General features: G+C 60.3%; 216 protein-coding genes, 2 tRNA genes, 1 other RNA gene and 1 riboswitch (2 of these 220 running past the window's edge). Of the genes, 112 read left to right on the forward strand and 107 right to left on the reverse strand.

Annotation, left to right across the window (positions count from 1 at the left end):
- Together dinF and ACJ8IJ_RS11905 are read left to right on the forward strand one after the other, a co-directional pair.
- On the forward strand, positions 1-557 hold the final stretch of the coding sequence (dinF, locus tag ACJ8IJ_RS11900) for an MATE family efflux transporter DinF (protein ID WP_442518733.1). The gene continues 781 nt to the left of window position 1, outside the view; the window shows 557 of its 1,338 coding nt (coding positions 782-1,338); the start codon falls outside the window, past its left edge; the stop codon is at positions 555-557.
- A 315-nt stretch (positions 558-872) separates the two neighbouring features.
- Positions 873-1,082: a CsbD family protein gene (locus ACJ8IJ_RS11905; RefSeq protein ID WP_004936743.1), complete on the forward strand. Its 210-nt coding sequence runs from the start codon at positions 873-875 to the stop codon at positions 1,080-1,082.
- Positions 1,083-1,184: 102 nt separating this feature from the next.
- Here the strand turns inward: ACJ8IJ_RS11905 and zur are convergent, their stop codons facing one another.
- On the reverse strand, positions 1,185-1,697 hold the full coding sequence (gene zur / locus ACJ8IJ_RS11910; protein WP_015379223.1) for a zinc uptake transcriptional repressor Zur: 513 nt from the start codon (positions 1,695-1,697) through the stop codon (positions 1,185-1,187).
- A 245-nt stretch (positions 1,698-1,942) separates the two neighbouring features.
- Here zur and ACJ8IJ_RS11915 point away from each other — a divergent pair, with 245 nt between their 5' ends.
- Positions 1,943-2,515, forward strand: a complete 573-nt coding sequence (locus ACJ8IJ_RS11915) for a sugar O-acetyltransferase (protein WP_004936750.1) — start codon at positions 1,943-1,945, stop codon at positions 2,513-2,515.
- Between the two features lie 30 nt (positions 2,516-2,545).
- Here ACJ8IJ_RS11915 and ACJ8IJ_RS11920 read toward each other — a convergent pair whose 3' ends face one another.
- Together ACJ8IJ_RS11920 and ACJ8IJ_RS11925 are read right to left on the reverse strand one after the other, a co-directional pair.
- Positions 2,546-3,091, reverse strand: coding sequence for an RNA polymerase sigma factor (locus ACJ8IJ_RS11920; protein WP_021505140.1), 546 nt, complete (start codon positions 3,089-3,091; stop codon positions 2,546-2,548).
- Between the two features lie 18 nt (positions 3,092-3,109).
- Positions 3,110-3,643: a tetratricopeptide repeat protein gene (locus ACJ8IJ_RS11925; protein ID WP_049189122.1), complete on the reverse strand. Its 534-nt coding sequence runs from the start codon at positions 3,641-3,643 to the stop codon at positions 3,110-3,112.
- A 202-nt stretch (positions 3,644-3,845) separates the two neighbouring features.
- Here ACJ8IJ_RS11925 and dusA point away from each other — a divergent pair, with 202 nt between their 5' ends.
- Both dusA and pspG read left to right on the forward strand, forming a co-directional pair.
- The gene (gene dusA, locus ACJ8IJ_RS11930; RefSeq protein WP_019453217.1) at positions 3,846-4,856 is read left to right on the forward strand and encodes a tRNA dihydrouridine(20/20a) synthase DusA; all 1,011 of its coding nucleotides are present in this window, start codon (positions 3,846-3,848) and stop codon (positions 4,854-4,856) included.
- Positions 4,857-5,011: 155 nt separating this feature from the next.
- Positions 5,012-5,230, forward strand: coding sequence for an envelope stress response protein PspG (pspG, locus tag ACJ8IJ_RS11935; protein ID WP_004936761.1), 219 nt, complete (start codon positions 5,012-5,014; stop codon positions 5,228-5,230).
- Between the two features lie 299 nt (positions 5,231-5,529).
- On the opposite strand, the gene ACJ8IJ_RS11940 is transcribed toward pspG, so the two are convergent.
- Positions 5,530-6,513 (reverse strand): quinone oxidoreductase, encoded by a 984-nt coding sequence (locus tag ACJ8IJ_RS11940; RefSeq protein ID WP_015379219.1) that lies wholly within the window; start codon positions 6,511-6,513, stop codon positions 5,530-5,532.
- Positions 6,514-6,680: 167 nt separating this feature from the next.
- Here ACJ8IJ_RS11940 and dnaB point away from each other — a divergent pair, with 167 nt between their 5' ends.
- Together dnaB and alr are read left to right on the forward strand one after the other, a co-directional pair.
- Positions 6,681-8,105: a replicative DNA helicase gene (gene dnaB, locus ACJ8IJ_RS11945; RefSeq protein ID WP_025160134.1), complete on the forward strand. Its 1,425-nt coding sequence runs from the start codon at positions 6,681-6,683 to the stop codon at positions 8,103-8,105.
- A 17-nt stretch (positions 8,106-8,122) separates the two neighbouring features.
- Positions 8,123-9,202 (forward strand): alanine racemase, encoded by a 1,080-nt coding sequence (alr, locus tag ACJ8IJ_RS11950; RefSeq protein WP_442518732.1) that lies wholly within the window; start codon positions 8,123-8,125, stop codon positions 9,200-9,202.
- Between the two features lie 44 nt (positions 9,203-9,246).
- Here the strand turns inward: alr and ACJ8IJ_RS11955 are convergent, their stop codons facing one another.
- Positions 9,247-10,014 carry a transporter substrate-binding domain-containing protein gene (locus tag ACJ8IJ_RS11955; protein WP_442518731.1) on the reverse strand — a complete coding sequence of 256 codons (768 nt, stop codon included), beginning with the start codon at positions 10,012-10,014 and terminating at the stop codon, positions 9,247-9,249.
- 215 nt (positions 10,015-10,229) lie between these two features.
- Between ACJ8IJ_RS11955 and ACJ8IJ_RS11960 the strand changes: the two genes are divergently transcribed.
- The 5 genes from ACJ8IJ_RS11960 to maa all read left to right on the forward strand — a co-directional run bounded on the left by ACJ8IJ_RS11960 (position 10,230) and on the right by maa (position 13,580).
- Entirely contained in the window at positions 10,230-10,697 is a 468-nt protein-coding gene (locus ACJ8IJ_RS11960; protein WP_004936775.1) for an Lrp/AsnC family transcriptional regulator, read from the forward strand.
- Between the two features lie 83 nt (positions 10,698-10,780).
- Entirely contained in the window at positions 10,781-11,974 is a 1,194-nt protein-coding gene (locus ACJ8IJ_RS11965) for an amino acid aminotransferase (RefSeq protein ID WP_041922290.1), read from the forward strand.
- A 125-nt stretch (positions 11,975-12,099) separates the two neighbouring features.
- Positions 12,100-12,516 (forward strand): secondary thiamine-phosphate synthase enzyme YjbQ, encoded by a 417-nt coding sequence (locus ACJ8IJ_RS11970; protein WP_004936779.1) that lies wholly within the window; start codon positions 12,100-12,102, stop codon positions 12,514-12,516.
- 4 nt (positions 12,517-12,520) lie between these two features.
- Positions 12,521-12,874, forward strand: a complete 354-nt coding sequence (locus ACJ8IJ_RS11975) for an MmcQ/YjbR family DNA-binding protein (RefSeq protein ID WP_004936783.1) — start codon at positions 12,521-12,523, stop codon at positions 12,872-12,874.
- 148 nt (positions 12,875-13,022) lie between these two features.
- Entirely contained in the window at positions 13,023-13,580 is a 558-nt protein-coding gene (maa, locus tag ACJ8IJ_RS11980; RefSeq protein WP_131165453.1) for a maltose O-acetyltransferase, read from the forward strand.
- A 31-nt stretch (positions 13,581-13,611) separates the two neighbouring features.
- Here the strand turns inward: maa and ACJ8IJ_RS11985 are convergent, their stop codons facing one another.
- Together ACJ8IJ_RS11985 and uvrA are read right to left on the reverse strand one after the other, a co-directional pair.
- Positions 13,612-14,664: an NAD(P)-dependent alcohol dehydrogenase gene (locus ACJ8IJ_RS11985; RefSeq protein ID WP_004936787.1), complete on the reverse strand. Its 1,053-nt coding sequence runs from the start codon at positions 14,662-14,664 to the stop codon at positions 13,612-13,614.
- Positions 14,665-14,893: 229 nt separating this feature from the next.
- Positions 14,894-17,722 (reverse strand): excinuclease ABC subunit UvrA, encoded by a 2,829-nt coding sequence (uvrA, locus tag ACJ8IJ_RS11990; RefSeq protein ID WP_015379213.1) that lies wholly within the window; start codon positions 17,720-17,722, stop codon positions 14,894-14,896.
- A gap of 279 nt (positions 17,723-18,001) precedes the next feature.
- Between uvrA and ssb1 the strand changes: the two genes are divergently transcribed.
- Positions 18,002-18,532 (forward strand): single-stranded DNA-binding protein SSB1, encoded by a 531-nt coding sequence (ssb1, locus tag ACJ8IJ_RS11995; RefSeq protein WP_004936793.1) that lies wholly within the window; start codon positions 18,002-18,004, stop codon positions 18,530-18,532.
- 85 nt (positions 18,533-18,617) lie between these two features.
- Here ssb1 and ACJ8IJ_RS12000 read toward each other — a convergent pair whose 3' ends face one another.
- The 3 genes from ACJ8IJ_RS12000 to ACJ8IJ_RS12010 all read right to left on the reverse strand — a co-directional run bounded on the left by ACJ8IJ_RS12000 (position 18,618) and on the right by ACJ8IJ_RS12010 (position 20,969).
- On the reverse strand, positions 18,618-19,547 hold the full coding sequence (locus tag ACJ8IJ_RS12000) for a cyclase family protein (protein WP_442518730.1): 930 nt from the start codon (positions 19,545-19,547) through the stop codon (positions 18,618-18,620).
- 226 nt (positions 19,548-19,773) lie between these two features.
- Positions 19,774-19,986, reverse strand: a complete 213-nt coding sequence (locus tag ACJ8IJ_RS12005; RefSeq protein WP_004936800.1) for a DUF1471 domain-containing protein — start codon at positions 19,984-19,986, stop codon at positions 19,774-19,776.
- 233 nt (positions 19,987-20,219) lie between these two features.
- Positions 20,220-20,969: a 3-oxoacyl-ACP reductase family protein gene (locus ACJ8IJ_RS12010; protein WP_442518729.1), complete on the reverse strand. Its 750-nt coding sequence runs from the start codon at positions 20,967-20,969 to the stop codon at positions 20,220-20,222.
- 127 nt (positions 20,970-21,096) lie between these two features.
- Here ACJ8IJ_RS12010 and ACJ8IJ_RS12015 point away from each other — a divergent pair, with 127 nt between their 5' ends.
- Positions 21,097-22,014, forward strand: coding sequence for a LysR family transcriptional regulator (locus ACJ8IJ_RS12015; protein WP_442518728.1), 918 nt, complete (start codon positions 21,097-21,099; stop codon positions 22,012-22,014).
- 55 nt (positions 22,015-22,069) lie between these two features.
- Here ACJ8IJ_RS12015 and bhsA read toward each other — a convergent pair whose 3' ends face one another.
- A complete protein-coding gene (bhsA, locus tag ACJ8IJ_RS12020; RefSeq protein WP_004936809.1) occupies positions 22,070-22,330 on the reverse strand; it encodes a multiple stress resistance protein BhsA in 261 nt (86 codons plus the stop codon).
- Positions 22,331-22,525: 195 nt separating this feature from the next.
- Between bhsA and ACJ8IJ_RS12025 the strand changes: the two genes are divergently transcribed.
- From ACJ8IJ_RS12025 to ACJ8IJ_RS12045, 5 genes are all read left to right on the forward strand, one after another.
- Entirely contained in the window at positions 22,526-22,969 is a 444-nt protein-coding gene (locus ACJ8IJ_RS12025; protein ID WP_015379208.1) for a lipocalin-like domain-containing protein, read from the forward strand.
- On the forward strand, positions 22,966-23,634 hold the full coding sequence (locus ACJ8IJ_RS12030; protein WP_004936814.1) for a glutathione S-transferase family protein: 669 nt from the start codon (positions 22,966-22,968) through the stop codon (positions 23,632-23,634). Before ACJ8IJ_RS12025 ends, ACJ8IJ_RS12030 begins: the two co-directional genes overlap by 4 nt.
- Positions 23,635-23,681: 47 nt before the next feature.
- Positions 23,682-24,089 carry a VOC family protein gene (locus ACJ8IJ_RS12035; protein ID WP_004936816.1) on the forward strand — a complete coding sequence of 136 codons (408 nt, stop codon included), beginning with the start codon at positions 23,682-23,684 and terminating at the stop codon, positions 24,087-24,089.
- Between the two features lie 333 nt (positions 24,090-24,422).
- Entirely contained in the window at positions 24,423-25,784 is a 1,362-nt protein-coding gene (locus ACJ8IJ_RS12040) for an NCS2 family permease (protein ID WP_004936819.1), read from the forward strand.
- A gap of 197 nt (positions 25,785-25,981) precedes the next feature.
- Entirely contained in the window at positions 25,982-27,631 is a 1,650-nt protein-coding gene (locus ACJ8IJ_RS12045) for a Na+/H+ antiporter (RefSeq protein WP_004936822.1), read from the forward strand.
- A gap of 73 nt (positions 27,632-27,704) precedes the next feature.
- On the opposite strand, the gene ACJ8IJ_RS12050 is transcribed toward ACJ8IJ_RS12045, so the two are convergent.
- Entirely contained in the window at positions 27,705-28,592 is an 888-nt protein-coding gene (locus ACJ8IJ_RS12050) for a LysR family transcriptional regulator (RefSeq protein WP_004936826.1), read from the reverse strand.
- Positions 28,593-28,731: 139 nt separating this feature from the next.
- Between ACJ8IJ_RS12050 and ACJ8IJ_RS12055 the strand changes: the two genes are divergently transcribed.
- Together ACJ8IJ_RS12055 and ACJ8IJ_RS12060 are read left to right on the forward strand one after the other, a co-directional pair.
- The gene (locus ACJ8IJ_RS12055; protein ID WP_004936830.1) at positions 28,732-29,154 is read left to right on the forward strand and encodes a CidA/LrgA family protein; all 423 of its coding nucleotides are present in this window, start codon (positions 28,732-28,734) and stop codon (positions 29,152-29,154) included.
- Positions 29,147-29,836, forward strand: a complete 690-nt coding sequence (locus tag ACJ8IJ_RS12060; protein ID WP_004936833.1) for an LrgB family protein — start codon at positions 29,147-29,149, stop codon at positions 29,834-29,836. Before ACJ8IJ_RS12055 ends, ACJ8IJ_RS12060 begins: the two co-directional genes overlap by 8 nt.
- Before the next feature lie 41 nt (positions 29,837-29,877).
- On the opposite strand, the gene ACJ8IJ_RS12065 is transcribed toward ACJ8IJ_RS12060, so the two are convergent.
- From ACJ8IJ_RS12065 to lpxO, 4 genes are all read right to left on the reverse strand, one after another.
- On the reverse strand, positions 29,878-33,816 hold the full coding sequence (locus ACJ8IJ_RS12065; protein WP_442518727.1) for a non-ribosomal peptide synthetase: 3,939 nt from the start codon (positions 33,814-33,816) through the stop codon (positions 29,878-29,880).
- A 701-nt stretch (positions 33,817-34,517) separates the two neighbouring features.
- A complete protein-coding gene (locus ACJ8IJ_RS12070) occupies positions 34,518-35,213 on the reverse strand; it encodes a CTP synthase C-terminal region-related (seleno)protein (protein WP_021505130.1) in 696 nt (231 codons plus the stop codon).
- A 115-nt stretch (positions 35,214-35,328) separates the two neighbouring features.
- Positions 35,329-36,249 (reverse strand): kdo(2)-lipid IV(A) palmitoleoyltransferase, encoded by a 921-nt coding sequence (lpxP, locus tag ACJ8IJ_RS12075; protein ID WP_442518726.1) that lies wholly within the window; start codon positions 36,247-36,249, stop codon positions 35,329-35,331.
- A gap of 299 nt (positions 36,250-36,548) precedes the next feature.
- The gene (gene lpxO / locus ACJ8IJ_RS12080) at positions 36,549-37,454 is read right to left on the reverse strand and encodes a lipid A hydroxylase LpxO (RefSeq protein WP_004936848.1); all 906 of its coding nucleotides are present in this window, start codon (positions 37,452-37,454) and stop codon (positions 36,549-36,551) included.
- Positions 37,455-37,702: 248 nt separating this feature from the next.
- Between lpxO and ACJ8IJ_RS12085 the strand changes: the two genes are divergently transcribed.
- Both ACJ8IJ_RS12085 and ACJ8IJ_RS12090 read left to right on the forward strand, forming a co-directional pair.
- Positions 37,703-38,044 (forward strand): hypothetical protein, encoded by a 342-nt coding sequence (locus ACJ8IJ_RS12085; RefSeq protein WP_004936850.1) that lies wholly within the window; start codon positions 37,703-37,705, stop codon positions 38,042-38,044.
- Between the two features lie 145 nt (positions 38,045-38,189).
- The gene (locus tag ACJ8IJ_RS12090) at positions 38,190-38,420 is read left to right on the forward strand and encodes a hypothetical protein (protein WP_131165448.1); all 231 of its coding nucleotides are present in this window, start codon (positions 38,190-38,192) and stop codon (positions 38,418-38,420) included.
- A 74-nt stretch (positions 38,421-38,494) separates the two neighbouring features.
- On the opposite strand, the gene fis is transcribed toward ACJ8IJ_RS12090, so the two are convergent.
- From fis to ACJ8IJ_RS12140, 10 genes are all read right to left on the reverse strand, one after another.
- Positions 38,495-38,791, reverse strand: a complete 297-nt coding sequence (gene fis, locus ACJ8IJ_RS12095; RefSeq protein ID WP_000462905.1) for a DNA-binding transcriptional regulator Fis — start codon at positions 38,789-38,791, stop codon at positions 38,495-38,497.
- Positions 38,773-39,777, reverse strand: coding sequence for a tRNA dihydrouridine synthase DusB (dusB, locus tag ACJ8IJ_RS12100; RefSeq protein WP_004936856.1), 1,005 nt, complete (start codon positions 39,775-39,777; stop codon positions 38,773-38,775). The genes fis and dusB overlap by 19 nt, the downstream gene beginning before the upstream one ends.
- Positions 39,778-40,170: 393 nt before the next feature.
- Complete coding sequence (gene prmA, locus ACJ8IJ_RS12105; RefSeq protein WP_004936861.1) at positions 40,171-41,052, reverse strand: 50S ribosomal protein L11 methyltransferase; 882 nt, start codon at positions 41,050-41,052, stop codon at positions 40,171-40,173.
- 11 nt (positions 41,053-41,063) lie between these two features.
- Complete coding sequence (panF, locus tag ACJ8IJ_RS12110; RefSeq protein ID WP_004936863.1) at positions 41,064-42,509, reverse strand: sodium/pantothenate symporter; 1,446 nt, start codon at positions 42,507-42,509, stop codon at positions 41,064-41,066.
- Complete coding sequence (locus ACJ8IJ_RS12115; protein ID WP_004936865.1) at positions 42,499-42,741, reverse strand: YhdT family protein; 243 nt, start codon at positions 42,739-42,741, stop codon at positions 42,499-42,501. The genes panF and ACJ8IJ_RS12115 overlap by 11 nt, the downstream gene beginning before the upstream one ends.
- A 220-nt stretch (positions 42,742-42,961) precedes the next feature.
- Positions 42,962-43,038 (reverse strand) — tRNA-OTHER (locus ACJ8IJ_RS12120).
- Between the two features lie 196 nt (positions 43,039-43,234).
- Entirely contained in the window at positions 43,235-44,440 is a 1,206-nt protein-coding gene (locus ACJ8IJ_RS12125) for an MDR family MFS transporter (protein ID WP_004936868.1), read from the reverse strand.
- Between the two features lie 47 nt (positions 44,441-44,487).
- Positions 44,488-46,719, reverse strand: a complete 2,232-nt coding sequence (locus tag ACJ8IJ_RS12130; protein WP_442518725.1) for a hypothetical protein — start codon at positions 46,717-46,719, stop codon at positions 44,488-44,490.
- Positions 46,719-47,672, reverse strand: a complete 954-nt coding sequence (locus tag ACJ8IJ_RS12135) for a lactate/malate family dehydrogenase (protein ID WP_015379200.1) — start codon at positions 47,670-47,672, stop codon at positions 46,719-46,721. The genes ACJ8IJ_RS12130 and ACJ8IJ_RS12135 overlap by 1 nt, the downstream gene beginning before the upstream one ends.
- 25 nt (positions 47,673-47,697) lie before the next feature.
- On the reverse strand, positions 47,698-48,765 hold the full coding sequence (locus tag ACJ8IJ_RS12140) for a cupin domain-containing protein (RefSeq protein ID WP_004936880.1): 1,068 nt from the start codon (positions 48,763-48,765) through the stop codon (positions 47,698-47,700).
- A gap of 168 nt (positions 48,766-48,933) precedes the next feature.
- Between ACJ8IJ_RS12140 and ACJ8IJ_RS12145 the strand changes: the two genes are divergently transcribed.
- A complete protein-coding gene (locus ACJ8IJ_RS12145) occupies positions 48,934-49,146 on the forward strand; it encodes a hypothetical protein (RefSeq protein WP_265261106.1) in 213 nt (70 codons plus the stop codon).
- Positions 49,147-49,184: 38 nt separating this feature from the next.
- Here the strand turns inward: ACJ8IJ_RS12145 and accC are convergent, their stop codons facing one another.
- The 6 genes from accC to acuI all read right to left on the reverse strand — a co-directional run bounded on the left by accC (position 49,185) and on the right by acuI (position 54,522).
- A complete protein-coding gene (gene accC / locus ACJ8IJ_RS12150; RefSeq protein ID WP_004936886.1) occupies positions 49,185-50,534 on the reverse strand; it encodes an acetyl-CoA carboxylase biotin carboxylase subunit in 1,350 nt (449 codons plus the stop codon).
- 12 nt (positions 50,535-50,546) lie between these two features.
- Positions 50,547-51,014, reverse strand: a complete 468-nt coding sequence (accB, locus tag ACJ8IJ_RS12155) for an acetyl-CoA carboxylase biotin carboxyl carrier protein (protein WP_004936889.1) — start codon at positions 51,012-51,014, stop codon at positions 50,547-50,549.
- Between the two features lie 32 nt (positions 51,015-51,046).
- Positions 51,047-51,499: a type II 3-dehydroquinate dehydratase gene (gene aroQ / locus ACJ8IJ_RS12160; protein WP_004936891.1), complete on the reverse strand. Its 453-nt coding sequence runs from the start codon at positions 51,497-51,499 to the stop codon at positions 51,047-51,049.
- A gap of 287 nt (positions 51,500-51,786) precedes the next feature.
- Positions 51,787-52,386: a protein-methionine-sulfoxide reductase heme-binding subunit MsrQ gene (gene msrQ, locus ACJ8IJ_RS12165; RefSeq protein ID WP_004936895.1), complete on the reverse strand. Its 600-nt coding sequence runs from the start codon at positions 52,384-52,386 to the stop codon at positions 51,787-51,789.
- On the reverse strand, positions 52,387-53,388 hold the full coding sequence (gene msrP, locus ACJ8IJ_RS12170) for a protein-methionine-sulfoxide reductase catalytic subunit MsrP (RefSeq protein WP_442518724.1): 1,002 nt from the start codon (positions 53,386-53,388) through the stop codon (positions 52,387-52,389).
- 156 nt (positions 53,389-53,544) lie between these two features.
- On the reverse strand, positions 53,545-54,522 hold the full coding sequence (gene acuI / locus ACJ8IJ_RS12175; protein ID WP_442518723.1) for an acrylyl-CoA reductase (NADPH): 978 nt from the start codon (positions 54,520-54,522) through the stop codon (positions 53,545-53,547).
- A 203-nt stretch (positions 54,523-54,725) separates the two neighbouring features.
- On the opposite strand from acuI, the gene csrD reads away from it, so the two are divergent.
- The 10 genes from csrD (at position 54,726) to ACJ8IJ_RS12225 (ending at position 68,942) form a co-directional block, all read left to right on the forward strand.
- A complete protein-coding gene (csrD, locus tag ACJ8IJ_RS12180; protein WP_442518722.1) occupies positions 54,726-56,660 on the forward strand; it encodes an RNase E specificity factor CsrD in 1,935 nt (644 codons plus the stop codon).
- Positions 56,661-57,072: 412 nt separating this feature from the next.
- On the forward strand, positions 57,073-58,116 hold the full coding sequence (mreB, locus tag ACJ8IJ_RS12185) for a rod shape-determining protein MreB (protein WP_003855260.1): 1,044 nt from the start codon (positions 57,073-57,075) through the stop codon (positions 58,114-58,116).
- Positions 58,117-58,210: 94 nt separating this feature from the next.
- A complete protein-coding gene (gene mreC / locus ACJ8IJ_RS12190) occupies positions 58,211-59,236 on the forward strand; it encodes a rod shape-determining protein MreC (RefSeq protein ID WP_028127540.1) in 1,026 nt (341 codons plus the stop codon).
- Entirely contained in the window at positions 59,233-59,721 is a 489-nt protein-coding gene (gene mreD, locus ACJ8IJ_RS12195) for a rod shape-determining protein MreD (protein WP_004936918.1), read from the forward strand. The genes mreC and mreD overlap by 4 nt, the downstream gene beginning before the upstream one ends.
- 10 nt (positions 59,722-59,731) lie before the next feature.
- Entirely contained in the window at positions 59,732-60,316 is a 585-nt protein-coding gene (locus ACJ8IJ_RS12200; RefSeq protein WP_004936921.1) for a Maf family protein, read from the forward strand.
- Between the two features lie 38 nt (positions 60,317-60,354).
- The gene (rng, locus tag ACJ8IJ_RS12205) at positions 60,355-61,824 is read left to right on the forward strand and encodes a ribonuclease G (RefSeq protein WP_004936922.1); all 1,470 of its coding nucleotides are present in this window, start codon (positions 60,355-60,357) and stop codon (positions 61,822-61,824) included.
- Positions 61,825-61,912: 88 nt separating this feature from the next.
- Positions 61,913-65,716: an AsmA2 domain-containing protein YhdP gene (yhdP, locus tag ACJ8IJ_RS12210; RefSeq protein WP_442518721.1), complete on the forward strand. Its 3,804-nt coding sequence runs from the start codon at positions 61,913-61,915 to the stop codon at positions 65,714-65,716.
- Positions 65,713-66,573: a deaminated glutathione amidase gene (gene nit1, locus ACJ8IJ_RS12215; protein ID WP_075684898.1), complete on the forward strand. Its 861-nt coding sequence runs from the start codon at positions 65,713-65,715 to the stop codon at positions 66,571-66,573. Before yhdP ends, nit1 begins: the two co-directional genes overlap by 4 nt.
- A 7-nt stretch (positions 66,574-66,580) precedes the next feature.
- Positions 66,581-68,026, forward strand: a complete 1,446-nt coding sequence (gene tldD / locus ACJ8IJ_RS12220) for a metalloprotease TldD (RefSeq protein ID WP_016930234.1) — start codon at positions 66,581-66,583, stop codon at positions 68,024-68,026.
- A gap of 151 nt (positions 68,027-68,177) precedes the next feature.
- On the forward strand, positions 68,178-68,942 hold the full coding sequence (locus tag ACJ8IJ_RS12225) for a CDP-diacylglycerol diphosphatase (RefSeq protein WP_131165471.1): 765 nt from the start codon (positions 68,178-68,180) through the stop codon (positions 68,940-68,942).
- Between the two features lie 59 nt (positions 68,943-69,001).
- On the opposite strand, the gene ACJ8IJ_RS12230 is transcribed toward ACJ8IJ_RS12225, so the two are convergent.
- Entirely contained in the window at positions 69,002-70,681 is a 1,680-nt protein-coding gene (locus ACJ8IJ_RS12230) for a PglL family O-oligosaccharyltransferase (RefSeq protein WP_004936938.1), read from the reverse strand.
- Between the two features lie 692 nt (positions 70,682-71,373).
- Complete coding sequence (uriH, locus tag ACJ8IJ_RS12235; RefSeq protein WP_154871685.1) at positions 71,374-72,315, reverse strand: uridine-preferring nucleoside hydrolase UriH; 942 nt, start codon at positions 72,313-72,315, stop codon at positions 71,374-71,376.
- A 207-nt stretch (positions 72,316-72,522) separates the two neighbouring features.
- On the opposite strand from uriH, the gene ACJ8IJ_RS12240 reads away from it, so the two are divergent.
- Together ACJ8IJ_RS12240 and ACJ8IJ_RS12245 are read left to right on the forward strand one after the other, a co-directional pair.
- The gene (locus ACJ8IJ_RS12240) at positions 72,523-72,798 is read left to right on the forward strand and encodes a double zinc ribbon domain-containing protein (protein WP_004936944.1); all 276 of its coding nucleotides are present in this window, start codon (positions 72,523-72,525) and stop codon (positions 72,796-72,798) included.
- On the forward strand, positions 72,795-73,139 hold the full coding sequence (locus ACJ8IJ_RS12245) for a hypothetical protein (protein ID WP_442518720.1): 345 nt from the start codon (positions 72,795-72,797) through the stop codon (positions 73,137-73,139). The genes ACJ8IJ_RS12240 and ACJ8IJ_RS12245 overlap by 4 nt, the downstream gene beginning before the upstream one ends.
- On the opposite strand, the gene aaeR is transcribed toward ACJ8IJ_RS12245, so the two are convergent.
- Positions 73,130-74,041 (reverse strand): HTH-type transcriptional activator AaeR, encoded by a 912-nt coding sequence (gene aaeR, locus ACJ8IJ_RS12250; protein WP_015379188.1) that lies wholly within the window; start codon positions 74,039-74,041, stop codon positions 73,130-73,132. The genes ACJ8IJ_RS12245 and aaeR overlap by 10 nt on opposite strands.
- A gap of 314 nt (positions 74,042-74,355) precedes the next feature.
- Here aaeR and aaeX point away from each other — a divergent pair, with 314 nt between their 5' ends.
- The 5 genes from aaeX (at position 74,356) to ACJ8IJ_RS12275 (ending at position 78,522) form a co-directional block, all read left to right on the forward strand.
- Complete coding sequence (aaeX, locus tag ACJ8IJ_RS12255; RefSeq protein ID WP_004936952.1) at positions 74,356-74,559, forward strand: p-hydroxybenzoic acid efflux pump operon protein AaeX; 204 nt, start codon at positions 74,356-74,358, stop codon at positions 74,557-74,559.
- Between the two features lie 7 nt (positions 74,560-74,566).
- Positions 74,567-75,502 carry a p-hydroxybenzoic acid efflux pump subunit AaeA gene (gene aaeA, locus ACJ8IJ_RS12260; RefSeq protein ID WP_004936954.1) on the forward strand — a complete coding sequence of 312 codons (936 nt, stop codon included), beginning with the start codon at positions 74,567-74,569 and terminating at the stop codon, positions 75,500-75,502.
- Positions 75,502-77,469, forward strand: a complete 1,968-nt coding sequence (aaeB, locus tag ACJ8IJ_RS12265) for a p-hydroxybenzoic acid efflux pump subunit AaeB (RefSeq protein ID WP_033632003.1) — start codon at positions 75,502-75,504, stop codon at positions 77,467-77,469. Before aaeA ends, aaeB begins: the two co-directional genes overlap by 1 nt.
- Positions 77,470-77,749: 280 nt before the next feature.
- Positions 77,750-78,217 (forward strand): ribonuclease, encoded by a 468-nt coding sequence (locus ACJ8IJ_RS12270; RefSeq protein ID WP_004936959.1) that lies wholly within the window; start codon positions 77,750-77,752, stop codon positions 78,215-78,217.
- Positions 78,218-78,222: 5 nt separating this feature from the next.
- Positions 78,223-78,522, forward strand: coding sequence for a barstar family protein (locus ACJ8IJ_RS12275; RefSeq protein ID WP_004936963.1), 300 nt, complete (start codon positions 78,223-78,225; stop codon positions 78,520-78,522).
- A 30-nt stretch (positions 78,523-78,552) separates the two neighbouring features.
- Here the strand turns inward: ACJ8IJ_RS12275 and yjgA are convergent, their stop codons facing one another.
- A complete protein-coding gene (gene yjgA / locus ACJ8IJ_RS12280; protein WP_004936968.1) occupies positions 78,553-79,101 on the reverse strand; it encodes a ribosome biogenesis factor YjgA in 549 nt (182 codons plus the stop codon).
- A 179-nt stretch (positions 79,102-79,280) separates the two neighbouring features.
- Here yjgA and pmbA point away from each other — a divergent pair, with 179 nt between their 5' ends.
- Both pmbA and cybC read left to right on the forward strand, forming a co-directional pair.
- Positions 79,281-80,621 carry a metalloprotease PmbA gene (gene pmbA, locus ACJ8IJ_RS12285; RefSeq protein WP_286093616.1) on the forward strand — a complete coding sequence of 447 codons (1,341 nt, stop codon included), beginning with the start codon at positions 79,281-79,283 and terminating at the stop codon, positions 80,619-80,621.
- A 138-nt stretch (positions 80,622-80,759) separates the two neighbouring features.
- Positions 80,760-81,146 (forward strand): cytochrome b562, encoded by a 387-nt coding sequence (gene cybC, locus ACJ8IJ_RS12290; RefSeq protein WP_015379185.1) that lies wholly within the window; start codon positions 80,760-80,762, stop codon positions 81,144-81,146.
- 4 nt (positions 81,147-81,150) lie between these two features.
- On the opposite strand, the gene ACJ8IJ_RS12295 is transcribed toward cybC, so the two are convergent.
- Complete coding sequence (locus ACJ8IJ_RS12295; RefSeq protein WP_131165439.1) at positions 81,151-81,933, reverse strand: AraC family transcriptional regulator; 783 nt, start codon at positions 81,931-81,933, stop codon at positions 81,151-81,153.
- Between the two features lie 283 nt (positions 81,934-82,216).
- Here ACJ8IJ_RS12295 and ACJ8IJ_RS12300 point away from each other — a divergent pair, with 283 nt between their 5' ends.
- The 3 genes from ACJ8IJ_RS12300 to ACJ8IJ_RS12310 are packed head-to-tail and all read left to right on the forward strand — an operon-like array spanning position 82,217 to position 85,330.
- Positions 82,217-83,671 (forward strand): FAD/NAD(P)-binding protein, encoded by a 1,455-nt coding sequence (locus ACJ8IJ_RS12300; RefSeq protein ID WP_049189106.1) that lies wholly within the window; start codon positions 82,217-82,219, stop codon positions 83,669-83,671.
- Entirely contained in the window at positions 83,668-84,549 is an 882-nt protein-coding gene (locus ACJ8IJ_RS12305; RefSeq protein ID WP_442518719.1) for a formyltransferase family protein, read from the forward strand. The genes ACJ8IJ_RS12300 and ACJ8IJ_RS12305 overlap by 4 nt, the downstream gene beginning before the upstream one ends.
- Positions 84,542-85,330 carry a sulfite exporter TauE/SafE family protein gene (locus ACJ8IJ_RS12310; RefSeq protein WP_049241458.1) on the forward strand — a complete coding sequence of 263 codons (789 nt, stop codon included), beginning with the start codon at positions 84,542-84,544 and terminating at the stop codon, positions 85,328-85,330. Before ACJ8IJ_RS12305 ends, ACJ8IJ_RS12310 begins: the two co-directional genes overlap by 8 nt.
- 37 nt (positions 85,331-85,367) lie before the next feature.
- Here ACJ8IJ_RS12310 and rnk read toward each other — a convergent pair whose 3' ends face one another.
- Positions 85,368-85,778, reverse strand: coding sequence for a nucleoside diphosphate kinase regulator (rnk, locus tag ACJ8IJ_RS12315; protein WP_004936993.1), 411 nt, complete (start codon positions 85,776-85,778; stop codon positions 85,368-85,370).
- A gap of 453 nt (positions 85,779-86,231) precedes the next feature.
- On the opposite strand from rnk, the gene ACJ8IJ_RS12320 reads away from it, so the two are divergent.
- The 10 genes from ACJ8IJ_RS12320 to ACJ8IJ_RS12365 all read left to right on the forward strand — a co-directional run bounded on the left by ACJ8IJ_RS12320 (position 86,232) and on the right by ACJ8IJ_RS12365 (position 95,028).
- Positions 86,232-86,549: a glycine dehydrogenase gene (locus tag ACJ8IJ_RS12320; protein ID WP_086016691.1), complete on the forward strand. Its 318-nt coding sequence runs from the start codon at positions 86,232-86,234 to the stop codon at positions 86,547-86,549.
- A gap of 36 nt (positions 86,550-86,585) precedes the next feature.
- A complete protein-coding gene (locus tag ACJ8IJ_RS12325; protein ID WP_004937000.1) occupies positions 86,586-86,951 on the forward strand; it encodes a glycine-rich SFCGS family protein in 366 nt (121 codons plus the stop codon).
- Positions 86,951-87,247, forward strand: a complete 297-nt coding sequence (locus ACJ8IJ_RS12330) for a DUF4312 family protein (RefSeq protein ID WP_004937003.1) — start codon at positions 86,951-86,953, stop codon at positions 87,245-87,247. Before ACJ8IJ_RS12325 ends, ACJ8IJ_RS12330 begins: the two co-directional genes overlap by 1 nt.
- 30 nt (positions 87,248-87,277) lie before the next feature.
- Complete coding sequence (locus ACJ8IJ_RS12335) at positions 87,278-88,054, forward strand: DUF4311 domain-containing protein (protein ID WP_004937006.1); 777 nt, start codon at positions 87,278-87,280, stop codon at positions 88,052-88,054.
- Positions 88,055-88,065: 11 nt separating this feature from the next.
- Positions 88,066-88,716, forward strand: coding sequence for a DUF4310 family protein (locus ACJ8IJ_RS12340; RefSeq protein WP_004937013.1), 651 nt, complete (start codon positions 88,066-88,068; stop codon positions 88,714-88,716).
- A gap of 63 nt (positions 88,717-88,779) precedes the next feature.
- Positions 88,780-89,919, forward strand: coding sequence for an amidohydrolase/deacetylase family metallohydrolase (locus ACJ8IJ_RS12345; RefSeq protein ID WP_286093612.1), 1,140 nt, complete (start codon positions 88,780-88,782; stop codon positions 89,917-89,919).
- Positions 89,903-91,021: a DgaE family pyridoxal phosphate-dependent ammonia lyase gene (locus ACJ8IJ_RS12350; protein WP_004937017.1), complete on the forward strand. Its 1,119-nt coding sequence runs from the start codon at positions 89,903-89,905 to the stop codon at positions 91,019-91,021. The genes ACJ8IJ_RS12345 and ACJ8IJ_RS12350 overlap by 17 nt, the downstream gene beginning before the upstream one ends.
- Positions 91,018-91,758 (forward strand): 2-dehydro-3-deoxy-phosphogluconate aldolase, encoded by a 741-nt coding sequence (gene dagF / locus ACJ8IJ_RS12355; RefSeq protein WP_265261099.1) that lies wholly within the window; start codon positions 91,018-91,020, stop codon positions 91,756-91,758. Before ACJ8IJ_RS12350 ends, dagF begins: the two co-directional genes overlap by 4 nt.
- An 87-nt stretch (positions 91,759-91,845) precedes the next feature.
- Positions 91,846-93,060, forward strand: coding sequence for a lactonase family protein (locus ACJ8IJ_RS12360; RefSeq protein WP_085337186.1), 1,215 nt, complete (start codon positions 91,846-91,848; stop codon positions 93,058-93,060).
- A gap of 51 nt (positions 93,061-93,111) precedes the next feature.
- Entirely contained in the window at positions 93,112-95,028 is a 1,917-nt protein-coding gene (locus ACJ8IJ_RS12365; RefSeq protein WP_033645768.1) for a BglG family transcription antiterminator, read from the forward strand.
- A 4-nt stretch (positions 95,029-95,032) separates the two neighbouring features.
- On the opposite strand, the gene ACJ8IJ_RS12370 is transcribed toward ACJ8IJ_RS12365, so the two are convergent.
- The 13 genes from ACJ8IJ_RS12370 to ACJ8IJ_RS12430 all read right to left on the reverse strand — a co-directional run bounded on the left by ACJ8IJ_RS12370 (position 95,033) and on the right by ACJ8IJ_RS12430 (position 104,090).
- Positions 95,033-95,455, reverse strand: a complete 423-nt coding sequence (locus tag ACJ8IJ_RS12370) for a helix-turn-helix domain-containing protein (RefSeq protein ID WP_442518718.1) — start codon at positions 95,453-95,455, stop codon at positions 95,033-95,035.
- Positions 95,452-95,763: a type II toxin-antitoxin system HigB family toxin gene (locus ACJ8IJ_RS12375; protein ID WP_004937033.1), complete on the reverse strand. Its 312-nt coding sequence runs from the start codon at positions 95,761-95,763 to the stop codon at positions 95,452-95,454. The genes ACJ8IJ_RS12370 and ACJ8IJ_RS12375 overlap by 4 nt, the downstream gene beginning before the upstream one ends.
- A 294-nt stretch (positions 95,764-96,057) precedes the next feature.
- Entirely contained in the window at positions 96,058-96,330 is a 273-nt protein-coding gene (npr, locus tag ACJ8IJ_RS12380; protein ID WP_004937034.1) for a PTS phosphocarrier protein NPr, read from the reverse strand.
- Positions 96,327-97,181, reverse strand: coding sequence for an RNase adapter RapZ (gene rapZ / locus ACJ8IJ_RS12385; protein ID WP_015379177.1), 855 nt, complete (start codon positions 97,179-97,181; stop codon positions 96,327-96,329). The genes npr and rapZ overlap by 4 nt, the downstream gene beginning before the upstream one ends.
- Positions 97,182-97,308: 127 nt before the next feature.
- The gene (gene ptsN, locus ACJ8IJ_RS12390; protein ID WP_016930212.1) at positions 97,309-97,770 is read right to left on the reverse strand and encodes a PTS IIA-like nitrogen regulatory protein PtsN; all 462 of its coding nucleotides are present in this window, start codon (positions 97,768-97,770) and stop codon (positions 97,309-97,311) included.
- Positions 97,771-97,925: 155 nt separating this feature from the next.
- On the reverse strand, positions 97,926-98,213 hold the full coding sequence (gene hpf, locus ACJ8IJ_RS12395; RefSeq protein WP_004937038.1) for a ribosome hibernation promoting factor: 288 nt from the start codon (positions 98,211-98,213) through the stop codon (positions 97,926-97,928).
- 23 nt (positions 98,214-98,236) lie between these two features.
- Complete coding sequence (gene rpoN, locus ACJ8IJ_RS12400; RefSeq protein WP_021505109.1) at positions 98,237-99,670, reverse strand: RNA polymerase factor sigma-54; 1,434 nt, start codon at positions 99,668-99,670, stop codon at positions 98,237-98,239.
- Between the two features lie 52 nt (positions 99,671-99,722).
- A complete protein-coding gene (gene lptB, locus ACJ8IJ_RS12405; RefSeq protein WP_004937040.1) occupies positions 99,723-100,448 on the reverse strand; it encodes an LPS export ABC transporter ATP-binding protein in 726 nt (241 codons plus the stop codon).
- 6 nt (positions 100,449-100,454) lie between these two features.
- Positions 100,455-100,994, reverse strand: coding sequence for a lipopolysaccharide ABC transporter substrate-binding protein LptA (gene lptA, locus ACJ8IJ_RS12410; protein WP_004937045.1), 540 nt, complete (start codon positions 100,992-100,994; stop codon positions 100,455-100,457).
- Positions 100,963-101,541, reverse strand: a complete 579-nt coding sequence (gene lptC, locus ACJ8IJ_RS12415) for an LPS export ABC transporter periplasmic protein LptC (protein ID WP_004937047.1) — start codon at positions 101,539-101,541, stop codon at positions 100,963-100,965. Before lptC ends, lptA begins: the two co-directional genes overlap by 32 nt.
- The gene (gene kdsC, locus ACJ8IJ_RS12420) at positions 101,538-102,092 is read right to left on the reverse strand and encodes a 3-deoxy-manno-octulosonate-8-phosphatase KdsC (RefSeq protein ID WP_004937049.1); all 555 of its coding nucleotides are present in this window, start codon (positions 102,090-102,092) and stop codon (positions 101,538-101,540) included. The genes lptC and kdsC overlap by 4 nt, the downstream gene beginning before the upstream one ends.
- 17 nt (positions 102,093-102,109) lie before the next feature.
- The gene (gene kdsD, locus ACJ8IJ_RS12425) at positions 102,110-103,096 is read right to left on the reverse strand and encodes an arabinose-5-phosphate isomerase KdsD (RefSeq protein WP_004937051.1); all 987 of its coding nucleotides are present in this window, start codon (positions 103,094-103,096) and stop codon (positions 102,110-102,112) included.
- Between the two features lie 16 nt (positions 103,097-103,112).
- Positions 103,113-104,090, reverse strand: a complete 978-nt coding sequence (locus tag ACJ8IJ_RS12430) for a calcium/sodium antiporter (protein WP_004937053.1) — start codon at positions 104,088-104,090, stop codon at positions 103,113-103,115.
- 303 nt (positions 104,091-104,393) lie between these two features.
- On the opposite strand from ACJ8IJ_RS12430, the gene mlaF reads away from it, so the two are divergent.
- From mlaF to murA, 7 genes are all read left to right on the forward strand, one after another.
- Entirely contained in the window at positions 104,394-105,209 is an 816-nt protein-coding gene (gene mlaF / locus ACJ8IJ_RS12435; protein ID WP_004937055.1) for a phospholipid ABC transporter ATP-binding protein MlaF, read from the forward strand.
- 4 nt (positions 105,210-105,213) lie between these two features.
- Complete coding sequence (gene mlaE / locus ACJ8IJ_RS12440; RefSeq protein WP_004937059.1) at positions 105,214-105,996, forward strand: lipid asymmetry maintenance ABC transporter permease subunit MlaE; 783 nt, start codon at positions 105,214-105,216, stop codon at positions 105,994-105,996.
- 4 nt (positions 105,997-106,000) lie between these two features.
- The gene (gene mlaD, locus ACJ8IJ_RS12445; protein WP_004937061.1) at positions 106,001-106,549 is read left to right on the forward strand and encodes an outer membrane lipid asymmetry maintenance protein MlaD; all 549 of its coding nucleotides are present in this window, start codon (positions 106,001-106,003) and stop codon (positions 106,547-106,549) included.
- 14 nt (positions 106,550-106,563) lie between these two features.
- The gene (gene mlaC, locus ACJ8IJ_RS12450) at positions 106,564-107,193 is read left to right on the forward strand and encodes a phospholipid-binding protein MlaC (RefSeq protein WP_004937063.1); all 630 of its coding nucleotides are present in this window, start codon (positions 106,564-106,566) and stop codon (positions 107,191-107,193) included.
- Positions 107,193-107,495 (forward strand): lipid asymmetry maintenance protein MlaB, encoded by a 303-nt coding sequence (gene mlaB / locus ACJ8IJ_RS12455; RefSeq protein ID WP_004937064.1) that lies wholly within the window; start codon positions 107,193-107,195, stop codon positions 107,493-107,495. Before mlaC ends, mlaB begins: the two co-directional genes overlap by 1 nt.
- Before the next feature lie 140 nt (positions 107,496-107,635).
- A complete protein-coding gene (ibaG, locus tag ACJ8IJ_RS12460) occupies positions 107,636-107,890 on the forward strand; it encodes a BolA family iron metabolism protein IbaG (protein ID WP_004937066.1) in 255 nt (84 codons plus the stop codon).
- Between the two features lie 55 nt (positions 107,891-107,945).
- Positions 107,946-109,205 carry a UDP-N-acetylglucosamine 1-carboxyvinyltransferase gene (gene murA / locus ACJ8IJ_RS12465; protein ID WP_004937068.1) on the forward strand — a complete coding sequence of 420 codons (1,260 nt, stop codon included), beginning with the start codon at positions 107,946-107,948 and terminating at the stop codon, positions 109,203-109,205.
- A 71-nt stretch (positions 109,206-109,276) separates the two neighbouring features.
- On the opposite strand, the gene degS is transcribed toward murA, so the two are convergent.
- The 3 genes from degS to zapG all read right to left on the reverse strand — a co-directional run bounded on the left by degS (position 109,277) and on the right by zapG (position 112,376).
- Positions 109,277-110,335 carry an outer membrane-stress sensor serine endopeptidase DegS gene (degS, locus tag ACJ8IJ_RS12470; RefSeq protein WP_004937070.1) on the reverse strand — a complete coding sequence of 353 codons (1,059 nt, stop codon included), beginning with the start codon at positions 110,333-110,335 and terminating at the stop codon, positions 109,277-109,279.
- A gap of 88 nt (positions 110,336-110,423) precedes the next feature.
- Positions 110,424-111,794, reverse strand: a complete 1,371-nt coding sequence (gene degQ / locus ACJ8IJ_RS12475; RefSeq protein WP_004937072.1) for a serine endoprotease DegQ — start codon at positions 111,792-111,794, stop codon at positions 110,424-110,426.
- Positions 111,795-111,974: 180 nt separating this feature from the next.
- Positions 111,975-112,376: a Z-ring associated protein ZapG gene (gene zapG, locus ACJ8IJ_RS12480; protein WP_004937074.1), complete on the reverse strand. Its 402-nt coding sequence runs from the start codon at positions 112,374-112,376 to the stop codon at positions 111,975-111,977.
- A 231-nt stretch (positions 112,377-112,607) separates the two neighbouring features.
- Between zapG and zapE the strand changes: the two genes are divergently transcribed.
- The 5 genes from zapE to sspB all read left to right on the forward strand — a co-directional run bounded on the left by zapE (position 112,608) and on the right by sspB (position 116,309).
- Entirely contained in the window at positions 112,608-113,735 is a 1,128-nt protein-coding gene (gene zapE, locus ACJ8IJ_RS12485; RefSeq protein ID WP_004937077.1) for a cell division protein ZapE, read from the forward strand.
- Positions 113,736-113,999: 264 nt separating this feature from the next.
- Positions 114,000-114,428 (forward strand): 50S ribosomal protein L13, encoded by a 429-nt coding sequence (gene rplM / locus ACJ8IJ_RS12490; RefSeq protein WP_004937079.1) that lies wholly within the window; start codon positions 114,000-114,002, stop codon positions 114,426-114,428.
- Positions 114,429-114,443: 15 nt separating this feature from the next.
- On the forward strand, positions 114,444-114,836 hold the full coding sequence (rpsI, locus tag ACJ8IJ_RS12495) for a 30S ribosomal protein S9 (protein WP_004937080.1): 393 nt from the start codon (positions 114,444-114,446) through the stop codon (positions 114,834-114,836).
- 325 nt (positions 114,837-115,161) lie between these two features.
- On the forward strand, positions 115,162-115,803 hold the full coding sequence (sspA, locus tag ACJ8IJ_RS12500; RefSeq protein WP_004937082.1) for a stringent starvation protein SspA: 642 nt from the start codon (positions 115,162-115,164) through the stop codon (positions 115,801-115,803).
- A 5-nt stretch (positions 115,804-115,808) separates the two neighbouring features.
- Entirely contained in the window at positions 115,809-116,309 is a 501-nt protein-coding gene (sspB, locus tag ACJ8IJ_RS12505; protein WP_004937084.1) for a ClpXP protease specificity-enhancing factor, read from the forward strand.
- A 64-nt stretch (positions 116,310-116,373) separates the two neighbouring features.
- Here the strand turns inward: sspB and ACJ8IJ_RS12510 are convergent, their stop codons facing one another.
- From ACJ8IJ_RS12510 to gltB, 3 genes are all read right to left on the reverse strand, one after another.
- Positions 116,374-116,853 (reverse strand): hypothetical protein, encoded by a 480-nt coding sequence (locus ACJ8IJ_RS12510; RefSeq protein ID WP_004937086.1) that lies wholly within the window; start codon positions 116,851-116,853, stop codon positions 116,374-116,376.
- A gap of 165 nt (positions 116,854-117,018) precedes the next feature.
- The gene (locus tag ACJ8IJ_RS12515; RefSeq protein ID WP_015379170.1) at positions 117,019-118,437 is read right to left on the reverse strand and encodes a glutamate synthase small subunit; all 1,419 of its coding nucleotides are present in this window, start codon (positions 118,435-118,437) and stop codon (positions 117,019-117,021) included.
- 14 nt (positions 118,438-118,451) lie between these two features.
- Positions 118,452-122,912, reverse strand: a complete 4,461-nt coding sequence (gene gltB / locus ACJ8IJ_RS12520) for a glutamate synthase large subunit (protein WP_015379169.1) — start codon at positions 122,910-122,912, stop codon at positions 118,452-118,454.
- A gap of 691 nt (positions 122,913-123,603) precedes the next feature.
- Between gltB and ACJ8IJ_RS12525 the strand changes: the two genes are divergently transcribed.
- Positions 123,604-124,536: a TIGR01212 family radical SAM protein gene (locus ACJ8IJ_RS12525; protein WP_004937093.1), complete on the forward strand. Its 933-nt coding sequence runs from the start codon at positions 123,604-123,606 to the stop codon at positions 124,534-124,536.
- Here ACJ8IJ_RS12525 and ACJ8IJ_RS12530 read toward each other — a convergent pair.
- Positions 124,531-125,238, reverse strand: coding sequence for an acid phosphatase (locus ACJ8IJ_RS12530; protein WP_049189095.1), 708 nt, complete (start codon positions 125,236-125,238; stop codon positions 124,531-124,533). The two genes, ACJ8IJ_RS12525 and ACJ8IJ_RS12530, sit on opposite strands and share 6 nt — an antisense overlap.
- Before the next feature lie 411 nt (positions 125,239-125,649).
- Here ACJ8IJ_RS12530 and arcB point away from each other — a divergent pair, with 411 nt between their 5' ends.
- From arcB to mtgA, 3 genes are all read left to right on the forward strand, one after another.
- Entirely contained in the window at positions 125,650-127,989 is a 2,340-nt protein-coding gene (gene arcB, locus ACJ8IJ_RS12535) for an aerobic respiration two-component sensor histidine kinase ArcB (RefSeq protein ID WP_049189094.1), read from the forward strand.
- A gap of 237 nt (positions 127,990-128,226) precedes the next feature.
- On the forward strand, positions 128,227-128,880 hold the full coding sequence (gene elbB / locus ACJ8IJ_RS12540) for an isoprenoid biosynthesis glyoxalase ElbB (RefSeq protein ID WP_131165433.1): 654 nt from the start codon (positions 128,227-128,229) through the stop codon (positions 128,878-128,880).
- Positions 128,877-129,608, forward strand: coding sequence for a monofunctional biosynthetic peptidoglycan transglycosylase (gene mtgA, locus ACJ8IJ_RS12545; protein ID WP_004937100.1), 732 nt, complete (start codon positions 128,877-128,879; stop codon positions 129,606-129,608). The genes elbB and mtgA overlap by 4 nt, the downstream gene beginning before the upstream one ends.
- Positions 129,609-129,647: 39 nt before the next feature.
- On the opposite strand, the gene dolP is transcribed toward mtgA, so the two are convergent.
- Genes dolP through ACJ8IJ_RS12565 form a run of 4 tightly spaced genes read right to left on the reverse strand, consistent with a single transcriptional unit; the run spans position 129,648 to position 133,264 of the window.
- Positions 129,648-130,223, reverse strand: coding sequence for a division/outer membrane stress-associated lipid-binding lipoprotein (gene dolP, locus ACJ8IJ_RS12550; protein WP_004937101.1), 576 nt, complete (start codon positions 130,221-130,223; stop codon positions 129,648-129,650).
- Between the two features lie 9 nt (positions 130,224-130,232).
- Positions 130,233-130,823: a DnaA initiator-associating protein DiaA gene (gene diaA, locus ACJ8IJ_RS12555; protein ID WP_004937103.1), complete on the reverse strand. Its 591-nt coding sequence runs from the start codon at positions 130,821-130,823 to the stop codon at positions 130,233-130,235.
- Positions 130,824-130,874: 51 nt separating this feature from the next.
- Positions 130,875-131,228 carry a YraN family protein gene (locus ACJ8IJ_RS12560; RefSeq protein WP_004937105.1) on the reverse strand — a complete coding sequence of 118 codons (354 nt, stop codon included), beginning with the start codon at positions 131,226-131,228 and terminating at the stop codon, positions 130,875-130,877.
- Complete coding sequence (locus tag ACJ8IJ_RS12565) at positions 131,225-133,264, reverse strand: penicillin-binding protein activator (RefSeq protein WP_015379163.1); 2,040 nt, start codon at positions 133,262-133,264, stop codon at positions 131,225-131,227. The genes ACJ8IJ_RS12560 and ACJ8IJ_RS12565 overlap by 4 nt, the downstream gene beginning before the upstream one ends.
- Before the next feature lie 62 nt (positions 133,265-133,326).
- On the opposite strand from ACJ8IJ_RS12565, the gene rsmI reads away from it, so the two are divergent.
- Both rsmI and rnpB read left to right on the forward strand, forming a co-directional pair.
- Positions 133,327-134,190: a 16S rRNA (cytidine(1402)-2'-O)-methyltransferase gene (gene rsmI / locus ACJ8IJ_RS12570; protein WP_004937108.1), complete on the forward strand. Its 864-nt coding sequence runs from the start codon at positions 133,327-133,329 to the stop codon at positions 134,188-134,190.
- A 41-nt stretch (positions 134,191-134,231) separates the two neighbouring features.
- Positions 134,232-134,609, forward strand: an RNA gene (gene rnpB / locus ACJ8IJ_RS12575) — RNase P RNA component class A.
- A 57-nt stretch (positions 134,610-134,666) separates the two neighbouring features.
- On the opposite strand, the gene ACJ8IJ_RS12580 is transcribed toward rnpB, so the two are convergent.
- Complete coding sequence (locus tag ACJ8IJ_RS12580) at positions 134,667-135,368, reverse strand: pirin family protein (RefSeq protein WP_004937111.1); 702 nt, start codon at positions 135,366-135,368, stop codon at positions 134,667-134,669.
- A gap of 107 nt (positions 135,369-135,475) precedes the next feature.
- On the opposite strand from ACJ8IJ_RS12580, the gene ACJ8IJ_RS12585 reads away from it, so the two are divergent.
- Positions 135,476-136,372 carry a LysR family transcriptional regulator gene (locus ACJ8IJ_RS12585; RefSeq protein ID WP_004937113.1) on the forward strand — a complete coding sequence of 299 codons (897 nt, stop codon included), beginning with the start codon at positions 135,476-135,478 and terminating at the stop codon, positions 136,370-136,372.
- 51 nt (positions 136,373-136,423) lie between these two features.
- Here ACJ8IJ_RS12585 and ACJ8IJ_RS12590 read toward each other — a convergent pair whose 3' ends face one another.
- The 11 genes from ACJ8IJ_RS12590 to ACJ8IJ_RS12640 all read right to left on the reverse strand — a co-directional run bounded on the left by ACJ8IJ_RS12590 (position 136,424) and on the right by ACJ8IJ_RS12640 (position 143,959).
- Entirely contained in the window at positions 136,424-137,410 is a 987-nt protein-coding gene (locus ACJ8IJ_RS12590) for a glutathione S-transferase family protein (RefSeq protein ID WP_004937116.1), read from the reverse strand.
- Positions 137,411-137,480: 70 nt separating this feature from the next.
- A complete protein-coding gene (locus tag ACJ8IJ_RS12595) occupies positions 137,481-137,876 on the reverse strand; it encodes a DoxX family protein (RefSeq protein WP_004937119.1) in 396 nt (131 codons plus the stop codon).
- A 294-nt stretch (positions 137,877-138,170) separates the two neighbouring features.
- A complete protein-coding gene (locus ACJ8IJ_RS12600) occupies positions 138,171-138,458 on the reverse strand; it encodes a YqjK-like family protein (RefSeq protein ID WP_004937121.1) in 288 nt (95 codons plus the stop codon).
- Positions 138,455-138,856, reverse strand: coding sequence for a phage holin family protein (locus ACJ8IJ_RS12605; protein ID WP_033636106.1), 402 nt, complete (start codon positions 138,854-138,856; stop codon positions 138,455-138,457). The genes ACJ8IJ_RS12600 and ACJ8IJ_RS12605 overlap by 4 nt, the downstream gene beginning before the upstream one ends.
- A gap of 2 nt (positions 138,857-138,858) precedes the next feature.
- Positions 138,859-139,164 (reverse strand): DUF883 family protein, encoded by a 306-nt coding sequence (locus tag ACJ8IJ_RS12610; protein WP_004937125.1) that lies wholly within the window; start codon positions 139,162-139,164, stop codon positions 138,859-138,861.
- Between the two features lie 164 nt (positions 139,165-139,328).
- Positions 139,329-139,700: a DUF1090 domain-containing protein gene (locus ACJ8IJ_RS12615; protein WP_004937128.1), complete on the reverse strand. Its 372-nt coding sequence runs from the start codon at positions 139,698-139,700 to the stop codon at positions 139,329-139,331.
- Between the two features lie 243 nt (positions 139,701-139,943).
- Positions 139,944-140,318, reverse strand: coding sequence for an EnvZ/OmpR regulon moderator MzrA (mzrA, locus tag ACJ8IJ_RS12620; protein WP_004937130.1), 375 nt, complete (start codon positions 140,316-140,318; stop codon positions 139,944-139,946).
- Entirely contained in the window at positions 140,315-140,995 is a 681-nt protein-coding gene (locus ACJ8IJ_RS12625) for a DedA family protein (protein WP_004937132.1), read from the reverse strand. The genes mzrA and ACJ8IJ_RS12625 overlap by 4 nt, the downstream gene beginning before the upstream one ends.
- A 136-nt stretch (positions 140,996-141,131) precedes the next feature.
- Positions 141,132-141,578 carry a hypothetical protein gene (locus ACJ8IJ_RS12630; protein WP_004937135.1) on the reverse strand — a complete coding sequence of 149 codons (447 nt, stop codon included), beginning with the start codon at positions 141,576-141,578 and terminating at the stop codon, positions 141,132-141,134.
- Between the two features lie 186 nt (positions 141,579-141,764).
- A complete protein-coding gene (exuR, locus tag ACJ8IJ_RS12635) occupies positions 141,765-142,541 on the reverse strand; it encodes a transcriptional regulator ExuR (RefSeq protein WP_004937137.1) in 777 nt (258 codons plus the stop codon).
- 119 nt (positions 142,542-142,660) lie between these two features.
- The gene (locus tag ACJ8IJ_RS12640; protein ID WP_015379157.1) at positions 142,661-143,959 is read right to left on the reverse strand and encodes an MFS transporter; all 1,299 of its coding nucleotides are present in this window, start codon (positions 143,957-143,959) and stop codon (positions 142,661-142,663) included.
- Positions 143,960-144,254: 295 nt separating this feature from the next.
- Here ACJ8IJ_RS12640 and uxaC point away from each other — a divergent pair, with 295 nt between their 5' ends.
- Positions 144,255-145,667 (forward strand): glucuronate isomerase, encoded by a 1,413-nt coding sequence (gene uxaC / locus ACJ8IJ_RS12645; protein WP_021505095.1) that lies wholly within the window; start codon positions 144,255-144,257, stop codon positions 145,665-145,667.
- Positions 145,668-145,687: 20 nt separating this feature from the next.
- A complete protein-coding gene (locus ACJ8IJ_RS12650) occupies positions 145,688-147,175 on the forward strand; it encodes a UxaA family hydrolase (RefSeq protein ID WP_442518717.1) in 1,488 nt (495 codons plus the stop codon).
- 53 nt (positions 147,176-147,228) lie between these two features.
- On the opposite strand, the gene sstT is transcribed toward ACJ8IJ_RS12650, so the two are convergent.
- From sstT to ACJ8IJ_RS12675, 5 genes are all read right to left on the reverse strand, one after another.
- Positions 147,229-148,464: a serine/threonine transporter SstT gene (gene sstT / locus ACJ8IJ_RS12655; RefSeq protein WP_442518716.1), complete on the reverse strand. Its 1,236-nt coding sequence runs from the start codon at positions 148,462-148,464 to the stop codon at positions 147,229-147,231.
- Between the two features lie 262 nt (positions 148,465-148,726).
- Complete coding sequence (locus tag ACJ8IJ_RS12660) at positions 148,727-149,695, reverse strand: TerC family protein (protein WP_286093609.1); 969 nt, start codon at positions 149,693-149,695, stop codon at positions 148,727-148,729.
- Positions 149,696-149,947: 252 nt separating this feature from the next.
- Positions 149,948-150,679, reverse strand: coding sequence for a glutamine amidotransferase (locus tag ACJ8IJ_RS12665; RefSeq protein ID WP_004937150.1), 732 nt, complete (start codon positions 150,677-150,679; stop codon positions 149,948-149,950).
- Position 150,680: 1 nt separating this feature from the next.
- On the reverse strand, positions 150,681-151,661 hold the full coding sequence (locus ACJ8IJ_RS12670; RefSeq protein ID WP_442518715.1) for a Gfo/Idh/MocA family protein: 981 nt from the start codon (positions 151,659-151,661) through the stop codon (positions 150,681-150,683).
- Between the two features lie 49 nt (positions 151,662-151,710).
- A complete protein-coding gene (locus ACJ8IJ_RS12675) occupies positions 151,711-152,217 on the reverse strand; it encodes a M48 metallopeptidase family protein (RefSeq protein WP_033632026.1) in 507 nt (168 codons plus the stop codon).
- 149 nt (positions 152,218-152,366) lie between these two features.
- On the opposite strand from ACJ8IJ_RS12675, the gene rlmG reads away from it, so the two are divergent.
- Positions 152,367-153,506 (forward strand): 23S rRNA (guanine(1835)-N(2))-methyltransferase RlmG, encoded by a 1,140-nt coding sequence (rlmG, locus tag ACJ8IJ_RS12680; RefSeq protein WP_442518714.1) that lies wholly within the window; start codon positions 152,367-152,369, stop codon positions 153,504-153,506.
- Between the two features lie 34 nt (positions 153,507-153,540).
- On the opposite strand, the gene ACJ8IJ_RS12685 is transcribed toward rlmG, so the two are convergent.
- Positions 153,541-155,562, reverse strand: coding sequence for an oxidoreductase (locus ACJ8IJ_RS12685; RefSeq protein ID WP_442518713.1), 2,022 nt, complete (start codon positions 155,560-155,562; stop codon positions 153,541-153,543).
- 307 nt (positions 155,563-155,869) lie between these two features.
- Here ACJ8IJ_RS12685 and ACJ8IJ_RS12690 point away from each other — a divergent pair, with 307 nt between their 5' ends.
- Entirely contained in the window at positions 155,870-157,489 is a 1,620-nt protein-coding gene (locus ACJ8IJ_RS12690) for an ABC-F family ATP-binding cassette domain-containing protein (RefSeq protein ID WP_442518712.1), read from the forward strand.
- Between the two features lie 22 nt (positions 157,490-157,511).
- Here the strand turns inward: ACJ8IJ_RS12690 and pdxR are convergent, their stop codons facing one another.
- Complete coding sequence (pdxR, locus tag ACJ8IJ_RS12695) at positions 157,512-158,984, reverse strand: MocR-like pyridoxine biosynthesis transcription factor PdxR (protein WP_442518711.1); 1,473 nt, start codon at positions 158,982-158,984, stop codon at positions 157,512-157,514.
- Positions 158,985-159,105: 121 nt separating this feature from the next.
- Between pdxR and ACJ8IJ_RS12700 the strand changes: the two genes are divergently transcribed.
- The 3 genes from ACJ8IJ_RS12700 to ACJ8IJ_RS12710 are packed head-to-tail and all read left to right on the forward strand — an operon-like array spanning position 159,106 to position 163,138.
- Positions 159,106-160,371: a 4-aminobutyrate--2-oxoglutarate transaminase gene (locus ACJ8IJ_RS12700; RefSeq protein WP_442518710.1), complete on the forward strand. Its 1,266-nt coding sequence runs from the start codon at positions 159,106-159,108 to the stop codon at positions 160,369-160,371.
- 12 nt (positions 160,372-160,383) lie between these two features.
- Positions 160,384-161,838, forward strand: a complete 1,455-nt coding sequence (locus tag ACJ8IJ_RS12705) for an NAD-dependent succinate-semialdehyde dehydrogenase (protein ID WP_021505087.1) — start codon at positions 160,384-160,386, stop codon at positions 161,836-161,838.
- A gap of 58 nt (positions 161,839-161,896) precedes the next feature.
- Entirely contained in the window at positions 161,897-163,138 is a 1,242-nt protein-coding gene (locus ACJ8IJ_RS12710; protein WP_004937169.1) for an aromatic amino acid transport family protein, read from the forward strand.
- A gap of 73 nt (positions 163,139-163,211) precedes the next feature.
- Here ACJ8IJ_RS12710 and yfcF read toward each other — a convergent pair whose 3' ends face one another.
- The gene (gene yfcF / locus ACJ8IJ_RS12715; protein ID WP_049189082.1) at positions 163,212-163,847 is read right to left on the reverse strand and encodes a glutathione transferase; all 636 of its coding nucleotides are present in this window, start codon (positions 163,845-163,847) and stop codon (positions 163,212-163,214) included.
- 171 nt (positions 163,848-164,018) lie between these two features.
- On the opposite strand from yfcF, the gene ACJ8IJ_RS12720 reads away from it, so the two are divergent.
- Positions 164,019-164,735 carry an HPP family protein gene (locus ACJ8IJ_RS12720; RefSeq protein ID WP_049189081.1) on the forward strand — a complete coding sequence of 239 codons (717 nt, stop codon included), beginning with the start codon at positions 164,019-164,021 and terminating at the stop codon, positions 164,733-164,735.
- Here the strand turns inward: ACJ8IJ_RS12720 and aac(6') are convergent, their stop codons facing one another.
- From aac(6') to ACJ8IJ_RS12735, 3 genes are all read right to left on the reverse strand, one after another.
- Complete coding sequence (gene aac(6'), locus ACJ8IJ_RS12725; protein ID WP_049189080.1) at positions 164,736-165,176, reverse strand: aminoglycoside 6'-N-acetyltransferase; 441 nt, start codon at positions 165,174-165,176, stop codon at positions 164,736-164,738.
- A gap of 138 nt (positions 165,177-165,314) precedes the next feature.
- A complete protein-coding gene (locus ACJ8IJ_RS12730; RefSeq protein WP_442518709.1) occupies positions 165,315-166,217 on the reverse strand; it encodes a pirin family protein in 903 nt (300 codons plus the stop codon).
- Positions 166,218-166,365: 148 nt separating this feature from the next.
- On the reverse strand, positions 166,366-166,974 hold the full coding sequence (locus tag ACJ8IJ_RS12735) for an FMN-dependent NADH-azoreductase (protein ID WP_442518708.1): 609 nt from the start codon (positions 166,972-166,974) through the stop codon (positions 166,366-166,368).
- 96 nt (positions 166,975-167,070) lie between these two features.
- Here ACJ8IJ_RS12735 and ACJ8IJ_RS12740 point away from each other — a divergent pair, with 96 nt between their 5' ends.
- Complete coding sequence (locus tag ACJ8IJ_RS12740; protein WP_021505083.1) at positions 167,071-167,475, forward strand: winged helix-turn-helix transcriptional regulator; 405 nt, start codon at positions 167,071-167,073, stop codon at positions 167,473-167,475.
- A gap of 112 nt (positions 167,476-167,587) precedes the next feature.
- Here the strand turns inward: ACJ8IJ_RS12740 and ACJ8IJ_RS12745 are convergent.
- Positions 167,588-167,663: transfer RNA gene (locus tag ACJ8IJ_RS12745), tRNA-Ile, on the reverse strand.
- A gap of 146 nt (positions 167,664-167,809) precedes the next feature.
- Here ACJ8IJ_RS12745 and mug point away from each other — a divergent pair.
- Positions 167,810-168,298 (forward strand): G/U mismatch-specific DNA glycosylase, encoded by a 489-nt coding sequence (gene mug / locus ACJ8IJ_RS12750; RefSeq protein ID WP_004937188.1) that lies wholly within the window; start codon positions 167,810-167,812, stop codon positions 168,296-168,298.
- A 17-nt stretch (positions 168,299-168,315) separates the two neighbouring features.
- A complete protein-coding gene (locus tag ACJ8IJ_RS12755; protein WP_004937191.1) occupies positions 168,316-168,768 on the forward strand; it encodes a nuclear transport factor 2 family protein in 453 nt (150 codons plus the stop codon).
- 55 nt (positions 168,769-168,823) lie between these two features.
- On the opposite strand, the gene rpoD is transcribed toward ACJ8IJ_RS12755, so the two are convergent.
- The 3 genes from rpoD to rpsU all read right to left on the reverse strand — a co-directional run bounded on the left by rpoD (position 168,824) and on the right by rpsU (position 172,923).
- Positions 168,824-170,665 carry an RNA polymerase sigma factor RpoD gene (gene rpoD, locus ACJ8IJ_RS12760; protein ID WP_004937194.1) on the reverse strand — a complete coding sequence of 614 codons (1,842 nt, stop codon included), beginning with the start codon at positions 170,663-170,665 and terminating at the stop codon, positions 168,824-168,826.
- 157 nt (positions 170,666-170,822) lie between these two features.
- On the reverse strand, positions 170,823-172,571 hold the full coding sequence (dnaG, locus tag ACJ8IJ_RS12765) for a DNA primase (RefSeq protein WP_442518707.1): 1,749 nt from the start codon (positions 172,569-172,571) through the stop codon (positions 170,823-170,825).
- 136 nt (positions 172,572-172,707) lie between these two features.
- Positions 172,708-172,923, reverse strand: a complete 216-nt coding sequence (rpsU, locus tag ACJ8IJ_RS12770) for a 30S ribosomal protein S21 (RefSeq protein ID WP_001144069.1) — start codon at positions 172,921-172,923, stop codon at positions 172,708-172,710.
- A 325-nt stretch (positions 172,924-173,248) separates the two neighbouring features.
- Between rpsU and tsaD the strand changes: the two genes are divergently transcribed.
- A complete protein-coding gene (tsaD, locus tag ACJ8IJ_RS12775) occupies positions 173,249-174,262 on the forward strand; it encodes a tRNA (adenosine(37)-N6)-threonylcarbamoyltransferase complex transferase subunit TsaD (RefSeq protein WP_004937199.1) in 1,014 nt (337 codons plus the stop codon).
- 30 nt (positions 174,263-174,292) lie between these two features.
- Here tsaD and plsY read toward each other — a convergent pair whose 3' ends face one another.
- Positions 174,293-174,931 carry a glycerol-3-phosphate 1-O-acyltransferase PlsY gene (plsY, locus tag ACJ8IJ_RS12780; protein ID WP_004937201.1) on the reverse strand — a complete coding sequence of 213 codons (639 nt, stop codon included), beginning with the start codon at positions 174,929-174,931 and terminating at the stop codon, positions 174,293-174,295.
- Between the two features lie 107 nt (positions 174,932-175,038).
- On the opposite strand from plsY, the gene folB reads away from it, so the two are divergent.
- On the forward strand, positions 175,039-175,398 hold the full coding sequence (gene folB / locus ACJ8IJ_RS12785) for a bifunctional dihydroneopterin aldolase/7,8-dihydroneopterin epimerase (RefSeq protein WP_015379095.1): 360 nt from the start codon (positions 175,039-175,041) through the stop codon (positions 175,396-175,398).
- Positions 175,399-175,531: 133 nt separating this feature from the next.
- Complete coding sequence (gene bacA / locus ACJ8IJ_RS12790) at positions 175,532-176,356, forward strand: undecaprenyl-diphosphate phosphatase (RefSeq protein WP_015379094.1); 825 nt, start codon at positions 175,532-175,534, stop codon at positions 176,354-176,356.
- A gap of 39 nt (positions 176,357-176,395) precedes the next feature.
- Here the strand turns inward: bacA and ACJ8IJ_RS12795 are convergent, their stop codons facing one another.
- Together ACJ8IJ_RS12795 and ACJ8IJ_RS12800 are read right to left on the reverse strand one after the other, a co-directional pair.
- Complete coding sequence (locus ACJ8IJ_RS12795) at positions 176,396-177,640, reverse strand: multifunctional CCA addition/repair protein (RefSeq protein ID WP_416604564.1); 1,245 nt, start codon at positions 177,638-177,640, stop codon at positions 176,396-176,398.
- A 122-nt stretch (positions 177,641-177,762) separates the two neighbouring features.
- Entirely contained in the window at positions 177,763-178,383 is a 621-nt protein-coding gene (locus tag ACJ8IJ_RS12800; RefSeq protein ID WP_004937209.1) for a TIGR04211 family SH3 domain-containing protein, read from the reverse strand.
- A 278-nt stretch (positions 178,384-178,661) separates the two neighbouring features.
- Between ACJ8IJ_RS12800 and ACJ8IJ_RS12805 the strand changes: the two genes are divergently transcribed.
- The 3 genes from ACJ8IJ_RS12805 (at position 178,662) to hldE (ending at position 184,360) form a co-directional block, all read left to right on the forward strand.
- Positions 178,662-179,969 carry a CYTH domain-containing protein gene (locus ACJ8IJ_RS12805; protein ID WP_442518706.1) on the forward strand — a complete coding sequence of 436 codons (1,308 nt, stop codon included), beginning with the start codon at positions 178,662-178,664 and terminating at the stop codon, positions 179,967-179,969.
- Positions 179,970-180,014: 45 nt separating this feature from the next.
- Positions 180,015-182,852, forward strand: a complete 2,838-nt coding sequence (gene glnE, locus ACJ8IJ_RS12810) for a bifunctional [glutamate--ammonia ligase]-adenylyl-L-tyrosine phosphorylase/[glutamate--ammonia-ligase] adenylyltransferase (RefSeq protein ID WP_442518705.1) — start codon at positions 180,015-180,017, stop codon at positions 182,850-182,852.
- 77 nt (positions 182,853-182,929) lie between these two features.
- Positions 182,930-184,360 (forward strand): bifunctional D-glycero-beta-D-manno-heptose-7-phosphate kinase/D-glycero-beta-D-manno-heptose 1-phosphate adenylyltransferase HldE, encoded by a 1,431-nt coding sequence (gene hldE, locus ACJ8IJ_RS12815; protein WP_442518704.1) that lies wholly within the window; start codon positions 182,930-182,932, stop codon positions 184,358-184,360.
- A 51-nt stretch (positions 184,361-184,411) separates the two neighbouring features.
- On the opposite strand, the gene ubiK is transcribed toward hldE, so the two are convergent.
- On the reverse strand, positions 184,412-184,687 hold the full coding sequence (gene ubiK, locus ACJ8IJ_RS12820) for a ubiquinone biosynthesis accessory factor UbiK (RefSeq protein ID WP_004937216.1): 276 nt from the start codon (positions 184,685-184,687) through the stop codon (positions 184,412-184,414).
- 145 nt (positions 184,688-184,832) lie between these two features.
- A riboswitch (FMN riboswitch) is annotated at positions 184,833-184,993 on the forward strand.
- A 109-nt stretch (positions 184,994-185,102) separates the two neighbouring features.
- On the opposite strand from ubiK, the gene ribB reads away from it, so the two are divergent.
- Positions 185,103-185,756 carry a 3,4-dihydroxy-2-butanone-4-phosphate synthase gene (gene ribB, locus ACJ8IJ_RS12825; protein ID WP_004937218.1) on the forward strand — a complete coding sequence of 218 codons (654 nt, stop codon included), beginning with the start codon at positions 185,103-185,105 and terminating at the stop codon, positions 185,754-185,756.
- Between the two features lie 53 nt (positions 185,757-185,809).
- On the opposite strand, the gene ACJ8IJ_RS12830 is transcribed toward ribB, so the two are convergent.
- Entirely contained in the window at positions 185,810-187,342 is a 1,533-nt protein-coding gene (locus tag ACJ8IJ_RS12830) for an alkaline phosphatase (protein WP_442518703.1), read from the reverse strand.
- A 325-nt stretch (positions 187,343-187,667) separates the two neighbouring features.
- On the opposite strand from ACJ8IJ_RS12830, the gene ygiD reads away from it, so the two are divergent.
- Positions 187,668-188,450 (forward strand): 4,5-DOPA dioxygenase extradiol, encoded by a 783-nt coding sequence (gene ygiD, locus ACJ8IJ_RS12835; protein ID WP_442518702.1) that lies wholly within the window; start codon positions 187,668-187,670, stop codon positions 188,448-188,450.
- A 48-nt stretch (positions 188,451-188,498) separates the two neighbouring features.
- Here the strand turns inward: ygiD and ACJ8IJ_RS12840 are convergent, their stop codons facing one another.
- Positions 188,499-189,659: a glutathionylspermidine synthase family protein gene (locus ACJ8IJ_RS12840; RefSeq protein ID WP_442518701.1), complete on the reverse strand. Its 1,161-nt coding sequence runs from the start codon at positions 189,657-189,659 to the stop codon at positions 188,499-188,501.
- A 3-nt stretch (positions 189,660-189,662) separates the two neighbouring features.
- Positions 189,663-190,325 carry a DUF1190 family protein gene (locus tag ACJ8IJ_RS12845; protein ID WP_015379087.1) on the reverse strand — a complete coding sequence of 221 codons (663 nt, stop codon included), beginning with the start codon at positions 190,323-190,325 and terminating at the stop codon, positions 189,663-189,665.
- 353 nt (positions 190,326-190,678) lie between these two features.
- Between ACJ8IJ_RS12845 and ACJ8IJ_RS12850 the strand changes: the two genes are divergently transcribed.
- From ACJ8IJ_RS12850 to dhaM, 4 genes are read left to right on the forward strand one after another with little or no spacing between them, the layout of a single operon-like run.
- Positions 190,679-191,779 carry a glycerol dehydrogenase gene (locus tag ACJ8IJ_RS12850; protein WP_442518700.1) on the forward strand — a complete coding sequence of 367 codons (1,101 nt, stop codon included), beginning with the start codon at positions 190,679-190,681 and terminating at the stop codon, positions 191,777-191,779.
- A gap of 51 nt (positions 191,780-191,830) precedes the next feature.
- Positions 191,831-192,901: a dihydroxyacetone kinase subunit DhaK gene (gene dhaK, locus ACJ8IJ_RS12855; RefSeq protein WP_044030427.1), complete on the forward strand. Its 1,071-nt coding sequence runs from the start codon at positions 191,831-191,833 to the stop codon at positions 192,899-192,901.
- A 9-nt stretch (positions 192,902-192,910) separates the two neighbouring features.
- Positions 192,911-193,543: a dihydroxyacetone kinase subunit DhaL gene (dhaL, locus tag ACJ8IJ_RS12860; RefSeq protein ID WP_004937232.1), complete on the forward strand. Its 633-nt coding sequence runs from the start codon at positions 192,911-192,913 to the stop codon at positions 193,541-193,543.
- A gap of 11 nt (positions 193,544-193,554) precedes the next feature.
- Positions 193,555-194,985 carry a dihydroxyacetone kinase phosphoryl donor subunit DhaM gene (gene dhaM, locus ACJ8IJ_RS12865; RefSeq protein ID WP_342578974.1) on the forward strand — a complete coding sequence of 477 codons (1,431 nt, stop codon included), beginning with the start codon at positions 193,555-193,557 and terminating at the stop codon, positions 194,983-194,985.
- On the opposite strand, the gene dhaR is transcribed toward dhaM, so the two are convergent.
- On the reverse strand, positions 194,982-196,931 hold the full coding sequence (gene dhaR / locus ACJ8IJ_RS12870) for a dihydroxyacetone kinase operon transcriptional regulator DhaR (protein ID WP_342578973.1): 1,950 nt from the start codon (positions 196,929-196,931) through the stop codon (positions 194,982-194,984). The genes dhaM and dhaR overlap by 4 nt on opposite strands.
- A 150-nt stretch (positions 196,932-197,081) precedes the next feature.
- Positions 197,082-198,599, reverse strand: coding sequence for a multidrug efflux transporter outer membrane subunit HasF (hasF, locus tag ACJ8IJ_RS12875; protein ID WP_004937240.1), 1,518 nt, complete (start codon positions 198,597-198,599; stop codon positions 197,082-197,084).
- 347 nt (positions 198,600-198,946) lie between these two features.
- Between hasF and nudF the strand changes: the two genes are divergently transcribed.
- From nudF to ACJ8IJ_RS12905, 6 genes are all read left to right on the forward strand, one after another.
- Complete coding sequence (nudF, locus tag ACJ8IJ_RS12880) at positions 198,947-199,579, forward strand: ADP-ribose diphosphatase (RefSeq protein ID WP_004937242.1); 633 nt, start codon at positions 198,947-198,949, stop codon at positions 199,577-199,579.
- A complete protein-coding gene (locus ACJ8IJ_RS12885; RefSeq protein ID WP_004937244.1) occupies positions 199,579-200,004 on the forward strand; it encodes a DUF1249 family protein in 426 nt (141 codons plus the stop codon). Before nudF ends, ACJ8IJ_RS12885 begins: the two co-directional genes overlap by 1 nt.
- Before the next feature lie 27 nt (positions 200,005-200,031).
- Positions 200,032-200,859 carry a 3',5'-cyclic-AMP phosphodiesterase gene (cpdA, locus tag ACJ8IJ_RS12890; protein ID WP_004937250.1) on the forward strand — a complete coding sequence of 276 codons (828 nt, stop codon included), beginning with the start codon at positions 200,032-200,034 and terminating at the stop codon, positions 200,857-200,859.
- Positions 200,859-201,443, forward strand: coding sequence for an esterase YqiA (yqiA, locus tag ACJ8IJ_RS12895; RefSeq protein ID WP_015379081.1), 585 nt, complete (start codon positions 200,859-200,861; stop codon positions 201,441-201,443). The genes cpdA and yqiA overlap by 1 nt, the downstream gene beginning before the upstream one ends.
- Positions 201,444-201,489: 46 nt before the next feature.
- On the forward strand, positions 201,490-203,385 hold the full coding sequence (gene parE / locus ACJ8IJ_RS12900; protein WP_004937254.1) for a DNA topoisomerase IV subunit B: 1,896 nt from the start codon (positions 201,490-201,492) through the stop codon (positions 203,383-203,385).
- Positions 203,386-203,467: 82 nt separating this feature from the next.
- Positions 203,468-204,364 carry a LysR substrate-binding domain-containing protein gene (locus tag ACJ8IJ_RS12905; RefSeq protein WP_015379080.1) on the forward strand — a complete coding sequence of 299 codons (897 nt, stop codon included), beginning with the start codon at positions 203,468-203,470 and terminating at the stop codon, positions 204,362-204,364.
- 8 nt (positions 204,365-204,372) lie between these two features.
- On the opposite strand, the gene ACJ8IJ_RS12910 is transcribed toward ACJ8IJ_RS12905, so the two are convergent.
- Positions 204,373-204,681, reverse strand: a complete 309-nt coding sequence (locus ACJ8IJ_RS12910; RefSeq protein WP_004937258.1) for a putative quinol monooxygenase — start codon at positions 204,679-204,681, stop codon at positions 204,373-204,375.
- A 33-nt stretch (positions 204,682-204,714) separates the two neighbouring features.
- Complete coding sequence (locus tag ACJ8IJ_RS12915; RefSeq protein WP_004937260.1) at positions 204,715-205,296, reverse strand: NAD(P)H-dependent oxidoreductase; 582 nt, start codon at positions 205,294-205,296, stop codon at positions 204,715-204,717.
- Between the two features lie 325 nt (positions 205,297-205,621).
- On the opposite strand from ACJ8IJ_RS12915, the gene parC reads away from it, so the two are divergent.
- The 3 genes from parC (at position 205,622) to ftsP (ending at position 210,424) form a co-directional block, all read left to right on the forward strand.
- Positions 205,622-207,895 carry a DNA topoisomerase IV subunit A gene (gene parC, locus ACJ8IJ_RS12920; protein ID WP_015379079.1) on the forward strand — a complete coding sequence of 758 codons (2,274 nt, stop codon included), beginning with the start codon at positions 205,622-205,624 and terminating at the stop codon, positions 207,893-207,895.
- Positions 207,896-208,141: 246 nt separating this feature from the next.
- Positions 208,142-208,876 carry a 1-acylglycerol-3-phosphate O-acyltransferase gene (locus ACJ8IJ_RS12925; RefSeq protein ID WP_004937266.1) on the forward strand — a complete coding sequence of 245 codons (735 nt, stop codon included), beginning with the start codon at positions 208,142-208,144 and terminating at the stop codon, positions 208,874-208,876.
- Between the two features lie 132 nt (positions 208,877-209,008).
- Positions 209,009-210,424, forward strand: a complete 1,416-nt coding sequence (gene ftsP / locus ACJ8IJ_RS12930) for a cell division protein FtsP (RefSeq protein WP_442518699.1) — start codon at positions 209,009-209,011, stop codon at positions 210,422-210,424.
- 17 nt (positions 210,425-210,441) lie between these two features.
- Here the strand turns inward: ftsP and ACJ8IJ_RS12935 are convergent, their stop codons facing one another.
- A complete protein-coding gene (locus tag ACJ8IJ_RS12935; protein ID WP_049278926.1) occupies positions 210,442-211,353 on the reverse strand; it encodes a LysR family transcriptional regulator in 912 nt (303 codons plus the stop codon).
- Positions 211,354-211,490: 137 nt separating this feature from the next.
- On the opposite strand from ACJ8IJ_RS12935, the gene xapA reads away from it, so the two are divergent.
- Both xapA and ACJ8IJ_RS12945 read left to right on the forward strand, forming a co-directional pair.
- A complete protein-coding gene (gene xapA / locus ACJ8IJ_RS12940; protein WP_049278927.1) occupies positions 211,491-212,312 on the forward strand; it encodes a xanthosine phosphorylase in 822 nt (273 codons plus the stop codon).
- Between the two features lie 81 nt (positions 212,313-212,393).
- Positions 212,394-213,644, forward strand: coding sequence for a nucleoside permease (locus ACJ8IJ_RS12945; RefSeq protein ID WP_015379077.1), 1,251 nt, complete (start codon positions 212,394-212,396; stop codon positions 213,642-213,644).
- A 34-nt stretch (positions 213,645-213,678) separates the two neighbouring features.
- Here ACJ8IJ_RS12945 and ACJ8IJ_RS12950 read toward each other — a convergent pair whose 3' ends face one another.
- Both ACJ8IJ_RS12950 and ACJ8IJ_RS12955 read right to left on the reverse strand, forming a co-directional pair.
- Complete coding sequence (locus ACJ8IJ_RS12950) at positions 213,679-214,611, reverse strand: PfkB family carbohydrate kinase (protein ID WP_004937278.1); 933 nt, start codon at positions 214,609-214,611, stop codon at positions 213,679-213,681.
- Positions 214,608-216,005, reverse strand: a complete 1,398-nt coding sequence (locus tag ACJ8IJ_RS12955; protein ID WP_004937281.1) for a purine-cytosine permease family protein — start codon at positions 216,003-216,005, stop codon at positions 214,608-214,610. Before ACJ8IJ_RS12955 ends, ACJ8IJ_RS12950 begins: the two co-directional genes overlap by 4 nt.
- Positions 216,006-216,663: 658 nt before the next feature.
- Between ACJ8IJ_RS12955 and ACJ8IJ_RS12960 the strand changes: the two genes are divergently transcribed.
- Together ACJ8IJ_RS12960 and ACJ8IJ_RS12965 are read left to right on the forward strand one after the other, a co-directional pair.
- Positions 216,664-217,398 carry a GntR family transcriptional regulator gene (locus ACJ8IJ_RS12960; protein ID WP_015379075.1) on the forward strand — a complete coding sequence of 245 codons (735 nt, stop codon included), beginning with the start codon at positions 216,664-216,666 and terminating at the stop codon, positions 217,396-217,398.
- 80 nt (positions 217,399-217,478) lie between these two features.
- Positions 217,479-219,647, forward strand: a complete 2,169-nt coding sequence (locus ACJ8IJ_RS12965) for a YgiQ family radical SAM protein (protein WP_004937285.1) — start codon at positions 217,479-217,481, stop codon at positions 219,645-219,647.
- Positions 219,648-219,710: 63 nt separating this feature from the next.
- Here ACJ8IJ_RS12965 and ACJ8IJ_RS12970 read toward each other — a convergent pair whose 3' ends face one another.
- The 3 genes from ACJ8IJ_RS12970 to yqhD form a co-directional block, all read right to left on the reverse strand.
- Positions 219,711-220,316: a transglycosylase SLT domain-containing protein gene (locus tag ACJ8IJ_RS12970; protein WP_004937286.1), complete on the reverse strand. Its 606-nt coding sequence runs from the start codon at positions 220,314-220,316 to the stop codon at positions 219,711-219,713.
- A 141-nt stretch (positions 220,317-220,457) separates the two neighbouring features.
- Positions 220,458-221,282 carry a 2,5-didehydrogluconate reductase DkgA gene (dkgA, locus tag ACJ8IJ_RS12975; RefSeq protein WP_004937289.1) on the reverse strand — a complete coding sequence of 275 codons (825 nt, stop codon included), beginning with the start codon at positions 221,280-221,282 and terminating at the stop codon, positions 220,458-220,460.
- Between the two features lie 284 nt (positions 221,283-221,566).
- Positions 221,567-222,730, reverse strand: a complete 1,164-nt coding sequence (gene yqhD / locus ACJ8IJ_RS12980; protein ID WP_048325475.1) for an alcohol dehydrogenase — start codon at positions 222,728-222,730, stop codon at positions 221,567-221,569.
- A gap of 226 nt (positions 222,731-222,956) precedes the next feature.
- On the opposite strand from yqhD, the gene ACJ8IJ_RS12985 reads away from it, so the two are divergent.
- Positions 222,957-223,844 (forward strand): AraC family transcriptional regulator, encoded by an 888-nt coding sequence (locus ACJ8IJ_RS12985; protein WP_370531244.1) that lies wholly within the window; start codon positions 222,957-222,959, stop codon positions 223,842-223,844.
- 7 nt (positions 223,845-223,851) lie between these two features.
- On the opposite strand, the gene ACJ8IJ_RS12990 is transcribed toward ACJ8IJ_RS12985, so the two are convergent.
- On the reverse strand, positions 223,852-224,151 hold the end of the coding sequence (locus ACJ8IJ_RS12990; protein WP_015379071.1) for a zinc-dependent alcohol dehydrogenase family protein. The gene runs 729 nt beyond the window's last position; the window shows 300 of its 1,029 coding nt (coding positions 730-1,029); its start codon lies beyond the right edge, outside the window; the stop codon is at positions 223,852-223,854.

Consider the following 224,151-nt stretch of genomic DNA (forward strand, 5'->3'; position numbering starts at 1 on the left):
TTTTCGGCGCTCGCCTGGGAAGCGAGGTGGTGGCGGTCAATGCGGTATTGATGAATCTGCTGACGTTCACCGCCTATGCGCTCGACGGTTTCGCTTATGCGGTGGAGGCTCATTCGGGCCACGCCTACGGCGCCCGGGACGACAGCCAACTGTGCAAGGTGTGGCACGCGGCCTGCAGGCAGGCAGGGCTGGTCGCGTTGGCCTTCGGCCTGGCGTATGCCGTTACCGGCCAGCAGATCGTGGCAGCCTTGACCTCTTTGCCGGAACTGCGTGCGTTGGCCGCCCATTATTTACCCTGGCAGGTCATTCTGCCGCTGGTTGGGGTGTGGTGCTATTTGCTGGACGGCATGTTTATCGGCGCCACGCGCGGCGCCGAGATGCGCAACAGCATGGCGGTGGCCGCTGCGGGATACGGTTTGGCGCTGTTCAGCGTGCCGCTGCTTGGCAACCACGGCCTCTGGCTGGCGCTGGCGGTGTTTCTGGCGCTGCGCGGTCTGGCGTTGGGCTGGATTTGGCACCGTCACCAGGTGCGCGGCAGCTGGTTTACTGCCCATTAAACCGGACGTGTTGTTGGGTTAATGGTTAGTTTTTCTTATGATTTTGATCATGTTTGCTTACATGTTTTCAGCCCTGGTCTGTTCGCGTTAGTTCGTTGTTTGTTAGCGTTTTTTGTTTTTATTTTGTTTGTTAATGGTTTTTTATTCTGCATATTGGCTTTTTTATTTCCATGTTTAACTATAATGAATCATGTGGCTGGTAAATGAAGGGGAGCGGTGCTTCTTAAGGTGAAGGAAGCATCAGCCAGAAAAACTTCTGGTTAACCCCGGCCGGCAACAGGGATCACTGATTCACCACAGGTTAACGGAGAGACTATGAATAAAGATCAAGCCGACGGTAACTGGAAGCAGCTGAAAGGCAAAGTGAAAGAGAAATGGGGCAAGCTGACCGATGACGATCTGACGGTCATCGAAGGGAAACGCGAACAGCTGGTCGGCAAAATCCAGGAGCGCTACGGTTACCAGAAAGAGGCGGCCGAAAAAGAGGTGAAGGCCTGGGAAGATCACACCAAACACCGCTGGTAACACGCAGGGCCGCCACTGACGGCGGCCGGCAACAGCGCAGGCCGGCGTCGCCCCATCCTCTGGCGCCCCGGCCGCAGGTACAGGGAAGTACCTGACTTCGTCTTACTTCTTCTTGATGGCGATGCTGTGATCGTGTTCGGCGCAGTCATGCTTGCTGTCACAAGCTTCAACTTCAACGCAACCGGCGCACAGGCCGTGCGCTTCCACCACGCTGTGCCGCAGCGCAAATCCGGCCTCCTGCGCCAGCTTCTGCAGCGTTTCCTCCACGCCTTCGGTGGTGCGTTCGGTCACCTGGCCGCAGCGATCGCAGATAAACAGCGCGGACGTATGCATCGGCTGTTCGAAATGGTGGCACAGCACGTAGCTGTTGGCGGACTCCACCCTATGGATAAACCCTTGCTCCAGCAGAAAATCCAGCGCGCGGTAGACCGTCGGTGGCTTGGCCTGCGGTTCGGCGACGCGCAGCAGATCGAGCAGGTCATAAGCGCTGATTGCACCGGGTTGCTGAGTCATCAGACGCAGCACTTCCAGCCGTTGCGGCGTCAATCGCACATTGCGTTGCTGGCAGAGGCGTTCCGCCTGCGCCAGCAGCTTTTCCTGGGTGGTTGAGTTCATCGCAAATATCCCGGTACGTAAAAAAGCCGATTTTACCATGATTACGGCGAATCGCCGAGAGTTGCCCCCTTTTCCCCTGAGGATAGCGCAGAGAAAGGCGCGCTGAGTGCGCTAAAAGAGAGATGCATCACAACTTTTCCCCTCCGCCGGGCGGTAGATCAACGTTGCCGGTTTTAGCGCTGGAGAGCAGCGGGCGAGAGCGGTATAACGCCTTTCACTCGCGTGATGAGCAGGAGCCCTGTGTGATGACGGAAAGAGAGAAGCTGTTAAGCGGCCTGGAATACAACAGCCGCGATGAAGAACTGATCGCCCTGTACCATCGGGCGAGGGCGTTGACCAAAAGCCTGGGGGCGCTGGACTCGCATCAGGCGGACGAGAAAAATCGCCTGCTCGGCGAGCTGTTCGGCAACTGGGGTGAGGCGAGCTGGATCGAAACGCCATTCTGGTGCGACTACGGGCAGCATGTCCGCATCGGTAAAAACTGTTTTATCAACGTCAATGCGGTGTTCCTCGACTGCAACACCATCACCATCGGCGACAACACGCTGATCGGCCCCAACGTACAAATCTACACGCCGAGTCATCCGCTGAAGGCCGGTGAACGCTTTACCGGTGACCCGGCTTTTCCTTTCCGCACCTCGGCGCAGCCGGTGTCTATCGGCAGCAACGTGTGGATCGGCGGCAACGTGGTGATCCTGCCGGGAGTGACCATCGGCGATGGCACGACTATCGGTGCGGGCAGCATCGTCACCGGCGACATTCCGGCCAATGTGCTGGCGCTGGGGCAACCGTGCCGGGTTATCCGCGCGTTGGAATAGGCCGCTTAACACGAATCGGCGGCCAGCGGTTTATCGGCGAGTGCGGGGCAAGGGCGGAGGAGGGGGCTTCTTACGGTGCGAATCGTCGTTTGGCAACTGGCGGTCATCGGCCAAGGCCAGGCGTGCGGCCGCCAGGCGGCTCATGACGGTGCCGATTGGCACCGCCAGCACTTTCGCCGCTTCCCGGTAGGACAGCCCTTCGACATACACCAGAAACAGCGCGTTGCGCTGGGCCGCCGGCAATCGGCTTACGCGCCGCATCACTTCATTGAGCCAGACCGGCTGTTCACCGTTGTCCGCATCGCCAAGCTCTTCCGCCGCCATGCAGCCTTGCCCCTGACGACGATGCTGGGCGCGAACTTCATTGAGCCAAATAGAGTGCAAGATGGCAAACAACCAGCGATCCAGGTGTGAACCGGGGGTGAATTGCGCGGCGCGCTCCAGCGCACGCACGCAGGTTGCCTGCACCAGGTCGTCGGCGACATCCCGCCGGTGCGAAAGCACCAGCGCATAGCGCCACAGGCGGGAGAGATAGTGGCCGAGTTCATCGCGTATCGCATCGCCGCTGATAGTCACCTCCGCAGGCGCGTCGGATCAAGATTCCGGATGGCGGTCGATGGCTGCCGCCAAATCTCGGTACTCCTCGCACCCGGTGCCGCACAGCGACTGGATCACCTGCAGCTGTTGGCGCGCCAGGTCGGGCCGCCCTTTCAGCATATAGGCTTCCCCCAGGTACTCGCGCACTTTGGGGTATTTCGGATCGAGGGCCACTGATTTTAAATAATAGCCGATACCCTCATCGGTGCGGCCCAGTTTGCGCGTGGCGTAGCCGCGATAATTCAGTGCGACGGCGGTGTTGGGATTTTTCAGCGTGTTGAGCATATCGATCGCTTCCTGATAGCGGCCGCTTTTCGCCAGTGCATAGGCATAGTTAGTGCGGTCGGCGTCGTCGACTTTGCTGCCTTTATCCACCGTGCAGGTCTGGGTTTTACTGTCGTAAACCTGGCCTTTCGGACAGGTCGGCGGGGTTTGGCCGCTGCCGTCGCCGCCCATCGCCAGCGCCGCGCCGGAAAACAGCAGGCAGCCGGCAATGGCCGATGCCAGCAGGCGTTTAATGAAGCTGTTCATGGTTGTGTCCTCAAGGCAGAGGCGCCGTGCGCGCCCGTAATGAGATAACACCTGAACGAGTGAATTTATTCGCCTTACCCCCACTTATTTACGCCACCGGCAAGGCGGTTTTCCCAACGGCGTCGATTGTCGTTATAATAGCCGTTTGCGGCCGCGCGCCGTTCGTTGAACCCAGACAGACTCAGGTAGCCAGTAACTCAGCATGACGAAAGACAACCACGCCCCAACCTACGCCGCCAATCGTTTCTCCATCGCGCCAATGCTCGACTGGACCGATCGTCATTGCCGTTACTTCCACCGCCTGCTGACCAAGGAAACGCTGTTGTACACCGAAATGGTGACCACCGGCGCGATCATCCACGGCAAGGGTGACTACCTGGCCTACAGCGAAGAAGAGCACCCGGTGGCGCTGCAGCTGGGCGGCAGCGATCCGGCCGCGCTGGCGCACTGCGCCAAACTGGCGGAGCAGCGCGGTTATGACGAGATTAACCTCAACGTCGGCTGCCCGTCCGATCGGGTGCAAAACGGTATGTTCGGCGCCTGCCTGATGGGGCAGGCGACGCTGGTCGCCGACTGCATCAAGGCGATGCGCGACGTCGTATCGATTCCGGTGACGGTGAAGACCCGCATCGGCATCGACGATCAGGACAGCTACGCTTTCCTGTGCGACTTTATCCAGACCGTCGCCGGGCGTGGCGAGTGCGACATGTTCACCATCCACGCTCGCAAAGCCTGGCTCTCTGGCCTCAGCCCGAAAGAGAACCGCGAAGTGCCGCCGCTGGACTACCCGCGGGTTTATCAACTGAAGCGGGATTTCCCGGCGCTGACCATCGCCATCAACGGTGGAGTGAAAACGCTGGAAGAGGCGCAACAGCACTTGCAGCATCTGGACGGCGTGATGATGGGGCGCGAGGCTTACCAGAATCCGGGCATCCTGGCGCGGGTCGACAGCGAACTGTTCGGCGCGCAGACCGCGGTGCCGGACAGCGTGGCGATCGTCGAAGCGCTGTATCCGTATATTGAGCGCGAGCTGTCCAACGGCACCTATCTCGGCCACATTACTCGCCATATCCTCGGTCTGTTCCAGGGCGTGCCGGGCGCGCGCCAGTGGCGTCGCCATCTGAGCGAGAACGCCCACAAGCCGGGCGCCGATGCGCGGGTGGTGGAGCAGGCGCTGGCGTTGGTGCGCCAGCCGCGTGTCGAAATGGCGTAGCCGAAAAAATTTGACCAACAGTTAGTCTTTTTCACCAGGCATTCGGCGCACTGCCGGATGCCTTCCCCATTTTTTCAATAGGTTAGCCCTTCCGCCATTCTGGCACGCTTCTTGTAATTCACTCTGCAGATACGTTGCATTGCAAAGGAGCAATCATGTTGGAAATCTTCTTTCTCATTGGCTTTGTGGTGATGCTGATGGTGACCGGCATCTCGCTGCTGGGGATCTTCGCTGCGCTGTTGGCGGCGGCGGCGTTCATGTTGTTGGGCGGGTTATTCGCGGTGGTCATCAAGCTGCTGCCGTGGCTGATTTTGGCGGTGGTTGGGGTATGGATTTACCGTTCAATGCAGAAACCCCAGGTCAGGCGTTACTGATTTTTTGCTGAATAATCAGTCAGTCGCGATGAAACTTGCATAACTGCCCGCCACGCTAATGCGGCAGCGATCACAGCTTGGCAGTTTTCCCCGGCGATGTGGCACATAAAGCGTGTTTTTTGCCGGACGGGGCTGTTAGGATGTTGGTCGATGCAGTGATGCGACCCATTTCATCACCGTGAGAGACACCTAAAATTCGTGTTGCTAAAGCAACCCCTGTCTCTGGCGGACTCTGCTCTACCCCTACAAAACGCAGTAACAGAAAGGGCTCCGCAAGGAGCCCTTTTCTTTGGCTTCTATCAGGGGATCAGCAGGCTGGAACCGCTGGTGCTGCGGCTTTCCAGCACCTGGTGCGCACGCTGGGCGTCGGCCAGCGCGAATTTCTGCTCGTCTCTCACTTCCACCCGAATGGCGCCGCTGCCGATCAGCGAGAACAGCTCATTGCTGGCGTACTGCAGCTCGGCGCGGTTGGTGATGTAACCGTTTAGGGAAGGGCGGGTGACGTACAGCGAGCCCTTCTGATTCAGCAGCGCCAGATCGACTCCCGTCACCGGGCCGGAGGCGTTGCCGAAGCTGACCATCAGGCCGCGCCGCTTCAGGCTGTTGAGCGAGGCCTGCCAGGTGCTTTGCCCCACCGAATCGTACACCACGCCAACCTTCTCGCCGTGCGTCAGCTCGGCCACCCGCTGGGCGATATCCTCTTTGTGGTAGTTGATGGTGGCCCAGGCGCCGGCCTGTTTCGCCAGCGCGGCCTTCTCGTCGGAGCCGACGCTGCCGATCAGGCGCGCGCCCAGCGCTTTGGCCCATTGGCAGGCGATCAGCCCAACCCCGCCGGCGGCGGCATGGAACAGGAACACTTCACCCGGTTGCACGTCGTGGGTCTGGCGCAGCAGGTAATGCACCGTCAGCCCTTTCAGGAAAGAAGCGGCGCCCTGCTCAAAGCTGAGGTTGTGCGGCAGCAGCGCCACTTTTTCTTCCGGCACATTGTGGACTTCGCTGTAGGCGCCGAGCGACGACTGCGCATACACCACCCGGTCGCCCGGTTTGATCGCGCTGACCCCGGCGCCGACCTTGACCACCACGCCGGCCGCCTCGGTGCCGAGGCCGCTCGGCAGACTGGCCGGCGCGTATAGCCCGCTGCGCACATAGGTGTCGATGTAGTTGATGCCGATCGCCTTGTTCTCGATCTGCACTTCGCCGGCGGCCGGATCGAGCGGTGTAAAATCAACGTATTGCAAGACTTCCGGCCCGCCGGTGGCGGAGAATTGAATGCGCTTGGCCATGTCGTTACCTCGTTGGAGTGTCTGATTTCACCCTATTCTTTTTAGTCGCGGAGATCCAGTTCGCCCGTGCGGGGGCCAATACCTTTTTTGCATCGGTTATGACGCAAAAATCACGTATACTCTCGCGTCAGGATCCTTCATTCGCAACCGGATAAAGACTACGTTTCATGGCAGGAAAAAAACCAACCAACAAAACAAACGCGGACGAAACCAGAGAGCGTTCCAGAGATCGTCAGATGGAAGGGCTGAAGATGCCGCCGCACTCGCTGGAGGCCGAGCAGTCGGTGTTGGGCGGTTTGATGCTGGATAACGAGCGTTGGGACAACGTGGCGGAGCGCGTGGTCGCCAACGACTTCTTCAGCCGCCCGCATCGCCTGATCTTTACCGAGATGCAGCGTCTGCTGGAGATGAGCAAGCCTATCGACCTCATCACCCTGTCCGAATCGCTGGAGCAGAAGGGCGAGCTGGACTCGGTCGGCGGCTTTGCCTACCTGGCCGAGCTGTCGAAAAACACCCCGAGCGCCGCCAACATCGGCGCCTACGCCGACATCGTGCGCGAGCGCGCGGTGGTGCGCGAAATGATCTCGGTGGCTAACGAGATCGCCGACGCCGGCTACGATCCGCAGGGGCGCAGCAGCGAAGACCTGCTCGATCTGGCGGAATCCCGCGTATTCCAAATCGCCGAGAACCGCGCCAGCAAAGACGAGGGCCCGAAGGGCATCGAACGCATCCTGGAAGACACCGTGTCGCGCATCGAGCAGCTGTATCAGCAGCCGCACGACGGCGTGACCGGGGTCGATACCGGCTATCAGGACCTCAACAAGAAAACCGCGGGCATGCAAAAGTCCGATCTGATCATCGTCGCCGCCCGTCCATCGATGGGGAAAACCACCTTCGCCATGAACCTGTGCGAAAACGCCGCGATGACCCAGGAAAAACCGGTGCTGATCTTCAGCCTGGAGATGCCCGGCGAACAGATCATGATGCGTATGCTGGCGTCGCTGTCGCGCGTGGATCAGACGCGCATCCGTACCGGCCAGCTCGACGATGAGGACTGGGCGCGCATTTCCAGCACCATGGGCATCCTGCTGGAGAAGCGCAACATGTACATCGACGACTCCTCCGGCCTGACGCCGACCGAAGTGCGCTCGCGCGCGCGGCGTATTTTCCGCGAGCACGACGGGCTTAGCCTGATCATGATCGACTACCTGCAGCTGATGCGCGTGCCGGCCCTGTCCGACAACCGTACGCTGGAGATCGCCGAGATTTCGCGCTCGCTGAAGGCGCTGGCGAAAGAGCTGCAGGTGCCGGTGGTGGCGCTGTCGCAGCTGAACCGCAGCCTGGAGCAGCGCGCCGACAAACGCCCGGTCAACTCCGATCTGCGTGAATCCGGCTCTATCGAGCAGGATGCCGACCTGATTATGTTCATCTATCGTGATGAGGTGTATCACGAGAACAGCGATCTGAAAGGGATCGCGGAAATTATTATCGGTAAGCAGCGTAACGGCCCGATCGGCACCGTGCGCCTTACCTTTAACGGCCAGTGGTCGCGTTTCGATAACTACGCGGGGCCACAATACGATGACGAATAATCAGCTAAGGAACTGAAATGAAAGCGGCAACCGCTGTAATCGACCGCCGCGCTCTGCGACATAATCTGCAACAGGTGCGCCGCCAGGCGCCGCAAAGCCGCCTGATTGCCGTTGTGAAAGCAAACGCTTATGGACATGGCCTGCTGGAAACAGCACATACCCTGCAAGACGCCGACTGCTACGGTGTGGCGCGCATCGGCGAGGCGCTGATGCTGCGCTCCGGCGGCATCGTCAAACCGATCCTGCTGCTGGAAGGCTTCTTCAGCGCCGAAGACCTGCCGGTGCTGGTGGCGAACAACATCGAAACCGCGGTGCACAGCATCGAACAGCTCGAAGCGTTGGAGCAGGCCGAGCTGGCGCGTCCGGTGCCGGTGTGGATGAAGCTCGATACCGGCATGCATCGGCTGGGGGTGCGCCCCGAGCAGGCGGAGGCGTTTTATCAGCGCCTGTGCGCCTGCCGCAACGTGGCGCAGCCGGTCAATATCATGAGCCACTTCAGCCGCGCCGATGAGCCGGAGTCCGACGCTACCCTGAAACAGATCGCCTGCTTCGAGCAGTTCGCGCGCGGCAAACCGGGCCAGCGCTCGGTCGCCGCCTCCGGCGGCACGCTGCTGTGGCCGGATGCCCACAACGAGTGGGTACGCCCAGGCATCATTCTGTACGGCGTATCGCCGCTGGATAACGGCAGCGGCGCCGGGCATGGCCTGCTGCCGGCGATGACCCTGAAATCCAGCCTGATCGCGGTGCGCGAGCACCAGGCCGGCGAAGCGGTGGGCTATGGCGGCACCTGGGTAAGTCCGCGCGATACTCGTCTTGGCGTGGTGGCGATGGGGTACGGCGACGGTTACCCGCGCAGCGCGCCGACCGGCACGCCGATCCTCATTAACGGCCGCGAGGTGCCGATCGTCGGCCGGGTGTCGATGGACATGATTTCGGTCGATCTCGGGCCGGACGCCGCCGATAAGGTGGGGGATGACGCGGTGCTGTGGGGGCCGGCGTTGCCGGTCGAGCGCATCGCCGCCTGTACCGGTATCAGCGCTTATGAACTGATCACCAAGCTCACGCAGCGCGTGGCGATGGAATACATCGGCGACTGATACGCCGCAGGGGCCGACGCGCGTCGGCCCCGTTTCTCAGCGGGTTACTTCTTTACCGCCAACCACTTGTCGATAACCTTCTGATACTCGCCGGTCGCCTTGGCCAGGTGCAGCCACTGATCCACATACAGTTTCCAGCTCAGATCGTCGCGCGGCAGCATGTAGGCCTTTTCGCCGTACTGCATCGGTTTGGTCGGATTCACCGCGCACAGCTTCGGATAGCGCTTCTGCTGGTACAGCGCCTCGGAGGCGTCGGTGATCATCACGTCCGCTTTGCGATCCACCAGCTGCTGGAAAATGCTCATGTTGTCGTGCGTCAGCGTCAGCTTGGCCTTCGGCAGATAGGCGTGCACGAAGGCTTCGTTGGTGCCGCCCGCCGGTTCCAGCAGACGCACCGACGGTTTGTTGATCTGTTCTATCGTGCGGTATTTCTTCACGTCGGTGCAGCGCACCAGCGGAATTTTGCCGTCGGTATCCAGCTTGTCGGCGAAGAACACCTGCTTTTGCCGCTCCAGCGTGACGGAGATGCCGCCCATGGCGATGTCGCACTTGCCGGAGACGAAGTCCGGCGTCAGGGTTTTCCAGCTGGTTTTCACCCACTTCACCTTGGCGCCCAGGCTCTTCGCCAGCGATTCCGCCATGTCGATATCGATGCCTTCATAGCCGCCGTCTTCCTTGAGGAAGGTGTAGGGCTTGTAGTCGCCGGTGGTGCAGACCTCCAGGGTCTTTTGCTGCAGCACTTTGTCCAGGTGGGATTGCGCACCGGCGCTGCCGGCGGCGAGCAGCAGCGCGAGAGGGAGTAACTTTTTCATCTGGCGTCCTTTTTATACATTCGTGGTTTTATGCGTTACTTCGCCGTTAATTGTCGTTTGCCTGCATGAGTTAGCCGTTTTTTATGCCACTTACCGGCGAAAACGCCGGGCGTTGCTGCTGTACGCGATTTAAGCGCCAGGGTGTGACGTCGGCAACGGTAAAAAAACTGGTAGGCTGTAACGTCAACATTTATTAACACAGTTTACAGGTGGCTATGTACAACATTGACGATTTTGATATGAAAATCCTGACGCTGTTACAGGCCAACGGCCGTTTGACCAATCAGGAGCTGAGCGAGCTGGTGGGGCTCTCCGCCTCCCAATGTTCGCGGCGGCGCATCAGCCTGGAGCAGGCGCAGCTGATCCGCGGTTACCACGCGCGGCTGGCGCCAGAGGCGGTCGGCCTGGGATTGGTGGGGCTGATCGAAGTCAGCCTGATCACGCACGCGCAGGAGCAGATCGATAGCTTTCATCAGATGCTGGAGGAAGTGGACGCGATCCTGGACGCTTACAAGACCACCGGCGACGCCGATTACCTGCTCAAAGTGGCGGTGGCGGACCTGCCGGCGCTGAGCGAGTTCATCAGCCAGACGCTGTCGCCGCACAAAAGCGTGGCGCATATCAAAACGGCGGTGGTGCTCAATCGCATCAAGGAAAACGGTTTATTGCCGGTGGCGAGATAAAGCTAAAACCGAATGCGCTTTTCCGTCTATATTAGGAACGTAACGCTGTGCCCAAAACCACAATAAACCAGGAGAAAAACCCCGTGTTCCAGAACGTTGACGCCTATGCCGGCGATCCCATTCTGTCGCTGATGGAAAAATTCAAACAAGACCCGCGCGCGCACAAGGTGAACCTGAGCATCGGCCTGTACTACGATGCGCAGGGCATCATTCCGCAGATGCGGGCGGTCGCCGCGGCGCAAGCGCAGTTGAACAGCGTCGAGCATGGCGCCTCGGTATACCTGCCGATGGAAGGGCTGCAGTCTTACCGTTCCGCCATCCAGCAGCTGCTGTTCGGCGCGCAGCACCCGATGCTGCAGCAGGGGCGCATCGCCACCATTCAGACCGTCGGCGGTTCCGGCGCGTTGAAAGTGGGCGCCGACTTCCTGAAAAGCTATTTCCCGGATTCGCAGGTGTGGGTCAGCGATCCTACCTGGGAAAACCACGTCGCCATCTTCAGCGGCGCCGGTTTCAAAGTGAATACCTATCCATATTTCGACAGCGAAAGCCTGGGCGTGAAGTTCGACGCCATGCTGGCCGCGCTGAAACAGCTGCCGAAGCACAGCATCGCGCTGCTGCACCCGTGCTGCCACAATCCGACCGGTTCCGACCTGACCCCCGCCCAGTGGGATGAGGTGGTCAAGGTGATCGCCGAACGTGAAATCATTCCGTTCCTCGACATCGCCTATCAGGGCTTCGGCGGCGGCATGGAGCAGGATGCTTACGCTATTCGCGCCATCGCGGCGGCCGGTTTACCGTGCCTGGTGAGCAACTCGTTCTCGAAGATCTTCTCGCTGTACGGCGAGCGCGTCGGCGGCCTGTCGGTGGTGTGCGAAAGCGAAGAGGCGGCCGGGCGCGTGCTGGGCCAGCTGAAGGCCACCGTGCGCCGCAACTACTCGAGCCCGCCGAACTTCGGCGCGCAGCTGGTGGCCAAGGTGCTGAACGACGCCCAGCTCAAAACCCAATGGCTGGACGAAGTGGAGAGCATGCGCACCCGCATTCTCGAGATGCGTCACGCGCTGGTGGACACGCTGAAGAGCGCGCTGCCGCAGCGCAACTTTGATTACCTGTTGGCGCAGCGCGGCATGTTCAGCTACACCGGCTTCAGCGCGGCGCAGGTCGATCGCTTGCGTGAAGAGTTCGGCGTCTACCTGATCCACAGCGGCCGCATGTGCGTGGCCGGCCTGAACCACAACAACGTGCGTCAGGTGGCCGAGGCGTTTGCCGCGGTGCAGTAACGCCTGTTAGTCTGAACGGACGTTGATCGGGAGCGATAGCGATATCGCTCCTTTTTTATTGCCGGCGCGCCGCCGAAGTTGCCGCAAACCGGAGAGAGAATATACTGATTGAGGGGCGCTCACTCATGTGGCATCAGCAAACGCTAATCCTCAGCGCAAAAGCGCGTGGCTTTCATCTGGTTACCGACGAGATAGTCAACCAGTTAACCCACTTACACCGCCTGCAAACCGGCCTGCTGCATCTGTTGCTGCAGCACACCTCGGCCTCGCTGACGCTCAACGAGAACTGCGATCCCACGGTGCGAGCCGATATGGAGCAGCATTTCCTGCGTCAGGTGCCGGAAAACGCACCCTATCAGCATGACTACGAAGGGCCGGACGACATGCCGGCGCACATCAAATCCTCGCTGCTGGGCGCTTCCTTGACGCTGCCCGTCAGGCACGGGCGGCTGATGTTGGGCACATGGCAGGGCATCTGGCTGGGAGAGCACCGCATCCACGGCGGAGCACGCCGTATTGTGGCCACGTTACAGGGGGAATAACCCAATGAATAACAGCGCATTGCTGGAGTACTGCATGGCGAAGCCGGGCGCGGAGCAGAGCGACCAGAACCAGTGGCAGGCCAGCCAGATCAAGGTGGGCGACGTGATGTTCGCCATGGTGTGCGAGGTCGAAGGGCGGCCGGCGCTGGCGGTCAAGTCCAGCCCGGAGCTGGCGGAAAGCCTGCGTGAACACCATCCGGAGATCGTCGCCTGCGACGGTCTGAACAAGGCGCACTGGAATACGGTGTTTCTCGACGGCAATCTGCCGAACTCGCAGTTTTACACGCTGATCGACAGCTCCTATCAGCTGGTGGTGGACGGCCTGCCCGAACACGTGCGCCAGGAACTGCGCGCCTGATTGCCGGGCGGCGGCGCCGCCCGTTTTTCTTCTGTTTTTTTCATGTTAAAGCGTGATCGCGACCTGGGTTTGGGAACGTTCCCTTTTTATTGCGGCACTAAAACAGCTACGCTTGGGCATTCAAGACACGCGGATGAAGGAGGCCGACATGGCCATGAGCGAAGAAAAGCGCAAGATGATCGCCGGGGAACTGTACGACGCCGGCGATGAACTGCTGCGCAGCGAACGCCGGCGCGCACGCCAGCTAACGCATCGCTATAACTACTCTTCGCCGGAAGAGGGCGAGCTGCGCAAACAATGGCTGGGTGAGTTGCTGGGCCGCTATCAGGGCGGCACCATCGAGCCGACCTTCCGCTGCGACTACGGCTATAACATCTATCTCGGCAAGAACTTCTATGCCAACTTCGACTGCGTGATCCTCGACGTATGCGAGGTGCATATCGGCGACAACTGCCTGCTGGCGCCGGGCGTGCATATCTATACCGCCACCCATCCGCTGGACGCCGAGACTCGCGTCGGCGGGGCGGAGTTCGGTAAGAGTGTCAGGATTGGCGACAACGTGTGGATCGGCGGGCGCGCGGTGATCAATCCGGGAGTGACCATCGGCGATAATGCGGTCGTGGCCTCCGGCGCGGTGGTGACCAAAGACGTGCCGGCCAATTGCGTGGTGGGCGGCAACCCGGCCAGGATCATCAAGCAGCTATAAAAAAACGGGTGCCGCCGGGCGCCCGCCGTCATCAGGCGCGCAGCGAGTCGATATCCACCACGAAGCGGTACTTCACGTCGCTTTTCAGCATGCGTTCATAGGCCTCATTAATTTGCTGCATCGGGATCAGCTCGATATCCGACGTGATGCCGTGCTGCCCGCAGAAGTCCAGCATCTCTTGCGTTTCCGCGATGCCGCCGATCAGCGAACCGGCGATGCGGCGGCGCTTCATGATCAGGTTGAACACCTGCGGTGACGGATGATCGTGCTCCGGCGCGCCGACCAGCGTCAGGGTGCCGTCGCGGCGCAGCAAGTTGAGGAACGGGTTCAGATCGTGCTGAGCCGCTACCGTGTTGAGGATGAAGTCGAAGCTGTTGACGTGCTGCGCCATCTCATCCGGGTTGCGCGAAATCACCACTTCATGGGCGCCGAGGCGCTTCGCGTCTTCGATTTTCGACGGCGAGGTGGTGAACAGCACCACATGCGCGCCCATCGCCCGCGCCAGTTTGACGCCCATGTGCCCCAGCCCGCCGAGCCCGACGATTCCGACCTTTTTGCCTGGCCCCGCGCCCCACTGGCGCAGCGGCGAATAGGTGGTGATGCCGGCGCACAGCAGCGGCGCGACGCCGGCCGGATCGAGGTTTTCCGGCACGCGCAGCACGAAGTCCTGATCCACCACCAGATTGGTGGAGTAGCCGCCGTAGGTCACGGCGCCGGTGTGGCGATCCTGGCCGTTATAGGTGCCGGTAAAGCCGTTCTCGCAATACTGTTCCAGCCCCTCATCGCAGCTCGGGCAGCTGCGGCAGGAATCCACCATGCAACCGACGCCGACCAGATCGCCGATCCGGTAACGCGAGACATGGTCGCCGACGGCGCTAACGCGGCCGACGATTTCGTGGCCCGGCACCACCGGGTAAATCGTATTGCTCCATTCATTGCGCGCCTGGTGCAGATCCGAGTGGCAGACGCCGCAGAACAACACCTGAATCTGCACATCGTGGTCGCGCAGGGCGCGCGGCTGGTAATCGAAAGGCACCAGCGCAGACTTCGCGTCATGCGCGGCATAGGCATGGGTAATGTTCATGGTCGCTCCAGTTATCAATGTAGGGGGGACAACGTTTGACCGGCAGCGAAGTGCCGGCGAGACGCGGCCTGAATCAGACAGGACGGCCGCCGAGGGAACATTGATGATAGAAGCGGTGAGCGCGGAGGGAAATGCCTGAAAATGTCGAAATCTTGCCTGTTTCTGTTCTATTGCGGGGAAACGGGGCAGCGTGCGGACCGCCTGAGCGACGGCCCGCACGCCGGTGACATTACTGGTTCAACAGCGGCTTCAGGAAGCGTGCGGTGTGCGATTTCTCGCAGTCGGCGACCGTTTCCGGCGTGCCGGCGACCAGGATCTCGCCACCGCCGCTGCCGCCTTCCGGCCCCAGATCGACGATCCAGTCGGCGGTCTTGATCACATCCAGGTTATGCTCGATGACCACGATGGTGTTGCCCTGATCGCGCAGCTGATGCAGCACCGCCAGCAGCTGTTGGATATCGGCGAAGTGCAGACCGGTGGTCGGTTCGTCGAGGATATACAGCGTTTGGCCGGTGCCGCGCTTCGACAGTTCGCGCGCCAGCTTGACGCGCTGCGCTTCACCGCCGGAGAGCGTGGTGGCCGACTGGCCGAGGCGGATGTAGGACAGGCCGACATCCATCAGGGTCTGCAGCTTGCGCGCCAGCGCCGGCACCGCGTCGAAGAAATCGCGCGCTTCTTCGATGGTCATCTCCAGCACTTCGTGGATGCTCTTGCCCTTGTACTTCACTTCCAGCGTTTCGCGGTTATAACGCTTGCCCTTGCATTGGTCGCACGGCACGTAGATGTCCGGCAGGAAGTGCATCTCGACCTTGATCACCCCGTCGCCCTGGCAGGCTTCACAGCGCCCGCCCTTGACGTTGAAGCTGAAACGGCCCGGCGTGTAACCGCGGCTGCGCGATTCCGGCACGCCGGCGAACAGCTCGCGCACCGGGGTGAAGATGCCGGTGTAGGTGGCCGGGTTGGAGCGCGGCGTGCGGCCGATCGGGCTCTGATCGATGTCGATCACCTTGTCGAAATGCTCCAGGCCGGTCACTTCGCGGAACGGCGCCGGTTCGGCGATGGTGGCGCCGTTGAGCTGGCGCTGGGCGATCGGGAACAGCGTATCGTTGATCAGCGTCGATTTGCCGGAGCCGGACACGCCGGTGATGCAGGTAAACAGACCGACCGGCAGCGTCAGCGTCACGTCTTTCAGGTTGTTGCCGCGCGCGCCGCTCAGCTTCAGCACCTTGGTCGGATCGGCCTGCACGCGCTGCGCCGGAATGGCGATCTCGCGCTTGCCACTGAGGAACTGGCCGGTCAGCGATTCCGGCTGCGCCATGATGTCGTCGACGGTACCTTCCGCCACCACCTGGCCGCCGTGTACGCCGGCGCCGGGGCCGATGTCGATCACGTGATCGGCGGCGCGGATGGCGTCTTCGTCATGCTCCACCACGATCACCGTGTTGCCGAGGTTGCGCAGGTGGATCAGCGTTTCCAGCAGGCGCTCGTTGTCGCGCTGGTGCAGGCCGATCGACGGCTCATCCAGCACGTACATCACACCCACCAGGCCGGCGCCAATCTGGCTGGCCAAACGGATTCGCTGCGCTTCGCCGCCGGAGAGCGTCTCCGCCGAGCGAGACAGTGACAGGTAGTTCAGGCCGACGTTCACCAGGAATTTCAGGCGGTCGCCGATCTCTTTCAGCACTTTCTCGGCGATTTTGGCGCGCTGGCCGCTGAGCTTCATGTTCTGGAAGAAGGTCATCGCATGGCCGATGCTCAGATCGGAGATCTCCGGCAGCGTGGTGTCTTCGACAAACACGTTGCGCGCTTCTTCACGCAGGCGAGTGCCGTGGCACGAGGCGCAAGGGCGGTTGCTGATGAACTTCGCCAGCTCTTCGCGCACCGCGCTGGACTCGGTCTCTTTATAGCGGCGCTCCATGTTGTGCAGCACGCCTTCGAACGGATGGCGGCGCACGGTGGTATCACCGCGATCGTTGATGTATTTGAACTCGATAGACTCTTTGCCGGAGCCGCTCAGCACCGCCTTCTGCACGTTGGCGCTCAGGGTGTTGAATGGCGCTTCGACGTCGAACTCATAGTGCTCCGCCAGCGAGCGCAGCATCTGGAAGTAATAGAAGTTGCGGCGATCCCAGCCGCGGATCGCGCCGCCGGCCAGCGACAGCTCGGGGTTTTGCACCACGCGATCCGGATCGAAGAACTGCTGCACGCCCAGGCCGTCGCAGGTCGGGCAGGCGCCGGCCGGGTTGTTGAAGGAAAACAGGCGCGGTTCCAGCTCGCGCATGCTGTAGCCGCAGATCGGGCAGGCGAAGTTGGCGGAGAACAGCAGCTCGTCCGCTTTTTCGTCGTCCATGTCCGCCACCACCGCGGTGCCGCCGGACAGTTCCAGCGCGGTTTCGAACGATTCGGCCAGGCGCTGCGCCATGTCGTCGCGCACCTTGAAACGGTCGACCACCACTTCGATGGTGTGTTTCTTCTGCAGCTCCAGCTTCGGCGGATCGGACAGATCGCACACTTCGCCGTCGATGCGCGCGCGGATATAGCCCTGGGCGGCCAGGTTTTCCAGCGTTTTGGTGTGCTCGCCCTTGCGGTCTTTCACCACCGGCGCCAGCAGCATCAGGCGCTTGCCTTCCGGCTGGCTCAGCACGTTGTCGACCATCTGGCTGACGGTCTGCGCCGCCAGCGGAACATGGTGATCCGGGCAGCGCGGCTCGCCGACGCGGGCGAACAGCAGGCGCAGGTAGTCGTGGATCTCGGTAATGGTGCCGACCGTGGAGCGCGGGTTGTGCGAGGTGGATTTCTGCTCGATGGAGATCGCCGGCGACAGGCCTTCGATATGATCGACGTCCGGTTTTTCCATCAGCGACAGGAACTGGCGCGCATAGGCAGAGAGTGATTCGACATAACGCCGCTGCCCTTCGGCATACAGCGTATCGAAAGCCAGCGAAGACTTGCCGGAACCGGACAGGCCGGTGACGACGATCAGTTTGTCACGCGGGATGATCAGGTTGATGTTTTTCAGATTATGGGTTCGAGCACCACGAACTTCGATATTGTCCATTTACACTTCCCGTCTTGATGATACACCGCGCCTGTCGCGATTTTTGCGGGGGATTTTGTGATGGATCTCGCAAAAAACCGGCACAGCCAGGTCGAAACGCATAATTATGACACAAAAAAACCTGAATGAATATCCAGTATGCGAATGCAACAAGGTCGATCGAAAAGACAATTCTGGAATGCAATTCGCACTTATCTCAACACGGGTGTGGTTTCGTACTCAGCGTGGTAAACTGACGCGTTTATACTGTGTAGAAATCAATCATCGGGAGAAGTGCTCATGGCCAGCAGAGGCGTAAACAAAGTAATTCTGGTCGGGAATCTGGGTCAGGATCCAGAAGTCCGTTACATGCCGAACGGCGGCGCAGTGGCCAACATTACCCTGGCGACCTCCGAAAGCTGGCGTGACAAGGCGACCGGCGAACAGAAAGAGAAGACCGAATGGCACCGCGTTGTGCTGTTCGGCAAACTGGCCGAAGTGGCGGGTGAATACCTGCGTAAAGGCTCTCAGGTCTACATCGAAGGCTCCCTGCAGACCCGTAAATGGCAGGATCAGAGCGGCCAGGATCGCTACACCACCGAGATCGTGGTTAACGTCGGCGGCACCATGCAGATGCTGGGCGGCCGTCAGGGCGGCGGTGCACCGGCCGGTCAATCTGCCGGCGGCCAGGGCGGTTGGGGCCAGCCTCAGCAGCCACAGGGCGGCAACCAGTTCAGCGGCGGCCAGCAGCAGTCTCGCCCGGCGCAGAACAGCGCACCGGCGACCAGCAACGAACCACCAATGGATTTCGACGACGATATTCCGTTCTAAGCCTGGCAACAGCGCTAAAAAAACCCCGCTCAGGCGGGGTTTTTTGTGTTCGTTAGCCGCTGATTTTCTGCGGCGGTGTCGCCAATCAGTAAATTGCTACCGGGTTGATATTGACCTGGGTTGAACCGACATACAGCGGTTGCCCCAGCACGAACAGGAATTCCCAGGTTTTTGTGCGTACCAGCGGGCGGCTGTCGATCAGCTCCAGGTTATAGACGCCGCGTTTGGCCAGCAGGTACTGGTTGACCGGGAACTCTTCGTCATTTTTCGGGTTAGGGTAAACTTCGGAGGCCCAGGTATCACCGCCGAAGGCCACGATGCCTTGGTCGGCCAACCATTTCGCCGCTTCCATGCCGATACCCGGTTCAACTTCCAGGAACTTTTTATTGTCTTTGCCAATCAGCTCCAGCCAGCCGGTGTTGAACAAGACAACGTCGCCTTTGCGTAAACTGATGCCCTGCTTTTTAAGCACCGCTTGAATATCCGCAACGGAAAATTCGGTGCCGCCCGGAACGATCGCTTTATTATAATAAGCCGTCATATCGAGTACGACGCCGCGTGTGACCATGGGCGGCACTTTTTCCACGCCCAATTTTTTCACGCCATCTACGGTGACGAAATCCGCCGCCTTATTGCCGTTATAATAAACATTGTCGATGCCGATATGGCCAATGCCATTCAACTGAGTGCCGACGCCGGTCCAGGCATTCACCAATTCATCATTAAAGGTGAATTTATTTGGGCCAAGCGTTTTACCATCCTGCTGACCAGGCTGAATATTATATAAGCGGAAGCTGCGGTGGCGGAACGCCGGGAAATCTTTATCGACGGGCACCGCCAATGGCAATGTCTTACCTTGTTTTACCAACTGCACGGACTGTAATACGACCTCAGGCGTGAGCAGGTTGGCCGCGCCGATTTCGTCTTTTGCGCCGTAAACGGAAGGATACCAGTCTGACGACTGCGCGGCGGATTCTGCGGCGTGCGTGGGCACTGCGGCCAGCAAGGGCAGCAAGAGGGAGAGGCGATACAATGATATAACGGAGTATTGCAGGGCGAATGAAAGTGAGCCTCCGGAAATTGGCGGCGTGAGGCCGCCGAATAATAACCGGTGAGGGAACGGCTCATTTTTTCTGTGTACTGGGTACGCCAGCGTAATTTTTAAAAAGGCGCCCGGCGATGATTTCCTTAATCATGCGGTAATGAATAACGCCGTATGCACGGCGTTATCGCTAAACGCATTATTTTTTCAGTTCTGCACTCATGGTGACGAAATTGCCCATGTAGGCGCTGGTAATTTTGTAGCCGCTTGCGCCGGCTTCTTGCGCTTTTTTAGCGATGAGGGCTTCGGTGGAATCCAGTGTTCTGCCGGTTGCGGTCACGCTTTCTGCCGCGGCGTTAAACGACAGCATGGAAAACAGAGCGAGTGAAATAACGGTGGTCATGGTTTTCATATCTTTATCCTGTGTTCGAAGGTTCGAAAAATAAGGGTGTCCGGTACGACACGATGGAGCGAAGGATAAAGACGTCGGCCTGGTGAATAAATAACAGAATCGTCAATAAACTATTCCATTTTTGCGCATAAACTAATTCTATTATTGTCTTTCAAGGCCGAATATGCCGTGCGAGGTGAGAAGCGGTCGTCGGGGAGCGAATGAAAAAAAAGCCCCTTGCGGGGCTTTGAGCGCTACGCCGAGAAGCCGCCGTCGATGCTCAGACTGGCGCCGGTGATATAACCCGCCTGCGGGCCCGCCAGGTAGGCGACGAAACCGGCGATTTCTTCATCTTTGCCGTAACGGCCGATCGCCATCAGCTGCTTGAGCTGATCGGCGAACTCGCCGGCGTCCGGGTTCATTTCGGTGTCCACCGGGCCGGGCTGCACGTTATTGACGGTGATGCCGCGTGGGCCGAGATCGCGCGCCATGCCCTTGGTCAACCCGACCAGCGCCGATTTGCTCATCGCGTACACCGCCGCGCCGCCGAACGGCACGCGCTCGGCGTTGGTGCTGCCGATGTGGATGATACGGCCGCCGTCGTTCATGTGGCGCGCCGCCTCCTGGCTGGCGACGAATACGCTGCGTACGTTGACCGCCAGCATGCGATCCAGGTCGTCCAGCGCCAGTTCCTCGGTGCCGCCCAGCGTAAATACCCCGGCGTTGTTCACCAGAATATCCAGGTTGCCGAAGTAACTCACCGCTTGGCGAACCGCCTGCTGCAGCGCCGCAGCATCGGCGCTGTCGGCCTTGATGGCGAGGGCTTTGCCGCCGGCGGCGGTAACGGCGCTCGCCACCGCTTCGGCGCGATCGGCCGAGGCGGCGTAGGTAAAGGCGACGGCGGCGCCCTCGCTCGCCAAGCGTTTAACGATGGCGGCGCCGATGCCGCGGGAACCGCCCTGAACGAATGCGACTTTGCCTTGCAGTGGGAGTGCTGTGGTCATGTTATTTCTCCAGAGTGGATGAGGGTAAAGTGTCGGCATTCAGTATCGGAGATCGCTTGCACGGCCACTAGCCACAAAGAGCTATAATCAGTTAAAACCATTAGTTTAAAATCCATAAGGAAAAAGCATGCTGGGACATCTGGAGTGCTTCGTCAGCAGCGCGGAAAACGGCAGTTTCTCCGCCGCCGGCCGCAAGCTGGGCCTCAGCCCGGCGGCGGTAAGCAAGAATGTCACCCGGCTGGAGGCGGTGGTCGGCGTGCGGCTGTTTCAACGCAATACCCGCAAGTTGATCCTCACCGAAGCAGGCGAGCGTTTTCTCAGTGAGGTGAGCGGCGGGTTGCAATCGATCCAGTGTGCATTGAAGGGGTTGAGCAGCGGCGGCGGCGCGGCGGCCGGCGGCTTGAAGGTCAGCATGGGCACCGCCTTCGGCCTGCACTTCGTGTTGCCGATGCTGCCGATGTTTTTGACGCAGTACCCGGCGATTGTACCGGACTGGCATTTCGACAATCGCCAGGTGGATCTGATCGGTGAGAACTTTGACGCTGCGCTGGGCGGCGGCATCGAGTTGGCGCAGGGGATGATTGCTCGCGAGCTGGCGCCTGCGCATGGCGTATTGGTCGCTTCGGCAGAATACTTGCGGCAGCGGCCGCCGTTGACGGAGCCGGAGCAACTGGCGCAACACGCCGGGATTTTCATCCGTTCGCCGCAGACCGGGCGCATTCGCCAGCAGCCGCTGCGAAATGCCCAGAATGAGCAGCGTGCGCCGGGGATGACGGTCAGCATGACGGTCAATGAACCGGAAGCGGCGGCGCGGGCGGCGGAAATGGGATTGGGCATCGCGCTGATCGGCATGCCGAATGCGGCGCCTTATCTGGAAAGCGGCCGTCTGATGCGGGTTCTGCCGGGCTGGTATGTCGATCGCGGCAGCGTGTATCTCTATTTTCCCACCACCAAATTCTTACCGACCAAAACCCGGGTGTTTGTCGATTTCATCACCGAACAGTTCCGCCTGCAGAAGTTGGCGGCGCGCTTTGACGCCCGCTAAAACGAGAAAAGCCCCTTGCGGGGCTTCTTTCTTCCGTCGGTTGGCTGTCCGACGATCAGTTGAAGATTTCTGCGGTGCCGTACAGTTTGTTCTGACCACCGGCGGCGACGATGCGGTAGGCGCTGGCGCCCGACGCGGCGGCTTTGCTGGCCAGTTCGCTTTCCAGCGCGCTCAGGTTAGCAGCGCCGCTCACGGTGACGACGCCGATCTTCTGGGCGTCTGCAGCAGGTTGGCTGGAAGGCAGGTCAGCGGCGAAGGTAGCGAAAGAAGCGGTAGCCAGCAGCGCAGCGGTAGCAAAAATTTTGACGTTTTTCATGATGTGTTCCTCAGAGTGTTTGTTAGGTGAGAGCCCGTTGTCTCTCGATGTGTTAAATACTAGTGCACCGGATGTGAATAAAAAATCGGAGAGTTTTGAGTATCTCCGTCAAATAAATTGATTATTTTTCATCCGCTGGCGCGGGGCAACAATCGCCACTACCCTTTACAGACGATCCTTAACCGGAGAAGCGTCATGACGATGAATGCGTTTATCGGCAGTTGGGCGTTGGTGTCGTCGGCGTTCAAAAACCAGAACGGCGAGCTCAATTACCCGCTGGGCGAGCAGGTGTTGGGGCGCATCCACTATGAGGCCAACGGCACGATGGCGGCGCAGCTATACAGCGCCGTGCGGCCGCGTTTTGTCGCCGACGATTTGACGCAGGGATCCGAGCGGGAGATCCATGCCGCCTTCATCAATATGATTTGCTACTTCGGCCGTTATCAGGTGGAAGAAAGCGAGCAACGGGTGGTGCATCAGGTTGAAGGCTGCTCGTTCCCCAATTGGATAGGCAGCCGTCAGGTGCGTTTTTACGCCTTTAACGCCGATCGGCTGACGTTGCGCACGGTGCCGCTGCAGCTCGGCAACGGCGTGCAGGTTGGCGAACTGGTGTGGCAGCGGACAGGAGCGTCGTCATGATCATCGTTCATCATCTCAATCACTCGCGGTCGCAGCGCATTCTGTGGTTTCTGGAAGAGCTGGGCGTGCCCTATCAGGTGCAGCGCTACGAGCGCGATCCCAACACCATGCTGGCGCCGCCGGCGCTGAAAAAGATCCATCCGTTGGGCAAATCGCCGGTGATCGTCGATGGCGATCTGACGCTGGCGGAATCCGGCGCCATTATCGAATACTTGCAGGAAGCCTACGACGCACAGGGCATGTTTATGCCAACCGACTTCCACGCGCGTCAGCAATACCGCTACTGGCTGCACTACGCCGAAGGATCGCTGATGCCGCTGTTGGTGATGAAGTTGGTGTTCAGCCGTCTCGGCCAGCCGCCGATCCCCTGGCTGCTGCGGCCGGTGGCCGGCGCGATCGGCAAAGGCGTGCAGCGGGAATACCTCGACAAGCAGATCGCGCCGCACTGTGAATTCCTCGAACAGCATCTGAATAAGGGCAGTTGGTTCGTTGGCAACGACTTCAGCGCGGCGGATATTCAGATGAGCTTCCCGCTGGAGGCGATGGCGGCGCGCGGCGCGTTGGATGATTGCCCGAAACTGCGCGGCTTCCTGCAGCGCATTCACGCCCGGCCCGCCTACCAGCGGGCATTGGAGCAGGGCGGCCCTTACGACCTGCTGAGTTAAGCGGATGGGCTATACTCGATGGGGTCATTCTTCATCGGAGGTAGCCCATGGCTACGCAAATCTTCGTTAACCTGCCCGTACGCGATCTGCCCGCCTCAATGGCGTTTTTCACCCAGCTTGGCTTCAGCTTCAACCCGCAATTTACCGACGATACCGCCGCCTGCATGGTGGTCAGCGAGACGATTTACGTGATGCTGCTGACCCACGACAAATTCAGGATGTTTACCCCGAACCCGATCGGCGACGCCAAACAGGCCACCGAAGTGTTGGTGTGCCTGTCGCAACCCAGCCGGGCGGCGGTGGACGAACTGGTGCGCAAGGCGATCGCCGGCGGCGGCAATACCTATCATCCGCCGCGGGACTATGGCGTGATGTACGGCCACGGATTTCAGGACCTGGACGGCCATATCTGGGAATTGATGTATATGGATCCCGCGGCGGTGCAGGCGCAATAAGCTCGCCGTGAAGCAGGTCGGCAGGGGCGCCGGATCGCCCCGTCTTTTCGCGCAGAAGCCATTCCCGCCGTTTTCTGCATAAATTGCCGCGATCTTTAGTTGATTAGACGCTAGGGAAGGCAGGATAATCGTTTGCCTTGAATAAACCACCATAAATCACCCGTACCGCGCGCTGCGAGTTAAACGTTTGCCTGGGTGCGCATCGCCGTTGGCGGTGTGGCATAAGGGCAGGGATGCGGAACGTGACGTAAACGATTACGTGGCGATCGGGCGCGGGCGAGATTACAGGCCTGCTGTGACGGGCCGATTCATGAAACACAGGGGAAGTAACCTATGTCGAACTCTCAAGCGAACCACGCCGCAAAACCAACCGGCGGGCTTGATGGCTATTTTAAAATTTCCGCGCGCGGCAGCAGCGTGCGTCAGGAGGTGGTGGCGGGGCTGACCACCTTCCTGGCGATGGTGTACTCGGTGATCGTGGTGCCGAGCATGCTGGGCAAAGCGGGTTTCCCGCCGGCGGCGGTGTTTGTCTCCACCTGCCTGGTGGCCGGTCTGGGGTCGCTGTTGATGGGGCTGTGGGCTAACCTGCCGATGGCCATCGGCTGTGCGATCTCGTTGACCGCCTTTACCGCCTTCAGCCTGGTGCTGGGCCAGCACATCAGCATTCCGGTGGCGCTGGGCGCGGTGTTCCTGATGGGCGTGCTGTTTACCATTATCTCGGTCACCGGCATCCGCGCCTGGATCCTGCGCAACCTGCCGATGGGCGTGGCGCATGGCACCGGCATCGGCATCGGGCTGTTTCTGCTGCTGATCGCCGCCAACGGCGTCGGCCTGGTGGTGAAGAACCCGCTGGATGGCTTGCCGGTGGCGCTCGGTGCGTTCACCTCTTTCCCGGTCGTCATGACGCTGGTCGGCCTGGCGGTGATCTTCGGCCTGGAGAAACTGCGCGTGCCCGGCGGCATTTTGCTGGTGATCATCGCCATTTCCATCATCGGCCTGATCTTCGACCCGGCGGTGAAATACCAGGGGCTGTTCGCCATGCCGAGCCTGGCGGACGCTGACGGCAAATCGTTGATCTTTAGCCTGGATATCATGGGCGCATTGCAGCCGGTGGTGTTGCCGAGCGTGCTGGCGCTGGTGATGACCGCGGTGTTCGACGCCACCGGCACCATCCGCGCGGTGGCCGGGCAGGCCAACCTGCTGGATAAAGACGGGCAGATCATCAACGGCGGCAAGGCGCTGACCTCGGATTCCCTGAGCAGCATCTTCTCCGGCCTGGTGGGCGCCGCTCCCGCTGCGGTTTACATCGAGTCCGCCGCCGGCACCGCCGCGGGCGGCAAGACCGGCCTGACCGCCACCGTGGTCGGCATTCTGTTCCTGCTGATCCTGTTCCTGTCGCCGCTGGCCTATCTGGTGCCGGTCTACGCCACCGCGCCGGCGCTGATGTACGTCGGCCTGCTGATGCTGAGCAACGTCACCAAGCTGGACTTCAATGACTTCGTCGACGCGATGGCCGGCCTGCTGTGCGCCGTGTTCATCGTGCTGACCTGCAATATCGTCACCGGCATCATGCTGGGCTTCAGCTCGCTGGTCATCGGCCGCATCTTCTCCGGCGAATGGCGCAAGCTGAACATCGGCACCGTGCTGATCGCCGTGGCGCTGGTGGCGTTCTACGCCGGCGGCTGGGCGATTTAAGCCGCTTGGGTTTCCCTCGCCCGCCGGGCGGGGGAGCCTGTTACGGCAATTCCCTTCTTAAGATAAGTCTTCTTCTGCTCTGCACCGCGTTTTGAAAGGCACAACAAGCTTTAACGGCTGTAAAAAAAGTGATCTACTATCGTGACCAACGCAGGCCCTGAGCCGATGTCGTCTGAATCGTAGAGTCTAAGGAAAGCATGGAAATCTTTTTTACAATCCTCATTTTGATCCTGGTGGTCTCCCTGTCCGGGGTGGTGACGCGCATGTTGCCGTTCCAGGTGCCGCTGCCGCTGATGCAAATCGCCATCGGGGCCCTGCTGGCCTGGCCGCATTTCGGGCTGCACGTCGATTTTGATCCCGAACTGTTCCTGGTGCTGTTCATCCCGCCGCTGCTGTTTGCCGACGGCTGGAAAACGCCGACGCGCGAATTCCTGCATCACGGGCGTGAAATTCTCGGCCTGGCGCTGGTGCTGGTGCTGATCACCGTGGTCGGCGTCGGTTATCTGATCTACGCCATGGTGCCGGGCATTCCGCTGGTGGCGGCCTTCGCTCTGGCGGCGGTGCTGTCGCCGACGGATGCCGTGGCGCTGTCCGGCATCGTCGGCAAAGGGCGGATCCCCAAGCCGATCATGGGCGTGCTCGAGGGCGAGGCGCTGATGAACGACGCCTCCGGCCTGGTGTCGCTCAAGTTCGCCATCGCGGTGGCGATGGGCACCATGGTGTTCACCGTGGGCGGCGCGACCCTTGAATTCCTCAAAGTGGCGATCGGCGGCCTGCTGGCCGGCGTAGCGGTCACCTGGACCTACAGTAAATCGCTGCGGGTGATGAGCCGCTGGAGCGGCGACGATCCGGCGACCCAGATCGTGTTCCTGCTGCTGCTGCCGTTCGCGTCCTACCTGATCGCCGAACATATCGGCGTTTCCGGCATCCTGGCGGCGGTGGCGGCGGGGATGACCATCAGCCAGTCCGGCGTGATCCGTAACGCGCCGCTGGCGATGCGCCTGCGCGCCAACAGCGTGTGGGCGATGCTGGAATTCGTGTTCAACGGCATGGTGTTCATCATGTTGGGCCTGCAGCTGCCGGGCATTCTTGAAACCTCCATCCTGCAGGCGGAGCTGGATCCGACCATCCAGACCTGGTACCTGTTCGCCGATGTGGCCACCATCTACGCCGCGCTGTTGGTGCTGCGTTTCACCTGGCTGTGGGTGATGAAGAAGGCCAGCAACCGCTTTATGAAAAAGCGTCCGCTGCAGTTCGGCGATTACAGCACGCGTGAGCTGTGGGTGGCGTCGTTCGCCGGGGTGCGCGGGGCGATTACCCTGGCCGGTGTGCTGTCGATACCGCTGTTGCTGAGCGACGGCACCGCCTTCCCGGCGCGCTATCAGCTGGTGTTTATCGCCGCCGGGGTGATCCTGCTGTCGTTGATCGTCGGCGTGCTGGCGTTGCCGCTGCTGCTGCGCGGCGTGCAGGTCACCGACAAGAGCGCCAGCAAGCAGGAAGAGCGCATGGCGATCGCCATGGCGGCCGAAGTGGCGATTGAGAGCGTGAATAAAATGGAAGAGCGCCTGGTTGCCGATACCGAAGAAAACCTCGATCCGCAGGTGTTGAAAGAGGTCAGCTCGCGGGTGACGGGCATGCTGCGGCGGCGCATCGCGTCGAAAGACGATATCGAGAATGCGCTGGCGATGGAAAACCTCGAGCGGCGTTTCCGCCTGACGGCGCTGCGCGCCGAGCGCGGCGAGCTGTATCACCTGCGCGCCACGCAGAAAATCAGCAACGAGACGCTGCAAAAACTGCTGCACGATCTCGACCTGCTCGAAGCGCTGCTGATCGAACGCGAAGGGTAAATCTCAGAAGAGGAATAAACGTTTTCCTCTTTATTTCTGTCCTGAAGGGCCGCCTGTGCGGCCCTTTTTTTGGTTACTTGAGCGGCGGCCAGTAATCGCGGCAGCAGGCGATCCAGGCCTGCGCGCTGTGCGACAGGTAGCTGCCCTGGCGCCAGATCAGGCCGATTTTCCACTCCATGCGCGGCTCCAGCGGCAGCCAGACCAGGTTTTCCTTGTCCAGCCAGCGACAAACCGGCTCCGGCAGCATGGCGATGCCCACGCCGGCCTGCACCATCGAGGCGAGGAAGTCCCATTGGCCGCTGCGCACCGCGATTTGCGGTTCAAAACCGGCCAGGCGAAACGCCTTCATCAGCATCTTGTACAGCGCAAAATCTTCGTTATAAATCAGGATCGGGCTGTCGGCCAATTCGGCGATATTGATGCTGGTGCGGTTGAGCCACTGCGGCGTGCGCGGCGCCACCACGCACATCGGGTGGCCCAGCAGCGGCAGAAAGGTCAGCGGCTGCGCCGAATCGAAGGGCAGCACCGTCATCGCCAGATCCAGTTCGCCGGACATCACCGCCTGTTCGACCGACAGCCCGCCCAGCTCGGAAATCTTCAATTCGATGCCGGGGTAGGTCTGGCGAAAGCGGCGGATCAGATCGGCGATCTGCCTGCCGACCATCGGCGGAATGCCCAGCCGCAGCACGCCCTTTTTCACCGAGCTGATGTCTTCCAGCTCCGCCTCCAGCTGGCGGAACTCGTCGAGGATCGTCAGGCCGCGCTGGTACACCGCCTGGCCGCTGTCGGTCAGGCGCAGCTTGCGGCCTTCGCGGATCAGCAGCGTGCATTCCAGCTCTTCCTCCAGATGCCGCAGCATTTTGCTGATGGTGGGCTGGGTGACGAACAGTTTTTCCGCCGCGCGGGTGAAGCTTTGCTGGCGCACCACTTCAACGAAGTAGCGCAGGGTGCGGACATCCACGTTAGGGTTCTCCTTGGGGACGCTACCGGCGGGAAACTATTCCCGGACGGCATGATGTCGATAATTTTAATTCATTTCAGGCGTGGTTTCCCGGCTGCGTATACTGTAGGCCGTCAATTATTGTTTGAGGTCATCTTTCATGTCTCTGGCGTTACGCCGCGTTGCCCCCTCCCTGCTGACCCGTTTGCAGGTGCCGATCCAGGTGGCGTTGTATGCGGCGCTGTTCCTGATCGCCGATCGTCTGGTGCAACAATTCCACCTGCCGCTCCCCGCCAATATCGTCGGCATGCTGATGCTGCTGGCGCTGATCCTGCTGCGCATTCTGCCGCTGAGTTGGGTCAAGGCCGGCTCCCGCTGGCTGCTGGCGGAAATGCTGCTGTTTTTCGTGCCGGCGGTGGTGGCGGTGGTCAACTATGCCCAGCTGCTGATGGTTGAGGGCTGGAAGATCTTTCTGGTGATCGCGGTCAGCACCATGCTGACGCTGGGCGCCACCGGGCTGGTGGTGGACAGGGTGTATCGGCTGGAGATTTGGCTGCAGCGGCGGAAGCAGCGCCATGAATGATTTTATCCTTAGCCTGGCCTGTTTTCTGGCGACGCTGGCGCTCTATTTCGCCAACAAGAAACTCTATCGCCGCCGCCGCACGTTGCTGCTGATGCCGCTGGTGCTGACGCCGATGATTCTGGTGTTGCTGCTGGTGGTCACCCACATCTCCTATCAGGACTACATCGGTGAAACCCACTGGCTGCTGTGGCTGCTGGGGCCGGCGACCATCGCCTTCGCGGTGCCGGTGTACGAGAACCTGCATATCATCCGTCGCCACTGGCTGTCGCTGACCGCCGGGGTAACGACCGCAGTGCTGGTGGCGGTGTACAGCTCGGTGTGGCTGGCGCGCCTGCTGACGCTGCCGGAAGAGGTGCAGCGCAGCCTGGCGGTGCGGTCGATCACCACGCCGTTCGCGCTGGAGGCCGCCAAGCAGATGGGGGGGCAACCGGACCTGGTGGCGTTGTTCGTGGTGATCACCGGGGTGTTCGGCATGGCGGTGGGCGACATTCTGTTTTTGCGGCTGGCTGTACGCAGCCGTCTGGCGAAAGGGGCCGGATTTGGCGCCTCGTCGCACGGCGCCGGCACCGCCCGCGCCTATGAACTGGGGCCGCAGGAGGGCGTAGTGTCGAGCCTGGTGATGATGTTGGCCGGCATTATCACGGTGGTGGCCGCGCCACTGATCGGCCGGCTGATGTGGTAAGGAGGCGGTCTGCGGCGAACTGCGCCGCAGACCGTAGAGCGTCAAGGAAGGTTGCCTAACATCGCCGGCGTGCGCGATGACTGTCGCAAGGCGCGTCCTATCTCCTCGTGGCTGAAGATAATGGAGTGATGATTGCAGGGCAACGGATGCACCTGCAGATGTTGGCAGATTGCCGACAGGCCATTGTCGGCAATCGCCAGCAGTTCCCGCTCATCGCCCAGGCCGGTGATATTCAGATTTGCATCTTCGGTCGCCTTGAACAGCGTGATGCGTGCATGTTGCAACGGTGCGCTGAGCGTTTGTTTCGCCAATGCCAGCTCCGTCGGCTCTGCCTTTAAGGCTCGGTCGGCGGCCTCGCCGTCAATACCCAACATGGCCAGCATCGCCGCCAGCATGCCCGGCTCGCTGCGGATCTGGAATGGGGTTCGGTAGAAGGTATCAAGCAGGAACAGTTGGATATCGCGATAGCCCTGGCTTTCCAGTTGAGCGGCCATCTCCAGCGCGATCAGACCCCCTAGCGACCAACCCAACAGACGGACGGGGCGCGCCGGCGACAGCCGCATATGGCCGAGATAATACGCCGCCAGCTCGCGTAGCGAAGTGATGTGCGGCTGTTGGAACAGGTTGTAATTGTTGATGCCTAACACATTGAAATCTTTCTCTAAATAGTTCGCCAGATCGCGATAAACATCGCAACCGGTGACGGCAGGATGGATCATCCAAACGCTGTCGGGGGTGATGGCGTGGTTCAGGCGCTCTACCTGTTTAAAGGTAAAACTGGCCTGATTCAGACGCGTCAACAGCTGCTGCAGGGGTTCGGAGGTGGCTGGAGCCGTTGCGGGCACGCCGTCGGTGAGAATACGGGCCTGGCCGCGCAGCGTCGAGTGAGCAAACAGCGTCTTAATGCCTAACGAATGCCCGTGTCGCTTCAGTTTAACCAGCAGTTGAATGGCGTGCAGCGAATGGCCGCCCAGCGCGAAGAAATCATCGTCGCGGCCAATGCGCGTTGTGCCCAGCAGTTCGCTCCACAGTTCGGCCAACTGCTGTTCCTGCTCGCCTTGCGGGGCTTCATAAGCAGCGGTTTCCTGCATGTTGGCCGGTGCCGGTAACGCTTTGCGATCCAGCTTGCCGTTGGGCGACAGCGGAAAAGCATCCAGCCGGATAAAACAGGACGGCACCATAAAGTCCGGCAGGTGTTGCTGCAATTGCCGACGCCATTCGGCGGTGTCGGCCGTTTGCTCTGGGGCGATGACATAGGCGACCAGGCGCTTGCCGCCGCTTTCGTCTTCCCGTGCCAGAATGGCGGCGTCTTCAACCCCTGAACACTGTCTGAGCTGTTGCTCGATCTCGCCTAATTCAATGCGCAGCCCGTGGATTTTGACCTGGAAATCGTTTCTGCCCAGATACTCAATGTTGCCATCCGGCAGCCAGCGGGCCAGATCGCCGGTTTTATACAGGCGAGCCTGCGGCTCGGCGCTGAAAGGATCGGCGATAAATCGCTCGGCGCTCAGCGCCGCGCGGTTCAGATAACCACGGGCAACCTGAATACCACCGATATGCAATTCGCCGGCGATGCCAGGCGGTAACGGTTGCAGTTGGTCATCCAGAATATGGAGCTGGGTATTGGCGATCGGTTTACCGATCGGTACCAGTGGGCGAGGATCATCGGGCAGGCATTGCCAGCTGGAAACGTCTACGGCGGCTTCCGTCGGGCCGTAGAGATTGTGCAGTTCCGCCTGCGGCAACTGCTGCAGGCAACGTTGTACCGTAGCGAGCGGCAACGCCTCGCCGCTGCACACGATGCGTTTCAGGGAGGCGCACTGCGCCATATCGCCGTGGCGCAGAAACAGTTGCAGCATAGAGGGGACGAAATGCAGTGTGGTGACGCCATGTTGTGCGATGCAGGCGCTGAGATAATCCGGTTCCTGGTGACCGCCCGGTTTGGCGATGGCCAGCCGGGCGCCGACCATCATCGGCCAGAAAAACTCCCAGACAGAGACGTCGAAGCTGAACGGCGTTTTCTGCAGCACGACATCATCCGGCGTCAGTGTATAAGCCTTTTGCATCCACAGGAGTCGGTTGATCACTCCGCGGTGTTCGTTCATCACCCCTTTGGGTTTCCCCGTCGAGCCGGAGGTGTAAATCACATAAGCCAGGCTGCGCTGTGGATCGGCGGCCAGCGGCGGCGGGTTGCCATCCGGCGCTTGCCGCCACAGATGGCTCTCACGTTGAAGATGCAATCGCGGCACGGCGATATCGCGCAGCGGGTGCAGCGCGTGTTCGCCGCCATCGTCGATCAGAACGAATCTGGCGCCGCAATCTTGCAGCATGTGGCGCAGGCGGTCTTGCGGATAGTCGGGATCGAGCGGTACATAGGCGGCGCCCGCCTTCAGGATGGCGTACAAGGCAATCACCATATCCGGGCTGCGGTTGACGCATACCGCGATGCGATCGTCAGGCTGTAATCCCTGCAGCCTGAGAAAGGCAGCCAATCGATTCGCCCGCTGATTCAGCTGTTGATAACTGATCTCGTGGTCCCCGTAGCACAGCGCCGGCGCTTCTGGCGTCAGCGCGGCCTGCCGTTCCAGGAATTGATGTACGCCTTGCGGCATGTCTGCCCATGTTTGTCGGGTTTCATTCCATTGATGGAAGATTTGCTGTCTTTCCTGCGGCAACAGCAGCGGTAACTGCCCCAGCGGCAGCGCCGGATCGCCGTCCAGTAGCGTGTTCAGCAGGTGCAGTATGCGGGCGGCGATGCGCTCACCGTCTTCCTGACTGAACCAGGCCTGATTGAAGTTGAACTCCAACAGCGGGTCGTCGCCCGGATGGTAATGGCGCAGGTAGACGCCGAGGGGCAGCTGTTCCTGACCGTGGTGCAGGTTTTCCACCTTGAACTGGCTGCCTTCCAGTTCGATGTCGGTCGGAAAAACCTCCAGAGAAAAGCTGATGTCGAACAGCTGGCGCCGCTCCTGCTGATGCAGGTTCAACTGGCGGTTGAGTTCGGCAATGGGAAAACGCTGGTGACGATAACACTGGCGCAGCTCGCTGCCGATTTGCCGCAGTAAGTGGCCGAAGGATTGCTGTGAATCGACCGTGATGCGCAGTGGGATCATCGAGGAAAACATGCCCAATGTTTGCTTATGTTCGGCGGTACTGCGGTTATGTACCGGCACGCCCAGCGTGAATTGATCGGTTTGCCAAATCCGGGCGAACCAGGTGGCCAGCAAAGCGCTAAAAAAATGCATTGCAGAACCGCCCTGCGCGGCGGCGTATTGTTCCAACTGTAGGAAACGCTCGCGTGGCAACCGCTTGATTATCTGATGGCTGGGGTAGGTTTGTTGCCCACAGTGATTTTGGCGGCGTTCCAGCATGGAGGGGGGCGCGTCGATGAAACGCTTCAACCAGAAATCACGATCGCGCTCGTAGCGTGGAGACTGCTGATAGGTGCGATCGCTGATGACGAAGTCTTGGTAACGCGAGTGGGGGGCTTCGTTTTTTATCCCTGCTTTTAATTGTTTATAGCGCTCCATGATCATTTTGCTCAGCAGGGAAATTGAGGTGCCGTCCGCAATCAGGTGATGGGAAGCAAGCAGCCATAGCGTGCTGGATCCGCTGACTTTGGCCAGGTGGCAGCGCCAAAGCAGGCTGTCATACAGTGAATAAGGCTGCAGGAATTGAGAACGAAGGTGTGTTTCTGCCAGGCTGATGGCATCTTGTCTCTGCGAAAAATCGTGGTAATGCAGGTCGATATAGGCCCGGTCGCAGGTTTCCTGGGTAATGCCTTGCGGCGTTTCTTTCAGCGTGGTTTGCAACGCATCATGTTGTTGCTGTATTTGCCGTATGGCTTCTTGAAAAAGCGGTAGCGAAATCTCGCGCTCTACGCGCCATAAACACCCAACGTTATATAAGGGGATATCGGGGTTTAAAGATTGGTCTAGCCATACGGCTTGTTGCACGGTCGTCAGGGAATAAGCGGACACGGAACCACCTCCACAAATAAGGAATGAATCGAATTAAATAAAGTGAGTCGCAGCCAAGCACTCGAACATTATAAAAGGTGATTATTAAGTTGGCCTGTTTTCACATTAAATATTTTTAATGATTTTATTTGATTATAATAAATTAAATGATTTTAGTGTTAATGATTTATATTTTATTTATTTTCAAACTGGTTTTTTTGCCATTGCTTTGTGGCGTGTTAATCACGATTGACTGGCTTTTATGCGTGATATTAGTAAGCGCAATCATGTAATTTATTGTTTTATTTGTGATTTTTTATTTTTGGCAAAAAGGGGCGGAGCTGAGGCGGTTCGTAAGCGATAACGGAGTGGTATCTCAGCGGGCAAGTTCGGTTGCTTCTCTGCAAGAGATAACAGGCTGAATCATAAAAAATTATAAAGAATCTCTTATGTTGTATTATTATAAAAGAAATAATAATGAATAATAAGAAGTAAAGCTTATTGTGATTTCATGCATTTCTTTATTCGTAATTCTGCTGTTAACTTTCATAGGAGTATGACGTTTCAATTAAACTGCGATGAATGATCCGTTATTGGGCAATTAATGGATTAACTTTAATGAGATAATAAATGTGAAACGTTGATGCCGAGTGATACCCGAAATGAAAGGCGCAACGAGAACCCTGTCTCGCTGCGGCTCGATCCTACGGGGAGGTAGCAGGTTAGCAGACGGCGGCTTTGACGAGTTCCACCACCAGCGGCGAAAGCTCGCCGCGCAGTGCAGCGCGTTCTGATTGGAACAGCGTGGCGACGTAAAAACGCCGCTCCGGCAGTTCGATGGCGCGCACGTCGCCTTCGGCATCGTGGCCGCTGATAATCAGCGGGAAGCGCTCAAGGTCGGCGACGAAGTCCGGAGCCACGCCAAAGTTGCAGTGGTAGCCTTCATGGGTGTTCAGGCTGCCGTAGGCCTGCGCGACGCGGGTGTCAGGCTGAAAAACGATGTCGCCGGTTTTTTCCACCAGCGAGCAGCTCAGCGGGGCGATCACCAACCGGCCACCGCTGTCGGTTTCCGCATGGCCGGCGTCGTGCCAGCCCATCACGTTGCGGGCGTACTCGATGATGGCGTACTGAAAGCCGCCGCAGGAACCGAGGAACGGCACGTCGTTTTCCCGCGCATGCCTGATCGCCATAAAGGCGCCGTCGTCGTGACAATATGGGCTGCCTGGCACCACCCAGATGGCATCGAAATCTTGCAGGACATCGGGGGAGGTCAGGGTTTCGGTCGGTAGCCACTGGGGCTGCACGTCGATGTCGAGATGGGCGGCGGTGAGCTGGAGCGCCACGGGGATGGCCTGATGGGCCACGGCTTGCGGGTTGTAATCACCGACCAGAGCAATGCGGACTTGGGCTTTCATCATTTCCTTTCCTGTGCGGGTAAAGAAGGAGATTACAGGAAAGCGACATGTTGAGTCGCAGATTTTTTAAACGCGGCGCACAAAAAAGCCCGGCGTCGGCCGGGCTGGAAAACGGGGCTCAGTACAGCGACGGCGCGCCGACCGGCCGGGTTTTGAAGCGGCGATGCAGCCACAGATATTGCTCCGGCGCCCGCATGATCTCTTTTTCGATCACTTTGTTCATATAAGCCGCCGCCGCCTGTTCGTCGCTGAGCGGGTAGTCTTCCAGGGCCGGCTGGATCAGCAGGTCGTAGCCGCGGCCGCCTTCACGGCGGATCAGCACCACCGGCACCAGCGCCGGGTTGGCCATGCGCGCCAGCATGTAGGTGCCGCTGGTGGTGGCGGCCTGATCGACGGCGAACAGCGGCGCGAATACGCTGCCGCGCGGGCCGTAATCTTGATCCGGCGCGAACCAGACCGCCTCACCGCGCTTGAGTGCGTGCACCATGCCGCGCAGATCCTTGCGATCGATCATCGCCTTGTTGGAGCGCATGCGGCCCTTGGTTTGCGCCCACTCCATCGCCTTGTTGTTGTGCGGGCGATACATCGCCATCATCGGTTGGCACAGGCCCATTGCCCGGCCGCCCAGCTCAAGCGACATAAAGTGCACGCCGATCACCAGCACGCCGCGGTCGTCACGCTGCGCCATTTTGAGGTGGTTGATGCCGGAGACGTTAAACCAGCGCTTAACGCGTTTATCCGACCAGAACCAGGCCATGCCGGTTTCCAGCAGGCCCATGCCGAGGGACTCAAAGTTGCCCACTACTTTACGCTCGCGCTGCGCTTCGTCCATCTCGGGGAAGCACAGTTCTAGGTTGCGGCGGGTGATGGCGACGCGACGCTTAAGAAAGCGCATCGAGGTGCGCCCCATCCATACGCCAAGGCGGTTAAGCAGCGGGTAGGGGAGTTGCACCAGCAGGAACAACAGGGCCAGACCGAACCAGGTCAGCCAGTAGCGCGGGTGCAGCAAGGAAAGTTGAAATCTCTTTTGGCGTTTCATAGCAGCTCGTTTATGCGTTAGGGGGGTAGCAACCTGTAGCGCATAAAGGATCCACTCGATAGCGATACAACGACTCAGACACCCGGGGACGGCCAGGGTTTAGTCAGAATTCCATAATTGACTAAACATTTACATTCGAAGGGCGGTTTGCGCTGCTATCAGGCTTCGGAGGGATAGCTGTTGGCCAGCGGAGGCGGCTCTAGGAATGCGTATGTTAACACAGGGTACGGGGTTCAGAGGAAGAGAGGCATGCGAATATTCTCATTCGCATTGCCTCTGGATTGACGATTGGCGACGGTTTACAGGCTGGGGAGGATGATGGCGGCGAAAATGGCGGCGATCACCAGCCATTTCAGCAGGTAGTAACCGCGGCGATTACGCGCCTTCAGGCGCTGGCCGGCGTCGCGCACCGCGTTGACGTATTTGAAGATGCGGTTGATGCCGCCGGTGCGGTCCTGATCGTCGTTCGGCGAACTGGCCGCCGACATCAGCGTAGCGCCGACCCAGTGGTTGACCGCCTGCGCCCAGCGCCATTTCATTGGCCGCTCGACGTCGCAAAACAGAATGATGCGCGTCTGGTCGGTGGCGTTTTGCGCCCAGTGCACGTAGGTTTCGTCGAAGATCACCGCCTGGCCGTCGCGCCAGCTGTGCTGCTCGCCGTCCACCTCGATGAAGCAGCGATCGTCGTTAGGCGTCATCAGCCCCAGGTGGTAGCGCACCGAGCCGGCGTAAGGATCGCGGTGTTTACCCAAATGGCTGCCGGGCGGCAGCTCGGCGAACATCGCCGCCTTGACCGATGGGATGCGGTTGAGCAGCTCGACGGTTTTCGGGCACAGCGTTTGCGCCGAAGGGTGACTGTCGCTGTACCATTTCAGATAGAAACGTTTCCAGCCGCGTTTGAAGAAGGTGTTGAAGCCGGCGTCGTTGTGCGACTGCGCCTTTTTGATGTGATCCTGCAAACGTACGGCTTCCTCGCGGATCACCTGCCAGTTGTCGGTCAGCGTTTGCAGCTCCGGGAAGCCTTTTTCGTCGAAATAGGGCTGTTTGGCGGGCAAACGCGAGAAACCGGTCATAAACATGTTGATCGGCCCCATAAACGTGGAGTGATCGAACAGCTGACGGGTAAGCTTTTGTTTCTCTTTGCCGCGGGAGTGTGCGTAGAGGAAGCTGATGATAAAAATGCCGATAATGATCGCGGCAACCATAGAATCCATCCCTGTTGGTGCTTGTTAAAAATTCGTACAAATTATAGTTTTATGACAGGAAAAATTTAACTTTTTCGTGCGCTTTCCCTGCGTGTGCTGCTTGTTGGCATAAAAAATCAATAAAATGATTTGTAATGAAATTTTATATCGATTTTTTTGGTTTTAGTCCTATTCTTAAATCGTTCAAGGGGTGTTTCATGCCATCTTGTTTCATGACGAATGGCACGTATCTGAGAAAAGAGGGACTTATGAAAAAATCAATCATTGCCTTGTCTGCACTGCTGCTCGCTTCCCCGGTGTTCGCTGCTGAAACCGCGACCGACACCGCCGCTCACGCCAGCAACGAAGTTGTCGCCGAGGCGCACAAAGGGGCGGATACCGCCAAAGAAAAGCTGCACCAGTCTCAGGACAAGGGTGAAGAGCTGAAGCTGAAAGCCAAGCATGCCGCCGAAGGCAAGAGCGACAGCGTCGGCAGCAAAGTGAGCGAAGGTTCGCAAAAGGCCTGGCACTCCACCAAACAGGGATCGGAGAAGGCTTGGGACAAGACCAAGCAAGGGGCGGAAAGCCTCAAGAACAAAGTGACCGAGTAAGGTCTCCGCTTTACCCCAAGGGCCGCGCTGCGGCCTTTTTTATTGCCTGCAATCCAGAGCCGATGCCCCGCTTTGTCGCCCCGATTAAAACGTGAGAGTATTCTTCATCGACTGGCGACTCAATCGTAAGCAAGAAGGAAGCGCTATGAAATCCCACTGGATAAGGCGTTTATTGACACCCCCACCAGCCTGGACAGGCAGAGCATCGGTTATCTTGGGCCTGCTGGTGTTTGTGGTGTTGAGCGGGCTGGATAGCCTGGGCGTGGATTTGGACGGGTGGAAGCGCTACGTGATGATCGCGGGCGTGGCGGGTATTTGCTATTTCTTTGCCGGATATATCGATAAGCGCATTCCGCGCAAATCCTCGCCCATGTAGGCACAAGTCAGAAAAAGAAAAAGGCGCTTATCAAATGAGATAAAGCGCCTTTTCAACACGTTAACTGACTAGTATCAGTTCATGCCGTATTTTTTCAGCTTCTTGCGCAGCGTGCCGCGGTTGATGCCCATCATCAGGGCTGCGCGGGTCTGGTTGCCACGGGTGTATTGCATCACCATGTCCAACAGTGGCTGTTCAACTTCAGCCAGTACCAGCTCATACAGGTCATTTACGTCTTGACCGTTCAGTTGAGCAAAATAGTTCTTCAGTGCTTGTTTAACCGAGTCACGCAGAGGCTTTTGAGTCACCTGATCTTGTGAGTTAACGGTAGAAACGGTCAGTACGTCAGAATTTACGCGTTGTTCGAACATAGTTCTGTCAGCTCTTTTTTTACGCTAAGATTTTCGAAATATGCCTCCAACGCCTCCAGCTGTTCGCTGGCATCCTCTATGGCGTTGAATGTGCGCCGAAACTGGTCATTCGGAGCGTGTTCCTGGAGATACCAGGACACGTGCTTACGAGCAATCCGGAATCCCTTGCCTTGGCCATAGAAGCCGTGCAATTCCCGAATGTGCCCAATCAACAAGCGCTTCACCTCGCCAAGCGGCAGCGGCGGCAGCAACTCCCCAGTGTCCAGATAATGCTGGATTTCCCGGAAGATCCAGGGTCTCCCCTGAGCAGCGCGGCCTATCATCAGGGCATCAGCCCCGGTGTAGTCGAGCACTGCTCTGGCTTTATGCGGGTCAGTAATATCCCCATTCGCGATAATCGGAATGGAAACACTCTGCTTAACTGCCCGAATGCTGTCGTATTCCGCGTCGCCGTTAAACAGACAGGCGCGGGTTCGGCCGTGAATCGTCAGGGCCTGAATACCACAGTCTTCGGCCAGTTGGGCAATCTCTACACAGTTACGGTGCTCCGGCGCCCAGCCGGTGCGAATCTTCAGCGTTACCGGCACATCCACCGCGTCAACCACCGCGTGGAGGATCCGTTTTACCAGATCCGGGTACTGCAACAAGGCGGACCCGGCAAGCTTCCGGTTCACTTTTTTGGCCGGGCATCCCATATTGATGTCGATGATCTGCGCGCCGCTGGCCACGTTGATACGCGCGGCGGCGGCCATATCATCAGGATCGCATCCGGCAATCTGCACGGAGCGGATCCCTGGTTCATCGCTATGCACCATACGCAGACGCGACTTATCCGTCCGCCACACCTCCGGGTTGGAGGAGAGCATTTCGGATACAGCCATCCCAGCACCCATTGCATGACAGAGGGTTCTGAACGGGCGATCTGTAATACCGGCCATCGGGGCCGCAATCAGGCAATTAGTAAGCTGGTGGTGTCCAATGCGCATAGACAAAGAGTGACCATACTGTGTCCGCAAGGGCGCGTATATTACGCATTTTTGCGCCGAGATGAAAGGCCAAACTTTAACCAATTGGCTCGCTATTAGGGCAAAAAATGCGCTGCGCAGTGATTCATAAAAATATTGTATATATTTTACAATGAGTTGACGAAAAGTGCTTATTTTGTGTGCGGTAAAATATTCGCCTTTGCGCAGGATATTATCTGCATTCGCCCGCTATTTTTGCCGGGATAACCTGCCTGGAAGGCGCATTGTCAGGGCGATCCATCGTTGAAAGGCAAAAAATTGCATAAAATTTTGTCTTGCCCGTGGGTCGATCGCCGGACAAAAAAAATCCACCGGCGCGGGGCCGGTGGATGAGGGAGCAATATACCGTGACGCTTACTTACGGCGGCCGGTGATGCGGCACCACTCTTCACGCTCGGCGACCGGATCGAGCGTGAACTTCTCTTCGTAGGCTTGTGCAACGCTGCTCGCCTGGCTGGCCAGCACGCCGGACAGCCCCAAATGACCGCCGGCCTTCGGCAGGCAACCGATCAGCGGCGCCAGTTCGCGCAGCGGGCCGGCGAGGATGTTGGCGACCACCACGTCCGCCAGCAGGTCCGCCGGCTGGTCTTTCGGCAGATACAGCTCCAGACGCTCTGAGACGCCGTTACGCTGCGCGTTGTCGCGGCTGGCCTGAATGGCCTGGGGATCGATGTCGATGCCGATAGCGCGCGCCGCACCCAGCTTCAGCGCGGCGATCGCCAGGATGCCGGAACCGCAGCCGAAATCGATGACGGTTTTGCCGGCCAGATCGAGGCCGTCCAGCCACTGCAGACACAGCGCGGTGGTCGGGTGGGTGCCGGTGCCGAACGCCAGGCCCGGATCGAGCATCACGTTGACCGCGTCGGGATCCGGCACGTCGCGCCAGCTCGGGCAGATCCACAAGCGCTCGCCGAAGCGCATCGGGTGGAAGTTGTCCATCCATTCGCGCTCCCAGTCCTTGTCTTCCAGCTGCTCTATCTTGTGGCGGAATCCGGCGCCCAGCAGCGGGTGCTGTTCCAGCATCGCCACCACGTCGGTCATATCGGTTTCCGCGTCGTACAGGCCGATCACATCGGTATCGCCCCACAGCAGGGTTTCACCCGGCAGCGGCTCGAACACCGGGTTATCGTGGGTGTCCTGGAAGGTCACCGACACGGCGCCGCTTTCCACCAGCGCGTCGCTCAGGTCTTCCGCCTGGCTGCCGGTGGTGTTCAGTTTGAGTTGGATCCAAGGCATAGCAATTCTCTTCAAGAGGGTAATGATGACGCCGCCCGGCGCTTTTCGCCGACGACGTTACCGAGATAAAACGCCAACAGGCTGAGCAATAGCGAAGGCACGATAGGATGCAGCCCCGCCGGTTGCAGGTTGAAGCTGGCCAATAGCGTATAGCATACCGCACCCGACACCATTGAGCTAAGCGCTCCCTGAGCATTGGCGCGTTCCCAATACAGGCCCAGCACCAGCGGCCACAGGAAGACCGCCTCCAGCCCGCCGAAAGCCAGCAGGTTGAGCCAGATGATCATCTCCGGCGGGCGCCAGGCCGCCAGCAGCACCAGCAGGCCGAGGATCAGCGTGGTCAGGCTGGAGAAGCGCTTGATCAGCCGCTCGTTGTGGATCTGCTGCGGCCGCACGCCAAGGTAGAGATCCTTGATGATGGTGGCGGAGGATTGCAGCAACTGGGCGTTGATGGTCGACATGATCGCCGCCATCGGCGCCGCCAAAAAGATCCCGGCGGCGTACGGCGGCAGCACGGTGATCATCAGCGTCGGGATCACCTGGTCGGGGATCTTGAGATCCGGCAACACCGCGCGGCCGAGCGCGCCGGCCAGGTGCATGCCGAACATCAGCACCGCCACCACCACGGTGCCGAGCAGAATACCGCGATGCACCGCCTTGCTGTCCTTGTAGGAGATGCAGCGCACGGCGGTGTGCGGCAGGCCGATCACCCCGAAGCACACCAGGATCCAGAATGACGCCATAAACGGCAGGCTGAGGATCTGATCGCCGCCCTGCGGCGACACCAGCGCCGGATCGATCTGCTGCAGTTTGCTCACTGCGCTGTCCAGTCCGCCGGCGGCATGGATCACTGCCACCAGCAGCAGCACGGTGCCGAGCAGCATCACCAGCCCCTGCATGGCGTCGTTCAGCACGCTGGCGCGGAAGCCGCCGAAGGCGGTGTACAGCGCGATGCTGATGCCGAAGATCAACAGGCCGGTGTCGTAAGGAATGCCGGCGGCGGTCTCTAGCAGGCGTGCGCCGCCGATGAACTGCACCGTCATGGCGCCGAGGAACGCCACCAGCAGGCTGAGGCTGGCCAGCCACACCAGCAGGCGGCTTTGGTAGCGGCCATACAGCATGTCATTGAGAGTAATGGCGTTGTAGCGCCGCGCCAGGATGGCGAATTTCTTGCCCAGCACGCCGAGCGACAGCCACACCGCCGGCAGTTGGATCATCGCCAGCAGCACCCAGCCCAGGCCGTATTTGTAGGCGGCGCCCGGCCCGCCGATAAACGAACTGGCGCTGATGTAGGTGGCGGTCAGGGTCATCGCCAGCACAAAGCCGCCCATCGAGCGGTTGCCGAGGAAATATTCGCTGAGGAAGTTTCCGTTCTGGCGGCGCCGATAGGCGTACACCGACAGGCCGAACACCAGCAACAGGTAGGCGACCAGCGGCAGGATCACTTCAGTTTGCATCGCGGTCCTCCAGCGAAATGTCGCGGAACACTGTGCGCACCATCAGCCAGCACAGGCCGATGAACAGCAGCGGCACCAGCAGGCAGGCCATTTCGAACCAGTGCGGCAGGCCGGTGACGCCGATGGCGCTGTCCGGCAAGTAGGCCGCCAGCCCCCAGGCCAGCAGGTAGAGCAGCGTCAGCCCCAGCGCCCAGCGCGCTTCGCGGTGCGCCTGAATAAAGCGTTTGTCCATCAGTGTCCCCCATAGGTTTACGATGATGGCTTGTGACAAGAACAGATGAAGGAACAGGATTGTACGGAATGTGCGGCGTTTGGCTAATAAATTATTCACCTTTCCGGTGAACGCAACGGAGCGATGGAAAGAAAAGAGGGGGGTAAATATATAAATTTTTACCGGTTTATTTCGATGAGAAAATAATTAAAGAGAATGGGAAAAGGAATGGGTTTTATATTGGTTGGCGCAACCGGAATCGAACCAGGTGACCTCTGTGAAGTATGACACAGCGCTCTACCACTGAGCTACACGCCTGCAATAAACAAATTTATAACATCTCCTAATCATTCATGTAAATAGATTTCTTTTATTTTTTAGCATTAAATAAATCGTTCGATTAAATAATGACCTGCATATCCTTCGCTATTTATTTACTGTGATTAATATCACGATAAAGCCGCCCCGTTAATACGTTTAAACAAGGACGGCGTTAATTAGCGGGTTAACAATGTCACGCGGTTATCGTTCTTTTCTCAGATATTCTTTCCGAAATAGTATAAAGAACGATGACGCCGATGCATAAAAAGAACATCACGGCATACAGGGCGCCACCGCCACCTTGTTTTAACAGCAAACCGCCGACAAAAGGGGCGAGCGCCAGGCCAAATTCGTAAAACGTGGCGGCACCGAAGTAAGCCCCTTTTAGGTTAGCCGGCGCCATACGATCAATTTGTATATTGAGCGTAGGGAACAGGATGACTTCGCCGAGGCTGAGCAGGAACATGGCGACCAACCACAGCAGCCAGCTTTCACTGGAAACCAGCAGGAAGACAATTTGTGAAAGCGCGAGAAAGAACACGCCCAGGCTGGTTTTCAGTGCCAATGACATGCGGCGGGTAAAGCGCTCGGTGAAATACTGCAGCGTTATCACCGTGGCTGCATTGATGAATATCAGCACGCTGAGCAGGTATTCGGGGTTATACACCTGGCTGATCATGAGGTATTGCGGCAGCGTCACATCGATCTGCCCGTAGACCAGCATCACCAAAATGTTGGCGACTACCAACACCTTGAACGCCTGATCGTTCCAGATAATCCGCAAAGAGCCAATGAACGAGAAGGTGGCGTTGCGCGTTTCTTTACCGTGCCCCGCTTTGAATACCGCGAGCACCAGCAGTAAATAGCAAAGGAACGACAATGCGGTGACGAAGAAGGTGGCCTTCTGCGCCGTCAGCCCGAGAGCGACACCCACTAATGGGCCTACGGCTGCGCCCACGTTCATCAGGAAGTAGCGGATGTTCAACGCGCGTTCTCGCTCTTGCCTGTCATGGAGAATATCGCCGATCACCGCTTTGCTGGCGGGTTCGATCAATGAGCGCGAAATGCCATTGAGTAAAATACCGACAAAATACCACGCCGGTGAGTTGGCCAACGCAAGTACGCTAAATGAAATAATAGCGGCAATTGCACCGAGAATAATCAACGTGCGACGGCCATATTTGTCTGATGCGCCACCGAAGAGATAGCCGAAAGAAATAGACACGATAAGTGATACGCTCATCATGACGCCGATTTCCACCGGAGTCATCGCGTAGTTATTTCTCATGAGAATGGTAATGAATGGCCAAATCATGAAAAAGCAGGCGCGCGTCAAAAACGTCCCGATAAAGATAACCCATATTTCTTTTGGGAAATAAGGGATGAATGTTGACCTCAAGGCGGTTTCTCCTTAAATGTTGCTCGTCGTCTGTTGAACCGAGTGTATTACACCTTTTCCAAACTTTCCTTTTCCCATCGGTTAGCCAGAGTGAGTAACGGCGTCACTCCGGCTTCTCTAATTCTCGCGATGAGATTTTTCCGCTGATCGAAGATAACCGGATGCGGGCTGATGCCTTGAATAATCGCGGCGACAGTCGCCGAGACTGGCGCGCTATGCGCCAGCGTTGGAATCGCCAGAACGTTCATGCAGTATTCGAACATGGAATCGACGGAGTTCAATTTACCCAACATCAAGAACGTCATTTCATCTCCGACGAGGGTAGCGCCAAGGCTGTCGAATATCATTTTGACTTGCGCCACGGGCTTCTCTTTCAGATGGAAACTGAGCAGTGCGCGGAACTGGTCGCGATTCAGACGGCCCTGTTTCATCTCGTCATTCAGCATGGTGAGTGCCTGGCGTACATAATTTTCCTCTTCGTTGAACAGATCTGCCGAAGCGCAGCGGAAATGCTGTTTGAGGAAATACCAGTGAAAGACATATTTGCCTTCGAATTCAAGGCGAACAACGTTGGTGAAGTCTTCCAGATCGTGCCGTTCCGGGTGGAAGTCGCTGAGATCGCAACGAATATCGATGCCGGAAGAGGAGGCGATTCGGCGGCAAATGGTGGTGATATCAGCTTCGCCCAATAGCGCTTGCAGCATATGCTGCATGTTGTTGCCGCCGGCGGCCAACTCGCAATAGGCGTCTTTACCTGGCGTCAGGTATTTGATTCGGTTGTCGCGCGCATTGAGTGATGAGGCAATTTCAGCCCACTGGTTATGTACTTCCTGGCTTCTGATCGTTTCCAAACGAGGGTTTTTTTCATAGAACGCGATGACGCGCGGATCGACAGCCAGGCCGCTGCGTTTGAGTATTCCGGCGTCAAGCTGCGCGCTTGCTTGGTTTTTCACCAGGACATTGATGAAGTTGCGCAGCGAACTCTCCCCGCAATCTGAGAACGAGACGTCAGAATCCGGCGCGGGGCGGCAGGTTTTGGTGATGCACAGCGGCGGAAAATAGCGGCCGTACACTTCGCGATCGTAATAGTCATGGCAGCGATCGGGGAAGTGCGTCTCGCCCGTCGCCGTTTCGCCGAACAGCTCCCCGCTCAGTTCCCGCAGTTGCTGCATGTAGGCGGTCAATTTGCCGAAGTTACCCTTGCATTTCAGCCACAGCGCCGCGTTGAGCAAATGAAACACCTCTCTGTCGTGCTCGGCGGTGCGGCTGGCCGCGATCAGTAAACGACATAAATTGTGCAACTCGGCCAGCAAGCTGTCGCGATCGGCACAGTGGATACCGACGTAATCCTGCACACGTCGCGGCAGATAGCGGTGATACTTGTTGAAAGGCAGATGCAATGCAATGAAGTCAGCGCTGAATCCCTCGGTTTGCAGCCGTGCGACGGTGCTTTCGGTAAAATTTTCCGCCAGCATGCTGGCGCGCAAGGTGGCTTCATCTTTTTGCTGGCGGGCATGTTCGACGGCGGCCTGCACGTTTTGCCAGGCGGGGAACAGGCCGGCTTGATGCACGGCTTCTTGCTGCGCCGCATTCAGGCGTGCTTCCAGCTCGGTGATTTCGGCATTGAGCGCCAGCAGCTGCGCCTCTTTATTCTCAGCAGCGCTCTTGCCCAGCGTTTTTTTGCCGGCTTTGAGCGCGGCGATCGCGGCTCGACATTGTTGGATCGGCACCTGCTGCGCTTTAACGGCGTTTTCCGCCTGTTGCAGGATCTGGTTCAGCGCTTTTTCTTGCGCTTTCAAATGGGCGCCTAGGGAGAGCGCTTCGCGTTCTGCGGCTGCGATCTGCGCTTTTGTGTCCTCGAACTGTTGCAGTACGCTGTCGCAAAGCCGGCGTATTTGCACAGAAAGCCGATGTTGCTGCTCAATGGCAGCGTGAAAGTCCGTTTCATCTCGTACATGCTGATATAACGAGGCGATATCATTGTCGGTGAAACGCGGGCTGCTCATGAAAGCCACCAGCCGTGCAAGGGTAGAGGGGGAAAACCAGGTGAACGGATTCTTCACCTCTTTGCTTACGTCAAACTCGACCAGGTCAGTACGGTAGAACAACGCGCGCGCCACCTGGCCGATCGGGTGTTCGGCGCCAAGAAAACGGTAATACTTTTCCGCGAGTTCGTTGTTGCACCAGAGCACCCCGTACAGTGGTGAAAGAAAACGATACTCAGGGCGTAACGGCATGTAGAGATCGCGGAAAATCTGTCTGGTTTGATCGGTCGTCATCAGCTAAAACCTTGGATGATGTTTTTTAACTTGAGCGCCGCCTGGTGGATTTGTTGTTGCTCATCCTGATTGGGCATCAGCGACAGCGGCGTAAAGACGCCGTCGCGCAGAGCCAGCGGCCAGGACATGAACACGCCCAGTTCCGGCAGCCAGACCGAACCGCAGCAGGGGGTTTCGTCCCGTTGGATGATGCGCTCAAGCAAGATAAGAATGGAGGCGGCCGGGCCATATTTAGGAGGGCGCCGCATTTTGTGAAATATGTCCAACCCTTGATTGCGGGTATCGGTGACGATTTGCGCCAGCGCCTGCGCCGAAAGTAGCTGGTTCAGCGGTCCCTCGTCGGTTGTTACCTGGCTGAGCAAGGGCACCAACCCGGCGCCGTGCTCGCCGCAGACTGTCAGGCTACGCGCGTCGATGCGCTGCATGTCGATCCCGGAAATGCGGCAGATGCTTTTCAGCAGCCTGGCGGTGTTGTGCGCGGCGCCGATGCCTATCACCCGGCAGCGAGAGTCGAGCAGGATTTTATCGATGTAATAGCTGATGCTATCCACCGGATTGACCGCATTGATGATGTGACAGCCGGGAGCAATGAAGGGTTTGGCTCGGCTAAAAATGGCCTCGCTGAGCCGTACGTGATCGTCCAGCAACGCCTGGCGGTCATGCATCGGAAAGGTTGAAGGCACGCCATAGCAACAGAGGATCACGTCAGCCCCGTCGATGTGGCGGTAGTCATCCGTCACAACAATCTTGGGTAAAGACGTTCGGTTATGGCGTGAGAAGAGCGCTTCCGCCAGCAGGCCATCAAGAATATCTTCGCAAACGGCTGAATACTTTTCGGTATTTCGGCAGATGATCACGACTTCATTGACGCTGCCACGTCGCTCGGTCGTACTTAACAGCGCGTTTAGCGTCTCTTGCCCAATGCCGCCGAATCCCAATAAAACAATTTTCATGACCGCTCCTGATGACCTGCCCGGCTTATGCTTCGATCAGTTCGGCCAGTCTTGCATACTGCTTCTCAACCATACTCCACCCTTTATCGAGTACGGCTTTGACACGCTGGAATTGTTCTTCGGTCATCCCCTTGAAGAACGCTTTATCCACTTCCTGATGATCGCCATCGAATTCGGAGTGATCCTCGAAATGGTTCTGTTTGCTCGGATCGAACACGTGTTTGATGTTGTTATAGAACACGAAAGCCGAACCTTCGATGACAAAGTGCACCAGGATAGCCTGTTCCAGATTATCCAGCGTGATCATCTGGTGGTTGAACCAGATGCACAGTGCTTCAAAGATCGCGTCTTCGCGAACCTGGAGGTTGTCGCGGCTGTTGCGCAGCACCTCGTCATGGCCGAATTCTTCTTTCAGATGTTCACTGAAGAAACGCGAGAAGCGAACGTCTTCACACAGTGCGCTACGCAGCAGCACCATTTTTTGGAACTGATCGGACAGGATCTGCAGGTAGTCCAGGAACAAGGATTTTTTCGCCTCGGAGAACGTTTTATCCTTGGCGAATGCGGTAAAGATCGGGTTGTCCTGGTAGCGCTCGATGTAGCGGGCGTTATGCGCTTTAAGCTGATGGTAGTAAGCGTAGGGATCTTGATCGAAAGTCACCAGCGGCTTGCTGGGATCTTCATAGAGCCCGCGCTCCTCAAACTGGATTGACAGCCCCCAGTAGCCGTTGTCGCCCGCGCCGATGAAGCCGTGATCCGCGCCTGGCGGAATGCAGATGACATCGCCTGGAACGGCCCGGCGGTCAACGCCGTCTCCCAGCAGGATCGCTTCCCCTTCACAAATGATATACAGCGAAGATATTGGATGAACATGCACATCCAGCTTTTCGTTTTTCGCCAGACGCACCCAGCTTACTGCCAGGCGTGCCTGTTCGGGAATAAAGCGGTTCATTTCCTCATTGGCGCGGAAATTCTTCACTTCGCCCAAAAGCTTCTCAATCCCGTTTTCCTTAATGCTTTTTATGGTTTCCATGTCAGCACGGTGGTACAGGGAAAACACGGGCTTACGGTCGTATTCAGTTACATGGCTCATTAAGACATTACTCATCTAAGTCAATAAAAAGGATAAATAAAAAGAGAAAAAGAGCGCGCTGCATTCGATCGACGGCGACAATAGCACGGGCTATCACCGAGCGGATGTGATCGGGGTCAAGCTTTGTAATTAATACGTTAATTTTGTTAAAGCTTATGGCGTGTGAAAATGCGATGGATTGAGTTTTTCCCTTGCCAATATTTATTTGTAAGCTATGGGTTAAGAGTTTTTTGTTTAAAAACAGTTTGTTATGTTTTATGCGGTGATGTGGGTGGAGGGCTGGATGAATGTGAAGAGAAAGTTATCTGTGAAGATTTGATTCTATTTTGCGCGGTTGAACGAAAAAATCAGGCGGGCACGAGAAAAGAAAAAGGCCGGTGATTAACCGGCCTTTTGTCAGACGATGCTGCGTGGCTGCCTTAGGTTTCCTGCAGACCCAGCTTCTTCTCCAGATAGTGGATGTTGGTGCCACCGTGCTGGAAGTTTTCGTCGTTCATGATCTTCTGCTGCAGCTCAACGTTGGTTTTGATGCCGTCGATGATCAGTTCAGCCAGGGCGTTTTTCATGCGGGCGATTGCCACGTCACGGTTTTCGCCGAAGGTGATCAGTTTGCCGATCATGGAGTCATAGTACGGCGGTACGGTATAACCGGCGTAGATATGAGATTCCCAACGCACGCCGAAACCGCCTGGCGCGTGGAAGCGGGTGATCTTGCCCGGGCTCGGCAGGAAGGTGTTCGGATCTTCGGCGTTGATGCGGCATTCTACCGCGTGGCCGTGGATCTTCACTTCTTCCTGTTTGATCGACAGCGGCTGACCGGCAGCGATGCGCAGCTGCTCTTTGATCAGATCCACGCCGGTGATCATTTCGGTAACCGGATGCTCTACCTGAATACGGGTGTTCATTTCGATGAAATAGAACTCGCCGTTTTCATACAGGAACTCGAAGGTGCCCGCACCGCGGTAGCCGATTTCCACGCAGGCTTTCGAGCAGCGCTCGCCGATGTAGCGGCGCATTTCGCTGGTGATGCCCGGCGCCGGCGCTTCTTCGACCACTTTCTGGTGGCGGCGCTGCATGGAGCAGTCGCGCTCGGCCAGATAGATGGCGTTGCCCTGGCCGTCGGCCAATACCTGAATCTCGATGTGACGCGGATTCTCCAGGTATTTTTCCATGTACACCATGTCGTTGTTGAAAGCCGCTTTGGCTTCCGCTTTCGTCATGTTGATGGACTGCTCAAGGTCTTTGTCGCTGCGCACCACGCGCATGCCGCGACCGCCGCCGCCGCCGGAGGCCTTGATGATCACCGGATAACCGATGCGCTTGGCGAAGGCACGGTTTTTATCCATGTCGTCGGTCAGCGGGCCGTCGGAGCCCGGCACGCATGGCACGCCGGCTTTTTTCATGGCGTTGATCGCGGAAACCTTGTCGCCCATCAGGCGGATGGTTTCGGCTTTCGGGCCGATGAAGATGAAACCGGAGCGTTCAACCTGCTCGGCGAAGTCGGCGTTCTCGGACAGGAAGCCGTAGCCCGGGTGGATCGCCACCGCGCCGGTGATTTCCGCCGCCGAGATGATGGCCGGGATGTTCAGGTAGCTTTTTACCGATGGCGCAGGACCGATGCAGACGGTCTCGTCGGCCAGCAGCACGTGTTTCAGATCGCGGTCGGCCGCGGAGTGAACCGCAACGGTCTTGATGCCCAGTTCTTTACAGGCACGCAGGATGCGAAGCGCGATCTCGCCGCGGTTGGCGATAACAATTTTATCAAGCATGGGGGCGCCTCGTTATTCGATGACGACCAGCGGCTCGTCATATTCGACCGGCTGGCCGTTTTCCACCAGGATGGCTTTCACGACGCCGGACTTGTCCGCTTCGATCTGGTTCATCATTTTCATGGCTTCAACGATGCACAGGGTATCGCCGGCGTTCACTTTCTGACCCACTTCCACGAAGGCTTTCGCGTCCGGGCTTGGGGTGCGGTAGAAGGTGCCTACCATTGGGGAACGAACGACGTGGCCACTCACGGCCGCCGGTGCTGCAGGGGTTTCTGCCGCAGGCGCGGTGGCAACGGCGGTAGCCAGGGCTGGCTGCTGCTGTGCCGGCATCGCGTAAGCCTGCTGCATGACGGGATAAGCCTGCGCCGGTGCGGCACGGCTGATGCGAACCGATTCTTCGCCTTCAGAGATTTCCAGTTCAGAAATACCTGATTCTTCAACCAGTTCGATCAGTTTCTTGATTTTACGAATATCCATGAGTGTGATTCCGTACTCTTTTTGTGGAGCAATTAGTGGGTTTTCGACAGACGGTTAACCGCTGCCTGTAAAGCGAAAGCGTAGCCATCCGCGCCGAGGCCGCAAATCACGCCTACCGCTACGTCTGAGAGATAAGAGTGATGGCGGAAAGGTTCGCGGGCGTGCACGTTGGACAGGTGGATCTCGATGAACGGGATCTGCACCGCCAGCAACGCATCGCGCAACGCCACGCTGGTGTGCGTGAACGCCGCCGGGTTTATCAGAATGAAATCGGTGTTGCCGCGCGCCTGATGGATGCGATCGATCAGCTGATGCTCGGCGTTGGACTGCAGATGGCTCAGGGTAATATCCAATGCGGATGCCTGGTTTTCCAATCCGTTAACAATCTCTGTCAGCGTCGTGCTGCCGTACTTCTCCGGCTCACGCGTCCCCAGCAGATTGAGATTGGGGCCGTTCAGAAGCAAAATGTGAAACTTATCCGCCATTGTGCTGGTATCTCCGGCAATAAAACCATCATCGTAGAAAATAACCCGATGTTACCGATTTGTCACCTGTTAAGGGGCAAATTCACCCTGAGAACAGAAACAAGGTCGGGCATTATAACGATATCGTAGCAATTCGCAGCTAAATACTGGTCTTATCAGCGAAGATATTCAACCCCAAATCGACCAACTCGGGGTTCCGTGACAGGAATATGAGCGCTGGAACACAGAAAAAGTTCCCGCCGGCGGCGTGCGTTTTTCAACGACAATCATGCGCGCCGCCGCGCGATTCAGCGCCACCAGGCGCGGAATTTCTTGTAGCGCAGGCCCAACAGCGCCACCGCCAGCAGCGCGTAAATGAACGGCTGGGGGGAAAAGGTTTTGACCGACCACAGGTAGTGGATGGGGGCGAGGATCGCCGCCAGATAGACGAAGTTGTGCAACGTTTGCCATTTGGCGCCCAGTTTGCGCATCGCCCACAGCGTCGAGGTGGCCGCCAGCGCCAGCAGGATCAGCCAGGTGAGGATGCCGAGCGTCAGATAAGGGCGGTTCACCAGCTCGCTGCCCAGCAGGCCGAGATTGCTCAGCCCCAGCTCCAGCGTGGAGTAGCTTATCAGGTGCAGCGTGCCCCAGGCAAAACACCACAGCCCCACCAGACGGCGGCAGCGGATCAGCAGCGGCTGGCGGGCGTAGCGCGCCAGCGGGGCGATCATCAGCGTGGCCAGCAGCAGTTTCAGCGTCATCCTGCCGGTAAAATGCTGGATGTCCTTGGACGGATCGGCGCTGAACCAGCCTTGATCCACCGCCAGTACCAGCCAGAGAAAGGGCAAAAACGCCGCCAGATGCAGGGCGGCTTTCAGCCATTTGATATGAACAGGCGTCAGGCGCACTTAGAAATTCTCCCGCAGATCCATGCCGCGATACAGCGACGCCACCTGATCGGCATAGCCGTTGAACAGCAGCGTCGGTTGGCGTTTGACGTCGAGAATGCCGCCGGAGCCGATGAAGCGCTCGGTGGCCTGCGACCAGCGCGGATGATCGACGTGCGGATTCACGTTGGCGTAAAAACCGTACTCGTTCGGCGCGGATTGGTTCCAGGTGGTCGGCGGCTGATCGCGCACCAAGCGGATATGCACGATCGATTTGATGCCTTTGAAGCCGTATTTCCACGGCGTGATCAGTCGCAGCGGCGCGCCGTTTTGCGGCGGCAGGGTTTTGCCGTACACGCCGACGGTCAACAGCGCCAGCGGATGCATCGCCTCGTCCAGCCGCAGCCCTTCGACGTAGGGATATTTCAGGCCGCCGCCGATAAAGCGATCTTTCTGGCCGGGCATCTGCTCCGGATCGTACAGCGTCTGGAAGGCTACGTAACGCGCGTTGCTGTTCGGTTCGGCCAGCTTGAGAAGCTTGCCCAGCTCGAAACCGATCCACGGCACCACCATCGACCAGGCCTCGACGCAGCGCATGCGGTAAATGCGCTGCTCCAGCGGGAAACGCTTCATCAGATCGTCGATATCCAGCGTTATCGGTTTCGCCACTTCGCCGTCGATGCGCACTTTCCAGCCTTCGGTTTTCAGCCCGCCGGCGTTGGCGGCCGGATCGGCTTTGTCGAGGCCGAACTCATAGAAGTTGTTGTAGCCGGTCACCTTGTCTTCCGGCGTCATCGCCAGCTGCGCCTGCCAGGCGGCCGGTTTGCCGAATGCCAGCGCTTTGCCCGGCGGCGCCTTGGGGCGATCGTTGCCCTTGAACCACGACAGCAGGTCCGCCCGCGCGCCGGTAGGCAGCGCCAGCGTAGCGGCGCTGATGCCGAGCGCCTGCAGCACCTTGCGCCGCTGGTGGAACACGCTCTCCGGCGTGACGTCGGCCTCGGTCAATTTCGGGTGTTTGCTCATGCTTATGTTCTCCGCGACTGATTCCCGCCGCCTGTAAGCGGCAAACGGGTCTCCATGAAATAAGCATGGCGCTAAAGCCGGCCGGAAGCGAGGGGGCGCGGGAAAATATGAAATTTCGCAGAAGCGGGAACTCCCCCCGTCGCCGAGGGGAGAAGGTCAGCGGATTTTCACCAGAGTGCGGCCGGTGATTTGGTTGTTCAGCAGCGCGGCGGCGGTGGCCGGCGCCTGTTCGAGGGTGATTTCGTGTGTGGCCTGCTGATAGAAACTGTCCGGCAGAATGCCGGCCAGCCGTTCCCAGGCGGTTTGGCGGCGATGCAGCGGCGTATGCACCGAATCCACCCCTTGCAGGCGCACATTGCGCAGAATGAACGGCATCACGGTGGTCGGCAACTGATAGCCGCCGGCCAGGCCGCAGGCGGCGACGGTGCCGTTATAGTTCATCTGCGCCAGCACCCGCGCCAGCAGTTTGTCGCCGACGGTGTCCACCGCGCCGGCCCACAGCTGTTTCTCCAGCGGGCGCGGCGTGTCGATATAGCCATCGCGCGACATCACCTCTTTGGCGCCGAGCGCTTTCAGGTACTCGGTATTGCTGTCGCGGCCGCTGATGGCGGTCACCCGGTAACCCAACGCCGCCAGCAGGGCGATGGCGGTGCTGCCCACGCCGCCGCTGGCACCGGTGACCAGGATATCGCCGTCGTCCGGGTGCACGCCGCCTTCCTCCAGCGCCATCACGCACAGCATGGCGGTAAAGCCGGCGGTGCCGATGATCATCGCCTTGCGCTCATCCAGGCCGTTCGGCAGCGGCACCAGCCACTCACCGGAGACGCGCGCCTGCTCGGCCAGGCCGCCCCAGTGGTGTTCGCCCACGCCCCAGCCGGTGAGCACCACGCTTTGCCCCTCTTTGAAGCGATCGTCGCGGCTGCGGCGCACGGTGCCGGCGAAATCGATGCCCGGCACCATCGGGAAGTTGCGCACGATCTTGCCTTTGCCGGTGATCGCCAGCGCATCCTTGTAATTTAGGCTGGACCAGTTGATGTCGACGGTGACATCGCCTTCCGGCAACCGATCGCTGCCGATATCTTTGATATGAGCCAGAGTTTGGTCGTCTTGTTGTTCCAATAACAGTGCACGCATGTCACTCTTCCTCTCGTTTACACTTTTCTATCAATGGCTGAATCACATTTATTTGACTATATGCATAATAAGCGGCCCAAGTCCTGATAAAGGACAAAAACGGCGCTTGCAGGTTTTATTCCTCGGCAAGGCTTGTTAGGGTTGGACAGCCCCTTTTGGCTACAGGGGCACACTCACTTAACCATAGCGGACAAGGCACAGGGATGCGATTTACCACCAAACTCTCTGCATTGATCACTCTGTTGGTCGCACTGGCGATGTTTTTGATGCTGATGGGATGCTCATACAGCTTCTTTTACGTTACCCAGGATCGCCAGGAGCGCCGCTTGGATTCGCTGGTTACCACTCTCGATCAAGCCATGCTGAGCGAGCCGCCGCAGGAGCAGGAGAAATGGTTGCCCATCGTCATGCGCACGCTCGGCATCGTGTCAGTCCGCGTAGAGGCCGGCGCCAGCAAGCTCCTCGACTATAAATTGCCGACGGCGAAAAAAGAGCCCTGGGATGCGCTGAACGGCTATCGTCAGGTCTCGCGCCCCCTGTTGCAGCATCCGGGCAGTATGCTGCAAATCACCTACCTCGATCCCTTCGCCAGCGATGTGCGCACGTTGCAATCCACCGCCGCCGTCACGCTGTCGATCGTCGTCATGGTGGTGATTTTGCTGTTCAGCCTGCGCTGGCTGCGTGAGCAGGCCGACGGCGAAGATCGTCTGGAACGCCGCGCGCGGCGCATTCTGAACGGCGAGCGTGAAAACGTCATGCAGGGCGACGTGCGTGAGTGGCCGGCCAACGTCAGCGGCGCGCTCGACCGCCTGCTGGCCGATCTGGCGGAAGCGCGGGAAGAGCGCAGCCGGGTCGATACGCTGATCCGCGCCTTCGCCGCGCAGGACGCCAAAACCGGGCTGAATAATCGCCTGTTCTTCGATAACCAATTGACCACTCAGCTGGAAGATGAAGGCTCGCACGGCATCGTGATGATGGTGCGGCTGCCCGATTTCGAGACCCTGCGCGAGACGCACGGCAGCGTGGCGGTGCAAGAACTGATGTATTCGCTGGTCAACCTGCTGTCTACCTTCGTGATGCGCTACCCGTCGGCGCTGCTGGCGCGCTACTTCCACAGCGATTTTACCGTGCTGTTGCCGCATCGAACCCTGAAGGAGGCCGACGGCATCGCTTCACAGCTGGTCAACGCCATCGATGCCTTGCCTTCCACGGCGCTGATCGACCGTGAGGCCTTCCTGCACATCGGCATCGTGGCGTACCGCAGCGGTCAAACCACCGAGCAGGTGATCGATTACGCGGAGCAGGCGACGCGCCACGCCACGCTGCAGGGCGAAAACGGTTGGTACGTGTACGACAGCAAGGTGCCGGAAAAGGGGCGCGGCAGCGTCAAGTGGCGCACGCTGCTGGAACAGGTGCTGGCGCGCGGTGGCCCGCGACTGTATCAGAAACCGGCGGTGACCGTGGAAGGCGAGGTGCATCATCGCGAGATCATGAGCCGGATCTATGACGGCACCCAGGAATTGCTGCCGGCGGAATATATGCCGCTGGTGGAGCAATTGGGGTTGGCGGAGAGTTACGATCGCCAACAGGTGAGCCGCATCATCCCGTTGCTGGCGCAGTGGCCTGAAGAAACGCTGGCGTTCCCGCTGTGCGTGGACTCGATTTTGCAGCGTTCTTTCCAGCGCTGGCTGCGCGATACGCTGTTGCAGTGCGAAAAAAGTCAGCGTCGACGAATTCTGATTGAACTTGCGGAGGCAGATGTGTGTCAACATATCGACCGTTTGCGTCCGGTGCTGAGGTTGCTGTCAGGACTGGGTTGCCGCCTGGCGGTGTCCAAAGCGGGGTTAACCGTGGTCAGTACGTCCTATATCAAGTCGCTGCAGGTGGAGATCGTCAAGCTCCACCCGGGGTTGGTGCGGAGCATCGATAAGCGGGACGAAAACCAGCTGTTCGTGCAGAGCCTGACCGGCGCCTGCGCGGGCACGCGCGCTCAGGTGTTCGCTGCCAGCGTACGTACGCGCAACGAATGGCAGACGCTGAAAGAGCGTGGGATCCATGGCGGGCAGGGCGACTTTTTCGCGTCGCCGGAACCGATCGACGCGGGGCGTAAAAAATATTCACGTCGTTATCGCGTTTAAGCTGATTGCCGGACAAAAATTGACGTAGAATGAGCGCCGGATCCATCTGGGCCTCGTTACCGTCTTTTTGGAGTTTTTTCCAAACTGCCTGCGACAACAACGCCTATTTGAGATAGGCTCTTGTCAGCTTTTATCTGGTTGGCGTTGGTAGGTGCTTACCATCGGCGGCAATCAGGGAATATGTTAGATTTTATGAGCTGTGTTACGCCGTTTCGTGCGTTGACAGGGTGGTAAACTGAGCCTTTGTTCAGGGAATTCAGGCCTCATCCAATTTCCGTGCATTCGAGCAGAAACAATACAGACTATTTTTCACCGAAGTAGAACGTTTTTGCGCCTTGTCGCTGCTTCGTGTGGTTGGTAAAGTAGGCGGATTTTATTTTCCGCCCCCAGCTTGCAGGATTATCCTTTCGTTATGTTTAAGAAATTTCGTGGCATGTTTTCCAACGACTTGTCCATCGACTTGGGTACCGCCAATACCCTGATTTATGTTAAAGGGCAAGGCATCGTACTGAATGAACCTTCGGTGGTTGCCATTCGTCAGGATCGTGCCGGCTCCCCAAAGAGCGTTGCGGCCGTCGGTCATGACGCCAAACAGATGCTGGGCCGCACCCCCGGCAACATCGCGGCTATTCGCCCGATGAAAGACGGCGTGATCGCCGACTTCTTCGTGACCGAAAAAATGCTGCAGCACTTTATCAAACAGGTTCACAGCAACAGCTTCATGCGCCCAAGCCCGCGCGTGCTGGTCTGTGTGCCGGTCGGCGCGACCCAGGTTGAACGCCGCGCTATCCGCGAGTCCGCCCAAGGGGCCGGCGCGCGCGAAGTGTTCCTGATTGAAGAGCCGATGGCGGCGGCGATCGGTGCAGGCTTGCCGGTTTCCGAAGCGACCGGCTCCATGGTGGTGGATATCGGTGGCGGTACCACTGAAGTGGCAGTGATCTCGCTGAACGGCGTGGTGTACTCCTCTTCCGTGCGCATCGGCGGCGACCGTTTCGATGAAGCCATCATCAATTATGTGCGCCGCAACTACGGCTCGCTGATCGGCGAAGCGACCGCCGAGCGCATCAAGCACGAAATCGGTTCTGCCTATCCGGGTGACGAAGTGCGCGAAATCGAAGTCCGCGGCCGTAACCTGGCCGAAGGCGTACCGCGCGGCTTTACCCTGAACTCCAATGAAATCCTCGAAGCCCTGCAAGAGCCGCTGACCGGCATCGTCAGCGCGGTGATGGTGGCGCTGGAGCAGTGCCCGCCAGAATTGGCCTCCGACATTTCCGAACGCGGCATGGTCTTGACCGGCGGCGGCGCGTTGCTGCGCAACCTCGATCGCCTGCTGATGGAAGAAACCGGCATCCCGGTCGTGGTGGCGGAAGATCCGCTGACCTGCGTGGCGCGCGGCGGCGGCAAGGCGTTGGAAATGATCGACATGCACGGCGGCGATTTGTTCAGCGAAGAATAGTCAGCCCCTGGAAGGAGGAATCGTATCGGATGAATGCGCACAGCGAGAATCGGGTACGGTTCCTCTTTCTGTTGTCGAGGAACTCGCATAATTTATGAAGCCGATTTTTAGCAGGGGACCTTCCCTGCAACTGCGACTTTTTTTGGCGGTGATCGCGGCCATTGGCCTGATCGTTGCCGACAGCCGGCTCGGCACGTTCGTGAAGATACGCAACTACATGGACACCGCAGTCAGCCCTTTCTATTTTCTGGCCAACGGGCCGCGTAAAGTTTTGGACAGCGTGTCAGAGACGCTGGCCACCCGCCAACAGCTGGAGCTGGAAAACCGCGCTCTGCGGCAGGAACTGCTGCTGAAAAACAGCGATATTCTTCTTCTTGGCCAATTCAAGCAGGAAAACGCCCGCTTGCGCGAGCTGCTGGGCTCTCCGCTGCGTCAGGACGAACACAAGATGGTCACCCAGGTGATCTCCACCGGTTCCGATCCGTATAGCGATCAGGTGGTGATCGACAAAGGGTCGGACAACGGCGTCTATGAAGGCCAGCCGGTGATCAGCGACAAGGGCGTGGTCGGTCAGGTGGTGGCGGTGGCGAAAGTCACCAGCCGCGTGCTGCTGATCTGCGACGCCTCGCATGCGCTGCCGATCCAGGTGCTGCGCAACGATATTCGGGTGATCGCCGCAGGCAGCGGCTGCGCCGACGATCTGCAGCTGGAACATCTGCCGAACAACACCGACATCCGCGTTGGCGACGTGCTGGTGACCTCCGGCCTCGGTGGCCGTTTCCCGGAAGGGTATCCGGTGGCGGTAGTCTCTTCGGTCAAGGTCGACAATCAACGCGCTTACACCGTGATTCAGGCGCGGCCGACCGCCGGTCTGCAGCGCTTGCGTTACCTGCTGCTGCTGTGGGGTGCCGATCGCAACGGCGACATGCCGCTGCCGCCGGACGAAGTGCACCGCGTGGCCAATGAACGCCTGATGCAGATGATGCCGCAGGTGCTGCCGCCTGCCGGTTCCGTCGGGCCGCAGCTGCCGGCTCCGGCCACCGGGGTGGCGCCGCAAACCACGGCACCGGCCTCTGCTCAGCCTCAGGTTCAGCCTGCGGCGGCGGGGGTGGTGCAATGAACAGCTACCGCAGCCACGGGCGCTGGATAATCTGGCTGTCGTTCCTGGTGGCGTTGGTGCTGCAAATCATGCCGTGGCCGGAGCAGATCTACATGTTCCGGCCTTCCTGGCTGGTGCTGATCCTGATCTACTGGGTGATGGCTTTGCCACATCGGGTCAACGTCGGCACCGGCTTCGTGCTGGGGCTGATCATGGATCTGATCCTCGGTTCCACGCTGGGCGTGCGCGCGCTGGCGCTGGGCATCATCGCCTATCTGGTGGCGTTCAAATTCCAACTGTTCCGCAATATGGCGCTGTGGCAACAGGCGCTGATCGTCGTGCTGCTGTCGCTGTCGATGGACGTGGTGGTGTTCTGGGCTGAGTTTTTAGTGATCAACGTCTCTTTCCGCCCAGAGGTGTTCTGGAGTAGTGTGGTAAACGGCATTTTGTGGCCGTGGTTATTCCTGTTGATGCGCAAAATCCGCCGTCAGTTCGCCGTACAGTAAGGGTATATCAATGACTTCGCTTTATCTGGCCTCCGGCTCCCCACGTCGACGTGAACTGCTGACCCTGCTGGGCGTGTCGTTCGACATTCTGCTGACGCATACCGAAGAGCAGCGCCGGGAAGGCGAAGCCGCAGAAGCCTATGTGCGCCGCCTGGCGCAGGACAAGGCCAAAGCGGGCGTGGCGCTGGCGCAGGAAGATCGGCCGGTGCTGGGCGCCGACACCATCGTGGTGCTCAACGGCCGGGTGCTGGAGAAGCCGCGCGACGAAGCCCATGCGGCGGACATGCTGGCGGCCCTGTCCGGCAAACAGCATCAGGTGATGACGGCAGTGGCGATCGCCGATCGCCACGACGTGCGTTGCCAGCTGGTGGTGACCGACGTGACGTTCCGCAGCCTGTCACAACAGGATATCCGCGACTATATTGCTACGGGCGAACCGATGGATAAGGCGGGCGCCTATGGAATTCAAGGAAAGGGTGGTTGTTTCGTCAGAACGATAACCGGGAGTTATCACGCAGTGGTCGGTCTGCCGCTGGTCGAAACACATGAGCTGCTCAGTAATTTTGTCGCATTACGTGATGTAAGAACCGGTTGATGGGCGCTGCCATTATCGACCGGCTCTGAGGAGAAGGCATGACAGCTGAGCTACTGGTTAATATCACACCGTCTGAAACGCGGGTCGCCTATATCGATGGCGGCATTCTGCAAGAGATCCATATCGAACGCGAATCCAAACGCGGCATCGTCGGCAATATCTATAAAGGGCGCGTCAGCCGCGTCCTGCCGGGCATGCAGGCGGCGTTCGTCGACATCGGCCTCGATAAGGCCGCCTTCCTGCACGCCTCTGACATCATGCCGCATACCGAATGCGTCGCCGGCGATGAGCGGAAAAACTTCCACGTGCGCGACATCGCCGAGCTGGTGCGCCAGGGGCAAGACCTGATGGTGCAGGTGGTGAAAGATCCGCTTGGCACCAAGGGCGCGCGTCTGACCACCGATATCACGCTGCCTTCGCGTTATCTGGTCTTCATGCCGGGTGCGGCGCACGTCGGCGTGTCGCAGCGCATCGACAGCGAAGCCGAGCGCGAGCGCCTGAAGGCGATCGTGGCGCCGCACTGCGACGAGCTGGGCGGCTTTATCATCCGCACCGCGGCGGAAGGCATCGGCGAGGAAGAGCTGGCGCAGGATGCCGCATTCCTCAAACGGCTGTGGACCAAGGTGATGGAGCGCAAGAAGCGCAACCAGACCAAATACAAGCTGTACGGCGAGCTGGCGTTGGCGCAGCGCATCTTGCGCGATTTCGCCGGCGCGGCGCTGGATCGCATCCGCGTCGATTCGCGGCTGACGCACGATCTGCTGGTGGAGTTCACCGGCGAGTACATCCCGGACATCACCAACAAGCTCGAGCTCTATACCGGCAGCCAGCCGATTTTCGATCTGTACGACGTGGAAAACGAGATCCAGCGCGCGCTGGAGCGCAAGGTGGAGCTGAAGTCCGGCGGCTATCTGATCATTGATCAGACCGAGGCGATGACCACGGTCGACATCAACACCGGCGCCTTTGTCGGCCACCGCAACCTCGATGAAACCATCTTCAATACCAACATCGAGGCGACGCAGGCCATTGCGCGCCAGCTGCGGCTGCGCAACCTGGGCGGCATCATCATCATCGACTTTATCGATATGAACAACGAAGAGCATCGCCGCCGGGTGCTGCACTCGCTGGAGCAGGCGTTGAGTAAAGATCGGGTAAAAACCACGATCAACGGCTTCTCTCAGCTAGGCTTAGTTGAAATGACGCGTAAACGAACGCGTGAAAGCATTGAACATGTGCTCTGTCACGATTGTCCTACTTGCAATGGGCGCGGCACCGTGAAAACGGTGGAAACCGTGTGCTACGAGATCCTGCGCGAGATTGTGCGCGTGCATCACGCTTACGATTCCGATCGCTTCCTGGTGTACGCTTCGGCGGCGGTCGGCGAAGCGCTGAAGAGCGAAGAGTCGCACGCGCTGGCCGAAGTGGAGATTTTCGTCGGCAAACAGGTGAAGGTGCAGATCGAACCGTTGTACAGCCAGGAGCAGTTCGACGTCGTCATGATGTAGCCCGCCCGACATCGATAGGGGCCCGGTACGCCGGGCCCGTCAGTGCATAGATATTCCCGTTGCCAGGCAGCGGAGCAAGGAGAACTGCGTGAGGCGACTGCCTGGGATTCTGTTAGCAACAGGCGCCACCCTAATCGTGATTGTGGCGCTGCTGATCAGCGGGCTGCGCCTGATGCTGCCGAAGCTGAACGACTACCGTCCCCAACTGCTGGCGCAGGTGGAGAAGCTGTCCGGCGTGCCCGTGCAGATGGATTTCCTACAGGGCAGTTGGGAAACCTTCGGCCCACAGCTTGAAGTGCGTAACCTGAGCGTTACGCTGCCCAAAAGCGATGTGCATATCGAGCGCGTGACGCTGGCGCTGGATGTGTGGCAGTCGCTGTTGCACTGGCGCTGGCAGTTCCGCGATCTGACCTTCTATCAATTCCGGCTTGATTTGAACGCCACGCTGGGCGGCGATCGGCAGGGCGATGGCCTTGAACCCGGTAAAATCAGCGATCTGATGCTGCGCCAGCTCGACCATTTCGATCTGCGCGACAGTCGTATCTCGTTCCTGACGCCCGCCGGCGCGCGCGCCGAATTCGACATTCCCCAGCTGACCTGGCTCAACGGCCGCGATCGCCACCGCGCCGAGGGGCAGATCAGTCTGTCTACGCTGAACGGCCAACACGGCGTGGTGCAGCTGCGCATGGACCTGCGCGATAATCAAGGCCTGCTGGATACCGGTACGGTCTATCTGCAGGCCGATAACATCGACATGAAACCCTGGTTTACCCGCTGGCTGCGCGCCAACACCGGGCTGGAAAGCGCCGACTTCAGCCTGGCTGCCTGGCTGCAGGTGCAGAACGGCCAGATCGCCGGCGGCCATGCGTTGCTCAAGCAGGGGGCGGCCAACTGGGACACCGGCGCCGCGCAGCACCGGCTGGACGTGGACAATCTGGCGCTGTCGCTGCGCCGCCAGGGCACCGGTTGGCAGCTCGACGTGCCGCAACTGCGGTTGAGCACCGACGGCCAGGCCTGGCCGCAGGGCGCGCTTTCCGCGCTGTGGCTGCCGGAAAACACCGAATTCATGGGGCCGGCGCAGAATGAAGAACTGCGTGTGCGCGCGACTGATATTCAGCTGGAGCGTCTGTCGGCGCTGTTGCCGACCTTCTCCTTCCTCAGCCCGGACGTGCTCGAGCGCTGGAACGATCTGCAGCCGCAGGGGCAATTGGAAGCGCTGGCGCTGGACATTCCGCTCAAGCAGCCGGAAAAGAGCCGTTTTCAGGCGCTGTGGCGCGATGTCAGCTGGCAGCGTTGGGAACTGCTGCCCGGCGTCAACCACTTCTCCGGTGCGCTGAGCGGCGGGGTGGAGAACGGCCGCCTGACGCTGGGGCTGGCAGGCAGCACCCTGCCTTACGGCGACATGTTCCGCGCCCCGCTTGAAATCAACAGCGCGCGCGGCGCGCTGACCTGGCGTTACAACGATCAAGGGTGGGAGCTGGCGAGCCAGGGGCTGGACGTCAAGGCGAAGTCGCTGTGGGTCAACGGTGATTTCCGTTATCAGCAGCCGGCCAAGGGCGATCCGTGGCTGAACATCCTGGCGGGCATCCGCCTGTATGACGGCGCCGACGCCTGGCGCTATTTCCCGGAGCCGTTGATGGGCAAGCATCTGGTGGACTACCTGAGCGGCGCCATTCAGGGCGGCCAGGTGGATAACGCCACGCTGATTTATTCCGGCGATCCGCAGCACTTCCCGTATCGTAAAAACGAAGGGCAGTTTGAAGTCTTCGTACCGCTACGTCACGCCACCTTCCAGTTCCAACCGGGCTGGCCGGCGCTGACCGATTTGGCGATCGATCTCGATTTCGCCAACGAGGGATTGTGGATGCATGCGCCGCAAACCCGATTGGGTAAGGTAGCGGGTAAAAATATCAGCGCGGTGATCCCGGATTACCTGAAAGAGCGGCTGCTGATCGATGCCGAAGTCGCGGGTGCGGGCAGCGACGTGCATGACTACTTCATGCAGACGCCGTTGCACGATTCGCTCGGGGCGGCGCTGGAGCAGCTGCAGATTGGCGGTGATGTCAGTGGGCGCTTACATCTTGATATTCCCCTGGACGGCGAGCAGGTCAGAGCCACCGGCGAAGTGGCGCTGAACAACAATTCGTTGCTGATAAAGCCGCTGGACAGCGAACTGCAAAAGCTCAGCGGCAAGTTCCGCTTCGACAACGGCAACCTGCAGAGCGACCCCCTGTCGGCCAACTGGTTCGGGCAGCCGGTGGCGGTCAACTTTTCCACGCAGGAAGGCGATCGCGATTACAAGATCAATGTCGGCCTGAAGGGCGACTGGCAGCCGGGCAAGTTCCCCGGCCTGCCAAAAGAGGCCGCTGATGCGCTCAGCGGCAGCGCGCCCTGGCAGAGCCAGGTGGCCATCACGCTGCCGCATCAGGGCTCGGCCAGCTATGATATCGGCATTGACGCGGATTTGAAGAAAGTGAGCAGTCACTTACCTTCACCGCTGGACAAGGCACCGGGCGAGGCACTGCCGGTGAACGTCAAGGTCAAAGGCGGTCTTAACGGCTTCACGTTGACCGGCAGCGCGGGCAAACAGAACCGCTTCAACAGCGAATGGAACTTCGACAAAAAACAGGTGAATCTGGCGCGCGCCGCCTGGCAAACCAACGGTGGCGGCACGCCGCCGCTGCCGGCCGGCAAGTCGATGACGCTGAACCTGCCGGCGCTGGACGGCGAGCAGTGGCTGGCGCTGCTGGCGCCGGCACTGAAACAGGGCGGCGGCAGCGGTCAGGTGGGCGGTTTCAGCTTCCCTACCACCGTGGCGCTGACCACGCCGCAGCTGCTGTTGGGCGGCCAGGCCTGGCATAAGCTGACGCTATCGGCCGAAAAACAGCTTGGCGCTACCCTGGTGAGCGCCAAGAGCGACGAAGTGGACGGCAGCCTGCGGGTGGTCGATCGCGGGCCGTGGCGCGCCGATATCAACTACCTGTATTACAACCCGCAGTTCGCCGAGACGAAAAACGCGGCGGGCGCACCGTCGCCGTCGACCGAGAAAGTTTCCTTCCGCGACTGGCCTTCGCTGATGCTGCGCTGTAAGTCGTGCTGGGTGCTGGGGCAGAACCTCGGCAAGGTCGAGGCGGATCTGACTAATCGGGGGGATACCCTGACGCTGGATCACGGTCTGGTCGATACCGGTAAAGGGCGTATGAGCGCCACCGGCCTGTGGAAACAAAACGCGCAGGAAGAGCGCAGCTCGCTGAAAGGCAAACTGCTCGGCGGCAAGATCGATGAAACCGCCGCCTTCTTCGGCATCACTATTCCGCTGAAGGGGGCGCCTTACGACGTGGACTTCGATCTGTACTGGCACGGCGCGCCGTGGCAGCCGCAGGTCGATACGTTAAGCGGCGCGCTGCAGGTCAAGATGGGCAAGGGCGAGATCGACAGCATGGGCGGCGGCCGCGCCGGCCAGCTGCTGCGGCTGGTCAGCTTCGACGCCCTGCTGCGCAAGCTGCAGTTCGATTTCAGCGATACCTTCGGCAAAGGTTTCTACTTTGATTCCATCCGCAGTACCGCCTGGCTGAAAGATGGCATAATGCATACTGATAATCTATTGATCGATGGCTTGGCGGCGGATATTGCTATGAGCGGCCAGATCGATTTGGCGCGCCGCCGCATCGATATGGAAGCGGTGGTGGCGCCGGCGATTTCAGCGACCGTCGGCGTGGCCACGGCGTTTGTCGTCAACCCGATCGTCGGCGCGGCGGTATTTGCCGCCTCGCAGGTGCTGGGGCCGCTGTGGAGCAAGATTTCGCTGATTCGCTACCATATCGGCGGCGATCTCGACCAGCCGAAGATCAATGAGGTACTTCGTAAGGCAAAGGAGGATAAGGCGTCATGAGGAATGCTAACGTTGCGTTGTTGCAGTTGTGCAGTGGCGATCAGGTGCGCGATAACCTGGCCCAGATTGAACAGCAGATCAAGCAGCTCAATGCCGGGGTAAAACTGGTCATGACGCCGGAGAACGCGCTGCTGTTCGCCAACTCCGCGGCCTACCGCCAACAGGCGGAAAAACAGGGCGATGGCCCGCTGCAGAACGCGGTGCGCGAGCTGGCGCGCCGCTATGGGGTGTGGTTGCTGGTGGGCTCGATGCCCTTGATCAGCCGCGAAAACCCGGAACTTATCACCACCAGCAGCCTGTTGTTCGACGAGCAGGGCGAGATCCGCGCCCGCTATGACAAACTGCACATGTTCGATGTGGATATCAACGATGCGCACGGCCACTACCGCGAGTCGGATACCTACCAGCACGGGCAGCACCTGACGGTGGTGGATACGCCGGTCGGGCGCTTGGGCATGACCATATGCTACGATCTGCGCTTCCCCGCGCTGTTCCAGGCGCTGCGGGCGCAGGGCGCCGAACTGATTTCGGTGCCGGCGGCGTTTACCCGGGTCACCGGCGAGGCGCATTGGGAAATCCTGCTGCGCGCCCGGGCGATCGAGAACCAGTGCATGATCCTGGCGCCGGCGCAGGTGGGGCGCCACGGGCCGACCCGTCGCACCTGGGGCCACACGCTGGCCGTCGACGGCTGGGGCAAGGTACTGGCCGAGAACCCGGACGCCGTGGCGGCGCTGAAGGTGCGCGTGGACACCGCAAGCCTGAAAAATATTCGTGCGCAGATGCCGGTGCTGCAGCACAACCGATTCCAGACGTCGCTGACGGCGCCGTCTGACAAGTTATCCTCCAATCAAGAGTGAAACCATTATGAGCCTGACGTTTGTCAGTGAGCAGTTACTCGCTACCAACAAGCTGAGTCATCAAGACCTGTACAGGGTACTGGGTCAACTGGCAGAACGCCGTATCGACTACGCCGACCTCTATTTCCAGTCCAGCTATCACGAAGCCTGGGTGATCGAGGACGGCATCATCAAGGATGGCTCTTACAATATCGACCAGGGCGTCGGCGTGCGCGCCGTCAGCGGTGAGAAGACCGGCTTCGCCTATGCCGATCAGATCACCCTGAATGCGCTGCAGCAGAGCGCCCAGGCGGCGCGCAGCATCGTGCGCGAGCAGGGCGACGGGCGGGCGCATACCCTGGGCGAAATCGGTTACCGGGCGCTGTATCCGCTGCTCGATCCGCTGCAAAGCCTGCCGCGCGAAGAGAAAATCGCCCTGTTGCACCGCGTCGACAAGGTGGCGCGCGCCGCCGATGCGCGGGTTCAGGAAGTGAACGCCAGCATCACCGGCGTTTACGAGCAGGTGTTGGTGGCCGCCACCGACGGCACGCTGGCGGCGGACGTTCGCCCGCTGGTGCGCCTCTCCGTCAGCGTGCTGGTGGAGCAGGACGGCAAGCGTGAGCGCGGCTCCAGCGGCGGCGGCGGCCGTTTCGGTTACGACTATTTCCTGGAAACCGTCGACGGCGACGTGCGCGCCGATGCCTACGCCAAAGAAGCGGTGCGTATGGCGCTGGTCAACCTCGGCGCGGTGGCGGCGCCGGCCGGCAATATGCCGGTCGTGCTGGGCGCCGGCTGGCCGGGCGTGCTGCTGCATGAGGCGGTGGGCCACGGCCTGGAAGGCGACTTCAACCGGCGCGGCACCTCGGTATTCAGCGGCCATATGGGTGAGCTGGTGGCTTCCGAACTGTGCACCGTAGTGGATGACGGCACCCTGCAAGGGCGCCGCGGCTCGCTGGCGATCGACGACGAAGGCGTGCCGGGCCAGTACAACGTGCTGATTGAAAACGGCGTATTGAGAGGCTACATGCAGGACAAGCTCAACGCGCGGCTGATGGGCGTCGCCCCGACCGGCAACGGCCGCCGTGAGTCCTACGCGCATCTGCCGATGCCGCGCATGACCAACACCTACATGCTGGCGGGCCAATCGACGCCGGAAGAGATCATCGCCAGCGTCGAGTACGGTCTGTACGCGCCGAACTTTGGCGGCGGTCAGGTGGACATCACCTCCGGCAAGTTCGTGTTCTCCACCACCGAAGCCTACCTGATCGAAAAGGGCCGCATCACCAAACCGGTGAAAGGGGCGACGCTGATCGGCTCCGGCATCGAGGCGATGCAGCAGATCTCGATGGTCGGCAACGATCTGGCGCTCGATAAAGGCGTGGGCGTGTGCGGCAAGGAAGGCCAGAGCGTGCCGGTAGGCGTCGGCCAACCGACGCTGAAACTGGATACGTTAACCGTCGGCGGCACGGCGTAATCTTTCCTCAAGGGGCCACGCGTTGGCCCCTCAACCATGCTCCATTTCGCGGCCTTTCTCGCATTCGTAACGCTAAGCGCGGCAGGACGCCGTAGCCTGCACGACATAATGGAATGAAATTGACGTGGCGAAAAAACAGAGCACGACAAGAATGACGCGCCTGGCGTTATCCGCTCGGCGTTGGCTGCTGGTGCTGGGCGTTCTGTCCCTGACGGGCTGCGCCCGTTCCGATGCGCTGTGGGGCGTGGTCGATAAACTCTGCATGGCCAACTATCAGCAAAAACGCAATCCGGCCCCGTGCGAGCAGATTTATATGCCGCAGGGGAAAGCGCAGGGCTTTAGCGTGCTGCAGAACCCGCGTTACCCTTATCACTTTATCCTGGTGCCGACGGCGCCGCTCTCCGGCATTGAAAGCCCGCAGCTGCTGGTTGGAGAACGGACGGACTATTTTGGCTATGCCTGGCTGATGCGTTACCGGCTGGCCGCCGAGTATGGCGGGCCGGTGCCGGATGATATGTTGGGCATGGCGATCAACTCCGCTTACGGCCGCAGCCAAAACCAGTTGCACATTCACCTGACCTGTCTGCGCGAGGACGTGCGGCGCCAATTGCAGGCGGAACGCCCCTACATACAGGAACAATGGCGGCCTTTGCCGGATAAGTTGTTGCGCCACACCTATTATGCTCGCCGCGTGATGCAGCCAGCCGTGATGGGCATCTACCCGATTAAGGATTTGGCAGATTATTTCCATCTGTCGCCGCCGCAGATGGCGGAATATGGCGTGGTCGTCGTTCCGACGACGTTTGCCGGCCGGCAAGGGTTTATCTTGCTGGCCTCGAAGCGCGGCTGGGACGTCGGCAATCGCGCGTCGGTAGAGTCGCTGCTGGATAAAGAGTGCGCGATATTGCCGCGTTGATTTTGCTACATAAATGACGGAGGTGAGAGCAACGAGGCATCGCTCTCACCTTGTTGTCCCTACCTGAACCGTGCATCCCGCGCAAACAGGAAAGCGGCTTCCCGCAGGCGAGCGTCGGCTTGTGCCTGATCCCCCTGATAGCGCAAGATCATGATCAGCGTGGCGTAGACGTTGGCGTCGATGCGGTGCTGCAGATAGGCATTGGCCCACTGCCGATAGCCGGTCAACAGGGCATCATCACGCGTCTGGTTGTAGACCAGCAGCGCGTGAGATTGCTCGTCGAAGGTTTTGCGCTCCCGGTAGATCCAAGCGGCCGGCGGCGGCATCTGCTCGATGCTGTCGATGTTGGCCAGCATAGTGCGCTCCGACTGGGTGAGCGCCATGCGCCCTTGCCAGGCGAAGACCGCCATCACCAGCACGCCGAGCGCCGCAAGCGCCACCGGCAGGCTCAGGGCTTTGGCGAACGGCAGCGGGCGGGGCTCGCCGCTTTGGCCGTCCAGCAGCGCCAGCAGCAGCAGAAACGCCAGCCAGTGCGGCGCAGACAGATAGAAAGGGTATTCCAGCTGGGTGTGTATCAGCATCGGCAGCAGCACCAGGAACAAGCCGACGCGCGCACCGTTCGGCTGTTCTCGATCCCGTTGCCAGGCGCTTTTCAGCAGCCGTACGCCGGCGGCAAGGACGATAGCGATACCTGCCAGCGCCGGCAGGCCACCCTCAACCCACCACAGCAGGATTTCATTGTGCGGATGCCCGGCGACTTCCAACACTTCTCGCCAGGGCATTTCCTGCAGGCGAAAGTGCGCGAAGCTGTATTCAAAACCGCCGTAACCCCAGCCCAGCAGCGGCTTGGCCAGGATCATGGCGCCGACGTCATGCAGCATGGTGAGGCGAGCGCTATTGGACAGCTCCCGACCGATCAGACCCGCGCGGCCATCCAGGCCGAAACCGGTGAACAACACCGTGGTACCGAACGCCACGCCCAGCAGCAGCGCGCCGCCGGCCCAGCGGCTTGCGGCCGGGCGTTGGCGGGCAAAGCGCCACAGCAGCAGCGCCGCCGCCAAGGCGCCGCCAAGCCAGGCGGCGCGCGACTGGATCAGCACCAGCAGGGCGGAGAAAACGGCCAGCAGCGCGAGCAGCGGGATTTGCCGCCGCGTCGGCGCAGAGAAGGGAGCCAGCAGCAGCCAGAGCGCCAAAGCCAGCCCGGTGGCGATAAAGCTGCCCAGCACGTTCGGTTGCTGAAAGACGCCGTAAACCCGGCTGCCGTTAGGGGATATCCAGGCCAGCGCAGGGGCGAACAGCTGCAGAGCCGCCAGCAATGCCTGAACGCCGACGGCGAACAGCAGGCCGTACAGCAGCAGGCTGCGCTGACGGGGAGTTGGGCGCAGCTGCAGGCAGGCGACATAGAACAGCCAACCGCCGAGCAAACCGGCGCAGCGCCACAGGGCATCTTCGCGCCACTCGGGGCGGGTATACAGCAGCGGCAGCGCCAGTACGGCGATGCCGAGCAGTAACCGCCGGGCGGTGGGGGTCAGCGAAAGGCGGATGCGACCCAGGCAAACGGTAAACGTCACGATCAGCGTAGTGAGCGCCATGACGCCCCAGGCCAGAATGTTTTGCGGCAGCGCCAGACCGCCGCCGCCCATGTTGGGGTGATAAATCGGCAGGATCACCGCCATCCAGATCAGCAGCAGGGGCAGCACGGCGATGGTTGCTGCGTTAGCGGGAGATTTATCGGCCATGGTTAACCTGCCAAGGCCTGATAGCGTTTATGAAATGCATGTTTTGATTATTCCCTATCCTTTATCCTGATGTTGAAATGCATGTAATGTTCAATTCGAAAATGTCTCATGGGAAATTTAATCCGTCTTCATGGTGAAGCGATAAATAATGTTTACCCTGAGAATGCGCGAGGCCGTGTGCCTAAAGAAAGGTTAAGCCGTATTTTTCACCCGTAAAAGGCATTTTTGTTGTTTACAAAAACAGATGCGCTATTTTCTCAAATCTATTGTGATTCAGTCAATTTTTAATCGAATGTTATTTTTGTTTATTAAAATCAGTTGATTGAGCGTTGTCTTGACGTGTGTGAATATCGTGAGGTATCTCGGCGATGGCCTATGTCGGTAGTCAATGTGAAGAATAAAATAGGGATATTATTGTTTAATTTATTTCGTCAGCGGCGGCGTGACGGCGGAGATTTATTCCATCGTTTCCCATTGCTGATTTTTAAATTCAATGTGATTTTTATGGTTTTATTTTTATTAAGATTCTTCTTGTCTTTATCTGTTTTTTTTAATTTTTATAAAATGACTTATTGTTAGGATTGTTCTGCTGCATTGGAAATAAAAGAGGTTATGGCTTGAGCCTCCCGTTGCCGCGGCAGAATACGGACTAACGCGCCTGCCCAAGCGCGTTAATCTCGTCTCTTGTGCGCTTACTCCACGTCGCCGATCCGCTCCAGCGCATCCACCACCAGATCCCAGAATTTATCCTGATCCAGTTTGACCGCCACCTGGGTGTGGCAATCCGGCGGCGGCGGCGTGCGGAAGTCCGCCACCGTCATGCCTAAGGTGAGGGTGCCGGTCAGCTCTATATTTACCGGCGCTTTGCGCACCGTCATGACGCTCGGGTCGATCACATAGGCCACCGCGCATGGATCGTGCACCGGCGGGGCGCTGAAGCCCTGCGCCTGTTGGTACATACGCCCAAAGAATGCCAGCAGCTCGCCGACGAAGGCGGCCGGCCGGGTGCCGAGGGCGGCGATGCGTTCGCAGACTGCCGGCGTGGCCAGCGCCTGGTGGGTGAGATCCAGCCCGACCATGGTGAGCGGCCATTTTTCGTTGAACACGATGTGTGCCGCCTCGGGATCGATTTTGATATTGAACTCCGCCACCGCGCTCCAGTTGCCCACATGATAGCCGCCGCCCATCAGCACCACTTCCTTGACCCGTTCGGCAATGCGCGGCTCTTTACGCACCGCCATGGCGATATTGGTCAGGCCGCCGGTCGGCACCAGCGTCACGCTGCCCGGCGGGTGGGCCATCACGGTCTCGATGATCAGGTCTACCGCGTGGCGTGAGTCCAACTGCAGGTGGGGTTCCGGCAGCACCGGGCCATCGAGGCCTGAGTCGCCGTGAATGTCGGGCGCCACTTCGATATTGCGCACCAGCGGACGCGGGCAGCCGGCGGCGAAGGGGACGCCGGTGATATTGGCGATACGGGCCACCGCCAGGGCGTTGCGCGTCACTTTGTCCAGCGTCTGGTTACCCACCACGGTGGTGACCGCCAGCAGGTCGATCTGCGGATTGCCCCAGGCCAGCAACAGAGCGATGGCGTCGTCATGCCCCGGGTCACAGTCCAGTATGATTTTTTTCATGGTTATTCCTGATGCAGGGAGAGGTTTCCGCAGCATAACGCAGCGCGACGGCGTGGGATAATGCCGATGGTGCTTTTGTTAACGGCATCAAAGCCTTGCCACTTTTACGATGTAATGAAACGTAAATCCTGCTCGCCGGGCTTTACCCTGTAGTTTACTCCAGGGTTTACAGTGAGGTTCAGCGTCAATGCACAGAGGAGAGGCGGGATGAGCTTACTGAAACGGTTGTTGGGGCAAGGCGGTATTCACGGCGGTCATCAGCGCGCGGGCCACGGCGGCGGGCATCATGGCAACCGCTATAACCAGCATGGCGAGCCGGGGCCGCAGTGCCCGGAATGCCGGGCAGTGAATAAATCGGGCGCCCGTTATTGCCACCGCTGCGGTCAGCCGTTTGCCGCGCTAAGCGCCACCTGCGGCCAGTGCGCCGCACCGTTGCCGCCGGGTAGCCGCTTTTGTCCGCAGTGCGGCGGCGGTGTGCCGTGAACCGGGGCGGTTGGACACTCGCGCTGCTGCTGGGCGCCATGGCGCTATGGACGCTGCTGGCCTGGGGCGTAGCCGGGGTGCTGGCCTGGCTCCCGGCGTTGGCGGAGGCAGCCGGGAAGGCATCGTTGCCGGTGAACGGTGCGCTGAGCCTGGTGCCGCAGGCGGTGCTGGACGCCTGGCTGCCATGTCTGAAACAGCTGGGCAGCGGGCTGGCGAGCTATTTTCCTGTGCTGCTGACCTGGGCGGGCTACGCCGTCTGGTTGCTGTGGGGCTTCGGCATGGTGGCGCTGACGCTGCTGGCCGCGCTGGCGCGCCGCTATTTGAGCGCCGCTCAGCGATAGCCCTGATAGACCGCCGCTACGCGTTCGAAATAGTCGGTTAAATAGTTGATGCACACCTGCACCTTCAGCGGCAGTTTGTCTTTCTCGGTATAGAGCGCGTAGATCGGCCGCGGATCCGAATGGTAGCTTTTGAACAGGATCTCGATCTCGCCGCGTTTGATCTCTTCGATCACCCACATCAGCGGGGCGTAGGCGATGCCGGCGCCGTTTTTCAGCCAACGGATCATGGTGGAGGAGTCGTTGGTGACGAAGCGCCCCTGCGGGGAAATGCGTGTGGTGATGCCTTCCGGCGACATCAGTTCAAATTCGCTGTCGGGCCGCACGCTGTACTCCAGCCAGGAGAAGTTGACCATGTCGCTCGGCTTCTGCGGCGTACCGTGCTGGATCAGGTAGCTTTTGGCGGCGCACACCACCATCGGCATCTGCCCCAGGCGGCGGGAGAACAGGCTGGAGTCCTGCAGCGCCCCGGTGCGGATCACCAGATCCAGTCCGTCGGTGATCAGATCCGGCGCCGGAATGCCGGTTACCAGGTTGACCGTCAGGCCTGGGTACTCTTTCATCATCTCGGCGGTCATGTTCGCCAGCACGTTTTGCGCCATGGTGGATGAGCTGCCGATGCGCAGCGTGCCGGCGGGCGTATTGTTAAATGCGTACAGCTGCTCATGCACCTCGCTGACTTCTTGCAGCATGCGTCGGCAGCCCTGATAGTAGATTTTGCCGGCCTCGGTCAGGCCGATGCTGCGCGTGCTGCGGTTCAACAGCTTGACCTGCAGTTCATTTTCCAGTTTCGAGACGGTCTGACTGATCGATGAAACGCTCATGTCGAGTTGGCGTGCGGCCGCGGTAAACGACCCGAACTCAACCACTTTGGCGAATACCGACATCCGTTTTAATCTTTCCATTATTCACTCTGGCTTAAAAGTGATTTAGATCACAGATTGTTGATGCCTTGATAGTAAGCAGGCTAATATAACGTGGTCGGGTGAATAGACCTTACCAACGTGCGAGAGCGATCGGCAACGCAATCCTGCCGCTCCTCCGGCACCCTCGCAATCCCTGTCGTGGATGTCTGCCCCCAAGTTTAACCTTTTTTCGGGTTCGTGACCTGGACAAGCTGTCCGGTCAAGATTTGTGGCGCGCGCACGCTAAAATGTAAAGAGAATGTGAATGGCGAGATGTGTCTTTCCCCGGCGTAGTGAACAATAAGGAAAAAGTGATGAGTTTGCTTCCGGTTATGGTCATCTTCGGGCTGTCGTTTCCGCCGGTGTTTTTCGAGCTGCTGGTGTCGCTGGCGCTGTTTTTTCTCTTGCGCCGCCTGCTGCAGCCGACGGGGATTTACGATTTTGTCTGGCATCCGGCGCTGTTTAACACCGCGCTGTATTGCTGCTTGTTTTATCTGATTTCGTGTCTTTTTGTTTGAGGTCGCTGTGAAAAATTTTTCGATAAAAATAACCCGAATCGCGATCACTTTGATTCTTGTGCTGTTGGGCATCGCCGCGATATTCAAGGCCTGGGTGTTCTACACCGAGTCGCCGTGGACGCGTGATGCCAAGTTTACCGCCGATGTGGTGGCGATCGCCCCGGACGTCAGCGGCCTGCTGACCGACGTGCCGGTGGTGGATAACCAACTGGTGAAGAAAGGCCAGGTGCTGTTCGTGGTCGATCGGCCGCGTTATGAGCAGGCGCTGGCGGAAGCCGGCGCCGACGTCGCCTACTATCAGACGCTGGCGGCGGAAAAACGGCGCGAGGCCGGCCGCCGCGTGAAGCTGGGCGTGCAGGCGATGTCGCAGGAAGAGATTGACCAGTCGAACAACTCACTGCAGACCGTGCAGCACCAGTTGGCGAAGGCCATTGCGGCGCGCGAGCTGGCGCAGCTGGATCTGGAACGCACCACGGTGCGGGCGCCGGCCGATGGCTGGATCACCAACCTCAACGTCCATGCCGGCGAATACATCACCCGCGGCTCGGTGGCGGTGGCGCTGGTGAAGAAAGATTCCTTCTACATCCTGGCGTACCTGGAAGAAACCAAGCTGAATGGCCTGAATAAGGGCGACCGCGCGGAGATCACCCCGCTCGGCAGCAACCGCATCATGCACGGCACCGTCGACAGCGTGGCGGCGGCGGTGAACAACAGCAGCAGCACGGTGAACAACAAAGGGTTGGCCTCGATCGACAGCAACCTGGAGTGGGTGCGCCTGGCGCAGCGCGTGCCGGTGAAGATCCTGCTGGACGCCAAGGATCAACAGCATCCGTACCCGGCCGGCACCACCGCCACCGTGGTGATCGTCGGCAAGAACGATCGCAATGCCGACAGCGGCTCGCCTTTTGTGCGCCTGATGCACCGGCTGCGTGAGTTCGGCTAATGAGCAGCCCAACCTTTATCCGGCTGAGATTCGCCTTCAAACTCAGCTTCGCGATTGTGTTTGCGCTGTTCGTCGGCTTCCATCTCAATCTGGAAACCCCGCGCTGGTCGGCGATGACCGCCGCCATCGTCGCCGCCGGCCCGGCCTTTGCCGCCGGCGGCGAACCCTTCTCCGGCGCCATCCGCCACCGCGGCTGGCTGCGCATTATCGGCACCTTTATCGGTTGCTTCGTCGGCCTGATCATTATCATCACCACCGCCCGCGCGCCGGTGGTGATGCTGTTGCTGTGCTGCATCTGGGCCGGTTTCTGCACCTGGATCTCTTCGCTTATCAAGGTGGAGAACTCCTATGCCTGGGGGCTGGCCGGGTATACCGCGCTGATCATCATCGTGACTGTCGCCACCAGCGAGTCTCATCTGCTGGAAGCGCCGCAGTTCGCCATCGAACGTTGCAGCGAGATCGTGCTGGGGATCGTCAGCGCCGTGTTGGCGGATCTGCTGTTCTCGCCGCGTTCGATCAAACAGGACATCGATCGGGCGGTGGATCAGCTGCTGGTGGCGCAATACCGCCTGATGCAGATGTGCATCAGCAATGCCGACAAAGAGGATATCGATCGCGCCTGGAGCAATCTGGTGAAGAGCACCACGGCGCTGGACGGCATGCGCAACAACCTGATGATGGAGTCCTCGCGCTGGCAGAAGGTCAACCGCCGGGTAAAAGCGCTGCATACGCTGTCGCTGACGCTGATCACCCAGGCCTGCGAAACCTATCTGATCTTGTTGAATCACCCGGACGCGCTGAAAGACAGTCTGCGTGAGCAGCTGATGGTCCCGGCGGAAACCCCGCAGGAGATCCACAAGCGCATGAAGCTGCTACGCCAGGTGCTGACCACGCATCGTTCCGAGGAAACGCTGCCGACCCTCACCGGCTGGGTCGGCGCGGCGACGCGCTACCTGCTGCTGTCGAAAGGTGTGCACGCCAACTGCAGCATCAGCGCGGTGGAAGAGGGGGTGTTGAGCAACGAAACCGTGGTCAAGCCGACTTCGGCGGAAGGGCATCACGCGATGATCAACGGCCTGCGCACCTTTGTGGCGACGGCCTTCGGCAGCCTGCTGTGGCTGTGGACCGGCTGGACGTCCGGCAGCGGTTTTATGGTGATCATCGCGGTCATCACCTCGCTGGCGATGCGCACCCCGGCGCCGCGCATGGTGGCGATGGATTTCGTGCTGGGCATGCTGGCGGCGATCCCGGTCGGCTCTCTGTTCTTCATGGTGATCCTGCCGGCGACGCAGCAGAGCATTTTGCTGCTGTGTCTCAGCCTCGGCCTGCTGGCGTTTTTCATCGGCATCGAGGTGCAGAAGCGGCGGCTCGGTTCGCTGGGGCTGCTGGCCGGGACCATCAACATTCTGGTGCTGAGCAACCCGATGGAGTTCAACGTCACCCAGTTTCTCGACGGGGCGCTGGGCCAGTTCCTCGGCAGCTGCGTTGGGCTGATGGTGCTGCTGCTGATCCGCGACAATTCGCGTGAACGCACCGGCCGCACGTTGCTCAACCAGTTCGTCAGCAGCGCGGTGTCGGCGCTGACCACCAAGGCGGCGCGTCGTCGGCAAAACCACCTGCCGGCGCTGTATCAGCAGCTTAACCAGCTGCTGATGATGTTCCCGAACGACATCGCCAAGTATCGTCTGGCGCTGAACTTGATCATTGCCCACCAGCGCATGCAGCGGGCGGAGATTCCGGTCAGCGAAGAGCTGTCGGCCTTCCACCGCCAGATCCGCAGCACCGCCGATCGGGTGGTCTCCGCCAAGAACGACGTCAAGCGCGCCTATTACTACGATCGCTTGCTGGGTGAAATGAACGAGTACCAGCAGAAGCTGGTGGACAATCAGGCGCCGCTCAGCGTCACCGGGCCGGTGAAACGCCTGGCCGACATGCTGCATCGCTATCGTCACGCCTTGATCGATTGATGCGTTCCCTCCTGTTGCGCCGCGTTGTGCGGCGCCTTCCCTGACTATACTGAAAGCAGCGCCTGGCATGGCGAGCCGTCTCATGTGAGGCGGCCCGTTTTCAGAGAGACTCCGAGTGCCAGAACGACTGGAAAGTGGCATCATTGTCATGAGTGGATGAAACGCTTACCGCCGCAAAAACGTGACGTGCCGGTCATCTTAGTTTCATCCAGGTCGGCTATATACCTAACTAGCCTGGGGGAGCTGCGGCGCCTTCGGCGGCATAATTTCAGGGAATGTCATGAACAAGCGGATTCTGTTGGCGATTGTCATCGCCGTGGTCATCGCCGTCTTCAGCGCGCTGCGCGGCAACGAGCACCGTGCGATCGGCGGCAATGCGACGGTGGTACAAGCGCCGGCGGGGCAACAGCAAAGCATCGATCGGCTCACGCAGCAGCAAACGGTGGTGAGCTACCTGCAGCAGCATCAGCGGCTTCCGGGCTATTACGTCACCAAGAAGCAGGCGCGCGAGCAGGGCTGGGACCCGCGTTCAGGCAACCTCTGTGCGGTATTGCCGGGCAAGGCGATTGGCGGCGATCGATTCTCTAACCGTGAAGGGCAACTGCCGAGCGCCGGCGGCCGGGTCTGGCGCGAAGCGGACATCAATTACCAGTGTGGCCGGCGCGGCGCCGATCGCCTGCTGTATTCGAGCGATGGTCTGATCTTCGTCACGCGCGACCATTACAAAAACTTCATTCGTGTGGAGTGAGTTTGATGGCAAAAGTAGAGTTTGATTTTGAACAGATCCAGGATGTGCCGACCTTCTACCGCGATTTTGCGCACAAGTTTGCGCTGGACGAGGGATTCGGCGCCAACCTCGACGCGCTGTGGGACGTAGTGACCGGCGATATCGGTCTGCCGGTGGAAATCGAGTTCACTCACCTGAATGCCCGCAGCAAGCGTCGTTTCGGCGCGATCATTCTGCTGTTTGAAGAGGCGGAAGAAGAGCTGGAAGGCAGCCTGCGCTTCAATATCCGCGAAAGCAGCGGCGAACCGGCACATCACCGGGGATGAAACGGGTTCATCCCGGGATGGCGGCGGCGCTTAGTCGGCCGCTTCGGCCAGCTCGCGCAGGTATTGGAAGATCTGGCGGTAAGCCTTAGGCGGCTTGTTGGCGGCCTTCTCTTTCTGCGCGTTGCGCACCAGTGAACGCAGCTGTTGGCGATCGGCGGCCGGATACAGATCCAGGATCGACGGAATGACGTCATCGCCTTCTTCGACCAGACGGTCGCGCAGCGCTTCCAGCTTGTGGAACAGCGAAACCTGCTGGTTGTGGCGGTTTTTCAGCTTGTCGAGCGCGGTCTGGATCGGCTCGATATCGCGGGCGCGCAGCATTTTACCGATCAGCTGCAGCTGACGGCGACGGCCCTCTTTTTTGATCTTCTGCGCCAGTTCGATGGCGGCACGCAAATCTTCATCCAACGGAATGCGATCCAGCGCGTTTTTGCCCAGATCGACCATTTCGGCCCCCAGGTCTTTCAGCGCTTCGGCATCACGTTTAATCTCACTTTTACTGACCCAGATAATCTCGTCATCGTCCTCGTTTTCATTCTCCGGGACATCGTCGAGCCAGTCTTCAGGCTGTTTGTTCATGGTAGGCTCCGTTAAAAAGAGGCTAATCCTAACAGGTTGCCGGCTTTATGCGAAATTCAACGCGGTTCCTGTTAGACTCAACGGCAGAGATCTCAGGATTTTTGCGCGCCGCTCCGCGTGCACAACTACGCCGCTCCGGCACTTTTCTCAACGATTTTCTGATTAATTATGGCAGATTGATGAAAGTAGTCACTCAAGTTGCAGAACAGCGCAAGGCGCTGGAACAGGCCGTTTCTCAGGCGCTGGAGCTGGCCCGCGCCGGTTCCGACGCGGCGGAAGTCGCGGTCACCAAATCGACCGGCATCAGCGTCAGCACCCGCTTCGGCGAAGTGGAAAACGTCGAGTTCAACAGCGATGGCGCGCTGGGCATTACCGTGTATCACCGCCAGCGCAAAGGCAGCGCCTCTTCCACCGATCTCAGCCCGGACGCCATCGCCCGCACCGTACAGGCGGCGCTGGACATCGCGCGCTATACCTCTGAGGATCCCTGCGCCGGCCCGGCTGAGAAAGATCTGCTGGCGTTCGAGGCGCCGGATCTCGATCTGTTCCACCCTACCGAGCTGGACGCCGATCGCGGCATCGAGCTGGCGGCGCGCGCCGAGCAGGCTTCGCTGGCGGCGGACAAACGCATTACCAACACCGAAGGCGGCAGCTTCAACAGCCACTACGGCATCAAGGTGTTCGGCAACAGCCACGGCATGCTGCAAAGCTACTGTTCCAGCCGTCACTCGCTGTCCAGCTGCGTCATCGCAGAACAGGACGGCGACATGGAGCGGGATTACGCTTACACCATCGGCCGGGCGATGGGCGATCTGCACAGCCCCGAGTGGGTGGGGCAGGAGTGCGCCCGCCGCACGCTGGCGCGTCTTGCGCCGCGCAAACTGTCGACCATGAAGGCGCCGGTGCTGTTCGCCTCCGAAGTGGCCACCGGGCTTTTCGGCCATCTGGTGGGCGCCATCAGTGGCAGCAGCGTCTACCGTAAATCCACTTTCCTGCTGGACTCGCTCGGCAAACAGATCCTGCCGGCGTGGCTGACCGTCGAGGAGCATCCGCACCTGCTGAAAGGGCTGGCGTCAACGCCGTTCGACAGCGAGGGCGTGCGCACCCAGCGGCGCGATATCATCAAGGACGGCGTGCTGCAGACCTGGTTGATGACCAGCTACTCGGCGCGCAAGCTGGGCCTGCACAGCACCGGCCATGCCGGCGGCATCCATAACTGGCGCATTGCCGGGCAGGGCGCTGACTTCGCCGGCATGTTGAAACAGCTTGGCACCGGCCTGGTGGTCACCGAGTTGATGGGCCAGGGCGTCAGCGGCGTCACCGGCGATTACTCGCGCGGCGCCGCCGGTTTCTGGGTGGAAAATGGTGAGATCCAGTACCCGGTCAGCGAGATCACCATTGCCGGCAACCTGAAAGACATGCTGCGCAACATCGTCAGCGTCGGCAGCGATATCGAAACCCGCAGCAATATCCAGTGCGGTTCGGTGCTGCTGCCGGAAATGAAGATCGCCGGTCAATGATCCTCTGCGCGGCCGGTGCCCGCCGGTCGCGCGTTATCCCGTCTCAACCTTGCTTACAAATCTCCGGTTTCGGTTTTGCCCGGCCTTGCCTATGGTAACGGTGGGTTAATTAAAACAATAACTGGAAGGTGAGCAAACATGCAGAATACCCTGAAAGCGCTGGCGGCGTTGACGCTGCTGGCAGCCAGTTCGCTGGCGGTCGCTGCCGATCTGGGCGACGATATGGACACCCTGGCGGAAAACTACAAAACGGTGCTGAATACCGACTCCGCCGCTACCCTCAAACAGAGCCTGCAGAACATGCGCGCCGCCGCGCAGGATGCCAAACAGGGCACCCCGCCGAAGCTGGAAGACAAAGCCGCCGACAGCCCGGAGATGAAAGATTTCCGCAGCGGGTTGGACACCCTGATCGGCCAGATCGATCAGGCGCTGGCGCTGGCCAATCAGGGCAAAGTCGCTGAAGCGAAGCAGCTGGCGCAAGGCTTCAAGCAAACCCGCGACGCCAACCACAAGAAATTCCGCTAATCCGTCAACCGTCGCGCCCGTCTTCCGTCAGATAGGAGGAGGGCGCCTGCCCCAGCACGCGGCGGAACATGGTTGAAAACGCCGCGCTGCTGTCATATCCCATCTCCATCGCCACCTGCGTCACGCTGTGCCCTTCGGCCAGCAGCGCCAGCGCCAGCACCACGCAGGCGCGCTGGCGCCATTGCGAAAAAGGCAGGCCGGTCTGCGCGCGAAAGAAGCGGCTGAAGGTGCGAATGCTCATGTACAGACGAGGGGCCCATTGCTGCGCGGAGTCGTGAGCGTCGGGGTGCTGCAAAAAGGCGCGGCACAGCTCACCCAGCCGAGGATCGGCGGGCAGCGGGATGTGCAACGGCAAAGGTTGCAGCCGGGCCAGCTCGTGCAGCAGCAGCGCCGCCAGCGCTCCGTCGCGGCCCTGTTGTTCATACTCCAGCGGCATATCCACCGCCGCCATCAACAGCTGGCGCATCAGCGGCGTGACGCTGACCACCTGACATACCTGCGGGCGTTCGGCGGGCAACGCACCGGGTTCGAGGTACAGGCTGCGGGTGGTGACGCCGACCATCCGCACCGCGTGCGGCATCTGCGGCGGCAGCCACACCGCGTGCTGCGGCGGAACGACCCAATTGCCTTGCTGCGTGAAAACGTGCATGACGCCGGTAGCGCCGTACAGCAACTGCGCGCGCCGGTGGCTGTGCATTGGCAGCAGGTGCCCCGGCGGATAATCGGTGCCGATGGCGATCACCGCGCGGGTTACGTGGTCGATGTCATCAATGCGGACGTTGCGCATGTGTTCTCTTTGGCGGGCAAATTGGCCGAAACGCAATGATAGTTGGCCTTTCATATAAAGCAAGCCAGCGACGGTCGCCCTACTATCGGGGCAGAAAAATAACGCTTGTTCGGGGCGCCGTTATTTTATCGGCCATGAAACCCGTACAAGTCTTCACACCAGGGTGGGACGAAGGTTCTCGTTCTCGCAATACAAGAAGTTAATAAGGAATAAAGCGTCATTTTATTCCAACACCTGAAGCAATAGTTCTTAGCGCAGTTCAATGACTATAAGGTGATATTTCATGTATAAGTTCGGTGTGATTGGCGGCGGGGCCGCCGGCATCTCTTTTGCCTATAACTTTATAAAAAATAAGTCGGTTAATCATTGCAAAAGGCCGCTTTCCCTGACGGTTTTCGACAAGCAGGGATTTAAAGGCGGTATGGCATACAGCAGCGATTTTGACAGCCATATATTAAATATGACGCCGGAAAATATGTCGGCGGATATTTTCGACGAAGCGCACTTCGTTGATTGGATCGCCATGCATTTTCCGCAGTTTTGCCAGGATCGTTATCCGCCGCGCTGGCTGTATCGGGAATATCTCGATTTTATTCGCGACATGACGATATATATGGCGGCGGACAGTAACGTAGCGCTGAATTTCGTGACCGCCGAAGTGAATGCCATCGCGCCGCACGAAGCCGGCTATCGGCTGACCACCGCCTGCGGCGGCGCCGAGCAGATGAACGCGCTGGTGCTGTGTTCGGGGCACAACCCGCCGGAATGCCTTTACCCGGTGGATGGGGTGATCGCTTATCAGGCTCATCAGGATCTGCCGCCGATCAACCCTTATTCGAGCATCGGCGTGATCGGCTGCAGCCTGACGGCGATTGACGCCATCGTTGAACTGATGGAGCGGCTGGGAGCGACCGACATCTGCGCCCTGTCGCGCTCGGGCCTGTTCCCCAGCGTGCAGCCGGCGCTGATGCGTCCGCCGCCGGAGGCGTTTGTTGAGGCGCTGCGGCGCTTTGTCGCCGGCCGCGATTTTATTGACGCGCATCAACTGGTGCATGCGATCAACGCCGCGCTGGCGCGCCACTATCCGGGGCCGGAGCGGCTGACGGTGCTCTCGGCGCTGGGGGAAAGGCGCGATTGCTACCGCGATCTGGCGGACAGCCTCGATCGCGCGCGCTTTGCCAGGGAGCATATCTGCAGCTATCTGGCGGCGATCCACCCGGCAGTGTGCGCCGCCTGGGTCAAGATGGATGCCAACAACCGGCAGGTCTTCATGCGCTTTTACAACTCCTCCTGGATGCGCAATCGGCACGCCATGCCGATCAAGAATGCCTACAAGATCGTGGCGGCGCTGGAGAGCCAACGCCTGCGCGCCTGCGGCGGCCTGGTGGATATCAGCAAGGCAACGGACGGGTTTATCCTTCGTTGCCATGAGACGCGGGTGCACGCGCAGTATCTGTTCAACTGTACCACGCCTTCCTATCAACTGCCGCCCAACCGCCTGAGCCAGCAGCTGCTGCAAGACGGGCTGGTGCAAGAGAACCTGTTCGGCGGCGTGAAGTGCAACCCGCATACGCTGAAAATCGCCGACCGACGCGGCCGTGAGCAGCATCTCTACTCGCTCGGCGCGCCCGCCAAGGGCGATCTTTTTTATACCTCGGCGATGGAATCCATCACGCGGGATATCAGCAAAATCGTGTTCAACAACCCTATTTTCAACGCAAAGAAGGCTGAAGTATGAAAAACGTAGCGCTCTTTGTCGGCAACGACATTTTCTCCTGGCTGGTGTGTCAGGATCTGATCGCCGCCCTGAAAGGCGAGTGTGCTTTTACGGTGTATTTCCCCCTGGCGAAAAGCGGCGGCCGCACCCAGGAGCCGGCGGTTCGCCGCCTGGGGCTGTACGAGCGCGAGGTGCTGAACGATTTTGTGTTCCCGTTCGTTGGCCGCAACGCCGCCGCCTGTGAGGGTGCCTATCAACCGCCGGCCCTGTTCTTGGCCGCCGCCGGGGTCAAAGCGCATCGCGTTCTCGACATCAATGACGCCACGTTTATCAGCAGCCTGGAGCATATGGACGCGGTGATCTCCCTGCGCTGCTATCAGAAATTCTCCGCCGACTATGTGCGCGCCTTCAGCCGACGCGGCAAGCTGCTGTGGAACCTGCACCCCGGCGACTTGCCGCGCTATCGCGGGGTGATGACGCTATTCCGCGCAATGATGAACGGTGACAAGGGCTGTGCGGTGACGCTGCATGAAATGGATGAGCACTGGGACGCCGGCCCGGTGCTCGCCCGTCTGTCCGCCGAGCTGCGTCACGATCTGTCGTTCCTGGAAAACATGATGTTGCTGGGCGTGCAGAGCGGCACCTTCCTGGCGCGCCAGCTTATGCGGGCGGAACGGCGTGAAGCGATAGCGGCGGAAAAGCAGGGTGATTCGCGCTATTGGGGCTTCCCGGACGCACAGACGCTGGCGCGGGCGGAACAGGCGGGCATTGAGTTGGTGGATCACGACGCCGTGCGCGATCAGTATCTGGGGCTGTTCGTCGGCGATCGTTTCCACCCGCTGGCGGGGCAGTTCTGCGCCGGGTTCGACGACTTCGTGCGGGCGCACGGCCATGATTGAAACGTTGATTGTACTGGGTGCCGGTTTTCTGACCGGCATCACCACCATTCTGTTCGGCTTCGGCGGCGGCTTTGTGGTGGTGCCTTTTGTCTATCACCTGATCTCCGCCTCGGGCGAGCAGCCCGGTCAGGCGATGCATATTGCTGTAGCGACCTCGACAGCGGTGATGATCCTCAACGCGAGTTATGCCACCCTGACCAACTGGCGCAGCGGCAACCTGCTGCGAGAAACCATCGTACCGCTGATCTTTTTCATCGGCATCGGCGCGGCGCTGGGCGCGTTCGCCTCCTCGCTGCTGGCGGACGGCGTGATCCGCTGGCTGTTTGTGGTCTATATGGCGGTGACCATCGCCGACTGTCTGTTCCGCCGGGGCTTCCTGATCAAACCGGCGCGCGCCGAACTGTCTCCCGCCACGTTGTGGGGCGGCGGGCCGTTGATCGGCGGCATCGCCACGCTGCTGGGGGTGGGCGGCAGCGTGATGACCGTGCCGCTGCTGCGTCGCCATGGTTACGACATGAAATATTGCGTCAGCGCCGCCAACCCGCTGTCGATCCCGGTGGCGGTGATCGGGGCGCTGATGTATATCGTGTTGGGGTGGCGCGAGATGAGCGGGCCGCAGTATCTGGGCTACGTCAATCTGAACATTCTGGGGCTGCTGGTGGCGGCGGGGATTGCGGGGATTGTGTTTGCCAGGCGCTGTTTGCCGAAGGTGAGCGATGCGCTGCATGCCAAAATCTACGTGCTGCTGCTGATCGCCGTGCTGATCGCTATCTGCCTCTGAGACAGAAAGGGCGGCCGGATGCCGCCCTGAAAACCGCTTAACGGTGGTATTCGCCCGCCGCTTCCGGCTGGTACAGCAATTCCAGCACTTCAATTCGCGCTTCTTCACCGTTCGGCAATTGCCAGGAGATCTGCTTGCCGACGTGCATGCCGAGCAGCGCTGCGCCCAGCGGCGCCATCACCGACAGCTGATCGTGGCTGTCTTTCAGCGAAGCTGGGTAGACCAGCGTGCGCACATGCTCTTCATCGGTGTGCAGATCGCGAAAACGCACGCGGCTGTTCATGGTCACCACGTTGGCCGGCATTTTCTCCGGCGGCAGGATTTCCGCGCGATCCAACTCGTCGTTCAGCGCGGCGGCGACGTCGGTGTTGGCAAAGGCCGGTTGTTCCAATAGCGCATCCAGGCGTTCCGCATCCAGCTCATTAATAGTAATGATGGGTTTGGTCATTCCACTCTCCAGTCAAATCAAAGGGCGCCAGTCTGTGCGCCCATAAATTCGGAAAAACAACACAAAGCAACACCCCCGCGCCAGAGGAGCGGGGGTGTGGGTAATGTCGATTTGTCCCATTGATAGTAGGCGGTTGGGGCGAGAAAAGAAAGAGATCCCGATCACGAAGGCTTTTATCGTCAATCGAGGCAAAAAAAACCGTTAGCCGGGTTATGTATTTGTTATCTCATTCACTTTTTCGCCGCAGGGCCATTTTGCGAAATGGATCTCCGCGCGTCATTCGATTTCCACTTCGAACTGGAAAAAACCGGTCTCCACAGAAAATCTTGCCGGGGGTAGGGTAAAGACATCACAGAAAGCGGGTTATTCAGGTGATGCGCTTTACGGCTTACTGATTAATGTGGGATCTAGGGGTACTGAAAAGTGAATGATGGATCTGCTTCATTAAAAGAAATTGAACAATCCGATATCAGCGAAGCCGGTGAGATCACCGCTCGGGTGCTGGCGGATATTACCGCGATGCTGAATGCTGAGAATATTTATACCAATGCGGTGCAGCAACAGATGCTGGAATCGCATATTCGCGCCATGGTGCTGCGCTCAATAACCGGCGAGCCGTTGCCGGAGGTGGATAAATCATTGTTCGACGAAATTTCCGCCGAGTCCATGCAAATGGCGGAGCGCGTGGTGGATCAGTTTGGCACATTGCCTATCGAAGAGGCCTATTTGCTGTCCGTGCACTTCGAAGTGGCGAAAGATAATAACGCATAGCGGTTAACGCATCGATTTCAATCAGGAGAATATACCATGGGTCAAATTACCGTAGTGATCGGCGATCGTTTGGGCAAAGGGCAAAAAGTCGGCCAGGGCGTTGAAAACGCAGGCGGAAAAGCGGTGGTTATCCCCGGCGTGGCGGCGGATATGAAGCTGGGCGACGTCATGAAAGCGGAAAACGCGCAGCTGGGCATCTCTTTTTGCGGCAGCGGCGGCGCCGGTGCGATTACCGCGCAAACTAAATACGGCTACAAAGCCAAATACGGCATGCGTTCGGTGGAAGAGGGCGTGACGGCAATTAACGAAGGCTGCAACGTGCTGGGTTTCGGCTTTATGGATAAAGAAGAGCTGGGCCAGAAACTGGTGGAAGCCTACGTCAAAAAACATGGCAACCCATAATGAAAGAGCAATATACCACATCGGTAAAGGTGGAGGGTAAAGGCGACAGCAAAGCGAAAGCTTTTGCTTCCGCCTTGGCTAATGTGCAGGGCGCGGTATTAAAGTCCACCAACAATATTCTGCTGCGCATCGAGCCGCAGGACGTCAGCGTAGTGAAGGCGGAAGAGAAAATAACTAAAGAGAAATTTCTTTTCTTCTTTTTGCCGCGTGAAAGAAAGAGCTATGCCGTTTCTCTGGAAATAACCGTGAACGTAACCATTATCAATACCGAGAAGGTTGTCTTCGTCACGAAATAAAAACGTTAGCATAAATGAAAGGGTATACTGATGTTTTTAATCATCTTATTTAAATCGATTATTATCGGTGGGCTGGTGGGGGTCGGCGTAGGGGCCGGCGCCGCACGCATGTTCCACGCACCGACAACACAGGGCATGGGAGCGTTTCGCACCCTGGGCGAGCTGAACTCCTGCGAGGGCGATCCGGCTTCCCACTTCTCCTTCGGTCTGGGCTTCTTCTTCAACGCCTGGGCATCTTCCGTGGCGGCGGGCTCCTTCACGCAGGACGTCGATCACCGCATCATCCCGCACTGGGGCGCGGCGGCTTTGATGGTCAAAAACCGCAATCTGGCGCAAACGCTGCACGATCCGAAAAAAATGGCTATCGCCTGCGGCATCATCGGCATGTTGGTGGTGGCGTTCCTCAATACCACCGCTTCCGCCGTGCCTGCCGCGCTGCAGGTCACCGCGATCAAGGTGCTGGTGCCGGCGGCCAACCTGCTGGTGAACACCGTGATGCCGGTGATCTTCTGGCTGGCGGCGATCGACGCCGGGCGCCGTTCCGGCTTCTGGGGCACCATCTTCGGCGGCCTGGCGCAGCTGATCATGGGCAACGCCGTACCGGGCCTGGTGCTGGGCATTCTGATCGGCAAGGGCGTGGAAGAGAGCGGCTGGAACAAGATCACCAAGATCATGATGGCGGTGATCGTGCTGCTGTTCGTGCTGAGCGGCTTCTTCCGCGGCTTCGACATGAAAGTTCTCGAGTCCTTCAGCCTCGGCGTGCCGGGCTGGCTGGACGCCATTCACAACACCCTGAGCGGTAAATAAGGAGCGGGATGATGGAAGAGCAAACCCAAAAAGGCTTCTGGTACGCCGACTGGTCATTCCCGATTTTTGTTGGCCTGCTGTCCTCCGGCGTGTTCGCCGGGACGCACATGTACTACCTGTACGGCATCGGCGCCTTTAACGAAGTGGCCTTCGTCTCCATGCTGCGGGCGGGGATGGATACCGGCGTGTACGGCGCGGTGGCGGCGTTCGGCGCCAGCTTCCTGTTCGCGCGCATCATCGAAGGCTCGCTGGTGGGCATCCTCGACATCGGCGGCGCGATCCAGACCGGCGTCGGGCTGGGCGTACCGGCGTTGCTGCTGGGGGCCGGCATCGTGTTCCCGGTCGCCAACTTCGCCGCGTCGCTGGCCACCGGTCTGATCATCGGCCTGGCGATCGGTTACGTGATCATCCTGGCGCGCAAATTCACCATCAATCAGAGCAACTCCACCTACGGCGCGGACGTGATGATGGGCGCGGGCAACTCGTCGGGCCGTTTCCTCGGGCCGTTGATCATCCTGTCGGCGATGACCGCTTCGATCCCGATCGGCATCGGTTCGCTGCTCGGCGCGCTGCTGTTCTATATCTGGGGTAAACCGATCACCGGCGGAGCGATCCTCGGCGCGATGATCCTGGGGGCGATCTTCCCGGTAGCCATTTCTTAAGAGGCCTGCGCCAGGCGCCGCCCGAGGCTGAGGCGGCGCCCGGGCTAACAGGAGCAATGCGGTATGTATGACTTAGTAATCAGAGGCGCCAGACTGGCGGACGATACGCTGATCGATCTGGCGGTAAAGGACGGCAAAATAGCCTCGGTGGGGCGGCTGGCGGCGGACGTCAGCGCCGTTCGCCAGCTGGATCTGGCGGGCAACTGCCGCCTGAGCGCCGGTTGGATCGACGCGCACGTGCACTGCTATCCCGAATCGCCGATTTACCATGACGAGCCGGATCGGGTCGGCGTCGCCAGCGGCGTCACCAGCGTGGTCGACGCCGGCAGCACCGGCGCCGACGATATCGACGCCTTTTATCAGCTGACGCGCAGCGCCAAAACAAACGTTTTCGCCTTCCTCAACATCTCGCGCATCGGCCTGCTGCGGCAGAACGAGCTGGCGGAGTTGACGGACATCGACAAGCGCGAGGCCGGCCAGGCCATCGCCAATCACCCCGGTTTCATCATCGGCATCAAGGCGCGCATGAGCAGCAGCGTGGTGGGGAAAAACGGTACCCGGCCGCTGGTGTTGGCCAAAGAGATCCAGCAGGAAAACCGCCAGCTGCCGCTGATGGTGCATATCGGCAACAACCCGCCGGATCTGGACGACATCGCCGATCTGCTGACCCGCGGCGACATCATCACCCACTGCTACAACGGCAAACCGAACCGCATTCTGACGCCGGCGGGCACATTGCGCGAGTCTATCCAGCGCGCGCTGCGGCGCGGCGTGTTGCTCGACGTGGGGCACGGCACCGCCAGCTTCAGCTTCGAGGTGGCGCGCCAGGCGATCAAACTGGGCATTTTGCCGCACACCATCAGCTCCGATATTTACTGCCGCAACCGCATGAACGGGCCGGTGCATAGCCTGGCGACGGTGATGTCCAAATTCTTCAGCGTCGGCCTGACGCTGCCGCAGGTGATCGCCTGCGTGACGGAGAACGCCGCGTCGGCGCTGCAGCTCAGCGGCAAAGGGCGGCTGGAGCCGGGCTATGACGCCGATTTCACGCTGTTTGAACTGCGCCGCGAACCGCAGGTGTTCACCGACGCCGAAGGGCAAACCGCCGAGGGCGAACGGCTGTTGGTGCCGCTGGCCACGGTGGTGGCCGGAGAAATCCTATTAACCGAACAAGGGGAGGCAAGCCATGTCTTCGATTTATGAAAAATACGGTTTGAAGCAGGTGATCAACACCTCCGGCCGCATGACCATTCTCGGCGTTTCCACGCCGCGCCAGGACGTGATCGACGCCGTTGATTACGGCCTGAACCACTATTTCGAAATCAAGGATCTGGTCAACAAGACCGGTGCCTACATCGCCGATCTGCTCAACGTGGAGGACGCGGTGATCGTTTCCTGCGCTTCGGCGGGGATCGCCCAGTCAGTGGCGGCGGTGATCGTTAAAGATAACGCCAATCTGCTGGTGAACCTGCACTCGGCGCCGATCGCCGTGCCGCGCGAGATCGTGCTGCCGCGCGGCCACAACGTCAACTTCGGCGCGCCGGTGGACACCATGGTGGCGCTGGGCGGCGGCAAGGTAGTGGAGGCGGGCTACGCCAACGAATGTTCGCCGGAGCAGATTGAAGCCTGCATCACGCCGCAGACGGCGGCGATCCTGTACGTCAAATCGCACCACTGCGTGCAGAAAAGCATTCTGTCCGTCGAACAGGCGGCGGTGGTGGCGCGCAAACATAACCTGCCGCTGATCGTCGACGCCGCGGCGGAAGAAGATCTGATGTGTTACTACCAGATGGGGGCCGATCTGGTGATCTACAGCGGCGCCAAAGCCATCGAGGGGCCGACCAGCGGCTTGGTTATTGGCAAGAAACAGTACGTCGGGTGGGTGAAGCTCCAGTCCGGCGGCATCGGCCGGGCGATGAAGGTCGGCAAAGAGGGCATCCTCGGCCTGACGCAGGCAATTGAAAGCTATCTGACGCTTGAGAAAACCACCGGGCAACAGATGGTGGCGCGGATGACGCCGTTCCTCAACAGCCTCAACACCCTGACCGGCGTCAGCGCCAAAACCGTCTGGGACAGCGCCGGCCGCGATATCGCCCGCGCCGAGATCACTTTCGACGAAGCGGTGCTGGGGCGGTCGACCTATGACATCGTTCAGGCGCTGAAAACCGGCGATATCGCCATCTACTTCCGCGGCTACAAGGCCAACGAGGGCAAGATTGAGGTCGACGTGCGCAGCGTCGACGAGCAACAGCTGATGACCGTCTTTAGCTGTATCAAGAACCTGTTTACGGAGAAACAAGCATGAAGCTGCAGCCTAACTACTATCGCGACCGCGTCTGCCTGAACGTGCTGGCCGGCTCCAAAGCCAACGCGCAGGACATCTACGCCGCGGCGGAAGGCCATGTGCTGGTGGGCGTGCTCTCCAAGAACTACCCGGACGTCGACAGCGCGGTGACCGACATGCTGCGCTATGCGCGCCTGATCGACAACGCGCTGTCGGTCGGCCTGGGCGCCGGCGATCCGAAGCAGTCGGCGATGGTCAGCCTGATCGCTCAGCAGGTGCAGCCGCAGCACGTTAACCAGGTGTTTACCGGCGTCGGCGCCAGCCGCGCGCTGCTGGGCCAGAACGACAGCGTGGTCAACGGCCTGGTGTCGCCGACCGGCCGCGTCGGCTGGGTGAAGATCTCTACCGGCCCATTGAGCGCCGCGGCGCCGGACGGCATCGTGCCGGTGGAAACCGCCATCGCTTTGCTGAAGGACATGGGCGGCAGTTCCATCAAGTATTTCCCGATGGGCGGCCTGAAGTGCAAGGACGAATACCAATACGTCGCCAAGGCCTGCGCCGAGCATGACTTCATGCTGGAGCCGACTGGCGGCATCGATCTTGAGAACTACGAGCCGATCGTTGAGATCGCCCTGACGGCCGGCGTGAAACGCGTGATCCCGCATATCTACAGCTCGATCATCGACGCCGCCAGCGGCGACACGCGTCCGCAGGACGTGAAAACCCTGCTGGCGATGACCAAAAAGCTGGTGGGTTGAACGCGTAATGGGATGAGGTAAACGCTGGGAGGCGAAGGTTTTCCCGTGGCGCGGCATGCCGCGCCATTACCTATACTGAGGATTACTATGCGAAACTGGCAGGTTCCAACCCGACGCACCGCGTTGTTCCTGGCGCTGCTGGCCGTGACCGGCCCGGCGCTGCATGCTGAGGATGCAATGAACTCCACGTCATCTCATTTCGCCTATATCGGCACCTACAATCCCAACGGCGAAGGCGTTTACCGGGTGCAGGTCGATCCGGCCAGCGGCGCGCTGAGCCACGCCACGCTGGTCAGCAAAGTGCCGAATCCGGCGCAGCTGACGCTGAGCGTTGACGGCAAGACGCTGTATGTCGCCAGTGAAGTGGCCGACTTCAACGGCGGCAAACACGGTGGCATCACCGCTTACCGGGTCAATCCGGCCGATGGCGCACTGACGCAGCTCAACCAGGTAGATTCGCAGGGGGCAGGGCCGGTGTATCTCTCCTCGACGCCGGACGGCCGCCATCTTCTGGTGGCGAACTATGTCAGCGGCAGCGTGGCGGCTTTCCCGATTGAAGCGGACGGCAGCCTGGGCGCCGCCAGCTCGGTGCAGCAACAGCAGGGCCCGGCGGGCGCGGCCAAACCGGCGGCGGCGGTGAACGGCAGCTTCGCCATCAGCGATCACAATGGCCCGCATGCCCATATGATCGCCAGCGATCCGAGCGGCAAGTTCGTGTTCTCCACGGATCTGGGGTTGGATCGCATCTACCAATGGCGCTTTGACGCCGCGAGCGGCCGGCTGACGCCGAACGATCCGCCGTGGATCGCCGCCTCTTCCGCCGGCGCCGGCCCGCGTCATTTTGTGTTCCACCCGGACGGCGACACCGTGCTGCTGGTGAACGAAGAGGCCTCGACGTTGACCAGCTACCGTTTTGATCGCCAAAAAGGTACTCTGAAACAACTGCATGCGGTTTCCGCGCTGCCCGCCGACTATCAGGGCACCAGCTTCGCTTCGGGGCTGGCGCTCAGCAAGAACGGCGACACGCTGTACGTCGCTAACCGGCTGCATAACAGCATTGCCCAGTTCAGCGTGGGCGCCGGCGGCGAGTTGAAACCGGTGGCGGAAACCTGGACCCGCGGCGATTATCCGCGTTCGCTGGCACTGAGCCCGGATGGCCGCTATCTGTATGCGCTGAACCAGCGCAGCGATAACGTCACCCGCTTCAGCGTCAACCCGACGGACGGCAAACTCAGCTTTGTGGGCGGCTATCTGCCGATCGGCAGCCCCTCGCAAATGGCGTTCCTGCCGCCGGCGAAGTAACCCGTGGCCCGCCCGGTTCGCCGGGTGGGCTACCTGATTGACGGACACAGAATGGTGCGATTTCCTTACCCGCGTTTGGCTTACTTGTTCGATGCTTTGCAAACCGAGACTTTGCCGCAGGATGAGCTGGCGAAGCGTTTCGCCGTGTCCACCCGCACGGTGCGGGCGGATATCACCGCGCTGAACGAGATCCTGGATAAATACGGCGCGCGTTTCGTGCATAACCGCGGAGCCGGCTATCGCCTGCAGGTCGATAACGCCGCGCTGTTCAGCGCCCTGCAGCATCAGGAACGCCGCAAACAGGCCACCCCGCGCAGCGCGCAGGAACGGGTGCATTATCTGCTGGTGCGTTTTTTGACCTCAGCCTTCTCTCTCAAACTGGAAGATCTGGCCGACGAATGGTTCGTCAGCCGCGGCACGCTGCAAAACGACATGGCTGAGGTGAGAGAGCGTCTGGCGCACTATCAATTGACGATCGAAACCAAGCCGCGCTACGGCATGAAGCTGTTCGGCGCGGAGATGGCGATCCGCGCCTGCCTGACCGATCTGCTGTTCCAGCTGCAGCTGGCCGACGCCGAGAACCCGTTGCTCAACAACGAGATCCTGTTGCAGCCGCAGGTGGCGGCGTTCGCCGGATTGCTGCACCCGCTGTTGTCGCAATACGCCATTCGCCTGACCGACGAGGGCGAGCAGTACCTGATCTTCTACTGCGCGGTGGCGCTGCGGCGCATCAACGACGGTTATCCGCTGCCGGACTTCGAGGTGGAGGACGGCGACGAGGCGGTGCGTCAGGTGTCGACCCGTCTGGCGGCGGAGCTGCGCGCGGCCTCCGGCAAAGAGATCTCGATGGCCGAAGAGGCCTATCTGCGGGTCAACATCGCCGCGCGGCGCGTACAGGACGTGCAACCGACCGAGATCAACGCCGACGATGAAGAGGCGCTGGTGGACTACATCCTGTCCTACATCAACGCACACTATAACTACAATCTGCAGGGCGACGAGCAGCTGCGGGCCGATCTGCTCACCCATATCAAGACCATGATTACGCGGGTGAAATACCAGATCAATATCCCCAATCCGCTGCTGGCCAACATCAAGCAGCACTATCCGATGGCTTACGACGTGACGCTGGCGGCGGTCTCCAGCTGGGGCAAGTACACGCCTTATACGCTGAGTGAAAACGAGATCGGCTATCTGGTGTTGCACATTGGCGTGGGGCTGGAGCGGCATTACAACATCGGTTATGAACGCCACCCGCAGGTGATGCTGGTGTGCGACACCGGCAACTCGACGGTGCGCATGATCCAGGCGCAGATTGCGCGCAAGTATCCGCAGCTGGTGATGACGCGCATCGTCTCGCTGCGCGATTACGAGATGCTCGCGCACATCGACGAAGACTTCGTGATTTCCAACGCCCGCATCGGCGAGAAGAACAAGCCGGTGGTGGTGATGTCGCCGTTTCCGACCGATTATCAGCTGGAACAACTGGGCAAATTGGTGCTGGTGGATCGCACCAAACCGTACATGCTGGAGAAGTTCTTCGACGCCGAACATTTCATGGTGCTCAACGAGCCGCTGACGCAGGCGGAGCTGTTCAGCCGGGTGTGCGGCCAGCTGGAGCGAGAAGGGTACGTCGGCGCGGATTTTTATCCGTCGGTGGTCGAACGCGAGGCGATCGTCTCCACGCTGCTGGGCGAGGGCATCGCGCTGCCGCATTCGCTGGGGCTGCTGGCGAAAAAGACCGTGGTGGTGACGCTGCTGGCGCCGCAGGGCGTCGCCTGGGGGGAAGGTGAGGTTGCGCACGTGATTTTCCTGCTGGCGATCAGCAAGAGCGATTATGAAGAGGCGATGGCGATCTACGAGCTGTTCGTCACCTTCGTGCGTGAACGCTCAATGAGCCGCCTGCTGGGCAGCGACAGCTTCGACAGCTTCAAAGCGGTGGCGTTGGACTGCCTGAGCCGAAGTTGAGGGGCTAATCCGCTTCCGGCAGGAACAGGGCCGGGGGCAGATTGAAACGCTTGGCCAGCGCCATAATGTGCGGAATGGTCAGCGATCTTTTGCCGTTCAGGATTTGGTTAACCAACGACTTTTTACCGATCTCATGTTCAAAATCACTTTGGCTGAGTTGGTACTGTTCCATAAGGACGCGAAGCGCGGCTACCCCCTGTGGTAACTGGGCGATATGCTGGTTGAATGCGGTAAATTCGGCGCTGTTGTCTTCATATTCAGCGATCTTTTTTGCCAGCATGTCAATCAGCGGATGGCGTTCATCGTTTTCCAGCAGGTATTCCACCAATTCGAGCGCTTCCCGGTAGTCTTGCTGAGCGCGGCTGCCCTGCAACAAGGGCACGGCGCGCAGTAGCGCATCGGCCGCCTTAATGGCATCTGTAATCATGATGAACTCCTTCGATAGTGCTGCATCAGCTTGTCGTATTCGGCGTGGCTAACGATATGCTTTATGAAGACTTTCTGTGTCTCGAAGCTGGCAAAGAACAAGATCCGCAGGTGGTTGCCGCCGACGTCAATGACCCACCATTTCTCTTTGTATTTCATACGATCGAGCGAAGGAAAAAGCGCTTTTAACTCGTCCGGCGTGCGGAACTCGCCCCGTCGCAACGCTTTATAAATGGCCTCGAGAGCAGTGGCTTCATTGGGATATTGCTTCGTTGCGTTATTGAACGGTTCCCTGGAAATGATATGCATCGTTCCTTCGATTCCTACCCGGTGAACATTATAGCGACTGCCGGTGAAGTTCACAAATTGTAAACTTTTCGTTGTCCCGCAAGCAAAGCGTGGGGAAACACCCGCCTGTTGTCTGTTTTTGCGTTACACACTATTGCGATTACCGTGGTGGGGGTAAATCCATGACGTGAATTTACAGGCGGTTACGGCTGATTTTGGAAGCGGATTCGCAAAGTGAGAAACGGGAGGGCTACGTTATGGGAGGGGCGGAGGCAACACATGCGCCGAGGCGACGCATGGGGAGAGTCTCAGCGACTAATCTTCATCAAACCCGGAGTTGAACAGCTCGACCACTGCCGCCAGCGCGTTGACTTCGTCGGGGCCGGTCGCTTCGACTTCGATATGCCGGCCCTGGGCGGAGTCCAGCATCAGCAGCGCGATGACGCTGCTGGCTTCGGCTTCGGTGCCGCTTTCGTTGCGCAGCATCACTTCGGCGTCGAAGCTTTGCACCAGTTCGAACAGTTTCATCGCCGGGCGCGCGTGCATGCCCAGCTTGTTTTTGATTTCAACCGTCTGTTTGACCGTCATTGTTTGCGCTTTTCCAGCGTGCGGTGGCGCGATTGCACGTTCTTGCCGCGCGAGCGGAAGTAATCGGCCAGCTGTTCCGCCACGTACACCGAACGGTGCTTGCCGCCGGTACAGCCGATGGCGACCGTCAGGTAGCTGCGGTTGTTGGTTTCCAGCATCGGCAGCCACTGTTCCAGATAGCTGCGGGTCTGGTAGATGAAGTTGTGCACTTCGGTATGGCGATCGAGGAACGACGCCACCGGTTTGTCCAGGCCGGTCATCGGCCGCAGCTTCGGATCCCAGTGCGGGTTCGGCAGGAAGCGCACGTCGAACACGTAGTCGGCGTCGATCGGGATGCCGTGTTTGAAGCCGAAGGATTCGAACACCATAGTCAGTTCGCGCTCGCGCTTGCCCAGCAGGCGGGTGCGCAGCATTTCGGCCAGCTCATGCACCGACATTTCCGAGGTGTCGATAATCAGGTCCGCCCGCGAGCGCAGCGGTTCGAGCAGATCGCTCTCTTCGTCGATGGCGCTTTCCAGCGACAGGTTTTTGCTGGAGAGCGGGTGCAGGCGGCGGGTGTCGCTGTAACGGCGGATCAGCGTGTTGCGATCGGCGTCGAGGAACAGCAGCTGCGGCGAGAAGCTGTCCGGCAGCTGAGTCATCGCGTATTCGAACACTTCCGGTGATTCCGGCATGTTGCGCACGTCGATGCTGACCGCTGCGGAGATATTGCGTTCCGCCAGCGTATTGGCGAGCTGCGGCAGCAGCACCACCGGCAGGTTGTCAACGCAGTAAAAACCCATGTCTTCCAGCGCCCGCAAGGCGACGGATTTTCCGGAACCGGAACGGCCGCTGACAATCATCAGCACCATGTGGCAACTCCCCTGGCATCGCGGCGGCGTTCATCGCCACCGTTAAACTTTGTTATTCCGGCCGCAGCCGGATCCATCATCGTAAAACAGTATCGTTATCCGGGCTGGAAGTCACGCCGGCCGGGCATCACTCGGTGATGATTTGGTAAAGTTCTTCGTCGCTCTGCGCGGCGCGCAGGCGGCGGCATACGGTTTTGTCGGCCAGGCGTTTGGCGACCAGCGACAGCGTATGCAAATGGGTTTTGCACTGATCGGCAGGCACCAGCAGCGCGAACAGCAGGTCGACCGGCTGGTTGTCGATAGCGTCGAAAGCGATGGGTTGGTCGAGACGGATAAACACGCCAACGGCCCGCAGTGTGTCCTCTTCCAGTTTGCCGTGGGGAATGGCGATACCGTTGCCGATACCGGTGCTGCCCATGCGCTCCCGGGTGAGAACCGCGTCAAACACCACCTGCGAAGGCAGGTTGAGCTGTTTGGCGGCCAGTTCGCTGATAATTTCCAAAGCCCGCTTCTTGCTGGTGCAGTGTACCGAGCTTTTGGTGCACTCGATGTTTAACACCGAGCTTAATTGCATATATTCGTTGTTCATCTCATCTTCACTTAAAACCGCGCCGCCGGGCGCGCCCGGCAAGGCGGTTTTTCGTCGGTTTTAACCCTGATTACCGTTCGGCGCGTCACCCATGCGGGTTACGCGCCGAAGGGTGAGGCGGCGACGGATGCTGCCTCATGGAATGGGTTAGGGTGTCAGTGTTGCTTCAATTTGTCTTTATGTTTGTTCAATTGACGTGCCAATTTGTCGATCAGCGTATCAATTGCGGCATACATATTCTCGTCTTCCGAGGTGGCGTGCAACTCGCCTCCATTCACGTGCACCGTTGCTTCCGCAATTTGCTGCACTTTTTCCACACTTAATACAACATACACCTGATTGATGCGATCAAAATACTGTTCGAGTTTGGCGAACTTGTTGTTCACGAACTCGCGCAACGGATCGGTGATTTCGATGTGGTGTCCGGTAATGTTGAGCTGCATAGTGTCTTCCTTCTCAATAGAGGTCAAACCAACTGTTTACGCTGGTTCGACGGCGGGATGGACAAAGACTCTCGGTACTTGGCGACGGTGCGCCGCGCCACGATGATCCCCTGATCGGCGAGCAGGGTGGCCAGCTTGCTGTCGCTGAGTGGTTTGGCGGGGTTTTCCGCCGCAATCAATTTCTTCACCAACGCGCGGATCGCCGTCGAGGAGGCTTCGCCGCCGCTGTCGGTATTCACGTGGCTGGAGAAGAAATATTTCAATTCGAAAATGCCGCGCGGGCTGTGCAGAAACTTCTGCGTGGTGACGCGCGAGATCGTCGATTCATGCATCTCCACGGCCTGGGCGATATCCGCCAGCACCATGGGTTTCATAAACTCTTCGCCTTGCTCGAAGAACGCCTGCTGTTGATCGACGATGCAGCGGGTGACTTTCAGCAGCGTCTCATTGCGGCTCTCCAGGCTTTTAATCAGCCACTTGGCTTCCTGCAGGTTGCTGCGGATGAACTGGCCGTCGGCTTCGCTGCGGGCGCTGTTGCCCAGTGCGGCGTATTGCTGATTGATCTTCAAACGCGGCACGCTGTCGCCGTTGAGCTCGACCGTCCATTTGTTCTGCGTCTTGCGCACCAGCACGTCCGGAATTACGTATTCCGATTCGCCGGTATTGATCGACTGCCCCGGGCGCGGATCGAGCGACTGAATCAGCAGCATCGCTTCTTTCAGTGTATCTTCTTTTAGCCGGGTTGATCGCATCAGGCTGCGAAAGTCGTGGTTGGCCAGCAGATCCAGATGGTCGCTGATGATCAGCCGCGCTTCGGCCAGGTAAGGGGTGTCTTTGGCGTATTGGGAGAGCTGCACCAGCAGGCAATCGCGCAGATCGCGCGCGGCGACGCCGATCGGATCAAAACGCTGCACGCGCTTCAGCACCGCCTCGACTTCCTCGAGGGTCACGTTCTCGTCGCCCAGGCTTTCCAGAATGTCTTCCAGCGGCACGGTGAGATAGCCGGTGTCGTCCACCGCGTCGACGATGGAGGTGGCGATGGCGGCGTCGGTATCGGAAAACGGCGTCAGATCCACCTGCCACATCAGGTAATCCTGCAGCGTTTGGGTGGTCTCGCCCTGATAGACCGGCAGCTCGTCGTCGCTGTAGTCGGTGCCGGTGCCGGACGGCGTGCCGGCGGTGTAGATCTCATCCCAGGTGGCGTCCAGCGGCAGCTCTTCCGGCATGTCTTTCTGTTCCAGCGCCTCGCGGGTATCGAGCCCCTCGGTCTCCTGGGTTTCTTTGGCGTCGATTTCGTCGTGCAGATCGGTCTGTTCAAGCAGCGGATTGCTCTCCAGCGCCAGCTGGATCTCTTGCTGAAGCTCAAGCGTGGACAACTGCAGCAGGCGGATCGCCTGCTGGAGCTGAGGAGTCATGGCCAGCTGTTGACTGAGCCTGAGTTGCAAACCTTGCTTCATAGTTTTCTGTCTACTTCCGTTAACGGTGTCGCCCCGCAGGGCGCGCCGGCGCTTAGAGGCGGAATTCTTCGCCCAGATAAACGCGTTTAACCTGCTCGTCGGCCAGAATAGCATCCGGCGTGCCGTGGGCAATCAGTTTGCCCTGGCTGACGATGTAGGCGCGTTCACATACGTCCAGCGTCTCGCGCACGTTGTGGTCGGTGATCAGCACGCCCAGGCCGCTGTCACGCAGGTGCTCGATGATTTTTTTGATGTCGATAACGGAAATCGGATCCACCCCGGCGAAGGGTTCGTCCAGCAGAATGAATTTCGGGTTGGCCGCCAGCGCGCGGGCGATTTCGACGCGGCGGCGTTCACCGCCGGACAGCGCCTGGCCGAGGCTGTCGCGCAGATGGGAGATATGGAACTCTTCCATCAGCTCCTTGGCACGGTCTTCGCGCTGTTCGCTGGTGAGGTCGGGACGGATCTCCAGCACCGCCATCAGGTTGTCGTACACGCTCAGGCGGCGGAAGATCGACGCTTCCTGCGGCAGGTAACCAATACCGCGGCGCGCGCGGGCGTGCAGCGGCAGCAGGCTGATGTCTTCTTCGTCGATCACGATGCGCCCGGCGTCGCGCGGCACGATGCCGACCACCATGTAGAAGGTGGTGGTTTTACCTGCACCGTTCGGGCCGAGCAGGCCGACGATCTCGCCGGATTTCACTTTCAGGCTGACGTCTTCGACAACTTTACGGCCCTTGTAGGCTTTCGCCAGGTTTTCTGCGATGAGTGTTGCCATAAGTGATTAGTTACTCTTTTTTTGCTCGTTTTTGTCTTGCAACTGCGACGGTACCAGAACCGTTGTCACGCGTTTGCCTTTATCGCTAAACGCCTGCATTTGCTGCTGTTGCACCAGATAGGTGATGCGATCGCCTTTCACGTTGCTGTCGAGCTGCTCCAGATAGGCGTTGCCCGTCAGGGTCACCAGCTGGGTCGCCACGTCGTAACGCACTTTTTGCGCGTGGCCTTTGACCGGCTTGCCGCTGTCCTGCATCTGGTAGAAGGTTACCGGGTTGCCGAACGCTTCAATATAGGTCTTATTCTGATCCCCGCCCGGGCGGGTGACCACCACCTTGTCGGCGCGAATATCGATGGTGCCCTGTTTGATCACCACGTTGTCGGTGAAGGTGCTGACGTTGCTTTGCATGTCCAACGACTGCTTGAGCGAGTCGATGCTGACCGGCTGGCTGGAGTCGGATTTCAGCGCCAGAGCGGGGGCGCTGGCGGCCAAAACTAAGCTGCCGAGCAACAGGTTACGGAGTTGGTTTTTGGTTCTGAATTTCATAGTTGGTCTTAACCTTATCAATCAGCTCAGCGGTTTTGGTCCGCAGGTTCCCACGCATTTTCATGCCGTTAGAGGTAAAATTGGTCCCGTAAAGCGTGACTTCGTCATCGGAGGTGACGTCCTGGGTGACCAGGTTTACCTGAGCGTTGTCCGTCTTAATTTTTTCCAGCTGCGAGGTGGTGGTCAGGCTGTTCACCTCGACGTGACCATACAGATACAGCATTCGGTCTTTAGTCAGTTTGGCGCGATCGGCGCGAACAGACCAGGTGGCCACCGCATTCTCATCGAACAGCGTCATCACCGGCTGGGTGAACCAGCTCAGCTCGCCGGCGGTATAATACTTCGCGTCTTCCGCCACCAGTTTGTAATTCAGCTTGCCGGCCGGGTTGTACACCACGGTGACCGTGTGCTGGCTCTGGTAGGTCGGATCCTGATCGTTGACCGGGCCAGGGGCCGTGTCGTCGCTGAAGTCCGTCATGTTCCAGCCGATCAGCGCCAGAACGATCACCGTCAACAGGATGGTGATCCACAGTTTGGTTTTACTCATATCGACAGCCCTTTGGCGTCCTCCAGCTTATTTTGAGCCAAAAGAATGATGTCGCACAGTTCGCGCACCGCGCCGCGGCCGCCGGCAATGCGGGTGACGTAGTGGGCGCGCGGCGTCAGCAGCGGATGGGCGTCCGCCACCGCGACCGCCAGGCCGACCTGCGCCATCACCGGCCAGTCGATCAGGTCATCGCCGATATAGGCGACCTGATCCGCCGTTAACGACAGTTTATCCAACAGTTCGCGGAAGGCCAAAAGCTTATCGGACTGCCCCTGATACAGATGGGTGATGCCGAGCGTCTGCGCGCGGTCCTCCAGCAGCCTGGCGGAGCGCCCGGTGATGATCGCCACCTCGATGTCTGAGGTTTTCAAGCAGCGGATGCCGTAGCCGTCGCGCACGTTGAACGCCTTCAGTTCTTCACCGTTGTTGCCCATGAAGATCAGGCCGTCCGACAGCACGCCGTCAACGTCGCAAATCAACAGGCGGATGTTCCCGGCACGCGCCATAACCTCTTGTTCTACCGGCCCGTAGCAGGTTTCTACCATACCCATTCCGTTCTATTCCTTAATTAAACGACGCCGGCGCGCAGCATGTCATGCATATGTACCACACCCAGCAACTGGTCGCCATCGGCAACCAGCAGCGCGGTGATGTGGCGTTGTTGCATCAGGTTCAATGCATCGACCGCCAGGATGTTGGGGCGCACCCGCACGCCACCCGGCGTCATGACATCGGCAATCTTCGCCTCGTGCAGGTTGATGCCCATGTCGAACACCCGGCGCAGGTCGCCATCGGTAAAGATGCCGGCGATTTTCATCAGATCGTCGCAGATCACCGTCAGGCCCAGATTTTTGCGGGTGATTTCCAGCAGCGCGTCGCGCAACGAGGCGTCGGCGCTGACGTGGGGGATTTCATCGCCGCTGTGCATGATATCGCTAACCCGCAGCAGCAGTTTGCGGCCGAGTGCGCCGCCCGGATGCGACAGCGCGAAATCTTCCGGCGTGAAACCGCGCGCTTTCAGCAGCGCGACGGCCAGCGCATCGCCCATCACCAGCGTGGCGGTGGTGCTGGTGGTCGGCGCCAGCCCCAGCGGGCAGGCTTCCTGCGGCACCTTGATGCACAGGTGGATATCCGCCGCTTTACCCATCGAGCTTTCCGGATTGTTAGTCATACAGATGAGGGTGATCTGTTGGCGTTTCAACACCGGGATCAGCGCCAGGATCTCGCTGGACTCGCCGGAGTTGGAGATGGCGAGCACGATGTCCTGCGGGGTGACCATGCCCAAATCGCCATGGCTGGCCTCCGCCGGATGAACGAAGAATGAGGGCGTGCCGGTGCTGGCGAAGGTGGCGGCGATCTTGCAGCCGATGTGGCCGGATTTGCCCATGCCCATCACCACCACTTTGCCGCCGCAGGCGGCGATGGTTTCGCAGGCGCGGGTGAAGTCTGCGTTGATGTAGCTGTCGAGCTGAGCCAGCCCTTCACGCTCTATCTGAAGCACTTCTTTGCCGGCCTGTTGAAAATCGAAGCCCGGTTGCAACTCAATGTTCGACATACTCATTCCCGTCGGTTTAGCCGAAAGTACTGAAAGGGTTAAAGAACAGCACCGCAAGATACGCAATAAAGCCGCATAATAACAGCGCGCCCGCCAGGTGGCCGATGCGATGTTTGCGGCCGATGCACAGCACGCTCAGCAGCACGCTGGCCGCCAGCATCACCCAGTAATCGCGCTGGAAGGCGGCGGTGTCTACGCTGCCCGGCGACAGCAGGGCGGGTACGCCCAGCACGATCACCGTGTTGAAAATATTGGAGCCGATGATATTGCCAATCGCCATATCATCCTCGCCCTTGAGCGCCCCGGCGATGGAGGTGGCCAGTTCGGGCAGGCTGGTACCGATGGCGATAATGGTCAAACCGACCACCAGTTCGCTCAGACCGAAATAGTGTGCGATCACCGTCGCGTTATCGACCACCATTCTTGAAGAGAGCGGCAGAATGATAAACGCCAGCACCAGCCACAGCACCGCCACGGTATTGCTGCTGTCCTGCGGCAGCTCGGCGATCTGCTCCATGGTCAGGCTGTCGCTGCCCTCGCGCTGCGCCAGCCGGGCGATTTTCAGCATCAGCAGGATGAAGCCGGCGGCGGCGGCCAGCAGCAGCACGCCGTCCAGCCTGCTCAGGGTGCCGTCCATCAACACGAAACCGCATAATACTGTGACCGCTAACATCAGCGGCAGTTCGCGCCGCAGTATCTCAGAGCGCGCGGCCAGCGGGTGAATCAGCGCCGCCACGCCCAGAATCAATAAAATGTTGGTGATGTTGGAACCTAATACGTTGCCAACGGCCATATCTATCTGCCCGTTCAGCGCGGCGGTGGTAGACACGATCAGCTCAGGCAGCGAGGTGCCGATGCCGACGATGGTCATGCCGATGATCAGCGGCGGTACGCCGAGCGAGCGGGAAATCACGGCAGCACCATAAACTAAGCGGTCTGCACCGTACACCAGTAGAAATAAACCAACGATTAATAATGCTATCGCGAGAAACATGCAGGGTCCTTTGTCGGGTATTATCCCGGTTCGTTGGTTAAAGCCGTCAATGCGGCGGTATTGCTTGCCCTCCGTTGCGCGCGTTTGAGCCGCAGCAACGGTTTTCCCCGGCTAATAGTTGAACAGTTTCGTTTTTTTTCGTTATGGCGCCAATTTTGACCGGGTGGCGCGGAAAAGTAAAACCAATGGCACCATTGGTTGCGAAATGGCAGTAAGTTTTTGTAAAGATGAGACGGATTGCGCCCATTGCTTTAACATCACGGGTAGATTCAGCAAAAGATGAGTCGTAAAGGGTCCATTAACATGCTCCAAAAGGCAGATAATTTGGTCGAAGTGCGCGACATGAGCTTCTCGCGCGGCGACCGACGGATATTTGAAGACATCAACCTGACGGTGCCCCGCGGTAAGGTCACGGCGATCATGGGGCCATCAGGCATCGGCAAAACCACGCTGCTGCGCCTGATCGGCGGCCAGCTGGCGCCGGACAGCGGGGAGATTTGGTTCGACGGCGACAACATTCCCGCGTTGTCCCGCCGTCAGTTATACGACGCGCGCAAAAAGATGAGCATGCTGTTCCAGTCGGGCGCGCTGTTTACCGATTTGACCGTATTCGAAAACGTGGCCTACCCGCTGCGCGAGCACAGCAACCTGCCGGAGCCTTTGTTGCGCAGCACGGTGCTGATGAAGCTGGAAGCGGTGGGGCTGCGCGGCGCGGCCCAGCTGATGCCCAATGAGCTTTCCGGCGGCATGGCGCGCCGGGCGGCGTTGGCGCGCGCGATCGCGCTGGACCCTGAGATGATCATGTTCGACGAACCCTTCGTTGGCCAGGATCCGATCACCATGGGGGTGCTGGTCAAGCTGATCGACGAGCTGAACCATGCGCTGGGCATTACCTGCATCGTGGTGTCGCACGACGTGCCGGAGGTGCTGAGCATCGCCGACTACGCCTACATCGTGGCCGACAACCGGGTGATCGCCGAAGGCACCACGCAGCAATTGCAGAACAATCCTGATGCGCGTGTGCGCCAGTTCCTGGATGGTATAGCGGATGGACCGGTGCCGTTCCGCTATCCGGCCGGGGATTATCAGACTGAACTGCTAGGCTTAGGGAGTAAATAAGCTCATGTTATTAAGAGCGTTAGCGTCTCTGGGGCGCAGTGGCATCAACACCAGCGCCAGCTTCGGCCGCGCCGGGTTGATGCTGTTCAACGCATTGATTGGCCGGCCGGAACCCGGCAAGCAGTGGCCGCTGTTGTTGAAACAGCTTTACAGCGTCGGCGTGCAGTCGCTGCTGATCATCATGGTCTCCGGGCTGTTTATCGGCATGGTGCTGGGCCTGCAGGGCTATATCGTGCTCACCACCTACAGCGCCGAGGCCAGCCTTGGCATGATGGTGGCGCTGTCGCTGCTGCGTGAGCTGGGGCCGGTGGTCACGGCGCTGCTGTTTGCCGGCCGCGCCGGTTCCGCACTCACGGCGGAAATCGGCCTGATGAAGGCGACGGAGCAGATCTCCAGCCTGGAAATGATGGCGGTCGATCCGCTGCGGCGCATCGTGGCACCGCGCTTCTGGGCCGGGCTTATCAGCATGCCGCTGCTGACCATCATCTTCGTGGCGATCGGCATTTGGGGCGGTTCGGTGGTCGGCGTGGACTGGAAGGGCATCGACAGCGGCTTCTTCTGGTCGGCGATGCAGGGCGCCGTGGAGTGGAAAAAAGATCTGCTCAACTGCCTGATCAAAAGCGTGGTATTCGCCATTACCGTAACCTGGATTGCCATTTTCAATGGGTACGACGCCGTGCCTACCTCTGAAGGGATTAGCCGGGCGACGACGCGTACCGTGGTGCATTCGTCACTGGCGGTGTTGGGATTGGATTTCGTGCTGACCGCACTGATGTTTGGGAATTGATTCGATGCAAACGAAGAAGAGTGAAATCTGGGTTGGGGCATTTATGCTGATCGCGCTGTGCGCCATCGTGTTTATCTGCCTGCAGGTGGCGAACCTTAAATCGATCGGCAGCGAGCCGACCTACCGCATTTACGCGACGTTCGACAACATCGGCGGCCTGAAACCGCGTTCGCCGGTGAAAATTGGCGGCGTGGTGATCGGCCGCGTGGCGGACATCGAACTCGATTCGAAAACCTACACGCCGCGCGTAGCGCTGGATATCCAGAAAAAGTACGACCAAATCCCGGATACCAGCTCGCTGGCGATCCGCACCTCCGGCCTGCTGGGCGAGCAATATCTGGCGCTTAACGTGGGCTTTGAAGATCCTGATATGGGCACCACCATCCTGAAAGATGGCGGCACCATTCAGGACACCAAATCAGCCATGGTTCTGGAAGACCTGATCGGCCAGTTCCTGTATAAAAGCGGCGGTCAGGACAGCGCCAAATCGGGAGACGCGGCCGCTGAGCCGGCTGCCGGCGCCGCACCGCAACCCGCTGTTCCAAATCATTAAGAGAGGATACCTGCATGTTTAAACGTTTACTGATGGTGGCTCTGCTGGTGGTTGCACCGCTGGCGAGCGCAGCCGACCAAACCAATCCCTACAGCATGATGCAAGAAGCGGCGCAGAAGACTTTCAGCCGTTTGAAGAACGAACAGCCGAAGATCAAGCAGGACCCGAACTACCTGCGTGCCATCGTGCATCAGGAACTGATGCCGTTCGTGCAGGTGAAATACGCCGGCGCGCTGGTGCTGGGGCGTTACTACAAAGAGGCAACGCCTGCGCAGCGCGAAGCTTACTTCACCGCCTTCCAGGCTTACCTGGAGCAGGCTTACGGCCAGGCGCTGGCGATGTATCACGGCCAGACTTACCAGATCGCGCCTGAACAGCCGCTGGGCAATGCCGACATCGTGGCTATTCGCGTCACCATCATCGACAACGGCGGCCGCCCGCCGGTGCGTCTGGATTTCCAATGGCGCAAGAACAGCAAAACCGGCTACTGGCAGGCGTATGACATGATCGCCGAAGGCGTCAGCATGATCACCACCAAGCAAAATGAGTGGGCGTCTACGCTGCGTACTCAGGGCATCGACGGCCTGACCAAGCAGCTGCAGGCCGCCGCCGCGCAGCCTATCACGCTGGACAAGAAAAACTGATGTCGGCAGCGCTCAGCTTCGAATCAGAGCGGCAGACGCTGATCCTGCGCGGTGAACTGGATCGGGAAACGCTGCAGCCGCTGTGGCGGCAGCGCGCCGCGCTGATGGCGGATAAAACCGCGATCGACGTGGCGCAACTGCAGCGCGTGGACTCCGCCGGGCTGGCGCTGTTGCTGCATCTGCAGGAAGAGCAGCGCCAACGCGGCGTAGCGCTGAAAATTTTCGGCGCTACCGAGCGCCTGAAAACGCTGATCGCGCTCTACAACCTGCAGGCGATAATGCCTGTCGATACCGCCGGTTAGCGGCGTTTTAGGCCGCTCTTGCGTGGTAAAACGATACAAAGCCCCTGTTATGCAGGGGCTTTTTCTTTAGTTTAAGAAAACATCGTATTCCACTAAGATACTAGGCTGTTTATGATCCTTTAGCGGCAGAACTGGATACTATGGAAACCAACGAGATTAAAGACGTGCTGATGCAGGCATTGGCACTGGATGAAGTACATGTGACGGGCGACGGTAGCCATTTTCAGGCGATCGTGGTCGGTGAACTGTTCGCCGGCATGAGCCGCGTCAAAAAACAGCAGACGGTTTACGCACCGCTGATGGAATACATTGCGGACAACCGCATTCATGCCTTGTCTATTAAGGCGTACACCCCTGAAGAGTGGCAGCGAGACCGCAAACTCAACGGATTTTAAGGCTGTTTGCCCTGCCGGGCGGGCAGCTTCAGATTAGATAACAGAGAGTAGTCAGATGGATAAATTTCGTGTGCAGGGTCGGACCCGCCTGAGCGGTGAAGTGTCTATTTCCGGGGCCAAAAACGCCGCCCTGCCGATCCTGTTCGCCGCCCTGTTGGCGGAAGAGCCGGTCGAGCTGCAGAATGTCCCTAAGCTGAAGGACATCGACACCACCATTAAACTACTCAACCAGTTGGGTACCAAGATTGAGCGCAACGGTTCGGTCTTCGTGGACGCCAGCGGCGTGAACGAGTTTTGCGCCCCTTACGATCTGGTGAAAACCATGCGCGCTTCCATTTGGGCGCTGGGGCCGCTGGTGGCGCGTTTCGGCCGCGGTCAGGTTTCCCTGCCGGGCGGCTGCGCGATTGGCGCGCGTCCGGTCGATCTGCACATCACCGGCCTGGAGCAGTTGGGTGCCGAGATCAAGCTGGAAGAAGGCTACGTCAAGGCGTCCGTCGAGGGCCGCCTGAAGGGCGCGCACATCGTCATGGACAAGGTGAGCGTGGGCGCGACCGTGACCATCATGAGCGCCGCGACCCTGGCGACCGGCACCACCGTTATCGAAAACGCCGCGCGTGAGCCGGAAATTGTCGATACCGCCAACTTCCTCAACACGCTGGGCGCGAAGATCAGCGGTGCTGGCAGCGACAAGATCACCATCGAGGGCGTCGAGCGTCTGGGCGGCGGCGTGTACCGCGTGCTGCCCGACCGTATCGAGACCGGCACCTTCCTGATCGCCGCCGCGGTTTCCGGCGGCAAAGTGATGTGCCGCAACACCCGTCCGGACACGCTGGATGCGGTGCTGGCCAAGCTGCGCGAAGCCGGTGCCGATATCGAAGTGGGCGAAGACTGGATCAGCCTGGACATGCACGGCAAGCGCCCGAAAGCGGTCACCGTGCGCACCGCGCCGCACCCGGGCTTCCCGACCGACATGCAGGCCCAGTTCAGCCTGCTGAACCTGGTGGCGGAAGGCACCGGCGTTATCACCGAAACCATCTTCGAAAACCGCTTCATGCACGTGCCGGAACTGATCCGCATGGGCGCACACGCGGAGATCGAGAGCAACACCGTGATCTGTCATGGCGTTGAACAGCTGTCCGGCGCTCAGGTGATGGCGACCGATCTGCGCGCTTCCGCCAGCCTGGTGATCGCCGGCTGCATCGCCGACGGCGTGACCGTTGTCGATCGCATCTATCACATCGATCGCGGCTATGAGCGTATTGAAGACAAGCTGCGTGCGCTGGGTGCGAACATCGAGCGCGTGAAAGGCGAGTAAGTCATTAGCGCCGGCGCGACTGCGTCGGCAGGATGAATAGCAAAGGGCCGGCTATCAATGCCGGCCCTTTTTTAATTGCTGTCTTCCGGGAATTCACCCACCGTCATTTTCAACGTAATGCGTTTGCCGTCGCGCAGCACGATAACCGGTATCTCGGTGCCCGGTCTGATCTCCGCCACCTGGTCCATGGTTTCCAGCACGGATACCGCCGGTTTGTTATCCACGTTGATGATGATGTCGTTGATCTGGAAACCGGCGTTGCTCGCCGGGCCGTTCGGCGTAATTTCGGTCACGATGATGCCCTGCAGGCGATCGATGCCGGAATTGGAGGGGCGCAGCGGAATGATCTCCTTGCCCTGAATGCCGAAATAGCCACGGATCACGCGGCCGTCGCGGATCAGCTTGTCCATGATTTTGGTGGCCAGTTCGATCGGAATGGCGAAGCCGAGGCCCTCCGGCGTTTCGCCGTCGGTGATTTTGTCATAGGTCAGGGTGTTGATACCGATCAGCTCACCCAGCGAGTTGACCAGCGCGCCGCCGGAGTTGCCGCGGTTGATTGAGGCGTCGGTCTGCAGGAACGTCTGCCGACCGGTGGTGCTCATACTGATGCGCCCGGTAGCGCTGAGGATGCCCTGAGTCACGGTTTGCCCCAGGTTATAGGGGTTGCCGATCGCCAGCACCACGTCGCCGACGTGGGCAACGCGATTTTTATTGGTCGGGATCACCGGCAGGTTGCCGGGATCGATCTTCAGCACCGCCAGGTCGGTCAGGCCGTCGGAGCCGACCAGCAGCGCTTCATAGCGGCGGCCATCCTGCAACACCACGGTGATCTGCTGAGCGTCTTTGATCACGTGGCGGTTGGTGATGATATAGCCGCGTTCGTTCATGATCACGCCGGAACCGAGCGACAGCACGTTGGCGGCGCCGTTCAGGTTGCGGTTGTAGATGTTCACCACGGCAGGGGCGGCGCGACGCACCGCCTTGTTGTAGCTCACCGGCGTTTCGTCGCTGGTATTCTCGGTTTTCTCTGCAAACAGGCCGTTGGAAGAGCGCAGCATGGGCAGGGCAGCCAACAGCAGGCCGGCAACGATGAGACCGATAACGACAGAACGCAAGAGCTTAGCAAACATGGAGTTTTCGTGGTGTGGTGAACGATGTTCGGAGGATAGCATGAGTTAACCGGGCGCAGTATGTCACCGAGCCCGGTTTTTGCACAAATTAACGCAGCAGCAGATAAATGGTTTCGTTACCGCGCACGATATTGAGCGCCATCACCGGTGGCTTGGCTTCCAGCACCTTGCGCAGCGCGGTGATACTGTCCACGCGCTGGCGGTTGACGCCGATGATCACGTCGCCTTTTTGCAGGCCGATTTGCGCCGCCGTCGAGCCTTTATCCACGTTCTCCACCTTCACGCCCTTGTCGCCGCTCGGCAGCGCGCCGTTGCTTAGGGATACCCCCTGCAGCGCCGGCGACAGCGTTTCGGCGTTGGTCGAGGCGCTCTCGCTGTTGTCCAGCGTGACCGAGACTTCCTGCGGTTTACCGTCGCGCAGCAGGCCTACCTTGAGGGTTTTGCCCGGTGCGGTGGTGCCGACCTTGGCGCGCAGTTCGGCAAAGCTGTTAACCGGTTTGCCGTCGACGGAAACCAGAATATCCCCGGCTTTGATGCCGGCCTTGGCGGCGGCGGATTTCGGCAACACTTCGCTGACGAAGGCGCCGCGCTGCGCGTCGGTGTTGAAGGCTTTGGCCATGTCCGGGGTCATTTCACTGCCCTTGATGCCAAGCAGGCCGCGTTTCACTTCGCCGAATTCGATCAGCTGCTGGCTCAGGTTCTGCGCCATATTGCTCGGAATGGCGAAGCCGATGCCGACGTTGCCGCCGCTCGGCGCCAGAATGGCGGTATTGATGCCGATCAGTTCGCCGTTCAGGTTAACCAGCGCGCCACCGGAGTTGCCGCGGTTGATGGAGGCGTCGGTCTGAATGAAGTTTTCCAGCCCTTCCAGATTCAGGCCGGTACGGCCCAGCGCTGAGATGATGCCGGAGGTGGCGGTTTGGCCCAGGCCGAACGGGTTGCCGACCGCCACGGCGAAGTCGCCGACGCGCAGCTGGTCGGAATCGGCCATCTTGATGGCGGTCAGGTTTTTGGTATCGCTGAGCTGCAGCAGGGCGATGTCGGACTGTTCATCGCGCCCGACCAGCTTGGCGTCCAGCTCGCGACCGTCGTTCAACTGCACGCGGATTTTATCGGCGTTGTTGATGACGTGGTTGTTGGTCAGCACGTAGCCCTTGGCGGCGTCGATGATCACGCCGGAGCCCAACCCTTCAAACGGGCGGGAACTCTGCTGTTGGCCGGGGAAGTTGGGGCCGAAGAAGCGTCTGAACTCTTCCGGCAACTGTTGACGCTGCACCTGGGTGCCGGCGACATGCACGCTCACGACGGCGGGCAAGACTTTTTCCAGCATCGGCGCCAGGCTCGGCAGCGGCTGCCCCTGCACGGCGACGGGCAGGGCCGCGTTGGCCGCCGGTGCGGCGCTGAGCGCCAGACCGAGGCTCATTGCCAATGCACTAAGAATTAACGACTTTTTCTTCATTGATGATAACTCTCTCAATACCTGCCGATGAAAATTTGATGATAAGGCAATCGCCTTGTCATAGTGAAGGGTAAGACCGTGAATTTGCGTGCAAAGTTCAGTAAAGGTAATGCGAGGGAAGGTCAATATGGCACAAACGGGATTAAACCCGCGGGAGGCCCCGCGGGCGAAGAAGGAATATCAGTCGCGGCGTGCGCTTTGACCGCGCAGCAGGCCGGAGGCCCCTTCCGAATAGTCGCGCGGCATTTCCACCGGCGCCTGATCGTTGTCCGCTTCCGCTTCGGTCAGGCGATAGCGGAACGGGTTCTCCTGCATCGGCAGATCCGGCAGCAGGTTGTTGGAGCTTTTCGCCATGTGCTGATACAGCTGGCGATAATCACGCGCCATGTTATCCAGCAGCTCGGCGCTGCGGGCGAAGTGGCCGACCAGCTCCTGACGGTACTCTTCCAGCTCGGTTTTGCTCTTGTCCAGCTCATTCTGCAAGACTTGTTGTTGACGCAATTTACGGTTGCCAAAACGCATCGCCACCGCACCAATAACGATACCGACGACCAAACCAATCAGCGCATACTCCCAGGTCATGATGACTCCTATTTTGACTTCGTTGTTCCGCAGGGATTTTTCACTTAATAATATCCACTATAACCGTTAACCTTGTCCGAGTGGAATCCTGATGCGCTTCCACCTAATTTTTACAGGGTTTTCAGCGGCGCCCGCAGCGGGCATTTGTGGCGATAACGGTGCGAATCGGCATCAACTTGCCGCCAACGTTGGCTAAATAATTTCTAAGCGTTCTTAGGGAACATCGAACAGATGCAGGCACTATCACCGTTATCTCGCTACCAGCAGGCGCTGGATGCGGGGGAATATCAGGCCGATGAGGTTCAACGCCGGGCCGTCACTCAACTGGATCGCATTTATCAGGCTCTGCGGCAAAAGCCGGCGGCGAACGCGCCGGCCGGCGGGCTGCGCGGCAAGCTCAGCCGCTTGCTGGGCAAAGGCGGCGACACGGCGCCGCAGCGCCCGGTGCAGGGGCTGTATATGTGGGGCGGCGTCGGGCGCGGCAAAACCTGGTTGATGGATATGTTCTTCCACAGTTTGCCGGGCGATCGCAAAATGCGCCTGCACTTCCACCGCTTCATGCTGCGGGTGCATGAAGAGCTGACCGAGTTGCAGGGGCGGGAAAACCCGCTGGAAATCGTCGCCGACGGCTTTAAGGCCGAGACCGACGTATTGTGCTTCGACGAATTCTTCGTCTCCGACATCACCGACGCCATGCTGCTGGCCACGCTGCTGCAGGCGCTATTCGCGCGCGGCATCACGCTGGTGGCCACCTCGAACATCCCGCCGGACGATCTGTACCGCAACGGCCTGCAGCGGGCGCGTTTCCTGCCGGCCATCGATCTCATCAACGAGTACTGCGACGTAATGAACGTCGACGCCGGCATCGACTATCGTCTGCGCACCCTGACCCAGGCGCACCTCTACCTGACACCGCTGAGCGACCAGACGCGTGAGGCGCTGGATCGGATGTTCGTCAAGCTGGCGGGCAAGGCGGGGGAGGACGCGCCGGTGCTGCAGATCAACCATCGGCCGCTGCAGGCGATCCGTTCGGTGGACGGCGTGCTGGCGGTGGATTTCCACACGCTGTGCGAAGAGGCGCGCAGCCAGCTGGACTACATCGCGCTGTCGCGGCTGTATCACAGCGTGATCCTGTATAATGTGCAGGTGATGGGGCCGCTGAAAGAGAATACCGCGCGCCGTTTCCTGGCGTTGGTGGATGAATTCTACGAGCGTCACATCAAGCTGGTGATCGGCGCCGAAGCGTCGATGTTCGAGATCTATCAGGGGGTGCAGCTGAAATTTGAATTCCAGCGCTGCCTGTCGCGCCTGCAGGAAATGCAGAGCGAAGAGTACCTCAAGCTGCCGCATCTGCCCTGAGCCCGCCGGGCCTATCGCCGGTTGTCCGCCGCCGGCGATAAATTTATTTTCCATTCAAAAACCGTTCGATCTTTGTGAGCGACTTCTCTATAATCTTGCGACCCCACGTTACAACAAAGTTTTTTTTCCCAAAAACTTTATAGTGCCGGCAATGGCTATTCGAAGGGGTAGGTTTGCTGGACTTGTATGGTCGTGTGAGCCTCAACTGTTTTCGAGCGTTTGGGTGTTCACCAACGTGTAACTAATTATTGGGTAAGCTTTCTAATGAAAACTTTTACAGCTAAACCAGAAACCGTAAAACGCGACTGGTACGTTGTTGATGCAGATGGTAAAACTTTAGGCCGTCTCGCTACTGAACTGGCTCGTCGCCTGCGCGGCAAGCATAAAGCGGAATACACCCCGCACGTGGATACCGGTGATTACATCATCGTTCTGAACGCTGACAAAGTTGCTGTAACCGGCAACAAGCGTACAGACAAAGTGTACTACCACCACACCGGCCACATCGGTGGTATCAAGCAAGCGACCTTTGAAGAGATGATTGCCCGCCGTCCTGAGCGCGTGATTGAAATCGCGGTTAAAGGCATGCTGCCAAAGGGCCCGCTGGGTCGTGCTATGTTCCGTAAACTGAAAGTTTACGCGGGCACCGAGCACAATCACGCGGCACAGCAACCGCAAGTTCTGGACATTTAATCGGGATTAATGGCAATGGCTGAAAATCAATACTACGGCACTGGTCGCCGCAAAAGCTCCGCCGCTCGCGTCTTCATCAAGCCGGGCAACGGTAACATCGTTATCAACCAGCGCAGCCTGGAACAGTACTTCGGTCGCGAAACTGCCCGCATGGTAGTTCGTCAGCCGCTGGAACTGGTCGACATGGTTGGCAAACTGGACCTGTACATCACCGTTAAAGGTGGTGGTATCTCCGGTCAAGCTGGCGCTATCCGTCACGGTATCACCCGTGCACTGATGGAATACGATGAGACTCTGCGTTCTGAACTGCGTAAAGCTGGCTTCGTCACCCGTGACGCTCGTCAGGTTGAACGTAAGAAAGTCGGTCTGCGTAAAGCACGTCGTCGTCCGCAGTTCTCCAAGCGTTAATTTTCGCTGCTTCGGCAGTGCGATTTACGCAAAAAACCCGGTGCTTCACCGGGTTTTTTTACGCCTGAAATCCGCCGTCCCCGACTAAAATCTGTGGCATATCAGACAATTCAACATGAATTCGCCGCACCGCCCCCACAAAACAAGCAGAATCTGGTAAACTATCATCCACTTTTGCGCCTGTTCGCCGTGCAGTTGACCTCCTGGGCCGGTTTTTTATGGGCTCGGGTCGCGCTGCGTGCTGCCGGCCTGCGGCAAGATTATTCAGGATAGCAGCCTGTCAGTTGGCTATTCGCAGTATTTTCTAGATAACTTGGAGGTTTTCATGGCTGTCGCTGCCAACAAACGTTCGGTAATGACGCTGTTCTCTGGCCCGACCGACATTTTTAGCCATCAAGTACGTATCGTACTGGCGGAGAAAGGTGTCAGCGTCGAGATCGAGCAGGTCGAAATGGATAACCTGCCGCAAGATCTGATTGACCTCAACCCTTACCAGACGGTGCCTACGCTGGTCGATCGCGAACTGACCCTGTATGAATCCCGCATCATCATGGAATATCTGGATGAGCGTTTCCCGCACCCGCCGCTGATGCCGGTTTACCCGGTTGCCCGTGGTGAGAGCCGTCTGATGATGCTGCGCATCGAGAAGAACTGGTACTCGCTGATGGACAAGATCGAGAAGAGCAGCGGCCAGGAAGCGGAATCCGCCCGCCGCCAACTGCGCGAAGAGTTGCTGGCGATCGCGCCTATCTTCGGTCAGGCGCCGTATTTCATGAGCGAAGAGTTCAGCCTGGTGGATTGCTACCTGGCGCCGTTGTTGTGGCGTCTGCCGCAGCTGGGCATCGAATTGAGCGGTGCCGGTTCCAAAGAGCTGAAAGGCTACATGACCCGCGTCTTCGAACGCGACGCCTTCCTGGCTTCCCTGACCGAAGCCGAGCGTGAAATGCGCCTGCAGACCCGGGGCTAAGCGCGATGGACATGTCTCAGATGACGCCGCGTCGCCCGTATCTGCTGCGGGCGTTCTACGACTGGCTGCTGGATAACCAACTGACGCCGCACCTGGTGGTCGACGTGACTCGCCCGGACGTGCAGGTGCCGATGGAGTTCGCGCGTGACGGCCAGATCGTGCTGAATATCGCGCCGCGCGCGGTAGGCAACCTGGCGTTGGGTAACGAAGACGTGCAGTTCAACGCGCGCTTCGGCGGCGTGCCGCGTCAGGTTTCGGTGCCGATGGCCGCCGTGCTGGCGATCTATGCGCGTGAAAACGGCGCCGGCACGATGTTCGAACCGGAAGCCGCCTACGACGAGAGCGAAGGCGTGTTCGAAGGTCTGGACAATGAGACGATCCCTTCGGAAACCCTGATGTCAGTGATCGACGGCGATCGCCCGGATACCGCGGAAGACAACGGCCCGGATGACGAACCGCCGCAGCCGCCGCGCGGTGGCCGCCCGGCGCTGCGCGTGGTGAAATAACCCCGTGAGAACAAACGAAAAAGCACCCCATGGGGGTGCTTTTTTTTTGCCCGGCAGAAGCGGGTCAGCCTTTCAACGCGGCAATGCAGGCGTCGCGCGGCGCGCTGAGATCGCCTACGCGTACGGTAGACAGGGCGTGGGTTGCACGCTCACGGAAACTGGTGATGGCGGTATCGCCTTGCACTTCCGGCGGGGCGGTGCAAATGTCATTGAGCGGCAGATCGTTTCCTTTGTTGAGCGCCTGCAACACCGCCGCCGGATTGTAGATCAGGGCTGCAGAGAGGGCTGATTTGATGCCGGCGGTAAATCCGGCATTGCCGCCGCCGGCCAACTTGGGCGCCAGGGCAATCCAGCTGTCGTCCCCCAGCCGGATGCTGTTTTCCACGGCGCCGAACTGCCCGGCCTTGCCCAACTGCGCCACGACCGGCCGTGCGCCGCGCGCTTCGATATTGTAACCAACCTCCTGCGAATCCAGCGCCATGGCTGAAGCGCTGAAATTGACGGCCAGCAGCGCGCCGGCCAACAGGGAAATGGAGCATTTCATGTTCGCTATCCTTATCTCGGTGTCAGGCGCAGCCGCGCCCCGCAATGGTGCTAACTCAATACTATAGCGCGTTGAGGCGGTGAGGAGCGGGGAGGTTGTTACAAAGCGTGGCAGGCTAAAAACAGAGGCCCGGCAATATGCCGGGCCTCTGATGGTACGGAAGGTTTACACTTCCAGGTAGTTCATGATGCCGTCTGCCGCTTTGCGGCCTTCGGCGATCGCCGTCACTACCAGGTCAGATCCGCGCACTGCGTCACCACCGGCGAAGATTTTCGGGTTGCTGGTCTGGAACGCGTTGTCGCTGCCTTCCGGCGCCAGGATGCGGCCCTGTTTATCCAGCTGCACGTCGTGCGCCGCCAGCCAGTCCATGCGGTGTGGGCGGAAGCCGAACGCCATCACCACCGCGTCCGCGTCGATCACGTGTTCGGAACCCGGCACCTGCTCCGCCGTCTGACGGCCGTTGGCATCCGGCGCGCCCAGCTGAGTGCGCACCATTTTCACTCCGGCCACGCGGCCGGCGCTGTTCAGTTCGATGCTCAGCGGCTGCAGGTTGAACTGGAAGTCCACCCCTTCTTCCCGGGCGTTCTTCACTTCGCGCTTGGAGCCCGGCATGTTGGCTTCGTCGCGGCGGTAGGCGCAGATGACCTGAGTTGCGCCCTGACGCACCGAGGTACGCACGCAGTCCATGGCGGTATCGCCGCCGCCCAGCACCACCACCCGTTTGCCTTCCATGCTGACGTAAGGCTCGTGCTGCTCGGTTTCATACCCCATCAGCTGCTTGGTGTTGGCGATCAGGAACGGCAGCGCGTCGTACACGCCCTGCGCCTCCTCATTCTCCAGGCCGCCGCGCATCGACTGATAGGTGCCGACGCCGAGGAACACCGCATCGTACTCGCTCAGCAAGGTCTCCATGCTGACGTCTTTGCCCACTTCGGTGTTCAACTGGAACTCGATGCCCATCTCGCTGAAGATGCCGCGGCGTTTGACCATCACTTCCTTTTCCAGCTTGAAGGCCGGGATGCCGAAGGTCAGTAGGCCGCCGATCTCCGGATGACGATCGTATACGACCGCCTTGACGCCATTGCGGGTCAGCACGTCGGCGCAGGCCAGCCCGGCGGGGCCGGCACCGACGATCGCCACGCGCTTGCCGGTCGGCTGCACGTGCGACATATCCGGCTTCCAGCCCATTTCGATGGCCTTATCGCTGATGTAGCGCTCGATATTGCCGATGGTGACCGCACCGAACTCGTCGTTCAGGGTGCAGGAGCCTTCGCACAGGCGATCCTGCGGGCATACGCGGCCGCACACTTCCGGCAGGCTGTTGGTCTGATGCGCCAGGTCCGCCGCTTCCATGATGCGGCCTTCGTTGGCCAATTTCAGCCAGTTCGGGATGTAGTTGTGCACCGGGCACTTCCACTCGCAGTACGGGTTGCCGCAGGACAGACAGCGGTCCGCCTGGGCCTTGGCCTGGGTTTCCGAAAACGGTTCGTAGATCTCGACGAACTCGATTTTGCGGATCTTCAGCGGTTTCTTTGGCGGATCAACACGCTGCAGGTCGATAAATTGATAAACGTTCTGGCTCATTAATGACCTACCTCTTACTGCGCCTGCACCCGCAGCTCGGCTGCGGAACGGCTACGGTGACCCAACAGCGCTTTGACATCGCTGGACTTCGGTTTGACCAGGGCGAACTTCGGCGCCCACTCCGGCCAGTTGGCCAGGATCTCTTCCGCGCGGGAAGAGCCGGTCGCCTGCACGTGTTCGGTGATCAGGCCGCGCAGGTGCTCCTCATGGATCGCCAGCTGATCGACATCCAGCACTTCCACCAGCTCCGGGTTCACGCGCTTGCGGAACTCGCCGTCTTCGTCCAGCACGTAGGCGAAGCCGCCGGTCATGCCGGCACCGAAGTTGATGCCGGTTTTACCCAGCACGCAGACGATGCCGCCGGTCATGTATTCGCAGCCGTTGTCGCCGATGCCTTCCACCACGGTGATGGCGCCGGAGTTGCGCACCGCGAAACGTTCGCCCGCGCGGCCGGCGGCGAACAACTTGCCACCGGTGGCACCGTACAGGCAGGTGTTGCCGACGATGCTGGCTTCATGGCTGCGGAAGGCGGAACCGATCGGCGGGCGCACCGCGATGCTGCCGCCGGCCATGCCTTTGCCGACATAGTCGTTGGCGTCGCCGGTCAGGGTCAGCTCGACACCGCCGGCGTTCCAGACGCCGAAGCTCTGCCCGGCGGTGCCGGAGAAGTGCGCCTTGATCGGATCGCCTGCCATCCCCTGATCGCCGTGTACGTTGGCGATCGCGCCGGACAGCATGGCGCCCACGGAGCGGTCGGTGTTGCGAATGTCGAAGTAGAAGGTTTTACCCTGCTTCGCTTCGATGTACGGCTGCGCCTGCGCCAGCAACTCTTTGTTCAGCAGACCCTTGTCGAACGCCGGGTTGCTGCTTTCGGTACAGTACACCGCTTTGCCCGGATGCGGCGTGGCGGTTGTCAGCAACGGCGACAGATCCAGCTTGTTCTGCTTGGCGGAAATGCCGTCCAGCTCGGTCAGGAATTCGGTGCGGCCGATCAGATCCACCAGTTGGCTTACGCCCAGCTGGGCCATGATCTCGCGGGTCTCACGCGCGATAAACTGGAAGTAATTCGTCACGCGTTCCGGCAGGCCGTGGTAGTGATCGCGGCGCAGCTTGTCGTCCTGAGTCGCAACGCCGGTCGCGCAGTTGTTGAGGTGGCAGATGCGCAGGTATTTGCAGCCCAGCGCCACCATCGGCCCGGTGCCGAAGCCGAAGCTTTCCGCGCCCAGGATCGCCGCTTTGACGATGTCCACGCCGGTTTTCAGGCCGCCGTCCACCTGCAGGCGGATCTTGTGGCGCAGGCCGTTGGCCACCAGCGCCTGCTGGGTTTCCACCAGGCCCAGTTCCCATGGGCAGCCGGCATATTTCACCGAGGACAGCGGGCTGGCGCCGGTGCCGCCGTCGTAACCGGCGATGGTGATCAGATCGGCATAGGCTTTCGCCACGCCGGTGGCGATGGTGCCAACGCCCGGCTCGGACACCAGTTTCACCGAGATCACCGCCTTCGGGTTGACCTGCTTCAGATCGAAGATCAGCTGCGCCAGATCTTCGATCGAGTAGATGTCGTGGTGCGGCGGCGGGGAGATCAACGTCACGCCCGGCACCGAGTAACGCAGTCTGGCGATGTACGGGGTGACTTTGTCGCCCGGCAGCTGGCCGCCTTCGCCCGGCTTGGCGCCTTGCGCCACCTTAATCTGGATCACGTCGGCGTTCACCAGGTAGGCCGGCGTGACGCCGAAGCGGCCGGAGGCCACCTGTTTGATACGCGACACCTTGTTGGTGCGGTAGCGCGCCGGATCTTCGCCGCCTTCGCCGGAGTTGGAGAAGCCGCCGAGGCCGTTCATGGCGATCGCCAGCGACTCGTGCGCTTCCGGGCTCAGTGCGCCGATCGACATCGCCGCCGTGTCGAAGCGTTTGAACAGCGACTCCGCCGGCTCGACCTGATCGACCGGGATCGGTTCGCCTTTCGGCGTAATGGCCAGCAGATCGCGCAGCATGGCGACCGGCCGCTCGTTCACCAGCTTGGCGTAGGCCTGATAGTCGCTGTACTCGCCGCTGTGCACCGCTTTTTGCAGCGAGTTCACCACGTCCGGGTTGTAAGCGTGGTATTCGCCGCCGTGCACGAACTTCAGCAGGCCGCCTTGCTCCAGCGGTTTGCGTTTCAGCCAGGCGCGCTTGGAGAGGTTCTGCAGATCCTGCTGGAAATCGCTGAAGCTGGCACCGCCGATGCGGCTGACCACGCCCTGGAAGCACAGGTCCGCCAGATCGCGGTGCAGGCCGACCGCTTCGAACAGCTTGGAACAGCGGTAAGAGGCGATGGTCGAGATGCCCATTTTGGACATGATCTTGTACAGGCCTTTGTTGATGCCGTTGCGGTAGTTCAGCATCACGTCGCGGTATTTCTTGTCGATCGCCTGGCTGTCCACCAGCTTGGCCAGGGTTTCATAGGCCAGATACGGGTAGATGGCGGTCGCGCCGAAGCCGAGCAGCACGGCGAAGTGGTGCGGATCGCGGGCGCTGGCGGTTTCAACGATCAGGTTGGCGTCGCAGCGCAGGCTTTTCTCCACCAGCCGGGTTTGCACGGCGCCAACGGCCATCGGGGCCGGTACCGGCAGGCGGCCGGGCGCGATGGCGCGGTCGGACAGCACCAACAGCACCGCGCCTTCGCGCACCTTGCGTTCCGCTTCGTCGCACAGGGCGCGAATGGTCTGCTCCAGATCCTGCTGCTGCGGATCGAAGGTCAGATCGAGCGTCTCGGCGCGATAGTATTCGCCTTCCAGCGTGGTGAGCTGTTTGAAATCGGAGTACAGCAGGATCGGCGATTTGAAGCTCAGGCGGTGCGCCTGGCCTTCTGCTTCGCAGAACACGTTCATTTCGCGGCCGATGCTGGTGGCCAGCGACATGACGTGCGCTTCACGCAGCGGATCGATCGGCGGATTGGTGACCTGCGCGAACTGCTGGCGGAAATAGTCGTAAACGATGCGCGGCCGGCTGGAGAGCACGGCGAACGGGGTATCGTCGCCCATCGAACCGGTGGCTTCCTGGCCAATTTCGCCCAGCACGCGGATCACCTGATCCAGCTCTTCACTGCTGTAGCCGAACTGTTTCTGGTAGGTTTCGAGCTGCGCGTCGTCGAGCTCGCGGCTGCCGACCTGATCGTCCGGCAGATCTTCGAACGGCACCAGGCGTTTGACGTTTTTCTCCATCCACTCTTTATACGGGTGGCGGCTTTTCAGATCGTTGTCGGTTTCCGCCGAGTGCAGGATGCGGCCGCTGCGGGTGTCGATCACCATCAGCTCGCCGGGGCCGACGCGGCCTTTTTCCACCACTTCATCCGGCTGGTAATCCCAGATGCCGACTTCGGAGGCGCAGGTGATCAGCTTGTCTTTGGTGATCACATAGCGCGCCGGGCGCAGGCCGTTGCGATCGAGGTTACAGGCGGCGTAGCGGCCGTCGGACATCACGATGCCGGCCGGGCCGTCCCACGGCTCCATGTGCATCGAGTTGAAGTCGAAGAAGGCGCGCAGATCGCCGTCCATGTCCGGGTTGTTCTGCCAGGCCGGCGGCACCAGCAAGCGCATGGCGCGGATGAGATCCATCCCGCCCGCCAGCAGCAGCTCCAGCATGTTGTCCAGCGAGCTGGAGTCGGAGCCGGTTTCGTTGACGAACGGCGCGGCGGCCTGCAGGTCCGGGATCAGCGGCGTTTGGAATTTATAGGTACGGGCGCGCGCCCACTGGCGGTTGCCGGTGATGGTGTTGATTTCGCCGTTGTGCGCCAGGTAGCGGAACGGCTGAGCCAGCGGCCAGCGCGGCACGGTGTTGGTGGAAAAGCGCTGGTGGAACAGGCAAATGGCCGATTCCAGGCGCAGGTCCGCCAGATCGAGATAGAAGCGCGGCAGATCCGCAGGCATGCACAGGCCTTTATAGATCGTCACCAGATTGGAGAAGCTGCAGACGTAGAAACTGTCATCCTGCACGCGTTTCTCGATGCGGCGGCGCGCCACGAACAGGCGGCGCTCCATATCGCGCGGGCGCCAGCCGGCCGGGGCGTTAACGAAGATTTGCTCGATGCGCGGCAGGGAGGAGAGGGCGATTTCACCCAGCACGTCCGGGTTGGTCGGCACTTCACGCCAGCCGACGATCGACAGCGTTTCGTTTTGCAGCTCTTCTTCCACGATGCGGCGGCTGAGGCGCGCTTCCTCTTCATTCTGGCTGAGGAACATCATGCCGACGGCGTAGTTTTTGGCCAAACGCCAGCCGCGCTCTTCCGCCACCATGCGGAAGAAGCGATCGGGTTTTTGCAGCAACAGGCCGCAGCCGTCGCCGGTCTTGCCGTCGGCGAGGATCGCGCCGCGGTGCTGCATGCGGGCCAGCGCGTGAATGGCGGTGCGCACCACCTTGTGGCTAGGTTCGCCTTCTATGTGGGCGATCAGGCCGAAACCACAGTTGTCCCTCTCTTGGGATTTATCGTACAACATATCGTGAACCTCCCCAGGCTCTGCGTGACTCTCACAACCTACTGCGAGGGGGCTTCCCAATTTCAGGCAGAAGTCCAATCAGCAAGTTAACCCCGCCAATCTGCTTTTCCGCCCTCCATCAATGGCCTCTCGTGACGGTCTCACAAGTGGTATAGGACTTGTTTTAAGAGGGAGTCTTCAATTACTGCATAAATATGACGAGACGTTTGCCCGTCCAGAAAGCTTCCAGCGGACTTCCAACTTAGCGAGAAAGAATTCGCAGGTCAAATGTGGGCTTAAGATAGATTCTTATCGAATTGATGGTATTTATTTATTTGAAAAATAAGAGTTTTAATGCATTTTTGCACTATCGTGGGGCAACGCCGATCCACTCAGAAGTGTGAGCTGTCTCACTATAGTGCAACCCCTTAATCTCTGCACCATGCTAGTGCGAGGGGTAATGCCAGAATTTTATTCTATAAGATATTGCTTGGCTGATGTTTATGACTATTTTTCACCGTGTTGTCATATTGCCGTTAACGGTTGCGTGACGATTAGAATAATTCATCAGAATTATAGTGAATTGATTTGCATTTATGATGAATAGTTATGCCTGGTGGCGCCTTGCGGTGAAAGCGTTGATCTCTGTCATCGCGGGAAAAACCGTTTCTTATTAGCATCGCGGCTTTGAACACAGAGAATCACCAAGATTATGCAGTTGCCGCAATTAGTCAATATGTTTGGCGCGGATCTCCAGCGCCGCTATGGCGAAAAGATCCATAAACTCACGCTGCACGGCGGATTCGGCTGCCCTAACCGCGACGGCACGTTGGGGCGCGGCGGCTGTACGTTCTGCAACGTTGCCTCGTTCGCCGATGAGGCGATGCAGCGGCAGAGCATCGCCGAACAGCTGGCGCAGCAGGCCGCGCGGGTCGATCGGGCGCGGCGCTATCTGGCCTATTTCCAGGCCTATACCAGCACCTATGCGGAGGTTGAACGGCTGGAGGCGATGTATCGGCAGGCATTGGCGCAGAGTGCCATGGTCGGCCTGTGCGTCGGCACCCGGCCGGACTGCGTGCCGGCCGCCGCGCTGGATCTGCTGACGGGCTACCGCGAGCAAGGCTATGAGGTGTGGCTGGAGCTGGGGTTACAGACGGCGCACGATAAGACACTGAAGCGCATCAACCGCGGCCATGATTTTCGCTGTTATCAGCAGACTGCGCGGCTGGCCCGGCAGCGCGGGCTGAAGGTGTGCTGCCATCTGATCGTCGGGCTGCCGGGAGAAACCCAGCGCGATCATCTGCTCACGCTGCAGCAGGTGACGGAGACCGGCGTGGATGGCATCAAGCTGCACCCGCTGCACGTCGTCACCGGCAGCACCCTGGCGCGGGCGTGGCAGGCCGGGCGGTTGCCCGAACTGGCGCTGGAGGATTACGCCGCCAGCGCCGGGGAGATGATCCGCCATACGCCGGGCGAGGTGGTGTACCACCGCCTTTCCGCCAGCGCCCGCCGGCCGACGCTGCTGGCGCCGCTGTGGTGCGAAAACCGCTGGAGCGGCATGCAGGCGGTCGGCGCTTATCTACAACGGCACGGCGGGCAGGGCAGCGCGCTGGATGCCGCCCTGCGTTATTTACCGACGTTATAACCGCAGGTTGGCGCGCACCTCCGCGCGTGCGCGTTGCAGGTCGGCCTGCAGCTGCGGGTTCGCCAGCAGCCGTGCGGCGAGCGCCGTCGCTGCCAGCTTGCCGCCTTCCAGATCGCTCGGGTAGTGGACGCCGGCAATGACCCGACTTTGCGCATTGCTTGCCGCTCGTTCAAACAGCGCGCTGCGTTTTTCCGGCACCATCTGCGCCAGCAGGATCGCCGTCAGGTAGCTGTCCATCGCGTGCCCGCTGGGGTAGGAGTCGCCTTCCGGCGGCGGCAGCAGCGGTTTTACGCGGCTGTCGGCCTCATAGGGGCGCGGGCGACTATAGAAGGCTTTGGCGGGCATCAGGCTTTGCTCAAAGTCCTGATAAACCCGGCGGAACAGGGCAGCGGTGAGCGGATGGCGATCGACGGTGAACGTCGGGCCGAAAATATCGCGGGCAAAGGGAAAGGCGGCGTCTTCCAGATGATCATCCCGCTTGGCCTTGGCGATCTGTTCCGCCGTACGGCTAGCCTGTATGGTCAGCACCGCCTGCAGATCCGCCCGATTCTGCGGCGTCGCTGTTGAAGGCGGCGGCGGCAACAGCGTGGCGATTTGCCGTTGTTCCTCATTCAAATAGCCGGCCACGGCGGTAGCGGCTTTCAGGGGAAAGATGACGGTCAGCGACAGGACGAACAGGGTAGTGCGATAGATGGTTAACATGGTTAGTCCTCACATCAAAGAAATGAGGAAGCCTGCCGGGCTGGCCACAACGCTGCTGCCGGTGAAAGTAAACCGCGGGATAAAATCCTTTCCCTTACTTCAAGCCACAGGGCTTCGCTATCCGTGTCTGCTAAAGCAAGCGTCATGCACGGTGCATCATTAATATATTAATAAAATGGCATTCTCAAGCGGCCTGGGTGTGGGGTGAATCACATAAAAAATCTTTTAGTTACAATTGATTAATCCCTAAGTATGAGCGGGATGATCAACGTGTTTGTTCACGGTGCCGGCGGCAATGAGCTGCCCGTCGCATGCCAGACGCCGCTATTTTCCGTTAGCAGGACTTGACTCTCAGACACGACGGAAAAATTTACGGTATGATTCAAAAGATTGTGTCTGATGGGAGCCGCTATGAAGCAAATCCGGGTGTTGGCCCAGTACTACGTTGATTTAATGGTGAAACTGGGGTTGGTGCGCTTCTCGCTGCTGCTGGCCTCGGCGCTGGTGGTGCTGGCGATGGTGGTGCAGATGGCGGTGACCATGCTGCTGCGCGGCGAAGTGGAAAGCATCGACGTGGTGCGTTCGATCTTCTTCGGCCTGTTGATCACCCCGTGGGCGGTCTATTTTCTCTCGGTGGTGGTGGAACAGTTGGAAGAGTCGCGCCAACGGCTGGCGCGGCTGGTGGACAAGCTGGAAGAGATGCGCCACCGCGATCTGGAGCTCAATCAGCAGCTCAAAGACAATATCAGCCAGCTGAATCAGGAGATCGCCGACCGTATCAAGGCGGAAGAAGAGCGCCTGCAGGTGATGGAAAAGCTGACGGAAGAGATGGAACAGCGCGAGCAGGCGCAGATTGAGCTGGGCCAGCAATCGGCGCTGTTGCGTTCCTTCCTCGATGCCTCGCCGGATCTGGTCTACTACCGCAACGAAGACAAAGAATTTTCCGGCTGCAACCGCGCGATGGAGCTGCTGACCGGCAAGAGCGAGAAGCAATTGATCGGCCTGACGCCGTTCGACGTCTACGGCCAGGAGATCGCTGAAAAGGTGATTGAGACCGACGAGAAAGTGTTCCGCCACAACGTTTCGCTGACCTACGAACAGTGGCTGGTGTATCCCGACGGCCGCAAGGCCTGTTTCGAGCTGCGCAAGGTGCCGTTTTACGACCGGGTGGGCAAACGCCACGGGCTGATGGGCTTCGGCCGCGATATTACCGAGCGTAAGCGCTACCAGGACGCGCTGGAGAACGCCAGCAGGGAGAAGACTACCTTTATCTCCACCATCAGCCACGAGCTGCGTACGCCGCTTAACGGCATCGTCGGCCTGAGCCGCATTCTGCTCGATACCGAGCTGAACGACGAGCAGCTGAAATACCTGAAGACCATCCACGTCAGCGCCATCACCCTCGGCAATATCTTCAACGACATTATCGAAATGGACAAGCTCGAGCGGCGCAAGGTGCAGCTCGACAACCAGCCGGTGGACTTCACCGGTTTCCTGGCGGATTTGGAGAACCTCTCGGGCCTGCTGGCGCAGCCGAAAGGGCTGCAGTTCGTCATGGAGCCGCAGACGCCGCTGCCGCAGCAGATCGTGACCGACGGCACCCGCCTGCGGCAGATCTTGTGGAATCTGATCGGCAACGCGGTGAAATTTACCCAGCAGGGGCAAATTGTGGTGCGCGTACGGCGCGAGGCGCAGGAGAAACTGGTGTTCGAGGTGGAAGATTCGGGCATGGGCATCCCGCAGGACGAGCAGGACAAAATCTTCGCCATGTATTACCAGGTGAAAGATCAGCGCGGCGGCCGCCCGGCCACCGGCACCGGCATCGGGCTGGCGGTCTCCAAACGGCTGGCGCAGAGCATGGGCGGCGACATCACCGTGCGCAGCGAACAAGGGCACGGTTCTTGCTTTACCTTAACCATCAAGGCGCCGGCGGTGCAGGAGGCCGTCAGCGCGGCGCCGGAGGAAGAGGCGCTGCCGTTGCCGGCGCTGCACATCCTGCTGGTGGAAGATATCGAACTGAACGTGATCGTGGCGCGCTCGGTGCTGGAGAAGCTGGGCAACAGCGTCGACGTGGCAATGAACGGCCACGACGCGCTGGCGATGTTCGAGCCGGACGAGTTCGATCTGGTGCTGCTGGACATCCAACTGCCGGACATGACCGGGCTGGACATCGCCCGGGCGCTGCGCGAGCGCTATGCCGGGCAGGCGCTGCCGCCGTTGGTGGCCCTGACCGCCAACGTGCTGAAAGACAAAAAAGAGTATCTCGAGGCGGGCATGGACGATGTGCTGAGCAAGCCGCTGTCGGTGCCGGCGCTGACCAAGGTCATCAAACACTATTGGGATCATCAACCTTCTCACACTTCAAAGAAAACGGAGCACAAGGCGATGCAGATTAATGAGTCGTTACTCGATACCGCGATGCTGGAACAGTACATGGATCTGGTTGGCCCGCAGCTGATCCACCAAAGTCTGGAGATGTTCGAACAGATGATGCCGGGCTATCTGGCGGTGCTGGACTCCAACATGACGGCGCGCGATCAGAAAGGTATCACTGAGGAAGGGCATAAGATCAAGGGCGCCGCCGGTTCGGTCGGTCTGCGCCATCTGCAGCAGCTGGCGCAGCAGATTCAAACGCCGACGCTGCCGGCCTGGTGGGATAACGTGCAGGATTGGGTGGATGAGCTGAAACAAGAGTGGCGCAACGACGTGCAGGTACTGCGGGCTTGGGTTGAGAACGCTGAAAAAAAATGACCCCGACCTAAGCCGGGGTGCGCGAATATTGCGCCAACACCAGGGAAATTGTGAACCTGCGTATTGGTTTCAGTGTTCTGGTCGAGCAGGTTGTTGCGAATTCCTAAACATCATACAGCCAACAACATAGCAAATGTAAGCGCTCTTGTTAGAAGATTCATTAAAATGTGTGATGTAGATTAGTGTTTGTCAACTCCGAGCACGAACCAGTTGACAGCAGCGACAGGAGTAAGAGTGATGAAAAAGGTGGGTGTAGTCCTCAGCGGCAGCGGCGTTTATGACGGTACGGAGATCCATGAAGCGGTGCTGACGCTGCTGGCGTTGGATCGTGCCGGCGCCCAGGCGGTGTGCTTTGCGCCTGATAAACCACAACGCCATGTTATTAATCACTTATCTGGTGAGGAGATGGCGGAGTCGCGCAATGTTCTGATTGAATCGGCGCGCATTGCCCGCGGTGCGGTGCAGCCGCTGGCGCTGGCGGAGGCCGCGCAGCTGGATGCGCTGATCGTGCCCGGCGGCTTTGGCGCCGCCAAGAACCTCAGCAATTTCGCCGAAGCCGGCGCGGAATGTTGGGTCGATGAAGATTTGGCGCGCCTGACGCGCGAGATGCATAAGGCCAACAAACCAATTGGCCTGATGTGCATCGCGCCGGCGCTGTTGCCGAAACTGCTGGATCAACAAGCGCGGCTGACCATTGGCAACGATCCGGATCTGGGGGAAGTGATTGACGCCATGGGCGGCGAACCGGTGATTTGCCCGGTGGACGACATCGTGGTGGACAGCGAACATAAGATCGTGACCACGCCGGCCTATATGCTGGCGCCGTCTATCGCGCAGGCGGCCCTGGGCATCGATAAGCTGGTGGCGCGGGTGCTGGAACTGGCTGAATGAGAAAATCGCTCGTCGGATGGCGGCGGCTGCGCCCGTGGTATTGGCTGAAGCGCGGCGTCATCGCGATTATCGGCCTGTGGGTGTTGGGCATTGTGCTCTTCGCCTTCCTGCCGGTGCCGTTTTCCGCCGTGATGGTGGAACGGCAGGTCAGCGCCTGGCTGAGCGGCGACTTCGGCTATGTCGCCCATTCGGACTGGGTGTCGATGGACGACATCTCGCCGCAAATGGCGCTGGCGGTGATGGCGGCGGAAGATCAGAAGTTTCCAGACCATTGGGGCTTCGACGTGGCGGCCATTGAAAAGGCGCTCAGCCACAACGAGAAGCGCCCGACGCGCATCCGTGGCGCGTCCACGCTGTCGCAGCAAACCGCCAAGAACCTGTTTTTGTGGGATGGCCGCAGCTGGCTGCGCAAAGGGTTGGAGGCCGGGCTGACGTCCGGCATCGAATTGGTGTGGACCAAGCGGCGCATTCTGACGGTGTACCTGAACATCGTCGAGTTCGGCGATGGGGTGTTCGGCGTGGAAGAGGCTTCACAGCGCTTTTTCCATAAGCCGGCCAAGCGCCTGAGCGCGGCCGAAGCGGCGCTGCTGGCGGCGGTATTGCCGAATCCGCATCGCTTCAGGGCCGATGCGCCGTCCGGCTATGTGGTGCAGCGTCAACAGTGGATCATGCGGCAGATGCGGCAACTGGGCGGGGAAGCGTTTTTACGCGAGAACAAGCTGGATTAAACGGGCGGGAACGGCACGGTGCCGCTCCCGCCAGGCGGATTATTTTACGTAGGTAAAGGCGGTCGTGACGTGCTTCACGCCGCTGACCTGGCTGGCGATCTGCGCCGCCGACTGCCCTTCCTGCTGCGTGACCAGGCCCAGCAAGAACACTTCGCCGTTTTCGGTGGTGACCTTCACGTTGGACGATTTCACCGTATCGCTGGTGAGCAGCTGCGAACGCACCTTGGTGGTGATCCAGGTGTCGGAGGACGCGGTGCTCAGGCTGACCGGCGTGCCCTGACGGATTTCGTTATACACTTCGGTCGTGCCTTCCACGCCCATGGCGATCTGCTTGGCGCGCGCGGTAAGATCGGCGTTAGGCGACTGGCCGGTCAACAGCACCTTGCCCTGATAGGCGGTGGCGACCACCCGGGCATCTTTCTTCAACTGCTGGTCTTTGCTCAGGGCGCTTTCGACCCTGGCTTCCAGCGTGCCGTCATCCACCTGGGTCCCTACGCTGCGCGGGTCGGTGGCGGTTTTGGTGGCGACGGCCGCACTGCCGACGACGACGCCGGCGATACAGCCTTGCAACAGCAGGGCGCTGGACAGCACTGCAAATGTGGCTTTTAGCTTCATCTCAGTTCCTTAATCGTCCTGGTGGGGGAATAACGTATTGTCTATCAGGTCGCACAGGCAGTTTACGGTCAACATATGCATTTCCTGAATGCGCGAGCTGCGGTGCGACGGGATGCGGATTTCGACATCCTGCTGGCCGAGCAGCCCGGCCAGCTCGCCGCCGTCGTAGCCGGTAAGCGCGACGATGGTCATATCGCGCGTCACGGCCGCCTCGACCGCCTTCACAATATCACGGCTGTTGCCGCGGGTGGAAATCGCCAGCAGCACGTCGCCGGTGTGCCCGAGCGCACGCACCTGCTTGGCGTACACTTCGTCGTGCAGCCGATCGTTGCTGATTGCCGTCAGCACCACGTTGTCGGCGTTGAGAGCAATGGCCGGCAGGCTGGGGCGCTCGGTTTCAAAACGGTTGATCATGCTGGCGGCGAAGTGCTGCGCGTTGGCGGCCGAGGTGCCGTTGCCGCAGCACAGGATTTTGTTGCCGTTGAGTAAGGATTGAACCAGCGTCATCGCAGCGCGGGAAATGGCGTCCGGCAGTGCTTCCGCCGCCGCGATCTGGGTTTGGATGCTTTCGGTGAAACAGACTTTAATTCTATCCAGCACGTTGTATTAATCCACTAAGTCAAAGGGCCGGTCTGCGCCGCAAAACCCCGATTAATCCGTATTGAAGGCGTTGGGTATCCATTCTAACTGGCTACCGGTAATGGCCAAAACATCAAAACGGCAAGATGATGTGTCAAAACTGGCTCCGCGCCCCGCCAGCCAGACGGCGGCGGCGTGCAGCAACCGCTGTTGTTTGCGAAAGGTGACGCTGGCGGCCGCGCCGCCGAAGGCGTCGTTGCGGCGGTAGCGCACTTCGACGAACACCCAGGTGGTGCCGTCGCGCATGATGAGGTCGAGCTCACCGCCGCGCACCGCGACGTTGGCGGCGCAGAAGGTGAGCCCGGCGTGTTCCAGGTGACGGCGGGCCAGTAACTCATAGCCCGCCCCTGAGGTGCGTGGGTTCAAGAGACTGGAACGACCGTACCCTGACGGTATTGCAGCCAAGGCAGCTTACGGTTGATCACGCAGTTCGGCGACGCGCTCAGCGTACCGGTGGTGCCGGAAACCTGGAAGCCCGGCAGCTGGCGCATTTCAGCAAAGTGGTTGGCCAATGTCCAGGCATCCATCCCCATCGCATACAGGCGCACCAGCGAGTAGTCGTTGCGGAAACGCGCGCTGGCCTGCTGCAGCAGCTGAGGGTTAGAGCCGGCCAGCAGCGGAATATCGCTGAACTGCAGGCCTTCCATTTCCAGACGGAAGTCCGGGCCGGCGCCGGCCTGGTAGCTGCGCGAGCTGGCGTACATCGCCGGCTTGCCGCGCGAGCTGGTAGCCATGTCGATCATCGGTTTGATCAGCGTCAGCTGAGACTGCGTGGCGACGATGTACACCGCGTCGACGCTGCCGCCGGTGGCGGCGGGCACGTCGCTCGGCGGCGCAGGAATGGTCAGCCCGGCGATGGTGACGCTCTGCGGCGCCGGGGCGCTCGACATCGGCGTACCGGTCATGCGGATGCCGCCGCTGTTCACCATTTGGCGCAGCTCGCCGGCGGAGCCGATGTCCTGGCGCAGCACGGTTTGCCCGCCTTGCTTCTGCCATTCCTGGTTAAAGGCCCTGGCGACGCGATCCCCGAAGGCGCCGCGCGGCACCAGCAGCAGCGGTTGACGCTTCTGCTGTTCCCAGATGTGGCGGGCGGCGTCGCGGGCTTCATCTTCCGGCGACAGGGCGAAGTAACAGATGTTCAGGTTGTCCTTCGGCGTTTCGGGCTGGTTGAGCGCCAGCACGTTCAGCGTGGTGGTGCTGGCGGACAACTGATCGACGTTCTCTTTCAGCAGTGGGCCGACCACCAGGGTGGCGCCATCCTGCTGCGCCTGGCTCAGCAAGGCGGCGAGCGGCTGGCTGGTGGTGTCGTACACTTTGACCTGCGCGTTGGCGGCCTGCAGCGGCGTTATCGGCGCGCTGGACGGCGCAGCGGGTTGCGCGGCGGTGACGGCAGGCTGGCTCTCTTGCGCCGAAGGGCTGACAGCGCCGTTGGCGTTGATGTCACCCGTAGCGGCCTGATCGGCCGGCGCCGTTTGGGCCGGCGTGCTGGCCGGTTGCGCGGCTTGAGGTTGCGGCGCCGGCATGGAACCGCCGTTTTTCGCCGCTTCGAAGCCTTGCTGGATGGCGTCGGCGAACACTTTCGCCTGGCCGTTCAACGGCAGCAGCAGGGCGATTTTCGAGGTGGAGGCCTGGGTGAAGTTCAGCACCTGATTCAGGCGAGCCGGCAGCGTTTTGGCCGCCGGGTTCTTCGGATAACGGTTCTGCCAGTCTTTGATGCCGGCCTTCAGCAGATCGGGATCCTGCTTGTTGTCCTGATAGACGCGCAGCAGGTCCAGCCAGCCTTGCAGCACGTTCTCGTCGGCGTTGATCACCAGGCTGTTCATCTCCTGCGGCGTCAGCTGCAGCAGGGCCTGCCAGGTTTGATCCAGATTGTCCTGGTGCGCCTTGCCGGTCAGCAGCGGCTCCTGGGCGATATAGGCGCGGATCAATGGCAGCGACGCTTTGCCCTGATTGGCGGCGATCTGCGCCTGGTAGTAGCGCACCTTCTGATTCGGCGACAGCGCACCGCTGTCCAGATGGCCCAGCGTGCTGCGGGCGCTGACGTAGCTCTTGTTGGCGATCTGCAGTTCGGCGGTCAGCAACTGGCGTTCAGTCTGCTGCGCACCGCTAAGGTTTTTCGGCAGCTGGTTCAACTGGTCGCCGGCCTGCGGCAGTTTTCCTTCACGCAGCAAGGCGCGAATAGCAAGTAATTGCCAGTCAGCCTTGTTATCATCGCTGCTTTGCTGCAACTGCTGCAGGTAGTAATCGGAGCTGGCGCTCGCTTCGTCCTGTATATTGGCGGGCGGCGTTTGCGGGGCCCGACTTGGACAGCCCGCCAGGAAAAGGGCGGCGGCGATGACTGCGGTCAGTCGGACAGGCTTGGAACGCCCTGCTTTGGTACGAACGAATGTTGAGGAAAGCATACTGTATCCAGTGATGTTTTTTTCAAGATGCTCAATATTAAATCGGCAACCCGGATGAAACAATGAATCAACACCAACAATCAGTCATTTCTGCATCAACGCTGTATGTGGTGCCCACCCCCATCGGCAATCTGGGCGATATCACCCACCGCGCGTTAGAGGTACTGAAAAGCGTTGATCTGATCGCGGCGGAAGACACGCGCCATACCGGATTGCTGCTGCAACACTTCGCGATCAACGCGCGTCTGTTCGCGCTGCACGACCACAACGAACAGCAAAAGGCCGATCAGCTGCTGGCGAAACTGCAGGAAGGCCAGAGCATCGCGCTGGTGTCCGACGCCGGCACGCCGCTGATTAACGATCCCGGTTATCACCTGGTGCGCCGCTGCCGCGAGGCCGGCATTCGCGTGGTGCCGCTGCCGGGCGCCTGCGCCGCCACCACCGCGCTGTGCGCCGCGGGCGTCGCCTCCGACCGTTTCTGCTACGAAGGTTTCCTGCCGGCGAAAACCAAGGGGCGCAAGGATACGCTGATGGCGCTGGCGGAGGAACCGCGCACGCTGATTTTCTACGAATCCACCCACCGCCTGCTGGAAAGCCTGCAGGACATGGTCACCGTCTGGGGCCCGCAGCGCTATGTGGTGCTGGCGCGCGAGCTGACCAAAACCTGGGAATCCATCCACGGCGCGCCGGTGGGCGAGCTGCTGGCGTGGGTGCAGGAAGATGAAGTGCGCCGCCGCGGTGAGATGGTGCTGATCGTCGAAGGCCACAAGGCGCAGGAGGATGCGCTGCCGCTTGAGGCGCTGCGCACGCTGGCGCTGCTGCAAAAAGAGCTGCCGTTGAAAAAGGCGGCGGCGCTGGCGGCGGAAATCCACGGCGTGAAGAAAAATGCGCTGTATAAGCACGCGCTGGAGCAACAACAGCCGTAAAGCGGTTGACCTGCCGCCGCCGCGACGCTACTATCCGCGCCGGAGTTGACCAGACAGTCGCCGCTTCATTGCCGTCCTCTTCGGGGAGACAGATGGAGGGGAGGAAAGTCCGGGCTCCATAGGGCAGGGTGCCAGGTAACGCCTGGGAGGCGCAAGCCTACGACTAGTGCAACAGAGAGCAAACCGCCGATGGCCCGCGCAAGCGGGATCAGGTAAGGGTGAAAGGGTGCGGTAAGAGCGCACCGCGCGGCTGGCAACAGTTCGTGGCACGGTAAACTCCACCCGGAGCAAGGCCAAATAGGGGTTCACATGGTACGGCCCGTACTGAACCCGGGTAGGCTGCTTGAGCCAGTGAGCGATTGCTGGCCTAGAGGAATGACTGTCCACGACAGAACCCGGCTTACCGGTCAACTCCCTCGACAAAAGAAAACCCCGCGCAACGCCTGTTGCGCGGGGTTTTTCGTTTTTCGGCCGGCTTACACCGGCAGGTCAATCAGCAGCGCGCGCAGCGGCGTCTCGGCGCGGATCGTCAGGCGGTTTTCCTCACGCACGAAGGCGCCGTCGCCGCAGGTCAGGCGTTGCGCTTCGTGGCGCTCGCCGGTAGCGGCGATGGTGCCGTGAATCGACTGCAAATAGGCGCGCGGCCCGTTAATCGTCAGCGTTTGTTCTTCGCCCGGCTGCAGATCGAGATGGTGGATCCAAACCTGCTGGCGCAGCTGCAGGCTGCCCTGCGCGCCGTCCGGCGAGGCCAGCAGCAGGTTGCCTGCCGCCGGCAGCGCCAGGCGCTGCACTCGCTCGTTGTTGCGTTCCGGGCAGGCGTCCAGCCACAGCTGCAGGCGGGTCAGCGGCGTATCGCTGCTGACGTTCTGTTCGCTGTAACTCAGGCCCGGTTGGGTGGCCAACAGCAGCGCTTCGCCGGCTTTGGCGCGCGCGGTGTTGCCGTCGCTGTCGCGGTATTCCGCCTCGCCCTGCAGGATCAGGTTCAGGATATCCACGCTGGGATAGGTGCGCGGCTGGAACGACGCGCCCGGTGCCAGCACCTCCTGATTCAGTACCCGCAGCGACGCGTAGCCCATCAGTTTGGGATCGAAGTAGTGACCAAAGGAAAAGGTGTAGCGAGCCTGCAGCCAACCAAAGTCAGCTTGCCCGCATTGTTGTGCTGTTCTGCATGTAATCATGGCAATCGGCTCTCTAAATTCATTATCCAAATGGTAAGCATCTGGACGTCGGATTGTTAGCCAGTTAATCTGGTCGGCATATTCAAATTTCCTGACAGAGGGATGTGATGGCCAGAGATCGGGCGCTCACGCTTGAGGCGCTGAGAGTGATGGACGCGATCGACCGGCGTGGCAGTTTCGCCGCGGCCGCCGACGAATTGGGGCGGGTGCCGTCGGCGCTCAGCTACACCATGCAAAAATTGGAAGAAGAATTGGACGTGGTGCTGTTCGACCGTTCGGGCCACCGCACCAAGTTCACCAACGTCGGGCGCATGTTGCTGGAGCGCGGGCGGGTGCTGCTGGAGGCGGCCGATAAGCTGACCACCGACGCCGAGGCGCTGGCGCGCGGTTGGGAAACCCACCTGACCATCGTCAGCGAAGCGCTGTCGCCGCCGAGCCTGCTGTTCCCGCTGGTGGACAAACTGGCGCTGAAGGCCAACACCCAGGTGTCGATTTTCACCGAAGTGCTGGCGGGCGCCTGGGAGCGGCTGGAACAGGGGCGCGCCGACATTGTGATCGCGCCGGACATGCATTTTCGCGCGTCGTCGGAGATCAACACCCGCAAACTGTACAAGGTCATGAGCGTTTATGTCGCCGCGCCGGATCATCCTATCCACCAGGAGCCGGAGCCGCTGTCCGAGGTGACCCGCGTGAAGTACCGCGGCATTGCGGTGGCGGATACCGCCCGCGAGCGCCCGGTGTTGACCGTACAGCTGCTGGACAAGCAACAGCGCCTGACGGTGAGCACCATTGAAGACAAACGCCTGGCGCTGCTGGCCGGGTTGGGGGTGGCGACCATGCCGTATCCGATGGTGGAGAAAGATATCGAGGCCGGGCGGCTGCGCGTGGTGGGGCCGGAATACAGCCGCGAAGCCGATATCATCATGGCCTGGCGGCGCGACAGCATGGGGGAGGCGAAAGCCTGGTTCCTGCGCGAAATTCCGCGCCTGTTCGCGCAGCGCTAACGTCGGTTGGATGACATCCCCTTGCCGGGCGGCAAGGGGATTTTTTTTGCCTTAGCCGAAGCGCTGGTCGCGGCCGTGCGGCTCGTCCAGATCCTGCGCCGGCCCGATGGAAATGATGCCGTGCGGGTTGATGGTGGCGTGGCTGCGGTAGTAGTGGTTGCGAATGTGCGGCAGGCTGACCGTTTCGGCGATGCCCGGCATCTGGTAGATGTCGCGCAGGAAACCGTACAGGTTCAGATAGTCGCTGATGCGGTGTTTGTCGCACTTGAAGTGGGTGACGTACACCGGATCGAAACGCACCAGCGTGGTCCACAGACGCAGGTCGGCTTCGGTCAGCCGATCGCCGGTCAGGTAGCGATGTTGCCCCAGGATCTGCTCAAGGCGCTCCAGCGCGTTGAATACCCCGTTGACCGCTTCGTCATAGGCTTCCTGGCTGGTGGCGAAACCGGCCTTGTACACGCCGTTGTTCACTTGATCGTAAATCCAGCCGTTCAGCTCATCGATCTTACCGCGCAGATCGGTCGGGTAGTAGTCCCCAGCCCGAGCGCCGACGCCGTCAAACGCGCTGTTGAACATGCGGATGATGTCGGCGGATTCGTTGCTGACGATGGTTTGCCGCTGTTTATCCCACAGCACCGGCACGGTCACGCGCCCGCTGTAGTGCGGATCGGCCCGCAGGTAGATCTGGTACAGGAAGTCGGCGTGATACAGCGGATCGCCGGTGGTTTCAGGAAAATCCTGGCCGAAGGTCCAGCCGTTTTCCAGCATCAGCGGGTGCACCACCGAGACCGGAATAATCTGCTCCAGCCCTTTCAATTTGCGCATCAGCAGCGTGCGGTGCGCCCAGGGGCAGGCGAGAGAAACATACAGGTGATAACGGCCCGCTTCGGCCTGGAAGCCGCCCGCTCCGTGTTCGCCGGGCTGACCGTCGGCGGTCACCCAATTGCGAAACTGAGCGGTTGAACGTTTGAAACGGCCGCCGGTAGATTTCGTGTCATACCAGATGTCTTGCCAAACGCCATCGACGAGTTGTCCCATGGGAATCTCCTTGGTGTCCGAGTGAAAAACGACAGGGCCCGGCATGCCGGGCCCTGAATGACAGTTTAGATTACCATTTCTTGTTCAGAAGACGGTCGATGCTGAAGCCGCCCGGGCCTGCGACTGCCAACACGATGAAGCCGCCGGCGATGGTCAGATTTTTCATGAACATCAGCTGGTTTACGCCTTCCGCAAAGTCAGTGTGGAACAGCAGCGCGGTCAGGATGGTGAAACCGGCAGTGAACAGCGCCACGGTGCGGGTCAGGAAGCCGAACAGGATCGCCAGACCGCCGCCAAACTCCAGCAGAATGGTCAGCGGCAGCAAGAAGCCAGGCACGCCCATCGATTGCATGTACTGTTGGGTTCCGGCATAAGCGTCACCCATTTTGCCGTAGCCTGCCACGATAAACAGGATTGGCATCAGGATACGAGCAACCAGCAAACCTGTATCTTCTAATTTTTTCATCATCTACTCCAAAGTGTTTTTGTGTGCCTGTTCGGCGGTAGTCATATCAACGGGCGGTATATCGGGTCTCTCACCCTGTCCGGCCCATATCGTATTGATGGAGTGAATGTTAATCGGGAAGTGCTCAGGTTGTTAGCAAGTAAAACTGTCGTAATTTTTCAAAAAATCTGAATCTTTAGCGTGCTAATAAACTGACGCTTGTCAGCAGGTTGCCCAGCCCTCGGGATAAACAGCGCTGTTTTAAGGGAAAAACGAGGGCAGAGCAACAGGATGTTTGAAGGAAAAACGCGGGGCTTACTTGGCGGAGAAGGTCTTTTTAAACAGTCGGATAGCGCTCCAGGCACCGAAAGCGCGACGCGACCAGCGGATCATCTTGCTGGGGTGGCGGATGCCGTACAGCGCCATGACGCTGGAACCGAGTACCAGATAGCGGCGCAGGCCAAAAACGGTCTGCCAGCCGCGGTCAATGCGTTCGGTTTTTTCCAGCCACAAAGACTTGTGTTCGGCCAGATCCAGACGCTGTTGCTGGATCTGGCGAATCAGCCTCTCTTTCTTCCATTCCAGGTAGCGGCGGCGGCTCATGGCTCGCGCTCCAGTTCGGCGCGGTCGAGTTCCAACTGCTTGCGCGTGGCGCCCAGCAGCGTGGTGCGACGGGCCTTGACCAGCGTCCAGATGGTGCCGACCACGGCCAGAAACAGCAGCACGCCAGTGGTGGCACCCAGCGCCATCAGCCGGTAGACCGGATCGATGGCCCAGAAGATCAGGATCAGCAGGCTCATCAAACCGAAGGCGGTGAACAGCAGCGTCATACCGGCCATGATCAGCAGCTGAATGAGGTTAGCTTTCTCCTCTTCCAGCTCGACGACCGCCAGCCGGACACGGGTTTCCACCATGCCGACCAGGATCGTGATGATGCGCTGACCGATATCTAGGACCCCTTTGGCGGGGCCCTGCGCGCGCACTTGCGGTTGTTCAGCCATGATTAACGACGCGCGAGCAGCACGCCCAACACCACGCCGACCGCCGCGCCGATACCGATGCCGGTCCACGGGTTGTCGCGCACATAGTCGTCGGCCTGGCCGGCGATCTGTTTGGTTTGCGAAGCCAGCTTGTCACCGGCGTCGCTCAGGCGAGCGCGAGTCTCTTTCAGCGCGCCTTCCGCCTTCGAGCGCAGCTTCTCCAGCTCGGCTTTCGGCTTGTCGGTGGAGGAGTTCAGCACTTCCTCCAGCGTATCGGCTAAGGACTTCAGTTCAGCGCGTAAGTTTTCTGCATTTGAATCATGTGCCATGTGATTATTCCTTAACGTTTATTTCGACAGACTTTTAACATAGCGGATTTTTTCGCCGGAGCAAAGGGGTGATGACCAGCAGATAACACCAGACATCAATTCCATATGCTTAAGAAATCCCGTGTGATGGGGCTCTCATCGATAAATCCGCTGGTGTAAAAAAATTATTCCGCCTGGGCGCGTTTCAATTCAGCCTGCGCTTCGGCCAGCTTTTGCTGCTTCTTGGCGACCTTGTCCAGCTTGCCGGTTTGCTGCGCTTCTTTCAGCTCCTGCCGGCGTTCTTCGACCTTGCGCTGTTTCTCTGCGATGTTTTTCTGGCGTTCGGCCTGCAGGCCGGCTTCGGTGCAGTGAGTCTGCACTTCGCTCAGCGCTTTTTTCAGCCCTTCCACGCGGTGGGTGTTGCCGTGTTGGGTGGCGTAGTCAATTTGCTGCTGGATGTCTTGCGCTTTGGCGGCGCAGCCGCCCTCAGCGGCCGAAGCGAACGCCGGCAGCGTGCAGAGTGGTAACAGCAGTAACAGTGAGTGGCGTAATTTCATCTTTCAGTTCCTTTTTCATGGGATGCCTGAACAGGCATCCGCTTTCCTGGCTGCCGAAAGCGGCAGCGCGAGAGGAGGGCGTTCATCGCCGGCTGAAGTTACCCTTCAGCATAGTCATGAAACCGGCGAGCCCCCAAAGAATCAGCCGTGACCCAGTGCTGACTGATTAATTATTGAGCTAATCGATGCGAATGAAAATGAAGATTATGGCAATGAAAGGAAACCCCTTCATATGAAGGGGGATTATCCCAGATTGAGCGGGGAGCGCGCAAATTCGCGCACCCAATGTGACGGCACGGGGGACTCGCTCAATGCGATGTGGTAACCGGGCGGCAGAATGGTTTGCAACGCTTCGCGCGCCAGCAACTGCTGCTCCGGCGAATCCAGACGGATGACCAGGCCATCGCCTTCCGGCGTGATGCTTTTGATGCGGATGCCGCGCTCATCCAGGCGCTGGTAGACATAAAAACCGTCGGGCAGCGACAGCCCTTGCTGGCTGGCGCGGATGCGCAGCTCGCTCTCGGTGCGCACCATGCAGGGCACCAACAGCGTCGCCAGCGCCAGCAGGGCGAGCGCGATCATCAGGACGTATTGCCAGCGCGGGCGCTTTGCTGTCACGCCCCTTTCCCCGGGTTCTGGCTGTTGGCGCGCTTCTTGCGCCACAGCACGATCAGCGAGCCGACCAGCCCGACCACCAGCAATACCAGCGGCAACATCATCAGGCAGAACATCAGCTGATCTTCATACTTGCGGAACACCGGGGTTTTTCCGAGGGCGAAGCCCAGCGTCGTCAGGATCAAGACCCACAGCAGGCCGCTCATCCAGTTGAAGAACTGGAAGCGTGCGTTGCTCAGGCCGGACAGGCCGGCGATGGTCGGCAGCAGGGTGCGCACGAAGGCCAGGAAGCGGCCGACCAACAGGGCGGAAAGGCCGTGACGGTGGAACAGGTTATGTGCACGCTGATGGTAGTGGGCCGGCAGATGCGAAAGCCAGCCTTGCACCGTTCGCGTATTGCCGAGCCACCGGCCTTGTATATAACTGACCCAGCACCCCAGGCTGGCGGCGACGGTCAGGATAACGATGGTCAATGGGAAGCCCATGGTGCCTTTGGCGATCAGCACGCCGACCAGGATCAGCAGGCTGTCACCCGGCAGGAAAGCGGCCGGCAGCAGGCCGTTCTCCAAAAACAGGATCATGAACAGCAGGATGTAGAGGGTCCACACCAACGAAGGGTTCGCCAGCGTCTCAAAATCCTGCTGCCATAAGGCATGTATCAGTTCTTTAATGATGTCCATCCGGTGTTCCTAAAACGTCATTGTTTATTTTTATCTCAGCGGCGGAGCGGGCGTGAGCTGAAAGCGCGCGGCGATCCTGAGTGCTGATAACGATGAAACGGCGTTGCTTTAAGGTTTCTAAGCGGTGCGACACCGGTCATAGGTGGTAAGTCAGCGTGCCACGGTACTGCATGTTGCTTTCTTTCCAACCGGCCTGGCGACTCTGTTGCCTGGAAGCGTCCAGCATCCAGTCGACCTGGGCAAGCCGGTTGGGAGCCGGGGTGTCCTGGCGGGGGAAGCGAATTCGGTAACCCGGCTCTGCGGCCAGGGTATAGACCGGCGCCGGCAGGGAGGATGCGAGCAGCGAACCGGAGAAAGAGTGCGCTCTGGGCAGCAGCAGCGGCAACTTGCCGGGGGCTTTGCGGCGCGCTTCGGCCGGCGCCCGATACACATGATCATAGGGGGAAAGCGCCGGCTCCGCCAGCAGCGGCAGGCTGCTCAGCGCGCTGGGGGTTGGCTTGGGTGACGCCACGCATAGCTGTTGGCCGGAGACCGAACCGGTCCAGCAGAAAACAGCAATCAGCATGGCAAACAACCAGCGCATTTATTCGCGTCCCGCCCCCGCAGCAATGGGTAAAAAAGTGGGCTAACTCTACCAAAATAGCACGATTGGCAACAGGGAAATCTACGTTGCCGACGGTGAAATAGTACACGGCAAACGGCGGTTCCGGCATCGATTCAGCGGATTTTACATTACCTGACATAAGCCGACGGTTTTTGACCGCCGTGGCTATTTCGGCTCGTGGTTCACGCCATCCAGATGCACCACCGGATTCTCGGCAAACAGGTAGCGATCGGCGTTGTATTCGAAGTCATCGCTGGTGGCGTTGAACAGCATCTGTTTGGTGTTTTCCAGGTGCTGCCACATCGCCAGTTTGGCGGCGTAAGGGTCTTTGCGCATCAGCGCCTTGAGGATCTGATCGTGATCGTCACACCAGCTGGCGATCGAGCGTTCGTCGATATGCTCGTGCAGCTTTTTCCAGTAAGGGTTGTTGACCCGCTGCACCCACATTTTTTCCACGATGGTGGCCATGGCGGTGTTCTGGGTGGCCAGCGCCACCTGCACGTGGAACTTCAGATCCCACTGCGAGTCGCGGAAGCGATCCTCTTTACGGGCGTGCTCCTGGATCTCCATCAACTGCACGATATCTTGTTTGGTCACCTGGGTAGCGGCGAACTCGGCGATGTTGCTTTCAATCAGCTGGCGCGCCTGCAGCAGCTCAAACGGGCCGGCGGTGGCGAACTCGATGCTGTCGCCCGGCACCACCAGGTGCTTTTGCTGGTTGGACACCACATGGATCCCGGATCCCTTGCGCACGTCCACATAGCCTTCCACTTCCAGCATGATGATCGCCTCGCGCACCACGGTACGGCTGACATTCATCTCTTCGGCGATGTATCGTTCGGCCGGCAGCTTGTCGCCTACCGGGTAGCGGCCGCTTTCGATGCGTTGCTTAAGCTCGGCGGCCAGTTGCTGATACAGGCGTCTGGTTTCGGTGAATTCCATAGTGAATGCTCTATACGGTGCGGTGGGAAGGGGCGCGTGGCCATCGGATTTGTTATACCACTTATTCGGCACCGCTGCCAGAGGAGCAAGAGGCCCGGCGCGGCGGCCGGGCGGCGGGATCAGCTGCGCGCCGGGGCCGGTTGCAGCGTGGCCGGCTGGGTTTCGGCGGCCGGACGGTTTTGCAACACCGTCCAGATGACGATGGCGCCGAGAATGTCGAAGACCGACAGCGCGGCGAACAGTGGGCTGAAGCCGAGGGTGTCCGCCAGGGCGCCGACCACCAGGGCGAACAGCGTGCTGGCGGTCCAGGCCGCCATGCCGGTGAGGCCGTTGGCAGTCGCCACCTCATTGCGGCCGAACACGTCGGAAGAGAGGGTGATCAGCGCGCCGGACAGTGCCTGATGGGCGAAGCCGCCGACGCACAGCAGCGCGATAGCCGCGTAAGGGCTGGTGAACAGGCCGATCATGCCGGGGCCGATCATCAACACCGCCCCCATCGTCACCACCAGCTTGCGTGAGACGATCAGGTTGACCTTGAAATACTTCTGGAACAGCGGCGGCAGATAACCGCCGACGATGCAGCCGAGATCGGCGAACAGCATCGGCATCCAGGCGAACATGGCGATCTCTTTCAGGTTAAAACCGTAGGCCTTGAACATGAACAGCGGGATCCAGGCGTTGAAGGTGCCCCACGCCGGCTCCGCCAGAAAGCGCGGCAGCGCGATGCCCCAGAACTGGCGGTTGCGCACGATCTGCCAGGCGGACATCTTTTTGGCGTTAGAGGTCTGGTGCTGGGCTTCCTGGCCTTCGAGGATGTAACGGCGCTCTTCCTGGCTCAGTTTCTTCTGATCTTTCGGGTGTTTGTAGAACAGCAGCCAACAAATGGCCCAGATCAGGCTCAGCACGCCGGTGATGATGAACGCCATTTCCCAGCTGTGCGCCACGATGGCCCATACCACCAACGGTGGGGCGATCATGCCGCCGATCGATGAACCCACGTTGAAATAACCGACGGCGATCGAACGCTCTTTGGCCGGAAACCACTCGCTGCTGGCCTTCAGCCCGGCGGGGATCATGGCCGCCTCGGCCATGCCGACCGCGCCGCGCGCCAGCGCCAGGCCGCCCCAGCTGTTGGCCAGCGCGGTGCCCATACAGAACAGCGCCCACAGAATGGCGAACATGGCGTAGCCGACCTTGGTGCCCAGCACGTCCAGCACGTAGCCCGCCACCGGTTGCATCACGGTGTAGCAGGCGGAATAGGCGGCGACGATATAGGAATACTGTTGGGTGGTGATGTGCAGCGTATCTTCCAGCGTCGGCGCCGCGACGGCGATGGCGTTGCGGGTCAGGTAGCCCAGCACGGTGCCGATGGTCACTAGTCCAATCATGTACCAGCGTAACCCTTTAATTTTACGCATCCGAAATGTCTCCCCGTTTGAAGGTGTGGCCGTCGATGCGGCTGGCGAGACAATAACCTGTCATACAGGTTTAAAAGTTGAGTGATATCACAAAAGGAATTATTCGCCTGAGCGATACTGTCGCCGGTGAAATAGTGCGTTTGCGCCGCACGCTTGCCGTAAAATTGAGCGAAAAAGGGATTAAAGGACCTTAAACCAACAGCTCATGGGAAAAATTTGCTGGACGCCTGTGAAAATTGGTGTGATAACTTTTGTGATTCGAACCCCGTGCCGCACGGCAAGTAAGGAGCCCGAGATGGCGACGTTTTTGAGCGAAGATTTCCTGCTGGACAACGAATTTGCCCGGCGCTTGTATCACGACTATGCGGCGCCACAGCCGATTTTCGATTATCACTGCCATTTGCCGCCACAGCAGATCGCGGAGAACACCCGCTTCAGCAACCTGTACGATATCTGGCTGCGAGGCGATCACTATAAATGGCGGGCGATGCGCACCAACGGCGTGGCGGAGCGGCTGTGTACCGGCGATGCGGGCGATCGTGAGAAATTCGACGCCTGGGCCGCCACGGTGCCGCATACCATCGGCAACCCGCTCTATCACTGGACGCATCTGGAGCTGCGTCGGCCGTTCGGCATCACGGATACGCTGCTGTCGCCGGCCACGGCGGATGAGATCTGGCAGCGCGGCAATGCGCTGCTGGCGCAGGATGAGTTTCGCGCGCGCGGCATCATGCGGCAGATGAATGTGAAAATGGTGGGCACCACCGACGATCCGATCGACGATCTGCGCCATCATCGGGCGATCGCCGACGATCGTGGCTTCGATATCAAGGTATTGCCGAGCTGGCGGCCGGACAAGGCTTTCACTGTCGATGCACCGGGCTTCAATGACTATCTGCGACAGCTGGAGGCGGCGGCGGATACCGTCATCGGCCGCTTCAGCGCGCTGTGCGACGCCCTGTACAAGCGCATGGATCACTTCGCCGCCCACGGCTGCAAGGTGGCCGACCATGCGCTGGACGTGGTGGTGTTCGGCGAGGCCGATGAAGCGGCGCTGGATGCGATCCTGCTGCGCCGCCTGAACGGCGAGCTGCCGACGCCGGAACAGAGCGCCCAGTTCAAAAGCGCGGTGCTGCTGTTCCTGGCCGGCGAATACCGGCGCCGCGGCTGGGTGCAGCAGTATCACATCGGCGCGCTGCGCAATAACAACAGCCGCATGCTGGCCGCCGTCGGGCCGGATATCGGTTTCGATTCGATCAACGATCGGCCGCTGGCGGAGCCGCTGTCGCGGCTGCTGGATGCCCAGGCGCGGCAGGGGGGCCTGCCGAAAACCATTCTCTACTGCCTCAACCCGCGCGATAACGAAGTGATCGGCACCATGATCGGCAATTTCCAGGGGGAAGGCACGCCGGGCAAGATGCAGTTCGGTTCCGGCTGGTGGTTCAACGATCAGAAGGACGGCATGCAGCGCCAAATGACGCAGCTGGCGCAGCTCGGGCTGCTGAGCCGCTTCGTCGGCATGCTGACCGACAGTCGTAGCTTCCTGTCGTATACGCGCCATGAATACTTCCGCCGCATTCTTTGCCAGATGATCGGCCGCTGGGTGGCGGACGGCGAAGCGCCGGCGGATATCGCGCTGCTGGGCGAAATGGTGAAAAACATCTGCTTCGACAACGCCAAAGACTATTTCGCCATTGAACTGGCGTAGCCGTTATCCGGGACCGGTTTATGCAAAGTACGATAAAGATTCACGAGCAGGATAACGTGGCGGTGGCGCTGCGCGATCTGGCTGCCGGAGAGTGCGTTGAGCTGGAAGGCGCGGTCATCCAACTGGCGCAGCCGGTGGCGCGCGGGCACAAATTTGCGCTCGGCCCGATCGCCGAGGGCGAGGACATCATTAAATATGGCCAGCCGATCGGCCATGCGCTCGCGGCCATCGGGCAGGGGGAGCATATTCATTCGCAAAATGCCAAAACCAACCTGAGCGATCTGGACAGCTACCGTTACCAGCCGCAATTCCCGACGTTGCCGCCGCAGGCCGCGGATCGCGAGGTGCAGTTGTACCGACGGGCCGGCGGCGAAGTGGGGATCCGCAATGAGCTGTGGATCGTGCCGACCGTCGGCTGCGTCAACGGTATCGCTCGCCAGATCCAGCAACGCTTTTTGCAGCAAACGCAGGCAGAGGGGATCGACGGCGTGCATCTGTTCAGTCACCCCTTCGGTTGCTCGCAGCTGGGGCAGGATCATGCCAACACCCGCATCATGCTGCAGAACCTGGCGCGCCATCCCAACGCCGGCGCGGTGCTGGTGATTGGGCTGGGTTGTGAGAACAATCAGGTGGATGCCTTTCGCGCCACGTTGGGGATAGAGGACGAGCGGCGGCTGCGCTTTATGGTGTGCCAACAACAGGACGACGAAGTGGAAGCCGGGCTGGCGCTGTTGCACGAGCTGTACCGGGAGATGCGCCACGATCGCCGTGAGCCGGGCCGCCTGAGCGAGTTGAAGTTCGGCCTGGAATGCGGCGGTTCGGACGGATTGTCGGGTATCACCGCTAACCCGCTGCTGGGGCGGTTCTCCGATTATGTGATCGCCAACGGCGGCACCACGGTGCTGACCGAAGTGCCGGAGATGTTCGGCGCCGAGCGTATTCTGATGAGCCGCTGCCGCGATGGGGAGACCTTCGACAAAACCGTCGACATGATCAACGCTTTCAAACGCTATTTCATCGCCCATCAGCAGCCGATTTATGAGAACCCGTCGCCGGGCAACAAGGCCGGCGGCATCACCACGCTGGAGGAGAAATCGCTCGGCTGCACCCAAAAGGCGGGGTTAAGCCAGGTGGTGGACGTGCTGAAATACGGCGAGCGGCTGCGTGTGCCGGGGCTGAATCTGCTCAGCGCGCCGGGCAACGACGCCGTGGCGACCAGCGCGCTGGCCGGCGCCGGCTGCCATATGGTGCTGTTCAGCACCGGGCGCGGCACGCCGTACGGCGGCTTTGTGCCGACGGTGAAGCTGGCGACCAACAGCGAGCTGGCGGCGAAGAAACCGCACTGGATCGATTTTGACGCCGGCAGCCTGATCCACGGCGTGGCGATGGAGACGTTGCTCAGCCGCTTCATCGATCTGATTGTCGAGATCGCCAACGGGCGCCCGGCGCGTAATGAAACCAACGACTTCCGCGAGCTGGCGATCTTTAAAAGCGGGGTGACGCTGTAAGGCTGACAAAAAAGGCGCTCGAAGGAGCGCCTTTTTGATGAAGCAACGCGCGATTAACGCACCTTCAGCGGATCTTCGTTCGCCAGCCGCTGGTCTTCCGCCTGGCAGGCCGCGGCGGTGAACAGCACGTCGGTGGAGGAGTTGAGGGCGGTTTCCGCCGAATCCTGCAGGACGCCGATGATAAAGCCGACCGCCACCACCTGCATCGCCACGTCGTTCGGAATGCCGAACATGTTGCACGCCAGCGGGATCAGCAGCAGCGAACCGCCGGCCACGCCAGAGGCGCCGCAGGCGCAGAGGGCCGCCACCACGCTCAACAGCAGGGCGGTCGGGACGTCCACCGCGATGCCCAGCGTGTTTACCGCCGCCAGCGTCAACACGGTGATGGTGATCGCCGCGCCGGCCATGTTGATGGTGGCGCCCAGCGGGATGGAAACCGAGTAGGTGTCCTCATTCAGGTTCAGCTTCTTGCACAGTTCCATATTCACCGGGATGTTGGCGGCGGAGCTGCGGGTGAAGAAGGCGGTCACGCCGCTCTCGCGCAGGCAGGCGAACACCAGCGGATACGGGTTGCGGCGGATCTTCCAGTAAACGATCAACGGGTTGAGCACCAGCGCCACCAGCAGCATGCAGCCAAGCAGTACCATCAGCAGTTGGGCGTAGCCCCACAGCGTGCCGAAGCCGGTTTCCGCCAGCGTGGAGGCCACCAGGCCGAAGATGCCGAGCGGCGCACAGCGGATCACCGCGCGCACCACCAGCGTGACCGCATGGGACATGTCGTTGATCAGCCCCTTGGTGGTCTCGGAAGCGTGGCGCAGCGCCAGCCCCAGACCGACGGCCCAGGCCAGAATGCCGATGTAGTTGGCGTTAATCAGCGCATGGAACGGGTTGGCCACCACGCTCATCAACAGGCCCTTCATCACCTCCACAATGCCGCCCGGCGGGGTAATGTCCGTCGCGCCGGTGGTCAGCGCCAGCGTGGAAGGGAAGATAAAGCTGACGACCACCGCCACCAGCGCGGCGGCAAAGGTGCCCAGCAGGTAGAGGAACAGGATCGGGCGAATGTTGGTCTTCTGCCCCTGTTTATGGTTGGCGATCGAGGCCATGACCAGAATCAGCACCAGCACCGGCGCCACCGCTTTCAGCGCGCCGACGAACAGGGTGCCGAGCAGGCCAACCGCCGCTGCCGCCGCCGGTGAAACCAGCGCCACCAGAATGCCGGCCACCAGGCCGACCATGATTTGTTTGACCAGGCTGCCCTGCGTGATCTTTTGTAGTAGTTTTTGCATAGTGCTTTCTTCCTGATGTTATCTGGCCGCCGCGGCGGGAACGACGCCGGGCAGCTTTATATGATTCTGTAACTAAGTGTGTTTGCCGAATCAGTATTCAGCAATCGAATGATGTTGGAAAGAGGCGAGGGTGAAATTCTGAGCGCGGATCAACACTTGATAACATACTGGTTACATTTGTGTGATCGCAATAACGTTTGGCGTTTTGGGGGAATTGCCAAACAATCACGGGGCGACTAGCGCCCCGGATAACAGATTATGGTTATTTCTTCGCCAGGCGATCGTTGCGGTGATTGACCCAGGCGTTGATCAGCAAGGTGATCGTCAGGATGCCCGCCACCACGCCGAGCGACACGCCGATCGGGATGTGGAAGAAGTCGATAATCAGCATCTTGATGCCGATAAATACCAGGATCACCGACAGGCCGTATTTCAGCATCGAGAACCGTTCCGCCACGTTGGCCAGCAGGAAGTACATGGCACGCAGGCCCATGATGGCAAACAGGTTGGAGGTCAGGACGATGAACGGATCGGTGGTCACGGCGAAGATCGCCGGAATGCTGTCCACCGCAAAAATCACGTCGCTCAGTTCCACCAGGATCAGCACCAGCACCAGCGGGGTGGCGAACAGAATGCCGTTGCGGCGCACGAAGAAACGCTCGCCTTCCAGGCTGTCGGTCATGCGCAAGCGGCTGCGCAGCCATTTCACCAGCGGTTTGTCGCCGATCGCCGAGTCATCTTCCTTCGCCAGCGCCATTTTAATACCGGTGAACAGCAGGAAAGCGCCGAACAGGTACAGCAGCCACTGGAACTGGCTGACCAGCCAGCTGCCGGCGAAGATCATGATGGTACGCAGCACGATCGCCCCCAGCACGCCGTAGATCAGCACCCGCCGTTGCAGGTTGGCCGGCACGGCGAAGTAGCTGAACAGCATCAGCCAGACGAACACATTATCCACCGCCAGCGCTTTTTCGATCAGGTAGCCGGTCAGGAAGGCCAGCGCCTGAGTATCGGCGACGGCGCGCCCGGCGGTTTCATTCAGGTAGTACCAGAAACCGAGGTTGAACAGCAGGGAGAGGCTGACCCACACCAGCGACCAGCTGGCGGCCTGCTTCATAGTCATGGTGTGCGCGCCTTTACGGCCCTGCAACAGGAGATCGATTGCGAGCATCACGACTATGACGGCGGCAAAGCTGCCCCATAACCACGGTGTGCCAACGGAATTCATCATCAGAGGTATCCTTCAAAAACAAAAACGGCCAACGTCGGAAGACGCCAGCCGCTCTGTGAACGTTGCAAGCAAACCTCGCCTTCCGGCAAGGTCTCACTTACAACGTTGATGAAGGTGGTTACACCTTTGACATCAGGTTGCCCGGTAACCGGATGCTTGCGCATCGTAATGACGATTGACCGGCAATGAAGTTACTCCCCTTTGCAGAGCAGAAAGTAATGCAAAATGTGTCGGCGGTCAACGTGAATCGCGTTAACCGGCCATCGCTTTTTGCGCGCCGAGGCTGACGACGAATCCCTGCAGCAGCAGGCGGCTGAATGGCGTGTCGCTAACCTGTTGTTGTTGCTGTTGGTAGCGGGCCTGCTGCTCGGGATGCAGCTCGCCGAGCCACTGCAGATACTGGCTCATCACCGCGCCGTTGAATTCCGGGTGGAACTGGGTGGTCAGGGCGTGATCGCCATAGCGCAGGATTTGGTGCGCGTCCTGCTGCGAACGCGCCAGCGTCTGCGCGCCGGCGGGCGGCGTCAGCACGCTCTGCGAGTGGATCAGGTTGGCCTTGAAGCGCGGCGGCAGCAGGGTGAGCCGCCGATCGTCGGCCGCGGCGGGCAGCAGTTCGATCTCCAGCGTACCCACCTCCATGCCCTGCGGGTGGTAACCCACTTCGCCGCCGAGCGCGTAGGCCAACAGCTGATGGCCGTAGCAGACGCCGAACAGCGGCAGTTTGATCGCCATCGCCTGGCGCAGCCATTCGGCGGCTTCCTCGCTCCACGGCAGCCGTTCGGTCACCATCGCCGGCGAGCCGGTGATGACTACGCCGCAATAGGCGGCAGGCGGCAACGGCCGTTCGCCGGCGGGCAGGTGCACGATGTGCGCGCGTTCGGCGTCGATATTGCCCTGTTGCAGGAACATGCCTTCAAAGTTGGCCAATTCCTGACGAATGGCCTGCGGCGCGTCGCCGGTTTGCATCACGAGCAGCGGTTTCATCTCATTCTCCGTCGGCGGGGAAGACAACGCCGGTCTGGCGGCGGATATCGGTCAGCAGGCGGGCGACGATCAGCGAATTCTCCAGCCCCGGATGCTCCACCCGGTGATTTTCCACCAGCTCGGCAAAGGCCAGCGCCTCATACAGCATGGTGTTGATGTGCTGCGGCTGGCTCAGATCCTGGCGGTTGCCGCCGCGCGGCGTCAGCGCCACGCCCTGGCACTCGGAAATCTTGTCGATAATCAGCGTGCCTTCCTCCCCCTGGATCTCGCTGGGGATCGCCGAGTCGCTGACCTTGGAATGGGAAAGCGTGACGTCGAAATCACCGTAGTTCAGGCAGACGGTACCGTGGGCGTCAACGCCGGTATCGAGCAGTGTGGCGCTGGCGAGCACCGACTGCGGCGCGCCGAACAGCGCTACCGCGCTGGCCAGGCAGTAGTAGCCGATATCCATGATCGAGCCGTTGGAGAACTGCGGGTTAAAGGTGTTGGGGTTCTCGCCGGCCAGGTAGCGCGGGTAGCGCGAAGAGTATTGGCAGTAGTTGATAAAGGCTTTGCGTAACCGGCCGACGTTCGGCAATGCCTGTTGCAGCGCCAGAAAATTCGGCAGATAGGCGCTTTTGAATGCCTCGAACAGCACCACCTGGTTTTCCCGCGCGCAGGCTACCAGCTGTTCCGCTTCGCGCTGGTTGGAGGCCAGCGGTTTTTCGCAGATCACGTGCTTTTTATGGTGCAGGAACAGCAGCGATTGCGGGCAGTGCAGGGAATTGGGGCTGGCGATATACACCGCGTCTATGGCATCGGACTGGGCCATTGCCTCGAGCGAGTCGAAAAACTGCGTGACCTGATAGTTGGCGCCAAACGCCTGCGCCTGCTCCAGCGAGCGTGAATACACGGCGCTCAGCTTGAGTTTGCCGCTTTCATGGGCGGCATCGATAAAACGTTCCGTAATCCAGTTGGTGCCGACGACGGCAAAGCGAATCATAGCGAGCTCCGGTCCAGCCTAAAACCGCAGATTATCACGCCCTCACTCGCTATGCATACAGCTCGCCGAACAGCGAAAGGTGCGTCAGATACAGCCGGGTATCGAACTCCAGCTGGTGGTAATCCGGCTCCATGTGGCAGCACAGGCTGTAAAACGCCTTGTTGTGATCTTTCTCTTTCAGGTGCGCCAGCTCATGCACTACGATCATGCGCAGGAACGGCTCAGGCGCGACCTTGAACACCGTCGCCACGCGAATTTCCGCCTTGGCCTTCAGCTTGCCGCCCTGCACGCGTGAGATGGCGGTGTGCAGGCCCAGCGCGTGCTTCATGACGTGGATCTTGCTGTCATAGGCCACCTTGCTCAGCGGCTGGGCGTTGCGCAGATACTGGTTTTTCAGATCGACGGTAAACTGATACAGCGACTTGTCGGTGGTGCAGTCATGCACCTGCGGATAGCGCTGCAGCAGCACGTCTCCCAGCCGGTTTTGATGGATCAGTTGTTGCACCTGGCTTTGCAGATGCGCCGGGTAGCCTTGCAGGTAGGTCAATTCAGACATTCTTGTTCCGTATCAACGGCCATTCAGCCGGTCATTCTATGCTGTTTTTTCGCTCAAATCCTGACATACGCAATTTATCCGAAAAAACATTTTACTGACGGGCGTTTTTAGGGGATAAACAGCCCAAATTTTATCAGTCAGGAGGGGCAATGAGCCAACTCGATCTGGGAACACAGCAACTTGAGCTGGAGCGTTATCCCCAACAGGAAGAATCCACCCAACTGCAGGCGTGGGAAGCGGCGGACGAATATCTGCTGCAACAGCTTGAAAACGTAGATATCGGCGGCCGCCCGGTGCTGATTTTCAACGATAACTTCGGCACCCTGGCCTGTGCGTTGCACGCGCATCGCCCTTACAGCGTCAGCGACTCGTACATGAGCCAGCTGGCGACGCGCCACAACCTCAAACTCAACGGTCTGGATCCCGAGCAGGTCACGCTGCTGGACAGCCTGGCCGAGCTGCCGGCGGCGCCGGCGGTGGTGCTGATTCGCGTGCCGAAAGCGCTGGCGCTGCTGGAACAGCAGCTGCGTGCGCTGCGCCACGTCGTGACCGAAAACACGCTGATCGTCGCCGGCGCCAAAGCGCGCGACGTGCACACCTCGACGATGCAGCTGTTTGAAAAAGTGCTGGGCCCAACGCGCACCAGCCTGGCATGGAAGAAGGCGCGCCTGATCTTCTGCCAGGCGGCGGACATCGTCCCGCCGGCGGCAGCGGAAACCACCGACTGGGCGCTGGACGGCACCGATTGGCTGATCCACAACCACGCTAACGTCTTCTCGCGTGGCAGCCTGGATATCGGCGCGCGCCTGTTTATGGAGCACCTGCCGCGCGGCCTGAACGGCCATATCGTCGATCTAGGCTGCGGCAACGGCGTGATTGGCCTGACGGCGCTGGCGCAAAACCCGGAAGCGCAGGTGACCTTCGTCGATGAATCTTACATGGCGGTGGCTTCCAGCGAGCTGAACGTAGAGCACAACCTGCCGCAAGAGTTGGATCGCTGTCAGTTTGAGGTGAACAACGCGCTGGCGGGCATCGAGCGTGAAAGCGTGCAGGCGGTGCTGTGCAACCCGCCGTTCCACCAGCAACACGCCATCACCGATCACACCGCCTGGCAGATGTTCTGCGACGCCAAGCGCTGCCTGCAGGTGGGCGGTGAACTGCGCATCGTCGGCAACCGTCACCTCGATTATCACCAGAAGCTCAAGCGCCTGTTCGGCAACTGTACGCTGGTGGCCTCGAACAAGAAGTTCGTGATCCTTCGAGCGGTGAAATCCGGCGCGCGTCGCTGAGCGTGAATAACAAGGGGCGCCGGGCGCCCCTTTTTTACAGCGTCATCGCCAACCGCGTACCCTGATCGATCGCGCGGCGGGCGTCCAGCTCGGCGGCCACGTCGGCGCCACCGATCAGGTGCACGGTTTTCCCCATCGCCAGCAGCGGCTGCTGCAGTTCGCGGCGCGGTTCCTGCCCGGCGCAAATGACCACCGTGTCCACCGGTAGGCAGCTGTCTTGCTCGGCGCGGGTGATGTGCAGCCCTTCGTCGTCGATCAGCCGATAGCTGACGCTGTTGAGCATCTTCACGCCGCGTATCGCCAGGCTGGCGCGGTGGATCCAACCGGTGGTTTTGCCCAGGCCTTCGCCCACTTTGCTGGTTTTGCGCTGCAACAGGTAGATTTGCCGGGCGGCGCGCGGCGCCTGCGGGCCTTGCTCAGCCAGCCCGCCGCGCTGTTCAAGGCGGCCATCGATGCCCCATTCGCGGTTGAATTCCGCCTGATCCAGGCTGCTGGACACGCCGTGCTGGCTGAGGTACTCGGCGGTATCGAAGCCGATGCCGCCGGCGCCGACGATCGCCACCCGCTGGCCGACCGGTTTTTTATCGCGCAGCACATCCAGATAGCTCAGCACCTTGGCGTGCCCGATGCCGGGAATATCCGGGGTGCGCGGCACGATGCCGCAGGCGAGGATCACCTCATCGAATTCGCTTAAATCCGCCGCCTCGACCTTGACACCCAGCCTGACCGTCACTTCACGCAGCGCCAGCTGGCGGCGGAAGTAGCGCAGCGTTTCATGGAATTCTTCCTTACCGGGGATCTGCTTGGCGATGTTGAACTGGCCGCCGATCTGCTCGGCGGCGTCGAACAGCGTCACCTGATGACCACGGCTGGCGGCAGTGGTGGCAAACGCCAGCCCGGCGGGGCCGGCGCCGACCACCGCCAGTTTTTTCGGCTTTTCCGCCATTGTCAGCGGCATTTCGGTTTCACGGCAGGCGCGCGGGTTGACCAGACAGGAAGTCAGCTTGCCTTCAAAGATCTGGTCGAGACAGGCCTGGTTGCAACCGATGCAGGTATTGATCTCGTCGGCGCGCCCCTCGGCGGCTTTCTGCACAAAGGCGGCGTCGGCGAGGAACGGACGCGCCATCGACACCATGTCGGCGCAGCCGTCCGCCAGCACCTGCTCGGCCACCGCCGGATCGTTGATGCGGTTGGTGGTGATCAGCGGGATGCTGACCTTGCCCATCAGCTTGCGGGTCACCCAGCTGAATCCGGCGCGCGGCACCATGGTGGCGATGGTCGGAATACGCGCTTCGTGCCAGCCGATGCCGGTATTGATGATCGTGGCGCCCGCCTGTTCGATCGCCAGCGCCAGCTGCTCGATCTCCTGCCAGCTGGAGCCGTCTTCCACCAGATCGAGCATCGACAGCCGGTAGATCAGAATGAATTCCGGGCCCACGGCCTGGCGTACCGCCCTGACGGTTTCGACGGCGAAGCGCATGCGATTGGTGAAGCTGCCGCCCCATTGGTCGTCGCGCTGGTTGGTGCGCGTCGTCAAGAATTGGTTGATCAGATAGCCTTCGGAACCCATCACCTCAACGCCGTCGTAGCCGGCCTGCTGCGCCAGCGCCGCACAGCGGGCGAAATCGGCGATGGTTTGCTCAATCTCCGCTTCGCTGAGCGCGCTCGGCGTAAACGGGTTGATCGGCGCCTGCAGCGCGGAAGGGGCCACCAGTTTGGGTTGATAGCTGTAGCGGCCGGTGTGCAGGATCTGCAGCGCAATTTTGCCGCCCGCCCGGTGGACGGCCTCGGTCACCGGTCGGTGGTGAGGCAATTGCGCCTCGCTGTTGAGGAGCGAACCGCCGCGAAACACTACGCCCTGTTCGTTCGGGGCAATGCCGCCGGTGACGATCAGCGCCACGCCGGCGGCGGCGCGCTCGGCATAGAACGCGGCCAGGCGCTGCGGGCCGTCGGGCAGCTCTTCCAGGCCGGTATGCATCGATCCCATCAGCACCCGGTTTTTCAGGGTGGTGAAGCCGAGATCCAGCGGCGCCAGCAGGTGAGGGTAATTGCTCATTGCACTCTCCATCGGGTGAAATCGGGGCCCGTTGTTATAATTATGTGAACACAAGTGGTCGGATGAGATAAATCTAGCCGTTGTCGCGCCGCTTGGGAATCTGCGTTGCGCCGAATGTGATAGATGTCATGAATCTCAGACTCTGTTTGCATAACGAACAAAAGATCGGTTAGCCTTTACGCGTTGCAAATTCCTTCTCTCTGCGGAGCCATAACCGAAAATGAACAACCACGCCTGTTGATATCTGGTCCCACGCCGTGCGCTCTCGCGCCCTGTGGGGATGTTTTGATCTCATTCAGGAGTGCTTATGGCTCATTTAGCGCAGTCCCCTTATTTCGTTTTACATCAACTGACCTGCCAATTTGCTGACGGCGAAACGCTGTTCGGCCCGCTGGATCTCGCTTTTGATCGGTCGCGCTGCGGCCTGGTAGGGCGCAACGGCGTCGGCAAAACCCAGCTGCTGCGCCTGATCGCCGGATTGGATCTGCCGGGCAACGGGCACGTTGAATCTCATGCCGCATTGGCTTACGTTGCGCAGCAGCCGGAGATCGCGCCGCACACTACGCTGGCGCAGCTGCTGGGCTACGGTGAGGTGTTCGCCGCGCTGGCGCGTCTCGAGCAGGGGCGGCCGTTGACGGACGATATCGATCGTCTGGAAGGGCGCTGGGATCTTCACGATCGTCTGCAAAACGCCTTTGCCGCCGCCGGGTTGCCGGCTTTCGATCCGTTGCGATCCGCCAGTTCGCTGAGCGGCGGCGAGCGGATGCGCGCGTCGCTGTGCGGCGCCTTGCTCGGCGAGGCGGATTTTCTGCTGCTGGACGAACCGACCAACCACCTCGACAGCGCCGGCCGCGCCTGGCTGTATCAGCAGCTGGATCAGTGGCGGGGCGGGCTGCTGATCGCCAGCCATGACCGGCAGCTGCTGGGGCGCATGGAGCGCATCGTCGAACTGACGCCCGGCGCGCTGCGCAGCTACGGCGGCAACTATGAGGACTACCGGCGCCAGCGCGATATGGAGCAGCAGGCGGCGCGCGCCGATCTGGAGCATGCGCGCGAGGAGCGCCGCCGCACCCGTGCTCGCCAACAGAAAGAGCACGACATGAGCCAGCGGCGCTCGGCGCAAACGCTGCGCGTCGTCGATACGCTGAATATCGCCTCTTTCGAACGGGTGGCCTACAAGTCGGCGGCGAAGGAGAGCCTCGGCACGCTGCGCAAACAGCATCAGGATCGGCGCGACAGCCTCGATGCGGCGGTGCGTGAAGCCTATCAGCGGGTGGAGGAGGAACCGCCGGTGTTGCTGGCGCTGCCGGGCAGTGAAGTGAACGCGAACAAGCAGGTGCTGGTGCTCGAGCGGCTGCAGCTGCCGTTCGTCAGCGCGCCGCCGCTGGATCTGCGGATCGACGGCCCGATGCGCGTGGCGTTGACCGGCCCCAACGGCTGCGGAAAATCCACCTTGCTGAAGACCCTTCTCGGGCAGCTGACGGCGCTTTCCGGCCATTGTCATTGCCCGCTGTCGACGGCCTACCTCGATCAAACCCTGTCGCAGCTCGACCCGGGCCTGTCGGTGATGGAGCATCTGGGGCTACAGGATTCGCCGTTGGCGGAAGGCGCGTTGCGCACCCGGCTGGCGCAGTTGCAGCTTGGCGCGGATCGCATCGCGTTGCCGCTGGGCTCGCTGAGCGGCGGTGAACGGCTGAAGGCGGCGCTGGCCTGCGCGCTGTGGCGGCGACAACCGGCGCAGCTGCTGTTGCTCGACGAGCCGACCAACCACCTGGATCTGGCGTCGTCGCTGGCGATCGAAACCGCGCTGGCGGATTTCCCTGGCGCGATGATGGTGGTGTCGCACGACGAAGACTTCCTGCAGGCGCTGCGGCCGACGCATCGCCTGAACCGGCAGGCGGATGGCTGGCGGCTTCAGGCCTGGTGAGGCAGGCGGGCGGCGCTCTGACCTAGTGCGGGGCGTTGATGCACGCCAGCAGCTGGGTGAAGGCGGCGGCCATTTGCTCTTCCGGCACGCAGGCAAAGCCCATCAGCAGGCCGCGCCGGCGGTTGGGCAGCATATAGTAGCGCGACAGCGGCCGCACCAGCACCCCACGCGCGCCGGCGGCGGCGGCGATAGTCACGTCGTCGGCCTCGTCCGGCAGGTTGAGGATCAGATGCAAGCCGGCGTTGCTGTTGAACTCGCTGAGCGCCTGCTTGCCGAGATGTTGTTCGATCAACCCGGTCAGGAAGGCGCGCCGCCGGGCATACAGCAACCGCATGCGGCGGATATGCGCGGTGTAGTGCCCCGCATGAATAAACTCCGCCAGCGCGCTCTGGATCAGCAGGTGCCCGCCGCGATAGAGCTCGGCGTGGGCGGTTTTCAGCGCCTGCACCAGCGGCGGCGGCAACACCACATAGCCGAGGCGCAGCGCCGGGTAGAGCGTTTTGCTGAAGGTGCCGATGTAAATCACCGGCGCGTCGGCTTCCAGCCCTTGCAGCGCCGGGATCGGTTGGCCGGAAAAGCGGAATTCGCTGTCGTAGTCGTCCTCGACGATCCAAGCGCCGGCGTTGCGCGCCAGTGCCAGCAGCCGTTGGCGGCGCGCCAGGCTCATCACCGAGCCGAGCGGATACTGGTGCGACGGGGTGACGAAGATCAGCCGCGGTGGGTTGGTCGGCTGCTCCGGCGGCACCAGCCCGGCCTCGTCCACCGCCAGCGGGCAGATGTTCAGCGCATTGATGCGCAGGATATTGCGGATCCCCCAATAGCCCGGCTCTTCGATCCAGGCGTCATCCCCCGGATTGCACAACATGCGCGTCACCAGATCGATCGCCTGATGGATGCCCTCGGTGATCAGGATCTGTTCCGGCAAGCAGCGTACCGAGCGCGCCACCCGCAAATACTCCACCAACGCATGCTGTAGTTCCGGGCTGCCGCCCTGATTGCTGTAGGTCAGCCGCTGCGGCGCCGGGCGGCGGCTGAGGCGCGCCTGGATCTTGCTGAACAGCTGATGAGGAAAGGCGTTGACGTCGGGCACGCCGGGAATGAATGCCCCCCACTGTTTGGGGCTGGCGCTGGCGTGGTGCAGCAGCGTGGCGCCGCGCTCCGACAGTTCGACGCGCCGCGGTTGCCCGCTGCCGTTCGCCGGGGCGCCGCCGGTGGACAGGCAGCTGTCCGGCACCGTGTCGGCGACGAAGGTGCCGCTGCCGGCGCGCGCCGACACGTAGCCTTCCGCCAACAGTTGTTCATAAACGGTTAACACGGTGTTGCGGGACAGGCTGAGCTCCTGCGCTAGGTCGCGCGAGGCGGGCAGGCGGCTGGAGGGCGGCAGACTGCCGTCGAGAATGCTGGTGCGGATCGCGTTGTAAAGCCGCTTGTGCAGCTTGTCATCAGGCTGTTCGCCGAGGCGCTGCAGCAACAGATCACCACTCAATGAGCGCAATTGGATCCCTCAATTATTCGTAACTGGCACTCGATTATAGGGCCACATCCTGTGTAAATAAACGGCATTGTTTCACGAATGTGAACAAAACGTGTAACTGGCACCGACCGGAGAGAACAGCATGAAAAACGCAGAATTGAACCAACGCCGTCAGGACGCCACCCCGCGCGGAGTGGGCGTGATGTGTGGTTTTTACGCCGAGCGCGCAGAGAACGCCACGCTGTGGGATGTGGAAGGCAAAGAAGTGATCGACTTCGCCTCGGGGATTGCCGTGCTGAACACCGGCCACTGTCACCCGAAGGTGATCGCCGCGATTGAAAAGCAGCTGCAGGCCTTCACCCACACCGCCTATCAGATCGTTCCTTACGAAAGCTATGTCTCGCTGGCGGAGCGCATCAACCAGCGCGCGCCGATCGCCGGTCCGTGTAAAACCGCCTTCTTCACCACCGGCGCGGAAGCGGTGGAAAACGCGGTGAAGATCGCCCGCGCTTACACCGGCCGTCCGGGCTTGATCACCTTCGGCGGCGGCTTCCACGGCCGCACCTATATGACCATGGCGCTGACCGGCAAAGTGGCGCCTTACAAACTGGGCTTTGGCCCATTCCCCGGCTCGGTGTTCCACGGCCAGTACCCGAACGCGATGTACGGCGTGACCACCGAAGACGCGATGAACAGCCTGGATCGCCTGTTTAAAGCGGATATCGATCCCAAGCAGGTGGCGGCCATTGTGCTGGAGCCGGTGCAGGGCGAGGGCGGTTTCAACGTGGCGCCGGCCGATTTCATGCAGGCGCTGCGCGCGCTGTGCGACCAGCACGGCATCCTGCTGATCGCCGATGAAGTGCAGACCGGCTTCGCCCGTACCGGAAAGCTGTTCGCCATGGAGCACTACAGCGTTAAGCCCGATTTGATCACTATGGCGAAAAGCCTGGCAGGCGGCATGCCGCTGTCGGCGGTGGCGGGCCGCGCCGAGGTGATGGACGCGCCGGCGCCGGGCGGGCTGGGCGGCACCTATGCCGGTAACCCGCTGGCGGTGGCCGCCGCGCACGCGGTGCTGGACGTGATCGAAGAAGAGCAGCTGTGCCAGCGCGCTCAGCGCTTGGGTCAGCACCTGGTGGAAGTGCTCCAGCAGGCGCGTAAAACCAGCCCGGCGATCGCCGATGTGCGCGCGCAGGGGTCGATGGTGGCGGTGGAGTTCAACGATCCGGCTACCGGTAAACCTTCAGCCGATATCACCCGTCAGGTGCAGCAGAAGGCGATGGAGGAAGGGCTGCTGCTGCTGAGCTGCGGCGTGAACGGCAACGTGATCCGCTTCCTGTATCCGCTGACTATCCCGGACGATCAGTTCACCAAGGCGATGGGCATCCTGTCCCGCGCGCTGGCCCACTAAGGAGCGAACGACATGAAATTGAACAATCCCGAGCTGTTGCGCAGCCAGTGTCTGATCAACGGCGAATGGTGCGACGCCCTGAGCGGCAAGCGCGAAGCGGTGATCAACCCGGCCACCGGTGCCGAACTGGCCAGCATTCCGCTGGTCAGCGAAGAGGAAACCCAGCAGGCGATCGCGGCGGCGCAGCGGGCGCAAAACGACTGGAAACAGCTGACCGCCAAGCAGCGTTCCGCGCTGCTGTTGGCCTGGGCTGATAAGGTGCTGGCCGCGCAGGAAGATCTGGCGCAGCTGATGACCGCCGAGCAGGGCAAATCGCTGGCGGAAGCGCGCGGCGAAGTGACCTACGCCGCGTCGTTCATCACCTGGTTCGCCGAAGAGGCCAAGCGGGTGGACGGCGCGGTATTGCAGGCGCCGCAGGCTTCGCAGCGCCTGGTGGTGGTGAAGCAGCCGATCGGTGTGTGCGCGGCCATCACCCCGTGGAATTTCCCGGCGGCGATGATCACCCGCAAGGTGGCGCCGGCGCTGGCGGCCGGTTGCGCCATCATCGTCAAACCGGCCGAGCAAACGCCGCTGACCGCGCTGGCGTTGGCGAAGCTGGCGCAGGACGCCGGCATTCCCGCCGGCGTGTTGCAGGTGGTGACCGGCGAAGCGGCGCAGGTGGGCAAGGTGCTGTGCGACAGCCCGGTGGTGCGCAAGCTGAGCTTTACCGGCTCGACCGAGGTCGGCCGCATCCTGATGGCGCAGTGCGCGCCGAGCATCAAGAAACTGTCGCTGGAGCTGGGCGGCAATGCGCCGGTTATCGTGTTCGACGACGCCAATCTGGACGCGGCGGTGGCGGGCATCATGGCCTCCAAGTTCCGCAACAGCGGCCAGACCTGCGTGTGCGCCAACCGCATCTACGTGCAGGACGGCATCTACGAGCGGCTGGCGGAGAAGCTGGTGGCGGCGGTCGAGCAGTTGAAAGTCGGCGACGGCAGCCAGGAAGGTACCACTCAGGGGCCGCTGATCGACAGCGATGCGGTGGCGAAGGTGCAGAGCCACATCGACGACGCGCTGATCAAAGGGGCGCAGATCGCCACCGGCGGCCAGCCGCACGCGCTGGGCGGCACCTTCTTCCAGCCGACGGTGGTGACCGGCGTGACGCAGAAGATGCGCTTCGCCAAAGAAGAGACCTTCGGGCCGGTGGCGCCGTTGTTCCGCTTCCATGACGAGGCGGAAGCCATCGCCATGGCCAACGACACCGAATTCGGCCTGGCCGCCTACCTGTTCACGCAGAACGCCGCGCGCCAGTGGCGGGTGCCTGAAGCGCTGGAGTACGGCATGGTCGGCATCAACACCGGGCTGATTTCCAACGAAGTGGCGCCGTTCGGCGGCGTGAAACAGTCAGGGCTCGGGCGTGAAGGATCGCGCTACGGGATAGAAGAATATCTGGAGCTGAAATACCTGTGTATCGATGTGAGCCGTTGAGCGTCAGGACGTTAACCCATCCCGGCGGCCAGCGTCGCCGGGCGATAAAGGATGATGCATGTCTGATAATATCTCTGTTTCTCCGGCGCTTGCCGCCGGGGTGCGAGCACCTGCACCCGCCAAATCGTTAAGTTTCCTCGAAGGGGTGGCGATGATCGTCGGCACCAACATCGGTGCCGGCGTGCTCTCCATCGCCTATGCCTCCAGCAAGGCGGGTTTCCTGCCGCTGCTGTTCTGGCTGGTGCTGGTGGGGAGCCTGACCACCATCACCATGCTGTACGTTGCCGAATCCACGCTGCGCACCCGCGCGCATCTGCAGCTGAGCGGGCTGGCGAAGCGCTACGTCGGCGGCCTGGGCGCCTGGTTGATGTTCGCTTCGGTATGCGTTAACAGCGTCGGGGCGCTTACCGCCTACATGACCGGCAGCGGCAAGCTGCTGCAATCGCTGTTCGGCATCTCGCCGGCGCTGGGCAGCCTGCTGTTCTTCGTACCCGCCGCCGGCGTGCTCTATCTCGGTTTGAAAGCGATCGGCCGCGGCGAGAAGTTCATCAGCATCGGCATGGTGGTGATGTTGACCGCGCTGGTGGCGGCGACGCTGCTGAAAGACACCACCCAGATGCGCAACCTGCTGGACGGCGACTGGCGCTATATGGTGCCGGTGTTCAACGTGGTGGTGTTCTGCTTCTCGGCGCAGTACATCGTGCCGGAGATGGCGCGCGGCTTCGCCGACAAGCCCGAGCAACTGCCGAAGGCGATCATCGTCGGCATGGTGGTGACCTTCATTTTGCTGGCGGCGGTGCCGATGTCGGTGATTGCGCTCAGCGGGCTGGATGACATCTCCGACGTGGCCACCATTTCCTGGGGCCAGGCGCTGGGGCAGTGGGCGTTCTTCTCCGCCAACATCTTCGCGCTGTGCGCGATGCTGACCTCGTACTGGGGATTGGGCGGCAGCTTCCTGACCAATATCTTCGACAAGTTCCGGCTGGGCAACGACGAGCTGCCGCTGCGCCGCTTCGGCGTGCTGCTGCTGGTGGTGGTGCCGCCGTTCGCGCTGGCCTACAGCGGGCTGGTGTCGTTCGTCAACGCGCTCTACTTCGCCGGGGTGTTCAGCGGGGTGATCCTGTCGATCATGCCGATGCTGATCCTGCGTGGCGCGCGCAAACACGGCGACCAAACCCCACGCTGGCAGTGCAACTGGATCACGCACCCGCTGCTGCAGATCAGCATTGTATTGCTGTACCTGGCCAGCGCGGTGTACGCCATCGCTTCATTGTTAGGCTATCTGCCCTCTGGATGGTGATTTGCCTTCCCTCAAGCAGTGATGTTGTTTCTCGGCATTGAGAACGGCGGCGTCGTGGCCGCCGATTTTTTTCTCACGCGCGCCGCTTTTCCGACAACGCCAGCCAGGCCTGCACCGACGGACGCAGCCACTGCTTGTGCGCATAGTGGCGCACGCGCTCCGGCACCGGATCGCCGTGCATTACCAGCCGGTTGAGCATCAGCGCCAGATCGGTGTCGGCGATGCACCACTCCCTGAACAGATTGTCCTGCCCGTGGCTCAACAGCTTTTCCACGGCGGCGATCAGCTTGCGCGCGGCCTCTTGCGCGGCTTCGGACAGCGGCGGGAACTTGCCGTTGTTGAACACCACTTCGGTCGAGCGCTCGGCGCGGATCGGCAGCAGATCGCTGCGCAACCAGGCCTGGATCTCGCGCGCCTTGGCGCGCAGCTTCACGTCGCGCGGGTACACGGCGTGGGCCGGGTGGATGTCTTCCAGGTATTCGGCGATCGCCGAAGACTCCGAGAGCTGGAACTCGCCGATCGCCAGCGTCGGCACCCGGCGGGTGAGCGACAGCGCCGCGTAGGCTGCCTCTTTGTTCTCTTCTCTCGCCAGATCCACCGGCTTCACGGTGAACGGAATGCCTTTTTCCGTCAGCACGACAAAGGCAGACATGGCGTACGGGCTGAAAAATTCACTGTCGGTATAAAGCTCGGTGATCGGTTGAGACATCGGCGGTTCCTCGGGGTTAAGGGGGGAACATTCATCATTGTCGAGGGGAGGCTAAAAATCAATCTGTTAGCCTAAAAGTTCTTGGGCGGCGCGGTTTACGGCGCCGTGAGCTCCTTCAGGATGATGTGATATATTTGTTGCCAACACGTGAATTGAGTCGTATCGGGTAACATGAAGACGCGGTGGATAGAACGAGTGAAAGTGGGATGCGCGCGCCTGTGGCCGCACCCGCTGGCGGTGGGCAAACGAGAGATGCTGATTTCCAGCGTTGGCGCCGGTTTGGGGCTGATGCTCGCCGGCTGGATCAGCCACTTTATTTTGGGCGAGGTGAACCTGTGGTTTATCGCGCCGATGGGCGCTTCGGCGGTGTTGCTGTTCGGCGTGCCCAACAGCCCGCTGGCGCAGCCCTGGTCGATCGTCGGCGGCAATGCGCTGGCGGCGACGGTGGGCGTGAGCGCCGGTCTGCTGATCCCCGATCCGGGCCTGGCCTGCGGCGCTGCGGCGGCGGTGGCCATCGGCCTGATGTTCAAGCTGCGCTGCCTGCATCCACCCGGCGGCGCGGTGGCGCTGACCGCCATCCTCGGCGGCCCCGGCATTCATCAGATGGGCTACCACTTCGTGTTGTACCCGGTGCTGCTGAACTCGGTGCTGCTGGCGGCGCTGGCCATTCTGTTCAATAACCTGGCCGGGCGGCGCTACCCGCACGCGCTGGCGCCGGCGGAGGCCAAACCGGCCAATCTGCCGATCGATGCCGTTTCCATCACCCGTGCCGATCTGCACGAGGCGTTGATGGAGGGGGATCTGTTCGATATCGATGAGGACGATCTGCAGGAGATCCTGCTGCGCGCCGAGCAGCTGGCGCATCAGCGGCAAAGCAAGACCGCCTGATCAGCCCAGCGTTTTACGGTAAAACACCACCCGCTCCGTTTCGGCAAAGCCCAGCGCCGCATGCAGGCGCTGGGAGTCCAGATTGGCGATATCGGTATCCGACGCCAGCTCGCTGCAGCCTTGCTGCTTGGCCCACTCCTGCACCTGTGCGATCAATCGCGTGGCCCAGCCCTGGCGGCGGGCGCGTTCGACGGTATAGATCCCTTCCAGAAACGCCACCGGCGACGACTCGCAACCGTTGACGTAATCGTGGCGCAGCGCGACCTCGGCAAAGCCAACGAAAACGCCGTCCAGCCCCCGCGCCATAAACGCGGTGTGGTGCGGCGAAGCCAATATTTCGCGCATCTCCGCGCGGTGCTCTTCCAACGGACAAGTGGGCCACAGCGCCGAGCGCAGCGCCAGCCAGGCGTCGAGGTTGTCGTGGTCGCAGTTGACGATCATGCGGGATCCTTATCCGGCAACTGAAGGGAGTGGGGCGATAATATCACGTTGCGCCGTCAGCGAGCGGCCGGATGCGTCGGCGCATGTGAGTAGCCTGCCCTGGATCGTTCGTCGCAGATTGTGATCCCATCATCAACGTCATCGAAAGACGGGGATCGTACCTGAAGCCGTCCGTCGCTCGCCGGCCTCTTTAAGTCTGCGCCCCAGTTCGGCGATGCGACATTCGCCGGCTTCCAGCGCGGATGCTGAGGTATGTACCGAATAGGCGCCGAGGTGCAGCGGATACGGGTGAGGCACGGCTGAGCCGAGAACGAATACGGCATCTTCATTGCCGGATGCTTCAAGCGCAATGGGCATTTCCCCCGGTTCGAATACCACCATCTCGCCCGCGTTGATAGGCGCGTCTGCGCTGAGACGGCCTTTGGCCAGTGCGAGCCAGCCGACAGAATGATTCGCTGGCGGCCGATAAGTCCAGCTTTCGCCGGGTTTGAGGGTGACGAGCAAGTAATTGATGCCTTCCTGCGCGGGCACCGGGCTTTGCACGCCTTCATGGTTGCCAATGATGACATGCGCCGGCCCGATTTGGCGCATGTTCCGGGCTTCGATATAACGGCTTTCCTGTTCACCGTTCTCCAGCTCGGCGGGCAGGGCCAGCCAGAGCTGGAATCCCTGGATGCGCGGCGTATCCGTGGCGGACAATTCCTTGCCGTGCCACATCCCACCGCCGGCACGCGCCCACTCCACTGCGCCATAGCCGAGCGTCCCGACAGCGCCGCTGGCGGGATCTTCGTAGTGAAAAGCGCCTTCGAGCGGCACGGTCACGGTGGCTATGCCTGAATGCGGATGCAGCGGCATGTTGGCCAGCATTGCCATGGTGCGCTGATCCGCCTCGAACAGATCGAGGAATACGAAAGGTTTAATCACCTGGCCCAGGTCGGAAGGGCTCATCAGTCGGGTGATCGGGCCGTGGCCATGGCCTCGGGTGCGTTGTGTAATACGCCGCGGGTTGGGCGCGAGTGGCGAGGTCAACGTGGTGTTCATGATTGAATCTCCAGTTTACAAATCCGGCGCGAACGAATTCCGGGGTACGCGGCACAGCCATAGGATTGAGCGGTATCGCATCGCCGGTGGCCAGCCCAAAAAAGGGACTGGCCGCGAGCCTGCTCTTGCTGTTCTGAACCGGCCCCGATTAAGCGGTCAGGCCGTCAATCTGAGCCGCGGCTGCATCGATGGCGACAGTACGGTTTTCCGGGCTGAGTGCCAGTCCCTCTGCTCGAATGAAGGTGATGTCCGTAATGCCAAGGAAGCCAAAGAAACTGCGCAGATAGGTTTCCTGATGGTCCAGGAAGGCCAGTGGCGTGCCTTCGCCGTACAGGCCACCGCGGGTGGAAGCAACGATAACGCGTTTCCCCTTGGCGAGGCCTTCAGCGCCGTTTTCCGTATAGCGGAAAGTTCTGCCTGGCACTGCAAGTCGGTCAAGCCAGGCGCGCAGCTGAGTCGGCAACGTAAAGTTATACATAGGCGCACCGACGATAATGACATCGGCGGCAAGGAAGTCGTCGACGAGTTTGGCGTTGCGGGCAACGGCCTGTTTGACGTGCTCGTCTTGCGGCTCCACGCCCTGCAGAGCCAGAAATTCGGCGCTGGAAAGGTGGTTAATCGGGTTGGCGGCGAGATCGGTGTGGATGATCCTGGCGTCTGGCTTAGCTGCAGACAGCTGTTTGGCGATCGCCGCCGTGAGCTGGCGGCTAACCGATTGTTCGTTGAGAATGCTGGAATCGATATGAAGCAGTGTCATGATGAAATCCTTAGGTATAAAATGGTAACCAGGGATAACAATATAACCATGTCCTAAAATGGCAGACAATAAGGCACATTAGGAGAACCCGGTATCATGAATGTGACTAATCAACCTCGAGATTTAAGACATGCCGACTGCCAAAAGATCAGCCAGGTATTGGCGCGCGTTGGTGAGAAGTGGAGTGTCCTGATCATTATGCTCTTAGCGAACGGGCCACGCCGATTCACTGAAATAAAGCGTACAATCAATGGAATATCTCAGCGGATGCTGACGCTGTGCCTGCGCAATATGGAACGAGATGGGTTAGTCAAGCGGACAGTTATTGCCGTCATGCCGCCGCACGTCGAATATGAATTGACGCCGCTCGGTTGCTCATTGACCGTACCCGTCATCGCGCTGGGAACCTGGGCGAATGAACATATTGCCGATATTGATGCGGCGAGAACCGCATTCGACGCGCAAAATAGCGAGGCCGGTGAGGATGTTAATTCACGCTAGAGGCGGCAGGGGGGCGAATGAAATTTGCGTTCTGTTGCAAAAGAGGCGAATGCCTGGTTGCACCGCAGAAAAAACTAAGGGGCTACGCTGTTAACGTAACCCCTTGATAATTTGGTGGCCCCTGTTGGGTTTGAACCAACGACCAAGCGATTATGAGTCGCCTGCTCTAACCACTGAGCTAAGGGGCCAAGCCGCGAGATTATAGGGAATCCTTAAGCGGCGGTCTACTGTTACCCGCCCGTATGTTGCTTTTCTGCGCAGTTCTAGCCTGTTGTAATTGCTGGCGGATTTTGCGATAACCGCAGTAAATCCCTGCAATGGACTCACGACACTCATGGAACTTCTGGCGCCCAACCTGCGGGTGGTGTTTTGCGGCATCAACCCCGGCCTTTCTTCCGCCCATCAGGGCTATCCTTTCGCCAACGGCAGCAACCGCTTCTGGAAGGTGATCCATCAGGCCGGCTTTACCAAGAGCCAGCTGGCGCCGGAGCAGTGGCAGCAGTTGAAGGACAACGGCTGCGGCATTACCGCGCTGGTGGCGCGCCCGACGGTGGCGGCCAGCGAGCTGTCGCGCGACGAGTTGCGCAGCGGCGGCGAGTTGCTGCAAGAGAAGATCCTGCGCTATCAGCCGCGCGCGCTGGCGATCTTGGGCAAGCAGGCGTTCACCACCGCCTTTGGGGTGAGAAACGCGCCCTGGGGCAAGCAGACGATGATGCTGGGAGAAACCGAGGTCTGGGTATTGCCCAACCCCAGCGGATTGAATCGCGCCACGCTGGAGCAGCTGACCGCCAGCTATCGCGAGCTGTTCCTGGCGCTGCAATGAGATAAGGGGAGTGTGCGATGACATCGATGATGAAAGGCTGTTTGATGGCGCTGCTGTTGGTGACCGGCGCCGCACAGGCGGGGCATTCGCCGCAGGAAGCGCGCAACAAGCAGAACGTGCTGGAGTTTTATCGGCAAGGGCTGAACAACAAGGATTTTGCGGCGGCGCGGCCGTTTTTGGGCGAACAGTACAAACAGCATAACCCCAACGCCAAAGACGGCGTGGCGGGTTTTCGTCAATTTGTCGAGCTGCTGAAAACGCGTTACCCCAATTCGCACAGTGAGGTGAAACAGGCGTTCGTCGACGGCGACTACGTGATCCTGCATGTGGAGGTCAGCGGGCGCGAGGCCGGTAAAACCGCGGCGATCGTCGATATATTCCGTCTGGACAGTGCCGGAAAGATCGTTGAACACTGGGACGTGACGCAGCCGGTGCCGGAGAAGACCGCCAGCGGCAACAGCATGTTCTGAGGCATAAAAAAACCCCGGCAGGCCGGGGTTTTTGTTTTTGGTGCGGCAGCCGGACTTAGTCGTCCAGGAAGCTGCGCAGCACTTCGGAGCGGCTTGGGTGACGCAGCTTGCGCAGCGCCTTGGCTTCGATCTGACGAATACGCTCACGGGTAACGTCAAACTGCTTGCCGACCTCTTCCAGCGTGTGGTCGGTGTTCATGTCGATGCCGAAACGCATGCGCAGCACTTTCGCTTCGCGCGCGGTCAGGCCGGCCAGCACGTCATGGGTGGCGGAACGCAGGCTTTCCGAAGTCGCAGAATCCAGCGGCAGCTCGAGGGTGGTATCCTCGATGAAGTCGCCCAGATGCGAATCTTCGTCGTCGCCGATCGGCGTTTCCATCGAGATTGGCTCTTTGGCGATCTTCAGCACTTTGCGGATCTTGTCTTCCGGCATCAGCATGCGCTCGGCCAGCTCTTCCGGCGTCGGCTCGCGGCCCATCTCTTGCAGCATCTGGCGCGAAATACGGTTGAGCTTGTTGATAGTCTCAATCATATGCACCGGGATACGGATGGTGCGCGCCTGGTCGGCGATGGAGCGGGTGATAGCCTGACGGATCCACCAGGTGGCGTACGTCGAGAACTTGTAGCCGCGGCGGTATTCGAACTTGTCTACCGCTTTCATCAGGCCGATGTTGCCTTCCTGGATCAGATCCAGGAACTGCAGGCCGCGGTTGGTGTATTTCTTGGCGATAGAAATAACCAGACGCAGGTTGGCCTCAACCATCTCTTTCTTCGCGCGGCGGGCTTTCGCTTCACCGATCGACATGCGACGGTTGATGTCTTTGACCTGCTCGATGGTCAGGCCGGTTTCTTCCTCGATCTGACGCAGTTTCTGCAGGCTGCGCTGCACGTCTTCAGCAACGTCTTTCAGCTTTTCCGACCATGGCTTGGCCATCGCCAGCGCCGCTTCGAACCAGGAATCGCTGGTTTCGTTGCCGGCGAACAGGGTGACGAAGTTTTTCTTCGGCATTTTGCACTGTTCAACGCACAGCTTCATGATGATGCGTTCCTGGGTGCGAACGCGGTCCATCATGGTGCGCATGCTGTTGACCAGGAAGTCGAACTGTTTCGGCACCAGGCGGAACTGCTTGAACACTTCAGACAGCTTCAGGATCTCGTCCGCGGCGCTGGCGTGGCTGCGGCCGTTTTTCTTGATCACCAGGCGGGTCGCTTCATACTGATCGCGCAACTCGGCGAACTTCTGACGCGCCAGCTCAGGATCGATGCTGTTATCGTCTTCGGTGTCGTCGTCTTCGTCGTCTTCATCTTCTTCGTCGTCGTCTTGCTCTTCGCTCGACAGTTCAGAACCGATGTGAGTGGCGGTTGGGGCGATGTCCTCTTCCGCGTTAGGATCGACGAAGCCGGTGATCAGATCGGACAGGCGCGCTTCACCCGCTTCGACGCGATCGTACTGCTCAAGCAGGTAGGTGATGGCTTCCGGGTATTCGGCAACCGAGCACTGTACCTGGTTGATGCCGTCTTCGATGCGCTTGGCGATGTCGATTTCGCCTTCGCGCGTCAGCAGTTCGACGGTACCCATTTCGCGCATGTACATGCGTACCGGGTCGGTGGTGCGGCCGATTTCGGATTCCACGCTGGACAGAACCTGTGCGGCGGCTTCTTCCGCATCTTCGTCCGTGCTGTTCGAGTTTTCGGCGAGCAGCAGGTCATCGGCGTCCGGTGCTTCTTCCATCACCTGGATGCCCATGTCGTTAATCATCTGGATGATGTCTTCGATCTGATCGGAGTCGACGATATCTTCCGGCAGATGGTCATTGACCTCAGCATAGGTCAGATAGCCTTGCTCCTTACCACGGGTGACAAGTAGCTTCAGCTGTGACTGCGGGTTTTGCTCCATAAGACGGTATCCACACTTCAGAGTATTTAGGTTGGTGTCGGTCGGCGAAACCGCCAACAATAGCATTTGGGGCGTTTTCGTTATCGCCGCGGCCCACTATGGCGGCACTGTGCAGGGCTCTGCCCTCGCAATTATCGGCACTTAAGCCGTTTGGTATTCAGTTTTTCTTCGCTAAAACCTGGTTGAGGGAACGGACTTCTTCACGTTCCTCCGGGCTCAGGCCGCGCGTTCTGGCCTGGGCGATCAGCGTTTCCAGCCGTTGCTCGAGCACCGAGTCGTACAGGCTGGCCAACGTATCCAAAAAGGTCTGCTCGACCATGTCCTCAACGATCATATGGTTCCAGGTCGCCAAGGTTTCAAGCTGCTGGCTGAATTTGTTGTCGCGATACAGCTCCAGCAATTGCCCGGTCGTCAGGCCCGGCTGCGCCAAACAGGTCTGCACCAGTTCGACGAACAGCGGCAATCCCGCCTGTTTGGTCTGCTCCAACCCTTCCAGCGAAGGGATAAGTGTAGCCAACTGCGGATTTTGCACCAGTAACCCTATCAGTATACGCATGGTTGTGCGTTTTAGCTGGGGCGCCTGATAAGGATTCGCATTTTCAGCCTGCTTGGGCATCAGCTTGTCGAGCTGGCTGTCGTCCAGCAGCCCCAGCTTGTTGCCGAGCTCCTGGCGCAGGTACAAGCGCAACGTTTCGCCCGGCACCTGAGTAATCAGCGGCAGCGCCAGCGTGCTCAGCTTGGCGCGCCCGTCCGGGCTGCTTAAATCCACCTGCGGCAGCAGGCTTTCGAACAGGAACGTGGACAGCGGCTGCGCCTGCTCCATTCGCTGCTCGAAGGCTTCTTTGCCTTCCTTGCGCACCAGCGTGTCCGGATCTTCGCCGTCGGGCAAAAACATGAACCGCAGCTGGCGCCCGTCATTCAGGTACGGCAGCGCGGTTTCCAGCGCCCGCCAGGCCGCTTCGCGGCCGGCGCGGTCGCCGTCGTAACAGCAGACGACGTTGTCGGTGGCGCGGAACAACAGCTGAATGTGTTCCGCCGTCGTCGAGGTGCCGAGCGAGGCGACGGCATAATCGATGCCGAATTGCGCCAACGCCACCACGTCCATATACCCTTCCACTACCAGCAGCCGCTGCAGGTTAGGGTGGTTCTGCTGTGCTTCATACAGGCCGTACAGCTGGCGGCCCTTATGGAAAACTTCGGTTTCCGGCGAGTTCAGGTACTTCGGCATACCGTCGCCCAGCACGCGGCCGCCGAAGGCGATCACGCGCCCGCGCTTGTCGCGGATGGGGAACATCACCCGTTCGCGGAAACGGTCGTACGAACGCCCCTGATCGTTAGTCACCAGCATGCCGGCATCGTTCAATGCGCGGCGCGAGTCGGCGTCGCGGCCGAAACGCTTCAGGGCGTTGTCCCATCCCGCCGGCGCGAAGCCGATGGCGAAATGGCGAATAACGTCGTCACTTAACCCGCGCTGCTGCAAATAGTTGCGCGCCGGCGCCCCGGAGGACTGCTGCAGTGACTGTTGATAGAACGCGCTGAGCTGTTCCATCAGTTGGTACAGGCTCTGGCGCTGATGGCGTTCGATCTGGGTTGGCCCGGTGCCCGCTTCGTAAGGCACTTCCAGCCCGTGCATAGTCGCCAGTTCTTCGATGGTTTCGACAAACTCGAGTCGGTCGTAATTCATCAAAAAGTCGACGGCGTTGCCGTGCGCACCACACCCAAAACAGTGATAAAACTGCTTTTCGCCATTAACGGTAAAGGAAGGCGTCTTTTCGTGGTGGAACGGACAGCACGCGTGATAGTTCTTGCCTTGCTTCTTGAGCTTCACGCGGGCGTCGATCAAATCGACGATGTCGGTGCGAGCCAGCAAGTCATTGATAAATACGCGCGGAATTCGTCCAGCCATAAGCCCTTACTTCATTAGCCTATAAACGAGAACAAGCCGCGCATTCCTTTCGGAAAGCACGGCCTTCGTATGCAACTACTCGGTCTGCGCGATTTTGAAAATCAGAAATTCACGCGGTGGGGTTGCCCCCGAAGAATTAATACAGACGAGTGCGGCGTGCGTTTTCGCGAGCCAGTTTCTTCGCGTGACGTTTCACAGCAGAAGCTTTAGCGCGTTTACGTTCGGTAGTTGGTTTTTCATAAAACTCACGACGACGAACTTCAGCTAAAACACCTGCTTTTTCGCAAGAGCGTTTGAAACGACGCAGAGCAACGTCAAATGGCTCGTTTTCACGTACTTTAATTACCGGCATGTGCCTCTCACCTCAATAAAATTCGGTTTGTTGCTGGCCAAGCGCCAGCCTTTTCAAAATGGTGCGGAATTTTACTCCAATGGATGCTGCTTTGTAAAGCATCACAGCAAATTGAAACCCGCGTCGCTCTGCCGCAACGTGCGCAATTTTGCACCGGGCGCTGATTATAGACTAATCAGAAAAAAATGCTCGTGTTTAATCGCTCAGGCATTTTCTGGATGAATCATCGACATAGGCGCAAGCCGGTGACAAGATGCGCGGCGCCGGCGGTAAATGCGGCGGAATGTGGTAGACTGGCGGCCGCACGTGAATGATGGGAAATGTAATGCGAGTACTGGGTATAGAAACGTCCTGCGATGAAACCGGAATTGCAGTGTATGACGATCAAACCGGTTTGTTGGCCAACCAATTATACAGCCAGGTGAAACTGCACGCCGACTACGGCGGCGTGGTGCCGGAACTGGCCTCCCGCGATCACGTGCGCAAAACCGTGCCGCTGATTCAGGCGGCGCTGAAAGAGGCCAACCTGACCCCGGCCGATATCGACGGCGTGGCTTACACCGCCGGGCCGGGCCTGGTGGGGGCGCTGCTGGTCGGCGCAACCGTGGGGCGCGCGCTGGCGTTCGCCTGGAACGTGCCGGCGGTGCCGGTGCACCATATGGAAGGCCACCTGCTGGCGCCGATGCTGGAAGACAACCCGCCGGCGTTCCCGTTCGTCGCGCTGTTGGTCTCCGGCGGCCACACCCAGCTGATCAGCGTCACCGGCATCGGTGAGTATGAGTTGCTGGGCGAGTCGATCGACGACGCGGCCGGCGAAGCGTTCGACAAAACCGCCAAGCTGCTCGGTCTGGATTATCCCGGCGGGCCTATGCTGTCGAAGATGGCGCAGCAGGGCACGGCGGGGCGCTTCACCTTCCCGCGGCCGATGACCGATCGTCCGGGGCTGGACTTCAGTTTCTCCGGGCTGAAAACCTTTGCCGCCAACACCATTCGCTCCAACGGCAACGACGATCAGACGCGTGCCGACATCGCCCGCGCCTTCGAGGATGCGGTGGTGGATACGCTGGCGATAAAATGCAAACGCGCGCTGGAGCAGACCGGCTTCAAACGCCTGGTGATGGCCGGCGGCGTGAGCGCCAACCGCACGCTGCGCGCCAAACTGGCGGAGATGATGCAGAAACGCGGCGGGGAGGTGTTCTATGCCCGCCCGGAATTTTGCACCGACAACGGCGCGATGATCGCCTATGCCGGCATGGTGCGCCTGAAGAGCGGCGCCAACCCGGAGCTGAGCGTTTCCGTGCGGCCGCGCTGGCCGCTGGCGGAACTGCCTGCGGTATAAAGCAAAGGGCCGGATTATCCGGCCCTTCTGTTATTCCTCTCTCGGCTGGTCGCCGTTATCCGCGTCGTTTTTCTTCTTGCGGAACTTGCCCCAGATCTTGCCTTCCTGGCCGCGCCACAGGCGCTGAATATTGTCGTGATGCCGCATCAGGATCAGGCAGGAGAGCATCGCTACCGGGAAGGTGAACTGCGGTTTGAACCACCAGACGTAGAACGGGGCGATCAACGCGCTGACGATGGCGCCGAGCGAAGAGTAGCCGCTGAGCAGCACCGTCAACAGCCAGGTGCCGGTCATCAGGCCGGTCAGATCCCAGCCGATAGGTGCGATGGCGCCAAACGCCGTCGCCACGCCTTTACCGCCGCGGAAGTGGAAGAACACCGGATAGATGTGCCCCAGGCAGGCGGCGATCGCCGTCAGGCCCAGATATAGCGGCGGCACATCGAGTTTGTAGGCCAGCCAGACCGGCAGCATCCCTTTCAGAATATCGAACACCAGCACCGCCGCCGCCGCCAGCCGGCCGCCGATGCGCAGGACGTTGGTCGCCCCGGGGTTTCCTGAGCCATGTTCACGCGGATCCGGCAGCCTGGCGATCCGGCAAACCAGGATCGCGCTGGAAATCGAGCCGCACAGATACGCGAAGATAATCATGCCAAGCGCGGTAGCACTCATAACGCGGTTCCGTTTAATAATGGTCGTTTTACTCGCAACATCTATGGATAATACGCACATTCCGCTGGAAGTGGTATCCGGCAAGGCCAAAAACAGAGAATGACGTGATGGATATCGTATTTATTGAAGAGCTTACCGTAATTACCACCATTGGCGTTTATGAGTGGGAACAGGGCATTCGTCAGAAGCTGGTGTTCGATATCGAAATGGGCTGGGATAACCGGCCGGCCGCCGCCAGCGACGATGTAAATGACTGTCTGAGCTATGCCGATGTCAGCGACGCCGTGATCCAGCATGTTGAATCGAACCGGTTCGCGCTGGTGGAGCGCGTGGCGGAGGAAATATCCGAAATTTTGCTTCAGCGCTTCAATTCCCCGTGGGTCCGTATTAAGGTCAGCAAACCGGGCGCTGTAGCACATGCCAATCGGGTCGGCGTGATCATTGAGCGCGGCACTCGTCCCGCATGATTTTATGTCATCTGCTTGCAACGAAAGACCGTTAATCTGGTCTTAATCCTGAGAATTGTTTTAGCGGCATTGTATTTTAAGCACTGCCGCTTTTTTATGTGATGGCCGTTATTTTATGGGGTGAGCGAAGCACATGGCTGACATGCATTCACTGTTTATTGCGTTTGTTCTTGGGGTTGTCGAAGGGTTAACCGAATTTCTGCCGGTGTCTTCCACCGGGCATATGATTATCGTTGGCGAGTGGCTGGGTTTTACCGGCGACAAAGCCAAAACCTTTGAAGTCATCATCCAATTGGGGTCTATCCTGGCCGTGGTGGTGATGTTCTGGCGCCGGTTGTTCGGCCTGATCGGCATCCATTTCGGCGGCAAGCCAGTGGAGCACGAGGGCAAAACCAGCGGCCAACTGAAGCTGGGGCATATCCTGCTGGCGATGATCCCGGCGGTGGTGCTGGGTCTGGTATTCCACGATGTGATTAAATCGCTGTTCGCGCCGAAAAACGTGATGTACGCGTTGGTCGTCGGCGGCCTGCTGTTGCTGGCGGCGGAATGGCTGAAGCCGAAGACACCGAGAGCGGAAGGGCTGGATGACATCACCTACCGCCAGGCGTTCATGATCGGCTGCTTCCAGTGCCTGGCGCTGTGGCCGGGTTTCTCCCGTTCGGGGTCCACTATCGCCGGCGGTATGCTGGTGGGCGTAAACCGCTATGCGGCGTCCGAGTTCTCCTTCATCCTGGCGGTGCCGATGATGATTGGCGCCAGCGGTCTGGATCTGTACAAGAGCCTGCACTTCCTGACCTGGGGCGATCTGCCGATGTTCGCCGTCGGTTTCGTTACTGCCTTCGTGGTGGCGCTGATTGCGATCAAGACCTTCCTGTCGCTGATCAAACGCATCTCGTTCGTGCCGTTCGCCATCTACCGCTTTATCGTGGCGGCCGTGGTTTACATGGTATTCCTGTAAGCCCGATGGCAAGAAAAAACCCCGCTCTGCGGGGTTTTTTTATGCCTGATCGTTGAGGATGGTTTGGTTGAGCTTCCAGTCGGCCAGCGCCTGTTGGCGGCGGCGTTTGAGCTCATCGCGGATCGCGGTGCCCTGCAGCCCGCTGGCTACCACCTCTTTAATCGATACCGCGTTCGCCACCTGATACGCCTGGCGCAGATAGTCGCCCTGCGGATAAGGATTCTCCTCAAAGCCGGTGCGGCCGCGCGCGTCCGCTTCGCTGGTCAGGATCATCTGCTCCAGCCTTTGGGGCTTGCGCCAGACGTCGATGGCGTCGAACAGCTTCAGCAGGGTCTCCGGCCGCAGCTTGTTCACGGTGTGGATCAAATCATGGTACTCGGCCACCAGCTTGCTCAGATCGCGCACCGGATTGGGCACCCGCAGCCGTTGGCATAGCGCTTCGACCAGCCGCACGCCCGCCGGGCCGTGGCCGTGGTGATGCGGCCAGAACTCTTTTGGCGTCAATCCTTTGCCGAGGTCATGACACAGGGTGGCGAAGCGTACGTCCACCTCGGGAGTGAGGCGGGCGGCCATCGCCAGCGCCATCAGCGTATGCACGCCGGTGTCGATCTCCGGATGCCACTTGGCGGGGGCCGGCACGCCGAACAGCGCGTCGATTTCCGGGAACAGCACCGCCAGCGCATCGCAGTCGCGCAGCACCTGAAAATAGACCTGCGGGCTCTGGCTTTGCAGCGCCTTTTCGGTTTCTTTCCAGACGCGTTCGGCGGTCAGCGCGGCCAGTTCACCGCTGTGCGCCATCCGGCGCATCAGGGCCAGCGTTTCGTCGGCGATGCGAAAACCCAGATGGGCGAAGCGAGCATTGAATCGCGCCACGCGCAGTACGCGCAGCGGATCCTCACCGAACGCGTCGGAAACGTGGCGCAGCACGCGCGCCTGCAGATCGGCCACGCCGCCGTAGGGGTCAATCAGTTCTCCTTCGGCGGAACGAGCGATGGCGTTGAGGGTCAGATCGCGCCGCAGCAGATCTTCTTCCAGCGTGACGTCCGGCGCGGCATAGCAGGTAAAACCGGTGTACCCCTGGCCGGATTTGCGCTCGGTGCGCGCCAGCGCGTACTCCTCATGAGAATCGGGATTGAGGAACACCGGGAAATCTTTGCCGACCTGCTGATAGCCCAATGCCAGCAGCTCCGCCGGCGTGGCGCCCACCACCACCCAATCATGATCGACCACCGGAATGTTGAGCAGGCTGTCGCGAACGGCGCCGCCGACCAGATAAATCTGCACTGTTGACTCCTGAATATCGTGTAAGGCTCTGTCTATCAGATTACATGAATTGGCCGCGGGATGTCGGCGCCAATGAAAAAGGCGCCCGCAGGCGCCCAAACTCAAACTGAACGATACTGAGATCAGTTCATCCAGCGATTGTTGTTCTTGCGACGCGGGATCAGGTGCGGCAACAGCAGGCCCAGCAGCAAACCGACGCCGGCGACGCCGCCGCCGTACATGAACCATTGCAGGATAATGGTGCGCTGCTTGTCGTCGAGTTGCAGGTTGACGGCGTTGACCTTCTTCTGCGCGACCACCAGCTGGTTTTTCAGATCCTGGTTTTCCTTCTGCAGGCTGCTGATGGTGCTGTCGCTGCCTGCGACTTTTTCCTGCATTTCCGCCGTGCGCTGGTTCCAGGTGTTGTCGATGTTGGCGAGCTTGTCGGTCAGGGTTTTCACCTGCTGTTCCAACTCCGGCACGCGGGTGCGCAGGCTTGGCGTCTGGCTGAGTTGGTCGAGCGGGATCCAGGTGGTGCGGCCTTTCGGATCGCGGATCTGGCCATAGTTGGTGCTGTCGTTGACGCTCAGCAGGGTCACTTCTTCACCGGCGTTCAGAGTGCCGACAATACGGTACTGATTACCTGGGCCGCTATGGACGTAAGTGCTTAACTCATCGGAGATATAGCGTTTATCTTCGGCATGTGCGGCCCAAGTGATGCTGAAGCTCAGCGCGGCAAGGAAAATCAGGCGTAATTTCTGCATTAGTTCATCGTTTCTGGGTGAATTTATGGAACGATAGTAGAGGGTTCAGTCTGACGACGCAACGCCAAAACCGGAATGAGAACTATCTTACTGTGGCTGATTCTGTGAGTTGCGCAGCGTTTTATAACGTAACAGGTTTTTTCTACAGTTAGCAGGGTTAAGGCGCCGGGAATCGCGGTAAGATAACGGCAACTGTGCGTCAGTGGGCAGCATACGGCGGGCCGAGCGCGTCGCGCTGAAACAGACGTGAATGCATAACTTATTGGTGTTAAAGAATTATGACCGTTGAAATTGAACTGAAATTCATCGCCGCGCCGCAAGCGGTGGCCGCTCTGCCACACTGGCTCGCTGCCTGGCCGCATCAGCATTCCGCGCCGCAAAAGCTGACCAACATTTACTTCGAAACGGCCGACAACTTCCTGCGCAGTCACGACATGGGGCTGCGCATTCGCGGTTTCGACGATCGCTATGAGATGACCATCAAAACCGCCGGTAAAGTGGTGGGCGGGCTGCACCAGCGCCCGGAATACAATGTCGCTATCGCCGAGCCGCAGCTGGCGTTGGCGCAGTTTCCTGCCGACATCTGGCCGCAGGATTGCGATATCGCGGCGCTGCAGAAGGCGTTGCAACCGCTGTTCCGTACGGATTTCGTGCGTGAGAAGTGGGTGGTTACTTACGGCCAAAGCGAGATAGAGATTGGCCTGGATCAGGGAGAAGTGCGTGCTGGTGGCCTCAGCGAAGCCTTGAGCGAGATAGAACTGGAACTGCTGAAAGGCAATACCGCCGATCTGCTGGCGTTGGCCGGTGAGCTGGCGGCGCACGACGGGCTGCGTCAGGGCAGCCTGAGCAAGGCGGCGCGCGGTTACCACCTGGCGCAGGGCAATCCGCCGCGTGAGGTGCGCCCGCTGCGGGTGCTGAAGCCGGCGGCGAAGGCGACCGTGGAGCAGGGGATGATCGCCGCCTTCGAGCTGGCGCTCAGCCACTGGCAGTACCATGAAGAGCTGTGGCTGCGCGGCGACGCGCAGGCGCGCGCTTCGGTGATTGAGGCGGTTGGCACGATCCGCCAGGCGCTGGTGATCTTCGGCGGCCTGGTGCCGCGCAAGGCCAGTGCCGATCTGCGCGCTCGCCTGACCGAGCTCGAACCGCTGTTGACGGACAAAACCGCGCAACCGGAGATCCTGTGTTACAGCGCGGTCTACCTGCAATGTAAGTTGGCGCTCACATCATGGCTGGTGAGCGGCGCCTGGCGGCCGTTTATCGACGCCAAAGCGCAGGCCAAGCTGGACGGTTCTTTCAAACGCTTCAGCGACATCATGCTGGGGCGCAGCGGCGCGGAGCTGAAAGAGGCCTTCAGCCGTACGCTGAACGAAGATGAATATCAGGAACAATTGCCGCGCCTGACGCGTCAGATTTCGGCGCTGGTCCTGCTGTCGGGCGCTTACCCCGACGAGCAGACCGGGCCTTATATCGACGCCTGGCGTGAGCTGCAGGCGGCGCTGAGCGAGCGCCGCCAGGGCTGGTATGAAGCCAGCCGCAAACAGGCCTTATCGCATGCGCCATTCTGGTTAAACGGCGCGCTTCGTTAATCCAGCCGGCCCGCCAGTCGTGGGCCGCAGAACGGGTCATACACTATGTCGCCACTTTCAGCCGCGTTACAGGCTCAGGCACAGCAGGTTGTGCAGCGTTTTCAGGAAGTTCACGGCGCGGACTGCGCCTTTAGCGAGCAGGAGCAGTGGGTGCTGGCGTCGAGCGATTTCGTCAGCGACGCGCTGCTCGCCCAGCCGGCCTGGCTGGCAACGCTGCGCGAACAGCCGCCGGCGCCCGGTGAGTGGCAACACTATGCCGCCTGGTTGCAGGACGAGCTGGAAGAGGTGCGCGACGAAGTGCAGCTTATGCGCACGCTGCGTCTGTTTCGCCGCGAAACGCTGGTGCGGATCGCCTGGGCGCAGGCGCAGGGGCTGTGTTCGACCGAAGAAACGTTGCTGCAGCTGAGCGGGCTGGCGGAGACGCTGATCGTCAGCGCGCGCGACTGGCTGTACCAAACCTGCTGCCGCGAATGGGGCACGCCGTGCAACGCCGCCGGCGAGCCGCAGCCGCTGTTGATCCTCGGCATGGGCAAGCTGGGCGGCGGCGAACTGAACTTCTCGTCGGACATCGATCTGATCTTCGCTTACCCGGAAAATGGTCAAACCCAGGGCGGGCGGCGCGAGCTGGATAACGCCCAGTTCTTCACCCGCCTCGGCCAGCGGCTGATCAAGGCGCTGGATCAACAGACCATCGATGGCTTCGTCTATCGCGTGGACATGCGGCTGCGGCCGTTCGGCGACAGCGGCCCGTTGGTGATGAGCTTTGCGGCGCTGGAGGATTACTACCAGGAACAGGGGCGCGACTGGGAGCGCTATGCGATGGTAAAGGCGCGCCTGATGGGCGGGGCGGAAGACGCCTACAGCCAGGAGCTGCGCAAAACGCTGCGCCCGTTCGTGTTCCGCCGCTACATCGATTTCAGCGTCATCCAATCTTTGCGCAACATGAAGGGCATGATCGCCCGCGAAGTGCGGCGGCGCGGTCTGAAGGACAACATCAAGCTGGGCGCCGGCGGCATTCGCGAAATCGAATTCATCACTCAGGTATTCCAGCTGATCCGCGGCGGCCGTGAACCGGCGTTGCAGGGGCGTTCGCTGTTGCCGACGCTGCAGGCGGTGGGTGAGCTGGGGCTGCTGGAAAGTGAGCAGGTGCGGGCGCTGAGCGCCGCCTACCTGTTCCTGCGGCGGCTGGAGAACCTGCTGCAGGCGATCGGCGATCAGCAAACCCAGACGCTGCCGCAGGAGGCGCTCGATCAGGCGCGCTTGGCCTACGGCATGGGGTTGGCGGATTGGCCGGCGCTGATGGCGGCGCTGGAGGTGCACATGCAGGCGGTGCGCGCGGTGTTCGACGACCTGATCGGCGACGATAGCCCGGATGTCGGTGAAGATCCCGACTACCAGCACTACCACAGCCTGTGGCAGGACGCGCTGGAGGAGAGCGAGCTGGCGCCGCTGACGCCGCACCTCGATGAAGAGGGGCGCCGACAGATGCTGCGCACCATCGCCGATTTCCGCCACGACGTCGACAAACGCACTATCGGCCCGCGCGGCCGCGACGTGCTCGATCAGCTGATGCCGCGCCTCCTGGCGGAGGTATGCCCGCGCCAGGACGCCCCGACCGCGCTGGTGCGGCTGGCGCAGCTGCTGCTCAGCATCGTCACCCGCACTACCTACCTCGAGCTGCTGGTGGAGTACCATGCGGCGCTCAGCCATCTGATCCGCCTGTGTGCCGCGTCGCCGATGGTTGCCAACCAGCTGTCGCGTTACCCGCTGCTGCTGGATGAGCTGCTTGATCCGGCCACGCTGTATCAGCCGGTGGCGCTGGACGCCTACCGCAGCGAGCTGCGGCAGTATCTGCTGCGGGTGCCGGAAGACGACGAAGAGCAAAAGCTGGAGGCGCTGCGCCAGTTCAAACAGGCGCAGCAGCTGCGCATCGCGGCTGCGGATATCGCCGGCGCGCTGCCGGTGATGAAAGTGAGCGATCACCTGACTTATCTGGCTGAGGCGATCATCGACGCGGTGGTGCAACAGGCCTGGAGCGACATGGTGGCGCGCTACGGCCAGCCCACCCATTTGCAGGAGCGGGAGGGGCGCGGCTTTGCGGTGATCGGCTACGGCAAGCTGGGCGGCTGGGAGCTGGGTTACAGTTCCGATCTCGATCTGGTGTTCCTGTTGGATTGTCCGCCGGAGGTGATGACCGACGGCGATCGCTGCATCGACGGCCGTCAGTTCTACCTGCGGCTGGCGCAGCGGGTGATGCATCTGTTCAGCACCCGCACTTCTTCCGGCATTCTGTATGAGGTGGACGCGCGCCTGCGGCCTTCCGGCGCTGCGGGGATGCTGGTCAGCACCGTCGAGGCGTTCGCCGACTACCAGCAAAACGAAGCCTGGACCTGGGAGCATCAGGCCCTGGTGCGTGCTCGCATCGTGCATGGCGACCCGGCGCTGCATCAGCAGTTCGACGCGATCCGGCGCGAGATCCTGTGCAAAACGCGCGATGCGCAGACCCTGAAGCGTGAAGTGCGCGAGATGCGCGAAAAGATGCGCAACCATCTCGGCAACAAACAGCGCGATCTGTTTGATATCAAAACCGATGAGGGCGGCATTACCGACATCGAATTTATCGCCCAATATCTGGTCTTACGCTATGCGCCGGGCGAACCGCGCTTGACGCGTTGGTCGGACAACGTGCGCATCTTCGAGCTGATGGCCAATTACGACATCATGCCGGATGAAGAGGCACGCGCGCTGACCCAGGCCTATGTCACCATGCGCGACGAAATCCACCACCTGGCGCTGCAGGAACATTCCGGCAAGGTCGGCAGCGAGCTGTTTGCCGCCGAGCGCGAGCAGGTGCGCGCCAGCTGGGCCAAATGGCTGGATTAATACCTTTTTGCGGGTATTCCGGCGGTCTGTGGTAATATCTGCGCCACTAAAATTTTGTTCTTTTTTGGAGTTATCGGATGAAAGTTACGCTGCCTGATTTTCGCCGCGCCGGTGTGCTGGTGGTCGGTGACGTCATGTTGGATCGCTATTGGTATGGGCCGACCAGCCGCATTTCACCGGAAGCCCCGGTGCCGGTGGTCAAGGTCGATACCATCGAAGAGCGTCCCGGCGGCGCGGCTAACGTGGCGATGAACATCGCTTCGCTGGGCGCCACTTCCCGTCTGGTGGGCCTGACCGGCATCGACGATGCGGCGCGGGCGCTGAGCGCCAAACTGAATGAAGTCAACGTGCGCTGCGACTTCGTCTCGGTGCCGACCCATCCGACCATTACCAAGCTGCGCGTACTGTCGCGCAACCAGCAACTGATCCGTCTCGACTTCGAAGAAGGCTTCTCCAACGTTGATCCGCAGCCGATGCTGGAGCGCATTCAGCAGGCGCTGCCGCAGATCGGCGCGCTGGTGCTGTCCGATTACGCCAAGGGGGCGCTCAGCCAGGTGCAGGGCATGATCCAACTGGCGCGCGCCTCCAAGGTGCCGGTGTTGATCGATCCGAAAGGATCCGATTTCGAGCGCTATCGCGGTGCGACGCTGCTGACGCCGAACCTGTCCGAGTTCGAAGCGGTGGTGGGCCACTGTAAGGATGAAGCGGAACTGGTGGAACGCGGCATGAAGCTGGTAGCGGATTTCGAGCTGTCGGCGCTGCTGGTTACCCGCTCCGAACACGGCATGACGCTGCTGCAGCCTGGCGTTGAGCCACTGCACTTGCCGACCCAGGCACAGGAAGTGTTCGATGTGACCGGCGCCGGCGACACCGTGATCGGCGTATTGGCCGCCTCGCTGGCCGCCGGCAACTCGCTGGAAGAGTCCTGTTTCCTGGCCAATGCCGCCGCCGGCGTGGTGGTGGGCAAGCTCGGTACGTCTACCGTGTCGCCGATCGAGCTGGAAAACGCGGTGCGCGGCCGCGCCGAAACCGGCTTTGGCGTGATGACCGAAGCACAGTTGAAAAACGCCGTGGCGCAGGCGCGTCAGCGCGGTGAGAAAGTGGTGATGACCAACGGCATCTTCGACATTCTGCATGCCGGCCACGTCTCCTATCTGGCCAATGCTCGCAAACTGGGCGATCGCCTGATCGTGGCGGTGAACAGCGACGCCTCGACCAAGCGTCTGAAAGGGGAAAAACGCCCGGTCAACGCGCTGGAGAACCGCATGATTGTGCTGGGCGCGCTGGAAGCGGTGGATTGGGTGGTGCCGTTCGAGGAGGACACGCCGCAGCGCTTGATCGCCGACATCTTGCCGGATCTGCTGGTGAAAGGCGGCGATTACAAGCCGGAAGAGATTGCCGGCAGTGCGGAAGTGTGGGCCAACGGCGGCGATGTCAAAGTGCTGAACTTTGAAGACGGCCTGTCGACCACCAACATCATCAAAGCGATCAAAGACGGGCGCGGCTAACGCCGGGCAATCTAAAGAACAAGGGCGCGCGGTGCGCGCCCTTGGCGGGAATTATTCGTCTTCCTGCTTGGCGGCCGGCGCCGCGCTCAGCTTGCTTTCCAGCTCGGCCATGCGCTGCTCCAACAGCGCCAGCTTCTCGCGGGTGCGCAACAGCACCTGAGTCTGCACGTCGAACTCTTCGCGGTTAACCAAATCCAGACGGGTCAGCTGCGACTGCAGCACCTGACGGATTTTTTTCTCAACGTCTTCCCCGAATTCACGAACGCCTTTAGGCATGGACTCATGAACCTGGCGTGCGATTTGTTCGATTTTTTTCGGGTCAATCATGGCGTATCCCTTTCAGAGTTTAATAGCTGCCGCTTAGTGTAATGCGAGTTGCCCGCCGGATAAACCATTAAGCGCATTCGCCGTACGTGGCCGAATTGTGCTTTTGCCAATTGCCCTGTCTACCCATTAGCGTTATAGTCATCTTGCTTATTCTCAGGGCGGGGTGAAAGTCCCCACCGGCGGTAAATCACCTTCTACGGTGAAAGCCCGCGAGCGCTCAGCCAGCCTGTAAAGGCCGGTTAGAGGTCAGCAGATCCGGTGTAATTCCGGGGCCGACGGTTATAGTCCGGATGGGAGAGAGTAACGGTATCTGCCGGGCATGCGCCCGCTTGCGTTATTTTTTTAGCTATTGCTAGCTACTCCTCAAGATCGCCCTGGTTCTGGTAATCCATAATTTTTAATGAGGTTTTTTACCATGAATCAGACGCTACTTTCAGACTTCGGCACGCCGACAGAACGCGTTGAACGCGCGATCGACGCACTGCGCAACGGGCGCGGCGTAATGGTGCTCGATGATGAAAACCGTGAAAACGAAGGTGACATGATCTTCGCCGCGGAAACCATGACCGTTGAGCAGATGGCGCTGACCATTCGCCACGGCAGCGGTATCGTGTGCCTGTGCATCACCGAAGAACGCCGTCAGCAGCTTGAGCTGCCGATGATGGTGACCAACAACTCCAGCCAGTTCCAGACCGCCTTCACTGTGACCATCGAAGCGGCGCAGGGCGTGACCACCGGGGTTTCCGCTTCCGATCGCCTGACCACCATCCGTGCGGCGGTGGCAGACAGCGCCAAGCCGAGCGACCTGAACCGTCCGGGCCACGTGTTCCCGCTGCGCGCGCAGCCGGGCGGCGTGCTGAGCCGTCGCGGCCACACTGAAGCGACCATCGATCTGGTTTCCATGGCCGGCTTCAAACCAGCCGGCGTGCTGTGTGAACTGACCAACGACGATGGCAGCATGGCGCATGCGCCGGAAGTGATTACCTTCGCCAAACAGCACGACATGGTGGTGCTGACCATCGAAGATCTGGTGGCCTACCGCCAGGCGCACGAGAAAAAAGCCAGCTGATAGCCGGCCGCTTTCAACGATAAAAAAGCCGCGTAAAGCGGCTTTTTTTGTGGCTAGCGTTTTGACAGGCGCTCGCCGATGCGGCTGGCGTAATTCATCACGTGGAAGGTGTAGTTCTCCTCCACCGTACCCTGGAACAGATGCGCCCAGGGGCCGATGGCGTAGATGCCGAGATCTTCCCCGCCGTGCGTCTCGCTGTTCAGCGGCACCAGCGCCGGCTGAATAAAGTCGGGCGCGGTGGCCTGTTCCATGGTTAATGCCGGGCGCTCGGTCAGCGGGATTGTGCCGCCGGGGCCGTTGGCGAAGCCGACGGTGGTGTAAGGCTTGCCGTCGCTGCCCAGCCGCGGTTTGCCGTCGACGCCGACGGAAATACCGAGGATAGGATTGCCGCGCTTGGCATAGCCGGCGATGGTCAGCGTGTGGCTGTGATCGCCGGTCACGATCACCAGCGTGTCGTCCAGATTGACCTTGTCGACGATGGTTTTCACCGCTTCGTTCAGCGCGACCGCGTCGCTCAGCGTGCGGTAGGCATTGCCGTTATGGCTGCCGTGATCGATGCGTCCGCCCTCGACCAACAGCAGGTAGCCTTCGCGATTCCTGGCCAGAATATCGATGGCCTTGCCGGTCATTTCCGCCAGCGAAGGCTCTCCCGCCGCGTCTTGCCGCCGATCGTGCTCGAAGTTCATGTGCGACGGTTCGAACAGGGCCAACAGGTGGTCGACTTTGGTCGGATCGATTTTGTCGAACTGCACCTGATTCCAGACGTATTGCCCACGCTCGCCGTAGCGTTGCAGCCAGGCCTGCGTCAGGTCGCGGCCGTCCTTTCTGGCGCCTTTCTTGCCGGGATATTCCGGATCGCTCACGCTGTCGGGCAGAAAGTTGGCGCGCCCGCCGCCCATCGCTACGTTCAGGCCGTTGCCGTACTTCATTTCCACCAGCTGGCGCGCGATGTCGCGGCAGCCTGCGGCCAGGGCATCCGCCGGCATTTTGGCGTCAGACTCCCAGTCGCGATTGGCGATATGGGCATAGGTGGCGCCCGGCGTGGCGTGGGTAATGGTGGCGGTCGTCACGGCACCGGTGGACATGCCGAGCGTTGCGGCCATCTCCCACAGCGTGGTGACGGCCTTGGTTTGCTGATCCTCGCAGTTGTTGAGGGTAGCCGTATGGTTGAGGCCCATCAGATCGTTGATGGTTTTGACGCCGGTGGTCATCGCCACCGCGCTGGGCGCAGAGTCGGTGATTTGGGCGTCGGCGGAATAGGTTTTGGCCGCCGCCAGATAGGGGAAGGCCTCCCAGGCCAGCACGTTGGATTCGCCGTCCACGCCGCGCTGTTGCCCTTCAAAAATGCGGGCGGCGGTCACGGTGGAAAACCCCATACCGTCACCGACGACCAGAATGACGTTTTTGGCGCGGTTGGTGTTTGGCGTTTGCTTCAGCCGCTGTTGCAGCTGAGTTTGCGCCTGAATGAAGTAAGGATCTTCGCGCTGCGTCAGCTGCGCGTTGTCCGCCGCACCGGTGCTTGCCGTCCAGCCGGCGAGTAAGAACATGGAAAGCGCCAGGCGGGTTGCCAGTGTGAGTCTGAACATGAATTCCTCCTTGGTGAGACGTGATTCCCGTAGCGCCGACGGGCTGCCAACACCCTGTCGACTGACAGAGGAGTGTATCGACTGTGTTAACAAAAAATACATAAATTGTTCACAAATTAGATCTGTGTGGCAGTAATGCCATGGTATTCACGGAATTTATTAATTAATTGAAAAATATGTATTTTTTAACTTTCTGTTGGCCGGTGCATTTTTGCGCTTTTTAATTCAAATTTATTGAATATCTTCATCACGGTTATCCGGCTGTGTTGCTGCGGCAAAGCGCGTAATGTAACGCCATAGCACAATTTGAACTAAGGATCCCTCTATGAACACCTCTCGTATGCCGGCACTGTTTCTTGGCCACGGTAGCCCGATGAACGTGCTGGAAGACAACCGTTACACCCGGGCATGGCGTGCGTTGGGTGAGTCATCGCCGCGCCCGAAGGCGATCGTGGCGGTTTCCGCGCATTGGTATACCCGCGGCACTGCGGTCACCGCGATGGAAAAACCCAAAACCATTCACGACTTTGGCGGGTTCCCGCAGGCGCTGTTTGATACCCGCTATCCGGCGCCGGGCTCTCCCGCGCTGGCCGCGCAGCTGCAGCAAATTCTGGCGCCGGTGCCGGTAACGGCGGATCTCGGCGAGTGGGGATTGGATCACGGCACCTGGGGTGTCCTGATCAAGATGTATCCCGATGCTGACATTCCGGTGGTGCAGCTTAGCCTCGACGGCACGCAGCCGGCGGCCTATCACTATGAGCTGGGCCGCAAACTCGCCGCGCTGCGGGACGAGGGCGTGATGATCGTCGCCAGCGGCAACGTGGTGCACAACCTGCGCATGGTGAAATGGCAGGGCGATACCAGCGCCTACCCATGGGCGGAATCATTCAATAACTTTGTCCGGGATAACCTGCGTTATCGGGGCGATAACCATCCGCTGGTGGATTTCATGCGCCATGAGGGGGCGGCGCTGTCGAATCCGACGCCGGAACACTATCTGCCGTTGCTGTATGTGCTCGGCAGCTGGGATGGAAAAGAGGCCATCAGCGTGCCGATCGACGGTATCGAAATGGGGGCGCTTAGCATGCTGTCGGTGCAGGTGGGCTAAAGAAAAAACGCCAGTCAGAGACTGGCGTTTTTACCTTCAGTGGAGCGATCAGCCGAGGATGGTGTGCGGATAGAAGCGCGACAGATCCTGCGTGATCAGTTCGCGATCTTCGCGCAGGCCGATGCCGCAAGGTTGATCGTTCACCAGCCAGCTGCCGATCAGCGTGTAGCTGTCTTTGAACTTCGGCAGCGGATGGAACTGCTGCACGATCATGCCTTCTTCGCCGTACGGCCCATCGACGCGCGCCACTTCCTGACCGTTTTCGACGATCTGGATATTGGCGCCTTCGCGCGAGAACAGCGGTTTGGTGACGTAATGATCCATCGGCGGATGAACGTCTTGCGCGAAATAAGCCGGCAGCAGGTTAGGGTGGTTCGGGAACATTTCCCACAGCAGCGGCAGCAGCGCCTTGTTGGAGATGATGCTTTTCCAGGCCGGCTCCAGCCAACGCACGCCGGCGTCTTCCAGCTTGGTGGAGAACATCTCGCGCAGCATGAATTCCCACGGATAGAGCTTGAACAGGTTACCGATCACCTGATCCTGCAGATCGGTGAATTGACCTTTCTCGCCAAGGCCAATCTCTTCCATGAACAGGAACTCGGTCGGCAGACCGGCTTCCTGCGCGCAGTCCTGCAGATATTGCACCGTGCCGCGATCTTCTTCGCTGTCCTGGCAGCACGCCAGGTGCAGCAGGCCGAAGCCGTGATGCGCTTTCAGCTCGGCGAAACGCTCGATCAGCTTCTCCTGCAGGCTGTTGTACTGATCCGATTGCGGATCCAGCTTGCCGGCATTGATCTGATCTTCCAGCCACAGCCACTGGAAGAAGGCCGCTTCATACAGCGAGGTCGGCGTATCGGCGTTGTTCTCCAGCAGCTTCGGCGGGTTGACGCCGTCGTAGGCCAGATCGAGACGCGAATACAGCGACGGCTGGTTGGTGCGCCAGGAGCTGCGCACGAACTCCCAGGTGTGTTTCGGGATGCAGAACTTGGCCATCAGCTCGTCGCTGCCGACCACTTTCTCCACCACCTGCAGGCACATCTGATGCAGCTCGGCGGTGGCGCTTTCGATCTCTTCAATCTGCGCCAGCGTGAACTGGTAATAGGCGTCTTCACACCAGTACGGCTCGCCGTACATGGTGTGGAAACGAAAACCGAACTCGGTCGCTTTTTCACGCCAGTCCGGGCGCTCGGTAATAGCAATACGTTTCATGCATCAACCGCCCATGCTGCGAGAGCCGGAGTTGGAGGTGGCACTGCTGCGCTGCATGCTGGTCTGCTTGGCCACGGTCTCGCCGAAGCCACCGCGGGTAACGGTATTGGTGACCGCAGGCTTCGGCGCCATGGCAGTTTTCGGCACCGTCATGGTGCGGCCGCCGGCGGTGGCCGGGCCGTAGCTCTTGCCGCTGGCGTCGACAAACTTGCCGTTCGCCGGGCTGGCGGCATTCTTGGAGGTGAACAGCGGCTGCTGCGCGAAGCCGGAACCGCCCATCAGGCGGCCCATCATGTAGCCCGCCATCAGCGGCATCCAGAAGCTGCCGCTGCTTTGTGATTCCGCCGCCATGCCGGCCTGTGCCGGAGCCTGGGTGCACTGCGCTTCGCCGAACTCGGCGACGCAGTCTTCGCGAGTGGCGTATTTCGGCGCGGTTTTCGCCGCTTCTTTCAGGGCATTGTTGTAGGAGGTGGTGCACTGCTCGCTCATCGAAGGGTTGGCGCGCGAACAGTCATCGGCATTCTGATACAGGGAGACCGTTTCATCGCTCTTCTCGCAGCCGGCCAGCATAAAGACGGCGCTGATCGCCAAGGCCACGGGCGCGACACGGTAGCTGCGCCAGGATTTGCGGAACGTCTCTTGGTTGATGTTTTTTGTCCGTTTCATCGTTATCAATCCCATCATGCGGGCTGTTTTCGCCCTTTCCCAGTAGTGGCGCTAAGGATAGGGGAAACATGGTCAAAATTAAAGCTGAAACGCCCGCAGAATCCACTCTTTACGCAGTTATACGTTGGGGTGTGCGCCAGTTCGCTTTCGCGGCGAAAAAACGCGCGTTGGCGTTTCATCATGAAACGTTATCGCTATGATGATGTTCCATAATGGAACAAAAATCGCGTGGCTCGCCAGGCGGGCGGCAGGCGCTCATAGTCGAAGCACAACAACAAGCCGGCGGCGAAGCCGGCGCGTCATCACCTGATATCTGAACGTTACCATCGCCAACTCCCTACAAGGATCCGGTTATGTTGAGAATCATCCAGTCACCAGGCAAATACATTCAGGGCGCCAATGCGCTGTCCGCCGTCGGCGAATACGCCAAATCCCTCGCCGACCATTATTTCGTGATCGCTGACGACTTTGTGATGCAGCTGGCGGGCGACACCCTGATGGGCAGCCTGCAACAGCACGGCGTGAAACATCATGCGGCCCGCTTCAACGGCGAGTGCTGCCGTAAAGAGATAGACCGCCTTGGCCGCGAGCTGCAGACCCACGGCTGCCGCGGGGTGATCGGCGTCGGCGGCGGCAAGACGCTCGACACCGCCAAGGCCGTCGCCCACTACCAACGGCTGCCGGTGGTGCTCATTCCCACCATCGCCTCTACCGATGCGCCGACCAGCGCGCTGTCGGTTATCTACACCGAACAGGGCGAATTCGCTGAATACCTGATCTACCCACGCAACCCGGACATGGTAGTGATGGACAGCGCCATCATCGCCAAAGCGCCGGTGCGCCTGCTGGTAGCCGGCATGGGCGACGCGCTCTCCACCTATTTCGAAGCGCAGGCCTGCTTCGACGCGCAGGCCACCAGCATGGCCGGCGGCAAATCGACGCTGGCGGCGCTCAGTCTGGCGCGGCTGTGCTATGACACGCTGCTGGCCGAAGGGGTAAAAGCCAAACTGGCGGTCGAGGCCGGCGTGGTGACGGAAGCGGTGGAACGCATCATTGAGGCCAATACGTATCTGAGCGGCATCGGCTTCGAGAGCAGCGGGCTGGCGGCGGCGCATGCCATTCACAACGGTTTCACCGTGCTGGAGGAGTGTCACCACCTGTATCACGGCGAGAAAGTGGCGTTCGGCACCCTGGCGCAACTGGTGCTGCAGAACAGCCCGATGGAGCAGATTGAAACCGTGCTGGCGTTTTGTCATGACATCGGCTTGCCGATCACGCTGGCGCAGATGGGCGTCACCGGCGATGCGATGGCGAAGATGATGGCGGTGGCCGAGGCCAGCTGCGCCGCGGGTGAAACCATTCACAACATGCCGTTCAAGGTCACCCCTGCCGGCGTGCAGGCGGCGATCCTGACGGCGGACAGGCTGGGCGCCGCCTGGTTGCAGCGTCATTGATACCGTTGGGGCGCGGTGCGCCGCGCCCCTGTTCTTACAGAGGAAACCATCGTGAAAAAACTGATTAATCAGATCGAGTCGGTGTTGGAAGAGCAGTTGCAGGGGCTGGCGGAGGCTCATCCCGAGCTGCTGGTGCACGCGGATCCGGTGTTCGTGACCCGCGCCGACGCGCCGGTGGCGGGCAAAGTGGCGATCCTGTCCGGCGGTGGCAGCGGCCATGAGCCGATGCACTGCGGCTTCGTCGGTGAAGGGATGCTCGACGGCGCCTGTCCGGGCGAGATTTTCACCTCGCCGACGCCGGATAAAATGTACGAGTGCGGTCAGGCGATCGACGGCGGCGCCGGGGTGCTGCTGCTGATCAAGAACTACACCGGCGACGTGCTCAACTTCGAAACCGCCACCGAGCTGCTGCACGACAGCGGCGTCGCGGTGGCGACGGTGCTGGTGGATGACGACGTGGCGGTCAAAGACAGCCTGTTTACCGCCGGGCGGCGTGGGGTGGCCAACACCGTGCTGATGGAGAAACTGTTGGGCGCCGCCGCGGCGCGCGGCGACGATCTGGACAGCGTGGTGACGCTGGGGCATCGCATCAATAACCACGGGCATTCAATCGGCATTGCGTTGGGCGCCTGTACCGTGCCGGCCGCCGGCAAGCCGTCGTTCACCCTGGCGGAGAACGAAATGGAGTTCGGCGTCGGCATTCACGGCGAGCCAGGCATTGCGCGCCGCCCGTTCACCACGCTCAACGCGGCGGTGGACGACATGTTCCATACGTTGATCGACCACGGCCACTATCAGCGCGCGATCCGCGTCTGGGATCGTCAGCAGGGCGAGTGGCGCGACGAGATGCAGACCAAGCAGCCGCTGACGCGCGGCGATCGGGTGATCGCGCTGGTCAACAATCTGGGCGCCACGCCATTGTCTGAGTTGTATGGCGTGTACCATCGGCTGGCGGAGCGCTGCGCCGAGGCGGGCATCATCATTGAACGCAACCTGGTGGGGTCTTATTGCACCTCGCTGGATATGCAGGGGGTATCCATCACGTTGTTGAACGTGGACGACGAGCTGTTGTCCTTGTGGGATGCGCCGGTGAAAACGCCTGCGCTGCGTTGGGGTTGCTGAGGAGGAATCATGGCGTTGACCAAACAACAGGTTGTCGATTGGCTGATGCGTTGCGGCGAGGTGTTCAGCCGGGAGCGCGATTTTCTGACCCAGTTGGACACCGAGATCGGTGATGCCGACCACGGTTTGAACATGAATCGCGGTTTCAACAAGGTGGTGGAAAAACTGCCGTCGGTGGCGGACAAGGATATCGGCTTTATCCTGAAAAACACCGGGATGACGCTGCTGTCGAGCGTGGGGGGCGCCAGCGGCCCGCTGTTCGGCACCTTCTTCATCCGCGCGGCGCAGGCGGCGAACGCCAAGCAGAGCCTGGATCTGCCGGAGCTGCATCAGATGATGCAAGAGGGGGTGGAAGGTGTGGTGATGCGCGGTAAGGCGGAGCCGGGCGACAAGACCATGTGCGACGTCTGGTGGCCGGTGGTAGAAAGCCTCGGCCAGTCCGCGCAGCAAAACCTGAGCGTGGCGGAGGCGCTGCAGCGCGCCGCCGACAGCGCCGAGCGGGCGGTGGAGAGCACTATTACCATGCAGGCGCGCAAAGGGCGGGCCAGTTACCTGGGCGAGCGCAGCATCGGCCACCAGGATCCCGGCGCCACTTCGGTGATGTTGATGATGAAAACGCTGGCCGAGGTCGCCGGCAGTTAGCAGGAGGCGAGATGATTAATATCGTGGTGGTTTCGCACAGCGCGTTGCTGGCGCGCGGCGTTGAGCAGTTGGCGCGGCAGATGATGCGCGGCGACGGCTGCAAACTGGCGCTGGCGGCGGGCGTGGATGACGAGCAGCACCCGATCGGCACCGACGCGGTCAAAGTGATGGAGGCGATCGAAGCGGTCGCCGACGGCGACGGCGTTCTGGTGCTGATGGATCTGGGCAGCGCGCTGCTCAGTGCCGAAACCGCGCTCGATCTGCTGGATCCGGATCTGGCCGCCAAAGTGCGGCTGTGTGCGGCGCCGCTGGTTGAAGGCACGCTGGCGGCGGTGGTGGCCGCCAACTCCGGCGCCTCACTGGAGCAGGTGGTAGCGGAGGCGCAGGGGGCGCTGCAGGCCAAACAGGCACAGCTGGGCGAGGCTTCACCTACGGCGAAAAGCGTGGCCTTGCCGCTGGCGCAGGGCAAAAGCGCAACCTGGACGGTGCAGAACCCGCACGGGTTGCATGCGCGCCCGGCGGCGCGGCTGGTCGAGACGCTGGCGCCGTTCAAGGCCGAGCTGGTGCTGGAAAAGCAGGGGCAGTGCGTCGATCCGCGCAGCCTCAATCAGCTGGCGCTGCTGCAGGTGCGTCACGGCGACACCATCCGTTTGATCGCCGACGGCGCGCAGGCGGACGAGGCGCTGGCGGCGTTCAAAACGCTGGCGGAGCAGCATTTTGGCGAGACGGTCTCCGAGCGGCAGCAGCCTTCGCTGCACGGTATTCCGGTGGCGGAAAGCGTCACCAGCGGGCCGGTGTTCCAGGCCCGCAGTTTCTGGCCGCCAGCCGCCGATCGACGGATCGGCGCGGACGAGGTATTGGGCGAACAGGAACGCCTGCGGGAGGCGCTGCAGCACACGCTGAGCGATCTGAACCGGCTGGCGGAACGCACCGGCACGCTGATCGGCAAGCCGCAGGCGGCGATCTTCGGCGCCCACAGCATGCTGCTGGACGATCCGGATCTGCAGCAGGCGGCTTACACCCGCATCGCGCAACAGCTGTGCAGCGCCGAGCAGGCCTGGCGGCAGGTGCTGGAGGCGATCGCCGAAGAGTACCGCGAGCTGGATGACGACTACATGCGGGCGCGCGAACTGGACGTGCGCGACATGCTGCGCCGCACGCTGTGCCATCTAGAGGGGCTGGCGCTGCCGGCCATCGCGCTGGCAGAACCGTCGATACTTGTGATGGATGAGCTGATGCCCTCAGAGGTGGTGATGCTCGACCGCCGGTTGGTGCTCGGCATCTGCCTGAGCGGCGGCAATGCCCTGTCGCACAGCGCCATTCTGGCGAAGGCGATGGGCATTCCGATGGTGGTCGGTATGCAGGATTGCCTGAGCAAAACCCGCAGCGGGCAGAAGGCGATGCTGGACGCCGCGCGCGGGGTGTTGCAGCTCAGCCACTAAGCGCGCAGTTTGAACTGGCGGATGTCGATCCCGTGCTGTTTGATCTTCCGCCACAGCGTGGTTCGGCCGATGCCCAGCAGCTGCGCCATCTCCGTCACCTGGCCGCGGCTGACGGTCGCCGCGCGCAGGATCGCCTGGCGTTCCATGTCCGTCAGCGTCAACAGCGGCGCGCCGGGCTGTGGATCGCTTTCCAGCAGCGACGGCTGGCCGAGCAGGTGCGCCGGCAGATCCGCCAACTGGATGTGGTGGCCGTGGCAAATCATCGCCGCGCGCTCCACCACCCCTTTCAGTTCCAAATCGTTGCCCGGCCACAGATAAAGCGCCAACTGGGCCATCACCTCGTCATCCACCCGGAAGCGACACTGAAAATGCTGCTCCAGCGTGCGCAGATGGTGTTTGACCAGCAGCGGAATATCGCTCAGCCGCTGGCGCAGCGGCGGGATCTGGATCTCGAACGCCTGCAGGCTGTAAAACAGCTGGCGGCGGAAGCGGTTTTGCTGCACCAGCAGCGGCAGGTCGGCGGCGCTGCCGGCGATGACTCGGACATCGACCGGGATCACCCGGCTGGAATTGAGGCGGATCACCACGCCGGTTTTCAGCACCTGCAGCAGCGCCGACTGCATCTCCGCCGGCAGGTATTCGATCTGTTCGAGATACAGCGTGCCGCCGTTGGCCAATTCGAATTTGCTGAGCTGGCCCGCCTCTTCTTCGCTGGCGTCGCTGCCCAACAGTTCACGCAGCCCCTGCGCCTGCGGCAGCAGCTGGCAGTTGAGGGCGATATACGGCCCGGCGGCGCGTTCGCCGGCGTTGTGGATAGCCTGGCTGAGCATCTCTTTGCCAACCCCTTCCTCTCCGCGCAGCAGGATCGGATGCTGGCCCTTGGCCGCCTGCTGGCCGTAACGGATCAGCCGCCGCATTTCCAGCGAGGCGGAGGGCATTTGCTCGAAGCTATGGCTGACGCGCCCCAACTGGCTGCTGACGTACTGGCGCAGCCGCTCGAGCGGGTGCAGCAGGGCGATGAAACTGCAGCGATCGCCGTCGAAAATCGGCTTTAGCGTCAGCAAAGCGGCAATAAACTGCCGCTGGCTTTCGAAGGTGACTTCGACGTGTTGCAGCGGCTGCCGGTCGGCGATGGCGCGCTTGAGCAGGGCGGGCAGCGTCAGCAACTGCGCCAGCGGTTTGCCCTGGCTCTGCTGCTCGTCCAGCTTTAGCAGGGCGGCGGCGCGCTGGTTGATGTATTGCAGGTAGCCGCGATGATCCCAGGCCATCACGCCGTCGTCCACGCCGTCCAGCAGGCCGTAAAGCTGGTTCAGATGGCGGTTGGATTCCGCCAGCAGGCCGTCGGCGTTCAGCGAATTGCCTATTTCGCGGGCGATGGCCAGCGTCAGCGACAGATCGCCGGCGGCGCAGTCGGCCAGCAGGCAGCCCAGTGCGATCGAGCCGCGCTGGCGGCCGCTGTTGTCGTAGACCGGCGTCGCGCAGAAAGACCAACCGTGCAGCGCCCGGCGCACGTGCTCTTCACCACTCACTCGTACCGGGTGGCCTTCCGCCGCCGCCAGCGCCGGGGCGTTGGTGCCGATCTGCCCCTCGGCCCAGTAGGCGCCGGGGGCGAATCCCAGTTGCTGCAGGTGCTCCCAGGTTTGGGCGTCGCCGCAGCGCCACAGCATGCAGCCGCTCTCGTCGAGGATCATCAACAGACAGCGACGCGGCTCCATGTATTCGCAGGCGTCTTCCAGCGCCGCCTGGCCGAGCGTCAGCAGATCGTTCTTGCGGCGGCAAATCGATTCGAAGGTGGTGCCCTGCGCGCGGTGCGGCGCTTGCCAGACATCGGGCTGCATCAGGCTGCGGCAGCGCAGCCAGGAGGCGTAAACCGCCTGTGCCGGGCGCAGCGGCGGCGGCAATTCGCCGTCGTTAATCAGACGCTGCCAGCGTGAATCGTTGTCCATCGAACCTCATCCAGACTGCGAAAACGAGAGTGACGATGATACCACCTGACGCGGCGGCGGCTGTGAGGCGGCGGGCAGAAGTGGTGAAATCGAGGCAAAAAAAACGGGGCGCGGCGCAGGCCGAACCCCGTGTTTATCCGCGTGCGCGCATCAGTTGCGGAATGGGTTGCCGCTGTTGCGAGCCGGTTGGCTGGTGGTAACGGCCGGCGCGGATGCGCGAGTGGCCGCCGGTACCGGCGCCGCGGTCTGTTGCATCGGCGCATTGTCCTGATAGCCGTCTGCATAGGCGTCCTGCGCGCGATTCTGCGGCGCGACGGCGTCAGGCGCGGTCGATACCGGTTTGCCCAACGCGCCGTTCAGCAGCAGCAGATCGTTCTGGTTCAGCGTGCCGAGCGCCGACTTGATGTTCAGCTGGTTGATCAGATAGGTATAACGCGCGTCGGACAGCTGACGTTTGGCGTTATACAGCGTGGTGGTGGCGTCCAGCACGTCGACGATGGTGCGGGTACCGACCTGATAACCGGCTTCCATCGCGTCCAGGGAGCTTTGCGCGGAGATCACCGCCTGTTTGTAGGCGTTGATGCTGCTGATCGAAGCGTTAACGTTGTTGAACGACGAACGAACGGTCTGCACCACGCTGCGGTGTGAGCTTTCCAACTGCTCGCTGGCGCCGACGAAGCCGTACTGCGCTTGTTTCACCTGCGAATTGGTCGCGCCGCCGCTGTACAGCGGCAGGTTGAAGCTGATGCCGACCTTATTTTGGCCCGCATCGGAGTCGCTGTAGCGTGCGGCATTCGCGCCACCGGTATTGGAGCCGTTGTATTTGGTATTGCTGATGCCGGTTGACGCGCTGACGTCAATCGTCGGCATATAGCCAGTTTGGGCTGCGCGGATTTGCTCGCGCGCCAGATCCTGGCTCAGACGGGCGGACAGCAGGCTCAGGTTGCGCGCTTCCGCTTCTTTCAGCAGGTTGTTCACCGCTTCCGGGCGCTGGGTGCTGAAGCGATCGGTGTTCAGCGAGGCCAGTTCGGGGTAGAAGGTGCCGGTGACCTGACGCAGCGTTTCCAGCGCGTTGTCCAGATCGTTGCGGGCGGAGACTTCCGCCGCCAGCACGGTGTCGTAGTTCGAGCGGGCGTTCTGCACGTCGGTGATCGCCACCAGGCCCACGTTGAAGCGCTGGGTGGTTTGATCCAGCGTGCGATACACCGCGTCTTTCTGCGCCTGAGTATAGGACAGCGTATCGATCGCTTTCAGCACGTTGAAGTAAGCGGTCGCCGTGTTGAGAATAAGCTGCTGTTCCGCTGTCTGGAAGGTAACGTCGGAGATGCCGGCGGTCTTTTCCTGCAGCGTCAGCTGGCGCCATTTCGACATGTCGAAAATAGTTTGCGTCAGCGCCAACGAACCGCTGGTCACGTTGCTGTTAACGCCATTGCTGTCACGATAGCCGTTGGTGTAATCGTAACCTGCGGTTAAACCTAGCTGCGGCAGCAGCGGGCTGCGCGCTTCATTGATCTTTTCGAATGCGGCGTCGCGGTCAGCTGCACTTTTGCGCAGATCCGGGTTACTTTCCCTGGCCTGTTTGTAGACCTGCAGCAGGTTCTCTGCCTGGCTCATTGCACTGAAGCCGCCCAGGCTCAGTCCGATAAGAAGGGGGAGCAGTTTCTTCATTTGCATTCCTTGTTGTGCAGCAATATTGCTATGTTAGCGCTGACGATAGACGAAATAGTTGCCGATTCTAGCAGAGTCTGAGGTACGCATCAGGTGGCTGAATGTGCCATCTCACGTAACTTTTACCTTTCAGACCGCCCATTTACCTTGGCGTACTGCCCGGGTCGACTGCAGCTGATATTATGGCTGACAATCCGGATTGTTTCCCGCTATTACCTGCGAGCGCACAAACGTGCCGCATCCGGCGGCGAAAAACAGCCTAACATAAAGCCGCGGCGGAGAGTCCCGCTGTTTCTGTCATCAAAACCGTTTATTTTATCGGCATACTCAAGCAGGAGAATTCGCGCATGAACCGTTCGCAGCCGTCGCCCGTTACTTTCGATAAAAAAGATGTAGAAATTATTGCACGCGAGACGCTGTACCGTGGTTTTTTTTCACTCAATTTATACCGGTTTCGCCATCGGTTGTTCAATGGCGAAATGAGCCCTGAAATCACGCGTGAAATTTTCGAACGCGGCCATGCGGCGGTGCTGCTGCCCTACGATCCGGTGCGCGACGAGGTTGTGCTGATTGAACAACTGCGCATCGCCGCGGTCGATACCAGTAATTCGCCCTGGCTGCTGGAAATGGTGGCGGGTATGATCGAAACCGGTGAAAGCGTCGAGGACGTGTGCCGCCGCGAAGCGCAGGAGGAGGCCGGCGTGGTGGTCGGGCGCTGCAAACCGGTGCTGAGCTATCTGGCCAGCCCCGGCGGCACCAGCGAACGTTTGTCGATCATGGTCGGCGAAGTGGACGCCGGCACCGCCGAGGGCATCCACGGCCTGGCGGAAGAACATGAAGATATCCGCGTTCATGTGGTCAGCCGCGAACAGGCTTACCGCTGGGTTGAGGAAGGCGCGATCGATAACGCCGCATCAGTGATTGCATTGCAATGGCTGGCGTTGCACCATGAATCGTTGAGAAAAGAGTGGGCCAACTAATGAAACAGCGCTATACCCCTGATTTCCCCGAAATGATGAGATTGTGCGAAACCAACTTCGCGCAATTGCGCCGCTTGCTGCCGCGCAACGACGAAGCGGGCGAAACGGTGACTTATCAGGTGAACGGCGCCGGCTATCGTTTGACCATCGTTGAGTCCACGCGTTACACGTCGCTGGTGGAGATCGAGCAGATCTTTCCGGCGGTCAGCTACTGGAGCCTGCCCGCGATGACGGTGCGGTTGTACCATGACGCCATGGTTGCGGAAGTGTGTTCCAGTCAGCAGATCTACCGCTTTAAAGCGCGTTATGATTATCCTAATAAAAAGTTGCATCAACGCGACGAAAAGCATCAAATTAACCAGTTTCTTGCTGATTGGCTGCGCTACTGTTTGGCGCATGGAGCGATGGCGGTTCCGGTTTGTTAGACAGACTGAAATAACAAAGGACACCATTTGGAAAGCCTGTTTAAACTGCCCGTGGCGAGTGGGGCCGCGGTCAGGATTCTACAAATAACAGATACCCACCTTTTTGCCGGCGAACACGAGACGTTGCTCGGCATCAATACCTATCGCAGCTATCACGCGGTGCTGGACGCCATCCAGGCGCAGCGCCGCGACGTCGATTTGATCGTCGCTACGGGAGATTTGGCGCAGGATCATTCGCAAGAGGCGTACCGCCACTTCGCCGCCGGCATCGCGCAACTGCCTGCCCCCTGCGTGTGGCTGCCGGGCAACCACGATTTTCAACCGGCGATGGTCGACGCATTGGCCGCCGCGGGCATCGCGCCCTCCAAACAGGTGCTGCTGGGCGATAACTGGCAAGTGCTGATGCTGGACAGCCAGGTGTTCGGCGTGCCGCACGGCGAATTGAGCGAATACCAGCTGGAGTGGATGGAGCGCTGCCTGCAGGCTCACCCCGAGCGCTATACGCTGTTGCTGTTGCACCATCATCCGCTGCCTTCCGGCTGTACCTGGCTCGATCAGCACAGCCTGCGCAACCCGCATATGCTGGGCGCGATCCTGCTGCGTTATCCGAAAGTGAATACCGTGGTGTGCGGGCACATTCACCAGGATCTGGATCTGGAATGGCAGGGGCGGCGCCTGTTGGCGACGCCGTCTACCTGCGTGCAATTCAAGCCGCACTGCACGAACTTCACCATCGACGACGTCTCCCCCGGCTGGCGCTACCTCGATCTGCTGCCGGATGGTCGCGTCGAGACGCAGGTGTTCCGCCTGGAAAACGACGACTTCCGCCCCGATATGGACTCGGATGGATACTGATGCCTTCGACACTGCTCTACCTGCACGGTTTCAACAGCTCGCCGCAGTCGGCCAAGGCGGTGGCCTTCAAGGCCTGGCTGGCCGAACACCATCCCGATATCGAGATGTTGGTGCCGCAGCTGCCGGCCTTTCCGGCGGAGGCCGCCGAGATGCTGGAAAATCTGGTGCTGGAACGCGCCGGGCAAACGCTCGGGCTGGTCGGCTCATCGCTGGGCGGCTATTACGCCACCTGGCTGTCGCAGTGTTTTTCCCTGCCGGCGGTGGTGGTCAACCCGGCGGTCAAGCCGTTTGAGCTGCTGGTCGACTACCTCGGCGCCAACGAGAACCCCTACACCGGCCAGCAATATGTGTTAGAGTCTCGGCACGTTTACGATCTGAAAGTGATGCAGATCGATCCTTTGGAGTCGCCGGATTTAATCTGGCTGCTGCAGCAAACGGGCGATGAAATTCTCGATTACGGCCAGGCAGTGGCGTATTACACCGCGTGTCGGCAAACGGTGGAGTCGGGTGGAAACCACGCCTTCGTCGGTTTCGAGCACTACTTCCCCCAGATTGTGGATTTTTTAGGGCTAAACGCGGTCTGACGGGCCGTTCCGGCACCTCCCTTTAACCACGAAAAAATAATCAACGATGACTCAATCCAGCTATAACGCTGATGCCATTGAAGTACTCAGCGGTCTAGAACCAGTGCGCCGTCGTCCCGGCATGTATACCGACACGACGCGCCCAAACCACCTCGGCCAAGAGGTGATCGATAACAGCGTCGACGAAGCGTTGGCCGGCCACGCCAAGCGCATCGACGTGATCCTGCACGCCGATCAGTCGCTGGAAGTGATCGACGACGGCCGCGGCATGCCGGTGGACATCCACCCGGAAGAGGGCGTGCCGGCGGTTGAGTTGATCCTGTGCCGGCTGCACGCCGGCGGTAAATTCTCGAATAAAAACTACCAGTTCTCCGGCGGCCTGCACGGCGTGGGTATCTCGGTGGTCAACGCCCTGTCGAAGCGGGTGGAAGTCAACGTGCGCCGCGACGGCAACGTTTACAGCATCGCCTTCGAAAACGGCGACAAAGTGCAAGATCTGACGGTGACCGGCACCTGCGGCAAACGCAACACCGGCACCAGCGTGCACTTCTGGCCCGACGAACAGTTCTTCGACAGCCCGCGTTTCTCGGTATCGCGCCTGACTCACCTGCTGAAGGCCAAAGCGGTGCTGTGCCCCGGCGTCGAGATCTATTTCATCGATAAGGTGAACAACACCGAGCAGCGCTGGTGTTACCAGGACGGCCTGACCGACTACCTGATGGAAGCGGTTAATGGCCTGATCACCCTGCCGGAAGCGCCGTTCGTCGGCAACTTCGCCGGTGACACCGAAGCGGTGGACTGGGCGCTGCTGTGGCTGCCGGAAGGCGGCGAGCTGCTGACCGAAAGCTACGTCAACCTGATCCCGACCATGCAGGGCGGCACCCACGTCAACGGCCTGCGTCAGGGGCTGCTGGACGCGATGCGCGAGTTCTGCGAATTCCGCAATATTCTGCCGCGCGGCGTGAAGCTGTCGGCGGAGGATATCTGGGATCGCTGCGCCTACGTGCTGTCGGTGAAGATGCAGGATCCGCAGTTCGCCGGGCAGACCAAAGAGCGTCTCTCCTCGCGTCAGTGCGCGGCCTTCGTTTCCGGCGTGGTGAAAGACGCCTTCAGCCTGTGGCTGAACCAGAACGTTCAGGCGGCGGAACAGCTGGCCGAGCTGGCGATCTCCAGCGCCCAGCGCCGTCTGCGCGCCGCCAAGAAAGTGGTGCGCAAGAAGCTGACCAGCGGGCCGGCGCTGCCGGGCAAGCTGGCGGACTGCACCTCGCAGGATCTGGCCATGACCGAACTGTTCCTGGTGGAAGGGGATTCGGCGGGCGGATCGGCCAAGCAGGCGCGCGATCGTGAATATCAGGCGATCATGCCGCTGAAGGGCAAGATCCTGAATACCTGGGAAGTGTCCTCGGACGAAGTGCTGGCCTCGCAGGAAGTGCACGACATTTCCGTGGCGATCGGCATCGATCCGGACAGCGAAGATCTCAGCCAATTGCGCTACGGCAAAATCTGCATCCTGGCGGATGCGGACTCCGACGGCCTGCATATCGCCACGCTGCTGTGCGCGCTGTTCGTGCGCCACTTCCGTTCGCTGGTGAAAGGCGGCCACGTCTATGTCGCCATGCCGCCGCTGTATCGCATCGATCTCGGTAAAGAAGTGTTCTACGCGCTGGATGAAGAAGAGAAAGCCGGCGTGCTGGAACAGCTGAAGCGCAAGAAGGGCAAGCCGAATGTGCAGCGCTTTAAAGGGCTGGGCGAGATGAACCCGCTGCAGCTGCGCGAAACCACCCTCGATCCGAACACCCGCCGTCTGGTGCAACTGACGGTGGCGGAAGATGACGTCGATCAGACGCTGGCGGTGATGGACATGCTGTTGGCCAAGAAGCGTTCGGAAGATCGCCGCAACTGGCTGCAAGATAAGGGCGACATGGCCGAATTGGCGGTCTGAGCCTGACCCTGGCCCGGCGAAACGCCGGGCCGGCTTTCCCGCAGGGCGTTCATGCGGCGCCCGATAACCTGGGCCGGAATGCATGAAGATCACGCTCGAAGAATTGCTGGCGTTCACCTCGGTGGTCGACAGCGGTTCTATCACCGCCGCCGCCGATCGGCTCGGCCAGACAACATCCGGCATCAGCCGCGCGCTCAGCCGCCTGGAGAATAAGCTCGATACCACCCTGATGCGCCGCACGACGCGTCGTCTGGAGCTGACCGAAGAGGGGCTGAGCTTCCTGAACCATGCGCGTACGATCATCAGCTCGGTGGAAAATGCCGAAGAGCAAATGGCGGTGCGCCGGCAAATGCCCGCCGGGCGGCTGCGGATCAATGCGGCCGCACCTTTTATGGAGCACGTCATCGTGCCGCTGGTGGCGGGATTCAGGGAACGTTATCCGCAAATTTCGCTCGAGCTGAACACCGACAACCTGATTATCGATCTGCTGGAAAAACGCACGGATATCGCCATTCGCATCGGGGCGTTGCGTGATTCGACCATTCATGCGCGCGCGCTGGGAGCCAGCCGGCTGCGCATCCTCGCCAGCCCGGCTTATCTGCAGCAGCACGGCACGCCGCAGAGCGTGGAGGAGTTGCATCGGCATTGTCTGCTCGGTTTTACCCAGCCGGAGTCGCTGAACCAGTGGCCGTTGCGCTATCGCCAGGCGCCGCATTTCGCCATCACGCCGACGATCTCTGCGTCCAGCGGTGAAACGCTGCGGCAATTGGCGCTGCAGGGAGAGGGGATCGTACAGCTGGCGGACTTTATGACCCGTCGCGATCGGGAAGCCGGCAAGTTGGTGACGTTGCTGGAGCAGGAGACGCTGGACGTGCGCCAGCCGATCAACGCGGTGTATTACCGCAATACGCAATTGGCGGCGCGCATCACCTGTTTTCTTGACTACGTCAGCGCGCACATCGACGCGCAGACGTTATAAGGCGGAGCTTACAGGGCGTTTTCCAGGATGTAGATCTCGGTGTCCAGCACGCTGTCCTTGATAGTCTCGCGGTGTTTGAGCATGTGCTCAATGGCCAGGTGTTTTTCCAGATGCGCCATGCTTTCCCATTTCTCCAGCATGAACACCGAATCCGGCGACCGTTTCTGCCAGGGGGCCTGGGTATTGCTGTCGACCATCGGCGTATATTCGCCGCAGCCGTCTTCCGCCAGCACCAGCGGCACCAGTTTTTCAATGGCTTGCAGTACGGTGGCGCGGTGGCCGGGTTTCACTTTGATTTCTGCGATTACGGTGATCATGTCTGCCTCGTTGATGAGAATGTTCTGCGTCAGTTAAGCAAAAATTTTCGCCAAATGCTCGCGATAACGTGCGATGTCCGCTTCGATATCCGGTTGTTTTATCACGTTATTGCAGATAAAGGTCGGCAGCGCTTCCATTCCCAGGAACTGGTTGGCCTTGTGGAAGTGCAGGTAAACGCCGTCGACGCCGACGCCGTGGAAGAACTGATCGGGATCGGTGAAGGCCTCCATCGGGGCGTTCCAGGTCAGGCTCAGCAGGTATTTTTTGCCCTGGATCAGGCCGCCGGAGCCATATTTTTTGCTTTCGTCAGAACGAGAGCGCCCGTCGTTGGCATACAGGCTGCCGTGACCGGCGGTGAACACTTCATCGATGTATTTTTTCAGGATCCAAGGTTCGCCCATCCACCAGCCCGGCATCTGATAGATGATCGCGTCGGCCCACAGGTATTTCTGTACTTCGGCTTCGATGTCATAGCCGTCGTCGACCACGGTGACCTGCACATCGTGCTGTAGATCGCGCAGGAAGCTTTCCGCCACGTCGCTCAGGGTTTGGTTGAGTTCGCCGTTGGAATGGCCGAATTGTTTTTTAGCGTTGATAATCAGGATATTGCTCATCTTTCGCGGCTCCCGTCAGTGTTAAGATATGGCATGGTTCCCGCGGAAAAGGCGGAAACCATCTCGCTGGTGACGAGTGTAATCGTGAGTCAGGCAAGTAAAAATGCGATCCAGCGCATAACAGTGTTGACTGCCAGTCAATAAAGAGGCCGCCAGGTAGCGAAATTTTGCATAAACCGCATCGCGCAATCGGCCGTCGCCGGCGATCCTTGCGCCAACTGTGACAGCTACCCCGCAGATGAGTTACTATCGCGGGCAGAATCGACAAGCGATGCCTTTTGTCGTCCAAGGGATTGCCAAGCCACGGTCTGAGGATAATTGAGTAATGAGTGATCTGACTCATGACGGTGTAGAGCGTTTACCGCTGCACACATTCACTGAAAACGCCTATCTGAACTATTCCATGTACGTCATCATGGATCGGGCGTTGCCGTACATTGGCGACGGTTTGAAGCCGGTACAACGCCGCATCATCTACGCCATGTCTGAGCTGGGGCTGACCAACAGCGCCAAATTCAAGAAATCCGCCCGCACCGTGGGCGACGTGCTGGGTAAGTATCACCCGCACGGCGACAGCGCGTGTTATGAAGCCATGGTGCTGATGGCGCAGCCGTTCTCGTATCGCTATCCGCTGGTGGACGGCCAGGGGAACTGGGGTGCGCCGGACGATCCCAAGTCGTTCGCGGCGATGCGTTATACCGAATCGCGTCTGTCCAAATACGCCGAGGTCTTACTGGCTGAACTGGGCCAGGGCACGGTCGACTGGATCCCGAACTTTGACGGCACGCTGCAAGAGCCGAAGATGCTGCCGGCGCGTCTGCCGAACATCCTGCTGAACGGCACCACCGGCATCGCGGTCGGCATGGCGACCGACATTCCGCCGCACAACGTGCGCGAAGTCGCCGCTGCGGCGGTGGCGCTGCTCGACAAGCCGGGCGCCTCGCTCGATGACCTGCTCGAGTTCGTGCAGGGGCCGGACTTCCCGACCGAAGCCGAGATCATTACCCCGCGCGATGAAATTCGCAAAATTTACCAGAGCGGCCGCGGCTCGGTGCGCATGCGCGCCGTGTGGAAGAAAGAGGACGGCAGCGCGGTGATCACCGCCTTGCCGCATCAGGTCTCCGGCGCCAAGGTGCTGGAGCAGATCGCCAGCCAGATGCGCGCCAAGAAGCTGCCGATGGTCGAGGATCTGCGCGATGAATCCGACCACGAAAACCCGACGCGTCTGGTGATCGTGCCACGTTCCAACCGCATCGATCTGGAGCAGGTGATGAATCACCTGTTCGCCACCACCGATCTGGAACGCAGCTACCGCATCAACATGAACATGATCGGTCTGGACAACCGCCCGCAGGTCAAAGGGCTGGTGGAGATCCTCACCGAATGGCTGGCCTATCGTCGCGATACGGTGCGCCGCCGCCTGAACTACCGCCTCGAGAAGGTGCTCAAGCGTTTGCATATCCTCGAAGGTTTGCTGGTGGCGTTCCTCAATATCGACGAGGTGATCCACATCATCCGCAGCGAGGATGAGCCGAAGCCGGTGCTGATGCAGCGTTTCGGCATCTCCGATACCCAGGCGGAAGCGATCCTCGAGCTGAAACTGCGTCACCTGGCCAAGCTGGAAGAGGTCAAGATCCGCGGTGAGCAGGACGAGCTGGCAAAAGAGCGCGATCAACTTCAGGCGCTGCTGGCGTCCGAGCGCAAGCTGAATACGCTGATTAAGAAAGAGATCCAGGCCGACGCGCAAACCTACGGCGACGATCGCCGTTCGCCGCTGACCGAGCGTGCGGAAGCCAAGGCGATGAGCGAGCACGACTTCGTGCCGTCCGAGCCGGTGACCATCGTGCTGTCGGAAATGGGCTGGGTGCGCAGCGCCAAGGGCCACGACATCGATCCGGCAGGGTTGAGCTACAAGGCCGGCGACAGCTTCCGCGGCGCGGCGCGCGGCAAGAGCAACCAGCCGGTGGTGTTTATCGACTCTACCGGGCGCAGCTATGCGCTCGATCCGATGACGCTGCCTTCGGCGCGCGGGCAGGGCGAGCCGCTGACCGGCAAGCTGACGCCGCCGCCGGGCGCCACCATCGAGCAGGTGCTGATGGCGGCCGACGATCAAAAACTGCTGATGGCGTCCGACGCCGGTTACGGTTTCGTCTGCACCTTTAACGATCTGGTGGCGCGCAACCGCGCCGGCAAGGTGATGATCACGCTGCCGGACAACGCCAGAGCGCTGCCGCCGATGGAGATCCACGGCGCAGACGATATGCTGCTGTCGATCACCGCCGCCGGGCGCATGCTGATGTTCCCGGTCGCCGATCTGCCGCAGCTGTCGAAGGGCAAGGGCAACAAGATCGTCTCCATTCCGGCGGCGCAGGCCGCCGCCGGTGAAGACAAGCTGGCCTGGCTGTTCGTGCTGCCGCCGCAGGCCTCCGTCACGCTGCACGTCGGCAAACGCAAGCTGACGCTGCGTCCGGAAGATCTGCAGAAGTTCCGCGCGGAGCGCGGCCGTAAGGGCACCCAGCTGCCGCGCGGCCTGCAGCGCATCGATCGCGTCGAAGTGGATGCGCCGGTGCGGGCGTCGGGTGGCGACAGCGAAGAGTAAGCGTTGGCGCCAGCGTTAACGGGCGGTCGCAGCATGCTGTGGCCGCCTTATTTATTTTTGCTGGCGTTTATTTTCCAAATAGTTAACATTTCTGCGCATAAAATTATTGTGCGTACTGCCGCCTGGCAGGAAAATAGCGAGAAATGCAGGCGACATCGGCGTGCTTACCGCCTGGCCGGCAAATAATGAGTAAAGGAATCTGCGCAGCGAAGTAAACTGCGTTGGCAGTGTGCTAATGAGGTTGTTATGTTATTGATTTTGCGTGCCGTTCTCGCCACTCTTTTCTGTATTCTGGTGTGTATTTTCGGTTCTGTTTATTGCTTGTTCAGTCCGCGCAACCCTCGCCATGTGGCGACCTTCGGCCATCTTTTCGGCCGCCTGTCGACGCTGTTCGGCATCAAGGTTGAAACCCGCGTGCCGGCCGATGCGGCCAACAATGGCAACTGCATCTATATCGCCAACCACCAAAATAACTACGACATGGTGACGGCCTCCAATATCGTGCAGCCGCGCACCGTGACCGTCGGTAAAAAAAGTCTGGTGTGGATCCCGTTTTTCGGCCCGCTGTATTGGCTGACCGGTAATCTGCTGATAGATCGTGATAATCGCGCCAAGGCGCACGGCACCATCGCCCAGGTGGCGGAGCAGTTCAAAAAGAAAGACATTTCGATCTGGATGTTCCCGGAAGGGACCCGCAGCCGCGGTCGTGGGCTGATGCCGTTTAAAACCGGCGCGTTCCACGCGGCCATCGCCGCCGGCGTGCCGATTGTACCGATCTGCGTATCGACCACCAGCGGTAATATAAATCTTAATCGCTGGAATAACGGTCATGTGATCGTCGAGATGTTGGCGCCGGTGGATACCAGCAAATACGGCAAAGAAAACGTGCGCGAGCTGGCGGCCCATTGCCGCGAGCTGATGGAGGCGAAAATCGCCGAATTGGACGCCGAAGTCGCCCAGCGCAACGCCGCCAAAAAATAAGAGTCTACCGGCTTCAAATAATAGGATTTTAATTGGCGTTCAGCGCCGTTAACGCCTGAACGCCTGCTAATCTTGATTGGCGGGCGTTTGGGTTTTGCACACGGTTTAGTTATTGCTTTTCATGGAGAAAATATGTCACTCAGTCGACGTCAGTTTTTACAGGCATCGGGCCTGGCGCTGTGCGCGGGCGCCGTGCCGCTGAGGGCTGAGGCGAGCGGAACGCAGACCCCATTACCCATTCCCCCGCTGCTGGAGTCTCGTCGCGGTCAGCCGCTGTTCCTGACCTTGCAGCGCGCCCATTGGGCGTTTATGGATAACCGTAAAGCGGCGGTGTGGGGCATCAACGGCATGTACCTGGGGCCGACGGTGCGGGTTTACAGCGGTGACGACGTCAAACTGATCTACAGCAACCGCCTGCAGGAGCCGGTAGCGATGACCGTCAGCGGTCTGCAGGTGCCAGGCACGCTGATAGGCGGCGCGCCACGCATGATGTCGCCTAACGTCGACTGGTCGCCGGTGCTGCCCATTCGTCAGGCGGCGGCCACCTGCTGGTACCACGCCAACACGCCGAACCGTATGGCGCCGCACGTTTACAACGGGCTGGCCGGGCTGTGGCTGGTGGAAGATGCCGTCAGCAAAGCGCTGCCGCTGCCCAACCACTACGGCGTCGACGATTTCCCGCTGATCATTCAGGACAAACGCTTCGATAACTTCGGCACACCGCAATACGATGCACCGTCGCAGGGCGGTTTCGTCGGCGATACGCTGTTGGTCAACGGCGTGCAAAACCCGTATGTCGACGTGTCGCGCGGCTGGGTGCGTCTGCGCCTGCTTAACGCCTCCAACGCGCGCCGCTATACCCTGCAGCTCAGCGACGGGCGGCCGTTCAACGTGATTGCCAGCGATCAGGGCTTCCTGCCTGCGCCGGTCGCGGTGCAGCAGCTGTCGTTGGCGCCTGGCGAACGCCGGGAAGTGCTGATCGACATGTCGAAGGGCGAGGAGGTGACCATCACCGCCGGTGAAGCGGCGGGCATCATGGATCGCCTGCGCGGCCTGTTCGAGCCGTCGAGCATTCTGGTGTCCACCCAGGTGTTGACGCTGCGCCCGACCGGCCTGCTGCCGCTGGTGACCGACAACCTGCCGATGCGCCTGCTGGCGGATCAGCTGTTGGACGGCAGCGCCAGCCGCACCCGCGACTTCCGCCTGGGCGACGGCGGCGTCGGCATCAACGGCGCGATTTGGGACATGAACCGCATCGACGTACAGGCGCAGCAAGGCACCTGGGAACGCTGGAACATTCACGCGGATACGCCGCAGGCGTTCCATATTCAGGGCGTGCAGTTCCTGATCAAACGCGTCAACGGCGCGCAGCCGATGGCGGAAGATCGCGGCTGGAAGGACACCGTCTGGGTTGATGGCGACGTCGAGCTGCTGGTGTATTTCAACCAACCTACCTCCGAACACTTCCCGTTCCTGTATTACAGCCAGACGCTGGAGATGGCCGATCGCGGCACCGCCGGCCAGCTGATGGTGCAGCCGACGATGTAATCTGCGCTGTGGGCCGCTTACGGCGCCCGCAGCATTTCCAGGAAGGCCTGCACCACCGGCGTGACGCTGTCGGCGCGATACACCGCGTATAAATCCGCCGGCGGCGCCTGTTGCAGCGAGCAAAACCGCACGCCGGGCCACGGGATGCGGCCGTAGCTGTCCGGCAGCAGCGTGATGCCGCAGCCTTCCGCCACCAGCGCCAGCAGAGTTTGCGGTTCATTGACCTGATAAGCGACGTCCGGCAGAAATCCCTGCTGCAGACACAGATTGTGCAGATACAGCCCCAGGCTGGCCTCATGCGGCGGCAGCACGATGAAGCTGTCGTTCTGCAGCGCCGCCAGCGGGATATTTTCCTGCTGCGCCAGCGGATGATCGAGCGGCAGCACCACGGCGATGCTTTCGCTTGCCAACCGTTGGCAGGTCAACCCCGGCAGCGTCTGCTGCTGCGCCTCTCGCCAGACCCCGATGTCGATATGCCGCTTTTGCAGCGCGGCGATTTGCTGGCTGGGCGTCAGCTCGTTCAACGACCAGGTGACGCCGGCGCTCCGCTCGCTGAATCGCCGCAGCGCCGCGATCAGGCCGCCCCAGGCCGAAGTGCCGACCATGCCGACCACCATGTGGCCGCCTTCGCCACGCCCCATCTGTTGCACCTGATGCAACGCGCTGTCGGCCTGATCCAGCAGCCGCTCGACGTTGCGCAGCAGCGTGCGGCCGGCCGGCGTCAGCGTCATGGAGCGGGTGGTGCGTTTGAACAGCACCACCCCGAGCTGACTCTCCAGCTCCTTGATGTGCTTGCTGAGCGGCGGCTGTGACATATTAAGCCGCCGCGCCGCCTGGGTGAAGTTCATCTCTTCAGCCACCACGCGGAAATAGTGCAGCAGGCGGAAGTTAATCCGGCCGGGATCGGGCAGGGCTTGGGGCGGGTTCATCCGGGGTATCGCCTCCTTGTGACGCAGCTCAACTTATAGGTAAATGGAATAAATCGGCCGCCAAGAATGTATTGGTCTCGGCCGCGCCTCGCTCTCTACTATGGGGCTTATTATCCCCCGCTGAAAGAGAGAATACGATGTTTAATCAAGAAGATGCTTTTACCTGCGCCGATGTCGTCCGCGCACGCCTGCCGGGTTTCCAGCCGAAAGCGGCCTTGATTCTCGGCTCCGGGCTCGGCGCTCTGGCGGAGGTGATGACCGAAACCGTCACCCTCGATTACGCGGAGCTGCCGGGCTTCCCGGTGAGCGGCGTCGCCGGCCACGCCGGGCAACTGGTCGCCGGCAAGCTGGAGGGCGTGCCGGTATTGTGCATGAAAGGGCGCGGTCATTTCTATGAAGGGCGTGGCATGCAGGTGATGACCACCGCGGTGCGCACCTTCAAACTGCTGGGCTGCGAATTCCTGCTGGCGACCAACGCCGCCGGTTCGCTGCGCCGTTCGGTGGCGCCGGGCAGCCTGGTGGCCATTACCGATCACATCAATTTCATGCCGGAGTCGCCGCTGGTCGGCGCCAACGACGATCGCTTCGGGCCGCGCTTCTTCAGCCTGGCGAACGCCTACGATCGCGATCTGCGCACCCAGCTGGCGGCGGTGGCCGAAAGCGCGGGCATCCCGCTGGCGGAAGGGGTATTCGCCGCCTACACCGGGCCGAACTTCGAAACGCCGGCGGAGATCCGCATGATGCAGACCCTGGGCTGCGACGTGGTGGGGATGTCGATCGTGCCGGAGGTCCTGACGGCGCGGCACTGCGGTCTCAAGGTGCTGGTGGTGTCCGCGATGACCAACTACGCCGAAGGGCTGTCGGATACGCCTCTTTCTCACGAACAAACGCTCAGCTGCGCGGCGCTGGCGGCGGACGATTTCATGCGCCTGATCCGCGAGCTGTTCAAAACGCTGTAACACCGTAAGCAAACCGGCGGCGGGCTGCAGGGGGCCCGCCGCACCAATCATCGTTGAAAGCATAATAACAAGGTGATGGCGATGGCGATAAAAACACGATTAAAAGTCATGATTTTCCTGCAGTTCTTTATCTGGGGCGCCTGGCTGGTGACGCTGGGCTCCTACATGATCAACACGCTGCATTTCAGCGGCATGCAGGTGGGGATGGTTTACAGCGCCAAAGGCATCGCGGCGCTGATCATGCCGGGCCTGGCGGGCATCATCGCCGACCGTTGGATGAAGGCCAACTATCTGTATGCGCTTTGCCACCTGCTCGGGGCGCTGGCGCTGTACTGCGCAGCGCAGGTCGAGCAACCGATGCTGATGTTCTGGGTGATGCTGTTCAATGCCATGGTCTATATGCCGACCATCGCGCTCTCCAACGCCATTTCCTATTTTTGCCTCGAAAAGCACGGTTTTGACACGGTGAGGGATTTTCCGCCGGTGCGGGTGTATGGCACCGTGGGATTCATTCTGGCGATGTGGTTGGTCGGTTTCAGCCGCATCGAGCTCAGCAACCTGCAGCTGTATCTGGCATCTGCGGCCTCGCTGCTGCTGTCCGCCTACTCGCTGACGCTGCCGCGCTGCCCGACCAACCGCGCGGCCGAGTCGAAGAGCTGGGTGAGCGTGTTGGGGCTGGATGCGCTGGTGTTGTTCCGCCAGCGGCGCATGGCGCTGTTTTTCCTGTTCGCCATGTTGCTCGGCGCGGCGCTGCAGATAACCAATACCTTCGGCAATCCGTTCCTGCACGATCTGTCGCTCAATCCGCTGTATCAGGACAGCCTCAGCGTCCGGTATCCGGCGGTGCTGCTGTCGCTCTCGCAGATCTCTGAAGTGTTCTTTATCCTCACCATACCCTTCTTCCTGCGCCGTTACGGCATCAAGCAGGTGATGCTGATCAGCATGGCGGCCTGGACGCTGCGCTTTCTGTTCCTGGCGTACGGCACGCCGGTCGGCTTTGGTTTCGTGCTGCTGTTGCTGTCGATGATTGTCTACGGCTGTGCGTTCGACTTCTTTAATATCTCCGGCGCCATCTTCGTCGAGAAGGAGGCCGATCACCGCATCCGCGCCAGCGCGCAGGGGCTGTTCATGACCATGGTGAACGGTTTGGGCGCCTATCTGGGGGCGCTCGCCAGCGGTGAGGTGGTGGACTTCTTCAGCCATGACGGCGTGAAAGACTGGCAGAGCATCTGGCTGGTGTTTGCGCTGTATACGCTGGTGCTGGGGATTGTGTTCGCGCTGAGCTTCAACTATCGCCACCTGCCGCAGGAGAACGCGGCGGCGGCGCAGTGAGGCAGAGGGCGCGGCTTTGCTGCGCCCTGAAACGTCAGGCCTGCGGGAAGCGCTGTTGCAGCTGATGCTGGTCCGGCGGATTGGCGGCCCCGAGGCTGGCCACCACGCAAGCGGCGACCCGGTTGGCCAGATCGACCGCCTGCGGCAGCGGCCAGCCGGCGGACAGGCCCGCCAGCAAACCGGCGCAGTGGGCATCGCCCGCGCCGATGGTGTCAACGACCTCTACCGGATAGGCCGGAACGTGCAGCGGCGGCGTACGGCCGTCGCAGATCCATGCGCCGTCGCGATCCAGGCGGCAAATCAGCGTCAGATTACGCGCGGCGGCATAGCGCTGTGCGGCCTCCACGGCGTCGCCGGCGCCGCACAGCGTGGCTACTTCGTCGCGGTTAAGCGTCAGCAGGGTGTGGCTGTCGCTGAGCATGGCGAAGAAATCTTCGCTGAGCTGGGCGATGCGCGGGCCGGGATCGATCAGGCGCGGTTGGTCGAACGGCATGCGCGTCAGCCACTCGCGCAGCGCTTCGCCGTTTTCGCCCGCCAGCTCGTAGCCGCTGGCGTAGATCAGCGTGTGTTCCGTCAGCGGCAGGGTCGCCAGCTGCGCTTTATTCCATTGGCTTTCGCAACCGGAAACCGTGATAAAGGTGCGTTCGCCGTCCGGTTCCACCAGCGCCAGGCACCAGCCGTTGTCCATCTGGCCGTGGCGCAACAGCACCTCCAGCCCCAGTTCGCCCATGGCGGCTTCGATCGCCGCGCCCCATTCGCCGTTGCCGACCGGCATACCGTTGATCACCGGCACTTCAAGGCGCGTCAGCGCGCGCGCTACGTTGAACGCGCAGCCGCCGATTTGCCGCGCCTGCGGCTGGGCTTCGATATCTTCGCCGCTGGTCGGCAGGCGGGGCAGCGTCATCACCAGATCGCCGACCGCGCCCCCCATCACCAGGACAGGTGTTACAGCTTCCCACTCATTCATTGATGTTCTCTGCGTTGGGTCAGGTACAGACCGTAAGCGATCAGACTAACCGCAAACGACACAAACAGCCCCAGGCTGGAGTCGGCGAACAAGCCTTTGGCCAGCGGGCCGTCGATAAAACCGGTTTTGGTGACCAGCAGGCCGCACAGGGCGCCGAGGAACCAGCAGAACAGCGGGGCTTTGCGCACGCCGCGGTTCTGGCCATGCAGGCCGTACAAAGCGTTGCCATCATACCCGTGGCGGCGGCGCAGGCACAGGTAATCGAGCAGGAAAATCGCCTCCCAGGCCGCCAGGAACACCCCGCAGAACACCAGGAAGGAGATGAACGGCCCCATGAAATCCCCGGAGATGAACAGGACATACAGGGCGATGCCCAGCACCACTACGGCGTCGATCGATACCGCCAGCCACTGTTTGACCTGCACGCCGATGGTCAGCAGGTTAAGGCTGGCGGAATACAGGCTGAGCACCGCGATGGTGACGATGCCGGCGGTGGCGGCCAGCAGATAAGGGATGGCCATCCAGGCGGGCAGCACCGAGCCTATCAGCGCGATGGGGTTGGCGGCGCTGGCCAGATCGGGGAGCTGCACGGAAAGCAGAATACCGGCCAGCATCAGCAGCATTAGCGGCAAACAGGCACCGCCCATCACCGCGGCGAAAATGCCTTTGCTCGACGAGCTCGGGCTTTGATAGCGGCTGTAATCGGCGCCGGCGATTGCCCAGCTGATGCCGGTGCCGGCGGCGATCACCGATACCGCCGGCAGGAAACCGGTCAGCCAGCTGCCGGATGGCAGCGCCAGCACCTGGCTCCACTCGGTATTGAACAGGATATACAGCACCACGATCAGCGTCATGGTGCCAAAGATGCGGCTGAACCAGCTTTGCATCCAGACCACGGTATTTTGCCCCAGCAGGCTGACGACGACAGTGAGCCCGCCGAACAGCAGCAGGCTGAGCGCGGTCAGCAGGTGGCTGGTTCCCAGTCCGAAGGCCTCGAACAGCGCCGCCAGCGTCAGGGTGCCGGTGATCACGTTGACCGCTTCCCAGCCCATCAGGTTGATCCAACTGAACAGGGTGGGCGCCACGTTGCCCTTCAGCCCGAAAATCACCCGCGAGAGCGTCAGCGTAGAGGTGCGCCCACGCTTGCCGGCGAAGCTGGTGAGGCCGACCAGCACGAAGCTGGCGACGCCGACCAGCGCGGCGAGTACCGATTGCAGAAAGGATAAGCCGAAGCCGACGATGATGGCGCCGTACACCACGCCGAGAATACCGATATTGGCCGCCGACCAGATCCAAAACAGCTCGATGGGCTTACCGGTCTGTTCCGCGTCCGGCACCCGGTCGATACCGGTGCTTTCTACCTTCCATGCTTCATTGCGATTGATATCGGTCATAGCAAATGATCCCTGTTGCGCAGGGCCGCGAGGGCCGCCGCAGTTGACTGAAAATCGATTCCGTTGGCGCGGTTGAGGCCGGCTATCCCGTTGTCGGTGAGGACGCCGATGCCGCGCAGTGTGTAGCGGCTGATGCCGCCGGGTCTGTCAAAATGAGGGCGGTATCCGCCTTATCGGGTGAGGCACGTCGGCCGCACGGCGCCAATGAGTGTAGTCAAAGAGTGGGTCTGCAGCGGGGTTTGGCGAAGCGGGAACCTTTCTATTTGCCGACATCGATCCGGTTCGCCCACCGCGAGGGGATCCTGTGATGCGGCGATGAGCAGTGAGCAGGCTATCCATTAGCTACGTTGCTTATTCTCGGCCGTTTGTGCTGACAGTATAGGCCCGCTACCGGCCATCAAGGGTATCCTTTAGGGCTGGCAGCGGGTTTTTTATTGTTTTTAAAGTGGGTCCCTGGTGTTGGTGCGATTGATGTATCAACATCAATAAGCACAGATTACGCGCGATCTAGATCCAATGAAAGTCCATTAGGCAAAAATTGTGATGCCACTCTGAAAACATTAGCGATATTTTAGTTAAGGTGAGGGGCTTATCGCCGGATCGACGATAGGATAAAAAACGAAATCCAGACAAATGGCATAGGTAAGAGGGCGGGCGAATGACGGATTTTATGGCCTGGCTGCGTGGCCATCTGGCCCAGGGGGCGGTAGCGCCGCGTTATATTCAGCTGGCGACGGCGATAGAAACCGCGATCAGGCAGCAGGTGTTGGCGGCGGAGGCATTTCTGCCGCCGGAACGGCAGATGGCGGAAGGTTTGGCGCTGTCGCGTGTCACCGTCAGCAAGGCGATGAAGCTGCTGGAGGAGAAGGGGCTGATTTCGCGGCAGCAGGGCGTTGGCACCCGCGTGGCGATGCGCATCGGCTATTCCCTCGATAAGGACAGCGGGTTTACCGCTCAGGCGCTGCGTCATGGCAGCCGCGTCAGCAATCGATGGTTGCTGCGCACCCGAGTCGGCGCGCCGGCCAAGGCCGCGGCGGCGTTGGGGCTGGCGGAGGGAGATGAAGTGATCAAACTGCGGCGGTTACGCTTGCTGAACGGCAGCCCGGTCTCGCTGGAAACCACCTATATACCACCGCGCTTCTTGCCCGAACCGGCGGAGCTGGAACACTCGCTGTATGCGTTATGGCAATCGCGCGGCATCGTGCCGGAGGATAAACACTTTCTGTTGAAGGCGGTGTCCTGCAGCGACGAGGTCGCCGAACTGCTCAACGTGCCGTGCGGCGCGCCGTTGTTGCACATCATCCAAACCAGCCGCAACGCTCAGGGTGAGGCGCTGGAGTTCAGCGATATCTTGTGCCGCAGCGACGTTTATGAATTCGAAGTGAACGGTTAGCGAAATAACCATGCTCTTTTTGCCACTAGTGCGTATAATCGCCGCCCGGCGATTAATTAACCTGTAAAAAGAGCAGCAGAATGAGCACCACCAGCCTGATCCAACCCGATCGTGAACTGTTTTCCTATAAGCCTTATTGGGCCGAATGTTTTGGCACCGCGCCGTTTTTACCGATGTCGCGGGCAGAGATGGATCAACTGGGCTGGGACAGCTGCGACGTGATCATCATCAGCGGCGACGCCTACGTCGATCACCCAAGCTTCGGCATGGCGATCATCGGCCGCATGCTGGAAGCGCAGGGCTTTCGCGTCGGCATCATCGCGCAGCCGGACTGGAGCAATAAAGAAGACTTCATGCGGTTGGGGAAACCGAACCTGTTCTTCGGCATCACCGCCGGCAACATGGACTCGATGATCAACCGCTACACCGCCGATCGCAAACTGCGCCACGACGATGCCTATACCGCCGGCAACGTCGGCGGCAAGCGCCCGGATCGCGCTACCCTGGTCTACAGCCAGCGCTGCAAAGAAGCCTATAAAGACGTGCCGATCGTGCTGGGCGGCATTGAAGCCAGTCTGCGTCGCATCGCCCACTACGATTACTGGTCTGATACCGTGCGCCGCTCGGTGCTGGTGGACTCCAAAGCCGACATGCTGATCTACGGCAACGGCGAGCGTCCGCTGGTGGAAGTGGCGCACCGTCTGGCCGCCGGTGAGAAGATCGGCGATATCCACGATATCCGCAATACTGCGGTGATGCGCAAAGAAGCGCTGCCGGGTTGGAGCGGCGTGGATTCCACCCGCCTCGACAAGCCGGGCCGCATCGAACCTATCCCGAACCCGTACGGCGAGGATCTGCCGTGCGCCGACGGCGCCAAGCCGAAAGAGCCGGAAGCCAAGCCTGTCACCGTGCGCGCCGCCAAACCGAAGCCGTGGGAGAAGACCTACGTGCTGCTGCCGTCCTTCGAGAAAGTGAAGGGCGACAAGGTGCTGTATGCGCACACCTCGCGTATTTTGCACCATGAAACCAACCCAGGCTGCGCCCGCGCGCTGATGCAGAAACACGGTGACCGTTATGTGTGGATCAACCCGCCGGCGATCCCGCTGACCACGCCGGAGATGGACAGCGTCTTCGCCCTGCCTTATCAACGCGTACCGCACCCGTCCTACGGCCAGGATCGCATTCCGGCCTATGACATGATCCGTTTCTCGGTGAACATCATGCGCGGTTGCTACGGCGGCTGTTCGTTCTGTTCGATCACCGAGCATGAAGGGCGCATCATCCAGAGCCGTTCGGAAGATTCGATCGTTCGCGAAATCGAAGAGATCCGTGACAAGGTGCCGGGCTTTACCGGTGTGATCTCCGATCTGGGCGGCCCGACCGCCAACATGTACATGCTGCGTTGCACCAACCCGCGCGCTGAGCAGACCTGCCGCCGCGCCTCGTGCGTGTATCCGGAGATCTGCACCTATATGGATACCAACCACGAGCCGACCATCAAGCTTTATCGCCGCGCGCGTTCGCTGGAGGGCATCAAGAAGATCCTGATCGCCTCCGGGGTACGTTACGATCTGGCGGTGGAAGATCCGCGCTATATCAAGGAACTGGCGACCCACCACGTCGGCGGCTACCTGAAGATCGCGCCGGAGCACACCGAAGAAGGCCCGCTGTCGAAGATGATGAAACCGGGCATGGGCAGCTACGATCGCTTCAAGCAGCTGTTTGATCACTATTCGAAGCTGGCGGGCAAAGAGCAGTATCTGATCCCATACTTTATCTCGTCGCACCCGGGCACCCGTGATGAAGACATGGTGAACCTGGCGCTGTGGCTGAAGAAGAACCGTTTCCGCCTCGATCAGGTGCAGAACTTCTATCCTTCGCCGATGGCCAACTCCACCACCATGTATTACAGCGGCAAAAACCCGCTGAGCAAGGTGGGGTACAAGAGTGAAGACGTGGTGGTGCCGCGCGGCGATCGCCAGCGCCGCCTGCATAAGGCGCTGCTGCGTTACCACGATCCGGCCAACTGGGCGCTGATCCGCGCCGCGCTGGAAGAGATGGGCCTGAAGCACCTGATCGGCAGCCGCCGCGATTGTCTGGTGCCGGCGCCGAGCATCGACGAGCAGCGCGAAGCGAAACGCCTGCAGCGCCATACCCGGCCGGCGCTGACCAAACATACCGATATCAATCGGCAGCGCACGCCGTCCAACCGGCCGCCGCGCAAACCGATTCGCAAAGCCAAGCCGTAACGGCCGCACCGCGTGCGTAAACAAAAAGGAGAACCCCCGGGTTCTCCTTTTTACTTTTGAGCGTCACAGCTGCTCGTAGGCGGCTTCCACTTTCATCAAATGGCGCGGCGCCTGCGGCGCGGGATGGTATTTGCGCACGTGCCAGTTAAAGGCCTCCGGCGACAGGTTGTTGATCATCGCGATCGCCTGCTGACGGTTGCTGGAGAAGGTGCGCAGCAGCGCGCCGGTGCCGTTGACGTAGGCGATGATGGTGGCGTAGCGCAGCGTGACGGGATTGGCGATCCCTTTAAGCTGTTGTTTTTGCAAGGTGGCCAGATAGGCGGCGCCAAGATCGATATTGGTGTCGGGATCTCGCAGGTCATCGTCGTCCGGGCAGCCGCGTTTGCCTTTGTAGCGATAGGCATCGCAGCCGGCGGTATCGGCTTTCAGCTGCATCAGGCCGATCGCATTGGATCTGCTCACTGCGGAAGGATTGAAGCCGGACTCCACCTGGATCATGGCGGTGATCAGCTTGGCGTCCACGCCGTATTCGCTGGCGGCGTCTTTAATGGCGCTATCGAAGGCGTGGCGATCGTAGCTGACGCGCTGTTTCTTGCCGGCGCAACCCGCCAGCACCAGCATGATGCAAAGCATGCCCAGCCGTGACCCGTGTGAGAAAGAAAATTTCATGGTGCTCCGTGCTTGTCTGTTTTTTTAACGGCGTGAACCGGCGGCTGGAGCCTCCGGCGTCGTCATCATAACGTCAGGCGGCGCAAGGGAGCAATGTGCGGGAAGGAAAAGCCCCCTCCGGCCGGAGAGGGCTTGAGGGGGTTACAGGGTATCCGGATCAGGCCCCAGGCGGTTGCCGACGTCCAGCTTGGCGATCTCGCCCAGTTCGTCCTTATCGAGTTTGAAATCAAATACCTCGAAGTTTTCGCGGATACGCGACGGCGTGACCGATTTCGGGATGACGATAAGACCGCTGTCCAGGTGCCAGCGCACCACAATCTGCGCCGGGGTTTTCTCGTATTTCTCGGCCAGCGCCTTGATCAGCGGCTGGTCGAACACGCCTTCACCGCCTTGCGCCAGCGGGCTCCAGGATTCGGTGGCGATATGGTGCGTGGCGTTCCAGGCGCGCAGCTGGCGCTGTTGCAGCAGCGGGTGCAGCTCGATCTGGTTGACGACCGGCGCCACGTTGGTTTCATCCAGCAGGCGCTGCAGGTGCGGCGTATGGAAGTTGCATACGCCGATGCTTTTCACCAGGCCTTGCTCGCGCAGTTTGATCAGCTCGCGCCAGGCGGAGACGTATTGATCCTGCTGCGGGCGCGGCCAGTGGATAAGATACAGATCCACATAGTCCAGCTTGAGTTTTTCCAGGCTGGTTTCCAGCGCCGCCAGCGGATCGCCCTGATCGTCGTTCCACAGCTTGGTGGTGATGAACAGGTCGCTGCGCGGCAGCGAGCTGGACTGCAGCGCGGCGCCGACGCCTTCCTCGTTCTTGTAGATCGCGGCGGTGTCGATGGAGCGGTAACCGATCTCCAGCGCTTTGCTCACCGCGCGGGTGGTCTCTTCAATACTCGCCTGCCAAACGCCGAGACCCAACTGCGGCATCAGATTACCATCGTGGAGTTTGATGATGGGTTGTTGCGTTGTCATGCGCATCTCCTTGTGTACGGATTGCGGCGCCTGCGGCGCCGAAACGGCTATAGATAAATTCTAGTTGGCAAAATGGGCGGTTGCCGGGTTTGCCAGCCTAATTTCAGCGGTGGCGGGAGGGCTATTTTCTCCCCGCTCTCCCTGCGAATGAGCGGTAAGACGAGTGGTGCGAAACGATCGGCGGCGCTGAAGCGCCCGACTGCGCCCGGTGATCGGCCGGGCGCAGGATGCGGCGAAAATGGCTGGCGGAGACTAAAGCCTAGCAAAAAATCGCCGTTTTGCGATTAACGCGCCGCTTCATAAATGCGGCGGCTGACGTCCAGGGTGATGTCCTGATGCTCCCCCAGGGCGGTCATGCCGTGCTGATGGAGCTTGTCGAGCAGCGCCGGAATGCTGCTGCCGTCGAGCTGATAATCCGCCATGCGGGTCGGCACGCCCATCTGCTCGAAGAAGGCGCGGGTGGCGGCGATGGCGCCGTCGATGCGGCTGTCTTCGCTGCCTTCGCGCAGGCCCCAGACGCGGTCAGCATACTGCAGCAGTTTTTCGCGCTTCTGCGCTTTCTTCTCGTGCAGCAGCGCCGGCAGCACGATGGCCAGCGTTTGCGCGTGGTCGAGATCGTGCATGGCGGTCAGCTCATGGCCCAGCATGTGGGTCGCCCAGTCCTGCGGCACGCCGGCGCCGATCAGGCCGTTCAGCGCCATGGTGGCGCTCCACATCACGTTGGCGCGCACCGCATAGTTCTCCGGCTCGGCCAGCGCGCGCGGGCCGTCTTCCAGCAGGGTCAACAGCAGGCCTTCGGCGAAGCGATCCTGCACCTTGGCGTCGACCGGATAGGTCAGATACTGCTCCAGGGTGTGCACGAAGGCGTCGACCACGCCGTTGGCGATCTGGCGCGGCGGCAGCGAGTAGGTCACCACCGGATCCAGCACGGCGAAGCGCGGTTGCACCAGCGGTGAGAAGAAGTGCTGCTTGTCGCCGCTGCTTTTGCGGGTGATCACCGCGCCGCTGTTGGACTCGGAGCCGGTGGCCGGCAGCGTCAGCACGCAGCCCATCGGCACCGCGTCGGCGATGTGGCTGCCGACGGTCTGCAGAATGTGCCAGGCGTCGCTGCTGGCGGTATAACGGGCGGCGGCGGCGATGAACTTGGTGCCGTCAACCACCGAACCGCCGCCGACCGCCAGCAGGAAATCGATGTTTTCCGCTTTCACCACCTCGACCGCTTTCATCAGCGTTTCGTAGGTCGGGTTCGGCTCGATGCCGGAGAACTCCCGCACGTCGCGGCCGGCCAGCGCGCTATGCACCTGATCCAGCACGCCGTTTTTCTTCACGCTGCCGCCACCGTAGGTGATCAGGATGCGCGCGTTCGCCGGGATTTGGCTGGCCACTTCGGCAATTTGCTCCTTGCCGAACAGGATTTTGGTTGGGGTATGCAGAATGAAGTTGTGCATGGTTGATTTCTCTCTTTCTGTCAGGCGGGCGCCAAAGCGGCGCAAAGGTGTCTGGTCTGTATTGTCAGGAACCGGGCGGCAACGCACAATGCACATTTCTGTTTGGTTCTTGCCTATTCCTATAAGTCACTGTAGAAATGGCGAGTTTTAAATTATGATTTATGCCGAATCGTTCTGACTGTAAGAGGGTGTTTCCGTGATTGAAATCGATGCGCTGCGCAGCCGCATGGCGCGCCAGGCGATGACTATCGCCAGCGGCAACGGCTACACGCCGTCGCCGGTGCCGCGGGTGAAGATTTTGTATGTCGATCGCCACAGCCCGCGTCAGCCGGTGATGTATGAACCGGGGATCGTCATTGTTTTTCAGGGGCACAAGGTCGGTTATTGCGGCAATAAGAAGTTCCAATACGATCCGCGCAACTACCTGCTGATGACGGTGCCGCTGCCGTTTGAATGCGAAACCTTCGCCAGCCCGGAACTGCCGCTGGTTGGGTTGGCGGTCAATATCGATACCCAAATGCTGCAGGACTTGCTGATCGACATCGGCGATGACGACTACCTGATGCAACCGTGCGCCCAGAGCAACGGGGTGAACCTGGCGGAAATGACGGAAGAGTTGCTGTGCGCCACCGAGCGTCTGCTGGACGTGATGGCCAATCCGCTCGACGCCCGGGTGCTGGGGCCGCAGATCGTACGGGAGATTCTCTATTATGTGCTGCGCGGCGCCTGCGGCGCGTCGCTGCAGGAGTTGGTCAATCGGCATACCCACTTCAGCCAGATCGCCAAGGCACTGCGGCGTATCGAACATCAGTATGCCGACAGCATCAACGTCGAGCAGTTGGCCAGCGAGGTCAACATGAGCGTCTCGGCGTTCCATCACAACTTCAAGGCGGTGACCAACACTTCGCCGCTGCAGTACGTGAAGTCGTACCGGCTGCATAAGGCGCGCCTGTTGATGGTGCATGACGGTCTGAAGGCCAGCACGGCGGCGATCCGCGTCGGCTACGAAAGCGCGTCGCAGTTCAGCCGCGAGTTCAAACGGCTGTTCGGCATGACGCCGAGCGATGAAGTCGCCCGGCTGCGCGAGGCCAACCCGCTGCTGCTGGAGGGCTGAGCCGCGTTTATGGGGTTAAGACGATCTTGCCGAATGGCCCGCGATCGAGGTGATCCAACGCCTGCGACAGCTGATCGAAGCGGTATACCTGGTCGATCACCGGCTGCAGGTTGACGGCGTCCACGGCGCGCACCAGGTCTTCCAGCGCGCGGCGGTGGCCGACGCCGATGCCCTGAATCACTGCGGATTTTAATAGCAGTGGGCCGGCGGGAGCGGAAATCTCGTTGCCTTCCAGGATGCCGATTACCGAGATGCGTCCTCCCACCGCCACGGCGCGCACCGAGTTGCCGAGGTTGGTGCCGCCGAC

Source organism: Serratia sp. CY40230, assembly GCF_052168835.1.
Lineage (GTDB): Bacteria > Pseudomonadota > Gammaproteobacteria > Enterobacterales > Enterobacteriaceae > Serratia > Serratia nematodiphila.

Bases quoted from the DNA above. Each gene is read 5' to 3' on its own strand.
- ACJ8IJ_RS11905 (WP_004936743.1), top strand. From the start codon at position 873: ATGAATAAAGATCAAGCCGACGGTAACTGGAAGCAGCTGAAAGGCAAA.
- zur (WP_015379223.1), bottom strand. From the start codon at position 1,697: ATGAACTCAACCACCCAGGAAAAGCTGCTGGCGCAGGCGGAACGCCTC.
- ACJ8IJ_RS11915 (WP_004936750.1), top strand. From the start codon at position 1,943: ATGACGGAAAGAGAGAAGCTGTTAAGCGGCCTGGAATACAACAGCCGC.
- ACJ8IJ_RS11925 (WP_049189122.1), bottom strand. From the start codon at position 3,643: ATGAACAGCTTCATTAAACGCCTGCTGGCATCGGCCATTGCCGGCTGC.
- dusA (WP_019453217.1), top strand. From the start codon at position 3,846: ATGACGAAAGACAACCACGCCCCAACCTACGCCGCCAATCGTTTCTCC.
- pspG (WP_004936761.1), top strand. From the start codon at position 5,012: ATGTTGGAAATCTTCTTTCTCATTGGCTTTGTGGTGATGCTGATGGTG.
- ACJ8IJ_RS11940 (WP_015379219.1), bottom strand. From the start codon at position 6,513: ATGGCCAAGCGCATTCAATTCTCCGCCACCGGCGGGCCGGAAGTCTTG.
- dnaB (WP_025160134.1), top strand. From the start codon at position 6,681: ATGGCAGGAAAAAAACCAACCAACAAAACAAACGCGGACGAAACCAGA.
- alr (WP_442518732.1), top strand. From the start codon at position 8,123: ATGAAAGCGGCAACCGCTGTAATCGACCGCCGCGCTCTGCGACATAAT.
- ACJ8IJ_RS11955 (WP_442518731.1), bottom strand. From the start codon at position 10,014: ATGAAAAAGTTACTCCCTCTCGCGCTGCTGCTCGCCGCCGGCAGCGCC.
- ACJ8IJ_RS11960 (WP_004936775.1), top strand. From the start codon at position 10,230: ATGTACAACATTGACGATTTTGATATGAAAATCCTGACGCTGTTACAG.
- ACJ8IJ_RS11970 (WP_004936779.1), top strand. From the start codon at position 12,100: ATGTGGCATCAGCAAACGCTAATCCTCAGCGCAAAAGCGCGTGGCTTT.
- ACJ8IJ_RS11975 (WP_004936783.1), top strand. From the start codon at position 12,521: ATGAATAACAGCGCATTGCTGGAGTACTGCATGGCGAAGCCGGGCGCG.
- maa (WP_131165453.1), top strand. From the start codon at position 13,023: ATGGCCATGAGCGAAGAAAAGCGCAAGATGATCGCCGGGGAACTGTAC.
- ACJ8IJ_RS11985 (WP_004936787.1), bottom strand. From the start codon at position 14,664: ATGAACATTACCCATGCCTATGCCGCGCATGACGCGAAGTCTGCGCTG.
- uvrA (WP_015379213.1), bottom strand. From the start codon at position 17,722: ATGGACAATATCGAAGTTCGTGGTGCTCGAACCCATAATCTGAAAAAC.
- ssb1 (WP_004936793.1), top strand. From the start codon at position 18,002: ATGGCCAGCAGAGGCGTAAACAAAGTAATTCTGGTCGGGAATCTGGGT.
- ACJ8IJ_RS12005 (WP_004936800.1), bottom strand. From the start codon at position 19,986: ATGAAAACCATGACCACCGTTATTTCACTCGCTCTGTTTTCCATGCTG.
- ACJ8IJ_RS12010 (WP_442518729.1), bottom strand. From the start codon at position 20,969: ATGACCACAGCACTCCCACTGCAAGGCAAAGTCGCATTCGTTCAGGGC.
- ACJ8IJ_RS12015 (WP_442518728.1), top strand. From the start codon at position 21,097: ATGCTGGGACATCTGGAGTGCTTCGTCAGCAGCGCGGAAAACGGCAGT.
- bhsA (WP_004936809.1), bottom strand. From the start codon at position 22,330: ATGAAAAACGTCAAAATTTTTGCTACCGCTGCGCTGCTGGCTACCGCT.
- ACJ8IJ_RS12025 (WP_015379208.1), top strand. From the start codon at position 22,526: ATGACGATGAATGCGTTTATCGGCAGTTGGGCGTTGGTGTCGTCGGCG.
- ACJ8IJ_RS12030 (WP_004936814.1), top strand. From the start codon at position 22,966: ATGATCATCGTTCATCATCTCAATCACTCGCGGTCGCAGCGCATTCTG.
- ACJ8IJ_RS12035 (WP_004936816.1), top strand. From the start codon at position 23,682: ATGGCTACGCAAATCTTCGTTAACCTGCCCGTACGCGATCTGCCCGCC.
- ACJ8IJ_RS12040 (WP_004936819.1), top strand. From the start codon at position 24,423: ATGTCGAACTCTCAAGCGAACCACGCCGCAAAACCAACCGGCGGGCTT.
- ACJ8IJ_RS12045 (WP_004936822.1), top strand. From the start codon at position 25,982: ATGGAAATCTTTTTTACAATCCTCATTTTGATCCTGGTGGTCTCCCTG.
- ACJ8IJ_RS12055 (WP_004936830.1), top strand. From the start codon at position 28,732: ATGTCTCTGGCGTTACGCCGCGTTGCCCCCTCCCTGCTGACCCGTTTG.
- ACJ8IJ_RS12060 (WP_004936833.1), top strand. From the start codon at position 29,147: ATGAATGATTTTATCCTTAGCCTGGCCTGTTTTCTGGCGACGCTGGCG.
- ACJ8IJ_RS12070 (WP_021505130.1), bottom strand. From the start codon at position 35,213: ATGATGAAAGCCCAAGTCCGCATTGCTCTGGTCGGTGATTACAACCCG.
- lpxP (WP_442518726.1), bottom strand. From the start codon at position 36,249: ATGAAACGCCAAAAGAGATTTCAACTTTCCTTGCTGCACCCGCGCTAC.
- lpxO (WP_004936848.1), bottom strand. From the start codon at position 37,454: ATGGTTGCCGCGATCATTATCGGCATTTTTATCATCAGCTTCCTCTAC.
- ACJ8IJ_RS12085 (WP_004936850.1), top strand. From the start codon at position 37,703: ATGAAAAAATCAATCATTGCCTTGTCTGCACTGCTGCTCGCTTCCCCG.
- ACJ8IJ_RS12090 (WP_131165448.1), top strand. From the start codon at position 38,190: ATGAAATCCCACTGGATAAGGCGTTTATTGACACCCCCACCAGCCTGG.
- fis (WP_000462905.1), bottom strand. From the start codon at position 38,791: ATGTTCGAACAACGCGTAAATTCTGACGTACTGACCGTTTCTACCGTT.
- dusB (WP_004936856.1), bottom strand. From the start codon at position 39,777: ATGCGCATTGGACACCACCAGCTTACTAATTGCCTGATTGCGGCCCCG.
- prmA (WP_004936861.1), bottom strand. From the start codon at position 41,052: ATGCCTTGGATCCAACTCAAACTGAACACCACCGGCAGCCAGGCGGAA.
- panF (WP_004936863.1), bottom strand. From the start codon at position 42,509: ATGCAAACTGAAGTGATCCTGCCGCTGGTCGCCTACCTGTTGCTGGTG.
- ACJ8IJ_RS12115 (WP_004936865.1), bottom strand. From the start codon at position 42,741: ATGGACAAACGCTTTATTCAGGCGCACCGCGAAGCGCGCTGGGCGCTG.
- ACJ8IJ_RS12130 (WP_442518725.1), bottom strand. From the start codon at position 46,719: ATGACGACCGATCAAACCAGACAGATTTTCCGCGATCTCTACATGCCG.
- ACJ8IJ_RS12135 (WP_015379200.1), bottom strand. From the start codon at position 47,672: ATGAAAATTGTTTTATTGGGATTCGGCGGCATTGGGCAAGAGACGCTA.
- ACJ8IJ_RS12140 (WP_004936880.1), bottom strand. From the start codon at position 48,765: ATGAGCCATGTAACTGAATACGACCGTAAGCCCGTGTTTTCCCTGTAC.
- ACJ8IJ_RS12145 (WP_265261106.1), top strand. From the start codon at position 48,934: ATGCGATGGATTGAGTTTTTCCCTTGCCAATATTTATTTGTAAGCTAT.
- accC (WP_004936886.1), bottom strand. From the start codon at position 50,534: ATGCTTGATAAAATTGTTATCGCCAACCGCGGCGAGATCGCGCTTCGC.
- accB (WP_004936889.1), bottom strand. From the start codon at position 51,014: ATGGATATTCGTAAAATCAAGAAACTGATCGAACTGGTTGAAGAATCA.
- aroQ (WP_004936891.1), bottom strand. From the start codon at position 51,499: ATGGCGGATAAGTTTCACATTTTGCTTCTGAACGGCCCCAATCTCAAT.
- msrP (WP_442518724.1), bottom strand. From the start codon at position 53,388: ATGAGCAAACACCCGAAATTGACCGAGGCCGACGTCACGCCGGAGAGC.
- acuI (WP_442518723.1), bottom strand. From the start codon at position 54,522: ATGCGTGCACTGTTATTGGAACAACAAGACGACCAAACTCTGGCTCAT.
- csrD (WP_442518722.1), top strand. From the start codon at position 54,726: ATGCGATTTACCACCAAACTCTCTGCATTGATCACTCTGTTGGTCGCA.
- mreB (WP_003855260.1), top strand. From the start codon at position 57,073: ATGTTTAAGAAATTTCGTGGCATGTTTTCCAACGACTTGTCCATCGAC.
- mreC (WP_028127540.1), top strand. From the start codon at position 58,211: ATGAAGCCGATTTTTAGCAGGGGACCTTCCCTGCAACTGCGACTTTTT.
- mreD (WP_004936918.1), top strand. From the start codon at position 59,233: ATGAACAGCTACCGCAGCCACGGGCGCTGGATAATCTGGCTGTCGTTC.
- ACJ8IJ_RS12200 (WP_004936921.1), top strand. From the start codon at position 59,732: ATGACTTCGCTTTATCTGGCCTCCGGCTCCCCACGTCGACGTGAACTG.
- rng (WP_004936922.1), top strand. From the start codon at position 60,355: ATGACAGCTGAGCTACTGGTTAATATCACACCGTCTGAAACGCGGGTC.
- nit1 (WP_075684898.1), top strand. From the start codon at position 65,713: ATGAGGAATGCTAACGTTGCGTTGTTGCAGTTGTGCAGTGGCGATCAG.
- tldD (WP_016930234.1), top strand. From the start codon at position 66,581: ATGAGCCTGACGTTTGTCAGTGAGCAGTTACTCGCTACCAACAAGCTG.
- ACJ8IJ_RS12225 (WP_131165471.1), top strand. From the start codon at position 68,178: ATGACGCGCCTGGCGTTATCCGCTCGGCGTTGGCTGCTGGTGCTGGGC.
- ACJ8IJ_RS12230 (WP_004936938.1), bottom strand. From the start codon at position 70,681: ATGGCCGATAAATCTCCCGCTAACGCAGCAACCATCGCCGTGCTGCCC.
- uriH (WP_154871685.1), bottom strand. From the start codon at position 72,315: ATGAAAAAAATCATACTGGACTGTGACCCGGGGCATGACGACGCCATC.
- ACJ8IJ_RS12240 (WP_004936944.1), top strand. From the start codon at position 72,523: ATGAGCTTACTGAAACGGTTGTTGGGGCAAGGCGGTATTCACGGCGGT.
- aaeR (WP_015379188.1), bottom strand. From the start codon at position 74,041: ATGGAAAGATTAAAACGGATGTCGGTATTCGCCAAAGTGGTTGAGTTC.
- aaeX (WP_004936952.1), top strand. From the start codon at position 74,356: ATGAGTTTGCTTCCGGTTATGGTCATCTTCGGGCTGTCGTTTCCGCCG.
- aaeB (WP_033632003.1), top strand. From the start codon at position 75,502: ATGAGCAGCCCAACCTTTATCCGGCTGAGATTCGCCTTCAAACTCAGC.
- ACJ8IJ_RS12270 (WP_004936959.1), top strand. From the start codon at position 77,750: ATGAACAAGCGGATTCTGTTGGCGATTGTCATCGCCGTGGTCATCGCC.
- ACJ8IJ_RS12275 (WP_004936963.1), top strand. From the start codon at position 78,223: ATGGCAAAAGTAGAGTTTGATTTTGAACAGATCCAGGATGTGCCGACC.
- yjgA (WP_004936968.1), bottom strand. From the start codon at position 79,101: ATGAACAAACAGCCTGAAGACTGGCTCGACGATGTCCCGGAGAATGAA.
- pmbA (WP_286093616.1), top strand. From the start codon at position 79,281: ATGAAAGTAGTCACTCAAGTTGCAGAACAGCGCAAGGCGCTGGAACAG.
- cybC (WP_015379185.1), top strand. From the start codon at position 80,760: ATGCAGAATACCCTGAAAGCGCTGGCGGCGTTGACGCTGCTGGCAGCC.
- ACJ8IJ_RS12295 (WP_131165439.1), bottom strand. From the start codon at position 81,933: ATGCGCAACGTCCGCATTGATGACATCGACCACGTAACCCGCGCGGTG.
- ACJ8IJ_RS12300 (WP_049189106.1), top strand. From the start codon at position 82,217: ATGTATAAGTTCGGTGTGATTGGCGGCGGGGCCGCCGGCATCTCTTTT.
- ACJ8IJ_RS12305 (WP_442518719.1), top strand. From the start codon at position 83,668: ATGAAAAACGTAGCGCTCTTTGTCGGCAACGACATTTTCTCCTGGCTG.
- ACJ8IJ_RS12310 (WP_049241458.1), top strand. From the start codon at position 84,542: ATGATTGAAACGTTGATTGTACTGGGTGCCGGTTTTCTGACCGGCATC.
- rnk (WP_004936993.1), bottom strand. From the start codon at position 85,778: ATGACCAAACCCATCATTACTATTAATGAGCTGGATGCGGAACGCCTG.
- ACJ8IJ_RS12325 (WP_004937000.1), top strand. From the start codon at position 86,586: ATGGGTCAAATTACCGTAGTGATCGGCGATCGTTTGGGCAAAGGGCAA.
- ACJ8IJ_RS12330 (WP_004937003.1), top strand. From the start codon at position 86,951: ATGAAAGAGCAATATACCACATCGGTAAAGGTGGAGGGTAAAGGCGAC.
- ACJ8IJ_RS12335 (WP_004937006.1), top strand. From the start codon at position 87,278: ATGTTTTTAATCATCTTATTTAAATCGATTATTATCGGTGGGCTGGTG.
- ACJ8IJ_RS12340 (WP_004937013.1), top strand. From the start codon at position 88,066: ATGGAAGAGCAAACCCAAAAAGGCTTCTGGTACGCCGACTGGTCATTC.
- ACJ8IJ_RS12345 (WP_286093612.1), top strand. From the start codon at position 88,780: ATGTATGACTTAGTAATCAGAGGCGCCAGACTGGCGGACGATACGCTG.
- ACJ8IJ_RS12350 (WP_004937017.1), top strand. From the start codon at position 89,903: ATGTCTTCGATTTATGAAAAATACGGTTTGAAGCAGGTGATCAACACC.
- dagF (WP_265261099.1), top strand. From the start codon at position 91,018: ATGAAGCTGCAGCCTAACTACTATCGCGACCGCGTCTGCCTGAACGTG.
- ACJ8IJ_RS12360 (WP_085337186.1), top strand. From the start codon at position 91,846: ATGCGAAACTGGCAGGTTCCAACCCGACGCACCGCGTTGTTCCTGGCG.
- ACJ8IJ_RS12365 (WP_033645768.1), top strand. From the start codon at position 93,112: ATGGTGCGATTTCCTTACCCGCGTTTGGCTTACTTGTTCGATGCTTTG.
- ACJ8IJ_RS12370 (WP_442518718.1), bottom strand. From the start codon at position 95,455: ATGATTACAGATGCCATTAAGGCGGCCGATGCGCTACTGCGCGCCGTG.
- ACJ8IJ_RS12375 (WP_004937033.1), bottom strand. From the start codon at position 95,763: ATGCATATCATTTCCAGGGAACCGTTCAATAACGCAACGAAGCAATAT.
- npr (WP_004937034.1), bottom strand. From the start codon at position 96,330: ATGACGGTCAAACAGACGGTTGAAATCAAAAACAAGCTGGGCATGCAC.
- rapZ (WP_015379177.1), bottom strand. From the start codon at position 97,181: ATGGTGCTGATGATTGTCAGCGGCCGTTCCGGTTCCGGAAAATCCGTC.
- ptsN (WP_016930212.1), bottom strand. From the start codon at position 97,770: ATGAACAACGAATATATGCAATTAAGCTCGGTGTTAAACATCGAGTGC.
- hpf (WP_004937038.1), bottom strand. From the start codon at position 98,213: ATGCAGCTCAACATTACCGGACACCACATCGAAATCACCGATCCGTTG.
- rpoN (WP_021505109.1), bottom strand. From the start codon at position 99,670: ATGAAGCAAGGTTTGCAACTCAGGCTCAGTCAACAGCTGGCCATGACT.
- lptB (WP_004937040.1), bottom strand. From the start codon at position 100,448: ATGGCAACACTCATCGCAGAAAACCTGGCGAAAGCCTACAAGGGCCGT.
- lptA (WP_004937045.1), bottom strand. From the start codon at position 100,994: ATGAAATTCAGAACCAAAAACCAACTCCGTAACCTGTTGCTCGGCAGC.
- lptC (WP_004937047.1), bottom strand. From the start codon at position 101,541: ATGAGTAAAACCAAACTGTGGATCACCATCCTGTTGACGGTGATCGTT.
- kdsC (WP_004937049.1), bottom strand. From the start codon at position 102,092: ATGGGTATGGTAGAAACCTGCTACGGGCCGGTAGAACAAGAGGTTATG.
- kdsD (WP_004937051.1), bottom strand. From the start codon at position 103,096: ATGTCGAACATTGAGTTGCAACCGGGCTTCGATTTTCAACAGGCCGGC.
- ACJ8IJ_RS12430 (WP_004937053.1), bottom strand. From the start codon at position 104,090: ATGTTTCTCGCGATAGCATTATTAATCGTTGGTTTATTTCTACTGGTG.
- mlaF (WP_004937055.1), top strand. From the start codon at position 104,394: ATGCTCCAAAAGGCAGATAATTTGGTCGAAGTGCGCGACATGAGCTTC.
- mlaE (WP_004937059.1), top strand. From the start codon at position 105,214: ATGTTATTAAGAGCGTTAGCGTCTCTGGGGCGCAGTGGCATCAACACC.
- mlaD (WP_004937061.1), top strand. From the start codon at position 106,001: ATGCAAACGAAGAAGAGTGAAATCTGGGTTGGGGCATTTATGCTGATC.
- mlaC (WP_004937063.1), top strand. From the start codon at position 106,564: ATGTTTAAACGTTTACTGATGGTGGCTCTGCTGGTGGTTGCACCGCTG.
- mlaB (WP_004937064.1), top strand. From the start codon at position 107,193: ATGTCGGCAGCGCTCAGCTTCGAATCAGAGCGGCAGACGCTGATCCTG.
- ibaG (WP_004937066.1), top strand. From the start codon at position 107,636: ATGGAAACCAACGAGATTAAAGACGTGCTGATGCAGGCATTGGCACTG.
- murA (WP_004937068.1), top strand. From the start codon at position 107,946: ATGGATAAATTTCGTGTGCAGGGTCGGACCCGCCTGAGCGGTGAAGTG.
- degS (WP_004937070.1), bottom strand. From the start codon at position 110,335: ATGTTTGCTAAGCTCTTGCGTTCTGTCGTTATCGGTCTCATCGTTGCC.
- degQ (WP_004937072.1), bottom strand. From the start codon at position 111,794: ATGAAGAAAAAGTCGTTAATTCTTAGTGCATTGGCAATGAGCCTCGGT.
- zapG (WP_004937074.1), bottom strand. From the start codon at position 112,376: ATGACCTGGGAGTATGCGCTGATTGGTTTGGTCGTCGGTATCGTTATT.
- zapE (WP_004937077.1), top strand. From the start codon at position 112,608: ATGCAGGCACTATCACCGTTATCTCGCTACCAGCAGGCGCTGGATGCG.
- rplM (WP_004937079.1), top strand. From the start codon at position 114,000: ATGAAAACTTTTACAGCTAAACCAGAAACCGTAAAACGCGACTGGTAC.
- rpsI (WP_004937080.1), top strand. From the start codon at position 114,444: ATGGCTGAAAATCAATACTACGGCACTGGTCGCCGCAAAAGCTCCGCC.
- sspA (WP_004937082.1), top strand. From the start codon at position 115,162: ATGGCTGTCGCTGCCAACAAACGTTCGGTAATGACGCTGTTCTCTGGC.
- sspB (WP_004937084.1), top strand. From the start codon at position 115,809: ATGGACATGTCTCAGATGACGCCGCGTCGCCCGTATCTGCTGCGGGCG.
- ACJ8IJ_RS12510 (WP_004937086.1), bottom strand. From the start codon at position 116,853: ATGAAATGCTCCATTTCCCTGTTGGCCGGCGCGCTGCTGGCCGTCAAT.
- ACJ8IJ_RS12515 (WP_015379170.1), bottom strand. From the start codon at position 118,437: ATGAGCCAGAACGTTTATCAATTTATCGACCTGCAGCGTGTTGATCCG.
- gltB (WP_015379169.1), bottom strand. From the start codon at position 122,912: ATGTTGTACGATAAATCCCAAGAGAGGGACAACTGTGGTTTCGGCCTG.
- ACJ8IJ_RS12525 (WP_004937093.1), top strand. From the start codon at position 123,604: ATGCAGTTGCCGCAATTAGTCAATATGTTTGGCGCGGATCTCCAGCGC.
- ACJ8IJ_RS12530 (WP_049189095.1), bottom strand. From the start codon at position 125,238: ATGTTAACCATCTATCGCACTACCCTGTTCGTCCTGTCGCTGACCGTC.
- arcB (WP_049189094.1), top strand. From the start codon at position 125,650: ATGAAGCAAATCCGGGTGTTGGCCCAGTACTACGTTGATTTAATGGTG.
- elbB (WP_131165433.1), top strand. From the start codon at position 128,227: ATGAAAAAGGTGGGTGTAGTCCTCAGCGGCAGCGGCGTTTATGACGGT.
- mtgA (WP_004937100.1), top strand. From the start codon at position 128,877: ATGAGAAAATCGCTCGTCGGATGGCGGCGGCTGCGCCCGTGGTATTGG.
- dolP (WP_004937101.1), bottom strand. From the start codon at position 130,223: ATGAAGCTAAAAGCCACATTTGCAGTGCTGTCCAGCGCCCTGCTGTTG.
- ACJ8IJ_RS12565 (WP_015379163.1), bottom strand. From the start codon at position 133,264: ATGCTTTCCTCAACATTCGTTCGTACCAAAGCAGGGCGTTCCAAGCCT.
- rsmI (WP_004937108.1), top strand. From the start codon at position 133,327: ATGAATCAACACCAACAATCAGTCATTTCTGCATCAACGCTGTATGTG.
- ACJ8IJ_RS12580 (WP_004937111.1), bottom strand. From the start codon at position 135,368: ATGATTACATGCAGAACAGCACAACAATGCGGGCAAGCTGACTTTGGT.
- ACJ8IJ_RS12585 (WP_004937113.1), top strand. From the start codon at position 135,476: ATGGCCAGAGATCGGGCGCTCACGCTTGAGGCGCTGAGAGTGATGGAC.
- ACJ8IJ_RS12590 (WP_004937116.1), bottom strand. From the start codon at position 137,410: ATGGGACAACTCGTCGATGGCGTTTGGCAAGACATCTGGTATGACACG.
- ACJ8IJ_RS12595 (WP_004937119.1), bottom strand. From the start codon at position 137,876: ATGAAAAAATTAGAAGATACAGGTTTGCTGGTTGCTCGTATCCTGATG.
- ACJ8IJ_RS12600 (WP_004937121.1), bottom strand. From the start codon at position 138,458: ATGAGCCGCCGCCGCTACCTGGAATGGAAGAAAGAGAGGCTGATTCGC.
- ACJ8IJ_RS12605 (WP_033636106.1), bottom strand. From the start codon at position 138,856: ATGGCTGAACAACCGCAAGTGCGCGCGCAGGGCCCCGCCAAAGGGGTC.
- ACJ8IJ_RS12610 (WP_004937125.1), bottom strand. From the start codon at position 139,164: ATGGCACATGATTCAAATGCAGAAAACTTACGCGCTGAACTGAAGTCC.
- ACJ8IJ_RS12615 (WP_004937128.1), bottom strand. From the start codon at position 139,700: ATGAAATTACGCCACTCACTGTTACTGCTGTTACCACTCTGCACGCTG.
- ACJ8IJ_RS12625 (WP_004937132.1), bottom strand. From the start codon at position 140,995: ATGGACATCATTAAAGAACTGATACATGCCTTATGGCAGCAGGATTTT.
- ACJ8IJ_RS12630 (WP_004937135.1), bottom strand. From the start codon at position 141,578: ATGCGCTGGTTGTTTGCCATGCTGATTGCTGTTTTCTGCTGGACCGGT.
- exuR (WP_004937137.1), bottom strand. From the start codon at position 142,541: ATGGAATTCACCGAAACCAGACGCCTGTATCAGCAACTGGCCGCCGAG.
- ACJ8IJ_RS12640 (WP_015379157.1), bottom strand. From the start codon at position 143,959: ATGCGTAAAATTAAAGGGTTACGCTGGTACATGATTGGACTAGTGACC.
- uxaC (WP_021505095.1), top strand. From the start codon at position 144,255: ATGGCGACGTTTTTGAGCGAAGATTTCCTGCTGGACAACGAATTTGCC.
- ACJ8IJ_RS12650 (WP_442518717.1), top strand. From the start codon at position 145,688: ATGCAAAGTACGATAAAGATTCACGAGCAGGATAACGTGGCGGTGGCG.
- sstT (WP_442518716.1), bottom strand. From the start codon at position 148,464: ATGCAAAAACTACTACAAAAGATCACGCAGGGCAGCCTGGTCAAACAA.
- ACJ8IJ_RS12660 (WP_286093609.1), bottom strand. From the start codon at position 149,695: ATGATGAATTCCGTTGGCACACCGTGGTTATGGGGCAGCTTTGCCGCC.
- ACJ8IJ_RS12665 (WP_004937150.1), bottom strand. From the start codon at position 150,679: ATGAAACCGCTGCTCGTGATGCAAACCGGCGACGCGCCGCAGGCCATT.
- ACJ8IJ_RS12670 (WP_442518715.1), bottom strand. From the start codon at position 151,661: ATGATTCGCTTTGCCGTCGTCGGCACCAACTGGATTACGGAACGTTTT.
- ACJ8IJ_RS12675 (WP_033632026.1), bottom strand. From the start codon at position 152,217: ATGTCTGAATTGACCTACCTGCAAGGCTACCCGGCGCATCTGCAAAGC.
- rlmG (WP_442518714.1), top strand. From the start codon at position 152,367: ATGAGCCAACTCGATCTGGGAACACAGCAACTTGAGCTGGAGCGTTAT.
- ACJ8IJ_RS12685 (WP_442518713.1), bottom strand. From the start codon at position 155,562: ATGAGCAATTACCCTCACCTGCTGGCGCCGCTGGATCTCGGCTTCACC.
- ACJ8IJ_RS12690 (WP_442518712.1), top strand. From the start codon at position 155,870: ATGGCTCATTTAGCGCAGTCCCCTTATTTCGTTTTACATCAACTGACC.
- ACJ8IJ_RS12700 (WP_442518710.1), top strand. From the start codon at position 159,106: ATGAAAAACGCAGAATTGAACCAACGCCGTCAGGACGCCACCCCGCGC.
- ACJ8IJ_RS12705 (WP_021505087.1), top strand. From the start codon at position 160,384: ATGAAATTGAACAATCCCGAGCTGTTGCGCAGCCAGTGTCTGATCAAC.
- ACJ8IJ_RS12710 (WP_004937169.1), top strand. From the start codon at position 161,897: ATGTCTGATAATATCTCTGTTTCTCCGGCGCTTGCCGCCGGGGTGCGA.
- yfcF (WP_049189082.1), bottom strand. From the start codon at position 163,847: ATGTCTCAACCGATCACCGAGCTTTATACCGACAGTGAATTTTTCAGC.
- ACJ8IJ_RS12720 (WP_049189081.1), top strand. From the start codon at position 164,019: ATGAAGACGCGGTGGATAGAACGAGTGAAAGTGGGATGCGCGCGCCTG.
- ACJ8IJ_RS12730 (WP_442518709.1), bottom strand. From the start codon at position 166,217: ATGAACACCACGTTGACCTCGCCACTCGCGCCCAACCCGCGGCGTATT.
- ACJ8IJ_RS12735 (WP_442518708.1), bottom strand. From the start codon at position 166,974: ATGACACTGCTTCATATCGATTCCAGCATTCTCAACGAACAATCGGTT.
- ACJ8IJ_RS12740 (WP_021505083.1), top strand. From the start codon at position 167,071: ATGAATGTGACTAATCAACCTCGAGATTTAAGACATGCCGACTGCCAA.
- mug (WP_004937188.1), top strand. From the start codon at position 167,810: ATGGAACTTCTGGCGCCCAACCTGCGGGTGGTGTTTTGCGGCATCAAC.
- ACJ8IJ_RS12755 (WP_004937191.1), top strand. From the start codon at position 168,316: ATGACATCGATGATGAAAGGCTGTTTGATGGCGCTGCTGTTGGTGACC.
- rpoD (WP_004937194.1), bottom strand. From the start codon at position 170,665: ATGGAGCAAAACCCGCAGTCACAGCTGAAGCTACTTGTCACCCGTGGT.
- dnaG (WP_442518707.1), bottom strand. From the start codon at position 172,571: ATGGCTGGACGAATTCCGCGCGTATTTATCAATGACTTGCTGGCTCGC.
- rpsU (WP_001144069.1), bottom strand. From the start codon at position 172,923: ATGCCGGTAATTAAAGTACGTGAAAACGAGCCATTTGACGTTGCTCTG.
- tsaD (WP_004937199.1), top strand. From the start codon at position 173,249: ATGCGAGTACTGGGTATAGAAACGTCCTGCGATGAAACCGGAATTGCA.
- plsY (WP_004937201.1), bottom strand. From the start codon at position 174,931: ATGAGTGCTACCGCGCTTGGCATGATTATCTTCGCGTATCTGTGCGGC.
- folB (WP_015379095.1), top strand. From the start codon at position 175,039: ATGGATATCGTATTTATTGAAGAGCTTACCGTAATTACCACCATTGGC.
- bacA (WP_015379094.1), top strand. From the start codon at position 175,532: ATGGCTGACATGCATTCACTGTTTATTGCGTTTGTTCTTGGGGTTGTC.
- ACJ8IJ_RS12800 (WP_004937209.1), bottom strand. From the start codon at position 178,383: ATGCAGAAATTACGCCTGATTTTCCTTGCCGCGCTGAGCTTCAGCATC.
- ACJ8IJ_RS12805 (WP_442518706.1), top strand. From the start codon at position 178,662: ATGACCGTTGAAATTGAACTGAAATTCATCGCCGCGCCGCAAGCGGTG.
- glnE (WP_442518705.1), top strand. From the start codon at position 180,015: ATGTCGCCACTTTCAGCCGCGTTACAGGCTCAGGCACAGCAGGTTGTG.
- hldE (WP_442518704.1), top strand. From the start codon at position 182,930: ATGAAAGTTACGCTGCCTGATTTTCGCCGCGCCGGTGTGCTGGTGGTC.
- ubiK (WP_004937216.1), bottom strand. From the start codon at position 184,687: ATGATTGACCCGAAAAAAATCGAACAAATCGCACGCCAGGTTCATGAG.
- ribB (WP_004937218.1), top strand. From the start codon at position 185,103: ATGAATCAGACGCTACTTTCAGACTTCGGCACGCCGACAGAACGCGTT.
- ACJ8IJ_RS12830 (WP_442518703.1), bottom strand. From the start codon at position 187,342: ATGTTCAGACTCACACTGGCAACCCGCCTGGCGCTTTCCATGTTCTTA.
- ygiD (WP_442518702.1), top strand. From the start codon at position 187,668: ATGAACACCTCTCGTATGCCGGCACTGTTTCTTGGCCACGGTAGCCCG.
- ACJ8IJ_RS12840 (WP_442518701.1), bottom strand. From the start codon at position 189,659: ATGAAACGTATTGCTATTACCGAGCGCCCGGACTGGCGTGAAAAAGCG.
- ACJ8IJ_RS12845 (WP_015379087.1), bottom strand. From the start codon at position 190,325: ATGAAACGGACAAAAAACATCAACCAAGAGACGTTCCGCAAATCCTGG.
- ACJ8IJ_RS12850 (WP_442518700.1), top strand. From the start codon at position 190,679: ATGTTGAGAATCATCCAGTCACCAGGCAAATACATTCAGGGCGCCAAT.
- dhaL (WP_004937232.1), top strand. From the start codon at position 192,911: ATGGCGTTGACCAAACAACAGGTTGTCGATTGGCTGATGCGTTGCGGC.
- dhaM (WP_342578974.1), top strand. From the start codon at position 193,555: ATGATTAATATCGTGGTGGTTTCGCACAGCGCGTTGCTGGCGCGCGGC.
- dhaR (WP_342578973.1), bottom strand. From the start codon at position 196,931: ATGGACAACGATTCACGCTGGCAGCGTCTGATTAACGACGGCGAATTG.
- hasF (WP_004937240.1), bottom strand. From the start codon at position 198,599: ATGAAGAAACTGCTCCCCCTTCTTATCGGACTGAGCCTGGGCGGCTTC.
- nudF (WP_004937242.1), top strand. From the start codon at position 198,947: ATGAACCGTTCGCAGCCGTCGCCCGTTACTTTCGATAAAAAAGATGTA.
- ACJ8IJ_RS12885 (WP_004937244.1), top strand. From the start codon at position 199,579: ATGAAACAGCGCTATACCCCTGATTTCCCCGAAATGATGAGATTGTGC.
- yqiA (WP_015379081.1), top strand. From the start codon at position 200,859: ATGCCTTCGACACTGCTCTACCTGCACGGTTTCAACAGCTCGCCGCAG.
- parE (WP_004937254.1), top strand. From the start codon at position 201,490: ATGACTCAATCCAGCTATAACGCTGATGCCATTGAAGTACTCAGCGGT.
- ACJ8IJ_RS12905 (WP_015379080.1), top strand. From the start codon at position 203,468: ATGAAGATCACGCTCGAAGAATTGCTGGCGTTCACCTCGGTGGTCGAC.
- ACJ8IJ_RS12910 (WP_004937258.1), bottom strand. From the start codon at position 204,681: ATGATCACCGTAATCGCAGAAATCAAAGTGAAACCCGGCCACCGCGCC.
- ACJ8IJ_RS12915 (WP_004937260.1), bottom strand. From the start codon at position 205,296: ATGAGCAATATCCTGATTATCAACGCTAAAAAACAATTCGGCCATTCC.
- parC (WP_015379079.1), top strand. From the start codon at position 205,622: ATGAGTGATCTGACTCATGACGGTGTAGAGCGTTTACCGCTGCACACA.
- ACJ8IJ_RS12925 (WP_004937266.1), top strand. From the start codon at position 208,142: ATGTTATTGATTTTGCGTGCCGTTCTCGCCACTCTTTTCTGTATTCTG.
- ftsP (WP_442518699.1), top strand. From the start codon at position 209,009: ATGTCACTCAGTCGACGTCAGTTTTTACAGGCATCGGGCCTGGCGCTG.
- ACJ8IJ_RS12935 (WP_049278926.1), bottom strand. From the start codon at position 211,353: ATGAACCCGCCCCAAGCCCTGCCCGATCCCGGCCGGATTAACTTCCGC.
- xapA (WP_049278927.1), top strand. From the start codon at position 211,491: ATGTTTAATCAAGAAGATGCTTTTACCTGCGCCGATGTCGTCCGCGCA.
- ACJ8IJ_RS12945 (WP_015379077.1), top strand. From the start codon at position 212,394: ATGGCGATAAAAACACGATTAAAAGTCATGATTTTCCTGCAGTTCTTT.
- ACJ8IJ_RS12950 (WP_004937278.1), bottom strand. From the start codon at position 214,611: ATGAATGAGTGGGAAGCTGTAACACCTGTCCTGGTGATGGGGGGCGCG.
- ACJ8IJ_RS12955 (WP_004937281.1), bottom strand. From the start codon at position 216,005: ATGACCGATATCAATCGCAATGAAGCATGGAAGGTAGAAAGCACCGGT.
- ACJ8IJ_RS12960 (WP_015379075.1), top strand. From the start codon at position 216,664: ATGACGGATTTTATGGCCTGGCTGCGTGGCCATCTGGCCCAGGGGGCG.
- ACJ8IJ_RS12965 (WP_004937285.1), top strand. From the start codon at position 217,479: ATGAGCACCACCAGCCTGATCCAACCCGATCGTGAACTGTTTTCCTAT.
- ACJ8IJ_RS12970 (WP_004937286.1), bottom strand. From the start codon at position 220,316: ATGAAATTTTCTTTCTCACACGGGTCACGGCTGGGCATGCTTTGCATC.
- dkgA (WP_004937289.1), bottom strand. From the start codon at position 221,282: ATGACAACGCAACAACCCATCATCAAACTCCACGATGGTAATCTGATG.
- yqhD (WP_048325475.1), bottom strand. From the start codon at position 222,730: ATGCACAACTTCATTCTGCATACCCCAACCAAAATCCTGTTCGGCAAG.
- ACJ8IJ_RS12985 (WP_370531244.1), top strand. From the start codon at position 222,957: ATGGCGCGCCAGGCGATGACTATCGCCAGCGGCAACGGCTACACGCCG.